Origin of the sequence: Mesorhizobium australicum WSM2073 (assembly GCF_000230995.2) — a bacterium.
GTDB lineage: Bacteria > Pseudomonadota > Alphaproteobacteria > Rhizobiales > Rhizobiaceae > Mesorhizobium > Mesorhizobium australicum.
In genome coordinates, this window is sequence record NC_019973.1 from 2,538,566 (window position 1) to 2,766,971 (window position 228,406).

General features: G+C 61.7%; 208 protein-coding genes and 11 pseudogenes (1 of these 219 only partly in view). 117 read left to right on the forward strand and 102 right to left on the reverse strand.

Features of this window, described 5'->3' with window-relative positions:
• Positions 1-182: 182 nt before the first annotated feature.
• The 3 genes from MESAU_RS12180 to MESAU_RS12190 are packed head-to-tail and all read right to left on the reverse strand — an operon-like array spanning position 183 to position 3,237.
• The gene (locus MESAU_RS12180; RefSeq protein ID WP_015316337.1) at positions 183-1,058 is read right to left on the reverse strand and encodes a carbohydrate ABC transporter permease; all 876 of its coding nucleotides are present in this window, start codon (positions 1,056-1,058) and stop codon (positions 183-185) included.
• Positions 1,055-1,945 (reverse strand): carbohydrate ABC transporter permease, encoded by an 891-nt coding sequence (locus MESAU_RS12185; RefSeq protein WP_015316338.1) that lies wholly within the window; start codon positions 1,943-1,945, stop codon positions 1,055-1,057. Before MESAU_RS12185 ends, MESAU_RS12180 begins: the two co-directional genes overlap by 4 nt.
• On the reverse strand, positions 1,945-3,237 hold the full coding sequence (locus MESAU_RS12190) for an ABC transporter substrate-binding protein (RefSeq protein ID WP_015316339.1): 1,293 nt from the start codon (positions 3,235-3,237) through the stop codon (positions 1,945-1,947). Before MESAU_RS12190 ends, MESAU_RS12185 begins: the two co-directional genes overlap by 1 nt.
• A gap of 321 nt (positions 3,238-3,558) precedes the next feature.
• On the opposite strand from MESAU_RS12190, the gene MESAU_RS12195 reads away from it, so the two are divergent.
• From MESAU_RS12195 to MESAU_RS12225, 7 genes are read left to right on the forward strand one after another with little or no spacing between them, the layout of a single operon-like run.
• Positions 3,559-4,830, forward strand: coding sequence for an extracellular solute-binding protein (locus MESAU_RS12195; protein WP_015316340.1), 1,272 nt, complete (start codon positions 3,559-3,561; stop codon positions 4,828-4,830).
• 50 nt (positions 4,831-4,880) lie between these two features.
• Positions 4,881-5,813: a carbohydrate ABC transporter permease gene (locus MESAU_RS12200; RefSeq protein WP_015316341.1), complete on the forward strand. Its 933-nt coding sequence runs from the start codon at positions 4,881-4,883 to the stop codon at positions 5,811-5,813.
• On the forward strand, positions 5,810-6,667 hold the full coding sequence (locus MESAU_RS12205; protein WP_015316342.1) for a carbohydrate ABC transporter permease: 858 nt from the start codon (positions 5,810-5,812) through the stop codon (positions 6,665-6,667). Before MESAU_RS12200 ends, MESAU_RS12205 begins: the two co-directional genes overlap by 4 nt.
• Positions 6,664-7,404, forward strand: a complete 741-nt coding sequence (locus tag MESAU_RS12210; protein ID WP_015316343.1) for a PIG-L deacetylase family protein — start codon at positions 6,664-6,666, stop codon at positions 7,402-7,404. Before MESAU_RS12205 ends, MESAU_RS12210 begins: the two co-directional genes overlap by 4 nt.
• Positions 7,401-8,276, forward strand: coding sequence for an ROK family protein (locus tag MESAU_RS12215; RefSeq protein WP_015316344.1), 876 nt, complete (start codon positions 7,401-7,403; stop codon positions 8,274-8,276). The genes MESAU_RS12210 and MESAU_RS12215 overlap by 4 nt, the downstream gene beginning before the upstream one ends.
• Positions 8,273-9,043 carry a GntR family transcriptional regulator gene (locus MESAU_RS12220; protein WP_015316345.1) on the forward strand — a complete coding sequence of 257 codons (771 nt, stop codon included), beginning with the start codon at positions 8,273-8,275 and terminating at the stop codon, positions 9,041-9,043. Before MESAU_RS12215 ends, MESAU_RS12220 begins: the two co-directional genes overlap by 4 nt.
• Positions 9,044-9,079: 36 nt before the next feature.
• A complete protein-coding gene (locus MESAU_RS12225) occupies positions 9,080-9,871 on the forward strand; it encodes a sugar isomerase domain-containing protein (RefSeq protein ID WP_015316346.1) in 792 nt (263 codons plus the stop codon).
• Positions 9,872-10,070: 199 nt separating this feature from the next.
• On the opposite strand, the gene MESAU_RS12230 is transcribed toward MESAU_RS12225, so the two are convergent.
• Positions 10,071-11,618 carry a recombinase family protein gene (locus tag MESAU_RS12230; protein ID WP_015316347.1) on the reverse strand — a complete coding sequence of 516 codons (1,548 nt, stop codon included), beginning with the start codon at positions 11,616-11,618 and terminating at the stop codon, positions 10,071-10,073.
• A 540-nt stretch (positions 11,619-12,158) separates the two neighbouring features.
• Between MESAU_RS12230 and MESAU_RS12235 the strand changes: the two genes are divergently transcribed.
• Positions 12,159-12,476 carry a YMGG-like glycine zipper-containing protein gene (locus MESAU_RS12235; RefSeq protein WP_015316348.1) on the forward strand — a complete coding sequence of 106 codons (318 nt, stop codon included), beginning with the start codon at positions 12,159-12,161 and terminating at the stop codon, positions 12,474-12,476.
• Between the two features lie 178 nt (positions 12,477-12,654).
• Here MESAU_RS12235 and MESAU_RS12240 read toward each other — a convergent pair whose 3' ends face one another.
• From MESAU_RS12240 to MESAU_RS12250, 3 genes are all read right to left on the reverse strand, one after another.
• Positions 12,655-13,185, reverse strand: a complete 531-nt coding sequence (locus tag MESAU_RS12240; protein ID WP_015316349.1) for an HD-GYP domain-containing protein — start codon at positions 13,183-13,185, stop codon at positions 12,655-12,657.
• Positions 13,186-13,291: 106 nt separating this feature from the next.
• On the reverse strand, positions 13,292-14,569 hold the full coding sequence (hemA, locus tag MESAU_RS12245) for a 5-aminolevulinate synthase (protein ID WP_015316350.1): 1,278 nt from the start codon (positions 14,567-14,569) through the stop codon (positions 13,292-13,294).
• A 127-nt stretch (positions 14,570-14,696) separates the two neighbouring features.
• Positions 14,697-15,344 (reverse strand): helix-turn-helix domain-containing protein, encoded by a 648-nt coding sequence (locus MESAU_RS12250; protein WP_015316351.1) that lies wholly within the window; start codon positions 15,342-15,344, stop codon positions 14,697-14,699.
• A gap of 131 nt (positions 15,345-15,475) precedes the next feature.
• Here MESAU_RS12250 and MESAU_RS12255 point away from each other — a divergent pair, with 131 nt between their 5' ends.
• On the forward strand, positions 15,476-16,429 hold the full coding sequence (locus tag MESAU_RS12255; RefSeq protein WP_342447700.1) for a universal stress protein: 954 nt from the start codon (positions 15,476-15,478) through the stop codon (positions 16,427-16,429).
• Positions 16,430-16,503: 74 nt separating this feature from the next.
• Here MESAU_RS12255 and MESAU_RS12260 read toward each other — a convergent pair whose 3' ends face one another.
• Both MESAU_RS12260 and MESAU_RS12265 read right to left on the reverse strand, forming a co-directional pair.
• A complete protein-coding gene (locus MESAU_RS12260; protein WP_041163704.1) occupies positions 16,504-16,950 on the reverse strand; it encodes a pyridoxamine 5'-phosphate oxidase family protein in 447 nt (148 codons plus the stop codon).
• Between the two features lie 66 nt (positions 16,951-17,016).
• A pseudogene (locus tag MESAU_RS12265) lies at positions 17,017-17,484 on the reverse strand (DUF2267 domain-containing protein); the annotation flags it as partial.
• A 120-nt stretch (positions 17,485-17,604) separates the two neighbouring features.
• Between MESAU_RS12265 and MESAU_RS12270 the strand changes: the two are divergent.
• Positions 17,605-17,871 (forward strand): hypothetical protein, encoded by a 267-nt coding sequence (locus tag MESAU_RS12270; RefSeq protein ID WP_015316354.1) that lies wholly within the window; start codon positions 17,605-17,607, stop codon positions 17,869-17,871.
• On the opposite strand, the gene fixJ is transcribed toward MESAU_RS12270, so the two are convergent.
• Together fixJ and MESAU_RS12280 are read right to left on the reverse strand one after the other, a co-directional pair.
• Positions 17,868-18,482 (reverse strand): response regulator FixJ, encoded by a 615-nt coding sequence (gene fixJ / locus MESAU_RS12275; RefSeq protein WP_015316355.1) that lies wholly within the window; start codon positions 18,480-18,482, stop codon positions 17,868-17,870. The two genes, MESAU_RS12270 and fixJ, sit on opposite strands and share 4 nt — an antisense overlap.
• A complete protein-coding gene (locus MESAU_RS12280; protein ID WP_245263003.1) occupies positions 18,469-19,983 on the reverse strand; it encodes a PAS domain-containing sensor histidine kinase in 1,515 nt (504 codons plus the stop codon). Before MESAU_RS12280 ends, fixJ begins: the two co-directional genes overlap by 14 nt.
• 238 nt (positions 19,984-20,221) lie before the next feature.
• On the opposite strand from MESAU_RS12280, the gene MESAU_RS12285 reads away from it, so the two are divergent.
• From MESAU_RS12285 to MESAU_RS12295, 4 genes are all read left to right on the forward strand, one after another.
• Positions 20,222-21,034, forward strand: a complete 813-nt coding sequence (locus MESAU_RS12285; protein ID WP_015316357.1) for a universal stress protein — start codon at positions 20,222-20,224, stop codon at positions 21,032-21,034.
• Between the two features lie 121 nt (positions 21,035-21,155).
• The gene (locus MESAU_RS31830; RefSeq protein ID WP_245262961.1) at positions 21,156-21,422 is read left to right on the forward strand and encodes a cation-transporting P-type ATPase; all 267 of its coding nucleotides are present in this window, start codon (positions 21,156-21,158) and stop codon (positions 21,420-21,422) included.
• A 73-nt stretch (positions 21,423-21,495) separates the two neighbouring features.
• On the forward strand, positions 21,496-21,879 hold the full coding sequence (locus tag MESAU_RS31835; protein WP_041163345.1) for a P-type ATPase actuator domain-containing protein: 384 nt from the start codon (positions 21,496-21,498) through the stop codon (positions 21,877-21,879).
• Positions 21,880-22,705: 826 nt separating this feature from the next.
• Positions 22,706-23,401, forward strand: coding sequence for a VIT1/CCC1 transporter family protein (locus MESAU_RS12295; RefSeq protein ID WP_015316358.1), 696 nt, complete (start codon positions 22,706-22,708; stop codon positions 23,399-23,401).
• A gap of 71 nt (positions 23,402-23,472) precedes the next feature.
• Here MESAU_RS12295 and ccoS read toward each other — a convergent pair.
• From ccoS to ccoN, 8 genes and pseudogenes are all read right to left on the reverse strand, one after another.
• Positions 23,473-23,613 (reverse strand): annotated as a pseudogene (gene ccoS, locus MESAU_RS12300) (cbb3-type cytochrome oxidase assembly protein CcoS); the annotation flags it as partial.
• A complete protein-coding gene (locus MESAU_RS12305) occupies positions 23,610-25,898 on the reverse strand; it encodes a heavy metal translocating P-type ATPase (protein ID WP_015316360.1) in 2,289 nt (762 codons plus the stop codon). The gene MESAU_RS12305 and the pseudogene ccoS, both read right to left, overlap by 4 nt.
• Positions 25,895-26,392: a FixH family protein gene (locus MESAU_RS12310; RefSeq protein ID WP_015316361.1), complete on the reverse strand. Its 498-nt coding sequence runs from the start codon at positions 26,390-26,392 to the stop codon at positions 25,895-25,897. The genes MESAU_RS12305 and MESAU_RS12310 overlap by 4 nt, the downstream gene beginning before the upstream one ends.
• A complete protein-coding gene (ccoG, locus tag MESAU_RS12315; protein ID WP_083882984.1) occupies positions 26,389-27,954 on the reverse strand; it encodes a cytochrome c oxidase accessory protein CcoG in 1,566 nt (521 codons plus the stop codon). Before ccoG ends, MESAU_RS12310 begins: the two co-directional genes overlap by 4 nt.
• Before the next feature lie 160 nt (positions 27,955-28,114).
• Positions 28,115-28,978: a cytochrome-c oxidase, cbb3-type subunit III gene (gene ccoP, locus MESAU_RS12320; protein ID WP_015316363.1), complete on the reverse strand. Its 864-nt coding sequence runs from the start codon at positions 28,976-28,978 to the stop codon at positions 28,115-28,117.
• A gap of 2 nt (positions 28,979-28,980) precedes the next feature.
• Positions 28,981-29,130, reverse strand: coding sequence for a cbb3-type cytochrome c oxidase subunit 3 (locus MESAU_RS12325; protein ID WP_015316364.1), 150 nt, complete (start codon positions 29,128-29,130; stop codon positions 28,981-28,983).
• A gap of 10 nt (positions 29,131-29,140) precedes the next feature.
• On the reverse strand, positions 29,141-29,872 hold the full coding sequence (gene ccoO / locus MESAU_RS12330) for a cytochrome-c oxidase, cbb3-type subunit II (RefSeq protein WP_015316365.1): 732 nt from the start codon (positions 29,870-29,872) through the stop codon (positions 29,141-29,143).
• Positions 29,873-29,884: 12 nt separating this feature from the next.
• Positions 29,885-31,495: a cytochrome-c oxidase, cbb3-type subunit I gene (gene ccoN / locus MESAU_RS12335; protein WP_041163707.1), complete on the reverse strand. Its 1,611-nt coding sequence runs from the start codon at positions 31,493-31,495 to the stop codon at positions 29,885-29,887.
• 150 nt (positions 31,496-31,645) lie between these two features.
• On the opposite strand from ccoN, the gene MESAU_RS12340 reads away from it, so the two are divergent.
• Positions 31,646-32,167: a hemerythrin domain-containing protein gene (locus MESAU_RS12340; protein ID WP_015316367.1), complete on the forward strand. Its 522-nt coding sequence runs from the start codon at positions 31,646-31,648 to the stop codon at positions 32,165-32,167.
• Here MESAU_RS12340 and MESAU_RS12345 read toward each other — a convergent pair.
• On the reverse strand, positions 32,164-32,892 hold the full coding sequence (locus MESAU_RS12345; RefSeq protein ID WP_015316368.1) for a Crp/Fnr family transcriptional regulator: 729 nt from the start codon (positions 32,890-32,892) through the stop codon (positions 32,164-32,166). The two genes, MESAU_RS12340 and MESAU_RS12345, sit on opposite strands and share 4 nt — an antisense overlap.
• Before the next feature lie 150 nt (positions 32,893-33,042).
• On the opposite strand from MESAU_RS12345, the gene hemN reads away from it, so the two are divergent.
• Positions 33,043-34,392, forward strand: a complete 1,350-nt coding sequence (gene hemN / locus MESAU_RS12350; protein WP_041163708.1) for an oxygen-independent coproporphyrinogen III oxidase — start codon at positions 33,043-33,045, stop codon at positions 34,390-34,392.
• 281 nt (positions 34,393-34,673) lie between these two features.
• Here hemN and MESAU_RS12355 read toward each other — a convergent pair whose 3' ends face one another.
• The 4 genes from MESAU_RS12355 to MESAU_RS12370 form a co-directional block, all read right to left on the reverse strand.
• Entirely contained in the window at positions 34,674-35,132 is a 459-nt protein-coding gene (locus tag MESAU_RS12355; protein WP_015316370.1) for a group III truncated hemoglobin, read from the reverse strand.
• Positions 35,133-35,147: 15 nt separating this feature from the next.
• On the reverse strand, positions 35,148-36,002 hold the full coding sequence (locus MESAU_RS12360; protein WP_015316371.1) for an SUMF1/EgtB/PvdO family nonheme iron enzyme: 855 nt from the start codon (positions 36,000-36,002) through the stop codon (positions 35,148-35,150).
• A 76-nt stretch (positions 36,003-36,078) separates the two neighbouring features.
• Complete coding sequence (nirK, locus tag MESAU_RS12365) at positions 36,079-37,185, reverse strand: copper-containing nitrite reductase (RefSeq protein WP_015316372.1); 1,107 nt, start codon at positions 37,183-37,185, stop codon at positions 36,079-36,081.
• 243 nt (positions 37,186-37,428) lie between these two features.
• Positions 37,429-37,875 (reverse strand): pseudoazurin, encoded by a 447-nt coding sequence (locus MESAU_RS12370; protein ID WP_015316373.1) that lies wholly within the window; start codon positions 37,873-37,875, stop codon positions 37,429-37,431.
• A gap of 325 nt (positions 37,876-38,200) precedes the next feature.
• Here MESAU_RS12370 and MESAU_RS12375 point away from each other — a divergent pair, with 325 nt between their 5' ends.
• Positions 38,201-38,905: a Crp/Fnr family transcriptional regulator gene (locus MESAU_RS12375; protein ID WP_015316374.1), complete on the forward strand. Its 705-nt coding sequence runs from the start codon at positions 38,201-38,203 to the stop codon at positions 38,903-38,905.
• On the opposite strand, the gene MESAU_RS12380 is transcribed toward MESAU_RS12375, so the two are convergent.
• The 7 genes from MESAU_RS12380 to MESAU_RS12410 form a co-directional block, all read right to left on the reverse strand.
• On the reverse strand, positions 38,902-39,117 hold the full coding sequence (locus MESAU_RS12380; protein ID WP_015316375.1) for a DUF1858 domain-containing protein: 216 nt from the start codon (positions 39,115-39,117) through the stop codon (positions 38,902-38,904). The genes MESAU_RS12375 and MESAU_RS12380 overlap by 4 nt on opposite strands.
• 151 nt (positions 39,118-39,268) lie before the next feature.
• Entirely contained in the window at positions 39,269-39,619 is a 351-nt protein-coding gene (locus tag MESAU_RS12385; protein ID WP_015316376.1) for a DUF779 domain-containing protein, read from the reverse strand.
• 78 nt (positions 39,620-39,697) lie between these two features.
• The gene (adh, locus tag MESAU_RS12390) at positions 39,698-41,215 is read right to left on the reverse strand and encodes an aldehyde dehydrogenase (RefSeq protein ID WP_015316377.1); all 1,518 of its coding nucleotides are present in this window, start codon (positions 41,213-41,215) and stop codon (positions 39,698-39,700) included.
• A 135-nt stretch (positions 41,216-41,350) separates the two neighbouring features.
• Positions 41,351-42,319, reverse strand: coding sequence for a helix-turn-helix domain-containing protein (locus MESAU_RS12395; protein WP_015316378.1), 969 nt, complete (start codon positions 42,317-42,319; stop codon positions 41,351-41,353).
• 704 nt (positions 42,320-43,023) lie between these two features.
• On the reverse strand, positions 43,024-44,043 hold the full coding sequence (locus tag MESAU_RS12400) for an NAD-dependent epimerase (RefSeq protein ID WP_015316379.1): 1,020 nt from the start codon (positions 44,041-44,043) through the stop codon (positions 43,024-43,026).
• Between the two features lie 105 nt (positions 44,044-44,148).
• Entirely contained in the window at positions 44,149-45,540 is a 1,392-nt protein-coding gene (locus tag MESAU_RS12405; RefSeq protein WP_015316380.1) for an HlyD family type I secretion periplasmic adaptor subunit, read from the reverse strand.
• The gene (locus tag MESAU_RS12410) at positions 45,533-47,287 is read right to left on the reverse strand and encodes a type I secretion system permease/ATPase (protein WP_015316381.1); all 1,755 of its coding nucleotides are present in this window, start codon (positions 47,285-47,287) and stop codon (positions 45,533-45,535) included. Before MESAU_RS12410 ends, MESAU_RS12405 begins: the two co-directional genes overlap by 8 nt.
• Before the next feature lie 404 nt (positions 47,288-47,691).
• Between MESAU_RS12410 and MESAU_RS12415 the strand changes: the two genes are divergently transcribed.
• The 8 genes from MESAU_RS12415 to MESAU_RS12445 all read left to right on the forward strand — a co-directional run bounded on the left by MESAU_RS12415 (position 47,692) and on the right by MESAU_RS12445 (position 59,186).
• Entirely contained in the window at positions 47,692-49,401 is a 1,710-nt protein-coding gene (locus tag MESAU_RS12415; RefSeq protein WP_015316382.1) for a calcium-binding protein, read from the forward strand.
• Between the two features lie 176 nt (positions 49,402-49,577).
• Entirely contained in the window at positions 49,578-49,829 is a 252-nt protein-coding gene (locus tag MESAU_RS31115) for a hypothetical protein (protein WP_140660803.1), read from the forward strand.
• 254 nt (positions 49,830-50,083) lie between these two features.
• On the forward strand, positions 50,084-51,295 hold the full coding sequence (locus MESAU_RS12420; protein WP_041163711.1) for a glycosyltransferase: 1,212 nt from the start codon (positions 50,084-50,086) through the stop codon (positions 51,293-51,295).
• Complete coding sequence (locus MESAU_RS12425; RefSeq protein ID WP_015316384.1) at positions 51,292-52,554, forward strand: O-antigen ligase family protein; 1,263 nt, start codon at positions 51,292-51,294, stop codon at positions 52,552-52,554. Before MESAU_RS12420 ends, MESAU_RS12425 begins: the two co-directional genes overlap by 4 nt.
• Complete coding sequence (gene asnB, locus MESAU_RS12430) at positions 52,554-54,545, forward strand: asparagine synthase (glutamine-hydrolyzing) (RefSeq protein ID WP_015316385.1); 1,992 nt, start codon at positions 52,554-52,556, stop codon at positions 54,543-54,545. Before MESAU_RS12425 ends, asnB (MESAU_RS12430) begins: the two co-directional genes overlap by 1 nt.
• A gap of 1 nt (position 54,546) precedes the next feature.
• Positions 54,547-56,781 (forward strand): GumC family protein, encoded by a 2,235-nt coding sequence (locus tag MESAU_RS12435; protein WP_015316386.1) that lies wholly within the window; start codon positions 54,547-54,549, stop codon positions 56,779-56,781.
• Between the two features lie 34 nt (positions 56,782-56,815).
• A complete protein-coding gene (locus MESAU_RS12440) occupies positions 56,816-58,123 on the forward strand; it encodes a lipopolysaccharide biosynthesis protein (RefSeq protein WP_015316387.1) in 1,308 nt (435 codons plus the stop codon).
• 1 nt (position 58,124) lies between these two features.
• Positions 58,125-59,186: a glycosyltransferase family 2 protein gene (locus tag MESAU_RS12445; RefSeq protein ID WP_015316388.1), complete on the forward strand. Its 1,062-nt coding sequence runs from the start codon at positions 58,125-58,127 to the stop codon at positions 59,184-59,186.
• A gap of 132 nt (positions 59,187-59,318) precedes the next feature.
• Here MESAU_RS12445 and MESAU_RS12450 read toward each other — a convergent pair whose 3' ends face one another.
• Positions 59,319-60,020, reverse strand: a complete 702-nt coding sequence (locus MESAU_RS12450) for a helix-turn-helix transcriptional regulator (RefSeq protein WP_167331115.1) — start codon at positions 60,018-60,020, stop codon at positions 59,319-59,321.
• Positions 60,021-60,204: 184 nt separating this feature from the next.
• On the opposite strand from MESAU_RS12450, the gene MESAU_RS12455 reads away from it, so the two are divergent.
• Positions 60,205-61,944, forward strand: a complete 1,740-nt coding sequence (locus tag MESAU_RS12455; protein ID WP_015316390.1) for a PAS domain S-box protein — start codon at positions 60,205-60,207, stop codon at positions 61,942-61,944.
• A gap of 1 nt (position 61,945) precedes the next feature.
• Here MESAU_RS12455 and MESAU_RS12460 read toward each other — a convergent pair whose 3' ends face one another.
• Positions 61,946-62,617, reverse strand: a complete 672-nt coding sequence (locus tag MESAU_RS12460; protein ID WP_015316391.1) for a LuxR C-terminal-related transcriptional regulator — start codon at positions 62,615-62,617, stop codon at positions 61,946-61,948.
• Positions 62,618-63,038: 421 nt separating this feature from the next.
• Here MESAU_RS12460 and MESAU_RS12465 point away from each other — a divergent pair, with 421 nt between their 5' ends.
• The 7 genes from MESAU_RS12465 (at position 63,039) to MESAU_RS12495 (ending at position 69,929) form a co-directional block, all read left to right on the forward strand.
• Positions 63,039-63,761 carry a nucleotidyltransferase family protein gene (locus MESAU_RS12465; protein ID WP_015316392.1) on the forward strand — a complete coding sequence of 241 codons (723 nt, stop codon included), beginning with the start codon at positions 63,039-63,041 and terminating at the stop codon, positions 63,759-63,761.
• Between the two features lie 33 nt (positions 63,762-63,794).
• The gene (locus MESAU_RS12470) at positions 63,795-64,931 is read left to right on the forward strand and encodes a DegT/DnrJ/EryC1/StrS family aminotransferase (protein WP_015316393.1); all 1,137 of its coding nucleotides are present in this window, start codon (positions 63,795-63,797) and stop codon (positions 64,929-64,931) included.
• A complete protein-coding gene (locus MESAU_RS12475) occupies positions 64,928-65,602 on the forward strand; it encodes a sugar transferase (RefSeq protein ID WP_015316394.1) in 675 nt (224 codons plus the stop codon). The genes MESAU_RS12470 and MESAU_RS12475 overlap by 4 nt, the downstream gene beginning before the upstream one ends.
• A 64-nt stretch (positions 65,603-65,666) precedes the next feature.
• Positions 65,667-66,671 (forward strand): SDR family NAD(P)-dependent oxidoreductase, encoded by a 1,005-nt coding sequence (locus MESAU_RS12480; RefSeq protein ID WP_015316395.1) that lies wholly within the window; start codon positions 65,667-65,669, stop codon positions 66,669-66,671.
• On the forward strand, positions 66,668-67,930 hold the full coding sequence (locus MESAU_RS12485) for a hypothetical protein (protein WP_015316396.1): 1,263 nt from the start codon (positions 66,668-66,670) through the stop codon (positions 67,928-67,930). The genes MESAU_RS12480 and MESAU_RS12485 overlap by 4 nt, the downstream gene beginning before the upstream one ends.
• A gap of 43 nt (positions 67,931-67,973) precedes the next feature.
• Positions 67,974-69,176: a polysaccharide biosynthesis/export family protein gene (locus MESAU_RS12490; RefSeq protein WP_224683145.1), complete on the forward strand. Its 1,203-nt coding sequence runs from the start codon at positions 67,974-67,976 to the stop codon at positions 69,174-69,176.
• A 60-nt stretch (positions 69,177-69,236) separates the two neighbouring features.
• A complete protein-coding gene (locus MESAU_RS12495; RefSeq protein WP_015316398.1) occupies positions 69,237-69,929 on the forward strand; it encodes a N5-glutamine methyltransferase family protein in 693 nt (230 codons plus the stop codon).
• 54 nt (positions 69,930-69,983) lie between these two features.
• On the opposite strand, the gene MESAU_RS12500 is transcribed toward MESAU_RS12495, so the two are convergent.
• The 7 genes from MESAU_RS12500 to MESAU_RS12530 all read right to left on the reverse strand — a co-directional run bounded on the left by MESAU_RS12500 (position 69,984) and on the right by MESAU_RS12530 (position 81,528).
• Entirely contained in the window at positions 69,984-70,259 is a 276-nt protein-coding gene (locus MESAU_RS12500; protein WP_015316399.1) for an acyl carrier protein, read from the reverse strand.
• A gap of 52 nt (positions 70,260-70,311) precedes the next feature.
• Complete coding sequence (locus MESAU_RS12505; protein ID WP_015316400.1) at positions 70,312-71,865, reverse strand: class I adenylate-forming enzyme family protein; 1,554 nt, start codon at positions 71,863-71,865, stop codon at positions 70,312-70,314.
• A complete protein-coding gene (gene asnB, locus MESAU_RS12510; protein ID WP_015316401.1) occupies positions 71,862-73,883 on the reverse strand; it encodes an asparagine synthase (glutamine-hydrolyzing) in 2,022 nt (673 codons plus the stop codon). Before asnB (MESAU_RS12510) ends, MESAU_RS12505 begins: the two co-directional genes overlap by 4 nt.
• A gap of 3 nt (positions 73,884-73,886) precedes the next feature.
• Entirely contained in the window at positions 73,887-74,870 is a 984-nt protein-coding gene (gene nadE / locus MESAU_RS12515) for an NAD(+) synthase (protein ID WP_015316402.1), read from the reverse strand.
• Complete coding sequence (locus MESAU_RS12520) at positions 74,867-77,596, reverse strand: non-ribosomal peptide synthetase (protein ID WP_015316403.1); 2,730 nt, start codon at positions 77,594-77,596, stop codon at positions 74,867-74,869. Before MESAU_RS12520 ends, nadE begins: the two co-directional genes overlap by 4 nt.
• A 334-nt stretch (positions 77,597-77,930) precedes the next feature.
• On the reverse strand, positions 77,931-78,074 hold the full coding sequence (locus tag MESAU_RS31475; RefSeq protein ID WP_167331116.1) for a hypothetical protein: 144 nt from the start codon (positions 78,072-78,074) through the stop codon (positions 77,931-77,933).
• A 247-nt stretch (positions 78,075-78,321) separates the two neighbouring features.
• Complete coding sequence (locus MESAU_RS12530; RefSeq protein WP_015316405.1) at positions 78,322-81,528, reverse strand: GAF domain-containing protein; 3,207 nt, start codon at positions 81,526-81,528, stop codon at positions 78,322-78,324.
• Positions 81,529-81,872: 344 nt separating this feature from the next.
• On the opposite strand from MESAU_RS12530, the gene MESAU_RS12535 reads away from it, so the two are divergent.
• Together MESAU_RS12535 and MESAU_RS12540 are read left to right on the forward strand one after the other, a co-directional pair.
• Entirely contained in the window at positions 81,873-82,115 is a 243-nt protein-coding gene (locus tag MESAU_RS12535; protein WP_015316406.1) for a hypothetical protein, read from the forward strand.
• Between the two features lie 108 nt (positions 82,116-82,223).
• Positions 82,224-82,484, forward strand: coding sequence for a hypothetical protein (locus MESAU_RS12540; protein WP_015316407.1), 261 nt, complete (start codon positions 82,224-82,226; stop codon positions 82,482-82,484).
• 16 nt (positions 82,485-82,500) lie between these two features.
• Here the strand turns inward: MESAU_RS12540 and xth are convergent, their stop codons facing one another.
• Positions 82,501-83,286, reverse strand: coding sequence for an exodeoxyribonuclease III (gene xth, locus MESAU_RS12545; protein ID WP_015316408.1), 786 nt, complete (start codon positions 83,284-83,286; stop codon positions 82,501-82,503).
• Between the two features lie 334 nt (positions 83,287-83,620).
• Between xth and MESAU_RS12550 the strand changes: the two genes are divergently transcribed.
• The 4 genes from MESAU_RS12550 (at position 83,621) to MESAU_RS12565 (ending at position 86,940) form a co-directional block, all read left to right on the forward strand.
• The gene (locus MESAU_RS12550; protein ID WP_015316409.1) at positions 83,621-84,547 is read left to right on the forward strand and encodes an NAD(P)/FAD-dependent oxidoreductase; all 927 of its coding nucleotides are present in this window, start codon (positions 83,621-83,623) and stop codon (positions 84,545-84,547) included.
• A gap of 110 nt (positions 84,548-84,657) precedes the next feature.
• Positions 84,658-85,683, forward strand: coding sequence for an alpha/beta fold hydrolase (locus MESAU_RS12555; RefSeq protein ID WP_015316410.1), 1,026 nt, complete (start codon positions 84,658-84,660; stop codon positions 85,681-85,683).
• 43 nt (positions 85,684-85,726) lie between these two features.
• Positions 85,727-86,257, forward strand: coding sequence for a DUF1003 domain-containing protein (locus tag MESAU_RS12560; RefSeq protein WP_041163348.1), 531 nt, complete (start codon positions 85,727-85,729; stop codon positions 86,255-86,257).
• Between the two features lie 290 nt (positions 86,258-86,547).
• Positions 86,548-86,940, forward strand: a complete 393-nt coding sequence (locus tag MESAU_RS12565; protein ID WP_015316412.1) for a response regulator — start codon at positions 86,548-86,550, stop codon at positions 86,938-86,940.
• Positions 86,941-87,279: 339 nt separating this feature from the next.
• Here MESAU_RS12565 and MESAU_RS31120 read toward each other — a convergent pair whose 3' ends face one another.
• From MESAU_RS31120 to MESAU_RS12585, 4 genes are all read right to left on the reverse strand, one after another.
• A complete protein-coding gene (locus MESAU_RS31120; protein WP_157163632.1) occupies positions 87,280-87,456 on the reverse strand; it encodes a hypothetical protein in 177 nt (58 codons plus the stop codon).
• Positions 87,457-87,628: 172 nt separating this feature from the next.
• The gene (locus tag MESAU_RS12575) at positions 87,629-88,222 is read right to left on the reverse strand and encodes a sigma factor-like helix-turn-helix DNA-binding protein (RefSeq protein ID WP_015316414.1); all 594 of its coding nucleotides are present in this window, start codon (positions 88,220-88,222) and stop codon (positions 87,629-87,631) included.
• A 377-nt stretch (positions 88,223-88,599) separates the two neighbouring features.
• Positions 88,600-88,836 carry a DUF6894 family protein gene (locus tag MESAU_RS12580; protein WP_015316415.1) on the reverse strand — a complete coding sequence of 79 codons (237 nt, stop codon included), beginning with the start codon at positions 88,834-88,836 and terminating at the stop codon, positions 88,600-88,602.
• Between the two features lie 19 nt (positions 88,837-88,855).
• On the reverse strand, positions 88,856-89,590 hold the full coding sequence (locus tag MESAU_RS12585; RefSeq protein WP_015316416.1) for a Crp/Fnr family transcriptional regulator: 735 nt from the start codon (positions 89,588-89,590) through the stop codon (positions 88,856-88,858).
• A gap of 73 nt (positions 89,591-89,663) precedes the next feature.
• On the opposite strand from MESAU_RS12585, the gene MESAU_RS31650 reads away from it, so the two are divergent.
• The gene (locus tag MESAU_RS31650; RefSeq protein ID WP_041163349.1) at positions 89,664-90,080 is read left to right on the forward strand and encodes a hypothetical protein; all 417 of its coding nucleotides are present in this window, start codon (positions 89,664-89,666) and stop codon (positions 90,078-90,080) included.
• A gap of 245 nt (positions 90,081-90,325) precedes the next feature.
• Positions 90,326-93,667: a DEAD/DEAH box helicase gene (locus tag MESAU_RS12595; protein WP_015316418.1), complete on the forward strand. Its 3,342-nt coding sequence runs from the start codon at positions 90,326-90,328 to the stop codon at positions 93,665-93,667.
• On the opposite strand, the gene MESAU_RS31130 is transcribed toward MESAU_RS12595, so the two are convergent.
• The 6 genes from MESAU_RS31130 to MESAU_RS12620 form a co-directional block, all read right to left on the reverse strand.
• Positions 93,596-93,826, reverse strand: coding sequence for a hypothetical protein (locus MESAU_RS31130; protein WP_015316419.1), 231 nt, complete (start codon positions 93,824-93,826; stop codon positions 93,596-93,598). The genes MESAU_RS12595 and MESAU_RS31130 overlap by 72 nt on opposite strands.
• A 119-nt stretch (positions 93,827-93,945) precedes the next feature.
• Positions 93,946-94,362, reverse strand: a complete 417-nt coding sequence (gene cyoD, locus MESAU_RS12600; protein WP_015316420.1) for a cytochrome o ubiquinol oxidase subunit IV — start codon at positions 94,360-94,362, stop codon at positions 93,946-93,948.
• Positions 94,359-95,045, reverse strand: coding sequence for a cytochrome (ubi)quinol oxidase subunit III (locus MESAU_RS12605; protein ID WP_015316421.1), 687 nt, complete (start codon positions 95,043-95,045; stop codon positions 94,359-94,361). Before MESAU_RS12605 ends, cyoD (MESAU_RS12600) begins: the two co-directional genes overlap by 4 nt.
• Positions 95,042-97,045, reverse strand: coding sequence for a cytochrome o ubiquinol oxidase subunit I (gene cyoB, locus MESAU_RS12610; RefSeq protein ID WP_015316422.1), 2,004 nt, complete (start codon positions 97,043-97,045; stop codon positions 95,042-95,044). Before cyoB (MESAU_RS12610) ends, MESAU_RS12605 begins: the two co-directional genes overlap by 4 nt.
• A gap of 2 nt (positions 97,046-97,047) precedes the next feature.
• Positions 97,048-98,064: a ubiquinol oxidase subunit II gene (gene cyoA, locus MESAU_RS12615; protein WP_015316423.1), complete on the reverse strand. Its 1,017-nt coding sequence runs from the start codon at positions 98,062-98,064 to the stop codon at positions 97,048-97,050.
• 181 nt (positions 98,065-98,245) lie between these two features.
• Positions 98,246-99,115: an MBL fold metallo-hydrolase gene (locus MESAU_RS12620; protein ID WP_015316424.1), complete on the reverse strand. Its 870-nt coding sequence runs from the start codon at positions 99,113-99,115 to the stop codon at positions 98,246-98,248.
• A 313-nt stretch (positions 99,116-99,428) separates the two neighbouring features.
• On the opposite strand from MESAU_RS12620, the gene MESAU_RS12625 reads away from it, so the two are divergent.
• Entirely contained in the window at positions 99,429-100,598 is a 1,170-nt protein-coding gene (locus tag MESAU_RS12625) for a glycoside hydrolase family 26 protein (RefSeq protein WP_015316425.1), read from the forward strand.
• Between the two features lie 58 nt (positions 100,599-100,656).
• Here the strand turns inward: MESAU_RS12625 and MESAU_RS12630 are convergent, their stop codons facing one another.
• The 3 genes from MESAU_RS12630 to MESAU_RS12640 are packed head-to-tail and all read right to left on the reverse strand — an operon-like array spanning position 100,657 to position 103,551.
• The gene (locus MESAU_RS12630; RefSeq protein WP_015316426.1) at positions 100,657-101,178 is read right to left on the reverse strand and encodes a ferritin-like domain-containing protein; all 522 of its coding nucleotides are present in this window, start codon (positions 101,176-101,178) and stop codon (positions 100,657-100,659) included.
• A gap of 34 nt (positions 101,179-101,212) precedes the next feature.
• The gene (glf, locus tag MESAU_RS12635; RefSeq protein WP_015316427.1) at positions 101,213-102,376 is read right to left on the reverse strand and encodes a UDP-galactopyranose mutase; all 1,164 of its coding nucleotides are present in this window, start codon (positions 102,374-102,376) and stop codon (positions 101,213-101,215) included.
• Between the two features lie 2 nt (positions 102,377-102,378).
• Positions 102,379-103,551 carry a glycosyltransferase gene (locus tag MESAU_RS12640; protein ID WP_015316428.1) on the reverse strand — a complete coding sequence of 391 codons (1,173 nt, stop codon included), beginning with the start codon at positions 103,549-103,551 and terminating at the stop codon, positions 102,379-102,381.
• 358 nt (positions 103,552-103,909) lie between these two features.
• On the opposite strand from MESAU_RS12640, the gene MESAU_RS12645 reads away from it, so the two are divergent.
• Both MESAU_RS12645 and MESAU_RS12650 read left to right on the forward strand, forming a co-directional pair.
• The gene (locus MESAU_RS12645; protein ID WP_015316429.1) at positions 103,910-104,827 is read left to right on the forward strand and encodes a glycoside hydrolase family protein; all 918 of its coding nucleotides are present in this window, start codon (positions 103,910-103,912) and stop codon (positions 104,825-104,827) included.
• 179 nt (positions 104,828-105,006) lie between these two features.
• The gene (locus MESAU_RS12650) at positions 105,007-105,852 is read left to right on the forward strand and encodes a manganese catalase family protein (RefSeq protein WP_015316430.1); all 846 of its coding nucleotides are present in this window, start codon (positions 105,007-105,009) and stop codon (positions 105,850-105,852) included.
• Positions 105,853-105,917: 65 nt separating this feature from the next.
• Here MESAU_RS12650 and MESAU_RS12655 read toward each other — a convergent pair whose 3' ends face one another.
• The gene (locus MESAU_RS12655) at positions 105,918-107,558 is read right to left on the reverse strand and encodes a M20/M25/M40 family metallo-hydrolase (protein WP_015316431.1); all 1,641 of its coding nucleotides are present in this window, start codon (positions 107,556-107,558) and stop codon (positions 105,918-105,920) included.
• 348 nt (positions 107,559-107,906) lie between these two features.
• Here MESAU_RS12655 and MESAU_RS12665 point away from each other — a divergent pair, with 348 nt between their 5' ends.
• The 3 genes from MESAU_RS12665 to MESAU_RS12675 are packed head-to-tail and all read left to right on the forward strand — an operon-like array spanning position 107,907 to position 109,743.
• Positions 107,907-108,518, forward strand: a complete 612-nt coding sequence (locus tag MESAU_RS12665; protein WP_015316433.1) for a hypothetical protein — start codon at positions 107,907-107,909, stop codon at positions 108,516-108,518.
• Positions 108,515-108,907, forward strand: coding sequence for a phage holin family protein (locus tag MESAU_RS12670; protein ID WP_015316434.1), 393 nt, complete (start codon positions 108,515-108,517; stop codon positions 108,905-108,907). The genes MESAU_RS12665 and MESAU_RS12670 overlap by 4 nt, the downstream gene beginning before the upstream one ends.
• Positions 108,904-109,743 carry a DUF3618 domain-containing protein gene (locus MESAU_RS12675; protein WP_015316435.1) on the forward strand — a complete coding sequence of 280 codons (840 nt, stop codon included), beginning with the start codon at positions 108,904-108,906 and terminating at the stop codon, positions 109,741-109,743. Before MESAU_RS12670 ends, MESAU_RS12675 begins: the two co-directional genes overlap by 4 nt.
• 168 nt (positions 109,744-109,911) lie before the next feature.
• On the opposite strand, the gene MESAU_RS12680 is transcribed toward MESAU_RS12675, so the two are convergent.
• The 4 genes from MESAU_RS12680 to MESAU_RS12695 form a co-directional block, all read right to left on the reverse strand.
• Positions 109,912-110,388 carry a GNAT family N-acetyltransferase gene (locus MESAU_RS12680; RefSeq protein ID WP_015316436.1) on the reverse strand — a complete coding sequence of 159 codons (477 nt, stop codon included), beginning with the start codon at positions 110,386-110,388 and terminating at the stop codon, positions 109,912-109,914.
• A 28-nt stretch (positions 110,389-110,416) separates the two neighbouring features.
• The gene (locus tag MESAU_RS12685) at positions 110,417-111,091 is read right to left on the reverse strand and encodes a LysE family translocator (protein WP_015316437.1); all 675 of its coding nucleotides are present in this window, start codon (positions 111,089-111,091) and stop codon (positions 110,417-110,419) included.
• A gap of 229 nt (positions 111,092-111,320) precedes the next feature.
• Positions 111,321-112,175 (reverse strand): alpha/beta fold hydrolase, encoded by an 855-nt coding sequence (locus tag MESAU_RS12690; protein ID WP_041163351.1) that lies wholly within the window; start codon positions 112,173-112,175, stop codon positions 111,321-111,323.
• Positions 112,175-113,266, reverse strand: coding sequence for a flavodoxin family protein (locus tag MESAU_RS12695; RefSeq protein ID WP_015316439.1), 1,092 nt, complete (start codon positions 113,264-113,266; stop codon positions 112,175-112,177). The genes MESAU_RS12690 and MESAU_RS12695 overlap by 1 nt, the downstream gene beginning before the upstream one ends.
• 603 nt (positions 113,267-113,869) lie before the next feature.
• Between MESAU_RS12695 and MESAU_RS12700 the strand changes: the two genes are divergently transcribed.
• From MESAU_RS12700 to MESAU_RS12715, 4 genes are all read left to right on the forward strand, one after another.
• Complete coding sequence (locus tag MESAU_RS12700; protein ID WP_015316441.1) at positions 113,870-114,619, forward strand: Crp/Fnr family transcriptional regulator; 750 nt, start codon at positions 113,870-113,872, stop codon at positions 114,617-114,619.
• A gap of 467 nt (positions 114,620-115,086) precedes the next feature.
• A complete protein-coding gene (locus MESAU_RS12705; RefSeq protein WP_015316442.1) occupies positions 115,087-115,518 on the forward strand; it encodes a DUF2231 domain-containing protein in 432 nt (143 codons plus the stop codon).
• Positions 115,515-116,861 carry a PQQ-dependent sugar dehydrogenase gene (locus MESAU_RS12710; protein WP_015316443.1) on the forward strand — a complete coding sequence of 449 codons (1,347 nt, stop codon included), beginning with the start codon at positions 115,515-115,517 and terminating at the stop codon, positions 116,859-116,861. Before MESAU_RS12705 ends, MESAU_RS12710 begins: the two co-directional genes overlap by 4 nt.
• A gap of 152 nt (positions 116,862-117,013) precedes the next feature.
• Positions 117,014-117,277, forward strand: coding sequence for a DUF6894 family protein (locus tag MESAU_RS12715; RefSeq protein ID WP_041163723.1), 264 nt, complete (start codon positions 117,014-117,016; stop codon positions 117,275-117,277).
• 237 nt (positions 117,278-117,514) lie between these two features.
• Here the strand turns inward: MESAU_RS12715 and MESAU_RS12720 are convergent, their stop codons facing one another.
• A complete protein-coding gene (locus MESAU_RS12720; protein WP_015316446.1) occupies positions 117,515-118,234 on the reverse strand; it encodes a Crp/Fnr family transcriptional regulator in 720 nt (239 codons plus the stop codon).
• Between the two features lie 200 nt (positions 118,235-118,434).
• Here MESAU_RS12720 and MESAU_RS32375 point away from each other — a divergent pair, with 200 nt between their 5' ends.
• Entirely contained in the window at positions 118,435-118,647 is a 213-nt protein-coding gene (locus tag MESAU_RS32375; protein WP_425339445.1) for a DUF6894 family protein, read from the forward strand.
• 31 nt (positions 118,648-118,678) lie between these two features.
• On the opposite strand, the gene MESAU_RS12725 is transcribed toward MESAU_RS32375, so the two are convergent.
• The 3 genes from MESAU_RS12725 to MESAU_RS12735 form a co-directional block, all read right to left on the reverse strand.
• Positions 118,679-119,026 (reverse strand): hypothetical protein, encoded by a 348-nt coding sequence (locus MESAU_RS12725; protein ID WP_015316447.1) that lies wholly within the window; start codon positions 119,024-119,026, stop codon positions 118,679-118,681.
• Between the two features lie 157 nt (positions 119,027-119,183).
• Positions 119,184-119,600, reverse strand: coding sequence for an HD domain-containing protein (locus MESAU_RS12730; protein WP_015316448.1), 417 nt, complete (start codon positions 119,598-119,600; stop codon positions 119,184-119,186).
• A 50-nt stretch (positions 119,601-119,650) separates the two neighbouring features.
• Positions 119,651-120,046, reverse strand: coding sequence for a GFA family protein (locus MESAU_RS12735; protein ID WP_015316449.1), 396 nt, complete (start codon positions 120,044-120,046; stop codon positions 119,651-119,653).
• Between the two features lie 432 nt (positions 120,047-120,478).
• Here MESAU_RS12735 and MESAU_RS12740 point away from each other — a divergent pair, with 432 nt between their 5' ends.
• From MESAU_RS12740 to MESAU_RS12750, 3 genes are all read left to right on the forward strand, one after another.
• Complete coding sequence (locus MESAU_RS12740) at positions 120,479-121,462, forward strand: ABC transporter substrate-binding protein (protein ID WP_015316450.1); 984 nt, start codon at positions 120,479-120,481, stop codon at positions 121,460-121,462.
• A 95-nt stretch (positions 121,463-121,557) separates the two neighbouring features.
• Positions 121,558-122,361, forward strand: coding sequence for an ABC transporter permease (locus MESAU_RS12745; RefSeq protein WP_015316451.1), 804 nt, complete (start codon positions 121,558-121,560; stop codon positions 122,359-122,361).
• A gap of 122 nt (positions 122,362-122,483) precedes the next feature.
• Positions 122,484-123,242 (forward strand): ABC transporter ATP-binding protein, encoded by a 759-nt coding sequence (locus MESAU_RS12750; RefSeq protein WP_167331150.1) that lies wholly within the window; start codon positions 122,484-122,486, stop codon positions 123,240-123,242.
• An 89-nt stretch (positions 123,243-123,331) separates the two neighbouring features.
• Here the strand turns inward: MESAU_RS12750 and MESAU_RS12755 are convergent, their stop codons facing one another.
• Entirely contained in the window at positions 123,332-124,951 is a 1,620-nt protein-coding gene (locus MESAU_RS12755; RefSeq protein WP_015316453.1) for a GMC family oxidoreductase, read from the reverse strand.
• 383 nt (positions 124,952-125,334) lie between these two features.
• Between MESAU_RS12755 and MESAU_RS12760 the strand changes: the two genes are divergently transcribed.
• Genes MESAU_RS12760 through MESAU_RS12780 form a run of 5 tightly spaced genes read left to right on the forward strand, consistent with a single transcriptional unit; the run spans position 125,335 to position 130,236 of the window.
• Entirely contained in the window at positions 125,335-126,609 is a 1,275-nt protein-coding gene (locus MESAU_RS12760) for a flavin-containing monooxygenase (RefSeq protein ID WP_041163726.1), read from the forward strand.
• 34 nt (positions 126,610-126,643) lie between these two features.
• Entirely contained in the window at positions 126,644-127,060 is a 417-nt protein-coding gene (locus tag MESAU_RS12765; RefSeq protein ID WP_015316456.1) for a RidA family protein, read from the forward strand.
• 5 nt (positions 127,061-127,065) lie between these two features.
• Positions 127,066-127,740 (forward strand): DUF1028 domain-containing protein, encoded by a 675-nt coding sequence (locus tag MESAU_RS12770; RefSeq protein ID WP_015316457.1) that lies wholly within the window; start codon positions 127,066-127,068, stop codon positions 127,738-127,740.
• A 20-nt stretch (positions 127,741-127,760) separates the two neighbouring features.
• Positions 127,761-129,251 carry an aldehyde dehydrogenase gene (locus MESAU_RS12775; protein ID WP_015316458.1) on the forward strand — a complete coding sequence of 497 codons (1,491 nt, stop codon included), beginning with the start codon at positions 127,761-127,763 and terminating at the stop codon, positions 129,249-129,251.
• Between the two features lie 49 nt (positions 129,252-129,300).
• The gene (locus tag MESAU_RS12780) at positions 129,301-130,236 is read left to right on the forward strand and encodes a LysR family transcriptional regulator (RefSeq protein ID WP_015316459.1); all 936 of its coding nucleotides are present in this window, start codon (positions 129,301-129,303) and stop codon (positions 130,234-130,236) included.
• Between the two features lie 15 nt (positions 130,237-130,251).
• On the opposite strand, the gene argE is transcribed toward MESAU_RS12780, so the two are convergent.
• Complete coding sequence (gene argE / locus MESAU_RS12785) at positions 130,252-131,409, reverse strand: acetylornithine deacetylase (RefSeq protein WP_041163727.1); 1,158 nt, start codon at positions 131,407-131,409, stop codon at positions 130,252-130,254.
• A gap of 224 nt (positions 131,410-131,633) precedes the next feature.
• Here argE and MESAU_RS12790 point away from each other — a divergent pair, with 224 nt between their 5' ends.
• Both MESAU_RS12790 and MESAU_RS32210 read left to right on the forward strand, forming a co-directional pair.
• Positions 131,634-133,703, forward strand: a complete 2,070-nt coding sequence (locus MESAU_RS12790; protein ID WP_015316461.1) for an oxidoreductase — start codon at positions 131,634-131,636, stop codon at positions 133,701-133,703.
• A 171-nt stretch (positions 133,704-133,874) separates the two neighbouring features.
• Positions 133,875-133,967: pseudogene (locus MESAU_RS32210) on the forward strand (SDR family NAD(P)-dependent oxidoreductase); the annotation flags it as partial.
• Positions 133,968-134,023: 56 nt separating this feature from the next.
• On the opposite strand, the gene MESAU_RS12795 reads toward MESAU_RS32210, so the two are convergent.
• Entirely contained in the window at positions 134,024-135,346 is a 1,323-nt protein-coding gene (locus tag MESAU_RS12795; protein ID WP_041163728.1) for an MFS transporter, read from the reverse strand.
• Between the two features lie 205 nt (positions 135,347-135,551).
• On the opposite strand from MESAU_RS12795, the gene cyoA (MESAU_RS12800) reads away from it, so the two are divergent.
• The 9 genes from cyoA (MESAU_RS12800) to MESAU_RS12840 all read left to right on the forward strand — a co-directional run bounded on the left by cyoA (MESAU_RS12800) (position 135,552) and on the right by MESAU_RS12840 (position 144,601).
• Positions 135,552-136,733: a ubiquinol oxidase subunit II gene (gene cyoA / locus MESAU_RS12800; protein WP_015316463.1), complete on the forward strand. Its 1,182-nt coding sequence runs from the start codon at positions 135,552-135,554 to the stop codon at positions 136,731-136,733.
• Between the two features lie 10 nt (positions 136,734-136,743).
• The gene (gene cyoB, locus MESAU_RS12805) at positions 136,744-138,741 is read left to right on the forward strand and encodes a cytochrome o ubiquinol oxidase subunit I (protein ID WP_015316464.1); all 1,998 of its coding nucleotides are present in this window, start codon (positions 136,744-136,746) and stop codon (positions 138,739-138,741) included.
• 2 nt (positions 138,742-138,743) lie between these two features.
• A complete protein-coding gene (gene cyoC, locus MESAU_RS12810) occupies positions 138,744-139,370 on the forward strand; it encodes a cytochrome o ubiquinol oxidase subunit III (RefSeq protein WP_015316465.1) in 627 nt (208 codons plus the stop codon).
• Entirely contained in the window at positions 139,367-139,744 is a 378-nt protein-coding gene (cyoD, locus tag MESAU_RS12815) for a cytochrome o ubiquinol oxidase subunit IV (protein ID WP_015316466.1), read from the forward strand. The genes cyoC and cyoD (MESAU_RS12815) overlap by 4 nt, the downstream gene beginning before the upstream one ends.
• Positions 139,741-140,547: an SURF1 family protein gene (locus MESAU_RS12820; RefSeq protein WP_015316467.1), complete on the forward strand. Its 807-nt coding sequence runs from the start codon at positions 139,741-139,743 to the stop codon at positions 140,545-140,547. Before cyoD (MESAU_RS12815) ends, MESAU_RS12820 begins: the two co-directional genes overlap by 4 nt.
• The gene (locus tag MESAU_RS12825; protein WP_015316468.1) at positions 140,544-141,896 is read left to right on the forward strand and encodes an ATP-binding protein; all 1,353 of its coding nucleotides are present in this window, start codon (positions 140,544-140,546) and stop codon (positions 141,894-141,896) included. Before MESAU_RS12820 ends, MESAU_RS12825 begins: the two co-directional genes overlap by 4 nt.
• Positions 141,886-142,422 carry a response regulator transcription factor gene (locus tag MESAU_RS12830; protein WP_015316469.1) on the forward strand — a complete coding sequence of 179 codons (537 nt, stop codon included), beginning with the start codon at positions 141,886-141,888 and terminating at the stop codon, positions 142,420-142,422. The genes MESAU_RS12825 and MESAU_RS12830 overlap by 11 nt, the downstream gene beginning before the upstream one ends.
• A 229-nt stretch (positions 142,423-142,651) precedes the next feature.
• Complete coding sequence (locus MESAU_RS12835; RefSeq protein ID WP_015316470.1) at positions 142,652-143,260, forward strand: cysteine hydrolase family protein; 609 nt, start codon at positions 142,652-142,654, stop codon at positions 143,258-143,260.
• 78 nt (positions 143,261-143,338) lie between these two features.
• The gene (locus MESAU_RS12840) at positions 143,339-144,601 is read left to right on the forward strand and encodes a DUF763 domain-containing protein (protein ID WP_015316471.1); all 1,263 of its coding nucleotides are present in this window, start codon (positions 143,339-143,341) and stop codon (positions 144,599-144,601) included.
• A gap of 7 nt (positions 144,602-144,608) precedes the next feature.
• Here the strand turns inward: MESAU_RS12840 and MESAU_RS12845 are convergent, their stop codons facing one another.
• Together MESAU_RS12845 and MESAU_RS12850 are read right to left on the reverse strand one after the other, a co-directional pair.
• Positions 144,609-144,809 carry a KTSC domain-containing protein gene (locus MESAU_RS12845; protein ID WP_015316472.1) on the reverse strand — a complete coding sequence of 67 codons (201 nt, stop codon included), beginning with the start codon at positions 144,807-144,809 and terminating at the stop codon, positions 144,609-144,611.
• A 70-nt stretch (positions 144,810-144,879) separates the two neighbouring features.
• A complete protein-coding gene (locus MESAU_RS12850; protein WP_015316473.1) occupies positions 144,880-145,317 on the reverse strand; it encodes a GFA family protein in 438 nt (145 codons plus the stop codon).
• 167 nt (positions 145,318-145,484) lie between these two features.
• Here MESAU_RS12850 and MESAU_RS12855 point away from each other — a divergent pair, with 167 nt between their 5' ends.
• On the forward strand, positions 145,485-146,096 hold the full coding sequence (locus MESAU_RS12855; RefSeq protein WP_015316474.1) for an alpha-ketoglutarate-dependent dioxygenase AlkB: 612 nt from the start codon (positions 145,485-145,487) through the stop codon (positions 146,094-146,096).
• A 160-nt stretch (positions 146,097-146,256) separates the two neighbouring features.
• Here MESAU_RS12855 and MESAU_RS12860 read toward each other — a convergent pair whose 3' ends face one another.
• Positions 146,257-147,150 carry a DUF1236 domain-containing protein gene (locus tag MESAU_RS12860; RefSeq protein WP_015316475.1) on the reverse strand — a complete coding sequence of 298 codons (894 nt, stop codon included), beginning with the start codon at positions 147,148-147,150 and terminating at the stop codon, positions 146,257-146,259.
• Between the two features lie 123 nt (positions 147,151-147,273).
• Positions 147,274-148,059 (reverse strand): SDR family NAD(P)-dependent oxidoreductase, encoded by a 786-nt coding sequence (locus MESAU_RS12865; protein WP_015316476.1) that lies wholly within the window; start codon positions 148,057-148,059, stop codon positions 147,274-147,276.
• A 98-nt stretch (positions 148,060-148,157) separates the two neighbouring features.
• Here MESAU_RS12865 and uxuA point away from each other — a divergent pair, with 98 nt between their 5' ends.
• A complete protein-coding gene (gene uxuA / locus MESAU_RS12870) occupies positions 148,158-149,342 on the forward strand; it encodes a mannonate dehydratase (RefSeq protein WP_015316477.1) in 1,185 nt (394 codons plus the stop codon).
• A gap of 319 nt (positions 149,343-149,661) precedes the next feature.
• Positions 149,662-151,008 (forward strand): NAD(P)/FAD-dependent oxidoreductase, encoded by a 1,347-nt coding sequence (locus tag MESAU_RS12875; RefSeq protein ID WP_015316478.1) that lies wholly within the window; start codon positions 149,662-149,664, stop codon positions 151,006-151,008.
• A gap of 162 nt (positions 151,009-151,170) precedes the next feature.
• On the opposite strand, the gene MESAU_RS12880 is transcribed toward MESAU_RS12875, so the two are convergent.
• The 4 genes from MESAU_RS12880 to MESAU_RS12895 are packed head-to-tail and all read right to left on the reverse strand — an operon-like array spanning position 151,171 to position 154,869.
• Positions 151,171-151,968 carry an N-formylglutamate amidohydrolase gene (locus MESAU_RS12880; protein WP_015316479.1) on the reverse strand — a complete coding sequence of 266 codons (798 nt, stop codon included), beginning with the start codon at positions 151,966-151,968 and terminating at the stop codon, positions 151,171-151,173.
• Complete coding sequence (locus tag MESAU_RS12885) at positions 151,968-153,290, reverse strand: type I glutamate--ammonia ligase (protein WP_015316480.1); 1,323 nt, start codon at positions 153,288-153,290, stop codon at positions 151,968-151,970. The genes MESAU_RS12880 and MESAU_RS12885 overlap by 1 nt, the downstream gene beginning before the upstream one ends.
• Entirely contained in the window at positions 153,287-153,934 is a 648-nt protein-coding gene (locus MESAU_RS12890; RefSeq protein WP_015316481.1) for a cysteine hydrolase family protein, read from the reverse strand. Before MESAU_RS12890 ends, MESAU_RS12885 begins: the two co-directional genes overlap by 4 nt.
• Positions 153,931-154,869, reverse strand: coding sequence for a MurR/RpiR family transcriptional regulator (locus MESAU_RS12895; RefSeq protein ID WP_015316482.1), 939 nt, complete (start codon positions 154,867-154,869; stop codon positions 153,931-153,933). The genes MESAU_RS12890 and MESAU_RS12895 overlap by 4 nt, the downstream gene beginning before the upstream one ends.
• A 157-nt stretch (positions 154,870-155,026) precedes the next feature.
• Between MESAU_RS12895 and MESAU_RS12900 the strand changes: the two genes are divergently transcribed.
• The 4 genes from MESAU_RS12900 to MESAU_RS12915 all read left to right on the forward strand — a co-directional run bounded on the left by MESAU_RS12900 (position 155,027) and on the right by MESAU_RS12915 (position 158,967).
• Positions 155,027-156,067 carry an ornithine cyclodeaminase gene (locus MESAU_RS12900; RefSeq protein WP_015316483.1) on the forward strand — a complete coding sequence of 347 codons (1,041 nt, stop codon included), beginning with the start codon at positions 155,027-155,029 and terminating at the stop codon, positions 156,065-156,067.
• Positions 156,068-156,320: 253 nt separating this feature from the next.
• Positions 156,321-157,340 (forward strand): isopenicillin N synthase family dioxygenase, encoded by a 1,020-nt coding sequence (locus tag MESAU_RS12905; protein ID WP_015316485.1) that lies wholly within the window; start codon positions 156,321-156,323, stop codon positions 157,338-157,340.
• 285 nt (positions 157,341-157,625) lie between these two features.
• The gene (locus MESAU_RS12910; RefSeq protein ID WP_015316486.1) at positions 157,626-158,315 is read left to right on the forward strand and encodes an SDR family NAD(P)-dependent oxidoreductase; all 690 of its coding nucleotides are present in this window, start codon (positions 157,626-157,628) and stop codon (positions 158,313-158,315) included.
• Between the two features lie 400 nt (positions 158,316-158,715).
• Positions 158,716-158,967: a DUF768 domain-containing protein gene (locus MESAU_RS12915; RefSeq protein ID WP_015316487.1), complete on the forward strand. Its 252-nt coding sequence runs from the start codon at positions 158,716-158,718 to the stop codon at positions 158,965-158,967.
• A 64-nt stretch (positions 158,968-159,031) separates the two neighbouring features.
• Here MESAU_RS12915 and MESAU_RS12920 read toward each other — a convergent pair whose 3' ends face one another.
• The 3 genes from MESAU_RS12920 to MESAU_RS12930 form a co-directional block, all read right to left on the reverse strand.
• Entirely contained in the window at positions 159,032-160,150 is a 1,119-nt protein-coding gene (locus tag MESAU_RS12920; RefSeq protein WP_015316488.1) for a DmpA family aminopeptidase, read from the reverse strand.
• A gap of 4 nt (positions 160,151-160,154) precedes the next feature.
• Positions 160,155-161,786, reverse strand: a complete 1,632-nt coding sequence (gene xseA / locus MESAU_RS12925) for an exodeoxyribonuclease VII large subunit (protein WP_015316489.1) — start codon at positions 161,784-161,786, stop codon at positions 160,155-160,157.
• 73 nt (positions 161,787-161,859) lie between these two features.
• Positions 161,860-162,816, reverse strand: a complete 957-nt coding sequence (locus MESAU_RS12930) for a LysR substrate-binding domain-containing protein (RefSeq protein WP_015316490.1) — start codon at positions 162,814-162,816, stop codon at positions 161,860-161,862.
• Between the two features lie 233 nt (positions 162,817-163,049).
• On the opposite strand from MESAU_RS12930, the gene MESAU_RS12935 reads away from it, so the two are divergent.
• Positions 163,050-163,340, forward strand: coding sequence for a DUF1127 domain-containing protein (locus tag MESAU_RS12935; protein ID WP_015316491.1), 291 nt, complete (start codon positions 163,050-163,052; stop codon positions 163,338-163,340).
• Positions 163,341-163,499: 159 nt separating this feature from the next.
• Here the strand turns inward: MESAU_RS12935 and MESAU_RS12940 are convergent, their stop codons facing one another.
• The 4 genes from MESAU_RS12940 to MESAU_RS12955 form a co-directional block, all read right to left on the reverse strand.
• On the reverse strand, positions 163,500-164,525 hold the full coding sequence (locus tag MESAU_RS12940) for a DUF937 domain-containing protein (RefSeq protein ID WP_015316492.1): 1,026 nt from the start codon (positions 164,523-164,525) through the stop codon (positions 163,500-163,502).
• 90 nt (positions 164,526-164,615) lie between these two features.
• A complete protein-coding gene (locus MESAU_RS12945; protein ID WP_015316493.1) occupies positions 164,616-165,989 on the reverse strand; it encodes a glutamate--cysteine ligase in 1,374 nt (457 codons plus the stop codon).
• A 144-nt stretch (positions 165,990-166,133) separates the two neighbouring features.
• On the reverse strand, positions 166,134-166,868 hold the full coding sequence (locus MESAU_RS12950) for a 16S rRNA (uracil(1498)-N(3))-methyltransferase (protein WP_015316494.1): 735 nt from the start codon (positions 166,866-166,868) through the stop codon (positions 166,134-166,136).
• Positions 166,869-166,899: 31 nt separating this feature from the next.
• The gene (locus MESAU_RS12955) at positions 166,900-167,547 is read right to left on the reverse strand and encodes a hypothetical protein (protein ID WP_015316495.1); all 648 of its coding nucleotides are present in this window, start codon (positions 167,545-167,547) and stop codon (positions 166,900-166,902) included.
• An 87-nt stretch (positions 167,548-167,634) separates the two neighbouring features.
• Here MESAU_RS12955 and MESAU_RS12960 point away from each other — a divergent pair, with 87 nt between their 5' ends.
• Together MESAU_RS12960 and MESAU_RS32215 are read left to right on the forward strand one after the other, a co-directional pair.
• Positions 167,635-168,333: a type 1 glutamine amidotransferase gene (locus tag MESAU_RS12960; RefSeq protein WP_015316496.1), complete on the forward strand. Its 699-nt coding sequence runs from the start codon at positions 167,635-167,637 to the stop codon at positions 168,331-168,333.
• A 289-nt stretch (positions 168,334-168,622) separates the two neighbouring features.
• Complete coding sequence (locus tag MESAU_RS32215; protein WP_013893872.1) at positions 168,623-168,754, forward strand: hypothetical protein; 132 nt, start codon at positions 168,623-168,625, stop codon at positions 168,752-168,754.
• Positions 168,755-168,820: 66 nt separating this feature from the next.
• Here the strand turns inward: MESAU_RS32215 and MESAU_RS12965 are convergent, their stop codons facing one another.
• The 3 genes from MESAU_RS12965 to MESAU_RS12975 are packed head-to-tail and all read right to left on the reverse strand — an operon-like array spanning position 168,821 to position 171,594.
• Positions 168,821-169,594: a metallophosphoesterase gene (locus MESAU_RS12965; RefSeq protein ID WP_015316497.1), complete on the reverse strand. Its 774-nt coding sequence runs from the start codon at positions 169,592-169,594 to the stop codon at positions 168,821-168,823.
• A 34-nt stretch (positions 169,595-169,628) separates the two neighbouring features.
• Positions 169,629-170,765: an alpha-hydroxy acid oxidase gene (locus tag MESAU_RS12970; protein WP_015316498.1), complete on the reverse strand. Its 1,137-nt coding sequence runs from the start codon at positions 170,763-170,765 to the stop codon at positions 169,629-169,631.
• Between the two features lie 25 nt (positions 170,766-170,790).
• Positions 170,791-171,594 (reverse strand): FCD domain-containing protein, encoded by an 804-nt coding sequence (locus MESAU_RS12975; RefSeq protein WP_015316499.1) that lies wholly within the window; start codon positions 171,592-171,594, stop codon positions 170,791-170,793.
• A 207-nt stretch (positions 171,595-171,801) separates the two neighbouring features.
• Here MESAU_RS12975 and MESAU_RS12980 point away from each other — a divergent pair, with 207 nt between their 5' ends.
• The 4 genes from MESAU_RS12980 to glcF all read left to right on the forward strand — a co-directional run bounded on the left by MESAU_RS12980 (position 171,802) and on the right by glcF (position 177,556).
• Positions 171,802-173,124 carry a DUF3422 family protein gene (locus MESAU_RS12980; RefSeq protein ID WP_015316500.1) on the forward strand — a complete coding sequence of 441 codons (1,323 nt, stop codon included), beginning with the start codon at positions 171,802-171,804 and terminating at the stop codon, positions 173,122-173,124.
• Positions 173,125-173,279: 155 nt separating this feature from the next.
• Positions 173,280-174,776, forward strand: coding sequence for an FAD-linked oxidase C-terminal domain-containing protein (locus MESAU_RS12985; RefSeq protein ID WP_015316501.1), 1,497 nt, complete (start codon positions 173,280-173,282; stop codon positions 174,774-174,776).
• A gap of 238 nt (positions 174,777-175,014) precedes the next feature.
• Entirely contained in the window at positions 175,015-176,220 is a 1,206-nt protein-coding gene (locus tag MESAU_RS12990; protein WP_015316502.1) for an FAD-binding protein, read from the forward strand.
• A 10-nt stretch (positions 176,221-176,230) separates the two neighbouring features.
• On the forward strand, positions 176,231-177,556 hold the full coding sequence (gene glcF, locus MESAU_RS12995; RefSeq protein WP_015316503.1) for a glycolate oxidase subunit GlcF: 1,326 nt from the start codon (positions 176,231-176,233) through the stop codon (positions 177,554-177,556).
• Positions 177,557-177,564: 8 nt separating this feature from the next.
• On the opposite strand, the gene MESAU_RS13000 is transcribed toward glcF, so the two are convergent.
• Both MESAU_RS13000 and MESAU_RS13005 read right to left on the reverse strand, forming a co-directional pair.
• Entirely contained in the window at positions 177,565-178,485 is a 921-nt protein-coding gene (locus MESAU_RS13000; protein ID WP_015316504.1) for a bifunctional 5,10-methylenetetrahydrofolate dehydrogenase/5,10-methenyltetrahydrofolate cyclohydrolase, read from the reverse strand.
• Positions 178,486-178,774: 289 nt separating this feature from the next.
• Positions 178,775-179,521 (reverse strand): L,D-transpeptidase, encoded by a 747-nt coding sequence (locus MESAU_RS13005; protein WP_015316505.1) that lies wholly within the window; start codon positions 179,519-179,521, stop codon positions 178,775-178,777.
• 212 nt (positions 179,522-179,733) lie between these two features.
• Between MESAU_RS13005 and MESAU_RS13010 the strand changes: the two genes are divergently transcribed.
• Positions 179,734-180,372, forward strand: coding sequence for a DNA-3-methyladenine glycosylase I (locus MESAU_RS13010; RefSeq protein ID WP_015316506.1), 639 nt, complete (start codon positions 179,734-179,736; stop codon positions 180,370-180,372).
• Between the two features lie 11 nt (positions 180,373-180,383).
• On the opposite strand, the gene MESAU_RS13015 is transcribed toward MESAU_RS13010, so the two are convergent.
• The gene (locus MESAU_RS13015; RefSeq protein WP_015316507.1) at positions 180,384-180,635 is read right to left on the reverse strand and encodes a hypothetical protein; all 252 of its coding nucleotides are present in this window, start codon (positions 180,633-180,635) and stop codon (positions 180,384-180,386) included.
• A 247-nt stretch (positions 180,636-180,882) separates the two neighbouring features.
• On the opposite strand from MESAU_RS13015, the gene hisS reads away from it, so the two are divergent.
• The 4 genes from hisS to MESAU_RS13035 all read left to right on the forward strand — a co-directional run bounded on the left by hisS (position 180,883) and on the right by MESAU_RS13035 (position 186,335).
• The gene (gene hisS / locus MESAU_RS13020; protein ID WP_015316508.1) at positions 180,883-182,478 is read left to right on the forward strand and encodes a histidine--tRNA ligase; all 1,596 of its coding nucleotides are present in this window, start codon (positions 180,883-180,885) and stop codon (positions 182,476-182,478) included.
• 178 nt (positions 182,479-182,656) lie between these two features.
• Entirely contained in the window at positions 182,657-183,775 is a 1,119-nt protein-coding gene (locus MESAU_RS13025) for an ATP phosphoribosyltransferase regulatory subunit (RefSeq protein ID WP_015316509.1), read from the forward strand.
• Positions 183,772-184,470 carry an ATP phosphoribosyltransferase gene (gene hisG, locus MESAU_RS13030; protein WP_015316510.1) on the forward strand — a complete coding sequence of 233 codons (699 nt, stop codon included), beginning with the start codon at positions 183,772-183,774 and terminating at the stop codon, positions 184,468-184,470. Before MESAU_RS13025 ends, hisG begins: the two co-directional genes overlap by 4 nt.
• A 92-nt stretch (positions 184,471-184,562) precedes the next feature.
• Positions 184,563-186,335 carry an AMP-binding protein gene (locus MESAU_RS13035; RefSeq protein ID WP_015316511.1) on the forward strand — a complete coding sequence of 591 codons (1,773 nt, stop codon included), beginning with the start codon at positions 184,563-184,565 and terminating at the stop codon, positions 186,333-186,335.
• 7 nt (positions 186,336-186,342) lie between these two features.
• Here MESAU_RS13035 and MESAU_RS13040 read toward each other — a convergent pair whose 3' ends face one another.
• Positions 186,343-187,887: a bifunctional AfsR/SARP family transcriptional regulator/alpha/beta hydrolase gene (locus MESAU_RS13040; protein ID WP_041163730.1), complete on the reverse strand. Its 1,545-nt coding sequence runs from the start codon at positions 187,885-187,887 to the stop codon at positions 186,343-186,345.
• Between the two features lie 174 nt (positions 187,888-188,061).
• Between MESAU_RS13040 and MESAU_RS13045 the strand changes: the two genes are divergently transcribed.
• Positions 188,062-188,703, forward strand: coding sequence for a class I SAM-dependent methyltransferase (locus MESAU_RS13045; protein ID WP_015316513.1), 642 nt, complete (start codon positions 188,062-188,064; stop codon positions 188,701-188,703).
• 16 nt (positions 188,704-188,719) lie between these two features.
• On the opposite strand, the gene MESAU_RS13050 is transcribed toward MESAU_RS13045, so the two are convergent.
• Positions 188,720-189,394, reverse strand: coding sequence for a TetR/AcrR family transcriptional regulator (locus MESAU_RS13050; protein ID WP_015316514.1), 675 nt, complete (start codon positions 189,392-189,394; stop codon positions 188,720-188,722).
• Positions 189,395-189,497: 103 nt separating this feature from the next.
• Positions 189,498-190,442, reverse strand: coding sequence for a nucleoside hydrolase (locus MESAU_RS13055; protein ID WP_015316515.1), 945 nt, complete (start codon positions 190,440-190,442; stop codon positions 189,498-189,500).
• Between the two features lie 102 nt (positions 190,443-190,544).
• On the opposite strand from MESAU_RS13055, the gene MESAU_RS13060 reads away from it, so the two are divergent.
• The 4 genes from MESAU_RS13060 to MESAU_RS13075 all read left to right on the forward strand — a co-directional run bounded on the left by MESAU_RS13060 (position 190,545) and on the right by MESAU_RS13075 (position 194,297).
• Complete coding sequence (locus MESAU_RS13060) at positions 190,545-191,558, forward strand: isopenicillin N synthase family dioxygenase (RefSeq protein ID WP_015316516.1); 1,014 nt, start codon at positions 190,545-190,547, stop codon at positions 191,556-191,558.
• 80 nt (positions 191,559-191,638) lie between these two features.
• Complete coding sequence (locus tag MESAU_RS13065) at positions 191,639-192,496, forward strand: ABC transporter substrate-binding protein (protein ID WP_015316517.1); 858 nt, start codon at positions 191,639-191,641, stop codon at positions 192,494-192,496.
• Between the two features lie 56 nt (positions 192,497-192,552).
• On the forward strand, positions 192,553-193,494 hold the full coding sequence (locus tag MESAU_RS13070) for an amino acid ABC transporter permease (protein ID WP_015316518.1): 942 nt from the start codon (positions 192,553-192,555) through the stop codon (positions 193,492-193,494).
• A gap of 50 nt (positions 193,495-193,544) precedes the next feature.
• Positions 193,545-194,297: an amino acid ABC transporter ATP-binding protein gene (locus MESAU_RS13075; protein ID WP_167331151.1), complete on the forward strand. Its 753-nt coding sequence runs from the start codon at positions 193,545-193,547 to the stop codon at positions 194,295-194,297.
• 19 nt (positions 194,298-194,316) lie between these two features.
• Here the strand turns inward: MESAU_RS13075 and MESAU_RS13080 are convergent, their stop codons facing one another.
• Entirely contained in the window at positions 194,317-195,225 is a 909-nt protein-coding gene (locus MESAU_RS13080; protein ID WP_015316520.1) for a hydrogen peroxide-inducible genes activator, read from the reverse strand.
• 177 nt (positions 195,226-195,402) lie between these two features.
• On the opposite strand from MESAU_RS13080, the gene katG reads away from it, so the two are divergent.
• Positions 195,403-197,613, forward strand: a complete 2,211-nt coding sequence (katG, locus tag MESAU_RS13085) for a catalase/peroxidase HPI (protein ID WP_015316521.1) — start codon at positions 195,403-195,405, stop codon at positions 197,611-197,613.
• Positions 197,614-197,681: 68 nt separating this feature from the next.
• Here the strand turns inward: katG and MESAU_RS13090 are convergent, their stop codons facing one another.
• Entirely contained in the window at positions 197,682-198,359 is a 678-nt protein-coding gene (locus tag MESAU_RS13090; RefSeq protein ID WP_015316522.1) for an MIP family channel protein, read from the reverse strand.
• A 316-nt stretch (positions 198,360-198,675) separates the two neighbouring features.
• Between MESAU_RS13090 and MESAU_RS13095 the strand changes: the two genes are divergently transcribed.
• From MESAU_RS13095 to MESAU_RS13120, 6 genes are all read left to right on the forward strand, one after another.
• Entirely contained in the window at positions 198,676-199,965 is a 1,290-nt protein-coding gene (locus MESAU_RS13095; protein WP_015316523.1) for an RsmB/NOP family class I SAM-dependent RNA methyltransferase, read from the forward strand.
• Positions 199,966-200,037: 72 nt separating this feature from the next.
• Complete coding sequence (locus MESAU_RS13100) at positions 200,038-200,490, forward strand: TspO/MBR family protein (RefSeq protein WP_041163731.1); 453 nt, start codon at positions 200,038-200,040, stop codon at positions 200,488-200,490.
• 98 nt (positions 200,491-200,588) lie between these two features.
• Positions 200,589-201,047 (forward strand): PaaI family thioesterase, encoded by a 459-nt coding sequence (locus MESAU_RS13105; RefSeq protein WP_015316525.1) that lies wholly within the window; start codon positions 200,589-200,591, stop codon positions 201,045-201,047.
• Positions 201,048-201,152: 105 nt separating this feature from the next.
• The gene (locus tag MESAU_RS13110; RefSeq protein ID WP_015316526.1) at positions 201,153-201,821 is read left to right on the forward strand and encodes a 5'-methylthioadenosine/S-adenosylhomocysteine nucleosidase; all 669 of its coding nucleotides are present in this window, start codon (positions 201,153-201,155) and stop codon (positions 201,819-201,821) included.
• Positions 201,822-201,876: 55 nt separating this feature from the next.
• Positions 201,877-203,439 carry a glutamine-hydrolyzing GMP synthase gene (gene guaA / locus MESAU_RS13115; protein ID WP_015316527.1) on the forward strand — a complete coding sequence of 521 codons (1,563 nt, stop codon included), beginning with the start codon at positions 201,877-201,879 and terminating at the stop codon, positions 203,437-203,439.
• 317 nt (positions 203,440-203,756) lie between these two features.
• Positions 203,757-205,010, forward strand: a complete 1,254-nt coding sequence (locus MESAU_RS13120) for a tyrosine-type recombinase/integrase (RefSeq protein WP_013530374.1) — start codon at positions 203,757-203,759, stop codon at positions 205,008-205,010.
• On the opposite strand, the gene MESAU_RS30060 is transcribed toward MESAU_RS13120, so the two are convergent.
• A complete protein-coding gene (locus MESAU_RS30060; RefSeq protein ID WP_263496090.1) occupies positions 204,991-205,353 on the reverse strand; it encodes a helix-turn-helix transcriptional regulator in 363 nt (120 codons plus the stop codon). The genes MESAU_RS13120 and MESAU_RS30060 overlap by 20 nt on opposite strands.
• A gap of 507 nt (positions 205,354-205,860) precedes the next feature.
• A pseudogene (locus tag MESAU_RS32380) lies at positions 205,861-206,211 on the reverse strand (alanine racemase); the annotation flags it as partial.
• On the opposite strand from MESAU_RS32380, the pseudogene MESAU_RS30065 reads away from it, so the two are divergent.
• Both MESAU_RS30065 and MESAU_RS31655 read left to right on the forward strand, forming a co-directional pair.
• Positions 206,195-206,401 (forward strand): annotated as a pseudogene (locus MESAU_RS30065) (substrate-binding domain-containing protein); the annotation flags it as partial. The pseudogenes MESAU_RS32380 and MESAU_RS30065 overlap by 17 nt on opposite strands.
• A 1-nt stretch (position 206,402) precedes the next feature.
• A pseudogene (locus tag MESAU_RS31655) lies at positions 206,403-206,516 on the forward strand (transposase); the annotation flags it as partial.
• Between the two features lie 303 nt (positions 206,517-206,819).
• Here MESAU_RS31655 and MESAU_RS13130 read toward each other — a convergent pair.
• Positions 206,820-208,055, reverse strand: a pseudogene (locus MESAU_RS13130) (IS110 family RNA-guided transposase).
• A 242-nt stretch (positions 208,056-208,297) separates the two neighbouring features.
• On the opposite strand from MESAU_RS13130, the pseudogene MESAU_RS13135 reads away from it, so the two are divergent.
• The 9 genes and pseudogenes from MESAU_RS13135 to MESAU_RS13175 form a co-directional block, all read left to right on the forward strand.
• Positions 208,298-208,513: pseudogene (locus MESAU_RS13135) on the forward strand (transposase); the annotation flags it as partial.
• Between the two features lie 465 nt (positions 208,514-208,978).
• The gene (locus MESAU_RS13140) at positions 208,979-209,701 is read left to right on the forward strand and encodes a helix-turn-helix transcriptional regulator (protein WP_013530376.1); all 723 of its coding nucleotides are present in this window, start codon (positions 208,979-208,981) and stop codon (positions 209,699-209,701) included.
• Positions 209,702-209,796: 95 nt separating this feature from the next.
• Positions 209,797-210,348 carry a hypothetical protein gene (locus tag MESAU_RS13145; protein ID WP_013530377.1) on the forward strand — a complete coding sequence of 184 codons (552 nt, stop codon included), beginning with the start codon at positions 209,797-209,799 and terminating at the stop codon, positions 210,346-210,348.
• 175 nt (positions 210,349-210,523) lie between these two features.
• Positions 210,524-211,876, forward strand: coding sequence for a tyrosinase family protein (locus MESAU_RS13150; protein WP_245262963.1), 1,353 nt, complete (start codon positions 210,524-210,526; stop codon positions 211,874-211,876).
• Positions 211,877-211,971: 95 nt separating this feature from the next.
• Positions 211,972-212,478 carry a hypothetical protein gene (locus MESAU_RS13155; protein WP_245262964.1) on the forward strand — a complete coding sequence of 169 codons (507 nt, stop codon included), beginning with the start codon at positions 211,972-211,974 and terminating at the stop codon, positions 212,476-212,478.
• 252 nt (positions 212,479-212,730) lie between these two features.
• Positions 212,731-213,093 (forward strand): hypothetical protein, encoded by a 363-nt coding sequence (locus MESAU_RS13160; RefSeq protein WP_013530380.1) that lies wholly within the window; start codon positions 212,731-212,733, stop codon positions 213,091-213,093.
• Between the two features lie 209 nt (positions 213,094-213,302).
• Positions 213,303-213,974 carry an acyl-homoserine-lactone synthase gene (locus tag MESAU_RS13165; RefSeq protein WP_013530381.1) on the forward strand — a complete coding sequence of 224 codons (672 nt, stop codon included), beginning with the start codon at positions 213,303-213,305 and terminating at the stop codon, positions 213,972-213,974.
• Positions 213,975-214,475: 501 nt separating this feature from the next.
• Complete coding sequence (locus MESAU_RS13170; RefSeq protein ID WP_013530383.1) at positions 214,476-216,581, forward strand: multicopper oxidase family protein; 2,106 nt, start codon at positions 214,476-214,478, stop codon at positions 216,579-216,581.
• Between the two features lie 29 nt (positions 216,582-216,610).
• Positions 216,611-216,985 carry a cupredoxin domain-containing protein gene (locus MESAU_RS13175; protein ID WP_013530384.1) on the forward strand — a complete coding sequence of 125 codons (375 nt, stop codon included), beginning with the start codon at positions 216,611-216,613 and terminating at the stop codon, positions 216,983-216,985.
• 461 nt (positions 216,986-217,446) lie between these two features.
• Here the strand turns inward: MESAU_RS13175 and MESAU_RS13180 are convergent, their stop codons facing one another.
• On the reverse strand, positions 217,447-218,664 hold the full coding sequence (locus tag MESAU_RS13180) for a hypothetical protein (protein ID WP_013530385.1): 1,218 nt from the start codon (positions 218,662-218,664) through the stop codon (positions 217,447-217,449).
• Positions 218,665-218,818: 154 nt separating this feature from the next.
• Between MESAU_RS13180 and MESAU_RS13185 the strand changes: the two genes are divergently transcribed.
• From MESAU_RS13185 to MESAU_RS13195, 3 genes and pseudogenes are all read left to right on the forward strand, one after another.
• Positions 218,819-219,244 (forward strand): hypothetical protein, encoded by a 426-nt coding sequence (locus MESAU_RS13185; RefSeq protein ID WP_013530386.1) that lies wholly within the window; start codon positions 218,819-218,821, stop codon positions 219,242-219,244.
• A 258-nt stretch (positions 219,245-219,502) separates the two neighbouring features.
• Positions 219,503-220,305, forward strand: a pseudogene (locus MESAU_RS13190) (tyrosine-type recombinase/integrase).
• 4 nt (positions 220,306-220,309) lie between these two features.
• Positions 220,310-221,195, forward strand: a pseudogene (locus tag MESAU_RS13195) (IS91 family transposase); the annotation flags it as partial.
• A 64-nt stretch (positions 221,196-221,259) separates the two neighbouring features.
• On the opposite strand, the gene MESAU_RS13200 reads toward MESAU_RS13195, so the two are convergent.
• The 6 genes and pseudogenes from MESAU_RS13200 to MESAU_RS13220 all read right to left on the reverse strand — a co-directional run bounded on the left by MESAU_RS13200 (position 221,260) and on the right by MESAU_RS13220 (position 227,863).
• A complete protein-coding gene (locus MESAU_RS13200; protein ID WP_013530387.1) occupies positions 221,260-223,584 on the reverse strand; it encodes an alpha/beta hydrolase in 2,325 nt (774 codons plus the stop codon).
• 229 nt (positions 223,585-223,813) lie between these two features.
• Positions 223,814-224,041 (reverse strand): hypothetical protein, encoded by a 228-nt coding sequence (locus tag MESAU_RS30080; protein ID WP_013530388.1) that lies wholly within the window; start codon positions 224,039-224,041, stop codon positions 223,814-223,816.
• On the reverse strand, positions 224,038-225,231 hold the full coding sequence (locus MESAU_RS13205) for an IS91 family transposase (RefSeq protein WP_013893907.1): 1,194 nt from the start codon (positions 225,229-225,231) through the stop codon (positions 224,038-224,040). The genes MESAU_RS30080 and MESAU_RS13205 overlap by 4 nt, the downstream gene beginning before the upstream one ends.
• A pseudogene (locus MESAU_RS13210) lies at positions 225,153-226,107 on the reverse strand (tyrosine-type recombinase/integrase). The gene MESAU_RS13205 and the pseudogene MESAU_RS13210 overlap by 79 nt, the downstream one beginning before the upstream one ends.
• A 184-nt stretch (positions 226,108-226,291) precedes the next feature.
• A complete protein-coding gene (locus MESAU_RS13215; RefSeq protein ID WP_015316529.1) occupies positions 226,292-227,602 on the reverse strand; it encodes a tyrosine-type recombinase/integrase in 1,311 nt (436 codons plus the stop codon).
• Between the two features lie 15 nt (positions 227,603-227,617).
• On the reverse strand, positions 227,618-227,863 hold the full coding sequence (locus tag MESAU_RS13220; RefSeq protein ID WP_015316530.1) for a hypothetical protein: 246 nt from the start codon (positions 227,861-227,863) through the stop codon (positions 227,618-227,620).
• A 290-nt stretch (positions 227,864-228,153) separates the two neighbouring features.
• Here MESAU_RS13220 and MESAU_RS13225 point away from each other — a divergent pair, with 290 nt between their 5' ends.
• On the forward strand, positions 228,154-228,406 hold the beginning of the coding sequence (locus MESAU_RS13225) for a UDP-glucuronic acid decarboxylase family protein (protein WP_015316531.1). 722 nt of this gene lie beyond the right edge of the window; the window shows 253 of its 975 coding nt (coding positions 1-253); the start codon lies at positions 228,154-228,156; its stop codon lies off the right edge, out of view.

The following is a 228,406-nucleotide window of genomic DNA, read 5'->3' on the forward strand; positions in this document are numbered from 1 at the left end:
AGGTTACCGAACGCTGGACGACCAGATCACACAGCTCCGGCGTATATCGGCTTAGTCGCTGGGCGACAATTGCCCTGCAAATCCGGACACAACAAAAGCAGGCCGAGCTCGACTACCTTGTGCTCTTGCGCGCCGCCTCCACGCAGGCCAAGAACTATGTCGGCTTGGCTTGTTGAGCGCAGCTACCCCTTGATCGCCGAGCCGACGATGGAATCGACGAAGAAGCGCTGCAGAAAGACGAACAGAATGAGCGGCGGCAGCACGGCGAGCGTCGCGCCAGCCATCACCAGCCCAGTGTTGACCGCGCCTCTGTTGTAGCTGAGTAGTCGGCTGAGGCTGATGACGATCGGGTAGGCGTCGGCATTGCCCTGCAGCACGGTCAGTGGCCACAGATAACTGTTCCAGTGATAGACGAAGGCGAACAAAGCGAGCGCCGCGATCGCCGGGGCGACACTGGGCGCGACGATCTTGTAGAGGATCAGCAGCTCCGAGGCGCCGTCCATGCGCGCGGCGTCGATCAACTCGTCGGGCACGCCTGATATGAACTGGCGCATCAGGAAGATGCCGAACGCATTGGCGAGGTTGGGCACGATGATGCCGGCCAAGCTGGCATTTAGGCCGATCGAGCCGACCAGGCGGTAGAGCGGGATCAACGTCACGATCGGCGGCAGGAACATGGTGGCGATCAGCACCGAAAACAAAAGCGAGCGGCCAGGGAAGTGGTATTTTGCGAAAGCATAGCCGGCCATCATGCTGGTGACGAGGATGCCGACGGTGGTGATCGAGGCGATGACCAGAGAGTTCCACATCGAGCGGCCGACATTGACCACGCCAGAGACCTTCTCATAGGCGTCCAGGCTCGGCGTATGGGGTATCCACACCGGTGGCACCTGCATGCTCTCGGCCGGCGTCTTTAGGCTCGACAACACCATCCACACCAGCGGGAAGGCCGACGCCACGGCCACCAGCAGCATCAGCGTCGCCAGCAGTGCGTTGCCGCCGGTCGGGCGCTTTCGCGACAATCGGCTCGACGATCCCGAAAACCCAATCGGGCTCATTCGTCGTCCTTCCGGTTGGCAAGAGCAAACAGCGCGCAGACCACGACGATCAGCGACAGCATCAGCATGACGGCCATGGCCGAGCCCAGCCCGCCCTGTGCGCGCTCGATGCCGACGCGGCGGATGTGGTAGGTCAAGACATTTGTCGAGCCCACCGGCCCTCCTTGCGTGATCAGCGCCACAGGCTCGAACACTTGCACCGCATTGATGATGGCGATGACTGCGCTGAACAGAAGTGTGCGTCGCATCAGGGGCAGTGTGATGAAGCGAAACTGTTCGTACCGGTTGGCGCCGTCGAGCTTTGCCGCTTCGTAGAGGCTGCCGGGAATCTGCGTCAGCCCGGCAATGGCCAGCACGGTGAAATAGCCGACCTGTTGCCAGACGTTGAGGAAGACGATCGAGACCAGCGCCGAGCGTGGCGACGAAAGCCACGGCTGCGGGCCGATGCCGATCAGGCCGAGCATCTGGTTGAGCGGCCCTTCGCTCGGCGAATAGAGCTTCGACCAGACCAGCGCCACCGCGATCATCGGAACCATGTAGGTGGAAAACAGCACCGTCCGCAGCGCCGTGCCGCCGGGCACGTCATGCTGGTAGACCATCAGGCCGAAGGCCACCGACAGCGGTAGGATAAGGACGACGGAGAGAACGGTGTAGATCGACGTGTTGACCAGCGCGCCCTTGAAATCGCGTCCGACCGAGGTCTGCCCGAAGATCTCACGGAAATTGTCGAGGCCGATGAAGCTGGCGCTGGAAAACGGCGTCTGCGTCGACCAGTCCTGGCATGACAGCCAGGCGGTGAGCAGCATCGGCAACAGGATGAAGATGCCGATCAGCGTCACGGCGGGCGCCAGCATGATGCCCGCCGAGGCACGGTACCTCTGAATCATTATTTGGCGGCGCGCTCCAGGATCGAGGTGGCGTCGGCCTGCGCCGTCGTCTGCGCATCCTTGGCCGAGACCTGGCCATACTGCAACGCCTCGAGTGTCTGCTGCAGGGATTCTGAAAATTCCTGGCCGCCCGGCACCACCGGGAAGGGTTTTGCATCGGCGAGCACGCTGACATAACCGGAGAGGAACTCCGAGCCGAGCTTGTCCTTCTGCGCCTCGATGTCGGAGGTGCGCGAGGGCAGAATGCCCATGGACATCAAGATGCCGGACATCGCCGAGGCGCCGTCCTTGCCAGACTTCGGATTGTTCAACCAGGCGAGAAAGTCCCACGCCGCCTTCTGCTCGACAGCATCTGCATTGGCGTTGACAACGGTCATCCAGGAATAGGAGATCGAATGCGGCTTGTCGCCGCTCGGGCCCACGGGGATCGGCGCGGTGGCAATGTCAGCGAACTTGTCGCCCATGCCGGTCTTCAGCGCGCTCTCCCACCAGTTGGCCATGATGATCATGCCGGTCTTGCCGGAGACGAAATTATCCAGGAAGGGGCCGGTGGTGTTGGCGTCGGCCGTGGCCATCGCCGGCACGCTGACGCCGGACTTGATCAAGTCCTCGTAGAGCTGAAAAGTCTCGGCGGCTTGCGGGCTGTCCAGCACCGGTTTCCCATCCTTGACCAGTTCGCCGCCATTGGAGACCAGCAGCGAGGCGAAGGGATGGACGACGCCGGCCGCCCAGGAATTGATCATGCCGAAACCTTGCTGGCCGGCATCCTTGTTGGTCAGCTTCTTGGCCGCATCCTTGAGCTGGTCCCATGTCTTGGGTGCTGCCGCGATGCCGGCCTGCTTAAACAGCGCCTTGTTGTAATTCAGCGCGTAGACGTCGATCTCGTTGGGGATGCCATAGAGCTTGCCGCCGACCGATGCCGCACTGGCAATGCCGGCCGGCCATGAGGCCTTAACCTCGCTGGCCATCGCATCGGGAGCAGGCGCGACAAGCTTGTCGCGCGCGAGTTCGGGCAGCCACAGATCGTAAATGCCGCCGATCGTTGGACCATCCGCGCCGCCGCCCTGCGAGCGCAGCGTGGTCAGCAAATCGCCGAACGGAACGGCGCGCACGCTGACGCTGACGTCAGGATTTGCCTTCGCATAATCCTTCGCGGCTGCCTCCAGCAAGGCGACCGTCTCTGGCGACCAATGCGTTAGGTAGGAGATGTTGACCGACTGCGCCCAGGCAGTCGCGGACAGCATGGTCAGGCTCGCGACAAGTGCCAGTTTCGAAGTCCAGGCAAACGACATCCTCATCCTCCTCAAGGCCCACCGATCACGATGACGTTATGACAAGTTAAGGTGACGGCGCAAGGGCTTGCTGGTGAAAAAGCGGCAAGCCGGATTGCCGCATTTTAGTTGCACTGCCTTTTCGTCACGATATTTTCCCATGTAAACAACGCACTAACCGGTGTCGCGGATGAGTCAGCCGCGCCATCTTCGTATCCAGGGCGCACCAGACCTCTTGCGAACGCCGCTATGTCATTATAATGACTTTCCCGAGCCAATGACTCTCTCGTGACATAGAAACGCCGCGAGACGCCAAAGAAAGAGAACAATGGGAGACTGGCAATGAGCATGCTTTCAATTCACCGACGCGCCGCGCTTGGACTGATCGGCGGCCTTGCCGCCGCCGGCGCCGGCATCTTCACGACCCTCCCGGCAAAGGCCGATAGCACGGTGACGCTGTGGAGCTGGCGCACCGAGGACGAGGCCGCGATGCGCCGCATTTTCGATGCCTTCGAGGCCAAGAACCCTGGCATCACGGTCAACATCCAGTTCACGCCTGATGCCGACTACCAGAACCGGCTGAGCACGGCGCTGCGCGGCGGCCGCGGGCCTGACATCGCCCAGCTCAAGGCCTATGGCGAATTGCAGCCCTTCGTCGATGCCGGCTATCTCGACGTCCTCGACGACAGCGTGCCCGATTTGAAGAACATGCCGGACGCGGCCCTTGGCGGCGCCCGTGGCCGCGCCGACGGCAAGCTCTACGGCGTACCCTATTCGGTGCCGATGATGGGCGTCTTCTACAACCAAGACATCTTTGCCGCCCAAGGGATCGAAATCCCCAAAACCTACAAGGATTTCGCCGCCGCCTGCGAGAAGCTAAAGGCGGCCGGCATCACCCCGATCGCCACCGGCGGCGCCAACGGCTCCGCCTGGGAGCTGGAGATCGGCGTCGGTGTGGTCGGCCCGACCGTCTACGGCCCGGGCTTCTACGACGAGATGATGGCCGGTAAGGCCACCTTCGAGGACCCGCGCTATGTCGCGGCGCTGAAGCGCTTCGCTGAGCTGAAACCCTATTTCCCCGATGGCTTCGCCGGCATCGACTACACCACTGCCACGCAGCAGTTTATCGGCGGCAAGGCGGCGATGTTCCTCGGCGGTTCGTTCGAGAACGGCAGCTTCAAGGCGCAGAATCCCAAGCTGAAATTCTCGATCTTCCCGTTCCCTGCCGACGATGCCGGGGCAAAACTCTACACCTCGGCCTTCTCCGACGGCTCCTATGGCCTTGTCTCCGAAAGCGCCAACAAGGAAGCTGCTCTCAAGGTTCTGGACTTCATGGCCTCGGCCGAATTCGCGCAGATGTTCGCCGACGAACTCGGCTGGCCGCCGGCCCGCACGGATGTGACCGTGAAGGACCCAGTGTTGGCCGAGATGATGGCGATGTCGAAGAACTCAACGCCCTACCTGACGCTGGTCGGTTTCCGCTGGCAGTCGCCGACCGCCTCTTCCGTCTTGCAGTCCGAGATCATCGACATGGTCGAAGGCAACATCACGCCGGAGAAGCTGGCGGCCGATATGCAGGCCGCCGTCGCCACCTGGTTCAAGCCGAAGCAGTAAGGAGCCGGGGCGGTCGCACAGCGGCCGGCCCCTACCGGACAGAACAACGTATGACCATCCTCCGCCGCAAAAGCAGCCTTGGCCGCACGCAAGAGCGCATGGCCGTGCTTTTCATCCTGCCGGCGCTGGCGGTCTATGCGCTGTTCGTCCTCTATCCCCTAGCAATGTCGCTGTGGGGCAGCTTCTTCCTCTGGAAGGGGCTGCGCACGGTCGAGTTCGCCGGCCTGTCCAATTTTTCGCGGCTGTTCGTTTTTCCAAGCGGCGCGCGGGTCTACGGGGCGCTGTGGCACAACACCGCCTGGTTCTTCGGCATCATGGTCTTCCAGAACGGCATCGGGCTCTTGTTCGCCTGGCTGCTGTTCCTGCGCGACAAGGGCGCCGCCTTCTTCCAGTCGGTCTTCTTCTTCCCGGCGGTGCTGAGCCCGGTCATCGTCGGCGCACTGTGGCGTCTGCTCCTCGCGCCGGGTGGCGTCGTCGAATGGGCGCTGAATGGGCTTGGTCTGCACCAGGGCAGCCTCACGGTACTCGGCAACAGCCACACGGCGCTCGGGATGCTGATCGCCGTCGACACCTGGAACTGGATGGGCCTGCCGGTGCTCATCTACACGGCCGGTCTCAGGCAGATTTCCAGCCAGATCTTCGAGGCGGCGAAGCTCGACGGCGCTAGCAATGCGCGCATGCTGTTCTCGATCGCGCTGCCGCTGCTGATGCCAGCGCTCGGCACGCTGACGACCTTGTCGTTCATCAACACCTTCAACCAGTTCGACATGGTCTATGTGATGCAGGGCGTGCAGGGCAATCCGAGCTATTCGACCGACACGCTGGTGACCTATTTCTACCGGCTGGCCTTCGGCGCGGAAGGCGCCGTGGGCATCACCGATATTGGCTTGGCACTGGCGCTGGGCACCATGCTGTTCCTGATCCTCAGCACCGGCACGCTTATGATGCTGCGCTTCTTTGACCGCCGCACGGTGCAGCTATGAGCGCGCTGGTCATTTCACGTCGGCCAGTCCTCTCGCGGCAGGTTGCGCGGTTGCCGGGCTGGACCGTGCTGGTCGTGTGGACGGCGGCCGTGTTGCTGCCGCTCTACATCCTCGTCGTCTCCTGCTTCAAGACCACGGCCGAGATCTACGACAATCGGCTCGGACTGCCGAAGAGCTGGGCCTTCGACAATTTCGTCAACGCCTGGACGCGGGCCAATCTCGGCCAGAATTTCGTCAACAGCCTGATCGTTACCGGCGGCGCGGTCATCCTCACCATTGTCGTCTCGGCGATGGCCGCCTATCCGCTCAGCCGCTACAAGCTCGGCTGGAATGCCGTCATGCTCGGCCTGTTCCTGTCGGGCATCATGCTGCCGATCCGGCTCGCCTCGGTCGAGCTGTTCACGCTGATGCGCAATCTCGGTCTGCTCGATTCTCTGACCGGGCTGATTCTCGTCTATTCGGCGATCCGCATTCCCTTCGCCGTCTTCATCTTCGCCAATTTCATGCGCGTGCTGCCCTCTGAACTCGACGAGGCGGCCCGCATGGATGGCGCCGGCGAGGTCCGCATCCTGTTCCAGGTCATCCTGCCGATGGTGAAGCCCGCCGTTTCGATCGTCGCCATCTTCACCGCGATTGCCGTGTGGAACGACTTCTTCTTCCCGCTAATCTTCATCTTCGACGACCGCTACAAAACCGTGCCGCTGGCGATAAGCGTTTTCGTCGGCCAGTTCCGCACCGATTGGGGCCTGGTCTTCGCCTCGCTGGCGATCTCCATGGCCCCAATTTTGATCATGTATTGTCTGCTCGCCCGCCAGATTCGCGAAGGCGTCGGCGCCGGGGGAGGCATGAAATGATCGAGGACAGGATTTACGCCGCTAACTCCATGCTCGTGGTCGGCGCGCACGCCTTCGATGCCGAGGTGATCGCCGGTCCGCTAGCGGCGGCCGCCGTCAAGCGCGGTGCTTCGGTGACCTTCCTGCATCTGACCATGGGCGAACAGGGTCATCCTTGCCTCATCCCCGAGCACTATTGCGCTCAGAAGGAAGAGGAGGCGGGCAGGGCGGCGGCACGACTTGGGGTCAAGGTGCGCAGCCTTGGCCTTCGCGACGCCTTCCTGCCTTCAGACGACCAGACGGCGCTTGAGGTGTGCGACGTCATTCGCGAGCTGAAACCTGAGATCGTCATCACCCATTGGCACGGCAGCTGGCACAAGGATCATCGCGCCGCCGCGCATCTGACGCAGACCGGCATCTTTTTCGCAGCGCTGCCGACTGTCGCGAGTGATCATGCGGCGCATACGCCGCAATTGCTCTTGTTCGGCGAGAACTGGGAGGACGATGACAGCTTCCGGCCCGAGCATCTGGTCGATGTCAGCGACGGCTTCGAGGCCTGGAGCGAGGCGGTCAAGGAGTACGAGCTGGCACGCGGCCTGAGCAGCTTTCCCTATGTCGACTATTACAGCGCGCTCTATCGGCTGCGCGGTTGTCTGCGTGGGACACGCCATGCGCAGGCGTTCGCGGCGGCATCGCATTCGTGGAATGCCGGCATCGGCTTGTTCGCGCCGCCAGCCAGCGGAGGGCGCGGCCGATGAGGCGCGTGCTGGCCATCGACCTCGGCGGCACCAATCTGCGGGCCGCCATCCATACCGGCGACATCAGCGCATTGAGGGTGCTTAGCCGTGAGCCGGCGCCGCCAAGTCTGGATGCCTTCGTTGCTCGCATCCACGCGTTGTGCGCCGACACCGGATCGGTCGAGGCGCTCGGCATTGCCGTGCCGGGCCTCGCCGAGGGCTCGGTTTGCCGCTGGATTCCGAACCTGCCCTTTCTCGACGGCGTCGACCTCCAGACCTTGTTCCCGAAGCTGCGCATTGGGCTTGGCAATGATGCGCAGATCGCGCTGCTGGCGGAAGCCGTCGAAGGCAGCGCCAAGGCCATGTCGGACGCGATCCTGCTGGCTATTGGTACCGGCATCGGTTCGGCGGTGCTTGCCAATGGCCGTATCGTTGCCGGCGCGCATGCCGGCGCCTGCTCGTTCGGTTGGGCCTGCGCTGACATCAAAGACCATGGCGGCGAGCGCAGTGGCTGGCTGGAGCGCGTCGCCTCCGGCCGCGCGCTCGACGCGCTTGCCGGCCAGATCGGGCTGGCCAACGGGCGCCAGCTGATTGCCGCTGCCCAGGCAGGCGAACTGGCGGCGCGGACCCTGCTTGAAGTGCCGGCGCGCCAGCTCGGCACCGCGCTTGCCGGTGCCGTGGCGCTGCTTGATCCGCAGGCGGTGCTGATATCGGGCGGACTGGCGGAAGCGCTCAACGTGATGCGGCCGCCGCTGCTCGCGTCCCTGCGTCGCCAGTTGCCGTCGCATCTGCGCGGCATCGCGATCGAGCCTGGCCAGTTCGGCTCGGATGCCGGCCTTGTCGGCGCGGCGCTCGCCGGCGGTTTGGGGGAAAGGTGGAGGCAGGTGCGATGAGCGAAGCGAGCTTTCAGCAACCGGATCGCAGAAAGCCGGAGCCGCTCTGGTACCAGGTCGAGGAAGCGATCCGCGCCATTGTCACGAGCGGCGAATGGGCGACGGGCGACCAGATCCCGGCCGAGGACAGGCTCTGCGCGCTGTTTGGCGTCAGCCGCATCACACTGCGTCACGCTCTGCGCAATCTGGAGGAAGGTGGGCTGCTCCGACGCGAACACGGCCGTGGCACCTTCGTTCGATCCACCACGCTCGTTGCCGGCACGCGCGCGTTGACCAGCTTCACCCAGGAAATGCGCAATATGGGCGTGGTCGCCGGCTCGCGCCTGCTCGACTGCAGCCTGACGACGGCCAATGCCGCCGCTGCCGGCGCATTGGAGATCGAGGAGGGTGACCCCGTGGTGCGCATTCGCAGGCTTAGACTCGGCAACAGCGAACCGATCGGCATCCAGACAGCACAGCTGACGGCCGCGCGCGTGCCGGGCTTCCTCGATGCCGGCCTGCTGCAGGGATCGCTCTATGAGGCGCTGGAGCGCCATTACGGCATCGTGCCGGTGGCAGCACGCGAAATCTATCGCGTAGGCGCGGTAGGCGCGGGCGATGCCGAGTTGCTTGACCTGCCCGCAGGCAGTCCCGCTTTCGTCGTCGAGCGCATCACCACGGATGAGCGCGGCTCGTTCGAATTCACTGTCTCGATCATGCGGGGCGACCGCTACGAAATCCGCTCGACGCTGCGCGCCGGGCGTGTCCCGTCAACCTCAAGAAGTTGATCCATCCCAAGCCGACACTTAAACAGGAGTACCCACGTGTCCGATCTCTACATTCATCGTCTCACCGCGCTCATCGACCAGGCGGCAAAAGCCAATGAGGAGGCCTTCGGCGAGGTCGCCAGCCGCTTCGCCGATTCGCTCCAAGGCGGCGGGCTGGTGCATCTCTATGGTTCTGGCCATTCGGTGCTGCCGGTGCAAGAAGTGTTTCCGCGCTACGGCAGCTATGTCGGCTTCAACCCGCTGACCGACCCAAGGGTAATGTGGCACAATGTGCTCGGCGCCGGCGGCGTGCGCGAGCTGTTGTGGCTGGAGCGGACCGAGAAATACGCCGAGAAATTCCTCGACCACCAGCCGCTGAACAAGGGTGACTCGATCATCATCTTCGGCCACAGCGGCCGTAACTCGTCGGGCATCGATACCGCGCTCTACGCGAGGAAGCGCGGCATCTTCGTCGTCGCGGTGACCAGCAAAAACAATCTCGACAAGCCGGCGACGCATTCGTCGGGCAAGCGCCTGGCCGATGTGGCTGACCTCGTCATCGACACCTGCTCCCCGATCGAGGATGCGATCGTGCCGGTCGAGGGCTGGAGCCGTCCGGTGTCGGGCTCGTCGACGGTGCTTGCCATGATCCTGGCGCATGAGCTGATCGCCCGCACGGCCGAGCAGCTCGCCAAGCGCGGCATCGAACTCCCGGTCTTCGCCTCGCCGACCATCGCTGGCGTGACGCTGCACGACACCGACGTCATTTACGGCGTCTACCGGGAGCGCATGCTGGAAGCGCAGAAGAAGCACCTGCCAACCTTCCAGGCGACGATGCGCGGCGAGTGATGTTTGGGATCGAGAGGAGCCACGCGCGCTTCTCGATCCTGATTGCTACCGTCCGAGCAGATTGCGCTCGACGGTTCTCAGATGCGCCAGCATGGCCTGGCTGGCGCATTCGGAATCGCACCGCAAAAGCGCATTCAGAACAATCTGATGTTCGTTGCAATGGATGCTGCGGCGCTCTTCGGGAAAAGGAGCGCTTCTTTCAGATTTCATCGACAACGGGTAAGGGGGATTGGGATAGGGAGGGAAACAGGTAGGTATCCAGCTGTGCTCCATTATTAGCGAGCAAGGCTGGTCTGCCCACGATTTTGGACGCAGGAGCAATCAGGTAATCGCGAATGACCAGGTCACCAGGGCTCATTCTGATCAAGGTGAAAATGTCGGCCACCGACTGACGCTGAGTGTCCATAGACCAGAAGGCATACCCGTGGTCGGAAGCGCGGCAACGTGCGATTTCGATCGCAACAGTGAACTCGTCGTTGATCCGCAAGAGGTCGTTCTGTGTGTCGTAAGTCGCCTTTCCGCCAATCCTTTCGATCGCGTCCAGCAGGTCCCCTATTGCTTGCGCGCGCACCGACGCCAATCGCTCTTTCGAGGTAATAAACTGCCAGTTCTTTGGCGGCTGATATCCAACCAACTCGTAGGCCTTCAGGACGCTCCCAAAGCGATAATGATATTGGCTAGCTGCGGGGCAATCCGCCGCAGCGTTGATGATGGAACTAGACAAGGCGCCTTCGCGCGCCAGGACCTTTTTCAGTGCAGCAAGCATCTCTTCGTTGGTCACCCTCAGATGCGCATATAGCGCTCTGTGAATGATTTGCGCCCGATCGAACAGATTTCGGTCAACAATGGGCTCAAATACGCCTTCCGCTCGAACCCACTGTTCAGCAGGGTTGCTTACTGCCTTTGCTTTTAGCTTGCGAGAGCGCCTGTTCCAGACATTTGTGCCAATGTATTTTTCGTTGGTCAGAACTCCGCGCACAGTTTCCCGCTTCCATGGTCGACCAAGGTCCGTCAGCACGCCGCGCTTGTTCAGCAGCCTTGCCAACTCAAGCTCTGTCAGGTGTTTTTTGACGAACTGACGAAAGATCCAGCGAACCGTTGCAACCTCTTTAGGCGGTCCGGGCACCAGGATCGTTCTGTCTGTGTGCACGCTCTTTTGCTCGTGTTCGGAGAGAATGAGTTTGGGACGTCCTGAATGGTCGATCACCTGGCGTCTTAAGCCGAGTCCAGGCTTACCACCCTGTCGGAACCCCAGCCGGATCAGCCTTGCTTGGCCTATGAATGTCTTTTGCGACAGCATGCGACTGTGCTCGGCCGCCATGCTTCGTTTGATGGCCTTAAGGACATCGGATCCGATGCTGCCGTCGTTCAAGAACTGCTCGGCGCAGAATTCGATCCGCACGCCAGCCATGTGGCAACGATACTCGTAGGACGCGCTTTCATCTATGTTCTGGAAGCGTCCCCAGCGACTGACATCATAGACTACGATGGTTTCGAAGTCGGCACGCCCACTCTCCACATCGGCCAGCATTTGCTGAAGGCCGGGGCGACCGCCCAGGCTGAGACCGCTCCGACCGGCGTCCTCGTAAGTGGCAACGATGTCGTATCCCATGATGTCAGCATAGTTGCGGATGGCATCTTTCTGGTTGTCGATCGAGTAGATCTGGTGCTCTTTCGACATGCGCAGATACTGAGCCGCGCGCACGATGCGCCTTTCAGGGAACTGGGCCGCTGCTGCTTTGTCCATCGCCTCGCGCCATGGTACTCGCGTCCATAGTAGAGGGCCGCGCCGCCTGCGATTTGGTTAGGGAAACCTATCCAGTTTGTGTCGAATGCGAGCCGCCGACAATACGAGATGTAGCTGTGCGCAACTATATCGCCCTGATTCACAAGAAGCGGGGATATCGGTGTGTCGTTCCCTGACTTTCCTGGCGTTGTCACAGCGGCCAGTAGCCTGGACGAGGCGGTCGTAACCGAGGAGGCGCTTGCTTTCCAGTCGAAGGGCTCGTTCAACATGGCGAGGCCTACCGGAGCCGTCATCGATCGAGCAAGTGCTTGCCCGTGGCGATCAGGGCGCTCTCACCACAATTACAGTCCCATTGAAGATCGGCCGGTAACGCCCGCGCATCTTTGCGATTCGGACACCACGGTCTTCACGGTCGAGAAACCTTGATTCACTTCGTGAGAAGTCACGCCGCCGTTCCGCCGCAATGCGCCAGCACCTGGGCGAAAGCGCCCCTGTTTTCAGTCTATTGTCAGTTCCCGGGGCTTCAGAGGAGTTCTCGTGATGATCATCAAGAAGGCCATCCTGGCAGTGCTTATCATCGCAGCCCTTGCCGGCTGCGAAACGCAGACCGAGGGCCAGCAACGGGCCACCACCGGCGCGCTCGTCGGCGGCGCTGGCGGCGCGCTGCTTGGCCAGGCGATCGGCGGCAACACCAAGAGCACCGTGATCGGCGCCGCCAGCGGCGCCTTGCTCGGCGCCGTCGTTGGCTCGGCCACCACCCCGCAACGCCGCGAAGATCAGCAATGCCGCTACCAGGATCGCTACGGCCGCATCTATATCGCGCCCTGCGACGACCGGTATTACAATGGCAATTATTGATTAGCTTCCGACTGAGGGAGCCGGCGCGCAATGCCGGCTCTCACGCCGTCATTCTTCTGTACGGTATGCCTGATACGACACTCTGAGGTGGCTGCATGGATTCTCTAATCGCTGGAAGCGGTAAGTCCGCTGTCGGCCCCGTTCCAGCCCTCAAGGGTCCGGCCGGTAAGAGCGCCCGCTAGGCGTGCAGTTGTGCCGCGTCGCGTTCGCGCACCGACAGTGGACCGTTCCGCATCCAGGTCGCTACCGGCACCACGAGTTCGCCGATGTCATGGATGCAGCCCGACCAGCGCAGCGCTCGGATGTCAGGAATAGGCAGCCCGACCGCCGTCCCCGCGCCCTCGGCCAGCTCCGCAACCATCCGCGAATGGCCATGCGTGAACGGCATTCGCATGTCGATCATGTCGAGTGCAAGAACAGCGACGACGGCGCTCAAAAGGTACAGGCTCACACTCTTGGCCAACAATTGGCTCACGAACAGGGTCACCAAGGCGCTGAACGAAAGCCGCAGCGCTGTCCGTGCTGCCTGCAACATCAGGTTTGAACGCAAACCCGGTGTGGCGAATGCTCTGGCGGTGAGTAGTGTTTCTGGACCACAGGGCAGGAGCAGACGCTCGGCTGTGACTGGGAGGCGAACACCGGAAGATCGCTGGAGCGCAATTTTCTGGTCTCGGCTATCGTCGCGGTGATTCAAAAGAGCTTTGAACATCAGAAATCATCTCATTGCCAAACAATCTTGACCTTGATGCACGTCAAGCTCCGAGTGCGCCTTTGGCCAGCGCATTCTCGTGCTGACAGGCATCGACAGCGGATCCTCAGCCGCCTGACTGCTGCACCAGCAGTGGAATGATACGGTCGCTCTTGGCCACTGAAGGCCGTCCCGCCGAACCGTAGGGGATGCCGAGCGCGTCCCAGGTTTCGACCAGCGCGTCCTGCAGTTCGGCGATCAGCGCATCGGAATGGAACGGCGTCGGCGTGATGCGCAGCCGTTCGGTACCGCGTGGCACCGTCGGGTAGTTGATCGGCTGGATGTAGATGCCGTGGACGCCGAGCAGGCGGTCGCTCGCCATCTTGCAGAGTTCAGGATCGCCAACCAGCACCGGCACGATATGTGTCGGCGATTCCATCACCGGCAGACCGGCCGCCGACAGGATCTGCTTGGTTCGGCTCGCCTGCTGCTGCTGGGCGTCGCGCTCGGCCTGCGAGCGCTTCAGGTGACGGATCGAGGTGGTGGCGGCCGCGGCGATCGCCGGCGGCAGCGCGGTGGTGAAGATGAAGCCCGGCGCGTAGGAGCGCACCGCGTCGATGACGGCGCTGGTGCCGGTAATGTAGCCGCCCAGCGTGCCGAACGCCTTGGCCAGCGTGCCTTCGATGATGTCGATGCGGTCGGCCAGGCCTTCGCGCTCGGTGATGCCGCCGCCGCGCGGTCCGTACATGCCGACGGCGTGGACCTCGTCGATATAGGTCATGGCGTTGTAGCGTTCGGCAAGTTCGACGATCTCCTTGATCGGCGCGATGTCGCCATCCATCGAATAGACGCTTTCGAAGACGATCAGCTTGGCGCGTTCGCGCCCCGCGGTCTGCAGCAGGCTTTCCAGATGCGCGACGTCATTGTGGCGGAAGATCTTTTTCTCGGCGCCCGAGCGCCGCACGCCTTCGATCATCGAGGCATGGTTCAGTTCGTCCGAGATGATCAGGCAATTGGGCAAAAGCCGCGCTATGGTCGAGATCGAGGCTTCGTTGGAGACGAAACCGGAGGTGAAGACGAGTGCCGCCTCCTTGCCATGCAGGTCGGCAAGCTCATGCTCGAGCTCGACCAGCGGGTTGGACGTGCCGGAGATGTTGCGGGTGCCACCGGCGCCCGAACCCATCTTGCCGGCCGCATTCTGGAACGCGGCGATCACGTCAGGATGCTGGCCCATGCCGAGATAGTCGTTGGAGCACCAGACGGTGATTTCCTCGGCGCGGCCGTTGGAACGCCAGACGGCGCGCGGAAACTTGCCCGCGATACGCTCCAGGTCGGCGAAGACGCGGTAGCGACGCTCGGCATGGAGCTGATCGATCGCTTCCTCGAAAAACCGCTGATAGTTCATCAATCGCCCCTGGCTGCAAGTCTTCGGCTGGTCCGCGCAACAAATGAGACGACGCTTCCGGCGTCGCTTTGATTTCGATCAAGGCAGCGCCGTACCTACGCAATCGAAAGATTGGCCGAGACGGACGTCATTCGCTGATGTTGCGCAGGGTGTCATGTTTGACGATCTCGACGTTGCGCAGGCCGTGCAGCCGGATCATGCCCTTGTCCTTCAATTTGGTGAACACGCGCGATACGGTCTCGATCGTGAGGCCAAGATAGTCGCCAATGTCCAACCTCGACATCGGCAGTTCGACCGGGTCCAAGCCGCCTTGACGCTCTGCCATATCCAAGAGGAATGCCGCGACACGCTCGACGGCGGTCTGGCGGCCAAGGACGAGGAGGTGTTCCTGTGCCCGCGTCAGCCCCTTCAGGGCAAGCGGCAGCAACTGACGTGATACGTCCGCATCAGCCGCAAGCCGAATAGCGCGGACGCCCGTCGCGTTGATGGCTTCAGCGAAGAAATGATGCGTCGAGTCCGCCTCGAAACCGAACGTCTCGCCGGCAAGATGGAAGGCGCTGATTTGCCTGCGACCGTCGGAAAGCAGGCGATAGACACGGACCGCGCCGAATTCGATCTGGTAGAAGGCGCCAGCCTTCTCGCCCTGGGCATAGATTTCCGAACCCGCGGGATAAAAGCTGATCGGCTGCGGTGCGGCGCCGTCGAGTGCCCCAGGCACGCCGACTTGAGCGGATTGTGAAGGCAGTGCGATTCGGGATGAGGTGTAGGCGTGCATGGCTGTGTTCCCCGGTTACTCCGTGACACAGCAATCGCGCGAATTCCTCTGCTGCGAAATTCGGTTATGTCCCTACGGGGAACTACCTAATCCGCCTTGGCCGCGCTGCCACTCGAGGCCAGCAAGCGATTGTGAATCTCGTCAGCACGGGTCGCGCCTGTCGATCGAAGTTCTTGACTTATCGCAATGAAGGAAGCGCGTCGTTCCGCTACCCGTTGTTCTCGACGATTGGACGACAACGAATGGGAGCGGCCATCATGCCTTTCAAAACGATATTGGCCGTCACGGGAACCGACTTGGGGAACAGCGACATCAAGCTCGCCGCCGGCCTCTGTGAGCAGATAGGCGCGCATCTTTCCGTGCTTATTGCAGGCCTTGCCCCTTCCTTGCCACTTTTGGGCGTCGATGTGGTTTCCGATATCTGGCTACAAGAGCGGGATCGCGATATCGAGCGCTTGCAGGCTAGGGCCGCGGCAGTGTCGAAGCTGCTTTGCGATAGCTCACTCTCCATCGACATTGCCAGTGAGTTTTCCGAACATGTGTGGGCCAACGAAGCGATCGGCCGGCGCGCCCGTTATGCAGATCTGGCTGTGTTCGGCCCTGCTATGCTGGCCGGCCAAGCCTTGAGGGAGAAGGCCCTCGAAGGGCTTCTATTCTCTTCATGTACGCCATTGCTGCTTGTGCCGGCAGGCTCAACCCCCACCTTGAGGCCCAAGCGGGTCCTGATCGGCTGGGACGCGGGGGTCGAGGCTTCACGCGCCGCCAGGGCATCACTCGAATTGCTGAGGGGCGCGCAAGAAGTGCATGTGGTGTTGATTGATCCAGTCGAAAAAGATCAGGGGGCGGAACCAGGTGCTGATGTTGCTGCCTACCTTTCCCGAAACGGTGTGAGGGTTACGGTCGACCGCCTGCCTTCTCTTGGCCTTCCCATTGCAGAAGTGTTGAGCCAACACGCAATCGACAGGTCTGCCGATATTTTGGTTGCCGGTGCCTATGGTCATTCGAGGGCGCGCGAGCGCATGTTCGGTGGCGTCACCAAGTCATTGCTTGAAAACCCTCAGCTCCCCATCCTGATGGCCCATTAGAGGTATTGGGAATCGATAGGGCCGGCGCATGCGCCGGCCCCTTTTCCGATTTGCCCGTTCGCAGGACGCCGTGATTAATCCAAGGCCTCCCGACCGGACACTTCCTGCACAACTATCCTGAAGAAGACGTGAGGTACGTTGTCCGATACCGGTGGTGTGACTGGCTTCAGCGCGCCAGGCTCCCACCAGTGAGTGTGCTTGCTCAAGACTTCCCACGCATGGTCACGCTCCAGCTTGTGGCCGATGCGGTCCGGCAGCTCTTCGAAATGACCCTCGACGATCACGCTTTTCCATTTTCTTCCCTCGCCATGCTCGCCCACTTGAACGGAAACCTGCGGGTTCGCGCGCATGTAGTCGATCTTCCTTCCAGGCATGGAAAATGCATAGAGATGGTTGTCGGCATGCGCGTAGTAGATCGGAACGACGTAGGGCTTTCCGTCCTTCGCGCAAGCCAGATGGGCCACCCGGTTGGTCGCCAGCAACTTCGTACACTCCAGGGCCGAAAGCGTTCGAACGAGCATCGTTGTATTCTCCTGCCTTTGTTGATCGGCCGAACATCGGCCAGTTCCCGGCCAAAGTTGACGGAGGGACTTCTTCAACGAGTTCCTCACCTGGACGATCTCGCCATGCGAGATGTGGCTTTCGAGTAGCGCGAAGACGGCGTTGATGGCGATGTCGAAATCGACCTCGTCATCATAGCCAAAGCTGGCTCTGATACCGGTGATGAAGTCACGCTTCTTCCGTTGGCCCGCAGGCGCCGCAGACGGCTTCCAGCCGTCAAAATAGACGCCGCGGACCAAAACCGGCAACTGTGCCGAGAGGTCGGCCATTTCTGCTGGCGGCAACCAGTCCCGCAAACCGTGCAGAACGGATCGCATGAGGCGATAGGCACTTGGTTCGCTCCAACTGAGATCCCTGGCGAGTTCTTTGACCCAATGCTCCGCCTGATGCGATGCGTGGCTAAATCCGCCAAAGGAAGTGTGGGACATATGCGTCATCGCGAATGCTCCTTGAAGGTTTCTGGCCAGTGTCCATTTTTTGCGCCATATGCGCATTGCGTTGGATCAAATCGTGTTGGCCGCACGGCGCTGTCGTATCGAAGCCAGCCGATGACGGTGACAGGCTTCGCTTCAGCCACGCACGTGGTGACAAGAGCCTGACGGCAGTTCGCAAAAATGATTCAGATCAAGGCAGCGGTCGGCGAGCGCACAGATCATAAGAAGATGTGGAAGCCGATCCAAAGCGCTCCGTTTGATCGCGAGCTTGAACTGGCCGTCTTGGACGAAGAGGGCGAGCACGCGCTTGTCTTCCCGTGCAAGAAGGCGCTTAGCGGCTGGCAGAATGCCACCAGCGGTGTGCGTGTCGAAATCCGGCCGACGCATTGGCGTGACTGGCCGCGAGCAGACAGGACGATTATGAACCAGGGCGAAAGCCGACCCTAGCTTTTCGATTCGATTATCAAAGCCATGCGCACCAGATGCGAAAGACTGCCGGCGCCCATTTTGCTCATGACGTTGGCGCGATGAATTTCAACCGTGCGCGGACTGATGCCCAGATCATAGGCGATGGTCTTGTTCGGCATGCCTGATAAGAGCCCCTCGAGAACCTGCCGTTCGCGTTCTGATAAGGTCGACAGACGTCGTTGGATATCAGCAGATTGAGGATGGGTCGCATTCACCTGACTGCGATTATCCAACGCTGAGCGGATCGCCTCGATCAGCACCTCGTCGTCGAAGGGTTTTTCGATGAAATCGGCAGCGCCTTCCTTCATCGCCTGCACAGCGAGCGCCACATCGGCATGCCCCGTCATAATGATGACGGGAAGTTTATAACCGCGGGTTTTGAGTTCCCGCAACAGCTCGATCCCATCGATGCCAGGCATGCGCACATCGGATACGATGCAGCCGTCCAGATTGTCCGTGACCGCAGACAAGAACGCCGTGGCGGATTCGTGCAGCCGTACCGCGAAATCCGCTGTCGCCAACAGGAAACCGAGCGACTTGCGGACATCCACGTCATCGTCGACCACATGCACGAGATTAATGGCGGCCATTGGCGACCTCTTCCTTTTCGACAATCCGCAAGGTGAACCGAAAAGCTGTTCCCCCAGAGGGCATTGGCTCGGCCCAGATGTGACCGCCGTGCGACTCGACGATGGTGCGGCAAATGGATAGCCCGACACCCATACCTTGCTTCTTGGTCGTGACAAAGGGTTGGAAAAGCTGGGCGGAAACCTCGGGCGAAAGACCGGTTCCCGTATCGATCACGCTCACTTCGGCCATGCCATCTGCTCGCGTGACGGTCATAATCTGCAACTCGCGTCTCTCCGCGCCTTGCATGGCTTCCACCGCGTTGCGCATCAGGTTCAGCAGAACCTGCTGGATCTGGATGCGATCGGTGAGCACGAGTTCGGCGGCAGGGTCAAGGTTGTAAGAGACCTTCAGGTCCATTTCCCTCGCGCCGACGAGCGCCAGGGATGAGGCCTCGTCGATCAACGCGGGCAGCCGTTCGACCTGGCGCTCACTTTCGCCCCTAGCCACAAAGTCGCGAAGGTGGCGAATGACTTCTCCAGCCCGAAGAGCCTGCTCCGCCGCCTTCTCGACCGCGTCGCGAAGCATCGGGGCATTCTCTTCCGTGCTCTTTTCAAGCAGTCTGCGGCTGCCTTTCAGGTAATTGGTGATGGCAGTGAGCGGCTGGTTGATCTCGTGGGCCAAGGTGGAGGCCATCTCTCCCAGAGCGGTAAAGCGCGCCATATGAAGAAGCTCCATCTGCTGCTCCTGGATGCGCGCTTCCGCCCGGTGACGCTCAGTCAAGTCACGGCAAAAGCCGGTAAAGAACCGTCCGGTGCCCGGGTTCATCTCTCCGACGGAGAGCTCCATCGGGAAGGTTGAGCCGTCCTTGCGCATACCTGTAACGGTGCGGCCGAGCCCAATGATCCGGCGCTCTCCTGTCGCGAGATAACGGTGCAAATAGGCGTCGTGCTCGCCGCGATAGGGAGACGGCATCAACATTTTTACATTCTGGCCGATGACCTCGCTCGCCCGAAAACCGAACAACGTTTCGGCAGCGGTGCTGAAAGACTGAATGTGGCCCTGTTCATCTATCACGACCATTGCGTCGGGTACCGTTGCCAGGATCGACCGCAAATGGTCTTCGCGCAACAGCAGGGCGGCGTTGGCAAAGGAAAGTTCGCTGACGTCGTTGCCTTCGACAAAGATGGCTGTGATGCGGCCATCATCGGCCTTGATGGGCTGGTAGACGAAATCCAGGATGCGCTCTTCGACCGGTTCGTCGTCCTTGTTTCTCAGGAGGACCTTGACCCCGCGGCCCCGGTAAGGTTCGCCAGTCTTGTACACTTGGTCGAGCTGTTTATAAAAACCTTGCCCTTCGAGCTCCGGCAAAGCATCCCGAACAGATTTTCCGACGACTTGGCGCTGTCCGATGAGGCGCTGATAGGCCGCGTTGGTCAGGTCGAAGACGTGGCCCGGTTCGCGCAACAAGGCCATGAAACCCGGGGCCTGGTCGAACATCTGTGACAACACTGATTTAAGCATCGTGCCGACAGTCGACAAATCACGCGCGTCTTTTGGGTTCACACGAAATCCTCGAATTCGGTACGCCATCAGCAAAGGTTAGATATCATCCCTTGCCGCACACGCAAAACCATTCGGGATCCGATTTCGACTGGATTTGGCGGGTAGTCGGAAATGTGTCTCTTGACGCGCATCAAGGCGTCGGGCGCCAACGAGCGTACTGGATGGCTGCATTCAAACGCCACGAAAGGTCCGCACGATGTCGTACAAGTCAATTGCCGTAAATCTCGCAGTGGATGGGTCCCCTGCGCCAATTGTGAAGGTCGCCATCGATCTTGCGGATCGATTTGGCGGCCGTCTTATCGGTCTGGCGGCGGCAGATGTGCCGCCGCTGGTCGCGACCGGCGATGGCATGGTCTACGAAGGCGAGATCATGCAAATTGAGCGAACGGAGATTGAAAAGCGGCTTGCCGAACTGCGCGCCGAATTCGAGCGGCTGGTTCCGGCCTCGATCAGAAGTGAATGGGGCCAAGCAATTTGCAGCCCGACCCGCTTCCTCTCTGTCTCAGCGCGAGCAGCCGATCTGATCGTGACAGGCAGTGACATCGGAGAAAATGTCTTTCGCGCCGTGGATATCGGCAGCCTCGTACTCGGCGCCGGCCGCCCGGTCCTGGTCGCGGCGAAGAATGTCGAACATGTTCCGGCAAGAATCATTCTGGTTGCGTGGAAGGATACTAGGGAGGCCAGGCGCGCGATCTCGGATGCCTTGCCGCTTCTGGCCAAGGCCAAGGAAGTAGTCGTCGCAACCATGGACACCGATTCCGACGGCAGCATTCGCGACAGTCTGGCCGATGTCGCGGCCTTCCTCGAATTGCATCGCGTCGAGACACGAACGGAGGTGATCGTCGGGAAAGGGGATGGCGATCAGCTGTCGGCGATCGCGCGTTCCATTCAGGCGGACCTGATCGTTTCCGGAGCGTATGGCCACAGCCGGCTGCGCGAATGGGCATTTGGCGGCGTCACGCGAACGCTGCTCGAAGACAACGGCATCAGCCGCTTCCTTTCCTATTGATGTTCCCCCGTAGCGCACCCTGACCGATGTCGGCCAACTCAGCGGTTGGCCGACAGCAAAGGAAACGCATCATGCAGTCCGCCCTCGCTTCAATGAGCATTCCAACTTCCGAAGGCGCCTATTGGTCACTCGACAGCCCCGAGCTGTTGCACCGCTGCAATCGTCGGCGGCCGGGCTCACGACCGTCGAAGCCGAAGCGCGACTCGCCAAAATCGGTCGAAACACTCCGACATCGCAATCCGGCTCATCGGCGCTCAGTGTGTTCGGCCAGCAATTTCGCAGCCCGCTCGTTCTCATCCTGATTTTTGCCGCCATCGTTTCGGCGTTCGTTGGAGATGGCCAAGAGGCCGCGATCATCGCTCTGATCGTGCTGACAAGCTGCTCCTGAGCTTCACGCAGGAATACGGCGCCTCACGTGCGACCCAAGCACTCAAGCAGCGCACTTCGCGCAGGGCCTGGTCTTGCGCGACCAATCCGAGCGTTCCGTTGATGCCCAGGACATCGTGCCAGGCGACATTATCCGGCTCTCGGCCGGGAACCTGATCCCAGCGGACGGTGTCCTCCTCGAAACCTGTGAATTTAAATGTCAGCGAGGCTGTGCTCACCGGCGAGACGTTTCCGGCGGTGAAGACACCTGGCCGGTCGGCGCCGTCGCGCAGCGCTGGAACGCGGTATTCACAGGCACATCGGTTCGCAGCGGGACCGCCACCATGCTGGTGACGAACACCGGAAGCCACACCGAATTCGCCTCCATCGCAGCGGCGCTCGAAAAAGGATTTGACATCCGCAAGTCCGACGGCTCGCTCGACCCCTCAGGCCCCAGACCAGAAAGGTGCATGCGCTGATACCGCCAAGGTTCTCATGAATCTCGGCGATCTCACTGCTGAAGCCGGCGGCCTCGGCATAGTCCAGATTGCGGGCCGGCGCCTGCGGATATGCCGGCCTCGGCTGCGGGATCGGAATATAGACAGCTGGCGTCACCGCGAAAGATGGAGTGTCCGGTGGTGCAGGGCTGGCGACTGCTGGCGCTGACAGTTGTTCTGGTGACGCGGCCGTCATACGGGAAGTCGGCGTGCTGGCGGCGAGTGCCGGCTTGCGCGCGGCAGTCGCAATTGCCGCCGTGGTTTCCGTTCCAATCTGAAGCGGCATGCTCTGCGCGACCTCATGCTGCACATCTCGCAGGCGAACCTCGGTTGGAAATGCCGCGGCTGCCGAATTTGGAGAGGCAAGAGCAGATTGGGCAATCGACGGCAACGCGTCGCCGACGGCGTTGGAGGACAGGGCGCTATCAATCGGGTCCTTGGCATGGCCATTGCCGGACTAATCCCAGACATAAGCGCCCGAGGAGGCGATGACGATAAGCGACAAGGCGATCTGTTTCATGAGAGCTGGTTCCCAAGTTCAGGCGCGCGCTACGGCCATGCCGTTGCATTCGCGTTGGCAGCAATTTGTCACAAGCTAGCTGACAACTGGCTGTCAGTGGCCGCCAAGCGGCGAGCCCTTTCCATGGCAAGAATTCAAAAACGAACGAATCCAGTTGTCTTGGATCAAGGCATTTGCGCACATCATCGCACGAGAATGCCGCGTCTTTTTTGATCGTGCACGGGGTGAAAGCAGTGACGGTTAGACGTATCCGCTGAATACCAGGCGAAGGAATGGGACCTCAACCCAATGTCACGACTTCATGCTGAAAACCACCTTGTCTCGCGCATCGGCTGGCTGCGTGCCGCGGTGCTCGGCGCGAACGATGGCATCGTCTCGACCGCAAGCCTGATTATTGGCGTTGCCGCCGCCAACGCCGCCACCGCCAATGTCCTGGTGGCGGGCATAGCGGGGCTGGTTGCCGGCGCCATGTCGATGGCCGCCGGCGAGTATGTATCCGTCAGCTCCCAGGCCGACACTGAGCAGGCGGATCTTGCCCGCGAGCGAGAAGAATTGGTGACGCAACCGGATTTCGAGCGGCAGGAGCTTGCGCAGATTTATATCCAGCGCGGAGTTGAGCCCCATCTGGCACTGCAGGTCGCCGATCAGCTGATGGCCAAGGATGCGCTCGGCGCCCATGCCCGTGACGAGCTTGGTATTTCCGAGACAACGGCTGCAAGACCGATCCTGGCCGCGCTGGCTTCGGCAGCGGCGTTTTCCATCGGTGCGATCATGCCGCTGGCGATGGTCCTGCTGTCATCGCCGTCCCGACTTGTCGCGGTCGTTTCGATTGCATCCCTGTTGTTCCTGGCGGTGCTGGGCGCGATCGGTGCGAAGGCCGGGGGCGCCAACGTGCTGAAGGCAACATCACGCGTGACGTTCTGGGGAGCGTTGGCAATGGCGCTGACGGCGGGCATTGGTGCCGTTGTCGGTACGGCCGTCTAGGTCATTCCCCTTTGTCTCGCCGCAGGAGTCCCGGGCATCACCCTGTTTCCTGACAGCGAAGGATGCGGGGCATCCTCCGGGTCGGTCAGGATGCGCTCCGCAGCGCCATCAAGGTCCTCGTATTGACCACTCCTAAGAGCCCAAAGGAAGCCGACCAGCCCGAGCGTGCCAAGAAACAGGGCAACCGGAATCAAGTAGACGAGCGTTGTCATGACAGGGCTGCCGACGGTTGAGCCTTGGAACTCGGCACGTCGACAGAAGGGCGCGCCGGCCTGTGAGGGACGGATCCATTCAGGCGCAACGCGTTTGCGATGACCAACAGCGAGGAAACCGACATCGCGGCCGCAGCGATCAGCGGCGTGACGTGACCGAGGATCGCGATCGGCACCGCCACCGCATTGTAGACGATCGCCAAAGCGAGATTCTGGCGAATGAGCCGTCCCGCTTTTCGTGAAACGTCCAGCGCGAGAGGTATGGCCAGCAGGCTTTCGCGAAGGAATACGAAATCGGCGGCGCTGCGGCCAATATCGGCGGCAGTAGCCGGAGCGATGGACACATGTGCCGCGCTGAGCGCCGGCGTGTCGTTCAGGCCGTCGCCAACCATCAGGACCCTGTGCCCGGCCCGGGCGAGGTCTTCCACGCGTTCGACCTTTCCGGACGGCAACAGGCACGGAACGAACTTGCCGATGGCCAGCGTTTGCGCGACTTTGCTGCAGGCGTGCGCCGTGTCGCCTGACAGCATCTCGACTGACACTCCGGCGTCTTCCAGCTGGATCAAAGCGCTCCGGGCGTCGGGGCGCAACGCATCCTCGAATTCGAAGGTCGCAACGATCATGCCGTCCTTCGACAAGACTGTTCCGCCGAAGCCGTGCTTGCCTTCGCCACCGGTTCGGGCCCTCCATCCTGCCCATCCGCGCCGGCCCAATCTCCAGGTGCTCCCCGCCGACTTGGCCTCTATGCCAAAACCCGGGTGTTCGGTGATGTAGTCAAATCTCTGTTGCCCGTCGCGACCGGCAAAGCCGGCGATCGCCTTCGAGAAGGGATGGCGTGAGTTCGAGGCCATGTCTGCCGCCATTGCCAGCATGGCGGGGTCGATCGAAGACCCATTGACGAGGCGTGGCTGTCCGAGCGTGAGTGTGCCTGTCTTGTCGAAGGCTGCGACGTCGATCGTTGCGAGACGCTCCATAGCCGAGCCATCCTTGACCATGATGCCGCTTTCGAAAAGGCGCCGCGCCGCGACTACCTGAACGATGGGGACCGCAAGACCAAGAGCGCAGGGACACGTGATGACCAGAACGGCGATGGCGATCGTAATCGACCGGTGCCAGTCGCCGGTGGCGGCCACCCATCCGAGGAATGTCGCGAAGGCGGTGAGGTGGACCACAGGGGCATAAAGCGCCGACACACGATCGGCGATGCGGCGATACTTCGCGCGCCCACCTTCGGCGGCCTCCATCAGCCGAACCATCTCCGCCAGGAACGAATCCTTCGCAACAGCCGTACATTCGATGGTCAGAGGCCCGGTGAGGTTGAGTATGCCGGCTTGAACGATCTGGCCGGGGGAGGCATTTCTCGGCGTGCTCTCGCCGGAAACCAGGGAACAATCGAGATCCGACGTTCCCTGGCGGATCAGGCCGTCGACCGGGATTCTCTCGCCTGCGGCTACAAGCAGGTGCATTCTTGGTACAATTTCCTCCACCGCCAGATAGTCGCGCGAGGCGTCGGCGCGTATGACCATCGCACCGCGCGCTGTAAGCCGTGACAAGCCTTTCACCGCGGTCCGCGCCCTTTCGCGCATGACGTGGTCGAGCGTTCTGCCGATCAGAAGAAAAAACAGAAGCGACACCGAGGCGTCGAAATAGGCATGATCGCCATGGTTGATCGTCTCGTAAAGGCTCATGGCATAGGCCAGAGAGACGCCCACAGCGATCGGGACGTCCATGTTCATGCGACCATGGCGCAGGGCATTCCAGGCCGAGCGAAAGAAGATGCCGCCGGCGAACGCCAGCGCGGGTATGGCAATAAGTGCCGATACCCAATGGAAGAGATCGCGCGTTGCGCCTTGCGCACCGGACCAGACCGAGACCGAGAGAAGCATGATGTTGCCGGCTGCAAAGCCTGCAACCGCCACTGCGCGAATCAACTCCGACAGCGTTTCATCTCGTGCTTCGGCCTGAGGATCAAAGAGGTGGGCCTGATAACCCAGGTCGGCGAGGACGCTTGCCAGCGGTGGCACCGCACCGTCACGCCAGCGGACGGAGACCCTTTTTGTGGAAAGGTTCACGCGCGCGCTCTCGACCCGATCGAGTTTGCCGAGCGCAGACTCGATGGTTTGGATGCAGGCACCGCAGTGGACCGTTGGCACCGACAAATCGGTTTGATTGATTCCGTCGCCAAGCGCCCGGCTTGCCAGGCGGATCTCCTGGCTTGACGGCAAATTCGCCGTCGGACCACTGAGATCCAGTACGGATTCAGCTCCGGGTGCGCAGCAGCTCATTGGATTTCACCGTGAGCGATGATCAGCCGTCGAACCTCGCGATACGGCTCGGCGAGGCCGGCATCGGCGTCGACTTCAACGATCCAGACACCGTCCTTGGGCTGATGGCGCGCCGCGAATTCCTGTGCGTTCCCGGAAGTCAGAATGACTAATTTGTCTTCCTTCTCATAGGCAGGATGGCGAAACATCACCTTGACACTGTGCAACGCAATCGGTTTGCCGGCGGCATCAGCCAAGCTGTAACGGACGTCTCCGTCCGAGATGACAAACAGGCTTTTCCAACCGAGTGCCGCCTGGGCGCGGCCTTGCTCGGCTTTCTTGTTGAATTGCTGACTGGCGACATAGGTGTTCTCGACGACGAGGCCTGTCCAGCTTGTGTTTGCCAGTGTGGCCATCAAGACGTTGACCCCGATGACGACACCGAAGAAAGCCAGGATGACGGCAAGCATATGCCTGCCGGTGAATTCGCGGGGCCTCTGTGTCGCGGTGCTCATTTCCTGATCTCCGGCGCGTTGAAGGTGGCGACGTACTGGTTAGCCTCAAATGACGCTTTGTCCTCGGCGACGAACTTGAAGCTCTGCGTTTCACCGTGGATCCGAGCAACTGGCATGCGCACAAAAATCTTCAGCATTTTCAGTCGGTCGGGTTCGACAGGGATCGCAAATGAGCGCCCCGGCGGGAGGTCGCTGCCGACCAGGCTCATCTCGGCGCCTTCGAGCCCCTGCAGCGTGACGACAATCGTCCGCGGCTTCGGAATCATGTTGAGCAGTTTGACTGTGTAGCCATTGCGGATGGCGCCATCGGACAACGTGACGAACTGCGGATTGCGGTCATGAAGGACATTCACTTCGAGCCGGTCGCGCGTCAGCAGCGAGTAGCCCAATCCAACTCCAAGCATCGACCACAGGCCCATGTAGACGAAGGTGCGTGGCCGAAAGATTTTCCCCAGATGGAAATGCGCAACCTTTTCGGAGAACCGCCCGTCACCGGCCCTGATCAGCGAAGGTGTGATGGGCGACGTTCTCTGAGCCGTAGCCAGGGCCATGTTGGCGTTGTAGTCGGTTAGAGTGGCGTAGGAAATCAGCCCGCGCTCCCTGCCGAGCTTGTCCATGACGCCATCGCACGCGTCGATGCACAGCGCGCAGGTGATGCATTCGAGTTGCTGACCGTCGCGGATGTCGATGCCCATCGGGCAGACGGCGACGCAGGCGTTGCAATCGACACAGTCCCCGGTTGAAAAGCCGGCTGCCTGGACCTTCTTGGCATGCCGCGAACGCGGCTCGCCACGCCAGTCATTGTAGGTGACCGTCAGCGAACTCTCGTCGAGCATGGCTGCCTGGATCCGCGGCCATGGGCACATGTACGTGCACACCTGTTCGCGCATCAACCCGCCGAAAGTGTAGGTAGTCGCTGTCAGGATGCCGATCGTCCCATAGGCGACGGCTGCCGCGGTCCCGGTGAACACCTCCCGCAGGAGTGTTGGGGCATCGGCGAAGTAGAATATCCATGCTCCACCTGTCGCCACCGCTATGACCAGCCAGATCAGGTGTTTGGCCGTACGAAGTGCGAGCTTGCGAGCTGTCCACGAGCCAGCGTCAAGTTTCATGCGCGCATTGCGATCTCCCTCGATCGCGCGTTCTACGACAAGAAACAGATCGACCCATACCGTCTGCGGGCAAGCGTAGCCGCACCAGGCGCGGCCGACGGTGGACGTGAGCAGGAAGAGGCCGACCCCGGCCATCACGAGCAGCCCGGCGACGTAGTAGAATTCCTGCGGCCAGATCTCGATGAAGAAGAAGTAGAAGCGGCGGCTCGCGAGGTCCACCAGAACCGCCTGGTCTGGCGCGTAAGCGCCGCGATCCCACCGCAGCCATGGTGTCAGGTAATAGATGCCGAGGGTAATGGCCATCACCAGCCATTTGAACTGGCGAAAGCGACCAGAAGCGCGCTTGGGAAAGATCTTCTTGCGTGCGGCGTAAAGCGGCTGCCGTGTCTTGGCGGAATTGACCGGCTCTGCCTCAAGCCGTTCGATCTGTGTTTGGTCCAGCACCGGCATCTCCAGACGCGTAGCTTATGATCTGGATAGGTTTGACGCATGGTGGCCAGGACTGCGTTGACGCAAGTCAATCCGCCAGCGGTCAACAAAACAGTCGAGGCCCGGCACGGCCGGGCCTCGTCGCTTTGGCGGCGAAGGGCCGGGAATAGCCCCCCGTTTCCTATTCCCCACCGCCAAGCGAATGGACGTAAACGGCGAGTTCCTTGACCTTGGTTTCACCCAGGCGCGCTCCCCAGGCAGGCATCACCCCCTGCCTGGGCGCGCGGACCTGTGCCGCGATCGCGCTCTCGCCCGAGCCATAGAGCCAGATCGCATCTGTCAGGTCAGGCGCACCGACCTCGCGGTTTCCCTTGGCGGTGTCACCGTGGCATGCGGCACAGCTCTCCGCGAACACCTTAGCGCCCGGAGCGATCAAGGCGGAGTTTTCGACGCCGCCGGACAGGCTGGCGACGAAAGTGCTGACCTGCGCGATCTGTTCCGCTGTAAGGACTTCGGCGAAGGCCGGCATTTCCGAAACCCTCGTGTCGGAGTCCAGCACAAAGCGGATGCCGTGTGTGATGGTCTGCTGGATCTGGTCCGGTTTGCCGCCCCAAAGCCAATCGTCGTCATTGAGGTTGGGAAAGCCCTTCGATCCCGCGGCGCCGGACCCGTGGCATTGGGTGCAATTGACCTTGAATGCGGCTCCACCGGCGGCGACAGCAAACTCGCGCAAAGTGTCATCCGCCAGAATTTCAGACACGGATTTCGATTGCACTGCCGCCACATATTTGTCTTTGGCAGCGTCGGCGGCGGCAAGCTCGTTCTTGACTTCATTTCGGCTGGAATAGCCAAGCACGCCCTTCGTGGCGGACGTCAGCATCGGCCACGCCGGATAGAAGATGGTGTACCCGAGCGCCCAGACGATGGTGATGTAGAAGCAGATCACCCACCACCGCGGGAGGGGGTTGTTGAGCTCCCTGATGCCATCCCATTCATGGCCGGTCGTGGAGATGCCCGACACCTCGTCGATATGCTCGTCGCTCATGGTCAGTCGTCCTTCAGAGGGATTCTGGCTGCTTCGTCAGCCTGGCTCTTACCGCCTGGTCGGAGTGCGAAGACGATCGCCCCGACAAAGAACAGGGCCATGAAAAGGAGAACCCAACTGTCGGCGAATTGCCGCATCGCATTGTAGTCCATTGCGTTTTCCTCAGCGGTATCCAGCGGATTCGTCGTAGTTCTTGAAGTCGACCAGAGTCCCGAGCATTTGCAGGTAGGCAACCAGCGCGTCCATCTCGGTGACCTGGCTCGGATTGCCGTCGAAATCGCCGAGCTTGGCCTTGGGATAGCGCTTCTCAAGCGCCGTCGTGTCGGCGGCGGGATCCGCCTGCGCCTTCAGGTCGGCATCCGCATTGGCAATCATTTCGGGCGTGTAGGGAACACCGACACGGGCGTTGGCCACGAGATGGGTCGAAAAGTTCTTCAGGTCGAGCGGCGTGTCGTTCAGGAAGCCATAGCTTGGCATGACCGATTCAGGCACCACCGACTGTGGGTTCGTCAGATGCTGGGTGTGCCATTCGTTTGAATAGCGGTCGCCAACACGCGCCAGATCTGGGCCTGTGCGCTTGGACCCCCACTGAAAGGGATGATCGTACATCGACTCCGCGGCGAGGCTGTAGTGGCCATAGCGCTCGACTTCGTCACGGAAGGGTCTGATCATCTGGCTGTGGCAGAGGTAGCAGCCTTCACGCACGTAGATGTTGCGCCCGACGAGCTCAAGCGGCGAATAGGGCCGCATGCCTTCGACCTTCTCTATCGTGTTGTCGAGATAGAAAAGCGGTGCGATCTCGACGATGCCGCCTATTGTGACGACCAGCAGCGAGCCGACCAGAAGAAGCGTCGCGTTCTTCTCGATGACCGAGTGTTTGTCCATCAAGCTCATGGGAATGGCTCCTTACTGCGCGGGCTGAAGGGCGGGGACCGAGCCCGGCATGGCCGCCTCTTCGCGTTGGCGCCCGAGGATGGTCATGGTGATGTTCCAGGCCATGAGGAGGGCGCCAGAGAGGTACATCGCCCCGCCGATGGCACGCATCACGTAGTAGGGGTGCATAGCGGCCACGGACTCGGCGAAGGAATAGACCAGGAAGCCCTGTTCGTCGTATTCGCGCCACATCAGGCCCTGCATGATGCCGGAGACCCACATCACGGCCGCGTAGACCACGATCCCCAGTGTCGCCAGCCAGAAGTGCCAGGTGACAAGGCGCAGCGAATAGAGACGCTCGCGATTCCACAGCTTCGGAACCATGTAGTAGAGCGCGCCAAACGAGATCAGGCCGACCCAGCCGAGCGCGCCTGAGTGAACGTGGCCGATTGTCCAGTCGGTGTAGTGGGACAGTGAATTCACCGACTTGATGGACATCATCGGGCCTTCGAAGGTCGACATGCCGTAGAAGGCGATCGCCGCGACCATCATGCGGATGATGGGATCCGTGCGGATCTTGTCCCAGGCGCCCGACAGCGTCATCAGGCCGTTGATCATGCCTCCCCAGGACGGCATCCAGAGCATGATCGAGAACACCATGCCGAGGGTCTGCGCCCAGTCGGGCAGGGCAGTGTAGTGCAGGTGATGCGGACCAGCCCAGATGTAGAGGAAGATCAGCGCCCAAAAGTGGATGATCGACAGCCGGTAGGAGTAGACCGGCCTGTTAGCCTGCTTGGGGACGAAGTAATACATCATGCCCAGAAAGCCGGCCGTCAGGAAGAAACCGACCGCGTTGTGGCCGTACCACCATTGCGTCAGGGCATCCTGGACGCCTGAGAACGCCGAGTAGCTTTTCGAACCCAGGAACGAGGCGGGCATCGACAGGTTGTTGACCACATGCAGCATCGCGATCGTCACGATGAAGGAGAGGTAGAACCAGTTGGCGACGTAGATGTGTGGTTCCTTGCGCTTGAGGATCGTGCCAAGGAAAAGGATGAGGTAGGCGACCCAAACGATGGTCAGCCAGATGTCCACGTACCATTCGGGTTCGGCGTATTCGCGAGACTCGGTAATTCCGAGCAGATAGCCCGTAGCTGCCATCACGATGAACAGCTGGTAGCCCCAGAACACGAACCACGCGAGATCACCGCCGAACAGGCGTGCGCGGCAGGTCCGCTGAACGACATAGAGCGATGTGCACAAAAGCGCGTTGCCGCCAAATGCAAACACGACTCCCGACGTATGCACCGGCCGCAGCCGGCCGAAGTTGAACCACGGCTGGATGTTGAGATGTGGATAAGCCAGTTGCAGGGCAATGATGACGCCAACCAGCATGCCGACAACGCCCCAGAACATGGTGGCGATAGCGCCGTAACGGATAGGTCCATCCATATAGGCTGTGGGATCGACCGGACTAGCCGGCGCGAAGTTCGTGTTGCGAATAAGAATGGCGGTAAAGCCGAGCAGCACGAGGAACAGAACCCACATGTGCTGCCGAAAGGGCTCGTCCACTCCGAAGCCAGCGGCCACCAGCGCGCCGAATGCGAATAGGCCCAATGCAAAGATTTCTGTCCCAAATCTCATGATGTCCCCGAGCGCGAAGTTGATGCGCGGCTGTAAAATCAGATGCTGCATCAATTCCGCGAGCGGCAGCCAGGCGCCTTGATCCAAGTCAAAGTCCGCGCTTCGCCACTGGGACAATCTTGCAAAATGATTTCACGCGTGGAGGTCCCGATGGCCAGTGGTAAGTCTTCAGTGGTCGTAAGATGCGATACGCCAGAAACCTGTCCGGTTGTCTCGGCCTGTCTGCACGGCGGTCGGGTGCCGTGTCTTGACGTTTGTCGCTGGCATGACCAAAAGCTGCGGATCTGTGATGAGCTGGAGACCATCGCCGACGGGCTGCCCGCGAAGGTGGACCGTTTGAAATGCCTTCTGGTGGCCAACGAACTCCTACCGCTGCTGCGCATGAGCCACGCCTATGAAGAGGAATATGTCTTCCCCGCGTTTGCCAGCGACACCACCCACGTCGCATCGCGTGTTGCATCTGTCCGCCGTCTCAAGGCGGAGCATGTCGAGGACGAATGCTCGGCCCAGGATCTTACCGACACCTTGCTTGCCATCGGGCACGGCGGCGCCGTTGCCAATCCCGAGGCGCTGGGGTTCATGCTTCGCGGGTTCTTCGACAACATGCGCCGGCACGTGGCTTTCGAAAGAGAGCATGTGTTGTCCACAATCCCGGCGAGGGTACTTGACTAGGCGCCTGAGCGCCGTTTCAGCCGGACCATGTTGTCGACCACGACGTGTCTGTTGTTTTCGATTCTGATCACCCCGTCGGCGCGCAATTTGGTCAATTGACGGCTGACTGTCTCGATCGTCAGGCCGAGAAAGTCGGCAATATCGGCTCGGGTCAGCGGCAGGTCGAAGACTGCCGATACGGCGTCCTGGTCGTTTGCCGGATCGATACCTGTTGCAATCATCAGCAAGAAGCTCGCAACTTTCTCGGCGGCGGTTTTGCGCCCGAGTGTCACCATCCAATCCCGAGCCTGGTCAAGTTCCTTCAAGGCCTGCTGCAGGAGGCGGTGCTCAAGCGCGGGCGAGGCCTTGATCATTCGCTCGATGGCGGTCTTCGGAAATGAGCAAAGCGAAACGCTCGTCGCCGCCTCAGCATTGATAGCGCTTTCGTGCTTGAAGGGTCGTCCCAGAAAGTCCGGGGCGAATTGGAGGCCGACTATCTGTTGACGCCCGTCAGAGAGGCTCTTGGTGAGTTTGACCACGCCCGCGAGAACGTTCGAGAAGCTTTCTATCGCTTCGGCGTCGCCGATCAGTTCCTCACCTGCCTCGACGCTATGCTTGACGGAGGTTTTCGCCAGCCCGGCCAGCTGATCGTGGTCAAGTGCGCCGCAGACGCCGTGATGGCGCGCCTCGCAGGATTGGCACAAGACCGGAATGTCGAAGTTGTGAACGTCCTGTCGCTCGGCCATTGCATCACCCATGAATCCGGATGCCGGTAGACAGCATCACCTTAGGGCCATGGTTGCCGTCTCCGCAGCGCTGGCACATTGATTGAAATCAAGGATTCGCCGCCTGGATCAGCCTAACTCACAGTCATGCAAAGGCCATCCAACAGCGACATCCCACCGGATTTAGCCGCCAAGCTGGGCGAGAACGTCCCACGCTACACCAGCTATCCGACCGCACCGCATTTCCATTCGGGTGTCGATGCGCAAACCGTCCACGGCTGGCTGGAATCAGTTGAAACCGGCAGCGAGATCTCGCTCTATCTGCATGTGCCTTATTGCGACAAGCTGTGCTGGTTCTGTGCCTGTCACACCAAGCAGACCCGCCACTATGCACCCGTGGCGATGTTTCTGCGCTCCCTGCATGCGGAAATCGAGGCTGTGGCCCGCATTGTCCGCGGCAAGGGGCGGGTGCGTGCCGTCCATTTCGGGGGCGGTTCACCAACGATGTTGAGACCAGGTGACATCGTGGCGCTCGCAAAGCGTTTGCGGGTGGAGTTCGAACTCCTTGACGAGGCCAGTGTCAGTGTCGAGATCGAACCCAATGACATGGACGAGGCGCGCCTCGATGCCCTCGCCGAGATCGGCATGACAAGGGCGAGCCTCGGTGTTCAGGATTTCGACCTCAAGGTCCAGAAGGCGATCAATCGCGAGCAGAGTTTCGAACTGACGAAGCAGGTGGTGGACAGGGTCCGTGCGCGCGGCGTGAAATCGGTCAATCTCGATCTGCTCTATGGCTTGCCGTACCAGACGCTGGACAGCATTGGCATGACAGTCGAACAGGCGCTGACGCTGACGCCGGAGAGGGTGGCGCTGTTCGGATACGCCCATGTACCATGGTTCAAGAAACACCAAACGATGATCGACGAGACGTGGTTGCCGAACTCGGCGCAACGTCTCGCGCAGTCGAGACTTGCCGCACAAATGATGGAGGCAGCCGGGTACGTGCCCATTGGACTCGACCATTTCGCCAAACGTGACGATTCGCTGACAATGGCAGCGAAGACCGGCCAACTGCGTCGTAATTTCCAAGGCTATACCGAGGATCAATGTGAAACCCTGATCGGGTTCGGGCCGTCCTCAGTCAGCCGGTACAGGCAAGGTTACGCACAGAACATCGTCGCCACCGGTGAATATGAGAAAGTGGTGAGCGCAGGCCAATTGGCGGCTGCCCGAGGCATCGAATTCAGCCGAGATGACCGGGCGAGGGGTTGGGTCATCGAGCGTCTAATGTGCGACTTCTCCTTCTCGGCGATCGAACTCGTGGAGCGGTTCGGCGACTGTGGCGAGAAACTGCTTCTTCAGGCCAGTCGTCTCGCCACGGCTGCTTCAGGCGAACTGCTGCAACTGCAGGGCGACCATTTCGTCGTCCCAATCGAGACCCGACCGGTTGTCAGGACAGTCGCGGCCAAATTCGACAAATTTCTCCAAGGCGGTACGGCGAGGCATTCCCTTGCGGTTTGAACACCGGGGGCTCGAAAGGCGGGAGCTCGGCCGGTTCCGTGATTGAGCATGGCCGGCCCTATCCGTTCGGCCTGGTTCGCAATTGCTTGGGTTGGGGGAGACTAGGGCTACGAAGGGCCTTCCAATTGCCTCCCGCGGAGCTGGCGGCAAACGCGACGTTCCAGCATCGGGGCGTTTAGCCGAGGTGATGTCCAGGAGCATCCCAAGAATGGCAATCATCGGCAGGTGCTAAACAGGCACAAATCCAAGCAGCGAACGATAAGAATTGCCATTAGGGCACCTTACCCCGCATCGGCTGGTACATGAGCTTGCGGCCGTTCTAACCGAAAAAACATCGCCAGTTTCAGGCTTGTTGCTATGCGTTCGGCTCTATCAAGAAACACCGCAGCGGTCTCAGTCGCAAAGATGCCGGCGACCGTGTTACCGAAGATGCTCATCCAAATGTCGAAATCCGCTTCTGTGACGTCCTTCAGTTTCAGGTGAGCCGGCAGCGGTCGCCCGTGATAGTCGCCAGTCCGAAGGATGATGGAGCACCAGAAGTCGGTCATTTTCTCAAGATGGGGTTCCCAATCGCCAGGGATTTCGCGCGCGAAAATTGGGCCAAGGCGGTCGTTTTGTCGGATCGCGGCGTAGAATTCGCGCACGAGATGCCCGATGGATGCTCGATTGATCCCTGGATTGTCCAAGGGCCGTTCCACTTTTGGCCAAGCTTGTCCGGCCAAGAATGGTTTCACTGTCATTGCGTGAGCTCTCGGTTAGGAAATGCCAAAGCGCCGAAGGGTCGCCTGGACGAGGTTGAGCCGCTCTCTGACGAGGCGGAATCCCAGATTGTCGGGTGGCGTGCCGACCGCGCAGCCGCCACTCTTGCCGTCGCGGATGAAGTTCGACATGTAGGTACGGTGGAAGCCTTCCACGACATGAACGCCGCAATTGTCGATCGAACTCGCGATCGCCAGGCCATCGGCGCTCATGGTTGCGTGCACGTAGCAAGTCGATGTCCACTCCCAGACGTTCCCAGCAATATCGGCCACGCCCTTCGAGTTGATTCCGAATGCGCCTTGGGTTCTGGGCTCCGGATCCGACTTGCGACCGAGCGACGCTTCGGTTCGATATTGAACCAGCCAGCGCTGGGCTGGGTTGTTGGGGTCACTGTCCCCGCCTTCTATGTCACTGCGGAAGCGCTCGCCGGCCGCGTACGCCCATTCCTGGTCCGTTGGCAGTCGCCAGGAGGCGCCGGTCTGCGTCGAAATCCAATTCGCGTAAGCTTCGGCATCGATATGACTGACGCCCGTAACCGGGACATTGCCACTGCCATTGCTGTCCGCCGGCTTGCATGCGCCAGCCGTCACGCAGCGTCCATATTCAAGCGCGCTCACCTGGTATTTCATGATTTCCAGGGGAACACTCAGCGTTGCCACTCCCTTGGGTGCCATAGCGGGTCGGTTGCCCCTCAGGAACTCGCCTGGCCGCGGATGTTCAAACGAGCCCGCCGGCAGCGTCACAAACTCGGCGACAATTTCGTGTGGGCGCTCCGCAAGAAGCCGGTTAGCCATCCCGATAGCCAACACGGCCGCGGCGGCCCCACACGCTACGATTGGTTTGAGTGGCATGGTTTTCGTCCGGCGGTGAACACGAGCCTGCAGGCTAGATGCAGGGTCGTGTCGACCTTCAGAATGAACATATAAATTAGGACGAAATCGGCTTCGCTGCCTCGACCTGGGTCATCAGGTCGTCGTCCCAGGTCCCATCGACAGTGAAATGCGCCGTCGCACCGAGTTCCACGGCTTCGATCAGATTGTGGTTCACATAGGCATAGACGCCCGGCTGCCGGAATGTGTAGAGCGCCGATCCGGCCGATCCACCGCGGATGAACCAGGTTTCGAGATCTTTCGCCGGTGGATTCGCGTACTTGCCCTGTTCCCAGACATAGTCGCCATGGCCGCCGATGAGGTGAGGGCGGGTATCGCGGTTGGCTTGGGAGTGGACGATCAGGACCGTCTCACCGACCTTGGCTTTCATGGCATTCTGGCCGGTCAGCGATCCCGCCTTGCCGTTGAACACGACATGGGTGGGGATCAACCCACGCATGACCTTGACCGTATCGTCATAGTTGTCGCCCGCGGATTCGTACTTTTTGAACGTTCCGCTCTCGTCGCGGGGAATGTAGAAGTCGTTCTCTCCGATATAGTAGATGCGGTCGTAGTGGATCGGCTTGCCCTTCTCGTCCTTTAGCCCGTCGCGCGGTAGTACCATCACCGTACCGCTCATGCCGGATACGACATGCCACGGGATCATGGGGCCGCCAGGGGCGCAATGATAGACGAACGTGCCGGACCGTGTTGCCTTGAAGCGAAGCGTTGTCTGCTCGCCCGGATTGATCAGCGTCAGCGCACCGCCGCCGAGAGCGCCGGTCGCGGCGTGGAAGTCGATGTTGTGGGCAAGCGTGTTGGTATCGGGGTTGATCAGGGTGAGTTCGAGATAGTCACCCTCGTGAACGACCATCAGAGGGCCCGGGATCGAACCGTTGTAGGTCATGGCGTTGAGTTGCGTGCCGTCGGCATCGATGACGATCGGCTTTTCCTCGATTGTCATGGTGAATTCGACGACTTTCGGACCGCTTTTGGCAACCTGATCGTGAGCGTGGACGAAAGGCGGCGCGACCAGCGTGACCTTTTCACGGGGCAGTCCCGCCACCTCCTTTGCGCTTGCCGCAGCAGCCGGCATCGCTGTAATCGCTGCGACGGCGGCAGCGGTGAAAACCGAGCCCAATAACGCTTCACGTCTCGTAAGCATTTCCATCTCCTGTGCCTGAACCAATTTCTGGTCAGACCTTAGTCCTCTTGTTGCGAACGTCTTTGCGCTAGAGCAAATCCGATTCATTCATCCAAGGGCTGGAGGAGACAGGAATGATTGTCGTGGAAGGCCGGGGCGAAATCCCCAGCAAAACGAAACCGGCCGGACTGGACCTCTCCCCTGGTCCGTCCAGCCGTTCCCTCCGGAGATCATGAACCGGAGGTATCCTTGTAAGAGAGCAGGTCAGTTGGAGGCGGCCTTGCTCGCTTCGCTGAACAAATCCGCGAACACCGTCTTGGCCTTGCCGACCTGCTTTACGGTTTGCGCGGCTTCCAGGTTGACGGGCTTGCCGACGACGATCAGTGCCACCATGCCCATTCCGTAATGCGGTGCGCACTTGACGCCATAGACGCCTTCCTTGGTGAGGGTCACGGTAATTTCCTCACTCGGCTTTCCCTTGAAAGCTTCGGCGCCGCCAGGCAGCATGCCCTTGATGATTTCGGCGTTGTGGGATTTGTCGGTCGGAACGAACTTCACCGTGTCTCCCGGCACCGCACGGGTAAAAGCGGGCTGGAAGACCATTGCACCTTTCTCGCCCTTGTTCAGCATTTGGATCACATGCTCCTCCGCACTTGCAGTGCCGGCAAGGGTGAGAAGAGCAAGGGCGGCGGCAATCAGCGGCAGTCTCATGGGGAAGTCCTTTCTTGAGTTCGTCACGGGATCGACCGTGGCGTCCTTCTAGATCGTCGGACGTCCTGGCGATTTGCGCTGGCGCAAATTGGCCGAAGAAAATGTGAGCGCCGGCTGTAGGGTTCAGGAAAGGTTGACCGAGCAGGCGCGGCATGATGTCGACAATTGCGCCTTTCCAGCTCCGCCGGTTCGGCGGAATCTGGTCGGTGCAGCAACATCGGGGTTGAAGACGGTATGCATCACTTGCCGCCAGTCGGTCGCCCATGACACAGTCCGGCCAAATGATCTGGACGCGTTGTGGTGATCAAGCTGAGGAGTAATACGGTTGGCCAGCCTCGATCGCTCGCTGATTGCCGGGCTCTCCATTTTCGAGGGCATGGCCGCCGCCGATCTCGACCGCATGGTCGGGCAGGCAAGATCCGCGCGGATTGCCAAGGATCACCTGATTTTCGAACAGGAGCAGGACGCCCATTCCTTTTTCCTGCTGCTCGACGGGCATGTGCGCGTGGTGAGATCGACGCCGGAGGGTCAAGACGTGACTGTCCGCTATATAAGTCCAGGCGAATTGCTGGGCATCGCCCACGCACTGGGCCGCGCCACTTATCCGGCAAATGCGATCGCCGCCGTCGATTGCGTGGTTCTGGCCTGGCCAAGCCAGCTCTGGCCGACATTCGCGGCCAACTTTCCCAGTTTCACCGCCAACACCTACAAGAGCGTGGGGACAAGGCTGCAGGACGCACACACGCGCGTCGTCGAAATGTCCACCGAACAGGTGGAACAGCGCATCGCGCATGCGTTGCTCAAGCTGGTCAAGCAGTCAGGCAGGAAGACGGAGGAGGGGATCTTGATCGACTTCCCGATCTCACGCCAGGACATAGCCGAGATGACTGGAACGACGCTGCATACGGTGAGCCGGCTGCTCTCGGCCTGGGAAGGACAGGGACTGGTCAAAAGCGGGCGTCAGAAGGTGACGGTGGTCGAACCGCACCGGCTCCTCTTGGTCGCGGAAGGCCGCGTGGAAAAGGGCTAGTCCGGGTCGCCGCCATCTAGCGCCGCGAGCAGATCGCAGCGTAGTTCTTCTTCATTCAGGTCGTGCTCCCGAGCTGCATCGGAAATGGTGTGAAACGAGGCAATAGGGCAGCCGACACAAAGCATGCCGTGCTGCAACACGATGCGGATCGCCGCCGGCGCCTTCCGCATGAATTCGTCCATCGTCGCGTCGTCGCCGAATTTGCGTTTCATGCCGCTCGCCCGCGTTTGGAAGCGAACATCTTGCGCCCTCCCTCCGGGCTGCTCGTTGCGCTGAAACAAACAAGGAGCAGCCTCCTTGGCTGGGGGAGGCACATGTCGCGTCAGGGGCCGGCGCCCCGGAAAAAACCCGCGGGCCGGCAGATTAGCTGGCTCCTGGCTCAACATTACGAATCATCGACTGCGTCAGGAACCGCTTCTCCCGCCCGTTCTCAAGCGAGAACATTCCGCCGCGACCGGGCACGACGTCGATGATGAGATCGGTGTGTTTCCATGCCTCATACTGTGAGGCGCTGATATAGACCGGCGTGTCGCCGATCTCGCCCAGCCTGACATCATTGTCGCCGATGATGAAATCGCCGCGCGGATAGCACATCGGCGAAGACCCGTCACAGCAGCCGCCGGACTGGTGAAACAGCACCGGGCCGTGATCGGCGATGATCTCGGCAAGCAGCGCCTCGGCCTCCCGCGTAGCGGACACTTTGCCCAGCGACATCTTGTCCACGATCTCATCCCTGATGTTTGGCGAGGGCGCGGCAAGCCGCGCCCTCTGTTCCCTGTATCTCGGAGGCTATCAGAAGAAGCCGAGCTTCTTCGGGCTGTAGCTGACCAGCATGTTCTTGGTCTGCTGATAGTGGTCGAGCATCATCTTGTGCGTCTCGCGGCCGATGCCGGACTGCTTGTAGCCACCGAACGCAGCGTGCGCCGGATAGGCGTGGTAGCAATTGGTCCAGACGCGGCCCGCCTGGATCGCCCGGCCGAAGCGGTAGGCCCGGTTGCCGTCGCGAGTCCAGATGCCGGCGCCGAGGCCGTAGAGCGTGTCGTTGGCGATCGACAGCGCGTCGTCGTCGTCCTTGAAGGTCGTCACCGAGACCACCGGCCCAAAGATCTCCTCCTGGAAGATGCGCATCTTGTTGTGGCCCTTGAACACGGTGGGCTTGACGTAATAGCCGCCCGCCAGATCGCCAGGCAGGACATTGCGCGCGCCGCCTGCCAGCACCTCGGCGCCTTCCTGGCGGCCGATGTCGATGTAGGACAGGATCTTTTCCAGCTGCTCGGACGAGGCCTGCGCCCCGATCATCGTTGCCGGGTCGAGCGGATCGCCCTGTACGATCGCCTCGACGCGCTTGAGGGCACGCTCCATGAACCTGTCATAGATCGATTCATGGACGAGGGCGCGGCTCGGGCAGGTGCAGACCTCGCCCTGGTTCAGCGCGAACATGACGAAGCCTTCGATCGCCTTGTCGAAGAAATCGTCATCCTCGGCGACGACATCCTTGAAGAAGATGTTCGGCGACTTCCCGCCCAGTTCGAGCGTGACGGGAATGAGGTTCTGGCTGGCATATTGCATAATAAGCCGGCCCGTCGTGGTCTCGCCGGTAAAGGCGATCTTGGCAATACGCGGCGAGGACGCGAGCGGCTTGCCGGCCTCGAGGCCGAAGCCGTTGACAATGTTGAGCACGCCCGCCGGCAGCAGGTCGCCGACGAGATCCGCCCAGAGCAATATGGCGGCCGGCGTCTGCTCGGCGGGCTTCAGCACAACGCAATTGCCGGCTGCGAGCGCCGGAGCAAGCTTCCAGCACGCCATCAGCAGCGGAAAGTTCCAGGGGATGATCTGGCCAACCACGCCGAGTGGCTCGTGGAAATGATAGGCGACGGTGTCGTCGTCGATCTGGGAAAGGCTGCCTTCCTGGCCGCGCAGCGCGCCGGCAAAATAGCGGAAATGATCGATCGCAAGCGGCAGGTCGGCCGCCGTCGTTTCACGGATCGGCTTGCCGTTGTCCCAGGTTTCGGCGCACGCCAGGAGATCGAGGTTTTCCTCCATCCGGTCGGCGATGCGGTTGAGGATAAGCGACCGCTCGGCGACGCTCGTGCGTGCCCAGGCGTCCTTGGCGCCGTGCGCCGCGTCGAGGGCGGCCTCGATGTCCTGAGCGTCCGAGCGCGCCACTTCACACAGCAACTGGCCATTTACCGGCGAGAAGTTCTCGAAATAGCGGCCGGAGCGCGGCTCGGCCCATTTGCCGCCGATGAAATTGCCATAGCGCTTGTCGAAGGGCGCCTTGACCGAGCGTGAAAATTCAACCTTGTTCATGTGTCTTCCTCCCAAGCTGACGTCGCGGGATGCGACGCGTGTGGGAGATTTGCTTGCTCGAATGCTGATTGTCAGGCCGCCGAAACCATGTCGTTCGGGCGAGTGTCGCAGAACTGAGACAGTTGGCCGGCAAACTCAGTGAGAACGCCTCAACTCGAAGCGCTTCAACTTGCGATGCAGCGTCGCGCGGCTGATTCCGAGCGCCTCGGCGGCCGCTGAAATGTTGCCCGAGGTATGAGCCAGGGCTCTCTGAAGTGCCGCGCGCTCGGCCCGGTCGAGACTGCCTTCCATCCCTTCGGCGCCACTCAAGACGTCCATTGCGGCCAAGCTTCGCGTCAATGATTCCTGGGAAATGCCCAACGCGATCCGCGCCGATCGCGTCGCGCCGACCACGAGATCGTCGGAATCGATCGCGATCAATCCGCCGAGCCCGCTAATCGTTTGCGGAAGGAGAAAAACGCGAGCGCGCGGGAATGCCCGGCGAAAGTTCTCCGCCTCGATTTTTCGGGCGGCGTCCGTGACGGCCATCGAGATCAGGTTTGTGAATGCCTCGGTGAGATCGGCGCGACAGGAGGAGACGTCGAGCGCTGCTGCGAGATTGCCTTCGTGATCGTAGATCGGCGCTGTCGTGCAGCTGAGCAATGTGTTGCGTGCATAGAAATGTTGATCGCGATGGATGGTCAGCGCTCGCCGTTCGGCAAGACAGGTTCCGATGCCATTCGTTCCTTCACTCTCCTCGCTCCAGATCGAGCCCGGCCACAGCCCCCATTCCTCGAATGTGTCGTCGTCGCAATCAGCACCACGGCGATCCACTGGCACGCCATCGCGGTTGGCCAGAAGCACACAGCAACCGACCCCGCCCACCGCAAGGTGGAGCCTGTCGAGGGCCGACTGCGCGGCCATCTGCAGCGGCTCCATCTTCTGGCTGGCTCTTCTTAATTCGGCATCCGACAGCCGCTTGGGTGATTTGCGCTCGGCCGGATCAAGTCGATGCAGTTTGGATGATCGCTGCCACGATGCGACCAATGCCGATTTCGCCGCCCCGTCGGAATTGACTGCTGCCTGAACGCGGTCTTCATGATGGCCGGCTGATTGCCCGTTCACGCCGTTCTCCCGCCTTCGCAACTTTCAATTTTTGCCTGTCCAGTTGGCCTTGCTAAACGATATGCCTTCAGTGTTTCCCAAGTCCGCCATCGACCTGTCAATTCGTCGAAGGGACTAGTTTGTACCACACGGCATCCAGGCGGAATTTGATCCGGCGCAAATCATTGCTGGCTGCTACGGAGACAAGTTGGCGGCGCGATCTCGCCTGGATTTGACTGTACGATGCCGTGCAGAACCATGGGGAATGATGCGGGAAGATCTCCCCAGATGGTTCATGAAAGAGCCAAATAAAATCAACGCTCCAAATGTGTGTCCCCCGAACCCACCAATAGCAACAACGAGAAGACGTCGGCCGACCTGGCCCAAGCCATCCAAAAATGTGATACCTATTGTGATACCTACTGTGCTACAAATTCGCGTCGTCGGCACGGAAAGTCGAATAAAAACAACCTTTTGGATGTCGTGCCGATCCCAGCCAACGGTACCACTAGCACTCTCCCCATAACCGGTCGAAACTATTGGAGAAGGTTTTTCCAATAGCGGGTCCTTTCCTGATTGCATCGCCTTCGATGCTGCGCCCCTTGCTCTCGCGCACCGCAACTTTCGCGGTGTTCCGGCGCATCAGTAAGTGATGGCTCGACCCGCAAAACCACGCCCCGCTCTTAAACCGTCGGCTGCGGCCCGGGCCTCGCGAACCCGACCCGTCAGCTGTAGAAATCCTGGTACCACTCGACGAACCGCCCCACCCCCTCGGTGACGGAGGTGCGGGGGCGATAGCCGACCGCCGCCTGCAGCGCCGAAGTGTCGGCGAAGGTGTCGGGCACGTCGCCGGCCTGCAGCGGCAGCAGCTCGATCACCGCCTTGCGGCCGAGCGCGTTTTCCAGCGCCTCGACATAGGCGGTCAGCTTCACCGGGTTGTTGTTGCCGATGTTGAAGATGCGCCAGGGCGCGCTGCTGGTCGCCGGGTCCGGACGGCCGGAATCCCAGGCCGGGTTGGCTGCGGCGGGGCTGTCGCTGGCACGGATCACGCCCTCGGCGATGTCCTCGACATAGGTGAAGTCGCGCGTGTGGTTGCCGTTGTTGAACAGCTTGATCGGCTCACCGGCCAGGATGCTCCTGGTGAACAGGAACAGCGCCATGTCAGGGCGTCCCCAGGGGCCGTACACGGTGAAGAAGCGCAGCCCCGTGGTCGGCAGGCCGAACAGGTGGCTGTAGCTGTGCGCCATCAGTTCGTTGGCACGCTTGGTGGCGGCGTAGAACTGCAGCGGATGGTCGGCCGGCCGATGCTCGGAAAACGGCATGTCGGTGTTGGCACCGTAGACGCTCGAGGTGCTGGCATAGGTCAGGTGCCCGACACGGCTGCCGCGGCAGGCCTCGAGCATGTTGGTGTAGGCGATGATGTTGCTCTCGACATAGGCGCGCGGATTTTCCAGGCTGTAGCGCACGCCGGCCTGGGCGGCGAGATGGATCACCCGGTCGAAGGCATGGTCGGCAAAGCAGCCGTCGACCACGCCCCTGTCGGCGAGATCGCCATGGATGAAATGATAGCCGGCATTGGTCTTGCGGCTCGCCTCGTCCAGGAGCCGCAGCCGCGCCTGCTTGATTTGCGGGTCGTAGTAATCGTTGATGCTGTCAATGCCGACAACCTCGTCACCGCGCTCCAGGAGCCGCCTGGCGACATGATAGCCTATGAAGCCGGCAGCGCCGGTGACCAGTACCTTCATCAGAAGGCATTATAGGTTGCGCCGCGAAACCGGCATCCTGCGGACGCATGATATGTCCAGCCCATGGCTCTCGGACTGGACCCGGCGTGCGAATTCCAGGTCTGCTTAGCGGAAAGCCCTGGAAATCTGGTCCGTGAGAGGTTTCAGCATATACGACCAGACATTGCGTTCATCCGTGCGGATGTGAACTTCCGCTGGCATGCCCGGTCTGAGTTGCCTGGCTTCCTTCAAGCACTCCGACTGACTGTCGACCTTGATACGGGCCGAAAAGTACGAAAGCTGGCGTTGCGGATCTTTGATCAGGTCCGCCGAGATGTACTTGACGGAGCCGTTGCAAACAGGGGTAGTCCCGGCATCGAAAGCTGGAAACCGGATCGAAACGCTCTGTCCCGGGTTGACGTCGTCTATGCGGGAAGGAGGGATCAACGCGTCCACGACAAGGTTGTCGGCCTCGGGAACGATCGTCATCAGCAGTTCGCCCGGGGCGACCACGCCGCCGACAGTGTGAACGGACGACTGCTGAACTGTGCCGGATTGCGGAGCGCGGATCTCGGTTTTGGTCAGTTCGTCTTGCGCCACGATCTTGCGTTCGTTGAGTTCGGTGCGCTTGGCTTCAGTCTCGCGCAGTTCACCGGTCACATCGCTTCGCCGTTGCTCGTCGAGCTGCAGAATCTGCAACTCGATCTCGCTGATCTTGGCCTGTGCCTCTGCTACCGCGGCTGCAAGTCGCCCCGACTCGCCCTTGGCTCGCGTCGCATCCAGCCTGACGTTGCTGATCCTCTCTTTGGATACCAGTTTCTTCGAATAGAGGGCATCGACATCCGTAAGGTCAGTGCTCAGCAGCGCCGCTGATTCATCGGCTGCAACCTGCTGCGCCTTCAGGCCATCGATCTGACGCTCGAGTTGCTTTGTTTGGCTCGACAAGAGCGCCTTCTGCCCGGCCAATGCCGAGGCACGGGTTTCGAACAGAGCGCGCTCGCCGCTGACAAGGGCGGCCAGCTCCGGCTTTGGCATCCCGGCCTCAAGGCCGGCTGGAAGCTGCATTTCACGCAAACCGCCGCGTTCGGCCTCCAGTCGCGCAAGCCGCACCGTGGTGCGATCAAGATCTTCGCTGATGATCTGCAGATTGGCCCGTGGCAGCGTGCCGTCCAGCCGGACCAATATGTCACCGGCCCGAACATGGTCGCCGTCTTGCGCAAAGATGCCGCCGATCGTGCCGCCGGTCTGGTGCTGGACCTTCTTGATGTTGCTTTCGACCACCACCGTGGCGGGCGCGATCACGGCACCAGCTATCTTGGTCAAGCCAAGCCATGCTCCGCCGCCGACCACCAGCAGGCCAGTCACAACGAGCCCCAGCGTCATGCTTGGCCAAAGGGTCCCTGGCGCAAGGATGCTGTCTGGCACCTTGGGCAAGTCGGTTTCGGCGGGCTGATCTCGAGTTCCGAACCGGGCAAGTGTCGGCATGAACGCAAGCACGCGGGGCAAGATGTCACGCATGTCCGGTCACTCCCGAGTGGATGGGCGCGATCGAAGATGGACGTTGCGCGGCAGGCGAGGGCGGCCGCCGCATGCCGGCAAGCACTTCCTCGCGCGAGCCGAAGGTGCGCAGCCTGCCATCCGCCAGGACCATGACCTGATCGATGTTGGTGAGGGCAGATGGCCTGTGTGCAACAACGATCACAATACCTCCACGCTGGCGGACGGCCATGATGGCTCCGGCCAGGGCGGCGTCACCTTCAACGTCGAGATTTGAGTTTGGCTCGTCCAGCACGACCAGGAACGGGTTGCCGTAGAGCGCCCGGGCAAGGCCGATAAGCTGCCTTTGCCCTGCCGACAGCGCTCTTCCTCCCTCGCCGATGCGCGTCTGGAAGCCTGCCGGCAGATGCATGATCATCGAGTGGACGCCCGCGGCTTTCGCCGCGGCGAGCACGCCCTGGGGGTCGCTCTTGCCGCCAAATCTCGAAATATTGTCCGCCACCGTCCCGTCGAACAGTTCAACATCCTGCGGCAGATAGCCAATGTGGGCGCCGAGCCGTTGCGCGTCCCACTGGTCGAGAGAGGCCCCGTCCAGCCGCACCGTGCCGTGCAGAGGGCTCCAAACTCCCACCAGCGCGCGCACCAATGTTGTCTTTCCCGAGCCGCTTGGGCCGATAACGGCCATTCCCGCGCCGCTCGAAAGCTGGAAGCTTACATCGATGAGCGTCGGCCTGGGTGTACCCGGAGGCGCTACCGCCAAACTATCGACCGCCAGGCGAGCCTCTGGCGGCGGCAACTTCATGGATTCGATTGGACTCTCGAACGCACGGAGCGCCGCTTTCAACTGGGAATAGCTCTGCCGGGTGGACAGGAAACCCCGCCAGTTCGCAATCGCCGCATCGACCGGGGCTAGCGCGCGACCCAGCAATATCGACGACGCGATGATCACGCCAGGGGATGCTTCGCCTCCGATGACGAGATACGCGCCGAGCCCTAGCACCGAAGATTGCAGCACCATCCTAAGCGCCTTCGACAGCGAGCTGATTCCACCCACGATGTCGGAGAGCCGCTCCTGATAGGAGAGATAGGCGTGAGTGACTTCGCCCCAGCGCCCCGCCAGCCGTTCGGAGAGGCCCATCGCGTGGACCACCTCGGCATTCCGACGGCCGGAATCAGCAAGCGCGCGCTGTGTCAGGATCGCTTCAGACGCCAGCGCCGCAGGGCGGCGGCTGATGATCTCAGCCACGATGGTCAGCACGACGACGGCGACGGAGCCGAAGGTCGCAAGCACGCCGAGCGACGGATGCAACATGTAGATAATGAGCAGATAAAACGGGATCCACGGCGCGTCGAAAAGAACCGTCGGCCCCGTTCCCGAAAGGAATCCGCGCAATTGATCGAGGTCCCGCAACGGAAGCACCCGGTCCGCTTCTCGACCGGCCCTGAGCGGGAGAAGCAACGAAATTGCGAATGTTCTCTGCTGCAAACTGCAGTAGAATCGACTGGCGATTCGGACCAGTAGACGAAGCCGCACGAAATCGAGCAGACCGTAGGCCGCATAGAGGCCCAGCATTCCGATGGTGAACCCGACCAAGGTCGGGACGCTTTGCGACGGCAGGACGCGATCATAGACCTGCAGCATGTAAACGGATCCGGTCAACGCAAGGATGTTTATCATTGCGGAAAAGAGTCCGATGCCAGCTATCCCAGGCAGGCAGTCCAGTATTGCGGAGCGTAGCGGAGAGGCGTTTTGTGGTTCTTTATTCATAGCTTATTGCTATGACACGACGTTGTCGTGTGTCTTTCTTTGTTCATCCGATAGGTAACCTTTTCTGATTCCACCATATCACATGCGCCCCCGGGACATGATGGCTCGCTAACATATGGCGAACTTTATGCAAAATGAAGCGAAATCGTGGCCGGGAGTCGCGGTGGGGAGAGGGGTGCCTGTGAAAACAGTGGAGAACTGTGCATGCGGTCGTCAGTGGAAAACCCGCAGATTTCTCTGCAAGCCACTGACTTTACAGTAAATTGCACCGACCCGTTGATGTGGCCATCCCCACAGCGATCAAAAACTTCGTTCAAAGATGTTGGTATGTGATTTTCATCTAATGTAGCTTTCGGTCTAACCCCCATCCAGGGCGGGGTGTTGCCAAACAAGAAGGAAAACGCATGGCGACTCTCCATTATGCATCAGGCGGTTCGGCTGCCGAAGTTGCGGGCGCCGGATTTAACCTGGCGGACGTTCAGTATCTTTCGCAGGTCAATGAGCTGCCCAGCGGAATGAAGGGGCTTGTCTATCTAAGCGCTCATGACGGGGTGACCTCGTCGTTCATCGAAAAAGTCACGCCCTTCCTCAACAATCCAAAAGTGTTTGGATTTTTCCTGATGGACGAGCCGGATCCTACCGGCAGATGGGGCACCTACGCGAGTGCGGCAAATCTGAAGGCTGAATCCGACTGGATCCATTCCCACTTCCCGGGCGCCAAGACCTTCATCACCATGATGAATATGGGGTCGTCCACCAACCCGGACTTTTCCAACACCTATAATCCCGCCAACACCGGGATCGACTACTATGGACTGGACCCATACCCGGTTCGCACGGGGATAAGCAGCGTCGACTACAACATGATCGACAGAGCCGTGGCAGCGGCCGTGAAATCAGGCATTCCGGCTGACAAGATCGTTCCTGTATATCAGACATTTGGCGGCGGCGGTTGGCAGACGGACACCGGCGGCAAGCACGTCATGCCAACGTCGACCCAAATGCAAACGATGATCGATCACTGGGCAAAGCTGGTTCCGTCCCCAGCCTTCGACTATGCGTATGCCTGGGGTTCTCAGAATGGCGACACCGCCCTGGAGAACTCCCCTGAGTTGCAGGCCGTTTTTCGCCAGCACAACCTCGCCAGCCCTAGTCCTTCGACACCGCCTCCGAGTTCCGAGCCGACAACGCCTACGCCCACCACGCCGACTGTCCCCGATCCCACGCAGTCGACCCATCACATCTTCCATGGCGGCCCTGGCGCGGACGTATTTCATTCGACCAGCGGGGACGACGTTTACTATGTCAACAATGCACATGATAAGGTGATGGAGGCATCAGGCGGCGGCTTCGACAAGGTGGTCGCCTCGGTCAGCTACGCATTGTCTGCTGGTTCGCATGTCGAGCAACTCTCGACCGACAAGACGGGCGGCACACATACGATCAACTTGACGGGCAACGAGTTCGGCCAGGCGATCAATGGCAATTACGGCTCCAACAAGATCGATGGTCGAGGCGGCGCCGATACAATGAAAGGCTATGGCGGCAACGACACCTATTTTGTCGACAATGTGCATGACAAGGTGGTGGAGCAGCCAGGCAACGGCAAGGACGCGGTGTTCGCCTCGGTGAGCTATGCTCTCTCGGCGGGTTCATCCGTCGAGAAACTTGCGACCACGCAGGCTTCGGGAACGGGGCAAATCAACCTGACGGGCAACGAGTTTGCCCAGACGATCCAAGGAAATGCCGGCGCCAACAAGATCAATGGCGGGGGTGGTTCCGATACGCTGACGGGCTTTGGCGGCAAGGACGTCTTCGTGTTCAACACCGCGCTTGGCTCTGGAAATGTCGACAAGATAACCGACTTCAAGGTTTCCCAGGACAAAATCCAACTTGATCACAGCGTATTCAGCGGACTCCAGCAGGGCGCCCTTTCGGCCGCGAACTTTCACATCGGCAAAGGTGCGCATGATGGAAGCGACCACGTCATCTATAACAGTTCGACCGGCGCGCTCTCTTTCGACAGTGACGGTATCGGCGGCCATGCTCAGACGCAGTTTGCGACCGTTGCTCCGCATCTCTCAATTGGCGCGAGCTCCTTTTTCGTGGTTTGACGCGCGCAGTTGTGCTTCCGGCAGGAGCTGAGCGCTCCTGCCGGTCGGCTTCTCCGCTCGCCGTCGAGTTGAGCGCGCACGCCGCTTTTTGGGCTAAAAACGGCTGCCGTCCGAGGCATTGCGGGAACATTCTGCCTTGATCGTGGTTTGGTGCCATCGCGCAGGGGATGGATGACGTGCCAAGCTACGAAGTCGAGGAGATTTTCGCCGGCCAAGTCGTGGTGACCCACAAGGTAGTCGCACCAACTCCGTTTCGAGCAGCCAAGCTCGCGACAAACCGGGAAATCACGCTTCGTGCTTCCGAGGTCCGCTGGATCCGGGTATTCGAGCAGGACGGCCGCCGCCGAGCCTATGAATATACGTTCTCGGATCGACCTCAACCCACCCCAACGAGCAATCTTGATAGTCCGATCACCCGTTCGCGATGAATGCGCATTCGCGCGGCTGATCCCATAGCGCACGGCGTCTCGATCCAAACAGTCCAGCCCGCGGTCTGACCCTTGCGCCGTTGGCACGCAAGCATGGTTCTAGTTGCGTCATTCGAACGGACGAGGACAACGGCCAGCCCTGCCCGTAGCCTGAATTGCTGGTGTAAATCGCAACGAAATCGGGCCATGGGAAACGATCCAAGTTCGAGCCGCTTATGGGAGCCGAAGGCCCGCTGGATTTCGGGAGCGGCACGATGAACCCGCACCTGGTTTGCATCGGCGGCGAGGATCACGCCCTGAGGATCTCGTTTCTGATGGAACTCCGCGAGCGGGGTTTTCGGGTCACCGCGGTCTCGACGGGCGATGAAGCTCTGTTTTTACGGCACGGCATTCCGCACCGCCGCTACGAGTTCAATCGCTTTGCCAATGGCAGCGGCAAAGCCGGGACGATCAGGACATTGCGAAGGTTGTTGCGGGAACTCCGCCCCGACATCGTCCAAAGCTTCGATACGAAACCCAATTTGCTAACCCCGCTGGCGGTGCGGGGAGAAGTCCCGGTCGTCCGCACGATCAACGGCTTGGGCTGGACCTTCTCATCGCTGGAGCCGCGAGCCTTGGCCATGCGGCCCGCCTTCTGCGGTCTGCAGTGGGTTGCTTCCTTCTGGACTGCTGCCACGGTTTTCCAAAATCGCGACGACCAAGCCTTTTTTGAGCGCTATCGGCTGATCCCACGCGGCAGCGGACGCCTTATTCAGGGGTCGGGCATCGACGTCAATGCATTCGCGGTGGCAAGACGTCTTGCCTCATCACCAGCGGCAATGCGGCGGGAATTCGGACTGGAATCGGCCGAGATCGTCATTTTTGTCGGCCGGCTCACCCGCCTTAAGGGCATTCCGACCCTTCTCGAGGCGATTCCGCACATTCTCTCCAAAAGACCTCATGCGCGTTTCGTGCTCGTTGGCCCACGGGAATCGGAAGGACCATTCGCCGTCGAAAAGTCCGAAATCCAACGATTTGCTTCTCATGTAACCGTGCTGGGCAAACGGCATGATGTCCCCAGTCTGCTTGGCATGGCTGATTTGTTCGCCTTCCCAACGCAATATCGCGAGGGCGTTCCGCGCGTCTTGCTGGAAGCCGGACTCGCTGGATTGCCGATAGTCGCATCGCGAATGCCCGGTTGCAGCGACGTCGTCGAAGATGGGTGGAACGGTTATCTGGTCACGCCGCGCGATGCTCGCGCCCTTGCGGACCGGATAGTCGACATACTGTCGGACCGCACCTTGGGAGCGGCCATGGGGCAGCGCTCCGCCTCGCTTGTCAGGGAGCGTTTTGCCCTGCCGGGCATCGTCGACCAGTACTGCGATGTCTATAAGAGCAATCTCAGGACCAAATCTCGCGGCTTGCTTGCTCCATCGCCTCTGGAGAGCGGCATTGCGAACCGCCGGTTGGACGGGGCGCGGCAATGATGCGCGACGCGTTGCTTGCCGGCGGTGTCATCCTGTCAGCCGCGTCGCAGCTCTCCGTCCCCGGCATGCCATTCGGCTATGGCGAACTGCTCCTGGCGCTTTGGATCATGCTGTCGGCCGGACGAATGTTGGTCGGCGGGCGCGTCGAAGCGACACCAGCCTTCGCGCAACTCGCGACTTTTTGGCTGCTCCTTTCTCTCGCATTGGGGATCGGCACGATCGTCGGCTACTTGACCACCCTGCTTTACCCGACAGGGTTGTTGCACGACACAATGGCCTACGTGCTGTTGGCCAGCATCACTTGCCTGGCGAGTGTGGAGCCCGACGCGGGGCGTCGTCTTCGGCGCAGCGGTTGGTGGACAATCGTGTTCGCCGACGCAATATTTGCCATCCAACTCGCCATCGCGTGGGGCTGGCTCCATCAGCCCGGCGTCGATCCGTGGTATTGGGACCGCTTCCGCGGCTGGTCTGAAAACCCGAACCAGCTCGCGCTCTATTGCGCGCTTCTTGGTCCGCTGGCGCTGCACCTTGCAACCACTACTCGCAACCGGTGGGGTCAGGCCCTTGCGCTCTCAAGCCTCGTGTTCATCTTTTTTGTCGGCCGCCTGACCAGGAGCGATGCCTATCTCTACACCACGATTGTAAGCGGCGTCGCCTTCCTCGGGTTGCGGTTGAAGGCATGGTTGGCATCCGATGGCAATCGAACCAGCCTGCCCAGGCAGATCGCACTTCTGCTGATGGTCGGCGCTGTCCCCCTGGTGATAGCGATGACCCCCTATCTTCTTAGCGAGGAAAGCTTTGCGGCGAATTTTGCCAAGAGCCTCACCAAGGACGGAGGCGGCGAGGCCACGGCTGAAACATTCGAACTTCGGGTTTATCTGTGGGATGAGGCGCTTCAGAAGGGGCTGCAATCGGCATCGCTCGGCCTCGGTCCTGGCCCCCACCTGGAGCGCCCGCCGACGGCCGACATGCAATTTCTGGAGCGGCCGTTCGAAGCGCACAATACGGTTCTCGACCTCTATCTGCAGGGCGGGCTGGTCGCCGTCATCGCCTTGCTGTGGATTGTTGGATCGGCGGCCATGTCCGCCTGGCGCGCTCGCTACGACGCGCTTTTGGTGCTCGTGGCGTCCGCAGCCGTGTTCAGCATACCGCACCTCATCATTCGTCATCCGATCGTGTGGTTTGCATTGACCTTCTGCCTCGTCGCGGGACCGCCAAGCGTTTTCCGGCGCGAGCTTGAGCCTTCAGAGGTGATGTGATGTGCGGGATAGCCGGGATACTTCTCGCGTCCAATGCTGCCGACCCCAAGTCGCTCGATCAGATCGGGCAAATGATGATGGCGCTTCGTCACCGCGGTCCGGATGGCGAAGGACTCTGGACGGATCGCGAAGCAGGCATTGCCTTAGGCCACAGGCGGCTGGCGATCGTCGATCTGTCGGAAACGGGGCAACAGCCCATGCTGTCCACAAGCGGTCGGTATGCGATCACCTTCAACGGCGAGATATATAATTTCCGTGACCTGCGTCTCGAGCTTGAAGGCGTCGGGCACCATTTCCGCGGCACCAGCGACACGGAAGTCATGTTGTGTGCGATCGAGAGCTGGGGCCTCGAGGCCGCACTCCAGCGTTTTGCTGGCATGTTCGCGTTCGCCTTGTGGGACCTGAAGACGAGGACCCTCCATCTCGCGCGGGATCGACTGGGCAAAAAGCCCCTCTACATCGCTTCAGCCAGGCATGCGCTGGTCTTTGCTTCCGAACTGAAAGCAATCAGCCGCTTTTCAGGCTACTCTCCGGAGATCGATGTGGATGCCGCCACTGCAATGCTTTCCAAAGGGTGGGTCCCGGATCAGAGTTGCATTTGGCGAGGTGTCTTCAAGCTGCCACCCGGCTCGGTCCTGACCCTCACGGCCGCGACTGTGGCGGAGGGGCGCGGGGCCGCCTCCCTTTCGCAGGGCGCAAGTCGCTGGTGGTCGCTGGCCGAAGTCGCCAAGAACGGGCGAGAACACCAGATCGCCGGCAGTGACGACGATTTGACCAATGAACTGGATGATCTGCTCCGGCTTGCCGTTCGCGAGCGCATGATCGCCGACGTTCCGTTGGGCGGTTTCCTGTCGGGAGGCGTCGACAGCTCTACCGTTGCAGCCTTGATGCAGGCTCAATCTCCAAATCCCGTGCGCACTTTCACCATCGCCTTCGCGGAGAGCGGCTTTGACGAGGCCCCTTACGCCGCCGAGGTAGCGCGCCATCTGGGCACCGACCACACGGAACTACACCTTTCGGCCGCCGCCGCGCGTGACGTGATCCCCGAACTGCCAACGGTGTGGGATGAGCCATTCGCCGACGAATCGCAGATACCGACTCTGCTGGTGGCGCGGCTGGCCCGCCAGCACGTGACCGTGGCGCTGTCGGGGGACGGCGGAGACGAGTGCTTTGCAGGCTATGGCCGCCACTTCATGGCGGACCGGCTGAAACGGTACCAAGGTCTACCCGCAAGTGCACGACGAACGGTGGCGGCCGGCGCAGGGATGCTGTCCAGGGCGGCTCGTCACGATTTCATTGGCAACCTGCCACTTCCGTCGCATGTGCGGCATGCGCTGCGCAGCGATCGGCTCACTCGCTTCGCCTGGCTTCTCGCCGCGAAGGATGAAGACGAGCTGCACAGGCGGCTGACGGGATCATCGGCCGAAAACCTCACCCGGCACGAGACTCCTGCATCCATAGTCTCTGCACCGCGGCTCGACGGGCTGTTGTCTCGCCTCCTGTACGACGACATGTCCGGTTACCTCGCTGGTGACATTCTCGTCAAACTGGATCGAGCCAGCATGGCCAACAGCCTCGAGGCGCGTTGTCCCCTGCTGGACCACCGCGCCGTCGAATTCGCTTGGCGCCTTCCGGCTGCCATGAAGGTTCGCAACGGCAGAGGCAAGTGGATCCTTCGAAATGTGCTGCGTCGTTATCTTCCGCAACGGCTGATCGACCGGCCGAAGCAGGGCTTCGACGTGCCGATCGCGGCTTGGCTGCGGGGCCCGTTGCGCAGCTGGGCCACCGATATTCTGTCCGATGTTCGCAACCAGGGCGAAGGCTTGCTGGACAGCACAAAGGTGGACGCCTGCTGGCGCGATCACGTTGCAGGACAGGACCGCTCCCGTGACCTGTGGTCGGTGCTGATGTTTCAAGCCTGGTGCAACGAGGCCAAGCGGCAGGCGTCGGCATCGAACTCATCCCGTGAACTCGATCTGGCAGGAGTATGAAATGGCGGGTTCCGCAGTCAGCCGAATTGAATTGCCACGAGCCACCCCGGTGGCTGCCCCGGCTCCTGAAAGCAGGGCCCGCGTACGGCCTCCCAGAAGCGCCCCGAATTCAGCAACCCCGTCTCGCCAACTGCTGGTGACATTGGCGAGCAGGAAATGGATCATTCTGCTCTTCGCGGTTGTCGGCGGCATCTTGGCGGCCTTGGCGGGAATAACCCGCCCTACCATGTACGAAGCCACCAGCCAGCTTATCATAGACGCTCCTGCCAGGGCGGCCCTTCCCGCCAGCCCGGGCTCAGCGCAGGACATGATCGATTCAAGCATTGACGACCACATCACGATGCTCTCGTCGGAGAGCCACCTTCGTCGAGTCGCCGCAGCGCTGCGTCAACCGAGCCCGGCCAACGCGACCGCACAACCGCAAGCCGGGAAGGGAAGCTCCAGCCAGGGGCCAACGCCCGCCGATCCGCCGACATCGCACTCTTTCGCTGGCGATCTGCTGAAGCGCCTTTGGCCGCGGGATGTTGTATCCACCAATGCGCCGCAAGCAGCAGAGGCCGCCGAGATGAAAGCGCTGCGCAAAGGGGTAAGGGTCGGACAAGAGCTCCGGTCCCGGGTCATTTCCGTCGGCTTCTCGGACGATGACCCGGCGCGCGCGGCGCTGGTGGCCAATACATTCACCAAGATCTATGTCGACGACCTCGCGCAGAAAAGTCAGGCGTCGAACATGCAGGAACTTGACGCCGTCGTCGCCAGTTTGCCCAAACTGCAGAATGAACTGGTGGATGCGTCCAATCGGCTCGAGGAGTATCGGCTGAGCCATGGCGCGGTCGATCAAGGCTCGGCTGACAAGGTGGCCGGGGAGAGGGCGGATCTCAGCCAACAGATATCGATGTCCAAAGCGGATCTGGCGGCGCTGGAGTCCCGGCTCCAGCGTATCCAGGAGCTTCGAAAGCAGGGCGCGCCGGCCGCGACCCTGGCCGAGGCCGCCGGCACGCAGGAGTTGGCCGACCTTTCGGCTCGCGTGGCCAGGGCGCCAGCGGACAAGGATCTGGCCAATGCCTTTTCCGTCGCGATCGAAAAGGTAATCGCTGATATCGTCGCTGAAGCGGACATCTATCGTGCCCAGGTCGAGGCTCTGGGAAATCGAATGCGTGTGCTCGATGCGGTCGCGGCCGACACGGCCAGCCGGCTCGCCGGTTTGCGGGCGCTCGAACCTCAAGTCAGCCTCCTGACGCAACGCTACAACGAACTTCTCGGCCGCCAGCAGGACCTGAAGCGGCGCATCGGAGCTCCGTCCGCCGGGGTCTCGGTCCTTTCCGTTGCATGGCCGCCGACAATTCCGCAGACATTGCCGCCGGTTTTTTTGGTTCCACCGGGAATGATTGCGTTCGGCCTCCTTGGCGCCGTTTTGGTCCTCATGCGAAATCGCTTCGATCGCACCTTGCGCGGTGAAGCGGAGGCGGAAGCCGTGCTCAGGATACCGTGCGTGGGGCTCGTGCCCGAACCGGGCAGGATGCACGCCAAACAGTTGCGTGACTTGGTTTTGGGCCAGCCCAAGTCGGCCTACAGCCGTGCGGTGACGTCGCTGCTGGTCGCGGCCGCGCCAAATCAGGCAAGGGGTCGTGCTCCGCACACGATCCTGCTCACGCCAAGCGTCCGGGCTGACGGAGCGACCGAGCTTGCGTGGGGCCTGGCCTTGGCGGCCACCCGACTGGGCAATCGTGTTCTTCTGGTGGATCTCCAGCGGGCGGGCTCCCAACTTACGCCCGAGTTTCTGCGCCAGTTCAACGGACCCAAGGCTCGTCATTCCTTCGCGGATTACATCAGCAGTCGTTGTACCTTGGATGACGCGGTCGCCAGCATTCCCGAAATTGGCATCGACCTGACGACCATGGCACCTGCAGAAGATCTTTTGGCTCTCCTGGCGCGTGTCGACACCGCCAAGTGCAGGGAAGATTTGCACTCGGCGTACAGCCTCGTCATCATAAACGGGCCATCGGGGCTGGCTGGGCCAGAAGCCATGTTCCTCAAGAGTTGGGCGGACGCGGTTCTCGTTACCGTTCGCTGGGCAAGAACCTCGCGGCATGTCGCGCGCGGGGTGGTGGAGCAGCTCCTGAGCGACGGAACGCTCTCGGTTCCGGTGGCGAGCGTCCTTACCCGGGTGAACCTCACCCGGTACGGCAGGTATCGGTTTGGCGACAGTGCCGATCTTTTGCGCGAGAGGATCTCATGAATTCGACCGGCACCGGCCGTAAGCAAGGCTCGCCATGATCCGACTTCCGCAAAGCCCGATCGGCAAGGTCCTTCGAGCGGCCGGTGGCGTGTCGGCCATGGCGATTGCCGGTCAGCTCATTCTTGTCGCGACCATTCCGGTGTTGGCCAGGCTCTACTCTCCTGCTGATTTCGGCTTGTTCACGATCTATCTTTCGACCGTGAACATACTGGGGGCGGTCGCGGCACTGCGCTTTGAGGCTTCGCTGTACGGCGTCAAGAGCGACGCGCAGGCATACGTCACGGTTAAGCTCATTCTTTTGGCCGTGTCGGCAACCGGCGTTCTTGCTTTGACGGCGGGGGTCATGTTGTCGAGCACCGTTCCGGTCCGCGCTGTTGACCTTGTGTGGCTGGTCCCGATCGGCATGGCAGGCGCAGGTCTTGTGGAGACCATGAATTGCTGGAGCCTGCGTGCCGGCCTGCTGCGCGACTTCGCGCTCGGCCGCTTGATCTTGCCCGCGACGATGGCGTTGTTGCAACTGATGTTCGGCATCGTCCATCTCGGAGGAGAGGCGATGGTGCACGCTCACATTCTCAGCCAATTCATCTTCATTGGGTTCCTTGGCGTTCGGATTTTCCGCTGGGAGGACGTGTGCGGTATTGCCCGCGCGCCGTGGCAAACGGTCTTTGAAAAGGCCAGGCGCGAATACAAATTTCCACTGTTCGACATCCCGGCAACGGTCGCAAGTTTCGCCATCAACAACCTTCCGGCGATACTCGTCGGCTCAATGTTCGGGACCGCCTATGCGGGCTATCTGGGCGTCGCGTCGCGGCTCGTCACCGGCCCCGTCACGCTCATAGCCACGCCGCTCAGCAATGTCTTTGTCGCCGAAGCCAACAAGGGCGGCGGCCGCAGGCATCTGCTCGGCCTCGCACGAGGCCTGCTGATCCTTGCCGGCGGGCTCACTTCACTGCCCATTCTGGCTCTTGGCCTCGCCGCACCGCAGCTCGTCGTACCCCTATTGGGACGGCCATGGCTGCCCGCCGCCGAAATCATGACGGCGCTGGCGTTCATGGGCGCGGTGCAAGCTTTGTCGACGCCGCTTCAGGATGTGCCGGCTCTCCTGCGACGGCAGGAGGTGCGCCTGGTCGTCGATGCCGTAAGGACGGTGCTCGTGTTTGGTCCGCTTCTAGCCGGCGCCAGAGCTGGCTGGGAACCTCTCACTGTCATTTATCTCATGGCTGCCGGCGGCGCCGGGGGCTTCTTCATCAAGACGGCAGCCTCTCTCTATCTGTTGAAGCAAAGTGTTCAACCGGACGAGACGTCGCCTCGCAGCCGGTGCATCGCCTTGGAGGAAAGATAACATGACGCAGATGGACAGTCGCGACGCCCTTCCTTCCGCAGCCTTGCCAACAGGGGTCGGACCTTCGCAAGATGAGGGGTCGGCGGAGTTGGTGACACTGCGGCCGTTCATTTCAGTGGCCATCCCGACCTTTCGCAGGCCAGATACCATTCGAAGGACAATCGACAGCATCCTCCAGCAGGATTTTGCGAATTGGGAACTGGTGGTTAGCGACGACGAGGGGCAAGGAGGGCTGTCCTGGAGGATCGTCGACGACTATGCGCGTGCCGACGGTCGCATCCGGATTGTCGAGAACGGCAGGGGGCGAGGCCAGGTCGAGAATACCAACAATGCCATGCTGGCTTGCACCGGCACCTGGATCAAGTTGCTGCATGACGACGACTGGCTCGCGCCCGGCGCGCTCAAGCGATTTGCCGAGGTGTCCAAGGAGCATCCCTCGGCCGCATTCATGACCTGTGCAGCCAATATCGTGGAAGACGGCAGGATCATGCTCCGCTCGACGCCATCGGAGCAAAACCGCGTTTCAGTCTATTCGAGCCAGCAATGCCTCAGGGATCTTTACCTTGTCCGGACGACGAGGAGCCTCGGCATCATTCCCTCGACACTGTTGATCAACAGCAAGGTTCTTCAGGCTGGATGCCGAATGCGTGCACACAAATCGATCCCCGCCGGCGTCGACCAACTGTTCTTCGTGGACCTGGCCGGTCACGGAGACATGGTTGCGATTAATGAGGGTCTGATTTTTTACGACGCGACCAACCATCCGAGCATCACCACATCGAAGAGCTACACGGAAGTGGACGAAGTTACGCTTGCGGTTAAGCAGCTTAATTGGCAGCTGCTCGAAAACAGAAGGAATCTTCCTGACCCTGAGAGCCTCTTGCGAGCATTGCGGGTTGCACGCGTACCCGCCAGATTTCATCACCAGTCCTTGCCCGTGACTATCCGCGACACGCTGCAAATTCTTCGCCCATCAGTGATGAAGATCGCAAGCCAGTACCTCGTGGAATACCTGTTCAGGATCCGCCCGGTCCTAGGGCCATGGTATACCCGAAGGCAGTGATGGAGCTGACCCGTTCAAGGCCGCGCACGGGACGCGGCACGCGCCGAACCGATTTATGGGGCACGGATTCACGACGGCCGCCCCTGCGGTGGCCACAAGGCTGGACACGATCATCCCCGGATGTTCAGGGAACTAGGGCAACACCGAGACGCGTGCGAGAAGGGTGACCAATTCTGCCTGACGCCTGGTTTCAGTTTTGGCGAACAGTGATGCGAGCTGGGTTCGGATGGTCGTCCGGCTGAGCGCACAGCTTTCAGCGATTTCCAACGGGGTGTAGCCCTTTGCCAACCGCACCGCCAGATGTGTCTCGGCTCCGGTCAAACCGAACATTCGCTGCAGGGTTTGAGGGTTGGGCGCCGATTTCGTCTCTCGGTCCAACAGGGCGACGACGATCGTGTTGTCGGCTGCGAAGAGGCCGCGCTCGTTGATGACAACGGGGCGATCTCCGCTGCTGCGGATCACAATCCATGCAAACGATCCGGGGTTGAGGTGGCACGGCACGTTCGCGATCAGGCTTCTGAGCGCTCCCGAAAGGCCGTCGGCGTTGTTCACCTGGCTGCCATAACCGCTGAGAATGACGCGCGCGGTGGCGTTCCACTTGAGGACTTTCCTGGTTTCGCTGAGCACGAGACATCCGTAGCCAAGGCGATCAAGCATACCCGGGAAAGAATGCAGCGGCGGTTGGTCACCTTCGGTGGCGGCAGCAGGCCTTTCAACCTGCCGGTCGGAGCTTGGGGCATGGCGCAAGGGAGACGGCCTGCTGCCAGGCCCCATGGCCGCCATCGCACGTTGCACTTGGAAAACAGTACTTCTCGGCCGTTCGACCAGGTTCATTGTCGTCACCACTTTCCGGTTTCGCTGTCAGATCGGCGCCAGCGCATGGGCTAAGTGTTGGAACTTTCTTCTGATGATTCTGATAGGCTGACATTTCGGCGCGCGAAAGCGAGCAGCAGCACTAGGTCCGATAACCAAAGGCTCTAAGCCGCATTGGCTAAGCCAAAAGTTGTAGGTAGTCAGGATGAGATTGCGGATAGGCGGTCCCGTACTGTCGGACAGGCTACGACAACATCTGGTTTCGTCGGCCGTCCTGCTGGCTACCCTTTTTATCGAGATGAAATCGTCGCTGACAGGTGGTGGCAGTGCGGCCTTTCTGGAATGTGTGCCGGCGATTGTCATCATCGCCTTCCTGGAGGACCGCTGGCCTGCGATGGCTGCCACGTTTGCCATGGTGGCTGTCGGCTTGGCAGTTCGCCTGGCGGCGAACGGTCAGTTGGTCGGCGATGATCTTTCCGGGGCCATTCTCCTCGCCTTGTCCGGCGGGATGATCGCCTTTCTTTTCCATCGTTCAAGGCAGGAGTTGAGGAGCGCGCTCGATGTCGCCGAGAACAGGCTTACCGCCATCGAGACGACCGAAGCGCGATATCGCTGGGCTTTCGAGCGGGCCGCCTTGGGATTTGCGACCGCAAATGACCGTGGTGAGCTGCTGCAGGTCAACATGTGCATGTGCAGTATGTCCGGCTACGCACAGGAAGAGCTCGTCGGCCAGCATATCGAAACGCTCGTTCATCCTGACGAGCGCGATCTGTTCGCCAGGCTTGGACGTGGTCTAAGCGCGGAGGCGCCGTCGTTTGGCTTGGAAATGCGCTTGAGAAGGAAGGATGGCACTGTTTTCTGGGCTCGCGTGACGCTCTCTTGGTCTGGTCCGGAGAAACAACTGCCGATGGGCATATTTGTCGTCTTCGAGGATATCACTGAACGCAGGGCTGCAAGCGAAGCGCTCTTGAGCCAAAAGGAATGGCTGGACCTTGCGCTGCTCGCCGGAAGGCTTGGCACATGGCGCGTGGACTACAAGGAGAGAATTGTCTCCGGTTCAGATCAATTTTGGGAAATTCTTGGTTTGCCGCCAGCCGCTTCCCGTCCTCTGGACGAGCTGTCGGCGATCATTCATACGGCGGACTGGCCAAAACTCGGGGCCCATTCAGAATTCATCGCGGCAACCGCCAACTACGACGCAGAGGTCCGAGTTCGGCGGTCGGACGGACAGTTCCGCTGGATTGCCCTGCGCGGCCGTGAGGACATCCGCGATGGCTATCATCAGCGGTTCGGGATCGCGGCTGACCTTACCGAGCGGCGGCAGACGACACTGTTGCGGGCTGCGGTGAGAAGACAGGAGCGGCTTATACTTGAACAGCGGCACCGGCTCAGTAATCTGTTTGCCGTGATCACGGCTGTCGTGAAAATGATCCCTGCTTCAGACCAGGATATTTCCAAGTACAGAGGAGATCTTTTAGAGCGAATTCGGGCGCTCGAATCCACGCACCTGCTGTTGATCAACAATGCAGAGTTATCATCTACGATCCGCGATATTGTCGCACATGCGCTTCGCCCCTACGCGGAGGCACACAGAGCAACGATCACAGGGCCTCATGTCAGAATCGTCGGAGGCGCTGCGGAAAGTTTCGCGATGGTCGTCCACGAACTCACGACAAATTCGGTCAAGCACGGGGTGCTCGGGAACTCCCAAGGCCAGGTGGAGGTAAGGTGGGGCGTCGCACCCGAGGGCTCGGACGGCGACATCGTGTTCGACTGGATCGAACGAGGCGGCCGAAATGCCAAGCCTGTCCTGCGGAAAGGTTTTGGGTCGATTGTCCTTGGCGCCGATGGAACGCCCTTGGTCGGTCACTCTTCGAAACTGGAAATGTCACCTGGTGGATTGCGATATCAGCTACGCCTATCCCAGGGCGAGATTCAGCCTTAACTTAGATCGTTCCAAGCCATGTCCTCATCAAAACAGCGACCTCGGTGCGGTTTCGGACTCCCAGTTCACGCAAGATTGCGGCGGCATGGATCTTCGTCGTGGCCTCGGCGATGTCGAGATCGCGGGCGATCTCCTTGTTCGAATAACCTTCGGCCATAAGCTTGAGCACGTCCTTTTGCCTTGACGTGAGCCTTCCCAGAGAACCTGGGCTGGCCAAGGCCTGGTGCGAAGCCTCCACGGGAGATCTATGCGTCTGAGGCGCGGCTGCGCCAGAGCTTCGCGACAGGAGGGCTGGTACATAGATGCGGCCTGACAAGATCTCTTTGACAGCCAGCACCACCTCCTCATCCGGCTGCGACTTCACGATGTAGCCGTGGAGGCCAACTGAAAGGGCCAGCAAAATTTCCGATCGTGAATCGTTTCCTGACACAATCGCAAACCTGCTTTTGGGATAGGCGGCGAGAACGTCGCCGAGCACTTCCTGGGTGAGCAGCCCGGGCATGTTCAGGTCCAGGATCGCAAGATCAATTGTTTCGTGTTCGGCCAGGAGCCCAACCACGGCATCAAAACAGGTCGCCTCGATTATTTCGGCTCCAGGGATTCCGGCTGTCAGCGCCATGCGCAAGCCACGTCGATAAAGGCCATGATCATCGGCTATGACGATCTTGTACATAGAAACCCCCACGCACAAACAACCCGCACTACCTGGCCGCGCCTTGCAGGAGCGCCGGTACGTCCAGAAAGGTGGACCCCGACGTCCTACAACCCCGTCCTGCTAATTACCGTACGCTAATGTAGCTCGGTTTTAGGAAAATGTTTACCTTCAATCGCAATTCAAGTGGGACCTTGGTCTGTTGCGCGTCTCGACCACGCCCGTCAGGTCCGCGGGATATGTTTCGTCCCCTACGGTTCCGGGATCAGAGAAATTCGCCCGTGCCATTCAAACGCACGACGACAGTATCCCGGTTCGCTCCCTAATCTCTCGCAGGTTCGGACAACTGAAACCCTGCTGCGCGAGGCGGTTCGCCGTCTTGGCTCCGGATGCGGTTTCAGCCGTCAAGGCCAACTCTGGCCATGTGCGTAGGGAGGATCGAATGAAAGCGGTAATTCAATGCGGTGGCATGGGAACGCGCCTTCGGCCATTTACATCGGTTTTGCCCAAGCCGCTGATGCCAATTGGCGCGCGGCCAGTCCTCGAGTTGCTGCTGAAATGGCTGCGGCGTAGCGGAATCGAAGACGTCTACGTCACCACCGGCTATCTCGGGCACCTGATCCGGAGCGTGTGCGGTGACGGCTCGCAGTGGAATCTGAGGATCCGCTACACGCAGGAAATGGAACCGCTCGGAACGATCGGCCCGCTTTCCTTGATCAGAGACGAATTGAATGAGCCGTTCATTGTCTTGAACGGCGATGTGCTGACCGACCTGAGCATCAGCCGGTTTACCGCAGCGCACCGCCTGCACAAAGACTCCGTCACGATAGCGACTTCGCTGCGGCTTACCAAGATGGATTTCGGTGTGATCGACGAGGTTGACAACACCGTCCAGGTGTTCCGCGAAAAGCCTGCGCTGTCGCATCTGGTAAGCATGGGCATCTACTGCATGAACCCGGACGTCCTCGACTTCATCCCATCCGGGATACCGTTTGGGTTCGACGACCTCATGCTGCAGATGCTCCAGGCCGGACGCGTCGTGCATGTCTACAAGCACGAAGGTCTTTGGCTCGACATCGGACGCGTCGAGGACTTCCAGAACGCGCAGACAGTTTCCTGGGAAGAGCAGTCGGCGTCCATCGAAGTGGCCGCCGCGGCAGCGTAACGGCCAGGCGCGAGGATCATCGAGGAGGTGACGATGCTCTTGGTAAGTTCCCCGGTCCTGGGAGTGCCAGAAAAAGCGGCTTTGGCGAAAGTGATCGACAGCGGTTGGCTGACGATGGGTGAACGGGTCCGGGCTTTCGAAGAGGCGTTTGCCTTGATGCACGAGGCAGAGGACTGCGTAGCGGTTAGTTCCTGCACCGCAGCCCTTCATCTTATCCTTCACGGATTGGGGATTGGTCCGGGCGACGAGGTGCTGGTTCCTTCGCTGACCTTCGTGGCTACCGCGAACGCAGTGCTCTATGTCGGCGCCACTCCTGTCTTTGTCGACATAGAATCGGCAGACGTCCCTCTGATGTCGCTCAAAGAAGCAGAAGCACGCTGCAGCCCTCGCACCAGGGCCGTGATCCTGGTTCATTTCGCCGGCTATCTTGCCGACAAGGACGCCTGGCAAGCATTCGCCAGCGCACGCGGGCTCTCGATCATCGAGGATGCGGCACATGCTCCCGGCCTAAAAGCGGTTGGCACCTTTGGTGCGGGCGCCGCCTTCAGCTTCTACGGCAACAAGAACATGACGACGGCGGAGGGCGGGGCCGTAATTGCCCGGGACCCCCAACTGCTGGACAGGATTCGCCAGGCTCGCGCGCACGGCATGACCACCGGAACACGCCAGCGACTGAACAGCCGCACCGCGCATTACGATGTGACTATGCTCGGCTTCAACTACCGAATGGATGAAATGCGGGCCGCGATCGGCTTGGTTCAACTCCAGAACCTGCAGGAGTGGAACGAGATACGGCGCATTCTTGTCGTGTTGTACCGGCGCCTTATCGCGTTGCGTTGCCCGGCAATCACAATACCCTTCGAAGAACCGCGAGCCTCGGCTTACCACATCATGCCGATCCTCTTGCCGCGCTACGTCAATAGGCAGCATGTCGTCGATGAACTGCGGGCGCAGGACATACAAACCACGGTCCATTACCCGCCCGTTCATCAGATGACCCTCTACCGTGAGCTTTACCCGGGTACTCACCTGCCGCGCACCGAGGATTTCGCGGAACGCGAGTTGACCATTCCGCTGCATCCTCAGATTACCGCGCCCGCGGTTGAAGCCGTGGTGGACGTCTTGGCGACCGCGCTCAATAGCGGCATCCACGCGGGAACCGCCGCATGAACGCGTTTGATCTGTCCATCCACCCGCCCGTCGTGTCAGGCGTGAGCCATGGTTTTAGCAGACGGGCGATGGATGTCGTGGCCGCATCCTTGGCCGCGATCGTTTTCGCGCCGCTGATGTTGCTGATTGCATTTGCGCTATTTCTCGAGGGCGGACGCCCCGTGCTTTTCCGGCAGCCTCGCATCGGTGCAGGGGGGCGCATGTTTCATATCTATAAGTTCCGCAAATTCGAGGTTCTGTGTGATCCTCAGGGCCCTGCGTTGACCAGCATAGGCGACCGTCGGCTGACGAAGATCGGGCGCATTTTGGCCAGCACCAAACTGGATGAGTTGCCGCAACTCTGGAATGTGCTCAGAGGCGACATGGCCATCGTCGGGCCACGGCCGGAAAGCCTCGCCTTTGCTGACTGCTTCCATGGCGGCTTCGAGGCGGTCCTAAGATATAAACCCGGCTTGGTCGGCCCGACGCAAGTTCTTTTCCGTCACGAAGCCTCTCTCTACCCGGTCTCAGGAGACCTGTCGTCCTTCTACAGGGAGGCGCTGTTTCCGATCAAAGCCAAGTTCGATCTTTCCTATTATCCCCGACGAACCATCGCTTCGGATGTTGTGTGGATGATCCTCGGTTTTCTGGCGGTAATCGGCTGGGTGCCTGTCGGGCTACTCAGGCGTTGAAGGCTGTTTCTGTGTGCGCGCTCGGCAACCGGAGCGCTTCAGGTGAAAGAAGGAACACCTGGTTATGAGCTACAATGGCAAGAGAGTTCTGGTCACCGGCGCGGATGGGTTCATTGGATCGCATCTGACCGAGGCACTCGTCCGCAACGGTGCCGAGGTGACCGCATTGGCCCTCTATAATTCATTCGACAGTCATGGATGGCTGGATGATCTGCCAGACGACATCCGAGGTCATCTGAAACTCGTTCGAGGCGATGTACGCGACGGTGCATTCCTGAACCGGATCGTGCGCGGCCAAGCCGTCGTGTTTCATCTCGCTGCGCTTATCGCGATCCCGTACTCATACGCGGCCGCCCAGTCCTATGTGGAAACCAATATCATGGGGACGCTGAATGTCCTTGAAGCGGCCCGCCAATGGGAGACGGAACGGATCATTCACACCTCGACCAGTGAGGTTTACGGCACGGCGCTCAGCATGCCGATCAGCGAGTCCCATCCTCTTCAGGGACAATCGCCATATTCGGCGTCCAAGATCGGCGCCGACATGATGGCGCAGTCCTATGCCAGATCGTTCGACCTGCCCGTCGTGATCCTCCGGCCGTTCAATACATTCGGGCCGCGACAAAGCGAACGAGCCATAATACCGACAATCATCCGGCAGGCGCTCGATCCAAAATGTGTTTCGATCATGGTGGGAGATACCAGCCCGGTCCGCGACCTGACCTTCGTCGAGGACACAGCGGCTGCCTTCCTGAGCGCGGGTTCAGCCACACTCGAATTCGGCCATGCCTATAATGCTGGAAGCCAGCGTGCCGTGACCATATCGGACGTGCTCGATCTCGTGCTCGAGCTGAGCAACTGCAAGAAGCCCGTCCACCGCGACGAGAGTCGATTGCGGCCGCAAAACTCCGAGGTTCGCGCTCTGCTGGCCGATTCATCACGGCTCGAACGTGAAACCGGATGGACTGCGCAAACGAGTTTGCGCCACGGCTTGGCCAGAACCATCGATTGGTGGCGGGCGCGCCTCGGCGAAGGTCGGGTACGTCGCGAAATGAGCTACATGACATGAGGTTTTACCCACTCCCATTGGCACTGCTCCTGATCGCCTTTGCTGTCCTGCTGCGGGCGGCCGACAGCCAGGGAAACAGCATGTCCACGACGTTCGTCGCGCCAATGCCGATGGATCTCCCAGATTATCTGCATCCCGCGACAGATCCGGCATTCGGCACGAATTTCATGCGCATCACCAAACCCGGCGCACTTGGGGGAGGTGTCGTGTGTGGGACGAAATATTGCAGTCATCGCTATTCGAGCGCTCAAGCCTGGAATGCGGACCAAAGCCTGCTCGTGCTGGCCAATGGCTGCAACGGGCTGTGCTTCCTCGACGGCAAGACATATGCTCCGCTATTCCACCGCGACAAAGGCGGTGAATGCGAATGGCATCCTCGAAACGCAGACGTGATGATCTGCGTTGAGGATCGGAAGATCTCGACATGGGCGCCAAGGACAAACCACGAAGACGTTGTCTTCGTCACGGCTCAATACCACGATCTGCAGTTCGGGCCGTCGAAGGGCAATCCAAGCCGTGACGGCAACCGTATAGCCGTCCGCGCTGTCCGCGCGGATGGAAAAGCGGTGGTGTTCGCCTTCGATCTCGCGGATCGGTTCAAATTCCCGGACATCGATCTCGCTCTGGTTCCCGGAACCACCAGCTCCTGTACCATCTCCCCGCTCGGCACGAACATCCTTTGCTTTCAAAACCTGGCCGACGGCACCGAGCAGAGGGCCATTTTCAGTGTCGATGGCACCTTGCGACAGAGGTGGACGGACCATCACCGCCCCGGCCACGGAGACCTTACGCTCGATGACGACGGCAGCGAGGTCTATGTAGGCATCAGCAAATCCGGCCCCGACAAGTATCACGTAGTCAAGCGAAGACTGTCCGATGGGAAGGTGACCTCCCTGACCGGATACGGCGAAGCAGAGCATGCATCGTCGCGGGCTCTGAAGCGGCCCGGCTGGGTCTTCCTGACCTATGGCGGCAACCCTGAGGAGGTATCGGCCAATCCAGGCTGGGCACCATATGCACGGGAAGTCATCGCGTTGCGCATCGACGGCAGCGGCGAAGTTCGGCGCATCGTGCAGACACGCAACGCGCCATTCGACTACTGGAGCGAGACGCATGCGTCACCTTCGCCGGACGGCACACAGGTGATCTGGTCCAGCAATTGGGGCGTGGCCGGTGGACCGGTTTACGACTTCGTCACCCGCGTCGACTGGCCCGAAAACCAGGACAAGAAGGAGATTGTCGCGAATGGTCAACCTTAGCCGATTCTTCCTTGCGACACTTGCGATGCTTTGCGCCCTGCCAATGACTGCGGCAGCGGATGCGACGATCTATCGAATTTCGCCCGGAGACACCATCGAGGTCGCAATCACCTCGCTTCCCGAGCGGACGCAGCGTGCGGTGGTGCAGATGGACGGCACCATCGTCCTCGCCGAGGCAGGCACGGTGCCTGTCGCCGGCCTGACTCCGTCCGAACTTCAGACGCGCTTGCAGGCGATCCTGCCGACCAAGATCTACCACATACGCATGCCGGACGGCCGTGAGCAGGTGGCGGTCGTCAGGCCCGGCGACGTGACGGCGACCATCGCTGAATACCGTCCGATCTACGTGACTGGCGAAGTGCTCGCTCCTGGGCAGCAAGCCTTTCGTCCGCTCATGACGGTTCGGCAGGCGATAGCCGTCGCCGGCGGCTTCAGCCTCTTGCGTGCACGGGCGAACCAGGCTGGGCCGGACCCAACGGACTTGCAGCGCGATTATGAGACGATCTGGGGAGAATACATCAAGGACTATTTCCACAGTGCGCGCATACGTGCCGAACTTCAAAAGCAGCCCGATTTCGACATGAAGGCCCCCCAGGGCTTTCCGCTGTCTTCTTCCCTCGCAACCGAAATCGCGCAGGCCGAGGCAGAAGGGCTGAAGCTCTCGCTGGACAATTTCGGGCAGGAGCAGAGCTTTCTGGAGAAGGGCGCCAAGGATGCAGCGACCCAGGTCCAGGCGTTGCTCCAGCGCGAGCAGGACGAAGCCGATGGAGTCAAGGCCGATGAAGAGGATTTGGCGCAGGTGACCAAGCTCTTCAAGGCTGGCAACCTGACCAACAACCGGCTCGCCGATGTCCGGCGCGCGGTACTTCTGTCCTCGAGCCGTGCGCTTGAAACTTCGGTCGAACTCATGCGGGCTCGGCGCCAACAGGATGATCTTGCAAGGCAGATCGAGCGCAATGACAACCAGAGGCGTGCCGGTTTGTTGAACGAGTTGCGGGATACACAGGCGCGCCTTGCCGACATCACCGCAAGGCTGCACGCGGTCAGCCAGAAATTGCAGCCGCAGGGAGCATCCGCCTTGCCGCAGCCGATCGGCGGCGAAACCGTGCGGGCCCAGGTGACGATCATCCGCTCCGTCGATGCGCAATGGCGCAAGCAGCCGGCCGACCAGGATACCGCGGTGGCGCCGGGTGATACGATCGAGGTCAGATTCAGCAGCGCGCTCGAAAGCGCGGCGGTGCAATAGACAATCCCTGCCGGCGTCGCCGGCAGCGGCAATATCTTCGATGTCGTTGCGAGAACGGTCGTGAGCGAAGAGATCAGCGTCGCCGGCGCTTACAACAAAGGCAGCATCACCTTCATGGGAATGGAGATCCTGGTTGCGCCCGGTGCGCTGGTGCCGCGGCCGGAAACAGAGCTGCTCGGCTCCATTGCCGTAGATGTTCTGCGCGCAATGGATCTGCCGGCGCCGCGTGTCGTCGACATGTGCTGTGGCGCCGGCAACCTGGCCTGCGCGATCGCTAGCCATATCCAATCCGTGCGAGTTTGGGCCTGCGATCTTACCGACGGCTGTATCGGCGCGGCGCGACGAAATGTCGTTCATCATGGCTTGACTGACCGGATTTCAGTGCATCAGGGTGATTTGTTCGAAGGCGTGTCCGGACTGGAGCTCGACGGCACGCTTGATGCCATCGTCTGCAATCCGCCCTACATTTCGGAGAAGCGGCTCGAGGGTGATCGCCGCCATCTGGTCGTGCTTGAGCCGCGAGAGGCATTCGCGGCCGGTCCTTATGGGCTCAGCATTCATATGCGGGTCGTCAAGGACGCGCTGCGCTACCTCCGACCAGGCGGCGTCCTGCTGTTCGAGGTGGGGCTTGGTCAGGACCGCCAGGTCATAAGTCTTCTGGAGCGCAGCAAGGGCTACGAGCAGATACGCACCTTCGCCAACCATGCCGGTGAAGTGCGGGTGGTCCTGGCAGGGGCCAGGCGGCAGGCATGACCGCGTTCGGCCGGTATCGGGCCGACCGTCCAGATCATTGCTTCTTGCGCCAGATCATTTCTTCTTGCGAACGATGAACCGCGCGATTCCTTGAATCGAATCGAGGTTTTCCGGCAGGAGTTCACTGTCTTCCACTGTGATGCCGAAAGTCTCTTCGATGAACCCGATCACCTCGAGCACTCCGGTCGAGTCGACGATCCCCTGATCGAGCAATGATGCGGTGAGGGATAGCGCCTTGACGTCCGCGATGTAGAAATTCGAGGCCAGGAAGCTGCGGATCTGGTTGATATGAATGTCGTCGCTTTCCGCGGCCGATATCATGGAATCCATCTAATCCATCCTCCGTTGCAAAGGCGACTTGCGATCGCGCTTCTGAAACAATCTACGACAGGGCCGCTTTCTTGAGTTTTCCGGTATCGGTCATCGGCAGGCTGGGCACGATGACGATGGTCTTTGGCACCATGAAATTCTCCAGCCGTTTCCGGCACTCCATCAGGAGCTGCCTTTCGCCGACAATTCTTCCCTGCTCGATGACGACGAATGCTTTGACCGCTTGCCCGAGGAGGTCGTCGGGAACACCGATGACCGCGGCTTCCTTCACCCCAGGGACGTCCATCAGCACGCTTTCCACCTCTTTGGGAGCGACCTTTTCGCCTCGTGATTTTATGATCTCGTCACCACGGCCGACGAAGTACAAATAGCCTTCAGCGTCCATCCGGCAGTAGTCGCCCGTGTAGAGGACCTGCTCGCCCGGCAGCGGCCCCGGCTTCAGCTTCCTTGCCGTGGCCTCTGGCTTGCCCCAATAGCCTTTCATCACCGTTGCGCCGCGGACTACAAGTTGGCCAACGACGCCCGGACCGACCCGCCTGCCACTCTCGTCGACGATCCACACTTCTGTGTTGGGAATGGCAATGCCTACGCTGAGGGGCTTTCGCCCGAGATCGTCGGGCGGCAGATAGCTGCAGCGTTTGCATTCGGTGAGGCCGTACATGGAATAGATGCGTGCGCCCGAAAACAGCTCCCTGAGCATGGCAATCTGCTTGAGCGGCAGGGCGGCCGCGGTATTGGTGACATAGCGGATGCTCGCGAAATCGTTGCTCTTCAGCGATCTGAGCTCCGCAAGCGCCGCGAAGATCGTGGGCACGCCCGGAAAGCCTGTGATCTGCTCGTCCTTGATCACCTGAAGGATCTGCGCCGGAAAAGCGAAGGAGCGTTCGAGGACGAGCCGTGCGCCGGTGCGAAAGGCCATGATCATTTGATAGAGCCCGTAGTCGAAGGCGAGGGGCAGGACGTTGAGGATCACCTCATCTTCACGCAGTTCCAGGTAGGAGGCGATCGATGTGCACGCGGCAGTCATGTTGCCGTGCGTCAACATGACCCCCTTGGGTTCGCCGGTGGATCCGGAGGTGTAGACGATGGCCGCGAGATCGATGTCGATCGATTTGCGCGGCGGCGCAACAGAAGGTCTGTCGACGATCGTGTCCCAGCGAACGGCGTGCGGCAATCGGTTGAACTCGGCCTCGTTGATCGTCCCAGAGACAATCACCGCCCGCAGCGAGTGACAGTCGCGCGACGGTTGGCAGAATATCGAGTGTAGATGGCTGTCCGTGATCAGCGCCGCTGGCAGGCAATCGTTGAGCAGGTAATGAAGCTTCTCGCTTTTCGTAAGCGGGTTGACGATGCAGACCACGGCGTTCGCCTTGAGCACCGCCCAGAAGCTGACGACGGTTTCGACCGTATTGTCGGCGAAGATCATGACGCGGTCGCCACGCTCGACGCCCGCCGCGGCCAGGAAATGCGCGATCCTGTCGGAGCGCTCATCGATCTCCGCATAGGTGACACGTTGCTTGCCGGCCACCAACGCGATCTTGCCGCCAAGCCGGACGGCGGAATGGATGAGGTAGTCCTGCAGGAGTGGTACGGCGCCGTGGATCATGCCAGGACCCTTTCCCGCTGTTCGTGATCAACGTCGATCCTGAGCTCGGCTTTGTCCGCTCCGCCCGGGCGGCTCGCGATGAACTGCTGATGCAGAAGCTGGGTCGACAGCACGCCGACCAGTGCCATGTTGTCGGAGTTGGAGAGATCGCCGCCGCCGGCCCTGGACCGGCACTTTCCAAGCAGGAAAGCCACCGATTTCGGATCGAAGACGTTTGCCGCGCGCAATGCCGTGTCCGACAGTGCTTCGCGAATGTAATCTGGTGCATCATGACCAACGAAACTAAGCGCATTTGGCGCCCTGTAGGGCTGCTTCGTGCGGGCAACGACTTGCGGTGGGACGATCGGCTGCGCCACTCGCTTGAGCACGTGCTTTTCGTCGAGGATGCGCAACTTGTAAGCATCCGGAAGCGAATTCGCGAGCGCCACGACATCGTCGTCGAGATAGGGGAAGCGTCCCTCGACCGAGTGTGCCATCAGCATCCTGTCGCCCTGCGAGGAGAGCAGGTAGCCCGACATCAGCGTTCGGATTTCGAGATACTGGTCCTGGGCAAGGAAGCTCCATCGCGAAAATTCGGCGGGGAGAGGGGCGAGCAGTTCGGAGACCGCATTGCGGTGCTGCGAGGCGCCGCGCATGTCGGGGCAGAATAGGCGCTTGATGGCGCTCGTGGTGCGCCAGCGCGTGTCATGTGCAAAGCCGGGCCTGTCGCAGGCATGAAGATCGAGCCCGAAGAACTGTCGCGCCATGGCCTGTTGGTGCACCGGTGAGCGCGACAGATAGGGGTAGAGACGCTCGAGCAGTCGCGCACGCCGGCTCGAAGCAGGTTGACGCCCCCAGAAGCGGCGAACCTTGCCTTCGCGGAAAAGGTCGTAGCCGGCGAACATCTCGTCGGCGCCTTCCCCTGTCAGCACAACCTTGATGCCGCGCTCGCGGACCAACTTGGATAGAAGGAAGAGCGGTGCCGGGGCCGTCCTCAGGATTGGCCGCTCGGCGTGGTAGACGACCTCGGGAAAAACCGCTGCAATGTCGCGGCGGGAAATCACCACCTCGTGGTGCTCGCTCGCGGTGGCGGCGGCGACCAGGCGCTGGAAATAGGTCTCGTCGTATTCCTCGTCGGCAAAACGCAAGGAGAATGTCTGGAAGCGCTCCCCCGCGAAACGTCTCCCAAGCGCCGCGACAAGCGAGCTGTCGAGCCCACCGGACAAATAGCAGCCCACCGGCACGTCGGCCTGCACCATCCGCAGCGCCGTCGCGGCTTCGAGCGCACCGCGGACCGCCTCGACGGCATCGTCGCACGAGCCGCTGAACCATTCAGGGTCGGAAGCGGAAATTCGCGGATAATGCGGCTCCCAGAAGGCCGTCTCCCGTGCCACGCCACCTTCATAGAGCCGGATATGTCCAGGCTGCAGTTCCTTGACGCCTTCGAAGACGCTCTGCGGCGGGATCACCGTCCAGAATGTGAATGTCTGATCGATTCCTGCCGGATCAAAGGCGCGAGGAATCGCTGTTTCCGCAGCGAAAATGGCTTTGACTTCGCTTGCAAAGAAGACGCAGCCGCCGTGCTCGCAATAATACAGCGGGCAGATGCCGTAGCGGTCACGCGACAGGATCAGGCGGCCGGCAGCAGAGTCCCATATCGCGACTGCCCATTGACCATTCATCCGTTCAAAGGCGGCCTGGCCCCAGGCCTGGTAAGCGTGGAGCACGACTTCCGTGTCGCTATGCGTGCGGAAGCGGTGACCAAGCGCGATCAACTTGTCGCGCAATTCGACGTAGTTGAAGATTTCACCGTTGAAGACGATCCATGTCAGGCCGCTCACGTCGGCGAGTGGCTGCTGGCCGTGCAGCAGGTCGACCACGGACAGGCGGGCATGCGCCAAACCCGCACGTCGGTCGCGGTACAGCCCCCGCTCGTCGGGTCCGCGGTGTGCGAGCGCGCCCACCATACGCAACAGCGCTTCCCGCGAAGGAGGTGGGGCAGTGGCGCTCAGCGCGACAATTCCGGCGATCCCGCACATCCGTCAGTCCACCGTCATTGGCACCGAAGGCAAAGGCTGGGCGTGCAGATAGCGCGCCGCTCGACGCTTGGCTTCGATATCCTTGAAGACCTTCTGAACCTCGTCTGGTGACAACCCGGCAACATCAGCGACCTCATCGGCGCAGATGCCATGGTTCACGCCGTAGAGGCATAGGTCCGTCTGATGATAGGGCAGGGCGAAGTAGAACTCCTCCTGGCTCTGCGCCATGGAGAAGGTGTCGGTCGTCGGCGGCCTGCGCCGGATCTCCCCGTCCACACCGAGATATTCCGCCAGTTGATAGACCTGCGTCTTGTAGAGGTGGACGATCGGCATCAGGTCAGCGATTCCGTCGCCTTGCTTGACGAAAAAACCCTGATCATATTCGAGCCGGTTAGGCGTGCCCGCCACCGCATAGCCGAGACGGTCCGCGTGATAGTACTCAGTCATCTTGCGAATGCGCTGCTTGTAATTGGTCGCGGCCACTATCTGCAGATAGGCCGCTCCTGACAGGCGCACGGTATCGATCTTCCCCTGGGGGTCCTGAACGGTGAGACGGGTGATATTGAGGCCTTTGCTCTCCAGCACCGAGGTCAGCACCAGCTTGCATTTCCACCCTTCGCCGTAGTCCGGAACAACGGTGCGAATGGCCTCTATCTGCCGGCTATAGGCACCGATGGCGTCGAGCGCCGGCGCAATGTCCTCGGCGATGGTGTCGATGCCCAGCTGACCGGCGATAACGCGCCCCAGCCTCAGCGAGTCCCCGGACGAGTCACGCTCCGGCATGAAGATCCCGAGTACCCTGTCCTTGCCGAAGGCAGCCACGCACAACGACGCGACCACCGAACTGTCGATGCCGCCTGAGAGCCCGACCACCACTCCGCGCCGGCGGAGCGTGACCAATACCTGCTCGCGCACGGATGCTACGATGCGGTCGACCTCCGCGGCCGCATCCAGTGCCAGAACATCCTTGCCGAACCGCGAAGTCACGCGAAGCTGCCTTTCATGGTTGAAGACTCGGCCGGCGAATAAGTGCGAGCGACCGCCTCCTCGATCAGCGGACGATTGACGCCGATGTGAGGCTCGACGACCAGATCAATGTGGTTGCCGGCAATCGGGATGACCTGCAGGTCCGCGAACACCCGATCCCATCCGATCGCAAGAGGCATTCCCGGTCGCGCGCAACGGAACAGCGTTCCGGTGATCGGGAGCACCGTTCTTGGCTGCTCCAACCAACGGAAGAAGGCCTGCGCACGCAAGACTTCCTGCAGCTCCAGCTTGATGCGGAAGCTGGTTGCGTTGAATTGTCCTCGGGAAAAGTGGTCGATGGCTTGGGCAAGACGAGCTTCCTGGCCGACCTTGACCGTGAGCTTCGCCAAAACACGGCAAGCCATTCGATAGGGTGACATGCGGTTGGATCGGACCCGGCGCAAGGTGCGGGTGATTGTCTCCCAGGGACGGCTCCGCTCGCCAGCCAGGCTGGTGTCGAGGATACCGACAAACTTCACGGACCTTCCCTCCTTCAGCAGGCGCACGGCAACTTCGAATGCGACGGCTCCGCCGAGCGAGTGGCCGAGTAGCCTTACATGGCCCGACGGCTGGATGCGGTTGATCTGTTCAAGCGCGGCGTCCACCATGGCGGCAAGATCGTTCTGGCCGCTGAGAATGGTCGCGAGGCTGGGATATCTTATCGGACGGACCGTTGCGACTTTGCCCATGGCTGAGGCGAAGGCTGCAAGACTAGGCCCATAGCCCACGGAGCCGGGAAACAGAAAGAGAAAAGGCCGATCATGCTCCAGCACATGATCGGGCGCATTGCCGGCTTGTGCGGACGCGACCGCGCTGACCATCGCTTCGGCGCTCATCCCGACGGTAAATGCCTCAAGATCCAGTTCCTGGCCGATTTCGTTCTCGATCTCCATGACGCAGTGGAGCAGCTTCAGCGAGTCCCCTCCCGCTTCATCCCATCGCCCGACGGCTGCCCGCGTGTTGAGGACCCTGGTCCAGGCATTCTGCACTGCTTGATGGGCCTTGAGATCGCTGCCTGAAATCGGTGGATCGGCAACTTGGGTAGGCTTCTTGGCCAGAAGATCCATTTTCCCGAGTTTCGCCACATCTATTTTTCCGCCCGCCAGGCGCGGAATGTCCTCTACCCTGTGGAGCCGAAGCGGCCGCAGTGGCGGCGGTAGCGTCTTTGCAAGCAGCTGGCGAAGGTCGTCGGCGAAGGCCGGACCGGCGGAATTCCTGGGGATCGCGAAAGCGACCAGTTCGTTGGCCTCGGTCACGATCGTCACCGCATCCTCGACTGACGAGGCGGAGCGCAGGATCCTCTCGACTTCGGCCGGCTCGATGCGCCGACCGTTGATCTTTATCTGCCGCCCCTTGCGGCCGACGATCCTCAGCAGGCCCCGATTGTCCAATTGGACGAGATCGCCGGTCGCGAATATCCGTTGACTTGGATCATCGGGATCCGCCTCGGCAGGGATGACGGTGCCGTTTTCCCAGTGGCCGAGCAAGACGTAGGGGCTCTTGATGACGAGTTCCCCGCTTCCGCCCCGCGGTACGCTGTCACCGTCCTCGTTGACGATCGCAAAAGCTATTCCTGGCAAGAGCCGGCCGACCGGCACGGACGTTTGGTTCTTTGGTTGAACGCGAGGCAGAAACCATTGTGACCCGGTCGTCTCGGTTGACGAGTAGCCGATCTGTACGAGGCAATGAGCAGGAATCGCCTTTCGCAAAAGGGCAATGTCGGTCCAAAGCACTTTCTCGCCGCCGACGCGGACCACCCTGAGCGACCCGAAGGCATCGGCGGGGGCATTGGCCATGAGGGCGCGAAGCAGCGCGGGCACGAGGTAAGTAAGCGTCGCGCCAACCTGCTGCATTCGCTCGCGAACCGCACGCAGGCCGATCGCTTCCACGTCGACCATATGCAAAGTGGCGCCGCACAGGACCGAAGTCAGGATTTCTCGACATCCGGCTATGGTGGCGGGCCCGGTCAAGGGGAGGAAGACATCGTCGGAATTGATGTGACACGCATCGGCATATTGGTGCACCCGCCAGAGCAGGCTGCGCTGGCTGTTGACTATGCCCTTTGGAGATCCGGTGCTGCCAGACGTGTAAAGAACCATCGCCGGTGCATCGACGGATACGGCAGGCAATTGCGTCGATGACAGCGGCGCCGTCGACTCGGGGCTGGCAGTCACATCGATCCACCGGATGTCCTCGGGTAAACCCGCATGCCGGTGTCCAACGCCAAGAATGGCGCGGAGCCGCGCGACGCCGACAATCTCGTTGACACGGGCGATTGGGTCCCGGGCGTTGAGGGGAACCGAAATCCTTCCCGCCGCCATGCTCGCCAGGACAGCAACGATGTACCAGACGGAGTTTGGTTGATAAATTCCGATCGGCTGCCCCACGGGAACGACGGCAGCGATCCGGCGGGACAGGACTTCGACGGCAGTTGCAAGCTCGAAGTACGACAGTTGATTCACGCCGTCATGCACAGCGGCTTTTTCGGAATATTGGGCCGTGGCTTTCTTGAGCTGATCGGCAATCCCGACATCTGCAAATGCCGGGCCCAACTTCTGATGAAGGCGCAGCGCCGGGCCACCTTGATCCAGGGCGTAGGCCGGGACGTCTATCCATCTGCGGGAGGGCCGAGAATCCTGGTGATGGTCCTGATCCGCTGCTGGTGCATTCAAATACGCCGGGAGCATGGCTTGCCTGGGTTTACGGTTGATACCCGGTTATGAGCTTGCAAGAGGGGGAATTCATCGATCATTCTGATGATGAACAAGGCACGGAAAGAGATTAGGCGTCGGGTTTCCTTGCCACGGGCGCAGCGTTGGAACCGATCCGCTGTTGATCTGTTGTTTACCCAGCGTGGAGATGTCCCCTCAACTCCTAGCCGATCGCCCGCTGCACTCCCCCGAGGCAGTGGGCTTTCTTTTTCAATTGGAAATCGCGGGCTCTCGAACAAGCCTGTCAGGCGAGATGAGCCGCTGCTGTAAATAGGATTTAGCGTCTTCCCGAGAGACCTGGAGGCTTCCGTCAGGTGCTGTCCTTGTATGACTTCGCCGCCTCATCGATCTTGCGCCAATCGTTGCCGTGGCGACGTACCAGCTCCCTTGCCTGAGCGGGCGACAGGTCATGCGTTTCGACGACATGCCGGACCTCCGCGTCCTCGCCCTTCAAGGGACGTGTACGACGCCTCTTGGTCGGTTGATCCCCCATTTCTCCATCTCGCCTTGACACGATCGTTTCCTCCGGTGTCGCAAACAAGCTGCGAGTAGGGAAAAGGTTTCACTGTTGGGTGCACGAAGCCCCAATAGCCTCTGCGGTACGGCAGTTGTCTTGCCGAAGGCATCAATTCCGCCCAAGCGCGGCGTCCCGTAAAGTAACTGAAGCGGAGAGGGATTGGTGTGCCTCGGACAGTGACCATTCACTTGCGATCCAGCACCTTACGGATCTTCTCTGCCAATTCGTCAATCGTGTAGGGCTTGGTTAAAAGCTCCGTTCCAAAATCAAGTGTGCCGTTGTGGACAATCGCGTTTCGTGTGTAGCCGGTGGTGTAGAGCACTTTTAGCGACGGGTGCATGCTCTTGACCTGATCCACCAGTTCCCGGCCGGACATCTCCGGCATGACGACGTCAGTGAACAGAAGCGACGGCACTTGCCCGCTTGCGACGGCCGCCAGCGCGTCCCGCGGCCCTTGCATTTCCAACACGGAATAGCCCAGTTCCCGCAGCGCCTCCGCAGCCATCAGCCGGACGCGATCTTCATCCTCGACAACCATGATGATCTCGTCCTCACTGCCGGGGTGCTCGCCCGCCACGGACTCGGCCGGGCTGTCGACCACGTCGCCGTGCGAGCGCGGCAGATAGATTTTCAAAGTGGTTCCGATACCCTGCTCGGAATAGATCTTGACGCTGCCGCCGGACTGGCGAACAAATCCATAAACCTGGCTGAGCCCCAGCCCGGTGCCTTTGCCAACCCCCTTTGTGGTGAAGAACGGATCGAAGGCTCTGGCCAACACGTCAGCGGTCATGCCGGTTCCGGTGTCCGTGACAGCTATCATCACATACTGGCCGGAGGGTATTGCGTTTTCTCTCGCATACCGGTCGTCGACATGGGCATTGGATGTCTCGATGGTCAGCCTTCCACCAGCGGGCATGGCATCCCGCGCGTTGACGCAAAGGTTGAGCAACGCGCTTTCCAGCTGCCCTGCGTCGACTTCCACATGCCAAAGTCCCGCGGCGAGCACGGTCTCGATTTGGATTGTCTCCCCAAGCGTCCGGCTCAGCAATTCACTCATATCCGAGACGAGGCGATTTGGATTCAGGCGCTTGGGCGCCAGAGGTTGCTGGCGAGAGAAGGCAAGCAGCCGCTTGGTAAGTTCTGCAGCACGTTGGGCTCCATCGATCGCGCCGGTCACGAACTGGTGGACGTTGGTATCGCCGTTTCTGAGCTTGCGCTGCACAAGGTTCAGTCCGCCGATGATGACAGCCAGCATATTGTTGAAGTCGTGCGCGATGCCACCGGTAAGCTGTCCGACAGCTTCCATCTTCTGGGCCTGCCGCAGGTGCTCTTCTGCTCTGGTGCGTTCGGCGACTTCGTCCATGACACGTTGTTCAAGGGTGCCATTGAGCGTCTGCAGCGCCTTGAACAGTCGAGAATTGTCGATTGCCGTCGCGGCATGGCCCGCAAGCCCCAGCAAGGCCTTCTCTTGCTGTTCGGCGAAGACGCCGATCTCTGCATGACCAAAGAAGAGGCCGCCCAGCACCTCTCCCGAACGCGAGACGACCGGTACCGCAAGATAGGAACGCACTGGCAGATGGCCCTCCGGCATTCCCTTGCGGGGCCAGTTCTTGCCGTAGCGGGGGTCGGCGAGGATGTCGTCGGAGCGCACCACGCTTCTCCCGCGGAAAGTGGGGTCGAACACCGCCGTGTTGCGAGGCATTGGAAATTTTTCGAACGCGGAGCGAGGTGCGCCCGACAGGGCGTAGAGCATGTAGCTGTCGCCCTTGTCGTCGATCACATTGTAGAAGAAAGCTCCGAATTGTGCGCCCGACAGCGCTACGCCGGCATCAGTTACCGTTTGAACAATCCGCTCCACGTCGAGCTCGGCCGCTACCGCGGCAGCGGTGACGTTCATCATCTGAAGCTGATGCTCCACCCGCTTTCGCGCGGTGATATCCATGACGGTACCAATGAAGCGGACCGCGCGCCCTGACTGGAAAAGCGACTCGCCCGCTGCCGCAATCCAGCGTTCCTTGCCGTCGTGCAAGCCGACCGTCCGATATTCGATGTCGTAGCGGGAAGACGTGCCCGGCGCGAGCGCCTGGCGTACGGCCTCGTCGGCGCGGGCCCGATCTTCTGGATGAATACCCGCCAGGAACGCGCTTTCATATGTTACCTCCGCGTCTGGCGGGAGGCCGAAAAGGGCTTTGCACCGGTCATCCCACCGCAGCGCCTTGGTGACGGGATCGTAGTCCCAGGTCCCGATAGCGGCTGCGTCCGTGGCAAGCCGGAGGCGCTCCTCACTGGCCCGGGCCGCCTGTTCCGAGCGAACGCGCTCGATGTGAGCCCAGGACCGCTCCGTCACCTCCGTCAGCAAGGACAGTTCGCGCTGTGACCAGACGCGGGGCTGCTTGTCGTGAATGGCCATCAGGGCGGTCAGCCGGCCCTGTTTTACCAAGGGCATGCAGATGGTTGCCGTTATGCCGATGTCCTGAAAGGTCTTTGCCTCCTCGGGCGCGATTTCCTCGAGGTTGTTGTTGATGATGAGCGGCCGATTGGCGCTGAGATTGGTGACCGCCAGGCGACCAAAATCGGTAAGACTGTAATACCCTCTGATGCTGGGCGAGCCGGGTGCGCTCCAGTCGCCACGGATGGTGAAATGGTCCCGGTCCTGCTCCATGTCGGCGTAGGCGCAAATCGAGACGGCAAGATGTTCGCCCAACAGACGAGTGGTGATCGCCATGACGGCGTCGGCGTCGGCCGCGAGGGCAATCTCCCTTCCAAGACGGTCGAGAAAAGCCAGGCGTTCGGCGTTCTCACGCAGCGCTCGCTCAGCGCGAAGCCGCTCTATGGCGGTACGCGTCCGGTCCGCCACTTCCGAAATAAGGGCGACCTCCTCCTTGGCCCAGCGTCTGGGCGCGGAGTGGTTCAGGTATAGCAGCGCCACCAAACCGCCATGCTCGGTAACCGGCATGTTGATGACGGATTGGGCGCTGATGGCTTTGAGAGCCTCTGCATGGTCCCTTGTTCGCGGGTCTGTCTCGGCATTTTCGAAGACAACGGTGTCGCCCCGCTTCAAGTCCTCGATATACGAGCCGTAGTTCCTGAAATTCAGGGTCCCAGCCAGGCTTTTGATGCCTGGCGCGTTCCAATCCCTCTCGATCGTGATGGTTTCTTTCTCAAGATCGATCGTGCCGTATCCGGCTCGGCTGACATCGAAATGTCTCCCTACCAGTTCCGCGGCTGCGTGGGCCAGTTCGGCAGGATCAGTAATCTCGCGTATCCGGTCGCCCAGCGCCGCCAACAGCTCGAAGCGTTGCAGTTCAGATTGACGATCGCCTGAAGTGACCCCCATATCGCCCCCGTTTTGCCCGGACTGAATAATGCGGTTGACGGCCAAGAGTTCCATTGCGGCCCGCACGCTTCTTTGACGGGCAGGCCGGCGGTTCGCGCGAACACCTTGAGTGACACACGACGAGACGCGGCTTGAACGGCAAGAAACATCTACGATGTCCCTTTGGTCGCCTTGAACTTTAGAACACTCGCGGCTCCAACGGTCGTGCGGCTTCCATTGGGCGTGGCGCTAGCCGCGTCGCTATACGCAATTGGATCTTTTGTGCGCGAACTTGCCTCGGTCCATCATAGGTTAGCGACACGTCGTGCGCTGTGCCGCATAAGCGAGAGGTCAGCGGGCATGTAACGGGCTCCGCTGCTTGGGAGACCATCGCACTCTCGCTCGTTTGGAGACGCTTGATGCTTGACCGACCCATTCGCACGGATACCCTCTACCCGAATGACCTGGACACGCTTCGCGCGGTCTTCGACGCGATGTGCCAGGAGTTTGCCATTTTGCCGGACACCGCGGCGGCTCACTCCATCGCGAGAGAGCTGATCAGGCTGTTCCAGACCGGGATCACGGAATCGGCCATGCTGATGATTGCCGTGCGCGCGCGTTGGCAGGACGACTGGCAAACGGAAGCCAGCAACGCTGCCTGACCTCCGGTTCAGGCACGCACAATCGGTGCATCCTTTTCGAAACGGTGGCGTTGACCGTCACCCTGCCAGCAATGGCCGATCCGTTATCACCACCGACAGGAGGGATCGATGCCGAAATTTCGCTTCGAGTTTATCGAAGGCATGTCCCAGCCTGCAATCTTCGCCGACATGGCTGATCGGGATGAGGCCATCAAAGAGGCGAAGCGCGGAATTATCGATGGCGCGGACCCGACCAGCTGGGTGACGAAAGTCTACGACGAGGCGGGTTATCTCGTCGTCACACTTGGATTCCAGGATCTGGTCGCCGCCCCCGAGGATTCGCAACGATTAAGAGAGGCGGACGAACCTGGCGTCATGCGGTCTGGCTGAAGCCCGATGTCTCGGTTCACCGGGGCCAGTCGAGTTCGATCCAGGCTGGCGCGTGATCGCTTGGCTTGTCCCATCCCCGTACCGTCTCATCCACGCCCGCTCCGGCCAGCCTGTTCGTGAGCGAGGGGCTCACGAGAAGATGGTCCATGCGAAGGCCGGAACTGCGGTCGTAACCGCCCCGATAGGAAAAATTCCAGTAGGTATAGACGCCTCTCTCGGGACGGATCAGCCTGACGGCGTCGGTCCAGCCATCGGCAAGCAGGTCGGCGTAAGCCTGTCGGCTCTCCGGGAAGTAGACGGCGTCGCCCAGCCATCGTGCCGGAACCGCGGCGTCGATCGGCGCCGGCACCACGTTGTAGTCGCCGCAAAGCAGGCTGGCGGGCGCGTCCTTGATCAGGAGCCGTCCGTAGTCGATCAGCCGCTCGAACCAGCGGAGCTTATAGTCGAACTTCGGACCAGGCGCCGGGTTGCCGTTGGGCAGGTATAGGCAACCAACGACGAGACCGTCGATCTCCGCCTCGATGTAACGGCTATGCGTGTCATCGGCGTCACCGGGCAACCCGCGCCGACGCTCATGCGGCTGCTTGCCCCGAGCGAGAATGGCTACGCCGTTGTACGACTTCTGTCCGTGCCATATCGCCCCGTAGCCGGCGTTGCTGATGGCATCGGCAGGAAACTTTTCGTCCGATGTTTTCAATTCCTGGAGACAGATGATGTCGTGGTGCGTCTCACCCAGCCATTTGAGTAGAACCGGCAATCGACCGTTGACGCCGTTTACGTTAAAGGTAGCGACCCGGATCATCTGAAGCCTTGAGGCATCCATTCATAAAACGGCGCTCCCCGTTTGAGCGAGTTCGGCAGCGCCCTTTGTCGGCGGCCTCAGCTCTTCACTCATATCATTCATGGCCTGCGAGCCGCCCGACGTCGTTTGAGGACGAGGTCAACGGTTGTGTTTCGCAGGTGCTCACCTTGTCCGTCAGGATTAACCCCGAAGCGGTAAGAAGGTTTCGACGCCGAGCAGGACCGGTGTGACAACGAGATCGAAGCTCTCTGGCTGCGGCTGAAGCCGGCCGGGCTTATGCGGTCTCTCCGCGTGTCGTGCTGGAACATCGAACGAACCAGATAGTTCGCCGCTGATGAAGCAAACCTGCGGTGAAAGCCATGCCGGTCACCCGCTCGCCGACGCTGAAGATGTGCTGATCGTCGGAGGCGGGCCAGCGGGACTGACCGCAGCCCAATATCTCGCCCGTTTTCGCCATCGCGTGCTGGTGGTCGATGCCGGCCAGCCCCGTGCCGCTCTGATCCCGAAGAGCCATAATTGTCCGGGCTTTCCCGAAGGGATAAGTGGCCCCGACCTTCTCGATCGGCTTGGCCGCCACGCGAGCTTGTACGGAGCAACCTTGATGCGGGGGCAGGTGTTTTCGCTGGCCGCTGGCGAGGGAGGCTTTGATGCTGAGACCTCGATCGGCGCAATCCGCGCGCGTAAGGTTTTCCTGTCGACCGGGATTGTCGACACGACACCCGAATTGCCCCGCTTGGCGGAGGCAATCGCGGCCGGTGTCGTTCGGCTTTGTCCGGTGTGCGACGGATATGAGGTGATCGACCGGAAGATAGCGGTCGTGGGGCAGGGTGACAGAGCCTTGCACGAGGCCATTTTCCTCAGCCGATTCACACCACACGTAACGATGCTGGGGACCCATGCATCGGACTTTTCAACCAGCACGCGTCGCGCGGCGGGCGAAAGAGGGATAGTCATCCGTCACACTCTCGACAGGCTCAGCCCGGCTGCTGACGGTTGTGCGGCGATTTTGCAGGATGGAGCGACCTGCCGCTTCGATGCAGTCTACGCGGCCTTGGGATGCAAGGTGCGCTCGCACCTCGCCCTGGCCGTCGGCGCGAGATGTTGCGCGGAGGGCTACGTCACGGTCGATGAGCACCAGCAGACTTCCGTCGCCGGCATGTACGCCATCGGCGACGTTGTGAAAGCGCTGAATCAGATTGCGGTCGCGTTTGGACAAGCTGCCATCGCCGCGTCCCATGCCCATAGAGAGCTTACCGCCTAGGCCGTTTGAGCCGGCTACAAAGCGTCGTCTTTGTCCAGCGGAACAAGCCGCCACTCCGAAGGTTTGGGCAGGCAGGGCACCGGGCAGGGCAGTTGCTGGCAGGCATGGGCATGGCGTTCGACAGGGATGGACCGAAGCTATCGACCGTGCTGCTCATCGCTGCATTGTCGGCACTTGCCGGGTACAATCACACCCGCGCCAAACGTGCGCTTGTTGGCCGGGCGCACGGCCATGTCATGGAGGTTGACGGTCTTCGCCTGCATTTTATCGAAGCCGGCACCGGCATGCCGCTCATTCTGCTGCATGGAAACGGATCCATGGCACAGGATTTCAAGTCGAGCGGCATCTTCGATCAGGCGGCAAAAACCTATCGGGTACTCGCATTTGATCGGCCGGGCTTCGGGCGAAGCACGCGGTCGCGCGGCCGGCGGTGGTCTGCCCGCGACCAAGCCGATCTCATACATGCCGCCGCCGGCAGGCTGGGTATCGAGAACTACATCGTGCTTGGACATTCGTGGGGCGCTTGGGTAGCCCTCGAATTGGCGCGCAGGCATTCTCGTTCGGTTGCCGGCGTCGTGCTGGTCTCCGGCTATTACTATCCGCCGCCGCGGCTTGATCTTGCGCTGGCCGCCCTCCCGGCTCTGCCATTCGTCGGCACCGCGTTTCGCCACACCTTGCTGCCGGTGCTTGTGAGGCTTGCCTGGCCTTGGACGATGCAGAAGATCTTCCACCCAGCGGATGTCGCTGCCGACTTCGCCGTTCTCGCAAAAGATATCGCCAGCCGCCCTTCCCAACTGCGGGCGGTGTGTTCGGAATCGGCATCGATGCTGGCGGCGGCCCTGCTGACGAAGGCCAGCTACACGGACATTGGTGTCCCGACAGGCATCCTGGCGGGTTCTGGAGACCGGCTGTTCGACGCCGAGGGGGAGGCACGACGCCTGCATGCGGAGGTCGGTGGGTCCCTCCTCGACGTCGTTGAGGGCGCCGGCCATATGGTTCATCAGAGCGCCCCGGGGGCGGTGATCGCCATGGTGGACACGATTGCAGGACGGCACTCCTCGTCTGAAGAGACCGGCGGCCATGAGCCCGCGAGTTCAGGCGGTGCAGCCTCGCCGGACGTGCCAGGCGGGCGATGAGCAACGCTCGGATGACATTGGCCGCCAAACCGGGCTTTCAAAGATGAACGATCAGCATCCCGCCGACATGCAGTCGGTCCTTCAGCAGAACATACAGGCTCTGGTCGACCACAGGCGACAACAGGAGGAGCACCAAGGCGTTCAGGTGCGAATTGCCGGCATCATTTCGCGCTTCGCGGGAAGCATGCCTTTTGTCTATTTGCATCTCGCAATTCTGATCGCCTGGATCCTTGCGAACCTTGGCCTGATACCGGCCGTCCCAGCCTGGGACCCAACTTTTGTGATCCTGGCCATGGTGGCTTCGGTCGAGGCGATCTTCCTGTCCACCTTCGTGCTGATCAACCAAAACAGAATGGCCGAACACAGCGAGCGCCGAGCGGAGCTGGATCTGCAGATCAGCCTTCTCAACGAGCACGAAACCACGAGGCTCATCGAAATGGTGGCTGCTTTGACGGAGCGCCTCAATGTCTCCACACCGGCCGATCAGGAGCTGCCGCAACTGGCCGAGAATGTCGATCCCCGGCAGGTGATGACGGAAATCCAGCAAGCTTCTGGAGATCAGGAGAAATCTTGAGCAAAAACGAAATGCCCCGCATTGGAGGCGGGCTGCCGCGGAGGCTAATCGAATAAGAGCCTACATCCAGAGGAACATTCGCTGCACTTCAAGGTTCGGTCGCGGGCCTACAATCCTCCCTTGTCTTGGCCTTCGAGGCTGTCGAAGCAGCTTCAGCCCGTCTCGGCTTTCCGAGGCGGGCTTCTCATGACTCCGCCGCGAGGTCGCGGTGACAACAGGCCGATGCGTGTCATATGGAACCAAGTTGACGCCGAGATCGTAGTAGCGGTGGCGACTTGGGGATATCCCGGATGAGCGATGGCGTTGTTCTGATCGTCGAAGATGAGACGATGATACTGCTCGACCTCGAGTCAGCTTTGGAAGAGGCTGGCTTTCAGGTCGTCGGCGTTCGAAATGCTGCCGAGGCGCTGGCGGCCTTCGACCCCGATCCCACCAGGTTCAAGGCCGTGCTCACCGACATCCGTTTGGGGCCGGGACAATCCGGGTGGGAGATCGCCCGGCATTTGCGTAGGTCCAACTCGACCATCCCAGTTGTCTATATGAGCGGCGACAGCGCGGTACACTGGGGAGCGGAAGGAGTGCCCAACAGCATTATGATCACCAAGCCCTTCTTTCTGCCGCAAATCATAACCGCCGTTTCGCAGCTTTTAAACGCTCGGCAAGCCCCAGAAACTCACATCTAGCGCTGATAAGCTTTTTCTCCTTCCACGAAAATCCATGGAACATTCTGTCCCGACCAGCGTTAGGGCGCGCCGGAGAATCCTTATTGTAGGTTTCTTGCAGTGCATGGGCGGGATGAAATGCATAGGGATGCCTATACCCCATCGGAACTTGCCGTACTGAGCCGTGTCCTTGCACGCAGCAATCTCAAGAACGAGACTGAAGCCGAGAGAGAACGGCGCGCATCGCGCATCCTTGCTTACTACCAAGCCGGGATCACGGACGAGAACGAGCTTGAACAGCTGTCCCGGCAGCCGCTGGGAAGATGACGACTGAGCGTCCGTGTCTCGGCAAGCATGCACTTATTCGTCGAGCTTTCGGTCGAGTTCGTCGAGCAATGACCGATGCTCGCGCGGCATGTCAGCGTCTGTCGGTAAGTCCAGCAACTGGCGAAGCTGGCGACGGCTGGCGTCCGATGCAATCCACTGACGTATGAGACGGGCTATGGCCTTCTGTTGCGCCTTGCCGATTTCTTCCATGTTGGGAACCCGAGCTTGTCCGAGGGTCGAACTCGGCGGATCCCCTCATGGTTCCCTGTCATGGATAACAAACCGGCGGTTGAGCTATAGGCTATCTCAGGGCAAGTGGTGCGTGGCTGCCTGACAGGCATTCCGAATTTTTGCGTTGAACACTGCCGCGCTTTGCTCACCATCAATTCGATATTTCAGGCGTGGCTTCCGCCGGGACACCCGACAGGACAGCCATTCTTGTCCTCGCATCCTGTATCCGGCCCTTGATGGTGGCTGTGTCGCAATCGCAGATGTCGGCGGCGTCTTCATAGGACAGTCCGAGCATGCAAACCAGAACGATGGCCTGCCGCTCCGGATCCGCCAGGAGGTCAATGGCACGCGCCACCCTGGGGCCGGCTTCCATCTGTTCCTGTGTGTCCGTGGCAAAAGGTTCTGACAGGCAGCTCGCCGGTCCTCGAGGCTGGGGGGCTGTGCCTTCAAGCCTGGCCAATGAAGCCCTACGCATGGTGGCGAAGATCCAGGGCTTTACCCGGCTTCCGTCAAGACCATCGAGATCTGCAATCCCTTTGACCAGTGTTTCTCGGACAAGATTGTCAGCTTCGTCGATGCTGCCGCTGAGCGAACGTGCGAATGCCCGCAATGCGGGAACAAGGTCGACCAGGTTCGTCTGTTCGCCAGAACCTGGCAAGGACGATCCGCCAGGGTCGGTAGCGGGCTGTGTCTGCTCCGCAAGCGCCGGATCGGACTCGTTGAGCTTGCGACGGTGGTCAGCCATCACACCGATCCTCCAGGGACATGGGACCTGGTTCGTGTCGGTCTGATCTGGTGGGGTGAAGGGTCCAAGAAGCGACAATTGTCATGTTTTGCTCCAGGCTGATACTCGGGCCCGTCATCAGCAGGGTCCTGCGTGCGAGCAAGGGTGCATTGTCCCCCGGCACGCACAGACCCAATTAATCCGGTCGCCGACTAGGCGCACTTACATAGATTAAAGCGCCCACCCGCTTGCATCGATGGATCCACTCCATGACCGAGCCCTGAGTCATCCTATGGCTCGCGGCCCTTCGAGAGTTCTCGCTCGATGCAGTCCGATGGCCATGTTGAAGCTGGTTGGGTGGGGGGCTGATCCGATAATGGCGCGAAAATCGGCCGAATTCATCTCATCAATTTGATCTGAAGCGAGAGGCTTAGCCGCAGAACCTTGTCGCCATTTTCATCACGCACCTCGACAAACAATTTCTGGCCGTCGACGCTTTTCAATGCGTCTCTCGTAAGATCGATAAGGCCCTCGAATCCGACTCGGCGCACCTCTTCTAGGCCAGCGCATTCGACACCTATCTCATCCTGCAAGACCAAATCGCGATCGCCGGTGTCAAAGAAAAATCGTGCCATGGGAGAGCTTCCGTCACCACTAATCTGCCGGGTTCTTTTGATGCAGGTAAGTCGTGTCGAAATCCCCTGCGTGAGTGAGGCCGGGCCAGTCGATTGCATGCATTCTCGACCCCGTGGTGGCGATCAGGCCTTCACGTCGTAGTTCCTGAAGCATTCGGTTGACGTGGACCGTCGACAAACCCAATGCGTCGCCAAGTGCGGCTTGGGTTATGGGAATATCCGCAATGTGATCCTGAATGCGTCCCACCGCCCGCAAGCGAAATATGAGTTCGCACAAAATGTGAGCCATGCGGGTGTAAGCCTCACGTCTTCCAACGTTGGTGACCCACTCCCTGTACATCGCGGCGTCGATCAGCGTCGACCGCCAGAAAGCGGTGGCGATGCGAGGGTGCTGGTCACAGATGCTGCGTAGAACATCGTGTCGCATGAAGCCCACTCGGGCCGGCGTCATGGTCGAGAAATTACAATCCATGACCGACAGATGCAGCCCGTGCAGATCGGGAATGTCCCCGGCCACGAAGAAAGACGTGATCTGTCGCTTTCCTTCGCTTGTGTATTTGGTGGACCCGACCAAACCATCCAGGACGACAAACGAGTAAACAGGATGGTCACCCTCACGCACCAGGTCGTGGTTGGCCGAAAAATCTTTCTCCTGAATCGGTATGCTTTTCAAAACCGCGATTTCGGCTTCTCGAATGTCCGAGATGGTCTGAAGCTTGCGGATAAGTACATCCGAGGACGAAGAGGGGGACAAAATGGCTACCTAGCTGATGTTGCCCACCGAACTTTTATCCCAGCCAAAAGTTCCGGATGGCGGTGAAATCCGAATGAGCAGAACCTGGTTTGCCAAAGGCGCGATCAAAACCGCAGCCCACGGAACAAACGCACCCACGGCTTTGTACGTTTTCATACCTAACGCCGCTCCGCCGGAACGTAGGGTAGGCATTCGCGGTTACGTCGGACTCTTCGGGGAGTTCGCCATGGATGAGCCTAAGACAGCTTTCATTGATCGCCTGATCAAGGAAACCAGCGTCAGCGAAAAAGACGCCCGCGAACTGATAGCCCTGCTAGGGCTCAATTGGTCGTCCTTGGTCCGGGAAGCGAAGCTCCTGAAGCCACAGGCCCACGGTGCCTCTTATATGAGCGTGGACGGCGGCGGCGTCTCTGATTTCCAAACGAATTCTAACCAGGTCTCCGAGCAAGGCGGCCATTCTAGCCCGCTGGTCGGAAAGGCTGACACGTAGCGCCCGCGTCATTACGAGCTCGTTCAAAGTTGTGGAGATTCTGGAAGCATGGCCGGCTAAACGGCCATCGTCGGCGGCGGTGACCGTTTCCAACAGAAGCGGCTCATCGAGAGCCGCATCGTTGGCGCGTTGCTCCATAGAACGCAAGACCGCGCGCGCTGCCAACTGCCTGCAACACTTTAATCCGCGCCTCAGGAACGGAGTGGTCCCACTGACGTTCTCGACGGTGGCAAGGTGAGACCTCAGTGAATAGACCCATTTCGCGGACGGAAATCATCGAAGAAATGGATCACCCGTCGAATGACAGGGACCTCGCGAGAGATCAGGGCGCCTCGCCTTCCGCCGCAATCGCGGCGGCGCTGGCCGACTCCCTTGAGAGCGGTCCAAACAAGCATATTGTCCATATAGCCGCCTCGGAACGCAGTGCCGAAGAGACCGCTGCGGCTTTGCGTCAGTTTCTGCCGAGCGCGGACGTCATCTTCCTGCCGTCCTGGGATTGCCTGCCTTACGACAGGGTATGGCCGACACGCGCCAATATGGGGCGGAGGCTTCGCGCTCTGCGTGAGATCGCGAGCGAGCCAAAACGTCCGCGCATCGTGGTTCTGTCGATCGAGACTACTCTCCAGCGGGTGCCGCCCGCACCAGTCATTGCTGGCGGTTTTACAATTCTGGAACTCGGACAAGAGTTCGACCCGGATGGTTTCCGAACGAGAGCAGAGGCGATTGGATACGGTGTCGACGAAAGGGTCGACGAACCGGGCGAGATAGCCTTTCGGGGCGACCTCATGGACATATTCCCTGCTGGCGCCGATCACCCGGTTCGCGTCGTCATCGGTACAGATAGCTGCATCCGGGAACTCAAGACCTATGACCCCATCAGCCAGCTTAGCGAACAGTCGCGCGAGTCGGTCACGGTTGGGCCAGCATCCGAGCTGATTTTCGCAACGGGGGATCATCCTGAGTTGGCAGCGATGCGCGCGACGTCGATGGAAGAACGCCTCGTCGCGTTGTACGGCAGCATGCCGTCGGTCTTCGATGTGGCATCCGGCGCCTGTGTCTCCATCGCGGAAGCTCTCGAAGGCGCGCCGCTCGACCGCTTCCTGGGCCTGATCGAAGATGCTCGTGGTGCGAGGCAGGAGGTTGCCGCGCCCGCCAAACCCTTGCCGGAACAGTTTTACCTGTCGCGTCAAGAATGGGACGTCGCGGTCCGTAAACGCCACGGCACGAGTCTCGCCGTTTCTGCCGCGCGAGTTCCCAAATTCTTCCAGCAGGCGCGATCCGGGCATCGGTTCGCCGAATTTGCGGAAAGGCAGACAAGGTCGGGTGTCACCGTGGCATTCGCGGGCGAGGCCTCCGAACTGCAGCGAGCCGATCGTCTGCTCGATCGGAAGCTTGGTCGGCGAATGGGGGAAGTGGCGGACTGGCCGCGGATCCGTTCGGCCCCAAGGGGCTCTCTTCTCAAGGCCGAGATCGTTCTCGACGAAGGCTTTGTCGACGAGCAATCTGGCATCGCGGTGGTGGCCGCGGCCGACCTGTTTGGCCACGCCTTGAAAGCAAACGGCAGCGCGGCCACCAGCATGCTCGAACCCGAGTTGCGCATTGGCGACGTCGTCGTCCATGAGGACCATGGCCTGGCCACGCTGGTGGCGGTCGAACAGGTCGAGTTGGCCGGTCAGCAGCAGGATGTCGTCAGGCTGGAATATCAGGACGGAGCTTCCTTGCTGGTCCCGGTCGATGAGTTTGGGCGGATATGGCGCTACGGCTCGGAACCCGCTGCAGTGCCGCTCGATCGCTTGAACAGCGATGGGTGGCTCAACCGACGCAAGGCGGCGCTGCGCGATATCGACAGGCTGGCCAAGCGCTTGAGGGACCTTGCCAATGCCAGGTCCAGCCAGCCTGCCGCGATCATAAAACCCTCTCGCGCCGACCTTGCCCGGTTCGCGGCGCGGTTTCCCTATACCGAGACTCCCGACCAGGCTGCCGCCATCCGCGACGTGCTCGGCGACCTGTCGTCGGGGAGAACAATGAATCGCCTTGTCTGCGGCGACGTCGGCTTCGGCAAGACAGAGGTGGCCCTGCGGGCTTGCGCCGCCGCGGCCCTCTGCGGGAAGCAGGTGGCGGTGATAGCGCCGACAACGGTGTTGGCACGTCAGCACTACGAGACGTTCAGCAGAAGATTTGCGGGAACCGGCCTCGACGTCGCCCACCTCTCGAGAATGGTCGGAGCGGCGGAGGCGAGAGCGGTGAAGGAGCGGCTGCGGAGCGGTCAGGTCGCGGTGGTTGTGGGTACCCAGGCCCTGGCGGCCAAGAGCGTCAGCTTCGCCAATCTCGGACTGCTGGTGATCGACGAGGAGCACCGGTTCGGCGTCAAGTTGAAGCAGGCGCTGCGGAACATGGCGCCCTGCCTTCATACGCTGAGCATGAGCGCCACGCCGATACCGCGGACGCTGCAATCGGCGATGTCAGGCGTCCAGGAGGCCAGCGTCCTCAACTCTCCGCCCGCCAAAAGACGTCCCGTTCGCACCATCCTGGCGCCCTTCGATCCAGCTTCGGCAAGAGCCGCCCTTTTGCGCGAGTTTCGTCGGGGCGGACAGAGCTTCCTGGTGGTTCCGCGCATCGAAGACATCGATCCGGTTCGCCTGCAGCTAAACAGACTGGTGCCGGAACTCGCGGTCAAGACGGCGCACGGCGAAATGAAAGGGAGACAACTGGACGACATCATGGTCGGGTTCGCTAACGGTGACGGCGACGTCCTGTTGAGCACCGACATCATCGAGAGCGGCCTCGACGTGCCGCGGGCCAACACCATACTGATCTGGCGAGCGGACAGGTTCGGTCTGGCACAGCTGCACCAGCTTCGCGGCCGGGTCGGAAGGGGGGCGGTGCAGGCTATTGCTCTTCTTCTGACCGAGCCTGGCATCGAACTGGCCGAAGGCACAAGAGCCCGACTTTCGACCATGATTGCGCTCGATCGGCTTGGCTCCGGCCTTGCGATCAGCCAAAGGGACCTCGACCTGCGCGGGGCAGGAGACCTTTTCGGCGAAGATCAAGCCGGACACATGAAGCTGATCGGAGCAGGCCTTTACCAACATTTTCTGCAGCGGGCGGTCTCGCTGGCTGCGGGAGGGGCCGATACCGACAAGCAGCTTGCCGACATCAACGGCGCCGGAAAAGGGGCCTTTCCCGAAAGTTACGTCAACGAGCCGACGGTGCGCGTCAGCCTCTATGCGAGGCTGTCTCGTTTAGCTGCCGAGACGGACCTCGATGCATTCGGCGAAGAGCTTGAGGACCGCTTTGGAGACATGCCCGGCGAAGTGGCGGATTTACTGGAACTGACCAGGTTGCGCATAGCCGCGGCGGACCTGGGCATCAGCAAAGTCGATGTGGGACCAGAAGGGATCGCGATTACCTTCCGCAAGAAGCCCGTGGCATCAAAATGGCGCTTTAAAAACGCACAGGGCTTCGAGTTCCGCAACGGCCGGCTGATTTTCAGGCCCCCGATCCAGTCTCGCGGCTCAGGTATCGATGCCGTCCGCTCGGTGCTCGGTGCCTTGCGTGCAGCCCGGCCGGCGCGGCGCCGCCCATGATGGGTTCGCTCGGATCACCGGTTCCAGATCGTGGGGAAAGTCCGGCGCTTCGATGGGCAGTTCGTCAGCCGGCGTTCTTTCCCTTTGAGTCACGGCCGGAAGCATTTCGGCGACCTCGATGAGGATATCCTTGACGAAGTGATTGATCTGGGCGTCCATCTACCGCGAGCCTGTTGTCCGATGGCGTCCGAACTTGCTGCCCGAACCAAAGTTCCCGCCTGAGACGCGTGACGAGGCGAGCGAAAGTCAGCTAATACCGTGTCCGGCGTGCGGTTCGCTCAAGGCATCACTCCGGCTTGATGGGCGGTCATGGCAGCCATATTCTGATCCAGATGGGCCATGATCCAGACTGAGCCCAGAACCACCAGCGCCACGATCAGCACGCCGAAGGCCAGGGCCAGGACGTTGTTGGTGTTGTCCCGTCCGGTCGTCAGGTGGAGAAAGAAGACAAGATGCACGCCCATCTGCGCGACAGCGAGCACCACCAGGGCCGAAATTACCGCCGGCTGGTAGATCAGGTTGGTCTGAGCCGCCAGGAACGAAGCGATCGTCAGCAGGATGGCCAGGCCGAAGCCAAGCAGGTAGCCAGAGAGGCCCCCCGCCATTTCGTGCTCGGTTATGCGTTCCTCGCCCGGTGCTGAATCGCGGCGGTCTGGCGTCTCGCCGGTCCCGCTCTCGCCCCCGATCTCGGTCATGGCGATGCTCCTAGCAGATAAACCAGGGTGAAGATGGCAACCCAGATGATGTCGAGCGCGTGCCAGAAGAGCCCGAAGCAGTGGAGCCGCCGCAAAATATCGGACCGAAAACCCTTGACCCACAGCTGCGCCATCATGGTGCCTAGCCAGAGCAGGCCGAGTGCGACGTGGGTCCCGTGGCAACCAACGAGTGCGAAGAAGGCCGAAAGAAATGCGCTTCGAGACGGGCCTGCCTGCTCGCCGGCCATCGCCGCGAACTCCTGCACCTCCAGGAGCAGGAAGGCTGCCCCGAGCAGGCCCGTAACCAGCAGCCAGAACTGGGTGGCAGCCATCGATCTGCGGTGGCTCGCGAGCGTTGCCAAGCCGCCGGTGAAGCTCGAACTGAGCAGAAGGCCCGTTTGCACCGCAACGCGCGTGGGCTCGAACAGATCCTTGCCGGCCGGCCCGTCGGCGGTTGCCTTGGCGAGCACGGCATAGGCGGCGAAGAAGGCCGAGAACATGATGATGTCGGACAGCAGAAAGATCCAGAACCCGTAGGCAACGGTGACGAACTTCGACGCTGGGCCGCCCTGTCCGTGGCCCGTCGCGGATCTTGCACCATGGCTGCCGGTGCGATTGACCCGGTATTGGTCGCGTGTCTGGCCGTCGGCGCTGATGTCGGTGGTGAAGGCGTGATCGCTCATACCGGACGTTCCCAGCTGCGCAGGAAGGCAAGCCGCGCGGCTCGGCCGTTTCGGTCTATTCGCGCGACCTCATCGGCGGGGATCTCGTAGTCGCCATGATCGCGCCAGGCGAAGACGACGAAGGTGGCGTAGGCGCCGATGAAGCCGACGATCGCCAGCCACCAAATGTGCCAGATCAGCGCGAAGCCGATCAGCGTACTGAAGAAAGCGGTGACGAAGCCCGTCGGGCTGTTGCGCGGCATCTCGATAGGCTCGTACGCGGCCTCCGTCTCCGCGCCCTGCTCCTCGATCCCCCGCTGCTTGATGGTCCAGTAGGGTTCTTCGTTCTCGACATGTGGCAGCCGCGCAAAGTTGAAGGCGGGCGGAGGGGAGGGTGTCGACCATTCCAGCGAACGCCCATCCCACGGGTCGCCGGTCTCGTCGCGAAGCTTGTCGCGATGCCGGATCGAAACCACCAGCTGCATGATCTGCAGTGCGGCGCCGATGATCATCACCAGCACGCCGAACGCGGCCACCACCAGCCACGGTGCCCAAAGATCCATGTCGATGTGCTGAAGGCGCCGCGTCATGCCAAGCAGGCCGACGATATAAAGGGGCACGAAGACCAGCATGTAGCCGACCAAGGTGACCCAAAACGCCGCCTTCCCCCAACCTTCGTGCAACCGGAAGCCGAATGCCTTGGGGAACCAGTAGGTGAAGCCGGCGAAGGCGCCGAACAGCACGCCCGAGATGATGACGTTGTGGAAATGTGCCACGAGGAAAAGCGAGTTGTGCAGCACGAAGTCGGCGGGCGGGACGGCAAGCAGGACGCCGGTCATGCCGCCGACGGTGAAGGTGGTGACGAATGCCAGTGCCCAAAGCATGGGCGTGTCGAAGCGAACGCGCCCGCCATACATGGTAAAGAGCCAATTGTAGATTTTTACGCCGGTGCCGACGGCGATGACCGAGGTGGCGATGCCAAACGCAGCATTGACGTCGGCACCGGCGCCCATGGTGAAGAAATGGTGCAGCCAGACCATGAACGAGACGATGCAGATGAACATCGTCGCCGCGACCATCGAACGATATCCGAACAGCGGCTTTGACGAGAAGGTCGAGAAGATCTCGGAAAAAATCCCGAAGGCTGGAAGCACCAGGATGTAAACCTCGGGATGGCCCCAGGCCCAGATCAGGTTGACGAACATCATCTGATTTCCGCCGGCTTCGTTGGTGAAGAAATGGAAGCCGAGATAGCGGTCCAGCGTCAGCATCGCGAGCGTGGCGGTGAGGATCGGGAAGGCCGCGACGATGAGCAGGTTGGATGCTAGCGATGTCCAGCAGAACATCGGCATGCGCAGATACCCCATTCCCGGCGCACGCATCTTGAGGATGGTCGTCACCAGGTTCACGCCGGTCAGCAGCGTGCCGACGCCGGAGATCTGGATCGACCACAGATAATAGTCGACACCGACGCCCGGCGAGTAGGTGGTTTCCGACAAGGGCGCATAGGGCAACCAGCCGGTGCGCGCGAACTCGCCGATGACAAGCGAGATGTTGACCAGCAGGGCTCCGGTAGCCGTCAACCAGAAGCTGACTGAGTTGAGCGTCGGAAAGGCGACATCGCGGATGCCAAGCTGCAGCGGCACGACGAAATTCATCAGGCCGATGATGAAGGGCATTGCCGCGAAGAAGATCATGATCGTGCCGTGCGCCGAAAAGATCTGGTCGTAATGCTCGGGCGGAAGATAGCCTGGACCGTGGATGGCCAGCACCTGTTGCGTGCGCATCATGATGGCATCGATGAAGCCACGCAAAAGCATGAGCATCGCGAGCACGATGTACATCACGCCGATGCGTTTGTGGTCGACCGAAGTTATCCACTCGCTCCACAGATAGGGCCAATATCCCTTGAGACTTATCCAGCAGAGCACCGCTGCCGCGGCGAGGAACACCGCGAAGGCCGCACCGAGGGGGATAGGTTGGTCGAACGGAATCGCCGACCAATCGAGCTTGCCGAGCATCGTCATTCTCCCCCTTCTGCCTGCTGGTGGTGCGCCATGGCCGCCGCTCGTAACGCCTTCGGACTGACCTGTGGCTCACCGCTGCCGGCACTTTCAGCGGGGCCGGGGCCGGGCGGCAGCGTCTGCTGAACAACCGCTTCGAACAGCCCGGGCTGCACGTGGCCGAACGAAGCCGGCGGCAGGTTTGTGCTTTGCCGGGCGAGCTCGCGGTAAGCGTCGGCGTTGAGCACGCCGCCGCCACCACGCAACGATGACGTCCAGCGGGTGAACGCATCAGGCGAAACCGCGGTCACGCTGAAGTTCATGTCCGAGAAGCCGTCGCCGCTGAAATGCGCCGACTGACCGAAATAGCTCCCCTCGCGGTCGGCCTGCAGATGCAACTCGGTCTGCATGCCGTTCATGACATAGACCATGCTGCCAAGCTGAGGCACGAAGAACGTGTTCATCACGCTGGCCGAGGTCAGCTTGAAATGCACGGGAACGCCGGCCGGGATGACCAGCTGGTTGACCGCTCCAACCCCCTGCTCGGGATAGAGGAACAGCCATTTCCAATCGAGCGCCACCACTTGGATGTCGAGCGGTGGCTGCGCCGAGGCGATCGGTTTGCGCGGATCGAGGTGATAGGAACCGTAATAGATCAGTCCGCCAAGGAAGAGGATGGTGAGCGTCGGAATCGACCAGACGATCAACTCGATCCGGCCTGAATAGGTGAATTCCGGGTCGTAACGGGCATTGCTGTTCGAGGCGCGGAATTTCCAAGCGAAGGCCAGCAGTGCGATCAGCGTCGGAATGACGATCACCAGCATCACCGCCAGCGAGTTCAAAAGGATCGTGCGATTGCCCGCGCCAATTGGCCCTTGCGGGTCGAGCACGCCCCCCGCGCAGCCGGGCAAGAATGCGGCTGCGGGTATCCAGAGCAGCGAACGCGCCGGCTTGAAGGTGGGTGGCAATAACAGTGGCTGCGCCACGCATCTCGGGGAGGACACGTCGTGAGGGCACGCGTTCTTCGCGTTTTCCATCTAAGTCTTCCCTGACGCAGAATTCGAGATACGCCCGGTGTCGCCTGCCGCCCAACGAACGCCTAACTGGCGCCTGTGACGTTTGTTCCGCCGCCGCCCGTCTTGGGCCGCCCGGGCGGCAAAGCCGGCGCGTTTTTGACAGATCTTGAGAACCGCAGCAGAGCGCTGCGCTCGGACAGGCTCAGCTATTTGGAACCGTCGCCGGCTCGCGCACGAATTTCATCTTCGGCGGCACGGCAAACTCCGTGAACCGATCAGCCAGGCTGTCAAGAGCTTGACGCATGCCCATGCCAGCCGCCGCCGCCCCATGTCCACTGATGACCATCTGCGGCTTCAGCGCGGCCAGGCGCTTCACCGATCTTTCCGCCGCATCCCAGTCCGGCGTGAAATAGCGTGGCGGACCGTGCATCTCGAGATCCTGAACGGCGACCTCATAGACCGACTCCTGGCCTGTGGTGATGAAAGCGTCCCCTACGATCAGCGAGCGGTCCTCCTCGCGCCAGAGCGAGATATGCCCCGGGGCGTGTCCTGGCGTGTGCAGCCACTGCCATCCGGGCATTCCGGGGATCGAACCGTCGGCCGGCAAGAGTTCCAGACGGTTGCCAAGATCGATCGGCCCGCGTGGAAATAGCGGTGAGAGCAGCGCCATCAGTCCACCGCCGACCCAGGGGTCCGGCGGCGGATAGGATGTGGTCCCGTCCAGATAGGGGCGCTCGAGCGGGTGCGCGAAGACAGGCACGTCCCACGTATTCGCCAGGTCCAGAACCGTTCCCACATGGTCGAAATGGCCGTGCGTCAAGATGATCGCAGCCGGCCGCGCGTCAATCCCGAAGCGCTTCTCCGCCACGGCAAGGATGCTGCTCCGGGACGTCGGCAACCCGGTATCGATCAGCACCCATTTCCGGTCTCCGCTGCCCGGTGCGCCGAAGAACACGACATTGACGATTGCCAGCCGCAAATAACCCAGATCCGGTGCGATGCTCCAAGCACCGTCGCCACGATCCTCGCGCCTGGCGTGGTCGATATCGGAAAGTTGAATTTGAACGGTCATGTGATCCCGTGCCTCTGTTGTTTGCCGGGCAGCCGGTCGAGTTAAGCGACGCCGGTGCTACATCGCCCCGAACTTGGCTCGAGCCTCCTTGTTCCTGATGTCGCCAATCGCCACCCAGCTCGCGGCTGGTCGACCACCGGAACAAAGGCTCGGCCAGTCGGTTCGGCTTTACCCCGCTCAGGCAGGATGAGGGGGCAGCTGAGCTGAGCAATGGGACGCGGCTTGCCTGATCGGATACGGCGTTTCCCCAAGGCAATTCGCGGTCCAAACAGGGCGGCCGAGTTTGAAACCGACTGCCCAAAGGAGACTTCGAATGGACGAAGTGGAACGCACGGACGGGCACGAAGTGGGTGAGTCGGCTCCGAAAGCTTCGCGCTTTGCCAGTTTTTTCATGGCGGGCTTTGAGTGCTCCTCGCATCGGCGCAAGGATGGCGTCCGCCTCGACCTTATTCGTGCGACCTCGCATAATTTGCATGCCCTCCGCGACTACCGGGCCTGCGCCGAACTCGGCCTGCGCACCATTCGCGATGGGCTACGCTGGCACCTGATCGAAACCGCTCCCGGAACCTATGACTGGTCAAGTTGGATGCCTATGGTCGAGGCAGCCCAATCGGCAGGGGTCCAGGTCATCTGGGACATCTTCCATTATGGATCCCCGGATCATGTCGATCAGGGGTCCATCCAGTTCATCGATGCCTATGCCTCGTTCGCGGCGGAAGCCGTGAGGGTGTACCGTTCGATAACCGGAACATCGCCTCTGTTGTGTCCGATCAACGAAATCTCCTTCTTCGCCTGGGCCGTCGAGGTCGGCTATTTCCCGCGCGTAGGGCCGAACAAGCGGGGATGGTTCAAGCGGCACCTCGTCAAGGCTGCCATCGCCGGTGTTCGTGCAATGCGGGAGGTCGATCCGGCATGCGGATTTGTCTGGGCCGAGCCGCTCATCCACATCGCGCCTCGCGACCGGACCCGCGGCGAACGGCGCCGCGCCGAAAACGCCCGACTGGGACAGTTCGAGGCCTACGACATGTTGCTGGGCCGCGTCGAACCCGAGTTGGGCGGCAGCGAGGATGTTGTCGACGCCGTGGGCCTGAACTTCTACCCACACAATCAATGGTACATAAATGGACCGACCATTCCGATGGGGCACCACGAGTACCGTGCTCTGTCGGAAATGCTGATCGAGGTCGCTCATCGATACGGCAAGCCGATGTTCATTGCCGAAACCGGCTCGGAGGGATCGGGCGGGGCGGCTTGGCTCCACTATGTCTGCGACGAGGTGCGTGCGGCGATAAAACTCGAAGCGCCGATCGAGGGTATTTGCCTGTATCCGATAACCGCTTACCCCGGGTGGGATAATTCCCGACATGCGGAGGTGGGATTGTTTTCCGTCATCCAGGCGGATGGCACGCGACGCCTCCGCCAGCCCGTCGCGGACGAACTGGTTCGGCAGCAAGATCTGTTCGCACCAAACCGGACGCGTTGAAGGAGCGGCCGGCAACCAGGCGGGGGCGGCGTTGTGGATGCCGCCCCTGGCCGTTGGATCAGCTTTTTGCGGTCTCCCCCGCCGCGCGCAACTTGGCGTACCGCAGGGTCACGTCGCTCAGATTTTCCTTAAGCCAATCGGCCATCGCTTCCTCTTCGCTCAGATTTTGCTTGAGGACCGTTTCGGCATCCTGGAAGCCGCCGGCCTCGGCGAGCACCAGGAGCGAATTGTAGGCAGCGATCTCGTAGTTCTCGAAGGCGAAATTCGCTAGGCTGTTCTTGATGATCTCGTCGCCTGCCATCGAGTGTCCCATGGCAGCCATGCTGCCAACCATCGACAGGGCCGTGTCCTTGAGAGTCGAGTGCTCTTCATCGAGACCCTCCAGGACCGTCTCGAGCCGAGTGATCTGGCCCTCGGTCTCTTGAATATGCCGGCGCAAGCGATCAGCCACCTCAGGATAATTCTCGATACGCTCGACCTGTGGTTTCATGATCGACAGCGCTTGGTTCTCCATGGCATGGGCGTTGCGCAAGCCAACAATGAATATCGAACGGCTCTCCGAGTTGAAGTTTGTATCCATCGCAATTCTCCTTCTGTTTTCTGCCGCGGTTAATTCAGCTCCCATGTGCGGGAGAACTCGCCACCAGTCCGGCCAGGGACGTCCTTCCAGTGCCCGCCCATTCCGGCAGACTTTTCTGGATGCGAGCGAAAGTGGCCAGAGCCTGTCCGACCACCTGGTCCATGTTGTAGTAGCGGTATGTTGCCAGGCGGCCGACAAACCACACGTCGGGACAGGCTGCGGAGAGCGCTTCGTAGCGCTTGTAGAGGGCTTCGTTTTCGGCTCGCGGCACCGGGTAGTACGGGTCGCCGATATCCGTCGGGTATTCGTAAGTCAGGCTGGTCCGCGCGTTCTGCTGGCCGGTCAGATGTTTGTACTCCGTGATGCGGGTGTAATCTTGCGTCTGCGGATAATTGACAACGGCAACCGGCTGAAACTGCTCGCGGTCCAGGGTGACGTGCTCAAAACGCAGCGAGCGATAGGGAAGATGCCCAAGCTGCCACCCGAAATATTCATCGATTGGACCGGTATAGATCATCCGCCTGAACGGAATCTTCTCACGGATTTCGCGGAAATCGGTCTGCAGCATGATCTTGATGTTCGGATGGTCGAGCATGCTTTCGAACATCCTGGTGTATCCGCCGGCCGGCATTTTCTGGAAGCTGTCGCTGAAATAGCGGTCGTCACGGTTGGTCCTGGTCGGCACTCGTGCCGTCACCGACTTGCTCAGTTGACTGGGATCGACGCCCCATTGCTTCCTGGTGTAGCCACGGAAGAATTTTTCGTAGAGCTCGCGGCCCACCGTGCTGACAACGACATCCTCGGCCGTGCGAACGTCCTCCACAGTCTCGCGTCGCGACGCGAAGAATTCCTCCAACTGGGCCGAGGTCAGTTCCAGTCCATAAAGGCTGTTGATCGTGTCGAGATTAATCGGGATGGGAACGAGTTTCCCGTCCACCGCCGCCAACACCCTGTGCTCGTATGACCGCCACTCGGTGAACTGCGACAGGTAGTCCACGATCGCCTGGCTGTTGGTGTGGAAGATGTGCGGACCGTAGCGGTGGATCAGGATGCCGGCTTCATTGTAGCAATCATACGCATTGCCGCCGACATGGCCGCGACGATCTACCAGCAGGACGCTTTCGTGACGCTGCGAGGCTATCCTTTCGGCAAGCACGCTGCCGGCAAAACCCGCCCCGACGACCAGCCAGTCGAACATGGCTAAGCGCTCCTGCGAAGAGGGACGATTTTCTTGCGTTCATGGGCGCGCTCGATGTGAGCCGCCATGGCATTCCATGTTCGCTCCCAGGAGGTATCCGCAAGGTAGGCGTCGACTTGTTGCCGGAGCATCTGGCGCGGTCGCGAAAGAGCCGAGCGGAGCTTGGTTTCCAGATCGTCGCTGTCGGCGATTTCCACCAGCCCGGCAGCGCCGTAGCTGCGCACCACGTCCACGATCGCCGTCGAGACTACCGGCAGCCCTGCCGCGAGGAACTCCGGCGTCTTGGTCGGGCTGATGAAGCGGGTCGCTTCATTGAGGGCGAACGGCATCCAGCCGGCATCCCAATGGCGCAGGTAGTCGGGCAGATCGCGGTAGGCTTTCCCGCCCAGCCAGTGAAGGTTCTCGGCGCGCGGCAGGCTTGCAGCGTCGATCTTGACCACCGGGCCGAGCATGACGAAATGCACGTCCGGCATGGTCTCCGCCGCCTGGGCCACGAGATCGACGTCCAGCCGCTCGTCGATGACGCCGAAATAGCCGACCCTCGGGTGAGGAATGCCGGCCTGATCGGCCGGGTCTTTTCCCGGCTTCCTGGCCTTGTGAAAGTGGTTCACGTCGATGCTGCTCGGAAAGGGATAGATCGCGTGATGCAGGTGGCGCTTGGTCTCGAACAAGCTCAGGCCGCCGGTGAAAACAAGATCGGCGCGGTGCAGAAGCGCCTTTTCCATCTGCCTCAATTCAGGCGGCGCATTCTTGAACGCCGAGAGTTCGTCCATGCAATCATAGACACATATGTCAGGCTCAAGGTACTCCGTGAAGCGGAGAGCCATTGGCGTATAATACCAAGCGATCAGCCGGCTGTGCGGCATAGAAGCGATTGTCTGCTGAACAAATCTGCGCTGCGTGGCATCTGATTTCGCGGCCGACGTGCCGACCGGGAGCACTGGTGTCACAATCAGAATGTTTGGCGAGGCCTCGCTCGTCCGCATTAGCGGCTGCGGCAGTTCTTCAAAGACAGGTTCTTCAAAGTAGACAACCCTCTGCTGCATGGATGCGAGTGTGAGGATATGCTGCGGGCGTTGATGAACGAAGTTCCACCTTAAATGAGAGAAGCAAACCAGTAGATTTTGCCTGCCAGCCTGTTTACTGACGGTGACCCTGCCCAAGGCTGCTTCCATTGAGATATTCCTTTTATAGACGGTGGTTTGTGTTTCGACTAACATTTGTTAATCGGGGATGAGGGAGAACTAGACTTCGGTTTCAGCTCCTAACTTTCGGGTAGGTGAGTTGTTCCAAGGTGAAACGGAGAGCCTCGGTCGCCGCTTCGGATTGGACGAATGCAAAGCGCCGGCTGCGCGGAGGCAGACTGGCTGTCTCAAATGGCGGTCATCGAAACTGCCCCGACCAAGTTTGCTGGTGGAGAACCGCCTTCGCCGTATTTGCGTTGAACTTGCTGGCTATAAAATGTGCCGGACATCAACTTGATTCGCCCGCGGCTTGGGCGGGTCCGGGGCAAGGGCAAATTCCGGGGCTAAGATGAAGATCGACTTCGATACCAACGTGTTTCCGCTGTTCCATCCGCAAAGCGTGGATGATCTCAAGGACCCATGCCCCGTCTTCGATGGCAGGCTGTGGCATGTGTTCGGCTCAAGCGGGACGGTGACGACCGAGACGTGGAGGATCCTGCACGCCACGGCCCCCGACCTCTATGGGCCTTGGACCGAGCACGAAGCGATCGAGCTTCCCATCAACGGGACCGGGGTCGCGGCTCCGGGCGTCATCCACGAAAGTGGCGTCTTCCATATGTTCATCCAGACCGAGTTCATGAAATCCGGGGGCCGCTGCGAGCATGCGGTTTCCAACGACGGCTTCCATTGGGTGGTTCTCAGCCCGGCCATTCTCGCCATCCCCGACACGGAAGAGGATGGCATCTACGATCCGCATCCGGCGGTCATTGGTGGCAGGCGCTATCTCGTTTACTCTGCCATGCCGAAATTCAACAGGGTGCCGCAGCCCGACATCTATCTCGCACGCAGCCAGTCCGACTCGTGGTTCGGGCCGTGGAAGCGGATCGGCAAGATCCTCGATCATGCTGATGTCCCTCATCACAATACGAGAGAGGACCCCGACTATGAATGGGGCATAGAAGGTGCCCAACTGGTCGAGTTGCCGGATGGCCGAGTACTTCTGAACGCCACTTGCTTTCTTCCAAATGGCCTTCGTGGGAATCGCCAGCGCGTGTTTTTTGCCATCGCTGACGAGGTTGCCGGACCTTACGTGTCGATAGGCCCGGTACTCGAACCAGGCCAGCCGGGCGAGAACGGTCATTCAACGGTGATGATCGAAGGCAGCCAGCTTTCCCTGTTTTACCAAAGCCGGGTTGCCGCGACCGACCACCGGTGGCGCTACGGCTTGGCCCGATGTGACGTGGCTCTGTTTTCCAAGGTTGCATGATCCTGGTCTGCCGGCCGGCACGACTGCGTTCGACCGGCCGGAGCGGCTGTCGTCGTCGTGCAATTGAGTTCCGTTGACACGAGGCGATCCGTTGCCAGTTCTTTCCAAATTAAACGCCTACCCGGGCGGAACAATGCTTCCGGGCTGAGGTTCGGCTGACTTCAAACGGAGAGTCAGCCATGTATTACACCGACAAGAAATTGCAGTTCCCGGTTCGAGTCGAGACGCCGAACCCAATCTTTGCACGCGCCTTACAGCAGGCCATAGGCGGAGTGGAAGGCGAAATTCGTGTCGCCTTGCAGTATTTCTTTCAGGCGTGGGGGTGCCGTGGACCGGCCAAGTACCGCGACCTGCTGTTGAACACAGCCACCGAGGAGCTCGCCCATATCGAGATGCTGGCGACCGCGGTCGCGCTCAATCTCGAAGGGGCACCGCTTTCGCTGCAGGAGGACGTGTCGTCCGATGCGGTCGGCGGCTCTGTCCTCAACGGGATGAATTTCCGTCATATCTTGTCGACTGGGCTCGCCGCCCTGCCGGAAAACTCCAACGGTGTTCCCTTCAATGCTTCGCATGTTTATGCCAGCGGCAATCTTGCCGCCGATATGGTCGCCAACGTAACCGCGGAAGGAAGCGGACGCGTGCTTGCGACCCGCCTCTACAACATGACCAACGATGCCGGAATGAAGGACATGCTGTCATTCCTCATTGCGCGCGACACCATGCATCAGCAGCAGTGGCTGGCGGCGATCGAGGACATGGGGGGCCTGACTGCGTCTCTGCCGGTGCCCAATTCCTTCCCGCAGGAGAAAGAGCGTCAGGACGTATCCTATGCCTTCATCAACTGTTTCATCGAAGGTGTAGCACCGGCGCAGGGACGCTGGAGCGAAGGCCCGTCGATGGACGGCAAGGGCGAGTTCTCCCTGGTGCCCGGCGCACCGATGGGCGAGGAGCCAATGCTTTCGCCGCCACGGCCAAGCTCTGGTGCGCAGAGCGAGCAGATGTTCGACAGGAAGGCAGCCGAATAGTCATAGTCGCAGCCGAAGGCGGCGGCCAAATGGGGGCCGCTTCCGCTTTGTGCCGTTCGTACTTGTCAGGTCGCGTCGGGCCGAAGGATCCTGGCGCAGACATCGCGAATGAGCTGCGGCAGGACGTCGAACGCATAGCCGACATGCAATCGTTCGAGCGGCGTGTGATAATCGCGTCCCCACGGACCGATGTTGATTGTCGGTATGTTGGCCAGGGCTCGCGTGAGGGGCCAGCGCACGCTGTCTTTCCAGGCTGGTGTGTTGCGGGCGACGACGTCGAGGGAGGACTCGGCCGCTTCGCCAAAGAAGCTCATGTCCGAAATCCCGGCGAAATAGTCCGCGCAGGTGACCACGTTGCCATAGCGAGCCGCTGCCTCGTCGGCCACCTCGACGGCAGCGGCTCGCAGCCTGGCGGCTGCCGGCTGCGCGGAAAGGTTCGTCGGCAGATAGGGAATGGATCCGAAGCCCGTCACGATGGCTGGTCCGGCCAAGCGGCTGAGTTTCCAGGCCTGCTCGGTTATCAATCGGCACTTCTCGGGCAGGGGCTGGTCGCCGGCGGCGATCGAAGCGGAAACAGCTTCGAGCCGCATCCGCTCCGGTTCTTCGAGACGCGCCAGCAGAGTCTCATACCGATGGACCGGGATCGATTGCACCATCTCCAGCAGACCTGTTTCGTGCTGAGCGGAGACGCGCCGCCGGAGCTCCTGTAAAAGACGCGAGGCCGCTTCGGCGCATAGGCTGTCGAACCGGTCGAGCACCTCACTGGGCGCCCGGCGATAACTCAGCACATTGAAAGTGGCATGGGCGGTCCGCGGTGTCGTGACATCATACCCCGTCTTTCCGTCCCGAATCCCGAGCAGGCTGGGCGGGGTGCCGGGTTCGGTGCCGCACATGTCGGTGAGCTCGGGCGCCCATTCGATCCGCGCGGCGATTGCCGCGGCGATCGCGCCGGCATTGAGGCCATTCAAGGGAAAGCCGCTATGTGTGGGAACACCAACCACGCAGGCGGCCGGAAGCAGCTTGCCGACGGTTCCCAGAGCGATGACGCGACCCTTGCTGCCGTCGCCATCATCCGCGATCGCATCGAGATTGATCACCGCGAGCAAATCGAGGTCGCGCTCTTTACAGAGTCCAGGCAGCATCTGCGCCGCCTCGCGGGCGCCGGCGGAATTGTTCTCCTCGTCCGGCACTGCGATAAAAAGCAGATTTCCAGCCGGCTTTGCGCTTTCGGCAAATTCGGCGCATACGGCCAGCCCGGCTGCAAGGCCCGTCTTCATGTCCAGAAGACCGCGCCCGGCAAGGAACTCCCCGCCCGCGAAATCATGGTGGGCCAGAATGGCGGCTGGAGCGTTCGCGGCGACGAGGGAACCGTGCAACGCCTTTGTCAACGCGTCGGGCCGAGTGGCCAGAGGCTCCAACTGTCCGTAGTCGCTTGTCCCGACGGTGTCGTAGTGACCGGTCAAGAGCACGGTCGAGCGACCAGTGCCGCGCAGGAGCATCGCCACGCAGTGACGGCCGTCCTGAGGTCCGACCTCGATCGTCCAGACCTCCGCGTTCTGAAATGCCGTCTCCTCTCGGAGTTCCGCCGCCAGCCACGGGCCGAAGGCAGCCTCGCCGTCCGTGCCGGTGACGCTCTTCTGCTCGGTCAACCCGATTGCCCATCGCCGCGCGCGACTGGACAGCGTCTCGATAGGGTTGCGGGTCATTGCGATCCTGCCATTCGGGTGGGAACGGTGGATCTTATCCTGGTCAAGCGATTTCTCTCAAGCACACTTCGGCGGTGGCTCAGTGGAATCCACTTGGAAGGTATTCGTGCTCAGAGGGGAACTCCCGGGCCGGGCAGCTCGTCTCGATGACGGACTGGCGACGCTCTGGACCGGTTCTTCCTGCATTGCTCTTGGATCGCAAAAAGCTCTTCGCCGACGGAACATCGCAGGGTCCATGAAGTTGGGCTGCCAAGGAGGAACGTGCCATGAACGGTGTCATTTATCTTATCGGCCTCGTCGTTGTCGTGCTCGCGGTCCTCTCCTTCCTCGGTTTTCACTAGGTGACCCATGCAACGTAATGACGGCCAGGGCCGTAAACACACTGATTTCGACAAGGCGACAAGCGACGTCTCCGACAGACTTGGCCGGGAAAAAGAGCGCGCGAGCGAGTTGCTTCACGATGCTCGCGACGGACTGACCCGCAAGGCTGGCGACTACGCGACAGAAGCCACGCAGGTTATTTCGGACAAGGCGGAGGAGGCGCAGCGCGACATAGGATCGAGCTTGGCGGCGTTGGGCGGCGCGTTGCGCGCGGCCAGCGAGCATCTGGCCAACAATGATGAAAGGACCGCGTCGAAATTTGCCCTGGACGCCGCTGGCGGGCTGGAGCGGCTTTCCTCCTCGTTGAAACAAAAGCCGTTTGGCCAGGTGCTTGAGGATGTGCAGTCTTTCGGCCGGCAAAACCCCGGTGTCCTGCTTGCCGGGTCTGTACTGGCCGGATTGGCGCTGGGTCGGTTCATCAAGGCTTCCCCGCCCAGAAGCCCCGAAGCATCTCGAAGTGCCTCGGGTGGTGCAAATTCGCAGACCGGCGAAGCTGCTGGTTGGTCGGCCGATGGGGCGCAAGGATTCGGCGGCGGTGTTGACGATCTGGCCACGCAGTATGGGGAGCAAGACAGATGAACACTCAAGATAATCCCAGCCTCGCGACCCTGGTGACCGACTTGGCGCAAAACGTCACCACGCTGGTGCAAACCGAAGCCAGGCTTCTGCGGGCGGAGCTCTCTGAAAAGTTTACCAAGACGGGAGCTGGCGCCGCCGAGGTGCTGGGCGGGGCCATCTGCCTGCTCGCGGCTCTGCTCGTGCTGCTTCAGGCACTGGTCATCGCATTGACGCGGGCAGGGCTGGGGGCCGGGTGGTCCTCCCTGTTGGTCGGCGTGGTGGTGGCAATTCTTGGCGTCATTCTGCTGCGCACCGGCATGGCAAGCATGGCGCCTTCCGAACTTACTCCCGACCGAACCCAGGAACAGCTCAGGCGCGACGCGACTGTGATCAAGGAACAAGTGAGATGACCGAGAAATCCGCAGCCGAACTCGAACGCGAGGCCGAGGCCGCGCGCGCCAGGGTGGTGGAGACCGCCGAATCCATTCGAGGCAAAATGACACCGGGACAATTGCTGGACGAATTCACCGGCATCTTCTCTGGAGGAGAGAGTTCGGCAATGCTCAACAACCTGAGAACGCAGGTCAGGGACAATCCCTTGCCCGTGACCATGGTGGGCGCCGGTCTGGCTTGGCTGATGCTGGGCAGCGGTCCGTCGAACGGCAGCCGTCGCCCGGCCGGCTATACGGCGCCAACCCCGCCCAGCGGGGATGACGAGGCGGAGGGCGGCGGCTTGGGCAGCACGCTCTCCGGAACCGCTGAATCGCTCATGTCGGCCGCAAGCAGCGCTGGCGCAGCCATATCGGGCGCAGCAAGCGGCGTCGCCGAAGGGCTGACGAGCAACGCCGCCAGCGCAGGATCGACGGCTGGCGACATGGCTGCGAAAGCCAGCCGCTCGGCACAGGAGCTGTTGAACGATCAGCCCCTCGCCGTTGCGGCGGTCGGTCTCGCCATCGGCGCCGCGATAGGCGCCATGTTGCCCCATACCGCAATGGAGGATGAGCAGCTGGGCGGCTATGGCGAGAAGCTTCGCAACACCTCGGAGACCATGCTCGAGCAAGGCCTCGATCAGGCCAGGCAGGTTGCCGCGGACGCCTATGAGACGATCAAGCAGGAAGCTGGACGGCAGGACACACAAGCAGGCACGGTGGCCGACCAGATTGGTGAAATCGTCAAGTCCGCGGCCGACACGACGGAGCAGTCCGTACGGGAACGGATCTCTCTCCCGTCGGAACAAAAATCCTAGCCGAGGATACTGGAGCCACCGCAACGATGGGCGATTCTCGCAAGGCAAGGCGGGAGCTTCAACCCGATTGGCAGTGGGGGCTCCGCCACTTCAGCAACCACGATCGGGCGCTTCGAATGAAGCGCCGCCTTCGATACAACAGCTCGCCAAAGGGTTGTAGCGCCATTTTCAGAGCTCTTTTCGCAGGAAGATGCGCGCCGCGCCAGGAATGCCAAATTCAACCCTGCCAAATTCCTCGTATCCGTGGCGAACATAGAAGCCAGGTGCTTGGAAGCTGCTGGTCTCGACCACGGCGCGGGCGCAGCCACGCTTTCTTGCCTCTGTTTCAACGGCTGACAGGAGCCGGCTGCCATACGACTTTCCTCGTACATCCTCAGCCACGAAAAACATGTCCAGGAACAACAGTCCAAGCTCAGTCCTGCCCCACAAACCCCCAAGGACCTTTCCCGAGGCATCCCGCACTATGGCGCCGATCGGCATTCGATCCGCGACGCCGGACTTGGCCACATTGTAGCGATAGAGCGCAGCGCCCGCTTCTGCCTTGGCATCCCCGCCGGTTTCAACCAACTCGATCAGGAGATCCGGCTTCCGTGCTGCGCGGCTCGCTGAACATGCCCAGTCTGAAACCTGCTTCGATCTTGTCATCGTTGGATCTGCGGAGGAGACTTTGGCTTCACTTGCCGGCCCCGCCGCCCACGGCCATTCGAATGCCAAGGCCGACAATGAAGCAGCCCGCTATCCGTTGTTGCCAAAGTCTCACGCGGGGTCGACGCATGACCCATTCGCCGAGCACACCAGAAGCAACCGCATAGGTCCCCAGGACCAAGACGCCAGTCAATTTCTGGGTCGCGCCGAGCATCAGCATCTGGAACCAGACAGAGCCACGGTTCGGATCGACGAACTGAGGCAGGAAGGCGATCATGAAGGTCATGGGCCAAGGATTGATGAGGTTGGCTATCATACCTTCCCGCATCGCGGCGAGCGGCCCGACGCGCTCGACGCAATCGAGATCCAGATCGCTTTTCGTGTCCGAGAGCAAACTTATGCCCAACCAGACCAGATAGGCTGCTCCAGCCCAACGGAGCGTGTCAAATGCCAATGGCGATGCACGCAAGAGCGAGGAGACACCCAGGGCGACCAGCGGCAGTTGCACCATGCCTGCGCCCAATGTCATTCCCACGACCGTGAACAACGCCACGCCACGGCCTTGCCCGATGCCACGTGCCATGACCAGCATGCTGTCGGGCCCAGGCGGCATCTGCAACAGGATCACGGTGCCGAGAAAGGCGAACCACAGATTGGGATCGATCTTACACCTCCTTGGCCCAAGCCTATTTGGTGCGTTCAATGGTGGCCCCCTGTCCCGGCAAGCGGCGACATCCTTGCCGGCGCGATCGCCCCTGGCGCCGTCTGGCCGGCCTTGTCAGACCGTATGGCGAGCCCCTGCTCGATGAGAACTCCGTCGCAAGGCGATATTTCCGGCCCGGAGCATGCGGCATTTTTCTCGGCGTCACAATTTTCCAAAGGGAGATTTGTTCCCGGGGAACGAACGCTGCGTGTCATCCGGCAGCGGCTGTTCAAGCAAGGAAGTCCAGGATCGCCTTTGCCAACAGGTCCGGTGCTTCTTCGGCGACATGGTGGCCGCTGTCGATGCCTCGGCCCTGCAGGTGCCGGGCCCATGGGCGCCAGATCGCCAGCACATCACCATAGAGCCGTTCAAGATCGTCGCGCAGCGACCACAGGACAAGCGTTGGGCATTCGACCCGGAGCCCTCGGGCGCGATCCTCCGCATCGTGCCGGCGATCGATCGTGAGCCCGGCCCGGTAGTCTTCCAGCATGCCATGCACGACATGCGGACTGCTGATCGCCGCCTGATAGTCCTCGAAGTTTTCTCTGCCCATCGCCTCGGCCGATCCGCCATACCAGGCCTGCGGATCGACATTGATGGCGCGCTCGGGCTTGTCTGGCTGGGCAAAGAAGAACCAATGCCACCACTCTGTCGCAAAGCGGCTGTCGCAACGCTCCAGATGCTCAAGGACCGGAATGCCATCGATTTCGACAAGGTGCGAAATACTGGCAGGATGATCCATCGCCATCCTGAACGCGGTAAGGGCGCCACGGTCATGCCCGGCGACGGCGAAACGATCAAAACCAAGCCTGTGCATGAGAGCCACGCAAATGCCGGCCTTTGCCCGCTTTGAAGATCCCGCGCTTTCCCAGGCATCGGCCGGGACGGACGATTGCCCGAACCCCGGCAGGTCCGGGCAAATGACGGTGTGATGTCTTGCCAGGATCGGCGCGACGCGATGCCATGTGGTGTGGGTTCGCGGGTGCCCATGCAGGAGCAACACTGGCGGGCCAGCCCCACCATGGCGCACGCGCAATGTCGCATCCGCAAGCTTGACGATCTCCAGGCTAAAGCCGTCGAACATCATTTTTGCCGAGGATCGGTCAGCGACTGTCCAGCGGCGACGAAAGTGCCCTCCTTCCGAGCGACCGCAGCGGCCAGAAGCGTACGCGCCGCGTTTCGGACTTCTTCCTGCAGGTCCATGTCGTCGTCGAGCTCGTTGTGGCTGGTAGCGTATGGCTTCCAATAACCGGTGTAGCGGTCGAGTTCGGCCTTCGGCCCCGCCGGGACCATTTCGATCGATTTCAGCCAATCCGATAAAGAGCGCCGGACGTTTTCGGCTCCCTCGGTATCGCCGTGCACGATTACCGAGAAGAGCCGGCCGGCAAGGTGCCGGGGATAGTCCCATCCCTCGAGTTCCAGCGCCTTCGCCTCCCGCGCCTCCTTGCCGTGCGTGGAACTAGGATCGGGATTGCCGCCATCGGCGCATACCAGACGGTCCATCATCAGCTTCAGCGGCGAGGTGGCCTGATACCAGTGGACAGGCGTTATGATCATCACCGCATGGGCGGCAACCCACATTGGATAGATCTCGTTCATCCAGTCCTGCGTCTGGCCGAGCGAATGATTTGGATAGCAGGAGCAAGGCCAGTGACAAAGCGCGGCAGCGGTGGAGAAGCAGGCCTTGCAGGGATAGATTTTGCGGCCGTATTCGGCGGCCAGCCGGGACAAATCCAGGATCTCGACTTCCGCGCCGCCGGCCTTGAAAATCTTCCGGGCGATTTCGACAAAACGATAGGATATGGACATCTCGCCGGGGCAGGTGTGCTCGCTGCGCGGCGATCCGTTCACGATCAGGACGCGGCGTCGTTTGCCCAGCTCGTTCATGCGCTTTGCGCGCTCGATTGCTTGTCTGGCCTCGAGCCAATCGACCGCCAGATCGTAATCGGGATCGGCGAAGCCACGGCCCGCCTTTCGGGTCCGCGGGCTCTTCCTGGAATCCCTGTAGGCCTGCCAGGCGACCTCCGTTATCCGCTCGATGTCGGCGGCCAGGGGCTCGAACGCCGGATCATTGAACTGTTCGCCATAGCGACGCTTGAAAGCCTGTTCGTCCAGGCGGGGGCTGGGCATGCCCTTGCGCGGTTCTGGCGCGCCGCGCTTCAGCCAATCGAACATGGGGTTTCACCTCTGCATGGAAAGCGATCCAAGCTCAAACGCGGCAAACAGGCACGGCGTTCCGAACGCGCCATAGCCATGATCTGCAAGGACTTTTGGGCGAGTACAAAACAAGGCGCGCCGGAATCACCCGAGCCGGCGTGTTTCGAATTGATTCGCCAAGTTCGGTACGAAGGCGTACACAAAGAGGTCGTCAGCAGCACGATCCGGGCGTTGACGCTTGGGAGCGACCATCGCACTCCTGCCCCAGCGTGAGGCTAGGATGTCATGACAAAAGACCCTGAGCGCCCCGGTCTGGCGGCCGAAGCCGTGCGTACACTTGCCCGGGAATCGGGCGCTACGGAACAGCAGATCCGTGACATAGTGTTGCTGGTAGGGTTCGACCGCTCTTCGATCCTCAGGGAAGCTCGTCTTCTGGCGAAGGATGGATAGCCGACAAAACTTGCGATTTGTCCACAGCAGCTATTGTCGGTTTCATACCGACGCGGCCGCCTGCCTAGTGCTGGCCGGGTGGGACAGTTTATGTTTTGCCACCGTCCCCTCGTTCGAGGGGCGCGGCCGGCCGAGAGATCCCAGTGCTCTTGCCCAAGTGGAGAGCGTCTCGTGGATCCCAAGATTCTGCAGGCCAAGAGCGAGTTGTTGCGCCGAATGAGCGTGGCCGATTTCGAGCGGCTGCGGCCGCATCTCGAAAGTGTTTTTCTAGAGTTGCGCTCGCCGTTGGAGATCGAAGGCCAAAAGATCGAAGCTGTCTATTTCCTGGAGAGTGGCATCGCATCGGTCGTCGCCAAGACTGCGGGAACGGCTGAATCAGAGGTGGGAATAATCGGCTTCGAAGGTATGACCGGTTCGGCGCTGATCATGGGCGACGATCTGGCAAGCTTCGATTGCTACATCCAGTCGACGAGCGAAGCGATACGGATGAGCGCCGCGCCGTTCGTCGAAGCCTTGGAAGAGAGCCCTACCTTGCGGCCGTTCCTGTTGCGCTACGTCCAGTATCTCCACGTCCAGACCAGCTACACGGCATCGATCAACGCGCGACACAGCCTGGAGGTCAGGCTGGCGAGATGGCTTCTGATGTGCAGCGACCGGACCGTTGGCGACAGGCTTATGATAACCCACGAATTCCTTTCCGTCATGCTGGGCGTCAGGCGCCCCGGGGTTACAGTGGGGCTTCAGACAATCGAGAGCCATGGCTACATCCGTGCCCGCCGCGGCGAAATCACGATCCGGGATCGGAAAGGTCTCGTGGCGCTGGCACGGGAATCTTACGGCCCTCCCGAACTGCAATACCGTCGGCTGGTCGGGGACCTCGGTTCAAAGAACCCTTCGAGGCAGGACCGCCCGCCCAGCTGACCGCCATCATGCCGGCATTGCAGGGCGAGGATCGCGGAAGTGGCCGACGCGACGATGCCGGTGACGGCACATTGCCTAAGCCCGCATCGGCCACTGCGGCATGATTTGGGGATGCCGCCTGGTTAATCTAGGCATCTGCCAATGACTGACAATAAAGGGCCAAGGCTCGGTAAGAAACGTACGAAGCCGAACCTAATCTCACTGGCGGGAGGCGATACGGGCCCTGCTCATCTCCCACACGGAATGGAACTGGCGTCCCACCGCTTGCCAGGCAATGTTACTCGCGCTGCGGACATTGCGAACTTGAATTCCCGGAGCACACCGCGCTTCGCGCCATTCACCGGCGACAGCGATCGGCATTGGTCAGGGCAATCACAAGTCCTTGAACGCAAACAGTTCCCGGAACATCTCAACTTCAGGTTTGTTTGAAGCCCAGATGCCATCTGGAGCAGGGGCGGAGAAGATCCGTGGCCAATTCGCGATCGATACCGGTGGTCGTCGGCCGTCCGATCCATCGGACACCGATGGCGGTCGCCAATGCCTGTTTCATCGGCACGCTGCTGACCGACCTCACCTATTGGCGAACGGCGGAGATGATGTGGGCCGATTTTTCCGCATGGCTGCTGTTTGCCGGCCTCGTGATGGGCGCTCTTGCGGTGCTTGCGGCGCTTTTCGATCTCTTCACCCGTCGAATTCTCCGTACGCACGGAGCCTATCTGCTCGGCGGCCTGGTGGTGCTTGTGCTGTCGTTCTTCAACGCGCTGGTGCACAGCCGTGACGCCTGGACGTCGGTCGTGCCGACAGGGCTCATCCTCTCCGCGGCGGCCGTGATCGTCTTGGTTCTCGTGTGGTTGCTGGAATGGAGCACCGGCCGCAGCCGCGTCGAGGTGCTCGAATGAACGCCCTGCAGGTTTCGAACACTCACATCCGGCGTGCCCTTGGGTTCGGTCTGTTGTGCGGATCGCTTTTGGCATTGCCCGCCTGCAGCAACGACGACCCAGACCCAAGCGGCCAGGTCGGGCCAAATCCGACACTGCCTGAACCAACGCAATATCTTGTTCCGCCCATGCATGTCGCTTCGGTCGTCGGCTGGAAGCAGGACGAGAAACCAACGGTCGCGAAGGGTTTGCAGATCCAGGCATTCGCCAAGGGATTGAAGCATCCACGCTCGCTCTACACCTTGCCGAACGGTGACGTTCTCGTGGTCGAGTCCGTGGCGCCGCCCGGCGCCGCGATCAAGCGTCCGAAGGACTTGATCATGGGCTGGATCGAGTCCATGGCGACGTCGGGCGGCGGCACCGAGGGAAGCAACCGCATCACGCTGTTGCGTGATACGAACGGCGACGGCGTGCCCGACGTGCAGGATGTCTTCCTCGATCATCTCAATTCGCCCTTCGGCGTGGCCCTGGTCGGCAACGATGTCTACGTCGCCGACACGGATGCGATCGTGCGTTATCCCTACACATCCGGCGAGACCAAGATCACCGCGCCAGGCACCGTGCTGACGCCGCTGCCCGGCGGCCCGATCGATCATCACTGGACCAAGTCTCTCGTCGCCAGTCCGGACGGATCGCTGCTTTATGTCGGCGTCGGCTCCAACAGCAACATCACCGAGAACGGCATCCAGGCGGAAAAGGATCGCGCCGCGATCTGGGAGGTCGACAGGGCGACAGGCCGTTCGCGCATTTTCGCAAGCGGGCTGCGCAATCCCAACGGCTTGAGCTGGGAGCCGCAGAGCGGAGCGCTGTGGGCCGTCATCAACGAGCGCGACGAACTCGGCCCCAATCTGGTTCCCGACTACATGACTTCGGTCAAGGACGGCGCGTTTTATGGCTGGCCCTACAGCTACTATGGCCAGCATGTCGATCCGCGGGTGATGCCGCGGCGGCCGGACCTGGTCGCCAAGGCCATCCCTCCGGACTATGCACTGAGTTCCCATGTCGCGCCCCTGGGACTGGCATTTTACACCGGCACCAACCTGCCCGAATTCTATCGGAATGGCGCCTTTGTCGGCGAACATGGCAGTTGGAACCGCAAGCGCTTCAACGGCTATAAGGTCGTTTTCATACCGTTCAATGGAGGTCATCCTGACGGTAAGCCTCAGGACGTCGTCACCGGTTTCCTTGACAATGACAACAAGGCACATGGGCGGCCAGTGGGCGTTGCCGTCGACAAGGCGGGCGCGCTGTTGATTGCGGACGATGTCGGAAACACGGTCTGGCGCGTGACCGCAGCTCGGTAGTTATCGGATTGTATGCGCAGGAAGCCCGGTAGTGAAACTGATCCTCACGCTGTTATCGGCGGCGTAACCTATACTGAAGATTCAAAGCATGCGTTACCCGGCACTCGCGATAAGTCGAGAGGAACAAAGGTCGCGCCGCCTTGTTAGCGATGATGGCGCGCTATTATTTTGATCTAGTCGACAACGGAACCTCCTTCCCGGACACTGAAGGAACCGAGCTTCCGAGCTTGGAGGCAGCTGAGGATGAGGCGGCAAAGGCGTTGCTCGAAATAGCAAAGGACCAGATGCCTGAAGGCAATTTCCGAGAGGTTGCCCTGCATGTCCGTGCTGGTGCTAGCAAACCCCTCGTTATGGTGAAGGTAACGTTCGAACTGGTGCGCAACGGACCTGATCGCGATGGACCCGTGGGAACCTGACTACTTCCTCAATGAAAGTGCGCGCCTATATCAACGGAGGGCGGCGGCACAGATTGCCGATCTTCGCTCGAATATTGAAGACACGCGGCGCGTAATCGAGGAATCGCGCAAGCTGCTGGACCGGCTTTCCGCCAAATCAGGCGCTATCCACCCGTAGGGGATGACAAGGCCCGCTCGTAACGCGGGCCGCTTGAGTTGTGGTGGAGCAATCCGCCTCATAACTGAGTTCAAGGCTGCTCATCTCGGTTCGTTGTTGATGCTCAGATAGGTAGGGTCGAACTCGGCAAGCCTGGCAAGCTGGTCCCAGTCCAGAATGGTGACCATATGGTTCGTCCAGGTGATTACCTTGATCTTCTTCAAGCCTCCGATCACCCGGTTCATGTGCACGACCGACAACCCAAGCACGTCGGCCATTTCAGTCTGTGACAACGGTAGATGGAAACACATGCCGCTGGTGCGTTTCACCGCCTGCAGACGTACGAACAGTTCGCAGATGAGATGGGCCAGATGCGAGGTCCTGGAGCGGCGGCCCATTGCCACGATCCATTCGCGATGTATGGCCCCATCGACCAGCGTATCGAGCCACAACAGCCGGGTCAGGTGAGGGGCCTGTTCCGTAATGGCTTTCAGCTTGTTGTGGTCCGCGTACATCACCCGGCAAGGCGACAGCGCGACGATACCGTGATCCATGGTCTTGAGCAAAAAGGCGTGGAGATCGACGAAGTCGCCGGGCACCTGCAAGGACGTGAACTGCCGGCCGCCGTCCTCGAGCACCTTGTAGCGTGCCGCCAGGCCATCCAGCAGCATGGTGCTATAGGTTGGCCGGGACCCCGCTTTGACCACATCTTGCCCCTTTTCGAACTCGCGTCCGAAAACAACCGTTTCGGCCAGCAAGACCTTCTCGACGTCCGACAGAGTGTCATGCTGGCCGAGTTGCAGATAGAGGGACTCTAACATCATAGCCTCGAGGCGATCGGGGTTGAAACGCCGATCGCCAGATGTCCTGGACGCAAGGATAGCAGCCGGACCTTAGGCCTTCGGAAGATGGCGGACCCTATCATCGGCAGCCTGCGCGTATTCTGGCGCAAGCGCCGGAGCGGGAACCACCAGTGTCGCTGGGTATTAGCACGCTAGAGGTGTCCAAGGCTGCCCCGAAAATGAAACGGTGTCATTTCGATCTTTATAACGGTCATGGCCCCGTACCCAACGACGGCCAGCCATTTGAATCGCGAGAACAGGCGAGGGCAGAAGCCATTCGCATTTCGCAGGAAGTCGCTCGCGATGAAATGCCGGATCGCGACCTGGTCAAGATACCGGCAAGGTGCGCAATGAGGCGGGCGCCCAGGTGTTCGAGGCATCGCTTGTCCTGACCGCCGGGTGGAGCGCGTGACCTTGATGCGGTCAGCGTAGGAGTCGCTGTGGAATTTGCACCACATTTTCCGATCCGGGCAGCTCAAAGGCCATGGCGAACCGACGCAAGGAAGCCATTTCCACGATCAACTCTTCGATCGAACGATCCGGCAATCCCGTCTTCACTTTCTGCCTTACCCTTGCTGTGAGTTCATGAACGCGGACAGGCACGAAAAGCGCGCTGTCGTCCAGCAATCTGCTGATTTCGATCACCACATCGGCGTCAATGTCTTTCGGCAATTCCCGCATGGGCGTCACCTTGGTCTCGAAGCGATCCGAAGGCAGCCAGGCATTGCGCATCAGAGGGCATGCCGGACGCGGATCGATCATCGGATTCATAAAACCACCCACCCAGCGTGTCACTAAAAACGTTGGTACGAAAATTACCAAACGGGTTGGTCCCGTAATCCATGTATTTTGGCATCGCGCGACTACAGGCATCGTCCAGTGGCGCTTGTCGCATGCCAGGACGCGATTGCCGCCAGCATCCCGGCACTCACTTGGTGAACTCGTCGTCAAGAATGCGCAATGCTTCTTCATACTTGGCCGTGGATGCTCCGATCTGCTTTGATTGCCAGATATTGTCGGCCAGATCCGCCCGTTTTACCGGCAGCGCCAATGGGTTCGATGCAGCCCGGCGTACGAATGCGAAATAGTCCTCGCCTTCTCTGCGTGTCATGGCGTCGACCGCGGCAGCGATCGTCGGTCCAAAGCCCGCCTCTTCGAGCTTGGCCCGGCTCCAGCCTTCGCTTTTTTCCAGGACATCGTGCAGATAAGCGACGACTTTCTGATCTATCGTTTCGACGGCGTCGACCACTCGACGGCAATGATCGATATAGGGGCCTCCTGTCTTATCATGCTGCGATGCATGCGCCTGCTCCGCAATCTTGGCCGCCCGATAGAAAATACTCATCACATCGATCTCCGTCCTTTCGGCCAGCGAGCTGCGTTGCTTTCAGGCGCCTACCAGCGTTCCTCGGTTTCGCGGTGCGGCAAGTCCACGCCGCAGCAGACCCAGCCAAGCCGCTGCCCTGATCCGTAGTTGTAGCGAGGCTCCAGCCGCGCTGGATCGTCGAATGTGCCGACATGCAGCGCGATTTCCCCGGGCGAGACGTCATAGGCAAGGCTGAGCGGCGATCCGCAGGCGGGACAGAACCCCCTTTGGGCGATTGGCGAAGATCGGCGATAGGCGGGAGTGGCGTCGATCCAGGTCAGGTCTGGCGAAGGCACCCACGCCAGGACCGCAAATGCACTGCCGGTCGCGCGCCGGCACATATCGCAATGGCAATAGTGCACTCTCGGTTCGCTTGTGACGTTGAAGCGAATCCGGCCGCAAAGACATCCGCCGTTCAGTTCCACCTTGGCTCCAGTCCGATGAGCCTGCGTTTCGGCAGGCTCTCCAATCTCGTGCGGGCAGCTTCGTTCATCTGGCGAAAACGTCGGCCGCCCTCGTCGGTTCCTATGCCCCGCAGGAGGGGTTCGCGCACGGGGCTCTCGTCTTTTCGAGCGCCGTGGCATCGAGGCCGCTTCTGTCGGCGACCCTGCGGAAAATGGCCAGCCAGGTCCAGAGCCAGGCCGCCGATCGGCTATCGAGCCGCTTCGGTTTCGACGAAGCAATGGGCAGAAAAAGACTTCTTTTTGCGATCCGGCCCGGATGCTCTGTTGCAAACCTTAGAACACGCAAGGCTCGCTGGGAGGCGACGCCCAAACAAGAGCGGCTGCCGAAACGCAACCGGCATAGGCCGCGAGAATGAGGCCGATGCCGGCAACAGCCATAGGGGAACCACGACAATGAAGACATTTCGAAACTGCCTGATGGGCGCGGTCGGCGCAGGCCTGCTGGGCCTGGGGCTTGCAGCTCCCGCCAATGCGGGCGCCATCCGTCTCGGCATGACGACCTGGGTAGGTTACGGGCCGCTGTTTCTTGCCCGCGACCTCGGTTACTTCAAGGAGGCCGGCGTCGACGTCGACCTGAAGGTCATAGAAGAATCAGCGCTTTACATGGCTGCGGTCGCCGGCGGCGATCTCGATGGCGCCGCCTCCACCGTAGACGAGCTGATGAAGTACCGCTCGGACGATCTCTGCTTCAAATACGTCCTTGCGCTCGACGACAGCCACGGCGGTGATGGCGTCGTCACGCAGCCCGACATCAAGTCGCTCAAGGATCTGAAGGGCCAGCAGGTGGCCTTGAACGAGGGCTCCGTTTCCGAATTCTGGTTCAACGTGCTCCTGAAAAAGGAAGGCATGACCGAGGACGACGTCACCATCACCAACATGACCGCCGATGACGCGGCGACCGCCTTCATCGCCGGCCAGGTTCCCGCCGCCGTGACGTGGGAGCCGCACCTCACCGAGGTCCGCAAGGGCGGCAAGGGAAAGGTGTTGATCGATTCCACGACCACCCCTGGCTTGATCGTGGACGTGATCGCCCTCAAATGCGATCTGATCGAAAAACATCCCGAGGACGTAAAGGCCCTCGTCAAGGGCTATTACAAAGCGGTTGAATACATCAAGACCAATCCGGAAAAGGCCTATGAGATCATGGCCAAGGGCATTGGCGGCTATCTCGAAAAGCCCGAGGATTTCGCCGCCGGTGCCAAGGGCGTGCGCTATTACGATCGCGATCGCAACCTGGAATTCTTCGGTACGCCGGAAAAGAGCGAGGCGTCCGAGCTGGTGAATTTCGCGCAGGACATCTGGGGCAAGGCCGGCAAGCTCAAGATGACGATCGACGCGAAAACCATCCTCGATACCGACTTCATCAGGGAACAATGAGCCTTCGAGAAACCGGGGTCGGTCCGCTTGGGCCGACCCCGGTTTACCGACAGGCCGGAGTCTTCTCGCTTCAGAAAATCAACGGAGGCCATGCCATGGCACAGAGGCGGACGGCGTGGACACGCCTGACGACCCCATTCGCCAACATTCCCGCCAGCACGGCAACGGCACTCGCGCTGGCGATGTGGGTGGTCGTGATCGGCGGCTGGGCGCTGCTGTCCTATGGCCGCGTCGTGCCGAACATGTTCCTGCCGACGCCCGGAACCGTGCTGCAGACGACCTATCGCATGTCCCAGGACGGCAGCCTTTTTTACCACACTTTCACCAGCGCCAAGGTGGTGATCCTGGGCTTCATCGTCTCCTCGCTGATCTCGGTGCCGCTGGGGCTGTGGATGGGGACCTATCGGGTGGTGCAGGCGCCGCTGGAGCCCTTGGTCAACTTCATCCGCTACCTCCCTGTGACCTCCTTCGTGCCCCTGTTCATCCTTTGGATCGGCATCGGTATCGAACAGCGCATAGCGGTCATCTTCTTCGGCACCTTCTTCCAGCAGCTCGTGATGATTTCCGACTGTGCGCGCAGCGTCTCCAGGGACCTGGTCAACGCCTCCTACACTTTGGGCACCAAGCGCAGCGAAGCGGTGTGGCACGTCATTTTCCCGGCCGCGCTTCCAGCCATCCTCGACACGCTTCGCGTCACCATGGGCTGGGCCTGGACCTATCTGGTCGTGGCCGAACTCGTCGCCGCGTCGAGCGGCCTCGGCTATATCAGCCTGAAGGCGATGCGAGGCTTCCAGGTCGATGTGATCTTCATGGCAATCGCCGCGATCGGGCTTCTGGGCCTTATCACCGACACGGCGTTCCGCATCATCCGGGCCAGGGTCGCGCCATGGGCATCCTGATCTTGAACGCAAGCTCGCAAACCGCAGTCGGATCAAGGGTAGCAATGAGCGAGACCATCAAGGCGAACGATCTGGCCGGCACGGCCGCGACGATCGGCGATCCGCGCTCGACCGGCACGACGATGGCCGTTGAGGACGTGACATTGCGTTACGGCGACGCCAACGGCGTGCTGGCGCTGGACGATGTGTCGCTGAAGGTGGCCAAGAACGAATTCTGCGTCATCGTCGGCCCTTCGGGATGCGGCAAATCGAGCCTGCTCTACCTTGCGGCCGGCCTCAACGACGCGACTTCAGGCAGCATCAAGGTCGATGGCAGGGAAGTGATCGAACCGGGTCCAGACAGAGGCATGGTGTTCCAGAGCTACACCTTGTTTCCCTGGCTCACCGTGCGCGCCAACATCGAGTATGGACCCAAGCGCAAAGGCCTGCCGGCGGGGCGGCGCAAGCAGATCGTCGACCAGTATCTCGACGAAGTCGGCCTCGCGCCGTTTGCCGACCACTACCCCGCCCAGCTTTCCGGCGGCATGAAGCAGCGCGTGGCGATCGCGCGCGCCCTTGCCAACGATCCGGCCGTTCTGTTGATGGATGAGCCCTTCGGCGCCCTCGACAGCCAGACGCGCGGCACCATGCAGAAACTGCTTTTGCGCGTCTGGGAGCGGCAGCAAAAGACGGTGCTGTTCGTTACTCACGATATAGACGAGGCGCTGGTCCTGGGCGATCGAGTCTTGGTGATGACGGCCCGGCCCGGCAAGATCAAGGCCGAGATCAAGGTCGACATCCCAAGGCCGCGTTCGATGGATGTGATCCTCGAACCCGAGTTCATCGCCCTCAAGCGCCGCATCCTCGGCCTCTTGCACGACGAGATCGATGAGGATCATTGAGAGCAATCTCGAGGAAACACAAACGGTCGTCGGCAGGTCGGCGTTGCCAACGCTGAACTGCCGACGATGTTGAAAGGCGGAGCGGATCGTTACCTTTCGCCGCGATACGCCGAGCCCAGGATCATCTCCGAGCACTTCTGTCCGATCATCATGCTTGGCGCGTTCGTGTTGCCGCCGATCAGCTTCGGCATGACTGACGCATCGGCGACCCGGAGACCGTCCACGCCTCGCACTTTCAGCGTCGCCGGATCAACGACCGCCATCGCGTCCGTCCCCATCTTGCAGGTTCCGACAGGGTGGTAGACGGTCAGAGCTTCGGCGCGCAGATAGGCCAGGATCTCGTCGTCGCGGCTGACATCCTTGCCCGGAAGCATTTCCTTGCCACGCACCGCATCGAACTCGGATGCGGCCAGGATCCTGCGCGCGATCTTGATGCCTTCGACAAGCACCATGGCGTCGTCCTCGTCGGCGAAGAAGCGGTGGTCGATGAGAACGTCACGGCGAGAACTGTCCCGTGACAATCTGATCTCGCCAACGCTTTTCGGCCTGAGAACGCAGGTGTGAATGGCGTAGCCGTGGCCATATTCGATGAGCCTGCCGCGATGGCTGCGATAGCCCGGCACGAAGTGGAACTGAACATCGGGAAGGCCGTTCGCGTGCCTGGTTTTGGCAAAGCCACCGGCTTCGACATAGTTGGTGGTGAGGATTCCCTTGCGGCGCGCGAAATACTGGAAAGGCGCTGCCGCGATGCGGGGCAGGTTGGCAAACGACAGGCCGAGCGTCCTGGTGCTCCTGGAGCGCACGGTGATCATGCCGTCGACATGGTCCTGCAGGTTCTTGCCGACACCGGGCAGATCGAGAATCGGCGTGATGCCGATCTGCCGCAGCTCGTCCGCGGGGCCGATGCCGGATGCCATCAGGATCTTGGGCGAGTTGATGGCCCCGGCACAGAGCACGATCTCGCGGCTGGCCGCGAGTATTTTTTGCTCGCCGTCGAGGCGCACCCGAAGGCCGGTGGCGCGCCCTTCGGCGATGACAAGGTCGACCACCTCGCATGCACTGAGCAGCGTCAGGTTCCCGCGATTGAGCACCGGACGCATGAAGGCGGTAAAGCTGCTGAAGCGCTGGCCCCGGTTCTGGGTGACGTTGTAGATGCCGAGGCCGAACTGGCTCTCGGCGTTGAAGTCGTCGTTGGCGGGCAGGCCGGCATTTTTGCCGGCCTTGACGAACATGCTGGAAAGCATGTTCGGATCGCGCGGATTGTCGACCATGAGCTCGCCGTCCGTGCCGTGATAGTGTGGGTCCTGGGCGATCAGGTTGCGCTCCAGCTTCCTGAACACCGGCAGCACGTCGCTGTAAGCCCAGCCGGCGCAGCCGAGCCCGGCCCACTCGTCATAGTCCTGCGCGGCGCCGCGAATATAGACCATCGAGTTGATCGAACTCGATCCGCCCAGCGCCTTGCCCCGGTTGACCGGAATGCGGCGGTTGTTGAGATGGGGCTGCGGCACGCCGACGAAACAATAGTCGTAGTTCGGGTTGCCATAGAGCGACAGAATGCCCGCCGGAATCCTTACCCGCGGGCTGTTGTCGCTGCCGCCTGCCTCTACCAGGCACACCCTGACCGACGGATCGGCGCTCAGCCGATTGGCCACCACGCATCCGGCCGAACCCGCGCCGACGACAATGTAATCATAGCTCTCAGTCTTCATGCCAGCCCCTCGAGAATGCCGGCTCGTGGCATTGCCGAACGGGCCGCTGCGAGGCTGCATCCTGTTCCGCAACAATTCGGTGCCGACACGTGCCCGGCTTCGCGGCCAGCTCATGCGGCGCTGCGGATCCGGCCGCTGAAACTGTAGATGCGTCCATCGGCACGAGAAATTCGGAAATGGTTACGCGTGACTTCGGAGATTCGTTATGGGCGCCCACCGGCACGTGCTGCTACTTGTGACCGCCAATGGGGAGGCGACCGGATGGCGCACGGCCTGTCCGGAACACGGCGAAATGGATCTCCCGGGGCTGCGTTTGCCGGCCGCCGGAAATCGGTTTCATCGCGTGCGGCGGGAGCTGTCGGATGGTCAGAAAAGGACTGGGCATGTCGGTTGAGACGATAGACACGCTTGTCGTTGGCGGCGGCCAGGCTGGGGTGGCCATGAGCGAGCACCTGGGCAAATGCGGGGTGCCGCATCTCGTTCTCGAACGCGGCCGCATCGCCGAGCGCTGGCGCTCGCAGCGGTGGGACTCCCTGGTTGCCAACGGCCCGGCCTGGCACGACCGCTTCCCGGGCATGGAATTTCCTGTGACAGGCCCCGATGGCTTTCCCTCCAAGGAAGAGGTCGCCGACTATTTTGTCGCTTACGCAAAGCAGATCAATGCGCCGGTCCGCTGCGGCGTCGAGGTCAGGCTTGTGCGAAGAAACATAGGGCGGCCCGGATTCCGTGTCGAGACGTCCGATGGCGTGATCGAGGCCAACAGCGTTGTCGCGGCGACCGGCCCTTTCCAGGTCCCGGTCATCCCGCCCGTCGTTCCTGCCGATGCCGGCATCCTGCAAATCCACTCCAGCGCCTACCGCAACCCGGCGCAGTTGCCGAAAGGGGCGGTGCTGGTGGTCGGCGCGGGATCCTCGGGCGTCCAGATTGCGGACGAACTCCAGCGTGCTGGCAAACGCGTCTATCTCTCGGTAGGCGCGCACGACCGCCCGCCGCGCGCCTATCGCGGCCGCGACTTCTGCTGGTGGCTGGGCGTTCTCGGCAAATGGGACCTCGAAACTCCGGGACCCGGCACGGAGCATGTCACGATCGCGGTGAGCGGTGCGCGGGGCGGAGAAACGATCGATTTTCGCCGTCTGGCGGCGCAGGGGCTTACGCTCGTTGGCATGACGAGGGCGTACCAGGACGGTGCCATGACCTTCGCGCCCGATCTTGCCAAAAACATTGCCCGCGGTGATGCCAATCTGATGGCATTGCTGGACGAGGCCGACGCCTATGTCGCGCGCAACGGTCTCGACCTTCCCGAAGAACCCGCTGCCCGCCGGATCGGTCCTGACCCGGACTGCGTGACCAATCCGATCCTCGAGCTCGATCTGACCGAAGCCGGGATAAGTTCGATCATCTGGGCGACGGGCTTTGCCGTCGATTACAGCTGGCTGAAGGTCGATGCCTTTGACGAGCAGGGCCGGCCGAGGCACCAGCGCGGCGTCTCGACCGAGCCAGGGATCTATTTCCTGGGCCTCCCCTGGCAGTCGCGAAGGGGTTCCAGCTTCATCTGGGGCGTATGGCACGATGCCAAGCACGTGGCCGACCGTATTTCGACGCAGCGCAAATATCTCGCTTATCACGCCGCCGCTAAGCGCGAGACCGTGGACGCCTGACCGCCGCCGCAAGCCCGACCTGATGGAGATCAAGATGAAGCATACCCGAATTCGTACCTTCAATACGAAGGACACTTATCCCGAGCAGAAGCTCGACAATGATCTGTGCCAGGCAGTCGTCACACGGGGTGGCCGGACGATCTATCTGCGCGGGCAGTGCCCGCAGGATCTCGACACCGCCAAGAATATCGCCAGCCACGATCCGGTCGAGCAGACCCACAAGGTGATGCAGAACATCAAGCAGCTCATCGAGGAATGCGGCGGCACCATGGAGCATCTGGTGAAAGTGGTGGTTTACATCACCGATGTCCGCCATCGCGAAGCCGTCTACCGAACGATGGGCGAATACATCAAGGGCGTCTATCCGGTTTCGACCGGCCTTGTCGTGTCGGCCCTGGCAAGGCCGGAATGGCTGGTCGAGATCGACGGCACGGCCGTAATTCCGGACTGAGCGCCATGACCTTCTCCATCGTCGCACGGTGCCGGCGCACCGGCATGTTCGGAGTGGCGGTATCCTCGTCATCCCCCGCGGTCGCGGCCCGCTGCGCCTATGCACAGGCCGGCGTCGGCGCCGTTGCCAGCCAGAATGTCACGGACCCGACGCTCGGGCCACGGGCGCTGGAGCTGATGGCGCGAGGCGCCTCCGCCGCCGAAGCCGTCGCGATCCTGAAGCGCACGGCTGCTTTCAGCGAATACCGGCAGGTCCTGGCGGTCGACAAGGCCGGCGGAAGCGCGATCCATTCGGGACCGAAAGCGCTTGGCATCTGGAGCGAGGCGCGCGGCGAGGACGTCGCCTGCGGCGGCAACCTGCTTGCCAGTGATAGGGTTCCGCAAGCCATGGTGGACGCCTTTCTCGCCTCCGAAGGCGATCTCGGCGACCGGCTGATCGCCACCATGCGAGCCGCGCTCAAGGCCGGCGGCGAGGCGGGGCCTGTCCGCTCCGCAGGCATGAAACTGGTAAGCGATGTGTCATGGCCCGTCGCCGACCTGCGTTGCGACTGGACCGAAGGGTGTCCGGTCGAGCAGCTGGCAATGCTGTGGGACATCTATAAGCCCCAGCTCGATGCTTATGTCACGCGCGCCCTCAACCCGTCCGGTGCGCCAAGCTACGGCGTTCCCGGTGATGAGTAGTTCGACAATCTGGAGCCAGCATGAGCGAACTCAGTCATAAGGATTGGATCAGCAAAGCCTCGGCTATCCGTTTTCGCGACAGGGCGTTCATCGACGGCAAGGCAATGCCCGCGCGTTCCGGCAGAACATTTACCAGCATCAATCCGGCCACCGGAGCAACGCTCGCTGAGGTGGCTTCCTGCGGCGAAGAGGACATCGACCTTGCCGTCGCCGCGGCACGTCGCAGTTTTGAGGCCGGCGTCTGGTCGAGAGCGACCCCTCAGCATCGCAAACGGGTGCTGCTGCGGTTGGCGGAATTGCTGCGCGAGAACCTGCAGGAGCTCGCGCTGCTGGAATCTCTTGATATGGGCAAGCTGGTCAAGGACGCAGCGACCGTCGACGTGCCGGGGTCGGCGGCGATCTTCCAGTGGTATGGCGAAGCGATAGACAAGGTCTATGACGAGGTGGCGCCGACGGCCCGAGGCGACCTTGCTTTGGTACGGCGCGAGCCGCTCGGGGTCGTGGGCGCCGTCGTGCCGTGGAACTTTCCGCTCGACATGGCGACCTGGAAATGTGCGCCCGCGCTGGCTGCGGGCAATTCGGTGGTGCTCAAACCCGCCGAGCAGTCGCCTTTCTCGGCGCTCAGGCTGGCCGAGCTTGCCATGGAGGCAGGGCTGCCCGCCGGCGTGCTCAATGTGGTGCCCGGCCTCGGCGAGACGGCCGGCCAGGCGCTTGGCCGTCATATGGACGTGGATTGCCTTGCCTTCACCGGATCGACCGCTGTCGGCAAGATGTTCCTGCAATATTCCGGCCAGTCGAACATGAAGCAGGTCTGGCTGGAGACCGGTGGCAAGAGCCCCAATCTGGTGTTCGCCGATTGCGGTGATCTGGACGCGGCAGCCGACATGGCCGCCTTCAGCATCTTCTTCAACCAGGGACAGGTATGCTCGGCCAACTCCCGGCTTCTGGTGGAGCGCGGCATCAAGGATACGCTCGTCGAGAAACTGGCGCAGCGCGCGACGGCGACCCAGCCCGGCGATCCGCTCGACCCTGCATCCAGGATGGGTGCGATGGTGGACGCGCGCCACGCGGCGACCGTCATGCGTTTCGTCGATGGCGGCAAGAAGTCGGCACGGCTGGTGACCGGCGGCGACCGGGTTACCGTCGACGGGCGCGGCAGTTTTGTGCAGCCCACGATCTTCGACGACGTCTCGCCCGACGACCCGCTTGCGCGCGACGAGATATTCGGTCCGGTCCTGTCGGTGATCGCCTTCGACACCGAAGACGAGGCGCTTCGCATCGCCAACGACAGCGTCTACGGCCTGGCCGCGTCGCTGTGGACCGACAGCCTGTCGCGGGCGCATCGTCTCGCGGAAGGGCTGCGCGTCGGCACGGTTTCCGTGAACACCGTCGATGCGCTGAGCCCGATGACTCCCTTCGGCGGTTTCAAGCAGTCCGGCTTCGGGCGCGACCTGTCGCTGCACGCGCTCGACAAGTACACCGCGCTGAAGACTACCTGGATAAAATATTGAGAAGCGGCCGCGACTTGATCGCCGGCTGCAAACCGGCAACATAGTCACCATGCCGCTTCGCTTCACGCTGAGACAACTTGAATATTTCGTCGCCGTTGGCGAAGCGGGTTCGATCGCCAAGGCGGCCGAGCAGGTGAATGTCTCGCCGCCATCGATCTCGGCGTCGATCGCTCAGCTCGAAGCCGAGTTCGGCGTGCAGCTTTTCGTGCGCAAGCATTCGCACGCGCTGGCGCTGACGGCGGGCGGGCGCCTGTTCCTCAAGGAAGCAGCGCGTCTGCTTAACGACGCGGATGCGCTGCACGACATTGCCGGGGATATCGCCGAAAAGGTGCGCGGACCGCTGGCGATCGGCTGCCTGCTCACTTTCGCCCAGATCGTGCTGCCGGCACTGCGCAAGAAATTCGAGGACGCCTATCCCGATGTGCGGGTCAGGCAATTCGAGCGCAACCAGGGGCAATTGTTCGAGATGCTCCAACGTGGCGAAATAGACGCCGCGCTGACCTACGATCTGGAGCTGTCGCAAGACATGACTTTCGAGCCGCTGATGCAGTTGCCGGCCTATGTCATGCTGCCGGCCGCGCATCGCCTGGCGGCGAAGGCAGGTATCACGCCCGAGGAACTGGTCGATGAGCCGATGGTGCTGCTTGACCTGCCCTACAGCAGAGAATATTTCCTGTCGGCTTTCCAGCCCAGGGGCCTGCGGCCCAAGATCGTCGAGCGTACCGGCGACATCGCCGTGATGCGCTCGATGGTCGCCAACGGCTTCGGCTACGGCATCGCCAATATGCGGCCGCTTAACACCATGTCGCCGGACGGCAAATTGCTGGTCTTTGTGCCTTTGTTGGGCGACCTCAGGCCGCTGACCATAGGGATTGCCCTGCCGAACGCCGAGCATCGCACGCTGACGGTGCAGGCCTTCATCGACCACTGTCGCCGCTTCGTCGTCGAGCAGGGCGTCTTCGGTACCGAGCGCATCGTGAAGTGAGGCCTGCCATGCGGCTCACGGCCAGCCGTCCGTGAGCCGTTCCAGCAATCTGTCCAGCATCGCGTCGCAACGACGCAGCTGTTCGACGCTGACAAATTCGTCGGGCTTGTGTCCCTGCGCCATGGAGCCCGGCCCGCAGACGACTGCAGGCGTGCCAAGATCGCGGCTGAACAATCCGCCCTCCGTGCCGAACGCGACTTTCATCGTGTCGTTGGCACCGGTCAGCGACTTGACGAAAGCCACCGCCTCCGATGCGGCCGGCGTGTCGAGGCCCGGATAGGTGTTGGTGATCTCGATGTCGATCGCTGCCTCTGCCGCGATCGAAGCGGCGTCCTCGGCAATGCGCACCGCGGCGGCGCGCAGCCTGTCGAGAATGCTGGCGGCGTCGTCGGCGGCAATGTTGCGGATCTCGAAATCGACGTGGCAGAGGTTGGGCACGATGTTGAGCGCGACACCGGCGTTGATCTTGCCGACATGAACCGTCGTGTAGGGAATGTCGTAGTCGCCGTCGCGGGCGCCGTCGCGGGCCAGCCGTTCCTGTTCGTCACGCAAGGCGCGCACGAAATCGCACCCGAGGTGGATCGCATTGAGCGCCAGCGGGGCGAGCGCCGAATGGCCTTCGCGTCCCCTGCAGACGGCGCGAGCGGCAAGCTTGCCCTTGTGCCCGGTCGCCACCTGCATGTTGGTCGGCTCCCCGACGATGCACAGCAGCGGGCGTTGCGGCGCCGCACGCAGCATTTCGATCAGGTCGCGCACGCCCAGGCAGCCGACTTCCTCGTCACAGGAGAGCGCCAGATGCAACGGCGTCCGAAGCGCGATCCTGGAGGCCTTGATGCAGATCGCGAGCGCAGAGGCCACAAAACCCTTCATATCCGCCGCGCCGCGCCCATAGAGCTTGCCGTCGCGCTCGGTCATTTCGAATGGGGGCAGCGTCCAGTTCTGGCCGTCCACGGGAACGACGTCGGTGTGGCCGGACAGCATGACACCGGGTCTGCCTGCCGGGCCAATGGTGGCAAAGAGGTTGGCCTTGTGCCTGTCCGCGCCGTGGACGATCTGGCAGGCAACGCCGCTCGCTTCGAGCAAGTCGGCCGCATAGCCGATCAGGTCGAGGTTCGAGTCGCGGCTCACCGTGGGGAATGCGATCAGCCGTTCGAGAATCCTGATGCTGTCCATTTTCTGTCTCTCGGTCGGGTTCTGGCTGTCTAGCATCATGCCGCCGATGCTCTGAAGTCGCATTTCGCTCAGCCCCGGTTCAACGCAGACTAATTCGCGCCGGCGCGCGCGATTAGGCGCGTCCTAATCGGCACAGAAGAAATCCGTAGTTTTCCCGCGCCGGCTCGAACTTATGAGTAGTCTCGGCAGCACCGGCGGTGCCGAGCCGGCAGGGAGGAAGCTACATGCGCGACCCACGCTACGACATCCTGTTCGAGCCGATGAAGATAGGTCCGGTGACGGCCAGGAACCGCTTCTATCAGGTTCCGCACTGCAATGGCGGTGGCTATCGCGATCCATCGGCGGCGGCAGAGATGCGCCGCATCAAGTCGGAAGGCGGCTGGGGCGTGATCTTCACCGAGCAGACGGAGATGCACCATACCTCCGAGATCACGCCCTTCATCGAACTGCGGCTATGGGATGACGCCGACATTCCGGCTTTGGCCAAGATGGCCGAGGCCATGCACGAGCACGGGGCGCTGGCTGGCATCCAGCTCGCCTATTCCGGGATCAACGGTCCCAACCTCTACACCAAGGAGGTGCCGCGCGGGCCGTCGGCCTTGCCGATCCGCACCTTCACCAATGATCCGGTGCAGGCGCGCGCCATGGACAGAGAGGACATACGCGACCTGCGCCGCTGGCACCGCAATGCCTTCAAACGCGCCAAGCAGGCGGGTTTCGACCTTGTCTGCCTCTATGGCGCGCATGGCTTCGGCATCATCCAGCATTTCCTATCGACGGCCACCAACCAGCGCGGTGACGAATATGGCGGCTCGCTGGAAAACCGTTCGCGGCTGATGCGCGAGCTGATCGAGGAAGGGCGCGACGCGATTGGCGACACGTGCGGCCTGACGCTCAGGCTGTCGCTGGACGAGATGATCGGTGAACTCGGCTTCGCCAATTCGGAAGTCCGCGACATGATCGAGATGCATGCCGAACTGCCCGATCTTTGGGATCTCGCGCACGGCGCTTGGGAGGATTGCTCGGGTCCGTCACGCTTCAAGGACGAGGCGGCGCAGGAAAGCCTGGTGTCGGGCATCAAGAAGCTGACCTCGAAGCCGGTCGTCGGCGTCGGCCGCTTCACCTCGCCCGACGTGATGGTCAGGATGATCCGGTCGGGCACGCTCGACTTCATCGGCTGCGCGCGCCCGTCGATCGCCGATCCCTTCCTGCCGAGGAAGGTCGAGGAGGGCCGCATCGAGGACATCCGCGAATGCATTGGCTGCAACATCTGCATCACCGGCGACATGACCATGTCGATCTCACGCTGCACGCAGAACCCGACCTTCATGGAGGAATGGCGCAAAGGCTGGCATCCTGAGCGCATGCAGGCGAAAGGCGACAGCGACAGCGTCCTGATCGTCGGCGCCGGGCCTGCCGGACTGGAGGCCGCGCGTGCGCTCGGCCTGCGCGGCTATAAAGTGGCCATCGCGGAAGCGGGCACTGAGCTTGGCGGACGCGTGGCGCGCGAAAGCAAACTTCCAGGCCTGTCGGCCTGGGGCAGGGTGCGCGACTATCGGCAGTATCAGCTCAGCCAGATGCCCAATGTCGACATCTATTTCGAAAGCCGGCTGTCGGCCGGTGACATCCTCTCGTTCGGCTTCCAGAACGTCGCCATTGCCACCGGATCGACCTGGCGCCGCGACGGCGTCGCGCGTGCCCATGTCGTGCCGATGCCGATCGACGCCGCGATGCCGGTCTACTCACCCGACGATCTGATGGCCGGCAAGGTTCCGGCCGGCAAGGTCGTGCTGTTCGACGACGACCACTATTACATGGGCGGCGTTCTCGCCGAGCTGATGGCGCTTCGGGGAACGAAGGTGACCCTGGTGACGCCATCGGCTTATGTCTCGGACTGGACCCGCAACACGCTGGAGCAAGGGGCCATTCACCGCCGCCTGGCTGAACTCGGCGTCGATATCGTCCTCAACAGGACCGTCACGAGTGTCGCTTCAGGTGGCGTCGTGACGGCCTGCGTCTACACCGGCGCTAAACAGGATCTGGCGGCCGATGCCGTCGTCCTGGTCACGTCACGCAATCAGGACGACGCCGTTTGGCGCGAGCTCAAGGCGCGGGAAAACGAGTGGGGCGACAACGGCATCCGTTCGGTCAAGGTCATTGGCGACGCCGAAGCACCGGGGCCGATCGCCTGGGCAACCTATGCCGGCCATCGCTTCGCCCGGGAGCTGGACGAACCTGACATCGGCGACGCATTGCCATTTCGGCGGGAAGTCGCCGCACTGGCGGCGGAATAGAACGCCGGGGCGCGGCAGATCAGATCGCCCGCCCTTCCTGGTCGAAGAAGTGCAGATGCCCGGGTTCGGCCCGCAGGCCGACCTCGGCGCCGGTTTCGGGCGGCAGGTCTGGCCACTGTCCATCTCGACATGGAGGAGCGTGACGGCGCCGGTGTATTCGGCGAGCCTTACCTTGCCGCAGCGATCCTGTTCCTCTGCTCCGACGCCACGAGCTTCGTCTACGGCGCCGCGCTCGACGTGGATGGCGGCTCGATGTTCCGCTGACCGGGAGGGCAGCGGCTCCGGCGACGCTCGCTGACCCTTCCCGCCATTTATAGAGTTCAGTCGGTCGGACGATCCGCGACCGAACGCCGCCCGTCGATCCACAAGGCAAGCAAGGTGCAGGCCGCGCCCGAGAGCAGGTAGGCGCCCGCCGCGATGAGGCCGAAATTGCCGGCCAAAAGCAGGGCTGCGAGCGGCGCGAAGCCGGCGCCGAACATCCATGCGAGATCCGAGGTTATCGCCGAGCCGGTATAGCGATAGTGTCGCGAAAAGCTCGATGCTACGACGCCCGACGATTGCCCGAAACTCAGCCCCAGCAGGATGAAGCCCAACACCATGAACAGGGCCTCCCCGACGGTGCCGCCATCCAGGAGCTGCGGGGCAAAGCCGCTGAACGTCGCGATGGCGATCGCCGAACCGCCGAGCAGCGCACGGCGTCCGACACGATCGGCCAGTGGCCCCGACGCGACGATGGCCGCGATGCCGAACAGCGCGCTCACCGCCTCGATCGTCAGGAAGCGCGCCGGCCCCTCATTGGTGAACAGGAACACCCAGGAGAGCGGAAACACCGTCACCATGTGGAACAGGGCGAAACTCGCCAGCGGCGCGAAGGCGCCGATGACGACATTGCGGCCTTCGGCCCTGACCGTATCCCTGATGCGCGTCGGCTGCAGGTCGCCGCTCTCGTACAATCTTGAAAATTCGGGCGTCACCACAATGCGCAGCCTGGCAAACAGGGCCACGACATTGATGGCGAAGGCGACGAAGAAAGGATAGCGCCAGCCCCAGGCAAGGAAGTCGTCGGCCGACAGGTTGGCGACGAAGAAAGCGAAGAGGGAACTCGCCACGATGAGGCCGATTGGCGCGCCGAGTTGCGGGATCATGGCGTAGAAGCCGCGCCGGTTCCGAGGCGCGTTCAGCGCCAGCAGCGAGGGAAGTCCGTCCCAGGTTCCGCCGAGCGCCACGCCTTGCCCGATGCGGGCCAGCGCCAGAAGCCAGATCGCAAGCGCGCCGATATCGCCATAGGCGGGAAGGAACGCGATGGCGACGGTCGAGGTGCCGAGCAGGAACAGCGCGATCGTCAATTTCGCCCCGCGGCCATAGGCGCGATCGACGGCCATGAACAGAACGGAGCCGAACGGACGGGCGATGAAGGCCAGTGCGAAAATGGCGAAGGAGTAGAGCGTTCCGACGAGCGGGTCGTGCGTCGGAAACACCAGCTTTGGGAACACGATGACGGACGCGATCGCATAGACGAAGAAGTCGAAGAATTCCGACGTCCTGCCCACGATCACGCCGACCGCGATATCGCCCGCGCTGACCTGGCCGTGGTCCGAGCCGATCAGCCCGCTGTTTGTTTCGGCAGTCGAAGTCTGAGCCATCTTGTCCGTCGCCACCGCGTGGAATGAAATATCTGGGACCCAATCACAGGGATTCCATTGTGCGCGGCACACTGTGCCAGACCCACCCCGGCTGGGCATTGGACAAATTGTCCAATGTCAGCGCGCCGCCGCCGGCAGTAGCCCTTTGTTGATACCGCACCGCAACATCCCTCCGCGTGCGGCGGTCCATCGAGGGCAGCATCTGATGAAACGATTTGGGGCCTTGCTTCTGTTTCCCCTGACCGGGCTGTTGAGCGGCTGCGATATGGTCGTGCTCGCGCCGGCAGGCGATGTCGCGGCCCAGCAGCGCGACCTGCTGGTGGTCTCGACCTTGCTGATGCTGATCATCATCGTTCCGGTCATGGCGCTGACTGTCTTTTTCGCCTGGCGCTACCGGCACTCCAATGCCTCGGCGACCTATGCGCCGGATTGGGATCATTCGACGAAACTCGAACTGGTGATCTGGGCAGCACCGCTTCTCATCATTATATGCCTTGGCGCGCTGACCTGGCTCGGCACGCATTTGCTCGACCCGTACCGCCGGATCGACAGGATCGAACCCGGCCAGCCCGTCACCCAGTTGCACAAGCCGCTCAGGGTCGAGGTCGTGGCGCTCGACTGGAAATGGCTGTTCATCTATCCCGATTACGGCATCGCTGCCGTCAACGAGCTGGCGGCGCCGGTCAACCAGCCGATCGACTTCCGCATCACCTCCTCGGCGGTGATGAATTCCTTCTACATTCCAGCCCTCGCCGGGCAGATCTATGCCATGCCGGGCATGGAGACGAAGCTGCACGCCGTCATTAACCGGCCAGGCACCTATAGCGGTTTCTCCGCCAATTATAGCGGCGCCGGCTTTTCGGGCATGCGCTTTGCCTTCCAGGGCCTATCCGATGATGCCTTCAGCCAGTGGGTGGCACAGGCCAGGACCGCGTCGGCGGCGCTTAACCGCGACAGTTATCTCGAACTCGAAAAGCCGAGCGAGAACGAAACCGTCCGCCACTACGCCTCCGTCGATCCCGACCTCTATGGTGCCATCCTCAATCTGTGCGTCGAGCGCGGCAAGATGTGCATGGACGAGATGATGTCGATCGACGCCAAGGGCGGTCTCGGCCTTGCGGGCGTGCGCAACACCTTGCCGCTGCAATATGACAAGCTCGCGCGGCGCGGCGCGGTGTTCGGAAACGATCCCTCCTATGTCGCCAGCATCTGCACGGCGGAGGAGGCCGCTGCCGTCTCGCGCGCGTCGCGCGATGCCCGGCCGACCTATTGGCCGGCGAAGAACCTGTCCCCGCTGCGCGGGGCGGGACTGCTCCGGCCAGGGACAGACAGCCGCAGCGCGGAGGCCGATACCCCGGCCCTCGGCCTGCTGCGGCGCGAACTATGAGAGAATTGCGATGCCCGATACGCTGACCAAATTCATTTTCGGCCGCCTCAACTGGGACTCGCTGCCGCTGCATGAGCCGATCGTTGTCGCCACCTTCGCCGCGGTGGCACTCGGCGGCATCGCGCTTCTCGGCGCCATCACCTATTTCAAGCTGTGGGGCTACCTGTGGCGTGAATGGTTCACCAGCGTCGACCACAAGAAGATCGGCATCATGTACATGGTGCTGGGGCTGGTCATGCTGCTGCGCGGCTTCTCGGACGCCATCATGATGCGCCTCCAGCAGGCCATCGCCTTCAATGGCTCCGAGGGCTACCTGAACTCACATCACTACGACCAGATCTTCACCGCCCATGGCGTCATCATGATCTTCTTCGTGGCGATGCCCTTCGTCACCGGGTTGATGAATTTCGTCGTGCCGCTGCAGATCGGCGCCCGCGACGTCTCCTTTCCGTTCCTCAACAATTTCTCCTTCTGGATGACGGTCGGCGGCGCCATCCTCGTCATGGCCTCGCTGTTCGTCGGCGAATTCGCCCGCACCGGCTGGCTCGCCTATCCGCCGCTTTCCGGCATAGGCTACAGTCCCGACGTCGGCGTCGACTATTATATCTGGGCGCTGCAGGTGGCGGGTGTCGGCACGACGCTGTCGGGCATCAACCTGATCTGCACCATCATCAAGATGCGGGCGCCCGGCATGACGATGATGCGCATGCCCGTCTTCACCTGGACGTCGCTCTGCACCAACGTGCTGATCGTCGCCTCCTTCCCGGTGCTGACGGCGGTGCTCTCGCTGCTGGCGCTCGACCGCTATGTCGGCACCAACTTCTTCACCAATGACTTTGGCGGCAATCCGATGATGTATGTCAACCTCATCTGGATATGGGGTCACCCGGAAGTCTACATCCTCATCTTGCCGCTGTTCGGCGTCTTCTCCGAGGTCACCTCGACCTTCTCCGGCAAGCGCCTGTTCGGCTACACCTCGATGGTCTATGCCACAGTGGTCATCACCATCCTGTCCTATCTCGTCTGGCTGCACCACTTCTTCACCATGGGCTCCGGCGCCAGCGTCAATTCCTTCTTCGGCATTACGACGATGATCATCTCGATCCCGACGGGAGCGAAGATCTTCAACTGGCTGTTCACAATGTACCGGGGCCGCATCCGCTTCGAATTGCCGATGATGTGGACGGTGGCTTTCATGCTCACCTTCACCGTCGGCGGCATGACCGGCGTGCTGCTTGCCGTGCCGCCGGCGGATTTCGTGCTGCACAACAGCCTGTTCCTGATCGCGCACTTCCATAACGTCATCATCGGCGGCGTGCTGTTCGGGCTGTTCGCCGGCATTGCCTACTGGTGGCCCAAGGCCTTCGGGTTCAAGCTCGACCCGTTCTGGGGCAAGGTCTCGTTCTGGTGCTGGGTGGTCGGCTTCTGGTTCGCCTTCATGCCGCTCTACGTGCTCGGGCTGATGGGCGTGACACGCCGCATGCGGGTATTCGATGATCCCTCGCTGCAGATATGGTTCGTCATCGCCGCCTTCGGCGCGGTGCTGATCGCCTGCGGCATCGCCGCCTTCCTGATCCAGATCTTCGTCTCCATCCGCAGGCGCGAGGCGCTTGCCGATCCGACCGGCGATCCATGGGACGGCCGCACGCTCGAATGGTCGACCTCCTCGCCGCCACCTGCCTACAATTTCGCCTTCACACCTGTCATTCGCGACAACGATGCCTGGTTTGACATGAAGCAGGCCGGCTACACCAGGCCGCTCGCCGGCTTCAAGCCGATCCACATGCCCAGCAATACCGGCACCGGTGTCATCCTGGCCGCCTTCAGCGTCGCGCTCGGCTTCGCCCTGATCTGGTACATCTGGTGGCTGGCGGCGCTGAGCTTCGTTTGCCTCATCGCCACCGCGATCGGCCACACCTTCAACTATCACCGCGACTTCCACATTCCGGCAGCCGAAGTCACTCGGACGGAAGAGGCGAGGACGACGCTCCTCGGGGCTGGGGTTTGAGCATGGCATCGACAGCAATCACAGCCGGCACCGAACCGGTGTTTCACCTGGAAGAGGAGCATGCGCACGCCGAAGGCGGCTCCACCATGCTCGGCTTCTGGCTCTATCTCATGAGCGACTGCCTGATCTTCGCGATGCTGTTCGCCGCCTATGGCGTGCTTGGCGGCAACTACGCGGCCGGGCCGGCACCCAAGGACCTGTTCGACCTCGATCTGGTGGCGGTCAACACCGCCATGCTGCTCTTCTCGTCGATCACCTATGGCTTCGCCATGCTGACCATGGACAAGGGTCGCGTGGGGGCGACGCAAGCCTGGCTCGCCGTCACCGGCCTGTTCGGCCTGGCGTTCCTGTCGATCGAGCTCTATGAATTCTCGCACATGATCCATGAAGGCGCGACACCGCAGCGCAGCGCCTTCCTGTCGTCTTTCTTCACCCTGGTCGGTACGCACGGCCTGCATGTCACCTTCGGCATCGTCTGGCTGGTGACGCTGATGACCCAGGTTGCGAGATTTGGCCTCGTCGAGGCGAACCGCCGCCGGCTGATGTGCCTCTCGATGTTCTGGCACTTCCTCGACGTCGTCTGGATCGGCGTCTTCACCTTCGTCTATTTGATGGGAATGTTGCGATGAGCGCTCATGATCATGCCGAGGGTCACGGCCACGCCCATGGTGGAGCAGCACACGGATCGTTTCGGAGCTATCTGACCGGCTTCATCCTGTCGGTGATCCTGACCGCCATCCCGTTCTGGCTGGTCATGAGCGGCGCCATCGACGACAAGCAGGCGAGGGCCATCGTCATCATGGCCTTCGCGGTCGCGCAGATCGTCGTCCACATGGTCTTCTTCCTGCATATGAACACCACCTCGGAAGGCGGATGGTCGATGCTGGCGCTGATCTTCACGCTGATCCTGGTCGTGATCGTACTGACCGGCTCGCTCTGGGTGATGTATCATCTCAACGCCAACATGATGCCGGGGCTGCACGACATGCGCGAGATGCCATGAGCCCGGTTGCGGGCTCTGGGAGAACCAACACCGAGGCGACGGGCATCGGTCCGCGGCCCGCGTCGCAAGAGGGCGCCGGCCGGTCGTCTGCATCGCGCCTTGTCCTTGTGCTGCTCGGGCTCCTCGGCGTGCTGGTGTTTGTCGGGCTCGGCATATGGCAGCTGGAGAGGCGGGCCTGGAAGCTCGACCTGATCGCCCGTGTCGCCCAACGCATTCATGCCCCGGTTTTCGAAGCGCCTGGCCCGGAGAGCTGGAACGGCATCACCGCGGCCCGCTACGAATACAGCCATGTGCGATTGGCCGGACGCTTCCTGGGCGGCGCCAACACGCTGGTCCAGGCGGTGACGGAGCTTGGCGGCGGCTATTGGGTGCTGACGCCGATGCGGACCGACAGTGGTTTCGTCGTGCTGGTCAATCGCGGCTTCATTCCCCCGGAGCGCAAGGCCGAGTTCGGACAAGAGAGCGGCGGCTCAACCGCGCCGGCCATCATCGATGGACTGTTGCGCATGAGCGAGCCAGGCGGTGGCTTCCTGCGCAAGAATGACACCACGGGCAATCGCTGGTATTCGCGGGATGTCGCTGCCATCGCAACCGCGCGCGGCCTGACGGATGTCGCACCCTATTTTGTCGATGCTGAGGCATCCGGCATCGACGGCTGGCCACGCGGCGGGCTGACCGTCGTGACTTTCCGCAACAGCCACCTCATCTATGCTTTGACCTGGTTCACGCTCGCTGCGATGCTTGCCCTCGCCTTGGCCAGGCCGATGACCGGCCGCCCCCAGCGGCAAGGACCAGCAAGATGAGCGTTCCCACGCAAGCGCTCCGCCGCGACAAATCGCTGGTGACGGCGTCCCTTGCCGCCAACAATGGCGCGGTACCAAATCCCGAAGCAACGAATAGGAAGAACTTGTTCCTGCTCATCCAACTGCGTTGGCTGGCGGTGGCGGGTCAGGTGCTCACCATTCTGGCGACACAATACTGGTTCGAGATCCCGCTGCCGCTGGCGAAGATGGCCGGCGTGGTGCTTTTCCTGGTTGGCCTCAACATCTTCAGCTTGCTGGTCCTGCGCGGTATCAGGCCGATCACCAACACCCAGCTCTTCGTCGCGCTCATCTTCGACATGGCGGCACTGACGACGCAGCTTTACCTGAGCGGCGGCGCGTCCAATCCGTTCGTATCGCTCTACCTTCTGCAGATCACGCTCGGCGCGGCACTGCTGACCCCAAGGTTTACCTGGATCCTGGTGGCGGCCGCGTCGGCCTGCTTTGTCTTCCTCATCTTCCTTTTCCAGCCGATCGCCATCCCGCATCATGGCGGCAGCGATCTCCTGTCCCTGCATATCAGGGGCATGTTCATCTGCTTCGTGCTGGCCGCCGGCCTGATCGTGATCTTCATGACGCGCATCGACCGCAACCTGCGCGAACGTGATGCCTATCTCGCCGACCTGCGCCAGCGCTCGGCCGAGGAGGACCACATCGTGCGCATGGGCCTGCTGGCCTCCGGCGCCGCGCACGAACTGGGTACGCCGCTTGCCACGATATCCGTCATCCTGTCCGACTGGCGCCAGATGCGCACCCTTGCACGCAACCGCGAACTGGCGGCCGACATGGCCGAAATGCGTGCGCAGATCGAGCGCTGCAAGCGCATCGTGTCCGGCATTCTGATGTCTTCCGGCCAGGCCAGAGGCGAGGGAACGATACGCACCACCATTCGCGGTTTCCTCGACGATCTGGTCGAGGAATGGCGCATCAGTCGCCAGCCATTCAAGCTGGAATACACGAACAACTTCGACCCGGACGAGCAGATCGTGTCCGACACGGCGTTGAAGCAGGTCATCTTCAACGTGTTCGACAACGCCCAGGAAGCGTCGCAGGCTTGGGTCGGCGTCACCGCCGAGCGGCAGGACGACAAACTGGTGATTGCCGTAAGCGATCGTGGGCCGGGTTTCGACGAGACTATTCTGGCAGCGCTTGGCCAGCCCTATATGTCGAGCAAGGGACGGCCAGGGGGCGGTCTTGGTCTTTTCCTTGTCATGAATGTGGTCCGGAAACTGGGAGGCGATTTTTCCGCGCGCAACATGGAGCAGGGCGCCTGTGTTACGCTTTCGCTGCCGCTCGCGGCGTTGACCGACGGAGATGATCATGAGGCCTGATAGATCCCTCTTTATCGTCGAGGACGACACGACCTTCGCCAAGACGCTGAAGCGCTCCTTCGAAAAGCGCGACTACGACGTCATGGTCTGCCACGACAGGGAAGCCTTGCTCGACGCCCTCGAAAAATCCGTTCCGGCTTATGCCGTCGTCGATCTCAAGCTTGGGGCCGGCGGTTCCGGGCTGGAGTGCGTCAAGCTGCTCAGCGCCCGCGATGCGTCGATCAGGATCGTCGTGCTGACAGGGTTTGCCAGCATCGCCACGGCGGTCGAGGCGATCAAGCTCGGCGCCAGCCACTACTTGGCCAAACCCGCCAACACCGATGATATCGAAGCCGCCTTCGGCCGTGCCGAGGGCGACATTTCCGTACCGCTTTCCAGCCGGCCCACCTCGATCAAGAACCTGGAGTGGGAGCGCATCCACGAAACGCTGGTCGAAACCGGCTTCAACATCTCCGAAACGGCCCGCCGGCTTGGCCTGCATCGGCGCACCCTGGCCCGCAAGCTCGAGAAGCGTGTGGTGAGATAGCGGGAAGGTCCGGTGAGCCGCGGTGCCGCTCTCGGCACAGCCTTGGAAAAGGACCGCCCCATAGCTCCGACAGTTTTATGCAAGCGCCTCCGTTCACCGCGGCGGAGACGCTGGCCACCCGCGTCGGTTCCTGCCGGCGGCTCAGGAACGAGTTCCCGCATGCGGCGTTGCGTATCCGGATGGCAGTGCCGGAAGTCATGAGAACGCACCGCCGGTCGGAGATGCGTTGATGTCGATGCCAGGCTTGGCTTATGGCCCATTGGGCGACCGGTGCATGCATGTCTGTGTGGATATGCAGAAGCTATTTGCCGAACCGTCGCCTTGGGCGACGCCTTGGATAACCCGTGTCCTGCCTCAAATTGAGAGGCTGGTCGAAAGGCGTGCGGAACAGACGGTCTTCACGCGCTTCCTGCCTGCGCAAAGGCCGGGGCAAGGCGCTGGTACATGGAAACGCTATTATGAGCGCTGGGCCTCCATGGCGATCGACAATATCGGGCCGGAGATGATCGAATTGTTGCCGGCGCTCGCCGCTTACTGTCCGCCGGCGGCAGTCATCGACAAGCACATCTATTCCCCCTGGTTCGAAGGGCGCCTCAGGGCCTTTCTGATGGAACGCGAGATCGACACGCTGGTCGTCACGGGAGGCGAAACCGATGTGTGCGTCCTAGCCACCGTGCTCGGCGCCATCGATTTCGGCTATCGCGTGGTGCTCGTCACCGACGCATTGTGCAGCTCTTCCGACGCAACGCATGACGCGCTGCTTACCGTCTATCACCAGCGCTTCGCGCAGCAGGTCGAGACAGTCGAGATGGAAACGGTTCTCTCGAACTGGACTTGACGCCAGTGTAGCGTCAGCCTTCCCTGCGGGGTCTGTAGTGCTTATCTGTCCCAATCGCGGACATTGGAGCAGGCAAACGTGGCGCAACGATCGGGCAGTGCTGATCTTCCCCTTCACGGTGGACGCGTGCCGAAATGGCTGGGCGACCGCATGACGCGTCTCGGTGCCGTCATGTGCGAGGCGATCATCCATCACTATGGCCGCAACGAATTGCTGCGGCGTCTGGCGCATCCGTTCTGGTTCCAGTCCTTCGGCGCGGTCATGGGCATGGATTGGCATTCGTCCGGCATCACCACCAGCGTCGTCGGCGCCTTGAAACGCGGCCTCACGCCGCTGTCGGGCGAACTCGGTATCCACGTCTGCGGCGGCCGTGGAGCGCATTCGCGCAAAACCCCCCACGAGCTTGCCGCCATTGGCGAGCGCATCGGCTTCGACGGAGCCCGCCTTGCAACCGCAAGCCGGCTTGTCGCCAAGGTGGACAGCGCCGCCGTTCAGGACGGGTTCGATCTCTATCTGCATGGCTTCATCGTCACCGACGACGGCGACTGGGTGGTGGTGCAGCAAGGCATGAACGGTGACAGCAAGGTGGCGCGCCGCTATCATTGGCTGTCCGAAGGTTTGAAGAGTTTTGTCGACCAGCCGCATGCCGCCATCGAAGGCGCCAACCAGGGCGAGATCGTCAACCTGACCGACCGCCGCGCCGAAGCCTCGCGCCAGGGACAGCTTGATCTCCTCCAGGATCTTGGGCCGGACCGCATCCTTCGGGAGTTCGCCGCGCTGGAGCCCGGTACGGCACCGGCTCCGGTGCAGCCCCTGCTGCCGCATCTGATCATGCCGGCTCATCACGACGTTCGCGAAAGCGACGTCGTGATGCATCGCCTTCATGGCAACATGGCCGCCGCCGCGGAGCGAGGTCCAGCCGATTTTGCCGAGCTTCTCCTGGTTCCGGGCGTAGGCGCCCGCACGGTGAGGGCACTCGCTCTCGTTGCCGAAGTGGTGCATGGCGCGCCTTGCCGATTTTCGGACCCGGGTCGTTTTTCGCTGGCGCATGGCGGCAAGGACAGGCATCCGTTCCCTGTACCGCTCAAGGTCTATGACGAGACGATCGGCGTGCTGAAGTCCGCCGTGCAAAAGGCCAGGCTCGGTCGCGAAGAGGAAATCGGCGCCCTGAGGCGGCTCGACCATCAGTCGCGGCAGGTCGAGCGATACGTCACGGGTCCCAGCCTCAAGGAAATTGTCGCCGGCGAATTCGACCAGTCGCATCTGCTTGGCGGCCGCAGTGTCTTTGGTTGGGAACCGGCGCCGGATGAGTTGAGCGCCGACGAGAACAGGAAGGCGTGACGGGGCATCACGCCACGCGACGGTACCTGTGGTGGTCCTTGATGAATTTATTGAAGAAGCGGCCTTTCGAAGGAGCGCGCATGAACGCCGCATAGGTAGCCGGGGCGACGTCCTCATAGTCATAGCGGTTGCCGTGCGGCACGAACCAGACCGAGAGGATCCTGGTCGCGGGATCGTATTGCGTGTTTCGAATGACGGTCGATGGCATGCTGGCACCTGACGGCTCAGCCAAATAACCCGCCAGGCGTGGTGCGGTTCCGTGCCGCCATCCGACATTGCTACCTGTCGCTTGGGTTGCCGAACTTCGCATCGCGTTTCCTCGAATATCGATCGATGCGCGGCAGCTTGTCGGCAAAGTCGACCCAAGGCAGCCTGAGGTCCCAATAGGCATGGGCCTGTGGCCGCAGCCCTTCGGGTTTGTCGAAGAATCCGATCGTCAGATAAAGCTCGTCCGGCAGCCCTTCGTCGCTATAGCCTATCGAACTCCCGCAGTCGGGACAGAAAGTGCGGATAACACCCGGCGTCTTGGAAAAGGCCTTTGGCGCCCCCCTCAAAAGATTGAATTGGCTCGGCCGATACCCGACCCAGACGGTGAGTGGACTGCCGATGGCCCGTCGGCAATCGTCATCGTGATCGTAGCATATCCAGAAAGGCTCACCGTCCATGGTGGCGGCGATCGCCCCGCAAAAGCAGGCCCCGGTTTCAACGCGCGGCATCCGGCACTCCAAGGCTAGAACGTGCCCGGCGGCCCCCGACGGAACCGCCGTTGCTAAACTTTCACGCTCCTCCCGCGGTTCCGTTGCGCCGGTTTTGGGACGTATCCAGGGCGGGCAAGCGCGGTTCCCATATTGCCTTGTGGTCCGGCCTTCACCATCTAGGCAAAATGTCGCCGCTCAAACCGAAAACAGCCGGCCGTGTGGCCCAGCACGATCTCTTCGGTGCCGCTCAGGATGATCTGCCGGAGGGTTTCGCCTACCAGACCGGACTGATCACGCCACAGGACGAAATCGAACTCGTCCATCATCTAGAGGCACTGCCCTTCAAGGCCTTCGACTTCCATGGCCATCTGGCAAACCGGCGTGTCGTCGGTTTTGGCCTTCGCTACGATTATGACCGGCGCGAGGTGGTCGAGGCACCGCCGATACCTGATTTTCTGCTGCCCTTGCGCGAAAAGGTCGCGGCTTTTGCGCGCCGGCCGGCCGAAACCTTCGCGCAGGTCTTGATCAACGAGTACCGGCCCGGCGCCGGTATCGGCTGGCACCGCGACAAGCCGCATTTCGAGGATGTCGCGGGCGTTTCGCTGCTGGCGCCCTGCGATTTTCGCCTTCGGCGCAAGAATGGGTCTAAATGGGAGCGTCGGACCATCACTGTTGAGCCGAGATCGGCCTATCTCATGACGGGGCCGTCGCGGTCGCAATGGGAGCACAGCATCCCGCCGCTTGCCGAGCACCGCTACTCGATTACCTTGAGGACATTGCGGCCTCGCAATCCCTGAGCATGCGCAGAGGTTTGCACGGGAAGTTCCGCATCATCTCGCCATAGTGCTCAACCCGACCCGCGTACAGCGGGGCGGGTTGAACGATCCTGTGCTCTAACTCTTTGTTTTTACGCAATTCCGAACGGAAAACCGCTACGCACTTTTCCCTGGAATTGCCCTAGGTCAGCACCAGCACGATTTTGTATGTATCCGGATCGACGATCACGATCCGGCCGTCGGCGAGAACGAAATACTCGTACGCCTCGTAGGCCGGAACGATCTTCACGATGCGAGCCGGCAAGCGATGCAGCCTGACCTTGTGCCGCGGAACTTCGATGCCGACGGAGACGTCGAAGTCGACGTTCGTGACCGGCTCGACCTTGGTTTCCCTGATCACATGAGTGATCTGGGTCTTCTGTTCAACCGTCACATTGTTGATGGAAGCGGTCGAGGTCTTGTCCTGCGTGGAGGCCTTGCCTTGGGCCTGCTGATCGGTCTGGACCTTTGTCTTGTCCTGAGCCTGCTGATCGGTGGTGGTGCCGGCCTTGCCCTGTGCCTGCTGATCGGTCTGGACCTTTGTCTTGTCCTGAGCCTGCTGATCCGTTGTGGTGCCGGCCTTACCCTGTGCCTGCTGGTCGGTCTGGACCTTGGTTTTGTCCTGGGCCTGCTGGTCGGTCTTGGTGCCAGACTTACCCTGTGCCTGCTGGTCGGTCTGGACCTTGGTTTTGTCCTGGGCCTGCTGGTCGGTCTTGGTGCCAGCCTTGCCCTGCGCCTGCTGGTCCGTCTGGATCTTCGTCTTGCCCTGGGCCTGCTGGTCCGTGGTGGTGCCGGCCTTGCCCTGGGCCTGCTCCTCTGTCTTGGCCTTGGTCTTGTCCTGAACCTGCTGATCAGTCTGGGACTTGGTGCCCTGTGCCTGCTCCTTCATCTTCGAGCCCTTCTGGCAGTTGGTCGTGCCGGAAGCGCAATTTGTGTCCGCTCCTGATTGGCTATCGGCGGGCTGCTGCGTCTGAGCCATCGCCGTCCCGCAGCCTAGCCCGATCGCCAGCATGCTGGTAATGAGAACATGTTTCATAGGAAATCTCCTTCGGAGAGTTCGTCCCTTCAAGGGGTAAAACTTCGGCCAAAAAAGATTGTTCCGAACTGGCTGCGTTAATGCACCGCTCCCGATGGGACCCCGAGATCGATCTTCACGGTCTTACTTCACGCCGATACCGGCGGTGAGGCCGCCATCTATCTTGTAGTCGGCGCCTGTGCAGAAGCCGGCCTTCGACGAGCACAGGAAAGCGATGAGTTCCGCCACTTCCTCCGGTTCGCCGATGCGGCCGAGCGGATGGGCCGCGCCGAAGCGCCTGTAGGCCTCTTCCACGTCGGCATCGCTGCCGCCGTCGTCACGCGCGGCCTTTTCGAGGATCGGTGTGCGGATCGAGCCCGGGCTGACCGAATTGACCCTTATGCCGGACGCGGCATAGTCGAGTGCCAGCGAACGCGTCAGCGTATGAATGGCGCCCTTGGTCGTGGCATAGGCGGCAACGTTCTGCTGACAGGCGAAACCCTGCACCGAAGCGACGTTGACGATGGCGCCGCCGCCACGCTTGATCATTTCCGGGATGCCGAAATGGGCGGTCAGATAGATCGAGCCGACATTGATCGTCATAGCCCGGTTCCACGTTTCCCAGTCGGTTGTCGTCGCCGTTCCGTAGGGATGCACCGCCGCCGAATTGACGATGACGTCTATGCCGCCGAATTTCGCCACGCCGGCCACGACCGCGTCGCGAACCTGCTCGGAAACGGAGACGTCAACCGTTTGCACCAGCGCATCGGCTCCGGACTTGGCGAGGCTTTCCCGCATGGCGGCGTTGGCCGCGCTGTCGATCCCGCAGGCGACGATCGCGGCGCCCCCAGCCGCCAGGCGTTTGGCGGCTGCCAGGCCGATACCGGTCGTTCCTGTCACCAATGCCACCTTGCCGTCAAAATCCTTCATCGCGGAAGCTCCTTCATTGCTATCGAAACCGGCTCTCAGTTTGACACTCATCGTGGTCAAACAATAGGTTGCCCGTCTCTCGCAGAAAGGAAGTGGCCATGGAACAGTGTTGGCGTTGGTACGGTCCCGATGATCCGGTGACGCTTGAACATGTCAAACAGGCTGGCGCCACCGGCGTGGTTTCAGCGCTTCACCATATCTATGATGGCAGGGCCTGGCCTGAGGCCGATGTGCTCGAACGCAAGCGCATCATCGAGGCGGCTGGGTTGACCTGGTCGGTCGTCGAGAGCATTCCGGTTCACAATTCCTTCAAGATCGGCGCGCCGGAGCGCGAGCGCTATGCCGGCTATTATCGCGACAGCATCCGCGCGCTCGCGAAGGCCGGAATCCAGACGATCTGCTATAATTTCATGCCTGTGGTCGACTGGACTCGCACCGACCTGGCCTACCGGCTGCCGACGACCGGTTATGCCTTGCGCTTCGACGCCATCGACTTCGCTGCCTATGATCTCTTTGTCTTGCAGCGCAAGAACGGCGCGGCAAGCTATACGCCGTCACGTATTGCCCAGGCCGAGGAGCGCCTGAAGGCGCTGACACCGGAGCAGATCGGCCAGATCGAGCGCAATCTGATCGCCGGCCTGCCGGCTACGGAGCGTAGCTATAACAGGGACAGTTTCCGCGAGGCGCTGGCGGAATACGACGCGATTGGGCCTAAGGAACTGCGCGACAATCTTGCCTGGTTCCTGCGCGAGATCATCCCGGCGGCCGAAGAGGCGGGTGTGCGTATGTGCATCCACCCCGACGATCCGCCCTTCTCGCTTTATGGCCTGCCGCGCGTCGTTTCGACGGCCGAGGATGCGCGTTTCATCCTCGAGACGGTCGACAGCCCGGCCAATGGTTTGACGTTCTGCACCGGCTCCTACGGTACGCGCGCCGACAACGACATTGTCGCCATGGTCAAGGAATTCGCCGACCGCATCCATTTCGTCCATCTGCGCAACATCACCATCGAGGAGGACGGTTCGTTCTACGAGGCCGAGCATCTCGAGGGCGGCACCGACATGGCGCATGTCATCCTCGCTTTGATGCAGGAAGAGAAGCGCCGTCGCGGAGAAGGCCGAGCCGACTGGCAAATTCCGATGCGACCCGATCATGGCCATCTGCTTGCCGACGACATCGGCAAGAAGAAGATCAACCCCGGCTATTCGCTCATCGGCCGGCTGAAAGGCCTCGCGGAACTGCGCGGCATCATGCGTGCGGTGGAGCGGTTCGGGCTGGCCTGAAGTCATCGGGCGGCAAGCTATCGTTTGCGATCTTTCGCCGAAATGTCGCGACAGGTCTGAGCGAGCGCTTCGCTTCGTCCGGCATTCGCGTGCCCTAGCCACCCGATTGTCGATGAAGCCAGGGCTGCCCTACGACGAGAAGCGGCCTCGACGGGTGGTCAACAATTTCATCGAGCTGGCACGCAAATTTTCGAGGTCGGTCGTGTAGTGCTCGTCGGCGCACTTCATGCTTGGCCAGTGTCCGATGAAAGCGGGCGACTTTCGCGCCACTGGGACCAGCCATCGGCGCGGGGCACGCTTATGAAAAAAGGACAGTCCTTTGACGATCTTCCCTTTCACCGAAGCCAGTCCGATCCAGTTCCAGGCGCCGCTGCCGAAGACGTCGGATGTGGTCATTGTCGGCGGTGGCATCATCGGCGTGACCGCGGCTTTGTTCCTGGCCCGTCGCAACATACCGGTGACCTTGCTGGAGAAGGGACGCATCGCCGCGGAGCAGTCCTCGCGCAACTGGGGCTGGATTCGCCAGCAGGGCCGCGACGCGGACGAATTGCCCATCGTCATCGAAGCGCAGCGTCTCTGGCGCCAACTGGCCGAGGAGTGCGGCGAGGACATAGGCTTGACGCAGACGGGCGTGACCTATCTTGCGCGGACCGACAAGGAGATGGCCGGTTTCGCCAAGTTCCTGAAGATCGCCGAGGCCCATGGCGTCGACACGCGCCTCCTCGACCAGGGCGAGACCGCCAAGCTGATCCCGGCCATGTCGCGCCCGTTCAAGGGCGCCATGACCACGCCGTCGGACATGCGTGCCGAGCCCTGGGTCGCCGTGCCGGCGCTTGCCCGCCTGGCCGCTCGCCAGGGTGTCACAATCATCGAGAACTGTGCGGCACGCATGCTCGACATCTCAGCAGGGCGCATCAGCGGTGTCTGGACCGAACGAGGCCGCATCGCCACCTCGAACGTGCTTGTCGCCAGCGGCGCCTGGACGTCGCTGTTCCTGCGCGCGCATGGCGTCTCGATCCCGCAGCTCAGTGTCCGCACGACCGTCGCGGCGACCGCGCCTATGCCAGAAATCCATGCCGGCGCTGCCGCGGACGAACGCATCGCCTTCCGGCGTAGAAAGGACGGCGGGTACACGCTCGCGGCGGGAGGCAGCCACCTGCTCTATGTCGGGCCGGATGCATTGCGTCACGCACCGAAATACCTGCCTGCCCTGAAGGCAAATCCTTTCGGCACGCGCTACCTGCCGGCGGCGCCGCGTGCATATCCGGACAGCTGGTCCACCCCGCGCAAATGGGATGCCGACAAGGAAAGCCCGTTCGAACGCATGCGCGTTCTCAATCCTGCCCCGGAACCCAGGGCCCTTCGCGCCATCGATCATGGGTTCAAGGCGCTTTTTCCGCAATTCGAGGCGGTGCCGCTCAGGGCAAGCTGGGCCGGCATGATAGATGCGATGCCGGATGTCGTGCCTGTGGTCGATCGCGCCGTGACGGTCGATGGCCTCGTCATCGCCACCGGGATGAGCGGCCATGGCTTCGGCATAGGGCCTGGCATGGGCCGCGTCCTGTCCGACTTGATCCAGGGCAACGAGACTGGGCACAACCTTCACAGGTTCCGTCAATCCCGGTTCAGCGACGGCAGCCCTATCCGGATGGGACCATCGCTTTAGGCGAAATTGCCCTGACGCCGGTTGGGGCGGCAGGTCAGGTCGGGCGACCTGATTGTAAGCTTTCGAGAGGTTGTCCATTTGGACCGGACCGTTCCCCGCTCACGCGAGCGCCGCGCTGATGGCGAGAAGCGCGGCTTGCCGACCTGCGCCGTGGTCGCGGCGTCACCTCCGCACCGGCTGAGATGCCTCCGTCTCGTGCGCCGGCAGCGCCGCCGCCAGCCGGTCCGCCCATTCCTTGATGCCCGACCGTGTCGACAACAAGTCCTGCCTGATCTCGACAAGGACGGCGGGGATGCCGCGATCATCGCCATGGATGGGTACGGCGTAGTCGGCATCGCGGCTGATCACATAGGGTACGTTGGCCGCGACGTTGAGTGCGGCGTCGGTGCGCAGGCCCGAAAGGATCGCCGCTGCGAGATCGGCTGCATGACCATGCAGCACACCCGCATGCCAAGGCCTGGCGACACCCAGGAACACCGGTGTGAAGGAATGGATCGTCACGATCCGCGTCGGCCGGCCCTCGGCCACACGGCGATCGAGGTGCGCGGCCACCCGCTCATGGAACGGCGAAAACATGATTTCCGCGCGCCGGTCTCGTTCCGCTCCGTCGACGCCGGCATTGCCGGGAATGTCAGTGTCTTCCGACAGCACCGGAATGCTGCCCAGGCTGCCCAGTGGCCGGTTGAGATCGATCAGCAGTCGGGAATAGCCGCTGAGAAAGGCCGCTGCATCAAGCCGTGCCGATAACAGGCGCGTCACCTCCGCGGCGCCGATGTCCCATGCGATGTGGCGCTGCAGATGACTGGCATCGAGCCCGAGCCGGCGGTACTCCGCCGGCATATGGTTGGACGCATGCTCGCACAGCAGCACGATCTCGCAACGGCCATGCTCGTTGAGCACCTCGACGGCTTCGGGCCAATCTTCTTGGGGGCGCGAGCTTTTTTCGGCCTGCGCAGTCATCAATAAAGCGTCCGGTAGAGATCGCAGATGGCAGCTGGATCAAGGCCTGCCAGGCGCTCGGCTTCATGCTGCTTCAACCCGACGAAGGTCTCGATGAAGATCGGGGCGAACCATCCCGTAACGGTCTTGTCGGCCAGGAGCGCATCCAGTGCCGCCGGCAAGGTCTCGGGAAGCCGCACCAGACCGAGTTCCGCCCGTTCCGTCTCGCTCATCAGCGTCGGGTCGCCAGTGACCAGCGGCGGTGATGGCAAGTCCGCCTTCAGCCCCTCCAGCCCGGCGCGGATGATCGCCGCCAGCGACAGATAGGGATTGCCGGTTGCGTCGGCCGCCCGGTACTCGACATTATACTGCCGTGCCGGATCGCGTCCGCCGATCGTCACCGTCGGACAGATGCGGAGCGACGCCTCGCGGTCGCGGTCGGCGAGCCAGGTGTAGGACGAACTCCAACTGTGCGGCTTAAGGCGATAGAAGGACGACACGCTCGACGCCGTCATGGCGGTCATGGCGGGCAGATGGCGCAGCACGCCGGCGCAGAAGGCGCCAGCCTTGGCGGACAGGCCGCCGGGACGCGCCGGATCGTAAGTTGCCGGCTTGCCGGCTTCGTCGACGAAGCTGAAATGGATGTGCACGCCGTTGCCGACGGCATCCGGGGCGACCTTGGGCGCGAAGCTCGCGCGCCAGCCGGCATTGCGTGCCACTTCGCGCGTGATTTCGCGGATCGCGACGGCGCGATCTGCTGCCGTGAGCGCATCGGCCGGCTCGTGCGTCACTTCGAATTGCTCACTGCCGAATTCGGCGATGACCACTTCGGGGCCGACACCTGCCTCTTCGAGTGCCGCCATCAGATTGGGGGCGAACGGGTCGGTGCGGCGCAGGGCGGCAAAGGACATCGAATGTGCCGGCGCGAAGCTGCCGCCGGCAATGTTGAATTCGTGCTCGAAGGCGGCGATAACGGAAAGGCCGGTGGCCGCCTTCAATTCCGCCAGCGCATCCCGGAGCATGGTCCGCGTGCAGCCAAGCCACGGGCTGCCATCGAGCTCGACGATGTCGCCGGCCACCATGTCGAAGGGCGTCGCCGATCCCGTCCGCTCGGTGCGGAAGCGCGCCTTGAGATCCGGGATCAGCCGAAGGTCACCGGACGAACCCCAGGGATTGGGATCGACGATCGAATTGAACGGCGTCATCGACAGATTGGCCTGCAGCCAGCCGACCCCTGTCGCGGCGGTCTTTTGCAATCTACTTTCGACCACGAAGCGGCCCCGCGTAATGGCGGAGAGATCCGTGGTGACGACGGCGACGAGAGGCTCCACGGCAGATGTCATGCCTTTTTTCCCAGAGCGTTGAAGCGGTCGACGACGGTGTCGGTGTCCGTGACCCAGCAATAGCCGCCAAAGGCCTTCAGCGCGATGTCGTGGCGCTCCTGGGTAATGGTGGCGCAGGCATCCGATACGCAGGTGACGAGATAGCCGCGGTCGGCGCCGTCGCGCACTGTCATGTCGACGCACTGGTCGGTCAGCACGCCGACCACGACGAGATAGCGGATGCCAAGGTTTTTCAGCAGGTAGTCGACATTGGTCGAGTTGAAGATGCCCGACGAGGTTTTCGGCAGCATGATCTCGTCGCCGACCGGCCCCAGCGATGGCACTGGCAGGCCTTCGGGGAGGCTGGGCGCAACATGGATCGGCGTCAGCTTGTGGTCAAGCGAGCGGTCGCGGCCGTCTTCGGTCAGGCTCTGGATGATGGTGTGCAGCACTTCGACGCCATTGGCCCTCGCCGCCGCCAGCAGGCGCTCCTGGTTGGGGATCGTCTGCGAGCATGTCTGCCGGTAGAAATAATGATCGGGTCCGCGTTCTGGATGCGAAGGATCGGCACCCGGCTCCAGCCAGATGCGTTGCATGTCGACCAGCAGCAGCGCTGTCTCGCCGGTACGAAAAGCTTCGTCTCGCTTGGGTAGGGCTTGGGTCATGCCTTCTCGTCCTGCTTTGCTGCTTTGGGTCCAGGTATCTTGCGCGGTCCTGATGTCTTGCGCATGCCGCTCCCTTCCGCATCGCTGTCGAGCGTCACCGCATTGGCGTGCCGCACTTTCTCGATCCTCTCGATGCGAGCCCGAGCGTCGTCGCCCAGCGTCGAAACGATCTGGGCCGTCAGCGCCTCCATCTGTGCGATCGCCGGCGCCAGCGTGTCATAGGGCGAGGCGACTTCGAGCGGGCTGACGATCGTGACTTCGGCAAGGTCCGATATCGGCGACAGCCATTGGTCGGTGAACAGAAGAATGCGTACATCGAGCGCGGCGGCTTGGCGCGTATAGGCCATCACGTCCAACTGGTAGCGGCGATAGTCGAAGACGACGAGCACGTCGCGACGGCCGAGGTCGGCCAGCGTGTCGAACGCCTGCGGAGAGAGCACGCCGAGATCGCGGACCCCGGTGCGGAACTGCACGAGATATCCAGCCAGCATCCCGGCGATGTGGCGGCTGAACCGGCCGCCGACCAACAAGATTTCGCCCTTGGCCTCCATCAAAAGGCGGGCGGCACGCTCGTAGGTCTGGACCGGTGTCGCCGCAGTGGCTTTCTGCAGGGCCGTGGTAACGGAATCGAGATAGGCAAGCACCGCGCTGTCACTGGAACCGCTTTGCCGCTTGGTCTCCATCATCAACAGCGGCGAATGCAGCCTGGCCTCGACCTCGGCGAGCAGCTTTGCCTGAAAGTCCGGGAACCCTTCATAGCCGAGCTTGACGACCAGCCGGACAACGGTGGGATCGCTGACGCCGGCGCGTCGCGCAAGCGACGATGCGGTACCGAGGCCCGAGGTCGGGAAGTCCGTCAGCAGCAGCCTGACGATCTTCTCTTCCGACGGCGTCAGCGCCAGATCCCCGCGCATCAGAACATCGCGTATCGCCATAGGCCTCCCCTGAAATATATGCTGTGTTGAGTTTATTTCAGATATTTTAATTATGGTCAATAATGAAGAGATATTGACATACTTCCGAGACTGGCGACAATGATGAAGGCACACAACCCGCATCGCCAGAACTGACTGGTGTACCGGCAAGGAACAAATGATACCCAATCTCAACATCGTGCCGTTCGTCAGCGTCGACAATATGATGAAGCTCGTGCTCAGGATCGGCGTCGAGCGGTTCCTGGTTGAGCTCGCCGGCTATATCGAGGACGACTTCCGCCGCTGGGAGCTGTTCGACAAGACCCCCCGCGTCGCTTCGCACAGCGCCGAGGGCGTTATCGAGCTGATGCCGACCAGCGACGGCGAGGTCTATGGTTTCAAATACGTCAACGGTCATCCCAAGAACATGCGCGAGGGCCGCCAGACCGTGACTGCCTTCGGCATGCTGGCCGACGTCCACAACGGCTATCCCGTGTTGCTGTCCGAGATGACCATTCTGACCGCACTGCGCACGGCGGCCATGTCAGCCCTTGCCGCGAAGCACTTGGCGCCGGCCGAGTCCCGCTGCATGGCGCTGATAGGCAACGGCGCCCAGGCTGAGTTCCAGGCGCTGGCCTTCAAGGCACTGCTCGGCGTCGACAGGCTGCGGCTTTACGACATCGACCGTTCGGCAACACAGAAATGCATTCGCAATCTCGCCGGCCTCGGCTTCGACATGACGGCCTGCACGAGCGCGCAGGAAGCGGTCGAGGGTGCGGACATCATCACCACCGTCACCGCCGACAAGCAGTATGCCACCATACTGACCGACAACATGGTCGGCTCGGGCGTGCATATCAACGCGGTTGGCGGCGACTGCCCCGGCAAGACCGAACTGCACCGCGACATCCTGCTGCGCTCCGACATTTTCGTCGAATACCCGCCGCAGACCCGCATCGAAGGCGAGATCCAGCAGCTCGCGCCGGGTCATCGGGTGACCGAGCTGTGGCAGGTGGTCACCGGCGCCGTTGAGGGCCGGCGCGACGCCGGCCAGATCACGCTGTTCGATTCGGTGGGCTTCGCCATCGAGGACTTTTCGGCATTGCGCTATGTCAGGGATCAACTGAGATCGACCGGCCTCTACCAGGAGCTCGACATGCTCGCCGACCCCGACGAGCCACGCGACCTGTTCGGCATGCTGCTCAGGGCAGCCCAATAGCGTGGAGGTCGCGCGCCTGCTGGCGGTCCGTATCGCCCGGAATGATCGCGGTCATTGTCAGCTTGCCGGCGCGCGCGCAAAAATTGTTCATCGCGGCGGCCTCGAAGGGCCGATCGTTTCTTTCTTGGCAATCTGGAGTCAATGAGACTTGCAGGCATTGCCGGCGGGTGTGACCGCCGAAAAGTGCACGCCTGTCCAACAGTCCTGGTTTGCGGACGATAACATCCGCACAAAGCCGGGAAAGGAGCCTGATATGCCCAGAATAGTACCCGTGCTCGACTTGAGCCGCTTTGAACAAGGCGCGTCGGAACGCCGGACATTTCTGGCGGATCTGCGTTCCGCGTCGCGCGACATCGGCTTTTTCTACCTGGCCGGACATGGCATTTCGTGGGCGGAAATCAGTGAAGTGCTCACCGCGTCGCGCCGCTTCTTTGCCTTGGCCGAGGCCAACAAGCTCGCGATCGAAATGGTGAAATCCCCGCAGTTCCGTGGCTATACCCGCGCCGGCGGCGAGCTGACCAAGGGCAAGGCCGATTGGCGCGAACAGCTCGACATCGGCGTCGAGCGTCAGCCCATAGCGCAAGGGCCAGGAATTCCCGCCTGGACCCGGCTGCAGGGGCCGAACCAGTGGCCCGCTGCGTTGCCGGAACTCAAACCCGCCCTGCTGGCATGGCAGGCCAAGGCAACAGCAGTGGCCATCAGGCTGTTAAAAGCCTTCGCGCTGTCGCTCGATCAAGCCGAGGACGCTTTCGACCCGATCTACCGCGAGCAGCCAAACCACCGCATGAAAATCGTGCGCTATCCCGGCCGAGAGGCGACCGGCGATGACCAGGGTGTCGGCGCGCACAAGGATGGCGGTTTCCTGACGCTGTTGCTTCAGGATGACAATAAGGGGTTGCAGGTCGACTATGACGGAAGCTGGGTGGATGTGGACCCCATTCCCGGTACGCTCGTCGTCAACATCGGCGAATTGCTCGAACTGGCCTCAAACGGCTATTTGCGGGCGACCGTGCATCGTGTCGTGACGCCGGCGGCCGGCATTGAACGCATTTCGGTGCCGTTCTTCTTCAGCGCCAGGCTCGATGCGACGATACCGCTGCTTAGCCTTTCCGAGGATCTGGCGGCGCAGGCGCGCGGGCCGGCCAGCGATCCGGACAATCCGCTGTTTCGCGATGTCGGAACCAATGTGCTGAAAAGCCGGCTACGCTCGCATCCCGACGTCGCTCGGCGCCATTATGTGGATCTGCTCGAGCCGGAAAGCCGGGCCGGCTGAGTCTTGGACGAGAAAGAACGGGATTTTTGCCATCCTGACCGATTCTTAGAAAATCATTCGTCGTATTCGTCGGGGAATCGGCTCAAAAAGGAAAAACCGTTCGGTATTTTCCTCCCATTTCACCGAGCGGTGTTCCCCTCTGAAGGTTATGACCTTCTTTTTTTGGCCGGGCCGTTTCGCGCCCGGCCATTTTTCTTTCCGCCCTGCGTGTTGCCGGTGCGGAGCCGATCCGGCAGAGTTCAACATCCGCCGGCGGTTGCAATCACTGGAAGAGGAGAGGATCTCATGACATCCAACGTCGCCGTGATTGCCGGGGCGGGCTCCGGATTGAGCGCCTCGCTCGCGCGTCTTCTCGCCAGGGAAGGGTTCCATGTCGTCCTGGCCGCCCGAAACATCGAGAAGCTCGATGCCTTGCAAGCGCAAACCGGCGCGCAAGCCGTGGCGACGGATGTCTCGGATCCGGCATCGGTCGAGCATCTGTTCGATATCGCGGACAAGGCTGGCCCGCTTTCCCTCGTGATTTTCAACGCCGGTGGCCGCGCTCGCGGTCCAATAGCCGAACTCGATCCCGAGGCTGTCCGACAGGCTTTGCTGATCGGGGCCTATGGCGGGTTCCTGGTAGCTCAGCAAGCGGCCCGCCGGCTGATCGCTCAAGGGGCGGGGTCGATCCTCTTCACCGGAGCGACAGCAAGTGTGAAGGGGTTCGCCGGCTCCGCCGGCTTTGCGATGCCCAAATTCGGATTGCGCGGGCTGGCGCAATCCATGGCCCGCGAACTGGCGCCCAAGAACATCCACGTTGCGCATTTCATCATCGACGGCGCCATTGCTTCGGCCGCTTCCGGACAGGAGCCCGGGCCGCAGGATCGCCGGCTGTCTCCGGATGCGATCGCAGAGGCCTATCTCGCCATCCACCGCCAGCACCGCAGCGCCTGGACCTGGGAAATGGAACTCAGGCCGTGGGTTGAAAATTTCTGACTGGATCAGCGATCCATGCGACTTTTGCATGGCTCGTCTGCACGGCCCTTGAGGAGAGTCGACATCGGATGAGGATGTCACTATATAGCGGCGGCTTCGCGGGCTCACGCCTTGAAGCGCAACGTCATAGGCGGCTGTAGCGACAGCCAGTGAGATTAAGAAACGGACTGGAAGCCGTAAAAGGTAGAAGCAATTGCTCGGAGCGGGAAGACCCCGCCAACGGTACAGTCCTTCAGAATCAGAAAATGTTCTTCACCCCTCGATTTCCTTCGGCTCTGTGGACCCTGGACGGCTTCGGCTTGCCGACTGGCCGCGACTCGGCTCGAATGGGAACATGCATCCTTCGCGGGATGCCGACGCTTATGATTACCAACCGGCTTTGCCGCCAGGGAACAGCAGTATGAGTGAACACGCGATCGAGTTCTTGCGGGGATGGATCGGCGAAAAGGTCCATTGCCAGTCCCACGCCAGGATCGAGAAGCAGGCCGAGACGTTGGCCCGCGAATGCGCCGCCAAGGCGGCCGAGGTCGGCATACCGCTGGAGGACATCCAGGAGGAAGTCGGCGACATCCAGGAATTGATCGCTTCCCGGCTCGAGGAAGCGGCCGAGGCCGACGAAAACCAGCAGGCCTCAAGCAAAGCCGCGGAATAACTGCGGGTCAAACCTGTTCGAAACGCGCGGGCTTCGGCCCGCGTTTTCGTCTCAGCCATTCCTCTCAGCCAAACTTTTCTTCCAGCCAGGCCTTTGGCAGCGCCGGCACGAAATTGCCGTCGCGCCCGGTCATGTCGTCATTGGCGATAAGAGCGTTGAGGATGGATTCCTCCACCGTCTGAATCACCGCATCGAAGAACGGGTCGATGTCTGTATCGGGGATGAAATCGGCGCTGGCGATGCGGCCGGACAGCCCCAGCGCCGCGGCGGGATTGGCCGTCGAGAAGGCGAGGAAGATATCGCCCGAACTGTGATAGCCGAAGCCGCCCGTCAAGGCGACGCCGAGCGGCACACGGCGCGCCAATCGCTTCATCTGATGCGGCAGGAAAGGCGCGTCGGTCGCGATGACGGCGATGATTGAGCCCTTTTCCGCGCGCGACGTGGCTTCGCGGATCGCCGGTTCGGTGAGTTCGGGCTCGGCGCGCAGGCCGCGAATGGTGAAATTATGCCGCTTGCCGAAATTCGACTGCACGAAGGCGCCGACCGTGTAGGTGCGCCCCTGCCATGCGACGATGCGCGAGGCCGTGCCGGACCCTGCCTTGAAGCCGAAGGTGATCATGCCGGTGCCGCCGCCGACGCTGCCTTCCTCGACCGGTCCGCCGGCGGCGCCGTCAAGGGCTTCGGCGACGTGCTCCGACGTTAGATGGTGGCCGTTGATGTCGTTGAGAAATCCGTCATAAGTCTCCGCCGCCACCGGCAGCCCCCAGGCGCTGTCGATCGCGGCAGGCAGCACCCGGTTCATCCAGCGCAGCGTGCCGTCACGCGAAACACCGCAGGAATGCGTGTTGGTGATGGTGACCGGGAAGTTGAAGGCGCCGGTTTCCTCGATGATGTGCGAGCCGGTCATCTCGCCATTGCCGTTCTGGCTGAAAATGCCGGCGAAGACCGGGGTGGCCAATTCGGCGCGCGGCCTCGGCAGGATTGCGGTCACGCCGGTGCGCACCGGCCCCTTGCCGACGATAAGCGGACCATCGCCCGATATCAGCGTCGCATAGCCTACAGCGACGCCGGGCACGTCGGTGATCGCGTTGAACGGCCCGGGCGTTCCGTCGAAGCCGATGGTGAAGCTTCGCGCACGCGGCTTGCCGGACGGCGTTGCCAGATGGTGCGGATTGTCGATCATGCTCTTAGAACAAGGATCCCTGATTGCCGGGTTCCTTTGCCTTTGCCGCCGGTCTGGCCACGGGCTTTGGCCGCGCCGCGCCACTGGTTGCCACCGCATCCGCCGTGCCATCGGCGAACTCCAGCGACAGCGCCATCCCCGACACCACGTCGGCGGCCTGCTTGATGACCGCGCCGTCGGCATCCTTCACCAGCGCGAAGCCGCGCGCCAGGACGGCCTTGTGCGAAAGCGTCGCCATCAGCCGGTCGGCCTGGACGATGCGGCCGCGCAACCGCTCCAGCCTGAGCAGCATCGCCTGGCCGCCGCGTCTCGTCAAAGCCGTCAGAAGATCCCTCTGCACACGTTGGCGCCGGGCTGTCGGCTCGATCGTGATGCGGCCCTGCAGCAAAGCCAATTGCTGCCTGTGCCGCTGCAGCGATGCCTTGGCGCATTTTGGCAACTGATCCGCGGCACGATTGAGCTCCGCGCGCCGGCTTCTGGCCAGAGTGCGCAGCGCCCCTTGCGCCCGCAAAAGGCTACGGTCGTTGGTGCGCCGCGCTTCGGCAATCCGCTGCGACAGCATTGCCGGCGTCAATTTTACAGCGAAGAATCGCGCCCGCTTGCGCTCGGTGGAAACCATCAGGCCACGACCGAGCCTCGATGTCGCCTCGTCCAGGCGCCGGCGCGGCAGCGCCAGCAATTGATCGGGCGAGGGCAGCGCACGCGCCGCCGCACGGGCTGCCTGCCGCTTGCGTTCGAAATTGCGCAAGACGGCGGCCTTGAGCCGCGCGCCGAGGCTGGCCAGCGTCGCTTCGAGGTCAGCCTTCACCGGCACGGCGATTTCGGCCGCGCCCGTCGGTGTCGGCGCCCGCACATCCGCGACAAGGTCGATCAGCGTCCAGTCGGTTTCGTGGCCGACAGCCGAAATCACCGGAATGCCCGAGGCGGCGACGGCGCGGGCGAGTGCCTCGTCGTTGAAGCCCCACAGATCTTCCAGGCTGCCGCCGCCGCGCGCCACGATCAGCAGATCGGGGCGCTGAATGGGGCTGTCCCATGCCAGCGCGTTGAAACCGGTGACGGCACTGGTCACTTCCGCACTCGCCGTGTCGCCTTGAACCCGCACGGGCCAGACCAGCACATGCAGTGGAAAGCGGTCCTTGATGCGATGGATGATGTCGCGGATGACCGAGCCGGTCGGCGAGGTGACCACGCCGATGACGCGTGGCATGAACGGCAGCCGGCGTTTGCGCACCGCATCGAAAAGCCCCTCCGCCTGCAGCCGGCGTTTGCGCTCCTCCAGCAGCGCCATCAGCGCCCCGGCGCCGGCCGGCTCGAGATTGTCGATGACGATCTGGTAGTTGGACTTGCCGGGATAGGTGGTGAGCTTGCCGGTGGCGATCACCTCCATCCCTTCCTCGGGACGGAATTTCAGCCGGCTCATCGTGCCTTTCCAGACCACGGCGTCGAGCCGCGCACGGTCGTCCTTGAGCGCGAAATAAGCATGGCCGGAGGAATGCGGCCCACGATAACCTGAGATTTCGCCGCGCACCCGCACATTGCCGAAGACGTCCTCGACCGTGCGCTTCAGCGCGCCTGATATTTCGCTCACCGTGTATTCGGTGGCGTTGGTGCGTGATTCGGATGCTGCTTCGCTCATCGGTCGATTGGGGGCCGGTTGGACGCCGCCGTCAAGGCGGCCGTGTCAGGCCCGATAGTCATGACCCGGTTTTTTACCAGCCCGGCAGGATCTGGCTCGGCTTGCTTCGCTTCATCTTGGCGAAGGCGAGGGCCGCGAAATCGAACGTTCCCGTCTCCTCGCCGAGCGGCACCGAGATGTTGTCCAGGCTTTCCGAGATGTGGCGGGCAAGCGCATCGACGATCTCCGGCCGCGAGGTCTGGCCGCGCATGATGCCGATGCGGCAGTCGGGCAGGGCGCCGAAGCCGTCCGCCTCGCCCAGCACCCGCATGCCGGGCCTGAGCGCGCATTCCGGCAGCACCGAGATCGCCAGCCCCGACAGCACGGCGGCGGTGATCACGGTCGCTGAGAAACTGGTGAACAGGATGCGGTAGTCGCGGTTCTGCTGGTCCAACACGTCGACCGCGGCGCGCCTCCAGATGCAGTTCGGCCGGCCGAAGGCCATCGGCAGCGTCTCCTGTTCATGTGTCGCATGGTTGGCCGAGGAGACCCAGAGCAGCGGTTCACGCCGCACCACCTCCGACTGGCCGCGCACATCATTGTGCGTCACCAGCGCTAGGTCGAGATTGCCGCGCTTGATGTGCTCGACCAGCCCCGGCGTCGGTTCGCAGATGACGGTCAGTTCGACGCGCGGATTGGAGCGCGTGAACCGTGCCATGATCTCGGGCAGGAAACGGTCCGCATAATCGTCAGGCGTGCCGATGCGGATCGTGCCTTCGAGCCTCTGGTCATCGAAGGCTGCGAGCGTTTCGCGGTTGAGATAGAGCAATCGCCTTGCGTAGGAGAGCAGTTTGTCGCCTTCCTCCGTCAGCCTGTTCGAGCGCCCCTCCTTCTCGAACAGCGGCTTGCCGATCCGCTCCTCCAGCCGCCGCATCTGCATCGACACCGCCGACTGGGTGCGGTGCACTTCTTCCGCAGCGCGGGTGAAGCTGCCGGTATCGGCAATCGAGATGAAGGTCTGCAATTGATCGAGATCGAGCGGCGCTTTCATCGGTCCAATCCATCACTGCTGTTGATATTAAAGATTAGAAACATTCGTTGGATTAATCAATTGGTCGATGGCAAATTGGCATTGTCCAAATGAAAGCCCATGCATGTCGCCCAAAAGTGGACACCGGTTTGGGACGACGACATGCATCTCTAGAATTGTATTGAGACCGGAACGGTCGCTGTCGCCAGCGCCGATCGTCGGGTTTCGTCCGTTCGAGTCTGAAGGAGACCGACATGACCACGATCGATTTCGCCACCGAGACCTCGCGCATCACCTCGCGTCCGGCCGTTGCGACGCGCGTGGCCAACATTGTCTCCAACGCCTACCGCGCCTGGAAAAACCGCCGGGCCTTCTACCGCCTTGGCGAGATGTCGGACGCAGAACTCGCCGATATCGGCCTCACGCGCGCCGACCTTTGTGTCGCCATCGACGTGCCGTTTGGCCGCGATCCCACGGTAATCCTGCGTGAAATTACCAGCGATCGCGTCGAAACGATCGAGGAAATCGCCCGCAAGGTGGCCTGATTGGTTCAGCTTCGGTTGCGTTGAACCCTTTCACGGTTCAGCGCGACCAAGGTTCTGCAGGCTCCCCACTCCCTGCCGGTTCCCCGCCGGCCTGCCTGCACGCTGCCCGGTCCTCCCAAGGACCGGGCTTTTCTTTAAGGTTTACCGAAGGCCGGGCGGCTACCGCCGGTCCATGTCCCGCTTGAACTGGTCGAAGATCGTTTCCACGCCCTTCTGGTATTCGTCGCGCTGCTGGGCGCCGGTCTGGAACATCTTGCCGAAAATGTCGTCGAACGGGTTCCTTGGCCGTCCGCTCGGATTGGCTTGGGGCTGTGGTGCCTGGCGCCGCTGCGGTTGCGGCGCTTCAGGTTGCGGCGCCGGCTGCCCGCCGGGCATCCCGAGGCCGCCGCCTCCACTTTGCCGCAGCATCTCCTCGAAGATTTTCCCCAGCGGGTTGTCGCCGTAGGGGCTCTGTGTCTGCTGGGACTGGGGCCGGCTTTGTGGTTGCTGCGGCGCGCCGCCACCGAACATGTCCTGCAGCACCTTGCCGAGCGGATTGTCGCCATAGGGGTTGGGCGCCGGCTGCGGCTGGCTTTGCGGCTGCGGTGAGCCGCCACCGAACATGTCCTGCAAGACCTTGCCAAGCGGGTTGTCCATGGGGTTCTGAGGCGGTGGCGCCTGGCGCTGTTGCGGCGCCGGCGTGCCGCCTTGCCGCATCATCTGCTCGATGATCTCGCCCAGTGGATTGTTGCCGCCGCCGCCAAGACCAGCCGCTGCCTGCATCTGGTTTGTCGTCTGCTTGAACAGTCCGCCCATTACCATCGAGGCGATAGCAGGCAGCATCTGCTGCAAGATCTGCTGGCTGACGCCGCTCGCCTGCGCGGCCTGGCTGGCCACGGCGCGCGACAGGTCTTTCGAACCGAACAGATGTCCCAGAATGCCGTTGCCCTCGTCGACGCCTTGCGGCGAGAAGGCGCGCGTGGCGTCCTCGAAATACTTGGCGTGCTGGCCGCTTGCCATCGCCGTCATGAAGGCGCCGAGCCCATAGGGATCGGCGGTGTTGCGTTGCAACCCTTGTGAAAAGGCTGGCAGCAGTGCGGCGACCGCCGCCTGCGTCTGTTGCAGCGAAAGCCCGTATTGCTGGGCAAGCGCCTGCATGCCGTTGCCGTTCTGGGCCTGCGCCAGCATGTCGAACAAGGTAGGCATCGGCTTCTCCTCCGGGAAATCCTCGAAAGAGAGCCTAATTCGTTTCAGCGCCCGATTGAAGTTACTTTTGCCACCCGCCATGGCTCGCGGTTAATAGGCATACTCCATGAACACCGGCTCGATCGAGCCGCCCCAGCGCGTGTGGTAGGCCGACAGCATCTCCTCCGCAGTGGTGGTGCCGCGCGCCACGACCTCGTCGAGCGTGTTGAGGAACGAGGTTTCGTCGTAGCCGTCACGGTTCTTCTTGCCGCGGTTCTTCAACCCCGTGCGCGAAATGGCCATGACGTCGCGGGCGACCTCGCGCAACGTCGTGTTGCGGAAGGGCGCGGCAATGCCGAGCTCCGGCACGGCGTTGCGCATGGCCAGGACTTCCTTGTAGGTCCAGCTCGACGTCAACGCCTCGGCCGCGTCGAGTGCCACCTCGTCGTAGAGCAGCCCGACCCAGAAGGCCGGCAGCGCGCAGATGCGCCGCCAGGGACCGCCATCGGCGCCGCGCATTTCAAGGAAACGCTTGAGCCGCACGTCCGGGAACAGCGTCGACAGATGGTTCGCCCAGTCGCCCATCGTCGGCAGCCCGTCCGGCACTTCATTGCGCGCGGCCCCGGCCATGAACTGGCGGAAGGTGATATGCGTCATGTCGTGATAACGGCCATCGCGAATGACGAAATACATCGGCACGTCGAGTGCCCATTCGACATAGTCGGCGAAACCGAAATCGGGCGAGAAGCAGAATTCGAGCAGGCCCGAGCGCTGGTTGTCGGTGTCGCGCCAGATGTCGCCGCGCCAGCTCTGCAGCCCGTTCGGCCGGCTGTCGGTGAAGGGCGAGTTGGCGAACAGTGCGGTCGACAGCGGCTGCAGCTTCAGCGACACCTGCATCTTGCGGCGCATGTCGGCCTCGCTCTCGAAGTCGAGGTTCACCTGGATCGTGCAGGTGCGGTACATCATGTCGAGGCCCTTGGTGCCGACCTTGGGCATGTAGCGCGTCATGATCTCATAGCGCGACTTCGGCATTTTCGGTGTCTCGGCCAACGACCATTTCGGGCTGCCGCCGAGGCCGAGGAAGCGGATGCCCATCGGCTCGGCGATCTCGCGCACCTGCGCCAGATGGGCGTTGCCCTCGCGGCAGGTCTGGTGGATCGTCTCCAGCGGCGCGCCGGAAAGCTCGAACTGGCCGCCGGGCTCGAGCGAAATTGCCCCCTGGCCCGTCGGTTCGACCAAGCCGATGATGCGGCCGTCATCCATGATCGGATCCCAGCCAAGCTTGTTCTGCATGCCTTCAAGGATGGCGCGGATGCCGCGTTCACCACCATAGGGCACCGGTGCGTTGCCATCGACATAGAACGGGAATTTCTCGTGCTCGGTGCCGATGCGCCATTTTTCGCGCGGCTTGTTGCCTTCGGCCAGGTGCTCGACAAGCTCGTCTATGCCTTCGATGGGCCGGAAATCGGTTGTGTCGCGCGCCATTCTCAAGCCCTCAAAGGCGGTTGGACCACCGCCGGCGCTAAATGGACGAAATGTCAGTAGCCGATCAAGCGAAAAATCCTGAGCCACAGGTCAAGAGGAATTGAAGGCCACGCCCAGCAAACACCTCTTGCAAGAGACAGAGCACTACCAGTCGCCGATTGTTGCCTGCATCACCGCAAGCGCTGCCACGGCCGCCGTGTCGGCACGCAGGATACGCGGCCCGAGCGGAATGGCGGTCACGAAGGGAAGCGCGCGCAGCATCTTGCGCTCCTCGTCGGAAAAGCCGCCCTCGGGCCCGACCAGCAGGGCGAGCTTCTTCTCCTTCACCGTCTGCAATGCTGGCAGTGGGTTGTTGGTCGAGGCGTCCTCGTCGCAGAAGATCAACCGGCGTTCCTTGTCCCAGCCGGTCAGCAGGCGCTCGAATTTTTCCGCGTCGCGCACTTCTGGCACCGCCAGGATGCCGCATTGTTCGGCAGCCTCGACGACATTGGCGCGCAGGCGATCGAGCGACGGCTTGGCCACCTGCGTGTGCTGGGTGATGACCGGCTGCAGGACGCCGGCGCCCATCTCGACCGCCTTCTGCACGAGATAATCCAGCCGGCCCTGCTTCAGCGGTGCGAAGCAATAGACCAGGTCAGGCAAAGGCGGCTGCGGCCTTTGCAGCGCCAGCACTTTCAGCCGCACCGAGCGCTTCGATTTCGCTGATATCGCGGCCGACCACTCGCCGTCGCGGCCATTGAAGACAAGGATCTCGGCGCCTTCGGCGAGCCGCAGCACATGCAGGAGATAATGGCTCTGCTGCTGGCCGGGTTCGACCTCGATGTCCAGTCCGAGGTCGTCGGGCACGAACAGACGTTGCATCTTGTAGTTGGCGCGCATGGCCGAGGAATGGGCGAGGCGGCCGCCGGCGTCAAGCCTTGGCGGAGGGATGCCACACAGGCTGAAAGCCGTGACGCAGGATGGCAACCGTCGTTTCCGGGGTCAGCAGCACCAGCGTCTCGTCCTCGAACCGACCCAGGCTGGTAGGCGGGCCGTATCCGGCAAAAGACCATGGCAACGCCTTGCCGTGGCACAAGGCGTAGGTGCTGCCGCCGGTTGCGATCATCGCGCCGTCGGGCAGGCGGGCAAGCGCGTCCATCGCGACGGCAGGCCGTTTGCCACCCGACGCCAACCGCTCCTTGTGCAGCCGTTTGTCCACCTGCGGCGCGCGCGGCTCGGCAATGACGAAGGCTTGGCCGAAGCGCCTGACAAAATCCCTGGCTCGTTCGCGCTGGCAAAAGAAGCAGGGACGATGCCCGGCGGCGAGCGCCGTCACCTCGTCGAGGAAGAACAGTTCGGTCCAGCCGGCCTTGCCATCGGCCCGGTTGCGGCCCATCGGCTCGCGCCGCACATTGCGGAATTGGCACACGCAGATGATCCAGGCCTGAAGCGCCCAGCGCTTTTTCAGGAGCGTCTTTGTCGCGGGGTCGTGGATGATGCCGCGATTGCCGGTGAACAGGCCGCGCTCCGGCACGGCATGAATGGCGCCGAACGGATCGACCCGGTTCTGCAGTGGCATGGTTTTCTCCTGGGATACGCATCTTGGCTGCGATACTGGCGGCATGATATCGCTGGTTTCCTCGTTTTCATGTCAGCAGGGTTTGCCATGCGGGTGCTGGTGGTCCAGAACTTCGACAATACCGGCCTTGGCCAGGTTGGCGCGGCGCTCGCGGAAGCGGGTGCCGATCTCGATGTGCGCCTTCCCTACAAGGGTGATGCGCTGCCACGGGACGCAACCGGCCATGATGCCATGGTGGTGCTCGGCGGTGGCCAGAATGCACTGGACGACGAAGACTATCCCTATTTCCCGGCGCTGCTGGAACTGACCCGCGATTTTGCCGGCAAGGACCGCGCGGTGCTCGGCATCTGTCTCGGGGGTCAACTCGTCGCCCGCGCCTTTGGCGGCGAAAACCGCATTGGCGGCGCCAATGAATTCGGCTGGCGCGGCGTGTCGTTGACCCCGGATGCCAAGGCCGACCCAGTGCTGTCTGCACTGCCGGAAACATTCCCGATCTTCCAGTGGCACGACGATACATTCGAGCTGCCGGACGACGCCGTGCGGCTCGCCGGCAACGATGTCGCCGAAAACCAGGCGTTTCGCGTCGGCCGCGCTGTCTACGGCTTCCAGTTCCATTTCGAGGCCGACCGGCCGCTGGTGAAGGACTGGAGTTCCTCCTTCGCCCCGACCATTGCCGGGCGCCATCCCGACTGGGCCGGCGAGCTCGAGCACGAAATGGCCCGCAACGGCCCTGATGCCGATGCTGCCGGCCTCGCCATCGCCCGTGCCTGGGTGGCGACGATCTGAGCATTCGCTTCCGCGTCCTACCGCGTGACATAATTGGCACGTGGGACGGAATCCGTCTGGGGAAAACCCTTTCATCCTTGGCTTGTGTCCACCCGCTATCCTAGAAGGCGCGCGCTATATCGGCTGTGCAACCGGGATGAACCTTTTGTGTGACCCGTGCGACACACCATCGATACAGAACACGCCTAGAAGCGCGAAATCGTCGAAACTTTGAAGCGATTTTTCCGTTTCAACGCATTGGTAACCGCCTCGTGCACAGATGCAGAAAGCTCAACAAGAGATGACCTCCGTGAAAGCAGCTCTTCTGTCCTTTGCCATGCTGTCCGCCATCGTGCTTTGCGGCCTTGGCATCTATGCCGCCGATGCCGCCAACAACCACAATGCGGTCGACGGCTACGGCGTTACCGCCTCCCTGCGCTAAAGCCCAGGCATCGCTCGCGCGAGTATCCCTCGCGCCAGTATCCTCGCGCCCTTGGGCGCCGGGGCCTCAAGGTTCCTTTATCGACATTTCCAGGATGCGTTTGTCCGCGCCGTCCACGACGAGCGCGGTAAGCTTGCCTGACTGCCAGGCAAGCGTGTCGACATTGACGCGGTTGGCCATCACTTCCGCCTCGGGGACCGGCGTGTGGCCATGCACCACGATCTTCTGGAGGAGACCGGTGTGATCGTGGAAGACGTCACGGATCCAGATCAGGTCCTGGATATTCTGTTTCTCCAGCGCAATGCCTGGCCTTATGCCGGCATGGCAGAAGAAGAAGTCGCCTGACGTCACCGAGAACGGCAGCGACCGCAGGAAGTCGATATGGCTTTGCGGCACGGCTGCGAGCAAGGCTTGGTGGCCCTTGCGCATGGCTGACTCGGCCTTGCCGAACCAGATGCCGCTGCCGTTGTTGATCGTCACCCCATAGGATTGCGCGGTCTGGATGCCGCCAAAACGGATGAAGAGCCCTTCGGGGTCGGGTGTCTCGAGAAAGTCGAGAAAGCCGAGGTCGTGGTTGCCGGCCAGCATCATGTTTCGCTGATCGCGTTCGCGCGCTTCGATCAGGAAGTCGATGACGCCCTTGGAGTCGGGCCCTCGATCGACATAGTCGCCAAGATGGATGATGCGCCAGTCCGCGACCAGGTCCCTGGCGATCTCGGCCTCGATCTGGCCGTGCATGGCGGCCAGCAGGTCGAGCCGGCCATGCACGTCGCCGATCGCGTAGAGACGCACGCCGTCCGGCCCGCGTGCGTCGAGGAAATGGATGCCGGGTTCCACCAAGGTTCTGGTATCTCCGTGGTCAGATGTCACGGCCTTAGCGCCGGAGTTGGTCCTTGCCCATGTCGGTGACCAGACGTTTTCCGCACAGCGCCAGCGTGATGTCCATCTCCTTGCGGATGATTTCCAATGCCTTGGTAACCCCTTCCTTGCCGAGCGCGCCCAGGCCGTAAAGAAATGGCCGGCCGATATAGGTGCCCTTGGCGCCCAGGCAGAGCGCTTTCAACACATCCTGGCCGGAGCGGATGCCGCCGTCCATATGCACTTCTATTCTGTCGCCGACCGCATCCGCGATCTCTTCCAGCGCCATGATGGAGGACGATGCGCCGTCGAGTTGGCGGCCGCCATGATTGGAAACGATGATGGCATCGGCGCCGGTGTTGGCTGCCATCAGCGCGTCCTCCTTGTCGAGGATGCCCTTGAGGATCAGTTTGCCGCCCCAGCGCTCCTTGATCCAGGCGACGTCCTTCCACGACAGGTGCGGATCGAACTGTTCGGTCGTCCATGACGACAACGAAGCCACATCGCCGACGCCCTTGGCATGGCCGACGATGTTACGGAAGGTACGGCGCTTCGTGCCAGCCATGCCCATCCACCAGCCAGGCCGCACAGCGATGTTGGCGATGTTGGCGAGCGTCATCTTGGGCGGCGCCGAAAGCCCATTGCGGACGTCCTTGTGGCGCTGGCCGAGGACCTGCAGGTCGAGCGTCAGCACCAGCGCCGAGCACTTCGCCGCCTTCGCCCGGTCGATCAAGTTGAGGACGAAATCCTTGTCGCGCAGCACATAGAGCTGGAACCAGAACGGTTTCTTCGTCACCGACGCGACATCCTCGATCGAGCAGATGCTCATCGTCGAAAGCGTGAACGGCACGCCGAATTCCTCAGCCGCCTGCGCTGCCAGCATCTCGCCGTCGGCGTGCTGCATGCCGGTCAGGCCTGTCGGCGCAAGCGCCACCGGCATCGACACTTTCTGGCCGATCATGGTCGATTCCAGCGAGCGGTTGCTCATGTCGACCAGCACGCGCTGGCGGAACTTGATCTTCTGGAAGTCTTCCTCGTTTGCCCGGTAGGTGCTCTCGGTCCAGGCGCCGGAGTCGGCATAGTCGAAGAACATCTTGGGCACGCGCCGGCGCGCGAGATCCTTGAGGTCTGCGATGGTGAGAATGTCGCTCATGATGGTCCCCGCTTGATCAAATTGACTAGGAGCGGCTGCGCGCTGGTTCGCTGCCGCCGGTTTCCGAGCGCTGCCTTAGCCTCAGCCGCGACACGCGTTGCCAGTCGCCGCTGCGCTCGGCTTCCGCCATCGAGCGCTCGACATAGGTCATGTGGTCCATCGCCGCCTGGCGGGCGGCGGCCGGATCGCCAGCCCTGACCGCGGTGTGGATCGCCCGGTGCTGCGCCAGCAGCGCCTCTCGCGCGCCCGGCACGGTGAACACCAGCAGCCGGTTCTGGAACACGCCTTCCGATAAGAGGCGGTAGCAGGAGCGCAGCGTGTGCAAGAGCAGGATGTTGTGCGCGCATTCGCAGATCGCGTGGTGGAATTCAACGTCGATTTCCGCCTCGTCGTCGAAGTCGCCGGTGCGATGCGCCTCATCCATGCGCGCCATGATGCGGTCGAGCAGGGCGAGGTCTTCGGGTGTGGCACGCCGTGCCGCGTATTCGGCGGCTATGCCCTCGACCTCGCGGCGATACTCCAGATAGTCCGTCACCGCCTTGCGATGCGTCGAGATCAGGTCCGCCACCGGCTTGGTAAACAACTGGCCGATAATGTCGGCGACATGCGTGCCGCCGCCGGCCTTGGTCGTCAGCAACCCACGTCCTTCGAGCGCCTTCAGCGCATCGCGCAGGATGGGCCGCGACACATCGAACTGGCGCGCCAGTTCGCGCTCGCCGGGCAGCCGGTCGCCGGTGCGCAGGACGCCTTCGAGGATGAGGCTTTCGATCTGCTGCACGACTTCGTCGGCGGTGCGCGAATGCTCGATCCTGGAGAAAATATCGCTCAAAGGAAGCGCCTGGGGACGGAATGAATGTCGCGCAGATTAAAGCGTCTGTCGCCAACTGGTCAAATTATTTATCCAATTCGCCTGGTTCGGTCGATTTTCGCATCGCGCCGGCACGTCGCCTCGCGCTAAACTTTGCTGTTTACGTCCCTTGTCGATTGCCGCAAGACGGCACCATTGCACGAAGGGTCGAAACCAGGGGGACCAGACGTGTCGGACGAGACGTCCAATCTTGAATTCCAGTCGCGCAGCCAAGGCAGCGTCATGGGCTTTCCGGCGCATGAAGGCCGGCCCGGCGCGCTCGGCGAGGTTCATGCCCGTCCGCATCCGCTCGTCGAGAAGCCGCGCGTCCTCGTCCAGCTCTCCTTCATGACCGAAGGAGGCTCCGCGGTCGACCATGCCGTGCTTTCGGAACTGTCGCGCCGCCTCGGCATCGCCGCCCCCGAGCGTCATGCCCGCCACCACGCCATGAAATGGGGCAAGGGCACGCTGCGCTGGGAGCGGCATACGGAGTTCTCGACCTATCTCTGGGAAGGACCGCTGGCGGAGAATGGCTGGGGGCAAGAGGATTCGCCGTTCGGCAATGGCTTTTCGCCGCCGGGAACCGTCATCTCGGGCATCCGGCTCGAGATCCGCAAGTGGACGCAGGCGAACGAGAGGCTGATCGCCGGCTTCGACCCGACCAGCCTCTGTCACTCGCTCGTCGAGCGCGGCAGCGCGGCTATTGTCACCGACTTCCGCCAGGATGGCGATGGCATGACCCGCATGCTGGTGCTTGATCGTGGTCTGACCCCGGCCAGCACCGGCGCGCTGTCGCAGCGGCTGATCGACATCGAGACCTACCGCACGCTTGCCATGCTCGGCTTGCCGCTGGCGCTCACCTTGTCCAGCCGCGCCCGCCGCATCGAGGATCGCTTGGCACAGACGACCCTGGAAATGAAAGTTGCCGAGACCCGCGACAGCCAGACGCTGCTCGCCGACCTGACGGAGCTTGCCGCCGAACTGGAGGCTGATGCCGCTTCCAGCCTTTACCGCTTCGGCGCCAGTCGCGCTTATGACGGCATCGTCACTGAAAGGCTCGAGGCACTGGATGAGGAGCCAGTGCTGGGCTACGACACCTGGTCGGGCTTTCTGCTGCGGCGCATGGCGCCAGCCATGCGCACCTGCCGCTCGGTCGAGGAGCGCCAGGCCAACCTGTCGCGAAAGCTGACCCGTGCCACCACGCTGTTGCGCACCTGGGTCGATGTCGAGGTCGAGAAGCAGAACCGCGACCTGCTCGCCTCGATGAACAACCGCGCCCGGCTGCAACTGCGCCTGCAGCAGACCGTCGAAGGGCTCTCGGTCGCCGCCGTCTCCTACTATGTGGTGGGCCTCATAGGCTATGTCGCCAAGGGCGCGTCGGTCTTTGGCCACGCCTTCGCGCCGGAGGTCGTTACCGCCGCATCGGTGCCGATCGCCATCCTGCTGGTCTGGTGGGGCGTGCGCAGGGTGCGACAGATGCATTCCGAGCCGGCGAAGCATCCGGCCGAATAGACCGCGCCAAGCTTCGAAGCGCGATGGATGTGCAGCGGCAGATTGCCGCTGCGGAAGCCTTGCCTGCATCCGCCCCGGATGCCATCAAAGCAAGATTTGCAACAAATGTCGCTAGCTGGTAAATCATTTTTACCAGTTGAGTGGAGGAAGCGCCGATGTCTGGCCTTGCCATGCCCAAGCCAGACGCCGAGACGCTGCGCCGGCGCAGCGAAATCGTCGCCGACATGCGCATCATCGTGCCGGGCGAGGGCGTGGTCGACGCGGCCAATGAAATGCGGGTCTTCGAGAGTGATGGCCTGACTGCCTACCGGCAAGTGCCGCTGGTCGTGGTCCTGCCGGAGACGGTGGCGCAGGTTTCCCGTCTGCTGAAATACTGCAACGACCGCAACATTCGCGTCGTGCCGCGGGGATCCGGCACCTCGCTGTCGGGCGGTGCGCTGCCGCTGGAAGACGCGGTGCTGCTGGTCATGAGCCGGTTCAACCGGATACTCGAGATCGATTTTCCCAACCGCATCGTCGTCGCCCAGCCCGGCGTCACCAATCTCGGCATCACGACAGCCGTCGAGCAGGAGGGCTTTTACTACGCCCCCGATCCATCCTCCCAGATCGCCTGCTCGATCGGCGGCAACGTGGCGGAGAATTCCGGCGGCGTGCACTGCCTGAAATATGGCCTCACCGCCAACAATGTGCTTGGCATCGAGATGGTGCTGATGAATGGCGAGGTGGTGCGGCTCGGCGGCGGCCACCTCGACGCGGAAGGCTATGACCTGCTCGGCGTCATGACCGGTTCGGAAGGTCTGCTCGGCGTCGTCACCGAGGTCACCGTGCGCATCCTGAAGAAACCGGAGACGGCGCGGGCGCTGCTGATCGGCTTCCCGACCAGCGAGCAGGGCGGCCAATGCGTCGCCGACATTATCGGCGCCGGCATCATTCCCGGTGGCATGGAGATGATGGACCGTCCGGCGATCCACGCGGCGGAAGATTTCGTCCATGCCGGTTACCCCCTCGACGTCGAGGCGCTGCTGATCGTCGAACTCGACGGGCCGGGCGTCGAGGTCGATCATCTCATTACGGCGGTCGAGGCGATCGCCATTCGCAACGGCTCGACCACCTGCCGCATCTCGCAATCCGAGCAGGAGCGGCTGAGTTTTTGGGCCGGCCGCAAGGCGGCCTTCCCCGCCGTTGGCCGCATCTCGCCCGATTACTACTGCATGGACGGCACGATCCCACGCAAGGAGCTGCCTGGCGTGCTGGCCGGCATGCGCGAGCTCTCCCAAAAATACGGTCTCGGAGTCGCCAATGTCTTTCACGCCGGCGACGGCAATCTGCATCCCCTGATCCTTTATGACGCCAACGTGCCTGGTGAACTCGACAAGGCCGAAAGCTTTGGCGCTGACATTCTGAGGCTTTGCGTCAAGGTCGGTGGCGTGCTCACCGGCGAACATGGCGTCGGGGTCGAGAAGCGCGACCTGATGCCGGAGATGTTCAACCAGGTCGACCTCGACCAGCAAATGCGCGTCAAGTGCGCCTTCGATCCCAACCATCTGCTCAATCCCGGAAAGGTGTTCCCGCAACTGCGCCGCTGCGCCGAACTGGGGCGCATGCATGTGCATCGCGGGCAGGTGGCGTTTCCCGATATTCCGAGGTTTTGAGGGACATGTTGGCGCTTGAACACCCCCCTCTGTCCTGCCGGACATCTCCCCCGCAAGGGGGGAGATTAGCAGTTCCGGCGTCTCGCCGTTCAACAGACATTGGATGTTGGCGAAATCCGATGCGGCATCTGATCTCCCCCCTTGCGGGGGAGATGTCCGGCAGGACAGAGGGGGGTGTGAAGAAACGCGACCTATCACTTCTCGCCCGCTTTGCGGGGCAGAGGAAGGGCACGCGTGCATGACCGCCTTCACCCCCACCACTTCAGCCGAAGTCCTCTCCACGGTTGCCTGGGCGACGGCAGAAGAAGCATCGCTCGAAATTCTCGGCCATGGCTCCAAGCGCGGCATCGGCCGTCCGTTGCAGACCGAGCATACGCTCGACCTGTCGAAACTCTCAGGCGTGACCCTCTATGAACCCGCAGAACTGGTGCTGTCGGCCAAGTCAGGCACGCCGCTGGCCGAGATCGACAGGCTGCTGGCTAAAAACGGCCAGCAACTCGCCTTCGAGCCGATGGACTACGGCCCGCTGCACGGCGGCGAGCCGGGCAAAGGCACCATCGGCGGCGTGCTTGGCGCCAACCTGTCCGGTCCGCGCCGGCTGAAGGCGGGTGCCGCGCGCGATCATATCCTGGGCATCAACGTCGTCTCCGGCCGGGGGGAAGCTTTCAAGTCGGGCGGCCGCGTGGTCAAGAACGTCACCGGCTACGATATGTCGAAGCTGATGGCCAACAGCTGGGGCACGCTGGCCGTCTTTACCGACGTCACCTTCAAGGTGCTGCCTGCGGCCGAGACCGAAGTCACGCTCGCTGTGCGTGGCCTGCTCGATGATGCAGCCTGCGCCGCCATGGCCTTGGCCCTTGGTTCCAGCGCGGAAGTATCGAGCGCTGCCCATCTGCCGGAGCGCATCGCTGCCCGCGTGGCCGGCGGGACGCTCGGCAGTGAAGCCGCCACGCTGCTGCGCGTCGAGGGCTTTGGCCCGTCGGTTGCCTATCGCATCACCGCGCTGAACACCCTGCTCGGCAAGGCCGGGCCGCTGGAGGAGATTTCCGGTGAGACCTCCAAGGCAATCTGGCGCGACGTGCGCGATATCAGGCCCTTCGTTGACGGCAGCGAAAAGCCTGTCTGGCGGGTCTCGATGACGCCCGCACAGGGGCACCAGATGGTTCTGACCCTACGCATGCAGGCCGCCGTCAGTGCCTTCTACGACTGGCAGGGCGGGCTGGTGTGGCTGCGCATGGAGGAGGGCGATCCCGAAGCCACCCTGCTTCGTGGGCTGTTGCGGAAACATGGCGGCGGCCACGCGACGCTGGTGCGCGCTGCCCCCGCCCATCGCGCCGCGCTACCGGTGTTCGAGCCGCAGGCGCCGGCGCTTGCCGCGCTGAGCCAGCGCCTGAAACAGGAATTCGACCCGAAGAACATCCTCAATCCCGGCCGCATGGCCTAGGACATCAGAGATGCAGACCAATTTTTCGCCCGCCCAGCTTGCCGACCCTGATGTCGCCGAGTCCGAAAAGATCCTGCGCAAATGCGTGCATTGCGGTTTCTGCACCGCCACCTGCCCGACCTATGTGACGCTTGGCAACGAGCTCGATTCGCCGCGCGGGCGCATCTACCTGATCAAGGACATGCTGGAAAACGGCCGTCCCGCCGATAAGGAAATCGTCACTCATATCGACCGCTGCCTGTCCTGCCTGGCCTGCATGACCACCTGTCCGTCGGGCGTCAATTACATGCATCTGGTCGACCATGCTCGTGCCCATATCGAGGAAACCTACAAGCGGCCGCTGCTCGACCGACTGACTCGCGCTATGCTGGCTTTCGTGCTGCCTTATCCCCAGCGCTTCCGCGCCGCGCTCAAGCTTGCGAGGCTGGGCAAGCCTTTCATCAGCCCGTTCGAGAAGATTCCTGCACTGAAGCCGCTCGCCGCGATGCTCAAGCTCGCGCCTGAATCGATCCCGGCGGCCTCGCCGATGGCTTTGCCGGGTGTCCATGCCGGGCAGGGGGCGAAAAAGGGCCGCGTCGCCATCCTGACCGGCTGCGCGCAATCGGTGCTTGACCCCGCCATCAACGACACCACCATCTCGCTGCTGACGCGGCTCGGTGTCGAGGTCGTGGTGCCACCGGGCGAGGGCTGCTGCGGCGCCCTGGTTCATCACATGGGGCGGGAAGAAGCCGCCCTTGCCTCGGCCAGGCAAAATGTCGATGCCTGGACACGCTCCATCGAGCAGGGCGGGCTCGACGCCATTGTCATCACCGCATCGGGTTGCGGCACGACGATCAAGGATTACGGTTTCATGCTGCGGCTCGATCCGGCCTATGCCGACAGGGCCGCGCGCGTGTCGGCGCTGGCCAAGGACATCACCGAATATCTGGCAAGTCTCGAGCTCCCTGAACCGGTGCGCAAGCCGGGCACGGTCGTTGCGTATCACTCGGCCTGCTCGATGCAGCACGGCCAGAAGATCACCCGGCAGCCGAAGGAGCTGCTCGCCAAGGCCGGTTTCATTGTGCGCGAGCCGCGCGAGGGCCATCTCTGCTGCGGCTCGGCCGGCACCTACAATATCCTGCAGCCCGAGATTTCGGCCAGGCTGCGCGATCGTAAGGTGAAAAACATCGAGGCGACCGGCGCCTCGATCGTCGCCACCGGCAATATCGGTTGCATCACGCAGATCGCATCCGCCGCCAGCATGCCGGTGGTGCACACGATCAAACTGCTCGACTGGGCTTATGGCGGGCCGAGGCCGGATGGCATTTTGGATGAGAGCCTGGTCGCTGCGGAGTAGGCCGGGCGCTATTCCGCCGCAAGCCTGTCCGACGTGCCGTAGGTCGCCTCGTAGAGCGCGCGCTGGCGGCTGAGCGCGACCATGGTATTGCGCAGCAGGATCGCCACCGTCAGCGGACCGACGCCTCCCGGCACCGGCGTGATCCACGAGGCCACTTCCTTGACGCTGTCGGTGTCGACGTCGCCGACGATGCGGCTCGTGCCGTCCGGTCCGACCTCCGAATTGATGCCGATGTCGATGACGGCGGCACCCGGCTTGACCATGTCGGCCTTGATCAGCCGTGGCTTGCCAACGGCGACGAACAGCGCATCGGCGCGCCGCGCATGGGCAGCGACCGACCGTGTCATATGATGGCAGACCGTCACCGTCGCGCCTTCGCTCATCAGCAGGAAGGCGATCGGCTTGCCGACGATTTCCGAATGGCCGACGATGACCACTTCCAGCCCCTTGAGGTCGAGGCCGGTTTCCTTGAGCAGTTCGACCGAGGCAGCCGCCGTGCAAGGCGCGAGATCGAGCTGGTTGTAGACGATGTTGCCGATCGAGGCCGGATGCATGCCCTCGACGTCCTTCAGCGGATGCACGGCCGCCTGCAGCATCTTGATCGGGATATGCGCCGGCACCGGCCGCTGGATGATGATGCCGGTGACACGCGGATCGGCATTCAGCCCATGGATGGCTGCTTCGAGTTCACCTGAGGTGATCGTGGCGGGAAAGCGCCGTTCCTCGAAATCGATGCCGGCGAGTTGAGCCTTGGCACGCTGGTTGCGCACATAGACGTCGACGGCGTCGGTATCGCCGACGGTGATCGAGATCAGCTTGGGCGGAAAGCCCTCGGCCTTGGCAATGGTCGCGTCCTCGCGCACGGCGGCGATGATGCGCTGGGCAACCGGGCCGCCCCTGAGATAGCGGCTGTCGTCGGACAGGGACATGGTTCGAACCTTTGGTGGGGAAATTGTGCACTGCAATAGCAGAGCACGGCCCGGAAATCAGCCCTGAAAACGAAACACCGTGCCTCCGGGGCGACCTGTCGCACCGTGAAACGAAAAGGGCAGCCCGGTTACCCGTGCTGCCCTCTCGTGACTGGCCGTATCCCCACACGGCCCGTCCCCCGTTAACTCGTTGCCAGTCTAAGCACGTCTTCCAAAAGTGCGCTATGACTTAAGGGCAACAGCGCGCCAAAACCTGCTCAGCACTGCTTAACCGGCTGATTCGCCGCCACTATATCACCTCGACGGTGGTTCCGACATTGACCCGCTCATAAAGGTCGACCACGTCCTCGTTGCGCATCCGGATGCAGCCCGATGATACCGCGCCGCCGATCGTCCAGGGCTGGTTGGTGCCATGGATGCGGTACTCGGTCGTGCCGAGATAGAGAGCGCGCGCGCCGAGCGGGTTTTCCATGCCGCCGGCCAGATAGGTCGGCAGGTATCGGCCCTTGGCCGCTTCGCGCTTGATCATCTCGGCCGGTGGACGCCAGTCCGGCCAGACGCGCTTGTTGGTGATCTTGTGGGTGCCCGACCATTCGAAACCGGGCTTGCCGGTGCCGACGCCGTAGCGCCGCGCTTTGCCGTTCTTCTCGACCAGATAGAGGAAATTCTGCGTGGTATCGATGACGATGGTGCCCGGCTTCTGGGCGCCGTCATAGGCAACTTCCTGCGGCAGGTAGACGGGGTTGATCTGCCGGCGCATGACCATGCGTTTGGCCGGCGCCTGCACGGCGGCCGTTTGCACGCGGTCGGGCTGTGCCGGCTGCGCGGTGCGCTGGCGCGGCTGCTGCTGCACGGCCTGTCGGTTCTGCCGCACGATTCCGGGCGCATGGCCGAGCTGCAGCACCCAGGGCGCGGAAAGGTCGGGGCTCACCATCACCGGCGGCCTGTCGGCATAACGGTCGTTGGCGATTGAGGGTGTGACGCCGGCGGCAAACACAGCCACGGCGCCGAGCAAGGGAAACAGAACTCTTTTCATCGGGAACGCACCTTGATCGTCTAATACGCCGGGCAAGAACGCTCCCGGCTTGCGCGATCATTGGCGGCGAGCAGCAACCGAAACATGAATCGGAATGCGTAAAATGCGGTTCTGTCAGTAAACTCTTTGGTGTGGTTACCGCCCGGTTCAGGAATCTGGTAAAGCCACGGTAAAGACAGCGCGCAAGCGCGTTAACGGATGGATTTCTTGGGATGAGCAATGAAAACACCGGCCTGCTTGCCGGTCCTGACGGTGTCGTGCGCTGCTTCTGGCACGGCAATCTGCCCGATTATCTGCATTACCATGACCATGAATGGGGCCGGCCGGTGGCCGACGACCGCAGGCTGTTCGAGAAGATCTGCTTGGAAGGGTTTCAGTCGGGCCTGTCCTGGCTGACCATTTTGCGCAAGCGGGAGAATTTTCGCGAAGCCTTCGCTGGCTTCGACTTCGACAAGGTCGCCGCCTTCAACGAAAGGGATGTCGAGCGCCTGCTCGGCAACGCCGGCATCATCCGCCATCGCGGCAAGATCGTCTCGACCATCAACAACGCCAAACGCGCCCGCGAGATGGTGGATGAGTTCGGCTCGCTGGCCGCCTGGTTCTGGAAGTTCGAACCCGGCAAGGAGGAGCGGCCGAAGATCGTCGACCTCGCCCATCTGCGCGCCAACCCGACCACCGCGGTTTCCGTTCGGATTTCGAAGGACCTGAAAAAGCGCGGCTGGACTTTCGTCGGCCCGACCACCGTGTACGCCTTCATGCAAGCCATGGGCCTGGTCAACGACCATCTCGAAGGCTGCGTGTGCCGTAAGGAGGTCGAGCAGCAGCGGAAGGCTTTCCAGCGGCCGAAATAGCCGGGGGCAGCTCAGGTGCCGTTGGCGCTGGCCAGGAACAGCCCGGCGACGATTGCGGCCACCGTGGCGACCGTCGGATAGATCACCAGCAGACCGGTCACCAACGCGTCGCGCAAGGAAGGATCCTTGCTGGTGCCTGCCGGCACATCGAACGGCCCGGCAGCCTGGCCAACCATTTGCGGTGCATGGGTGCCCGCCGGGCGCAGGCGCGTCGGCACTTCGCCGGCCTCGCTGTTGGCCTCAAATTCCGTTGCGCTGGTCATGTCCCGAACCTCTTCGTTTCGGTGCGCTATATCGGCCGCGATTGTGTCGGCACGATGCCGCGCCCGTGGCGGCATTGTTTCATTTCCGGCGTGTTTTGTTTCAGGGGGGTTCGATTCTTCCTGATCTCGTCGGGTGCGCTGCCGGGCGCCAACCCTTGCTGCTCCCGGCTTCATCGGTTAGGAACGCGCGCTGTGAACGCGCTAGATTTGCCGCGTCACGAAGTCATGAACATCGGGTGCCCAGATTATGGCCGACAAATCGGAAAAGACGAAAGCGCGGCTGCCGCGCGGGTTTGCCGACCGCGGCGCCGAGGATATCCGCGCCGTCGAGAAGATGATGGCGACGATCCGCTCGGTTTATGAGCTCTATGGCTTCGAACCGGCCGACCAGCCGCTGATCGAATATACCGATGCGTTGGGCAAATTCCTGCCCGACCAGGACCGGCCGAACGAAGGCGTGTTCTCTTTCCAGGACGACGACGACCAGTGGCTGTCGCTGCGCTACGACCTGACCGCGCCGACCGCGCGCTTCGTCGCCGAGAATTTCGAACGCCTGCCAAAACCCTACCGCAGCTACCGTTCCGGCTGGGTGTTCCGCAACGAAAAGCCCGGGCCCGGCCGCTTCCGCCAGTTTATGCAGTTCGACGCCGACACGATCGGCACGCCGGGCGTCGCGGCGGACGCCGAGATGGCGATGATGATGGCCGACGTCATGGAAGCGCTCGGTATCAAGCGCGGCGACTACGTCATCCGCGTCAACAACCGCAAGGTGCTCGATGGCGTGCTGGAGGCGATTGGGCTCGGTGGCGATGAGAACGCAGGGCGCCGGCTGACCGTGCTGAGGGCGATCGACAAGCTTGATAAGGTTGGGACAGACGGCGTCCGCGCGCTTCTTGGAAAGGGACGATTGGACGAGAGTGGCGACTTCACCAAAGGAGCTGGACTAAGCGAACAATCGATTGACCGAATGATGGAAGTCTTCGGGGCTCCCGGTGGGTTTTGGGACTACAATATGGGCACCGAAGGCGTCATTTCCGACGACAGGCGGACGACTGAAGACAACGGAAAGACTTCTGTCTTGAGCAACCGGTTTGCAATAAACGAATTGCGCTTGGCTTTCTCAGAACAGCCGCTGGCTTTGGACGGCATCAACGAACTCACCGCCATCAATGAAATGGTTCGCGCTGCCGGGTACGGAAGCAATCGCATCCGCATCGATCCTTCCGTCGTGCGTGGCCTTGAATACTACACCGGCCCCGTCTTCGAGGCCGAGCTTCTGGCCGAAATCCCCAACGAGGACGGCCAGATCGTGCGCTTCGGCTCGGTCGGCGGCGGCGGCCGCTATGACGGCCTGGTCTCGCGCTTCCGTGGCGAACCGGTGCCGGCGACCGGTTTTTCCATCGGCGTCTCGCGACTGATGACGGCGCTGAAGAACCTCGGCAAGCTGGACGTATCGGAAGTGATCGCGCCGGTCGTCGTGCTGGTCATGGACAAGGATACTGAAAGCCTCGGCCGCTATCAGAAGATGGTCTCGGAATTGCGCGCCGCCGGCATTCGCTCCGAAATGTATCTCGGCGGCGCCGGCATGAAGGCGCAGCTCAAATATGCCGACCGGCGCGGTTGCCCCATCGCCGTCATCCAGGGCGGCGACGAGCGGGCCAAGGGCGAATTGCAGATCAAGGACCTGATCGAAGGCGCGCGTATGTCGGCGGAGATCACCGACAACGCCGAATGGCGTGCGGCGCGGCCGGCCCAGGTGACCGTGGCGGAAAGCGAACTGGTCGCCGAGGTGAAGAAGATTTTGGCGGCGCAGGCCGCTGATCGCGCCAAGGGTGGCGCTTGAGCACCCCCCTCTGGCCTGCCGGCCATCTCCCCCGAAAAGGGGGAGATGGGATGTCGCGTAGGTTTTCGCCAATCTCCGATGTTGGGAAAAACGCGCCGAGCCCGAAGCTGCCGATCTCCCCCCTTGCGGGGGAGATGGCCGGCAGGCCGGAGGGGGGGGCCTCGCGCCCAACCTGTCTATGACCTCCCGCCCCGCGATCGCCACCGACATCACCACCCTCTTCGGCGCGCGCAACACGCATGCGGTGGAAGTCGCGGTGCTGCAGCCGGCCGATCCCTTCCTCGATATGGCCGGTGAGGATTTGCGCCGTCGCATTTTCCTGACCGAAAGCGAGACCGGGCAGGCGCTCTGCCTGCGGCCCGAATTCACCATTCCCGTCTGCCTCGACCACATAGCCAGCCAGGCCGGCACGCCGCGCCGCTATTCCTATCTGGGCGAAGTGTTTCGCCAGCGCCGCGAGGGCGGCAATGAGTTCTTCCAGGCCGGCATCGAGGATCTCGGCGACCGCGACACGGCCGAAGCCGATGCTCGTTCAGTGGCCGATGCACACGCATTGCTGTCGCTGGTGCTGCCCAGGCAGTCGCTGGCCGTCACGCTTGGTGACCAGGCGATTTTCGAGGCGGTGCTGGCGGCGCTCGGCCTGCCGCGCGGCTGGCGCATGCGGCTGGCGCGCGCCTTCGGCTCGGCGCCGATGCTGGAGGCAGCACTCGCCGACCTCGCCAACCCACAGCGCAACAGCCAGATCTCCGGGCCGGTCGCGGCGCTTGTCCTCGATGGCGATCTGGACCGTCTTTCCCAGCATATTGCCGGCGGCATGGAGGAAGCCGGCTTGTCAGCATCGGCCGGGCGCGCGCCGTCGGATATCGCGCGGCGGCTGATCGAGAAAGCCGAGTTGCGCAGCGTGCGGCTGTCGAACGAGGCTTTCGCGGCGCTGAAAGATTTTCTGGCGATCGACGTGCCGCTCGATGGCGCGGCCCAGGCATTGGAAACCTTCGCGGCCGGCGCCGGACTTTCGCTGGGTGCGGCGCTGGAAAAATTCTCGGCCCGCGCCAAGGCGATCGAGGCGCATGGCTTGCCCTCCGAAAAAATCCGCTACGACGCCGCTTTCGGCCGTCCGCTCGACTACTACACCGGTGTCGTCTTCGAAATCGCGGCCGCCGACGGCGAGCGCGCCTTGGCCGGTGGCGGGCGCTACGACCGGTTGCTGACGCTGCTCGGTGCCAAGACCGCGATCCCCGGCGTCGGCTTTTCGGTGTGGCTCGACCGCATCGAGGCGCTGCGGGGGGCGGCATCATGATCACGCTCGCCGTTCCCTCGAAGGGTAGGCTCAAGGAGCAGGCGCTGGAGGTGTTGGCCAAGGCCGGCCTCGCCGTCAGCCTGCCCGGCGACGAGCGTAAGTATCATGCCCGCGTCGAGGGCCTGGACAATGTCGAAGTGCTCTTCCTGTCGGCTTCCGAAATATCGGGCGAAATAGGCCAAGGCGCGGTCGATCTCGGCATCACCGGCGAGGACCTGGTGCGGGAAAATCTCGCTGACTGGGAAGCGCGGGCCGAGATCGTCGCCCGCCTCGGCTTCGGCCATGCCGATGTGGTGGTCGCGGTGCCCGAGATCTGGCTCGATGTCGACACCATGGCCGATCTCGACGATGTCGCCGCCGATTTCCGCCAGCGCCATGGCCGCAGGCTGCGGATTGCCACCAAATATTGGCGGCTGACGCAGCAGTTCTTCTCCCAAAAGCACGGCATTCAGGTCTATCGCATCGTCGAGAGCCTCGGCGCCACCGAGGGCGCGCCGGCGGCCGGCCTCGCCGACGTCATCGTCGACATCACCAGCACGGGCTCGACGCTGCGCGCCAACCATCTCAAGGTGCTGGCCGACGGCGTCGTGCTGAAGTCGCAGGCCTGTCTGGTCGCGTCGAGGAAGACACGTGCAGCGGCCGACGACGCCGTTTTGCGCGACATCGTCGCGAAAATGGCGGCAGCGGTCGCATAGCGACCTCCAGGGAAGGGGCTCCAGTACCATCGACGGGATTTCCAGCGTCCCGGCAGGCTGATAGGTTCGGCCAGTCTTGGGAGGAGACAGCGATGCCGGTCAATCTCGACGAGCTGAAGAATGCCACCAATCTGCGCGGACGCGGCGCGCGCGCCGGCAGCGTCTTTATTGCACCGGTCGATGGCAGGGCGCATGTCTCGGGCGACCGCAAAGTGCCGCTGCTCGACAAGACCATTCCCGCGCTGTTCTCCGACACCGTCGGCAAATACGGCACGCTCGATGCCGCCGTGTTCGTCGGCCAGGACAAGCGCTTCACGTGGAGCGAACTGTCGGACACGGTGGATGCACTGGCCGCCGGCTTTCTGGCGCTCGGCCTCCGGAAGGGCGACCGGGTCGGCATCTGGTCGCCCAACCGCTGGGAATGGCTGGTGACGCAATTCGCCACCGCCCGCATCGGCCTGATCCTAGTCAACATCAATCCGGCCTACCGGCTGACCGAGCTGGAATATGCCCTGAACAAGGTTGGCTGCAAGGCACTGGTGACGGCGGCGAGCTTCAAGACATCGGACTATCTCGGCATGATCGAGACTCTGGCGCCGGAGATCGCGACGGCGACACCCGGCAAGCTGAAGGCTGCGAAATTGCCGGCGCTCAGGATCGTCATCCGTATGGGCGAGGAGAACTCGCCAGGCATGTTCAATTTCGGCGACGTGCTGGCCATGGCCGGTCGCGACGAGCATGATAGCCTCGACCGCATCTCGGAAGGGCTGAAGCCTGGCGATGCGATCAACATCCAGTTCACCTCAGGCACGACGGGCGCACCCAAGGGCGCGACGCTCACCCATCTCAACATCGTCAACAACGGCAATTTCGTCACCTCGGCTATCAAGCTCACCGTCGACGATCGGCTCTGCATCCCGGTGCCGCTCTATCACTGCTTCGGCATGTCGATGGGCACCATGGGTTGTGTGTCGAAGGGCGCGACCATGGTTTTCCCGTGCGAGGGGTTCGATCCGGGCCTGACGCTGAAGGCGATCGCGCGGGAGCGCTGCACCGGGCTCTACGGCGTGCCGACCATGTTTGTCGGCATGCTCGACCATCCGGATTTCCCGACCTTCGATCTCTCCAGCCTGCGCACCGGCATCATGGCCGGTTCGCCCTGCCCGATCGAGGTGATGAAGAAGGTGGTGTCGCTCATGCACATGGCTGAAGTGACCATCGCCTACGGCATGACCGAGACCAGTCCGGTCTCGTTCCAGAGCAGCACCGACGATCCGCTGGAAAAGCGTGTCTCGACTGTCGGGCGCATCCACCCGCATGTCGAGGTCAAGGCGATCGCCGTCGACGGCGCCACCGTTGCGGTTGGGGCGCCGGGCGAGCTTTGTACGCGCGGCTATTCGGTGATGAAGGGCTATTGGGACGACGACGAAAAGACCCGCGAGGCGATCGATAGCGATGGCTGGATGCACACCGGCGACCTCGCCACCATCGACGCCGAGGGCTATTGCAACATTGTCGGCCGCGTCAAGGACATGCTCATCCGCGGCGGTGAGAACGTCTATCCCAGAGAGGTCGAGGAATTCCTCTACCGCCATCCCAAGGTGCGGGAAGTGCAGGTCTTCGGCATCCCGGACGCCAAATATGGCGAGGAGCTGTGCGCCTGGATCGTGCTCAAACCCGGCCAGGTCGCCACCGAGCAGGAGATCAAGGCGTTCTGCGCGGGCCAGATCGCCCACTACAAGGTGCCGCGCCATATTCGCTTCCGCACGGAATTGCCGATGACGGTGACCGGCAAACCGCAGAAATTCCTGATGCGTCAGGCGATGGCCGAGGAACTCGGGCTGGTGGCGCAGAAGACGGCGTGAGGCCGGATCAGCCGTGTCGCACAAGCGCGCCGATACCGTCGAGCAGCGCCTGCTGGTCGCCGACCCAGAACCAGTGGTCGTCGCCATCGACCTCCATAAACCGCGCGCCTGGAATCTTGGTCGCTAGGAACCGCCCCGCCTCGATGCGCACGGCGCGGTCGCCGGAACGGTGTAGGATCATCGTCGGGGCGGAGACGTTTGCCAGGAGGTGACGGACATCGGTGTCCCGCAACGCGTCGAGCAGCCCGGCGACCGCACCCGGGCTGGAGGCTGCCCTGAGCAATCCGGCCCACCAGGTCCTCGCCTGGCGGTCGCCAGCGAGGCTCGGTGCGAAGGTGTCGATTTCCGCCGCGCCACCCCAGCCCGCCAGCAGCCGTTGCTTCCACAGATCATACTGCGCGATGGTCAAGGCGTGGGGATAGTCAGGTGCACGGCTGCCTTTGGCGAGCGAGCCCCACAAGACAAGGCCCGTCAGCCGATCTGGATGCTGGACCGCAAAACGGATACAGCCCGGCCCACCCTCCGACGCGCCGACCAGCAAGGCCCTGCGGCTGCCGGCCGCGTTCATGACCGCCAGAATATCCTGCGCCGTCGCCTCGACCGTGGGGCGGGCACCGACGCGGTCGGAAAGCCCCATGCCGCGCCGGTCGAAGAGGATCAGGCGACCCAGGCGCGAAACCGCGGTCAGCCAGGCGCGGCAACCCGGGTCTTCCCAGATACGCTCGACATGTGAAATGAAGCCGGGAACAAGCACGATGTCCGTCGGGCCGCTGCCAAAGATCTGGTACGCGATGTGGATGCCGCCCACCGCGACATAGCGCGTCCTGGGCACATCCAGGGCGGCGTCCTGAGTTGGCTGGCTCAGCAAGGCAAGCGTGGCGGGGTCCGGCACTACGCCGAGTTCGTCCCGCAAGAGCCGGATGCACGTGTCGATCTGCCGCTCGGCCGCCGCCCTGTCCCCGGCCGCCAGATGGGCACGGATCAGATGTCGGTGCGCGCTTTCGCTCAAGGGGTCGAGTGCCGCCAGCCGTGTCGCGTGAACGACCGCGCCACGAGGCTGGCTGTCGGCGATCTTGGCGTCGATGAGCCGCTCCAGCGCCTGCACCAGCCGGCCACGCAACGTCTCTCGCCGAAAGAAGACCCATTCCTCGAATTGCGGACAGTCCGGCAGCAAGAAGCCGGCGAGATAATCGTCTTTGTAGATCTCGGCTGCCTTGTCGAGAGCGCCGGAATTGCAGGCCTGCTCGAAAATCCTGGTGTCGATCTCGGCGGACAACGCCGGGTGCAGGCTTAGCGAGACGCCTGTGGCGGCGATGATCTCGTTGCCGAACGCGATGCGGATTTTGTACAGCGTGCGCCGAAGGCGGGCGCGTGCGGCCTGCTCGTCGGCTTCCGGCCACAATAGCGTGGCGGCGACCTCGCGCGCCACCGGCCCGCTGGCCTCGGCGAGATAGATGAGGAGGGCTGCCGCCTTGCGCAGGGCGAGTTCCACCCGCCGGCCGTTCAACCGGAACTCCGGAAAGCCCAGAAATCGGAATTCCAATCGCTCCATCGATCCGACCACGGCCATGCAGGGACGTTGAGGGGACGCCGGCCTTCTATCCATTCCCACGACGTCGGGCCGATCGGGCCCGATCACGGGACTCCCTTGGAGCGAGAAATGTCACTGGTCAATACTCTCACCCGCCCTGTCGGTGCCGCCAACACACGGCAAGGAGGCTGAGACATGTGCCAATCCTGTCTCTCCTGGTACGCGCGCTGCATTGCTCCCTACCTCGTCCACGCCGGCTGTTCGGCCAACGCTTTCACGGACATGCGAAGGCGTCTGATCCCGCGGGCAGGGGGCGTCGTCGTCGAAGTCGGCTTCGGCTCCGGCCTGAACCTTCCCCATTACGACGCCGCCAGGGTGAAGCGGCTGGTCGGCGTCGATCCCGACGGCACGATGCTGGGCCTTGCCGAACCGAAGAGCCGTTCCCTGCCATTCGATGTCGACTGCATCAGGGCCAGCGGTGAAAGGCTGCCCTTGGCCGACAGCTTCGCCGACACGGTGGTCGTCACCTATGCCTTCTGCACCATTCCGGACCCCGAGGCGGCGCTGACCGAGATCCGGCGCATCCTCAAGCCCACGGGCCGGCTGATCTTCATCGAGCACGGCCAGGCCGAAGGGCCGCGTTGCCGCCGGTGGCAAGAGCGTCTGAACCTGATATGGGGCCGGCTCGCCGGCGGCTGCCACCTCAATCGCGATCCATTGCACCTGATCCGGACGGCGGGCTTTCATATCGTCGAAGCGCAGCGCGAGCGGTTCCAGCTACCCTTCTGGCAGTTGGGAAGTCACCATGCCGGCATCGCGATACCCCTAACGGGTTGACGGGATGCCTCGTCCGCTAACGCCGCCCGCGCCGTATTTCCGCCGGCCGTGGCGCCGAACCCGGCTCCTGCACCAGCGGCCCCAGCAGCACCTCGCCGAACAGTGGCTGGTAGCTGCGGCGCACCGCCGGGTCCTCCTTGAAGGACAGCGCATATTGCCCGATCTGGTGGAAATAGGTGATGCGGGCCCTGACCAGGCTTTCGTCCTCGGGATAACCCATGGCGCGGAAGGAGCGGGTCAGGAGTTCGATGCGCAGGTCATCGATATCCTTGACCTCCTGCGCCAGCTTTTTCGACGTTCGTGACCAGTCGCGCACGGCGAGGTCGAGCAGGGGACTAAACGGCGCCTCGTCGACCCAAACATGCACGATGTCGGTGAAGAACTGCAGGCCGTCTATATTCTGCATCTCGCGCATAGCCCAGAAGGGCTCGCAATTGATATCTCGCCATTCTTGCAGCAGGCCGTCGCGAAGATCGGCCAGGCTGGTGAAATGGAAATAGAAGCTGCCGCGCGTCACCTTGAATTGCTTGGCGAGGCGGTCGATCTTGACCTCGCCAATGCCGTGCTTCTCCAGCACCTTGCGCGCCGCTGCGATCCAGGCCTCGCGACTCAGCGTCTGCCGCGCCGTCTTCCCAGGTCCCGCGGCTTTGGCTGGTCTCTTGCCTTTGGCCGGGGCGCTGTCCGATTTCATCCGATCAAGACCTTCATCGCACACGCAACGCCCACAAAACCGTTCGCCGGCTCCGATGCGCTTCGCGACTCATCAAGTGTCCATCTATCGCGGAAGGCGCAACTCAGGGCAATGCGCTGATCCGCTCCAGCATGAGTTCGAAGAACGGCGCGGGATCGATGCGCCGCAGGACGTTGCAGTTCTTGCGCCGGCCGGTGACGTGCCACCAGTCGACGACGGTCATGCCGATTGTCTCAGGCGAGACAATGTCGACCGTCACCGCGCACTGGCGCTGTTCATAGATTTGCGGTGCCAGGAGATAACCGGTGACGCAGGCATCGTGGATGGGGCGTGCCGGCGTCTCGAATTTGTGGGTGCCATACTGGCGGTAGAAGTCGGCCAGGTTCGCGGCCTCGATCGCCGCGCGGCTGCCGCTTGCGCGCAGGCGGTCGAGCCACTCAGGCGTCATCAGCGCCGTGTAGGTGCAATCGATGCCCGCCATGGTCACCGGCGCGCCGCTGTCGAACACCTTGTGCGCGGCATGCGGGTCGACGAAGATGTTGAACTCAGCCGCCGGCGTCGCGTTGCCACCCTGGAAGAAGCCGCCGCCCATCAGCACCACTTCGCGCAGACGGGGCACGATCCTCGGCTCCATGGTCATGGCCATGGCCAGATTCGTCATTGGCCCGAGCGTGCAAACGGTCAATTCGCCTTCCGGCGCGTCCATGATGGTGCGCACCATGTAGTTCACCGCGTGTTCGCCCCGCAGCGGCGTCACCGGTTCGGCAAGGTCGGCGCCGTCGAGGCCGGTTTCCCCATGGACATATTCGGCGGTGATCAGCTTGCGCACCATCGGCGCCGGGCAGCCGGCATAAACGGGCACATCGGGCCGCCCGGCGAGTTCGACGACTTTCAGCGCATTCTTCGAGGTCAGGGCAAGCGGCACGTTGCCGCCGACCGTGGTGATGCCGACCACGTCGAGTTCATCAGGCGACCCCAGTGCGAAGAGGATGGCGAAGGCGTCGTCCTGGCCCGGATCGGTATCGATGATGATCTTGCGTGGTGCCATGATGCCGCGTCCTTCCTTTTGCGATCGAAAGCCTATTGATGAGGCCGTTCGGATGTGTAGAAATACAGTACTGTATCTTATGTTCAAGACAGGGTGTTCGAAATGGATGCACAAGAGCGCGGCGATTTTTCCGAAATTCCGATCCTCGACGTTTCGCCGCTCTATGGCGACGACGAAGGCGCGATCAGGGAAACGGCAGCGACACTGCGCCGCTATCTCGAGACGATCGGCTTCCTCTATGTCACCGGCCACCCCATTCCGCGCACCGATGTCGAAGCGGTCCGCGAGGCCTCCAAGCGTTTCTTCGCCTTGCCCGAGGAGGAGAAGGCGAAGCTGAAGATCGACAAGAATTTCCGCGGCTACTTGCCCTTTGCCGGCTCGACCATCGTGACCTCGTCCGTGGCGGCCGTCAGCAAGCCGAACCAGAGCGAATCGATCTTCTTCATGCACGAGGTCGGCGCCGACGACCCCCGGGCCTTGGCCGGCAAGCCGCTGCAAGGCCCCAACCAGTGGCCTGACGAGGCCGCCCTTGCCGGCTTCAGGGAGACCATCGAGCGCTATGTCCAGGAGATGGGCACGCTCGCCCGCAAGATGGTGCGCGCCATCGCGCTTTCGCTCGGGCTGCCCTCCGACAGTCTCGACCGCTATTTCGAGCAGCCGACGACTTTCCTGCGGCTGCTGCACTATCCGACGCAGCCCCAGGAAGAGGGGCTTTTCGGTTCGGCGCCGCACACCGACTACGGCTTCATCACGCTGCTCGCCCAGGACAATGTCGGCGGCCTCGAGGTTAAGAACAAGGCGGGCGACTGGGTTCCCGCGCCGCCGGTTCCGGATTCCTTCGTCATGAATGTCGGCGACATCCTGGCGCGTTGGTCGAATGACCAGTTCGTCTCGACGCCGCACCGCGTCATCAACCGCTCCGGACGCGAGCGCTATTCGCAGCCCTTCTTCTTCGATCCCTCAATGGACGAGACGATCGCCGCACTTTCGGTCTGTGTGCCGGCCGGCACACAGCCGAAATACGAGCCAGTGCTCTATGGCGATTACCTGATGGAGCGCATCGACAAGAATTATCATTATCGAAAGAAGAAGGCGGCCGAAGCAGCCGCTTCCTAAGGGACACCGAGCCCGTGCCGGCCACTGGCCCGGGCTCTGCCGGAAAGACTGCAAACAAGGACAAGAAAAGGGGAACAGCAATGAACAGATATCTGCGAACGACCAGCCTTGCACTGGCGCTCTCCACCACCGTCGGGGGCGGGGTTTCCAAAGCCGCCGACGTGCCGAAATCGGCTGAGGTGAAAGAGAGCGGAACGCTCGCCGTCGCCAACACTCTGGACTTCGCGCCGTTCGAATATCTCGACGCCGACGGCAAGCAGACCGGCATCATCGTCGAACTCGCCGGCGAGGTGGCCAAGCTCGTCGACGCCAAGCTCGATATCCAGCGCACGCCGTTCCCGTCGATGATACCGGGTCTTGCGGCGGGCCGCTTCAAGATCGCCTGGGAGACCTTCTCGGCCACGCCGGAGCGCCTGAAGCAGGTCGATTTCATCATGTTCCTGAAGGCAGGGCTCGCCGTCTCGACATCGCCCGACAAGAAGGCGAGCTTCAGCGGCGACATGCCGCTCTGTGGCAAGCGCATCGGCGTCTCGGCCGGCAGCGCCTCGGATTTCCTGGTCGACAAGCTCGGTAAGGAATGCACCGACAAGGGCCAAAAGGCTATCGAGAAATCGGTGTTCAACTCCTCCACCGATATCGTCCAGGCCGTGCTTTCGGACCGCGTCGACGCGCGTATGGACGATGCCACCGCATCGAGCTATTTCGAGGTGACGAGCAAGGGCCAGTTGGTGGTCCTGCCGACGCTTTACGAGGTCGCGCCGCTCGGCATGGCGATCGCCAAGGACGACAAGCAGACCGCCGACATGATGGTGGCGGCACTTGCCGAACTGTTCAAGAACGGCACGTACAAAGCTATCCTGGAGAAATACGGCATGGGCGCCTATGCGATCAAGGAACCCTACTTCGTCGGCACCATGGACGCGCTTCGCGCCGAATAGAGACCATCCGGCGTCTGATGAACGTCAGGCGCCGGCCCGCAAGCTGGAGACATCCGATGGGCGTTGCCCTCCCGACCGACATCGGCGTCGAGCCAAGCGTTTCCGCCGCCGTGTCACGACTGACCGTCGTGCCGCAGCGCCGCTATGGCATTTGGGTCGGTACGGCGTTCGCCCTGCTGCTGGCCTTCCTCATCATTCGTGCTTTCGCCAGCAACCCGGCGTTTGCCTGGGGCACGGCAGCCGGATACCTGTTCCATCCCTCGATCATGCGAGGCCTCGGCAACACGCTGATGCTCACCGTCATCATCATGGTGCTGGCGATCGTCGTCGGCACCGTCATCGCCATCATGCGGGTGTCGCCGAGCCCGGTGCTGCGCGCCTTTTCCGGCGTCTATGTCTGGTTCTTCCGGGGTGTCCCAGCCCTGATCCAGCTGATCTTCTGGTTCAACCTGTCGCTGCTGGTGCGCGAAATCTCGCTGACTTTGCCGTTCATAGGCACGCTGTTTTCCGTGCGCACCAATGATTTCATGACGCCGTTCTTCTCCGCCGTGGTGGCGCTTTCGCTGTGCGAGGCCGGCTACATGGCCGAGATCATCCGGGCGGGCATCAAGTCGGTGCCGTCTGGCCAGTCGGAGGCGGCGAGCGCGCTCGGCATGCCCTACCGCATGATCCTGAAGCGCATCACCTTGCCGCAGGCCATGCGCTTCGTGCTGCCGCCGACCGGCAATGAGGCGATCAACCTCCTGAAGATGACGTCGCTGGTGACGTTCATCGCCGTCGACGACCTGTTCTATACCGCGCAGAGCATCTATGCGCGCACCTTCGAGACCATTCCGCTGCTGATCGTGGTCGCCTTCTGGTATCTCGCGGTGGTCAGCATCATGTCGGTGGGGCAGCATTTCCTGGAGCGCCATTTCGGCCGCAGCGATGTCAGACGCGACCCCCTGACGATGCGCACCTTGCGCAACTTGATCAGCCTGCGCGGCGTTGCTCGATGAGTGATGTGAAGTCCGAAAATCGTGCCCGCTTCGGGGTGCCCGCCAACTCCATGGTGTTCGCGCGCGGCGTGCGCAAAACCTATGGCCAGCTTGAAGTTCTCAAAGGTGTCGACCTCGATGTACCGGAGGGATCGGTCGCCTGCATCATCGGCCCGTCGGGATCGGGCAAGAGCACGTTCCTGCGCTGCATCAACCATTTGGAAAAACTCAGCGGCGGCATCCTGCTCGTCGACAGCCAGTTCGTCGGCTACGACCTCCAGGGCGACAAGCTCTATGAGGTGAAGGACGATCTTCTGTGCCGGCGCCGCGCCGAGATCGGCATGCTGTTCCAGTCGTTCAACCTGTTCTCGCACATGACGGTGATGGAGAACCTGATCGAGGCGCCGACGCAGGTGCGGCGCATTCCAGTCGACCAGGCAAAGACCGAGGCGGAGGTGCTGCTGCGGCGTGTCGGCCTGGCCGATAAGGTAGACCGCTATCCCCGCGAACTGTCCGGGGGCCAGCAGCAGCGTGTCGCGATCGCGCGCGCCCTGGCGATGAAGCCCAAGGTGCTGCTCTTCGACGAGCCGACCTCGGCGCTGGATCCGGAACTGGTCGGCGAAGTCCTGCAGGTCATGCGCGACCTTGCCGAGAGCGGCATGACGATGGTCGTCGTCACCCACGAGGTCGGCTTTGCCCGCGAGATCGGCGACCAGCTCGTGTTCATGGACGGCGGCGTGATCGTCGAACGCGGCGCGCCGCGCGAGATGATCGCCAACCCGGTGTCGCCGCGCACCCGCGAGTTCCTGTCGCGGGTGCTGTAACGAGCGTTAGGGCCACCTCTCAGGCCGCCAACAGCGCTGGGCCTAGCCCCCGTATAATCTTGGCTAGCTCGACGCATTCCCCGTGCCGCGCATTGTTGCGTCGCCAGGCCAGGCAGATCATGCGCTGCGGCATCGGTTCCTGGAACGGCACGATCTTGAGGTCGGGGATGGTGCCGGCGGGGCCGGTCGCCATTTCGGGGATGAGCGTGACGCCGAGCCCGTGCGCCACCATCTGCAGGAGCGTGGTCAGGCTGGTCGCGCCATAGCTTGCCATCGCCACCGGCCGCACATTGCCGCAGACGGCCAGCGCCTGTTCGCGCAGGCAATGGCCTTCTTCCAGCAGCATCAGTCTTTCCAGCGCCGGGCTCTCGGGTGGAACCGGCGGCGAGGCAAAGGCCGGATCGTCCGACGGCACGGCCAGGAAGAACCGGTCGGGAAAGAGCGCCTCGGTGATCAGTCCTGGATGGTCGAGCGGAAGTGCCGCGATGAAGGCGTCGAGTTTTCGCGATGCGGTGTCTTCGACCAGGGAGGTGGTGACCGCCTCGCGCAATTCGAGCAGCAAGGCCGGGAAATGCTTCTTCAGTTCGGGCAAGGCGCGTGGCAGAAGATAGGGCGCGACAGTCGGGATGATGCCCAGCCGGAAGCGTCCCTCCATGGCCGTGCGGCCGCGCCGGGCCGTCGTTTCCACGTCACGTATGTCAGCCAGGATGCGCTCGATACGCGGCAACAGGGCGATCGCCTCGTCCGTCATGCGCACCGACTTGCCGCCGCGTTCGAACAGCCGGCAGTTCAGCCGTTGCTCCATTTCGGCGATCTGCGAGGACAGCGCCGGCTGGCTGACACCGGCAAGTTTCGCCGCACGCCCGAAATGCAGCGTCTGCGCCAGCGCGTCGAAATAATGCATCTGGCGAACTGTCAGTCCGATCATGCGGTCAAGGCCATCATAAGAAAATCCTATCGAAATAAACAGGAAAGACAATTTGTTTTTATCGACGGTCTGGCCTAGGCTGGAATGGTTCCAGATTGGCGCGGGCCGCTGGCCGCCCCCAAAATCTCGGCAAAAATCAACCTCGGCAAATCAAACCTCGGCAAATTGGAGTGAGAGATGGACGCGAAAACCGACGACAGCAGCGCGGGCAAATGCCCTGTCGCGCATGGATCCGCCGGCCGGACCAACCGTGACTGGTGGCCGAACCAGCTTGACCTTGGCGTTCTCCATCAGCAGTCGAACCTGTCGGACCCGATGGGCGAGGACTTCGACTATGCCAAGGAATTCGCCAGCCTCGATCTCGATGCGGTCATCAAGGACCTGCACCAAGTGATGACGGATTCGCAGGATTGGTGGCCCGCCGACTTCGGCCATTACGGGCCGCTGTTCATCCGCATGGCCTGGCACAGCGCCGGCACCTACCGCATCGGTGATGGCCGCGGCGGTGCCGGAGCCGGCCAGCAGCGTTTCGCGCCGCTCAACAGCTGGCCTGACAACGCCAATCTCGACAAGGCGCGCCGCCTGCTCTGGCCGGTCAAGCAGAAATATGGCCGCAAGATTTCCTGGGCCGACCTGTTGATCCTCACCGGCAACGTCGCGCTGGAATCGATGGGCTTCAAGACCTTCGGCTTCGCCGGCGGCCGCGCCGACGTCTGGGAGCCCGAGCAGGACGTGGACTGGGGTTCGGAAACCAAGTGGCTGGGCGACGAGCGCTACTCGGGCGATCGTGAGCTTCGCGGCCATCTCGGCGCCGTGCAGATGGGCCTGATCTACGTCAATCCGGAAGGGCCGAACGGCAAGCCCGATCCGCTGGCCTCGGCCCGTGATATCCGGGAAACCTTCGCGCGCATGGCGATGAACGACGAAGAAACCGTGGCGCTGATTGCCGGCGGCCACACTTTCGGCAAGACCCACGGCGCCGGCGATGCCTCGCTGGTGGGCGCGGAGCCGGAAGGTGCCGGCATCGAGGCGCAGGGCCTCGGCTGGTCGAGCAAACATGCGTCAGGCATTGCCGGCGACGCCATCACCTCGGGTCTCGAAGTCACCTGGACCACGACGCCGACCAAGTGGAGCAACAACTTCTTCGACAATCTGTTCAATTTCGAATGGGAGCTGACGAAGAGCCCGGCGGGCGCCCATCAGTGGACGCCGAAGGGTGGCGCCGGTGCCGGCACGGTGCCGGATGCGCACAACCCCTCGAAGCATCACGCGCCGGCCATGCTGACCACCGACCTCGCGCTGCGGGCCGACCCGGCCTATGAGAAGGTCTCGCGGCGTTTCCATGAACATCCGGATCAGTTCGCCGATGCCTTCGCCCGCGCCTGGTTCAAGCTGACCCACCGCGACATGGGTCCGGCGGTGCGCTATCTCGGCCCGTTGGTGCCCAAGGAAGAGCTGATCTGGCAGGACCCGATCCCGGCGCTCGACCATGAACTGGTCAGCGAGCAGGACATCGCATCGCTGAAGGCCAAGATCGTGGCCTCGGGCCTGTCTGTTTCCGAACTGGTCTCGACGGCCTGGGCCTCGGCTTCGACCTTCCGCAACTCCGACAAGCGCGGCGGCGCCAATGGCGCACGCATCCGGCTGGCGCCGCAGAAGGACTGGGAAGTCAATCAGCCGGCCGAACTGTCGAAGGTGCTTGCCAGGCTCGAAGGCATCCAGACGGAGTTCAACACCGCGCAGACCGGCGACAAGAAGGTCTCGCTGGCCGACCTGATCGTGCTCGGCGGTGTCGCCGCGGTCGAGAAGGCCGCCAAGGATGGCGGCAACGACGTGAAGGTGCCGTTCACGCCCGGCCGCATGGATGCATCGCAGGAGCAGACGGACGTCCACTCCTTTGCCGCGCTCGAGCCGAAAGTCGACGGCTTCCGCAACTATGTCAGGGGCAAGCAGCCCATGTCGGTTGAAGCCATGCTGGTCGACCGCGCGCAGTTGCTGGGCCTGACGGCGCCGGAACTGACGGTGCTTGTTGGGGGCTTGCGGGTGCTCGGCGCCAACACCGGGCACTCAAAGCACGGCGTGTTCACCGACAGGCCGGGTAGGCTGACCAACGACTTTTTCGTCAACCTGCTCAGCATGAGCACGGTCTGGGATCCGGCTGCCGGTTCTGTTCCGGGTTCGGAAGAAGTGTACGAAGCGCGCGACCGCAAAACCAAGGCAGTCAGGTGGACCGGCACCCGTGCCGACCTGATCTTCGGTTCGCATGCGCAGCTGCGGGCATTGGCCGAGGTCTACGGATCGGCGGACGCCGGGCAGAAATTCGCCCGAGATTTCGTTGCGGCATGGACCAAGGTGATGAACGCTGACCGCTTTGACATCGCGGCCTGACCCGAGCTTGAGGACCTACGAAAGAGGCGCGGGCCACGGCCCGCGCCTCTTGCATTCAGGCTCTGGAATCAATCCTTCTCGAAGACACGCGCCTTGGCGACGACGCCGGCAATGGCGCCGCCGATCAGCGGTGCGACGATGAACAACCAGAGCTGGCTGAGTGCGGCACCGCCGGTAAACAGCGCCGGGCCGATCGAGCGCGCCGGATTGACCGAGGTACCGGTGACCGGGATCATGGCGAAGTGAATGCCCGCTAGCGTCAGGCCGATGACCAGGCCGGCAAACGCCGTCGAGTGTTTTTCAGCGGTAACGCCAAGGATCACCGTGACGAAGGTGAAGGTGCCGATCAGCTCCCACAGGAACGCCGAGCTCATGCCCCATTTCGTCTCGTCCCAGCCATTGGCGCCGAAGCCGCCGGTATGGCCGCCGGTCTGGCCGGAAACGATGATCCACAACGCCAGCGAGGCGATGATGGCACCGATGATCTGCGCGATCCAATAGGGGATGACGTCCTTGGCCGGCAGCCGGCCAGCCAGGAACACGCCGAGCGTCACCGCCGGATTGAGATGCGCGCCCGAAATCGGGCCGATCGCATAGGCCGCCGCGATGAGGCCGATGCCGAATGCCAGACCGATGCCTTCCTGGCCAAGCGGCAGCGCGCCGCCGAAGCCCCCCGTCACCACGGACGCCGTACCGATGAACACCAACAGAAATGTGCCTAGAACTTCCGCCAGATAAATCTTCATTGCCCTCTCCTCGTGACGATCCGCCGGTCCACGTTTTCCGCGCCGCGAATCATGACGGCAAGAGTATTCCCAACCGAAAAACTTGGAAAGCAGAGCTGTAGCGCCACACGCCGTCCTTCCGGCCGCCAGTTAAGAACATTAGAGATCTTGTATCTACTAGTCCGCCTGCTTCTAACCGCCGCGAAGATTTACCGGTCGGACAGGTTTCGCCGATCACCGCCAGCTTGCGCTCGCGGCGAAGCCGGGCGGGGTTCAATCCGGACGTGAAAGGCTTTAAGAGCAGACCGGATAATGTGCTCGATTGATGGAATGACGAATGCGACTGGGCGGACGGCTGGCTGCGGCCATTGAAGTGCTGGAGGACATTGGTCGGCGTCACCGGCCGGTGGCCGACGCGCTGAAGGATTGGGGCCTGTCCCATCGCTTCGCCGGCGGTGGGGATCGCGCCGCGATCGGCAACATCGTCTACGACGCGCTGCGCCGCAAGCGCTCCGCCGGCTGGTTGCTGGGCGAAGACACGCCGCGTGCCATCGGCTTCGGGGCGCTGCTGCTCGAATGGAGCCAGACGGCGCAGTCGCTCAACGCAGCGCTCGAAGGTGACAAATTCGCGCCGCCGCTGCTGAGCGCCACGGAACTCCAGGCAATGGCGGAACGCCGGCTTGCCGACGCGCCGCCCGCTGTTCGCGCCGACATTCCCGATTGGTGCGAACCGCTTTTCGAGCGAGCCTTCGGCGAGACATGGGTCGAGGAGGGCGCGGCGCTCGCCACACGTCCGCCGCTCGACATCCGGGTCAACACGCTGCAGGCCAATCGCGCCAAGGTGTTGGCCGAACTCGCGCAGACCGGTGCCAGTGCCGCACGGATCGCACCCTACGGCATCCGCATCCCGCCGATCGACGGTGACGGCCGGCATCCGAACGTGCAAGCCGAGCCGGCCTTTCAGAAAGGCTGGTTCGAGGTCCAGGACGAGGGGTCGCAAATTGCGGCGGCGCTTGCCGGCGCGACGGCTGGCATGCAGGTGCTCGATTTCTGCGCCGGCGCAGGCGGCAAGACGCTGGCGTTGTCGGCGGCGATGGACAACCACGGTCAAATCTTCGCTCACGATGCCGAAAAGGCGCGGCTGGCGCCAATCTTCGACCGCATTCGCCGCTCGGAAAACCGCAATGTGCAGGTCACCACCAAGCCGGCCGAGCTTGCCCCATTGACCGGCCACATGGACATCGTGCTGGTCGACGCGCCCTGCACCGGCAGCGGCACCTGGCGGCGGCGTCCCGACGCCAAATGGCGGCTGACGCAGAGACAGCTTGATGCCCGCAAGGGCGAGCAGGCGACGATCCTCGATGCCGCCAGAACCTACGTCAAACCCGGTGGCCTGCTGGTCTACGTAACCTGCTCCGTGTTCGACGAGGAGAACGGTGAACAAATCGCCGCGTTTCGCGAGCGGCACGGCGGCTTTGCCCCGGTCGATCATCGCCAGCTCTGGGACAGCCGTTTTCCCGGCCATACCGCCGCGATGCGTATCGGTGCCCTGGGTGGCATTTCGCTCTCGCCGGCGTTGAGCGGCACAGACGGATTTTATTTTTGCGCCTTGCGCCGGGCGAACTGACGCTGTCGTTGACAGCTGCCCGCAGCGCCCCAATTGCAGATGCGCGGCGTTGCGCCGCCACAGGGTGAGTGCTTGCAAAGATATCTGTCGCTTCTGCTGTTCCTCGTCCTGGTGCTGGGCGGAGGCCTGCTGATCGGTTTCGCCACCTTGCCAGGTGCCTGGTATGCATCGCTGGCCAAGCCTTCCTTCAATCCGCCCAACTGGATTTTCGCGCCTGCCTGGACACTGCTCTATGTGCTGATCGCCGTGGCCGGCTGGCGGACATGGTTGCGGGACCCGGCCGGCACCGCGATGAAGATCTGGGGCGCTCAGCTCGTCCTGAATTTCGTGTGGTCGCCAATCATCTTCGGCGCAAAAATGATGGGGCCTGCTCTGGTCATCATCGTGCTTCTTCTGGCCGTCATCGCGCTGTTTATCGCAAGCGTCTGGACCCGCGATCGGCTCGCCGCCTGGCTTTTCGTGCCCTACGCGGCGTGGGTGGCGTTCGCCACCTTGCTCAACGCCTCGCTTCTTTGGCTGAACTAGGTGGCGTTCGATGCGGTTTGCTGCAGTGCAGCAAAAGCATTTGCCTGCCGCTCATGCCTCTGCGATAAGCTTTCCCGTCAAACGTGAAGGCAACGGCGATGGCAGCAAAGATCGTACCGGCTCCGGACTATGAGGATCGCGTCAGGGCGTCCTTCGCCCGCCAGCAGGCGATGGCGACGATCGGCGCCGAACTGACATTGGTGACCCCCGGCATCATCGAGATCGAGATGCCTTATTCGGCGGCGCTGACCCAGCAGCATGGGTTCCTGCATGCCGGCGTCATTTCGACGGCGCTGGACTCGGCTTGCGGCTATGCGGCGTTCTCGCTCATGCCGGAGAATTCCGGCGTGCTGACCATCGAATTCAAGGTCAACCTTCTGGCGCCGGGCCGGGGCGAGCGTTTTTTGTTCCGCGGTTCGGTGACCAAACCCGGCCGTACCATCATCGTTGCCGACGGCCAGGCCTATGCCTTCGCCGCCGACGGCGAGGCCAAGCTGATCGCCACCATGACCGGGACGATGATGACGGTGCTAGGCCGCGATGGTATCGCTGGGTGAGTGGCCGGTTCGCCGCGGGCGAATTTAATCGTGCCGGCGGCACGGAGCTGCCGCCGGCAGCGGCCATGCCGTTGGCCATAATGTAGCGCAAGCAGGAGGATCGCCATGACTGGCAACGTCGTGCGCATTGGCGGCAAGGATGTCCTCTTCGTCATGGCGGCGCGGGCCGAATATGGCCAGCATCTGCAGCGACTGTTCACGCCGCTGATGACGGGTGTGGGCCCGGTCGAGGCCGGCGTCAGGCTGGGCGCCGAACTGTCCTGGTTGAAGTCGGACAAGGCATTGCCCGATCTGGTGGTATCGCTCGGCTCTGCTGGCAGCCGGACCCTGGAGCAGACCGAAATCTACCAGGCCGTCTCCGTCAGCTATCGCGACATCGATGCCTCGCCGCTGGGCTTCGAAAAAGGCGCGACGCCGTTTCTCGACCTGCCGGTGATCGTACCGTTGCCGTTGCGTATTCCCGAAATCAAGGAGGCGACACTGTCGACCGGCGGCGCCGTCATTACCGGCGCGGCGTACGAAGCGATCGCCGCCGACATGGTCGACATGGAGACCTTCGCCTGCTTGCGCGCCTGTCAGCTTTTCGACATCCCGCTCATCGGGCTGCGCGGTATTTCCGACGGCGCGGCTGATCTCAGGCACGTCGGCGACTGGACCGAATATCTGCACGTCATCGATGAAAAGCTGGCCGACGCCGTCATGCGGCTCGAACAGGCGATCGGTTCGGGCTTGCTCCGGCCGGATTCACCTGGTGACGAGGCGATACCGCTCTGAAAGTCAGGCGACGCAACCCATTGCGCAGACTCGTTTCTTTCTCTAAAGGCTCGCCATGACGACAGCCAATCACACCGACACCGTCCTGATTGTCGATTTCGGCAGCCAGTTTACGCAGCTCATCGCCCGCCGCATCCGCGAGGCCGGCGTGTTTTCCGAGATCGTGCCGTTCCAGTCGGCCGAGGCGGCATTCAAGCGCATCAACCCGAAAGCGGTCATCCTGTCCGGCGGCCCGGCTTCGACGTCCGATATCGGCAGCCCGCGCGCGCCGCAGATCGTCTTCGATGCCGGCGTGCCTGTGCTTGGCATCTGCTATGGCCAGATGGCCATGTGCGTGCAGATGGGTGGCGTCGCCGAAAGCTCCAACCATCGCGAATTCGGCCGCGCCTTTGTCGAGATCGAGAAGGACAGCCCGCTATTCGAGGGCCTGTGGGCCACAGGCCAGCGCCATCAGGTGTGGATGAGTCATGGCGATCGCGTCATCGCCCTGCCGCCTGGCTTCGAGGTGTTCGGCAAATCGGAAAGCTCGCCCTTCGCCATCTTCGGCAATGTCGAACGCAGGATGTACGGCATCATGTTCCACCCCGAGGTGGTGCATACGCCGGATGGTGCGAGGCTGCTCAGGAACTTCGTCCACAACATCGCCGGCATCGAAGGCGACTGGACGATGCGCGCCTATCGCGAGCACGCGGTCGAGGCGATCCGCAAGCAGGTCGGCAAGGGCAAGGTCATCTGCGCGCTGTCGGGCGGCGTGGATTCCTCGGTGGCGGCGCTGCTCATCCACGAGGCGGTCGGCGACCAGCTGACCTGCATCCTCGTCGACCATGGCCTGATGCGCAAGGACGAGGCCGCTGGTGTGGTGGCGATGTTCCGCCAGCACTACAATCTGCCTTTGATCCTGGTCGACGCCTCGGAAAAATTCATCTCTGCGCTGGAAGGCGAGTCCGACCCGGAAAAGAAGCGCAAGACCATTGGCCGGTTGTTCATCGAAGTGTTCGAGGACGAGGCCAAGAAGCTCGGCGGCGCCGATTTCCTGGCGCAAGGCACGCTCTATCCCGACGTCATCGAGAGCGTCTCCTTCACCGGCGGCCCCTCCGTCACCATCAAGTCCCACCACAATGTCGGCGGCCTGCCCGAGCGCATGAACATGCAACTGGTCGAGCCGTTGCGCGAACTGTTCAAGGACGAGGTGAGGGCGCTGGGCAAGGAACTCGGCCTGCCCGAAAGCTTCATCGGACGCCATCCGTTCCCTGGCCCCGGCCTCGCCATCCGCTGCCCGGGCGGCATCACGCGGGAAAAGCTGGAGATCCTGCGCGAGGCCGATGCAATCTATCTCGACGAAATCCGCAAGGCCGGCCTCTATGACGCGATCTGGCAGGCCTTCGCCGTGCTGCTGCCGGTGCAGACTGTCGGCGTCATGGGCGACGGTCGCACCTACGAATTCGTCTGCGCGCTACGCGCCGTGACCTCCGTCGACGGCATGACGGCTGACTTCTACCACTACGACATGGCCTTCCTGGGCGCCGCCGCCACCCGCATCATCAATGAAGTCCGCGGCATCAACCGCGTGGTGTATGACGTCACGTCGAAGCCGCCTGGCACAATCGAGTGGGAATAAAGCTCGGTCGTTCGCCAGCATTCGGCGACTATCGAGGAAGCTTCATTAAGCCTATGAGTTTGATCTGCTTTCGTCTCTATGTCTATCGCTGACTATCGCCCCTAAGCGGAATTATTTGGCGGTAGATCTGACGGCATTCCTTTTCGCGTCATCGTTGCTGCAGACTGATACCGTCACTGCGGCCGGACTCAAGCCTGTTGGCATCTCTCGAGGCAAGGCATTGAATCCAATGGGCTCTCACATAGCCTTGACGGTAAAACCAGTGACGGTAAAGTTAGGCATTTCACAATCCTAGTTACGCCAGTTCGTCTCCTCCTATGCTCACAGACATCGCACTTAAGAAGCTGAAATCAAAAGATAAAATATACAAGGTTGCTGATCGTGACGGTATGTACGCGACCGTGGCTCCCACAGGGCGAATATCGTTCCGATACGACTACCGAGTGAATGGTCGGCGAGAGACGGTGACGCTGGGCCGCTATGGTGAGGGAGGCATTTCGCTAGCAGAGGCGCGTGACCGCTGTCTTGCCGCACGAAAAATGGTGGCAACCGGAAAATCGCCTGCCCAGGAAAAGCAGCGTGACAAGCGGCGCCTGTCTGCGACGGCTACGTTCGGCGATGCCGGCAGAGTATGGTTTAAAGAGGCGAAGATGGCGGACAGCACGCGCTCGATGCGCAAAGCCGTCTTCGATCGAGACATCTTGCCGATTTGGGATAAAAGACTCCTGACAGAAATCACGTCGGACGACTTGCGGGCGCTCTGCGCAAAAGTCAGGGACCGTGGCGCACCAGCAACGGCCATTCATGTCCGGGATATTGTTAAACAGGTCTATGGTTATGCCATTCTGCACGGCGAGAGGATCGCCAATCCGGCGGACGAGGTAGGACCGGCGTCGATAGCCACGTTCGAGGCGAAAGACCGGGCGTTGTCACCCGCAGAAATTCGAATCATGCTGAAGGAGTTGGAAAGTGTGCCGACTTTGCCAACCATTCGGCTGGGCCTAAAGCTGATCCTGCTCACGATGGTTCGGAAAAGTGAGCTTCTGGGCGCGACGTGGGATGAGGTAGACTTCGAGAACGCGGTATGGAGCATTCCCAAAGAGCGAATGAAGCGGAAGAAGCCCCACAACGTCTACCTGTCCCGCCAGTCCCTCGACATTATGATTGCGCTCAAGACTTGCGCTGCGAACTCTCGATACGTGCTTCCATCTCGCTATGACGCCGATGAGCCTATGTCGCGCGCGACTTTCAATCGGATTACCATGGCGATTGTGGACTGCGCAAAAAAACAAGACCTGCCGCTTGCTCCCTTTACGGTGCACGATTTACGTCGGACCGGCTCCACGCTCCTAAACGAGATCGGATTCAATCGCGACTGGATCGAAAAATGCCTTGCCCACGAAGACAGTCGCTCCTCCCGCGGCGTCTATAACAAGGCGGAATACGAACCGCAGCGGCGCCACATGCTGCAGGAATGGGCCGACATGATTGAAGCGTGGGCGGCTGGCAATAAACACGCACCCACACTGCAGCCGATTTCCGGGGCGGCCGTCATCCTCGATCCCATTTGACGGGTCTCGTCTTCCGCGACCGCACGTCTGGTCCCGGGGCCAGTTCGAGCGAACCAGCAGAGGACGCGTTCCGCCGTTCCTGAATCCACGCTTCGACTTCTCCCAGGTCCCAAACGACGCAGCGGGGGGTAAGATTGAACCGTCGGGGGAACTCGCCTCGTTGTTCCATTTCATAAATGGTCGTGTCCGACAATGGAACGATCTCTCGCAATTGCGAGCGGCGAACAGTTCGCACAATCCGTCGCGCCTCAATGTGCGATAGAACCGGAAGGGGGCGGTCCGCTGGCGCGGCCTCTATGCCCTGGCAACTTTCGCGTTGAGGTTGCTTCTGGCGTTTGACCATTTGCCTACCGAAGGGCTCCTTCGGGCCAATGATCGCGCATCTGCTCCAATCTGAGCATAGCTCTAAACTACGATCATATCGTCTCCTTTACCAACCGGCGAGCTTTGCGATGGTCGGCAAGCCTAGGTCTTGCTCACGAGCACACCGAGTGCGGCGACATCCATCACGCGATTGAGCGGACGGCGAACACACCCTGGACATCGGCGGAGTGCTATGCCCCGAAGATCGAATTTGAGACCAGCTTGCCCTGATGCGCAATGCAAAGCAGGTTGTAGCCATAGGAGTAATGCGCGGCGGCGATGTCGAAATCCGCCCAACTGGCCATAAGCTTACGCAGTACGATCAGAAAGGCCGCTTGCGTCGCGTGATTGCGTGGGCTGGCAGGCCCGACGAGGCGACCTCAGCCGCGACCAGGCGGCTGACCAGTTTCCCTGCCGCGTAAATCTCGACCCGGCCGGAACGATCGGCGGGGGTGATCGGAAAAGCAGACAGGCGGTTTGCGAAAAATCATGGTTCAATTCCTCGATCCGTGGGGGCGAAACTGGGCCAGTAGAGGCCGTCAGGCGTCGGCCGCTTGCCGAAGATAGCCTGACCGACGCGCACGACAGTGGCGCCTTCCTCGATGGTCGAAGTCTCCGGTCATGCCCATGGAGAGCCCGGTCAGCGCGGCGTTGTACTTCACGGCTTGTCCCGCAGCCGGCGCAGCAGAATGAAGCAAGGCCGCACCTTGGCCGTGTCGGAGGAAAACAGCGCAAGTGTCATCAACCCGCATGGCCGGAGACGTGGAAGCTGATCGAGAGTCTCCACGAAGGGCAGCAGTGCGTTCGGATGCAGGCCGAACTTGCTGTCCTCGCCAGACCCGACCAGCGGTCCGAAGGCCCAGCCGGGCAAGACGATCGTCGTGCTCGCCGGCGATCTCAAGAACGGAGGCATTCTGGGTGTCACCACCGGCGTGGAGGAAGCGGCAAAGGCGATCGGTTGGGAGGTCAAGGTGATCGACGGCGCTGGCTCCATCGGTGGCCGCACCGCCGCCGGCCAGGCGATGGCCGAAGGTGCCGAAGCTGGCGACAATCATGGACGACGCCGAGCCCGACGTGCTGGCCTACATGACCTTCCCGAAGGAACATCGCGCCAAGCTGCACTCGACGGATGACATCGACAAGCGTGATTTCGGCTCTCCTGTGCGTTTCTTTGTTCGGCTTCAGGTGAGCTGTTTTTTCGCCCCCGCCTACAGGATTTCCCGTGCGAGCGTGTCGAGACGCAGTCAAGGCTGGCCGGTGCGATTGGCGCCACGGCCGGCTGCGAGGTTTCCAGGCCACGCCTTGACGGCGTCGAGCAGGGCGCCATTCTGGAGCGGACCGAGGCGTCGGTCGTGCCGCCACATTTCCTTGTGCTATATTTGTCCGGCACGGACGACCACGTGGCAAAGAGTGGTGCGAGAGGATGAGAGTGCCGCCACGCAGCCGTTATAGTCGTTCCTCGTTTGTGGCGTCCGTGCGCCGCTTCGGCCCTCGTGACCGCCAATGCCGAACCATCAGCTCGTAGGCACGTTCGGCGTTCTCGGCCGAGGCTTTCTCGCTGTTTCGCAACTCCTTCACGTTGTAGGCGTAAGCCGAAACGCGGCGACCGACACCGCGCTCGCCTGGCGCGCAGCCTTGAGAGCGAGCTGCCTCTGCTTTGCCGCCACCAGCGCCGGATGAGCCCAGAAGTAGTCCTGCTCCTTTGTCAGCAGATGCCAGATCAACACGGCGAGCTTGCGGGCGAGCGCCACGGCTGTGACCTGATGGCCGCGCTTGTTGCGTATGCGCAGGAAGAAAGCTCTGAGCGGTCCGGGCGCCTTCGCCGCCGCCCAGGCGGCCTCGACCAGCATGGCGCGGGCATGGGAACGCCCATGTTTGCTGATCCGGCCATATTGCGCCAAGCCAAGACCGGATTGACGCACACAAGGATTGATGGCGAAATAGCTCACAAGCTTCTGCGGTTCGCGGAACCGCCAGATGTCGCCGACGGCGGCGATGATACCACTCGCGACGATGGCGTTCACGCCGGTGATCGTCTGAAGCCGCCGGACTTGCACATCATCAACCGCTTCCTGGGCGATCTCCCGATCAAGGTCAGCCAGATCCTCGGCCAGGCGGTCGATCTCGCGGATGTGGCGAGCGATAGCGGCCCGCTCGTCGTCGGGAAGCACCTGCCGCTCGAGCCAGGCGCGACCCCGACGGTTGAACAGATCGGCATGCGGGCACTTCGGCACGAGGTGCGCCTGCAGGATGCCATGCACCTCGTTCTTCACGCGCGTGCGATGCCGCACGACCTGGTTGCGCCGCGCGACGAGGCGGCGAAGCCGCTCAGTGCGCTCATCGGGAACCCAGACCTCCGGCAGAAAGCCGCTGGCATGGAGCTGCGCCAGAACCCCGGCATCGATCTTGTCGGTCTTGATCCTGGCATGGGCGATCGCCTTCACCTGCATCGGGTTGGCGACAATCACCCGCCCGACATAGGGCGACAGAACCCGCACCACCGCCATGGCGTTGCCCGTAGCCTCGACGACAATCTCATCCGTCCTTCGCAAACTGCGGCCGAACCCTTCCAGTCCCGACCGGGCCATGTCGACCCGTCCGTGATGGCGCAGTTGGCCATCTTCCCAAACCACCACCTCCGCAAAAGGTGCGGTGGATGTCCATTCCAATCACGCGCCTCATCGACTCCTCCTCAAACAGTCGGGAGCCGACGGGCGACGCGACACCTTACGGATCCGCGCTCTCGGCGCAACCGGGCAGGTCGCATGGGCGGCCAGCTTCTAACGCAAGCTCGCTCATCGAATACACCGGCCTGCCCGCACTTGGCGCGCTCCCGGTGCCCCTGTCCCGGATGGTCGCACCATACGCCGAAAATCGATCATCTCCAGCGGGGATCGGATGGCACCGTCATGATCCTACCGGTTACAAATTCCATCGAGCACCTCAACGGCGAGATCAAGCGCAGGACGGAGGTCGTTGGCATCTTCACAAACGACGACGCCATCGTCCGTTTCGTCGGCGCAATCCTGCTCGAACAGAACGATGAATGGGCCGTGCAGCGGGCCAGATACATGACGCTGGAAACCATCAGCCAAATGAGCGATGATCCCCTCATCAGCTTGCCAGCCGTGGCACGCTGATCAGCCCGGCCCCATGCCGGAGAGCGCGGCGACCAAGCCGTCAGCTACACCACTCCCTGGGACACGATCCGTCAACATCTTCCAGCTGATCCCTGGCCGGGGACGGGCAAGCGGATTGATTGACGAATGCTTTTGTTGGCCTGCGACGTGCGAGACAACACTGACATGTGGCGCGAAGCAGTTATTCCGCTTACGCCGACGTAGATGCGCTATCGTTCAAGTCGCGCATAACAAGCATCTGCTCGGAAGTCCAAAATGACCCAACGCCTTCCGAAGGTCCGAAGTTGGCGGAAGACTCGGCCAAGAGTGCCGCCGAACGACCAGATCGCCGAGCACTTGATTAGGAGAAACGATCAACGCGCTACTATTAAACGATTTAAGTGTTGCGAGGAAAACGCGCGTGAATGATAGTATCTTCGCGTCAACTAAATTAGTTGGATGCGTGGATAACGCGGGGTGGGAGCGATGATCGATTCGGATGTATTCGAATTCGTCGAGCGTTGCAGAGCGCACACGGCACCTGGCCCCCTCCTGGATGACGTGCTCCTAACAGTGCGAAATCTCGGATTCGAGCACCTCATTCTCAGTGGTGTTCCGCTTGGCGGACAGAAGCTCGCGCCGATGGTCGAACTCAATGGGTGGCCCGAAGGCTGGTTCAAACGCTACGTAGAAGCTGAACACGCGGCAGTTGATGGAGTTTGCATCTATTCGGCAAAGACACTGAAGCCATTTCTGTGGGCCGACGTGCCGGCAAAGTGGTCCGACACGAAAGGCTCACGACGTGTTGCAGGTGAGGCCACTGAGTTTGGCATATCGAGTGGTTTTGCGGTGCCCATGCTAAGCGTGCACCACTGGCAATCAGTCCTGTCGTTTGCGTCCTCAGCAAAGGTCTGCGCTCTCTCTCCGCGCGAGGAGGTGCAACTGGTCACAATGGCGGTCTACGCGGGTATGGCGATCCAGGCATTGTCGCACGGCGATGAGGTCGAGGAAGGGCTGCTCACCGAGCGCGAGAAGGAAGTGCTCTTGTGGGCCGCTGCTGGTAAGACATCATCCGAAACATCGCAAATTCTGGGTCTGGCGGAGCGCACCGTTAAGTGGCACGCGACACGTGCACGCGAAGCTTTCGGCGTCGCAACGACCACCCAAGCTATCGTTGAGGCAGTGCGCAGGCGCATGATCCATCCCTAATTTGCGTCAACTGTCCCATCGGACAGGTGACGCAGTCCCGGTCAGCTGCAAATAATCGTGAGACCAGCCGGGGGACACGCAATGAGGGACACGCAATGATCGCCGCTTACCTTGTCGACCCTAGTGCCTGGCGCGGCAGTTCACCGCGCATTGCATTTTGGCGCTTGATGTTGGCGATTTGCATGAGCGTGGGTATTGGAATTGGCACGCTAGCTGCAGCGCCGAATACGCCTCAGGAAATCACGGGCAAGTGGACGTACCGAAGCTTCCATAACAACAAGAATCTCGTAACCGACAACGACCAGACCGCTCTCGGTCTGTTCTTTGCGGAAGCTATTTTTACGTTTGATGTTTCTGCCGACAACACACTCAACGGAACGATCGACTGGAATGGCGGTGGCTTGGATCTCCATGGAAGCGTCCAACCAGCTGCATCCGGCGCTCCCTTGACGGTTCAAATCGTAGGAATAGGGCGGCCTGGTACCGGCACTCAGGACTGGGAGTACGACTACTTCGGATATTTGGCGCACTCGTGGCCGCAAGGCGTCGGACAGGTGCCTGCATTGGTCGGGAGCGTCATAAGGGCCAAGCCGCACAACGGAGCACCTGCCGGTTATGTAGCATCGTTCATAGCGGTCCAACAGTGAAGGCTGATCGGTACGAATTCATGAGATCCATTGCAATCAAATCATAGGGGGTCACACGATGCTCACTCGTCGCAGTTTTCTAGCGGTCACGACAGTTGGTTTGGCGGCGCCGGCAATTCTCCGTTATCGACCAGCTTGGTCAGCGGCGGCGCGCGTCCGCCGAAATGCATCCACCATGGCCCCGACCGACCCATTTTTTTCCGATTATGCGCAAGCTGTCGAGGCTATGCATCAGCTGCCGGTGAGCGACCAACGCAACTGGCGAAATCAGGCGCTGATCCACATACGCCACTGCACGCATGGCGTTTCCGACTTCACGCACTGGCATCGATGGTATGTTTCGTACTTTGAGCAGATTTGTTCAAAGCTGATCGGCAAGCCTGATTTTGCCTTGGCCTACTGGGACTGGGAGGAGAGCAAGAGCAAAGTTCCAGATCCCTTCTTCGACCTTCCGAAACTCAATGTGGTCCAATGGAACGACCAATCGAACGAGCAGTCTGACAATTGGGGGCCGGGTAGGGTTACGACTATCGGTGCGCGGGGAATCGCCCGAGCTCAAACCATGACGTCGATCCCGCAATTCGCCAACTCGTTTCTGAAAACGACTCTGGACAGTATTCGCGGCCAATCCGATTTCGAAATATTCACAGGCCTGCTCGAGGGGCAACCGCACGGCAACGCCCATGTCGCCGTGGGATCTCTGCACGGGGCGAGGGGCCATATGGGCAGCGGGATGTCTTCGCTTGACCCCATATTTTGGCTCCACCATTGCAATATCGATCGCATTTGGGCCGAGTGGCAGGTTACCGGAAACACATCTGACGATCCTAAGAACACATATCCTGACAGCTTCTATGACGCGGATGGCAAGCCTGTCGGCAGTAAAACATCGACAGGCGCGCTATCGCTAGGATCGTTCGACTACATCTACGATACAATCGAGCCGACGGTCATCGGACAAATTTCCGAGAAGCTCGATCTGCAAAAATTCGACGCTGGCGGCAACTCGATGATGGCGAAGCTAAATTTGACCACCCCTGCCTCCATAGGATCAGGTGCCTCGCCAGGTCCTGCGCTACCAAACATCGAAAGGGCAGTCGATGTGAAGGTGACCGATTTGGTGCAGGCCCTTTCAGAAGTACGCGTGTTTCATGCGCCGGAAACATCTTTAAAGGCAATCGAGCCGAGCCGCATCGTTGCGCGTTTAGAGGGCGTTGAGACTCCTCAAAACACCGATATTGCAGTTGGCGTATTCGTGAATTGCCCTTATCTCACGCCCGAGACGCCTTCCGACGACAAACTCTGTGCGGGAGTGTTTAGCTTCTTTGGGCCCGGGGGACCGCATGGGCATCACGGCGGCCCAAGGAATGTCTACATCGACTTGACTGACGCCTTGCGGAGTGTCGCGTCGCAAGGTCGTCTGGCGGGGAACGGGTTCAAAGTCCAGTTAATGGCTGTTCCTGTCGCCGAGGGCGTTCCCGCGGACACTCGTATCCCCTTTAAGGGCGTTACGATCCTGTCGGCCTGATTTCAGCCCGAATCGTGGCGCGTATGAAGGTCATGCTACTGCGGTCGAAATGCCCAGATGTCTTGCATCCTTGGGTTAGTTGTCGCGCCTTGGGAATGATGGTGCTGATATCATCTGCAGCCTTGGTCGCGGGCGTTCGTTCAGACCTGGCTTGCCCGCTTAAGGGTCAGGTGGTTTCTGAGACTACTGTGGATGGCGTTGATCTTTTGGGACCGAACATCGCAAGCGCCCGCCACGCCGTTGTAGTTCCGCTAAGAGAGGTCGGGGCAAAAGTCCTGACGTCGGGAGTAATCACGATAAAGGTGAGCCTGCGGCCACTTAGGGTCGATCCAGAAGAGCAATTGCTGCTCCAGGTGCAACTGACCGACAAGACGCTTGACAATGCTCCTATTGCAACGGATGCGGTTTTGCCGGACGCAGCTGGGTCGGCATTCTTCAAACCCCTGAGCGTGGGCGAAAAAAAAGAGGTGTTTCTCTCATTGCCAGCTTGGGAATCTCCGAATCCGCCGAAAGCTGCCATTGTTGGAATTGTTTTGTCGACTGATAAATCCGCCCCAATCAATTCGGCAATCGAGATTCTTGCCGTCGACATTCTAAGCTGAGCTTCTGGTGCCACGACGATGGCATCGGCACGCCGGCTAGGATGCTGGCTGAGGTCCCAATTTTGTCCTCGCAGTTGTCAGGGCGCTTGGCCACCAAGGGCCCAAGGGCCAAGGGCGCAGGTTGAGTCAACTGTCCGATCGGGCAGGTGACTCATATTAGCTGGGCTGCAAGTATCTAACGGGCGATGGGCCGAATTGCCCGCCCGCGGCAAGCGCTGCTAGAATAAATGACAATCGTATCAGGAGGGCGAGATGAAACGGGGCCTCTTCACTTCTTGTACCGCAGTGTCAATGGGTATCGCATTCGCGGCCGCAGCGCAGCAAGTGACCGTCACAGGATGCGCGGAAGCGGGCGTTGAAAACGGATGCATTGTGATGAAGGACGGCGACAAACTCTACAACATCACACGTGCAACACCAAAACCAACGGCCAACACATACGGCACGGTAACGGGCACTGCCAGTGACGGTATCGATTTGTGTCAACAGGGAACCCTGCTCACGGCGGCGCAGTGGAAGCCCGACGCGAGCAAGGTGGGAATACGCAATAGCGTAGATGTCCACACGCTTTTTAGGATCTGCCAGGGCACGCCCGAGTTGGAATTCGCCATCTGAGCAGGCAAAACCTTATCGCTTTCGATTGTCCGAGGGCGTCGGTGCGGGCGCCGGCGCTAAGGCTATAATTGACGTGTTGGTCGCCCTGGAAGGGGAGTTTTGAGGAGGTCGGTGAGGTCACCGGCGCGCCGTCAACTGTCCGATCGGACAGGTGACGTATCTTAGAGGGACTGCAACTATCTCCGCAAGATCGACCAAGGGAGGGCGCCATGATAGCGGCTCATGTCGTAAACGCCCAAAACAAGCATCTCTACGAGCACGAGTTCGACGAGTTTTTACGCCGGCGGCACGATTTTTTCGTGCATCAGAAGTGCTGGCGCCCTCCCAGCCCTGACGGACGTGAACGAGACCAATTTGATACCGACGCAGCGACCTATCTGCTTGGTCTCGAAGACGGTCGCGTGGTGACATCGGCTCGATTGATCCCAACGAGCGAGCCGCACATGGTCTCGGAGGTTTTTCCTCATATGTGCGAGAAGTTCGGCGTCCCCCGGCGACCGGACTGGGCCGAATGGACTCGGACTTTCGTTGTCCCCGACAAACGCTCTACAGGGCTGCGCGGCACGCTAACGCAGCTGTGCTGCGCGGTGATGGAATACGCACTTGACGAGGGTTTGAGTGCCGTCGGCGGTGTCCAGGAAACATACTTCATGCCTCATCACGGGGCCCTCAAATGGCGGGCAGACCCCATGGGCATGGCAAAGGAGGAGAACGGTGAGTGGTACATCGTCGCGTATATCGACGTGAACGAAGCTGCGCTGGCGAGTGTCCGCAAAATCCTGGGTTGTGACCACTCGCTGATCGTTCGACGAGGGATCCAGATGCCCTTCATAAGCGATACGGCATTCTCGAAGCCCAAGCATCGGCAAATGTGCGAATGACCACGAGCAGATGGAGAAGAAGCTATGTCGCGTGTCTATTCTGTCGATGAGGTGCACGTTGAAGGCCTCATGATAATCCCCGACAACCCACCGGCCATCTCCGTATCTGCCAGGGGGTGGGTGCCGACAAGTGGATGGTCGCATCCTGACCTTGCCCCTTGGATGTACATCGTCCCCCCGACAGACGGTATTCTCGATCTCGACTTTGTTGCCAGTCCGCCGACCGGGCTCGCCCTCCAAGTATTCACGCGGATTGGTGTCACGAAGGCGTTTCCTGTTCCGGCTTGGGTGGTTGGCGTTCGCGTTCACAGCTCCACAAACTCGGTTGAGGATAAAATCGGCGGTGCCGCGGCGCCGAGTAAAGAGGCAATCGCTGGCGAAGGTATGCCCCTTCCTTGGCCATTCCCTTGGTGGGCGCCCAAAAGTGTGCGCCGCTAGGACGCCGGGGCTTACCGAAACATTTGTCCAGTTGCGGCCCAATGTCCTTGTTCGTGAGGTAAGATGGCGCGCCCGGTTGGTATCCGTTTTTTGACGGCCTACGCATTTACCGCTTTCGTCGGGACGGCCGGCCTTATCACCGCCGCGAAGACAGCTGATGGGGCGGAAGCCGGTCCGCTGATGCAGCCGCAAATTTGCTCGGCGATCACCACCCGCGGATCCCAACTCAATTTGCCATTCTGCCGGATAGCACCCTCGGAACCGGGCAGCGTTCATTCCGACTTGACTGTGGCCTTAACGGCGACGACATCGCCGGTTCAGGTCGGCGGGTATAGAGTGGAAACCGAGAACTACAACGGGACCTATCTCCCGCCGATCCTGGAGCTCAATGCCGGCGATACTTTAAGAGTTCGCCTCCTGGACGCTCTTGAAGCGGCATCCCAGGCTGGCGGGATGATGCATGACATGCAGATGGAGCAAGCTACCAATCTTCACACGCACGGGCTGATAGTGTCCCCCAACAATGCCGCCGACCCCACGCATGGGAATGGCGACAACGTGTTCGTCTCATTGAGACGAGGCGAGTGGCTCGACTACAGTATTAAGATACCAACTGCTCTGCCCGCGAGTATTCTTGACGGCACTGCCGGAACCATACCGCACCCCGGCGGACTTTATTGGTACCATTCTCATATCCATGGCCTCTCGGCGATGCAGGTCGCGGGGGGAATGTCGGGCGTCATGTCGATTGGCCCAAGCGACGCCAACGTGGTGGTGCGTGACGCAGACCCGATAAGGGAGGGAAAACTAACCAGTGACCTTCGAGCGGTGACGGATACTTCGTACCTGATGCTCCGGGACATCCGGCTGAACACTTCGGTGGATCCAAGCGATGCCTCAGACGACGCCCCGGCACAATGGGTTCGCACCGAAGACCATAATCACTGCGCTCCATCGCGGAGCGATCAACCCCTTCCTGCGACAACTGATCGCAAAGGTTTTTGTCGGAGCCCGAAGGATGCAAACGATATTTGGCTGTTCACTGTAAACGGACAGCGGTATCCAACAATTGATATTGGTGCTGGCCATAATGGCCTATGGCGCATCGCGAATCTGAGCGCCGACGTAACCTACGACCTTCGGATCGTCTCAGCGGTAGATGGAAGTCTATTGCCGTTTGATTTGCTGAGCGTGGACGGCGTGGTTCCGGGGAAACCTTTGTTGCGAAACGCACCGGTTTCGGAAAACAAAGCGGTCCAGTTGTCGACCCTCACCCTTATGCCGGCCGCTCGCGCAGAGATTTACGTTCGCAACGATGGCCAATCGGCCGGCTCACGAACCTATTTCCTGAGGACGGGTCCAGTCAGCACCGGATCAGATCCACAGAGTGACGGTGACAATTGGCCCGAGATCCAGCTGGCCAAAGTGATCCTGGAAGCCTCTCCGAAGATCGTCGGAGAACGCGTTGCGGTCGACCGGAACTTGCCTTACGCCGACCCGGACAATCGTCACCTATTTGTGGCTTTAGAGACCGCGCCGGCTCCGGCATTTCCAACAGGATGCGTCCGCGATATCGACCGGAGCATGCGTGAGCACCGGCGTGTGATGTTTGCGGGAGGTCTAACCCCGGGCACCTGGCGCGTGCAGACTGACCTTATGCATCCGCCCCAGCCGGCGGGAACCTACCCGCTTCAGCAGTTCGCAGCAGACAAGACGGCGCGAATTGGTCCGGTTGGCTTCGACGCCTATTTAGATTCTGCCGGAGAGGTTGACTGGAGCGGCGCGGACGGGCGACCCAAACATGCCTGTGTGCAGCTGTCCAACGGTCACGGACAACTTTGGGAACTCAAGAATCCAACAACCGAACTGCACAACTTCCATATTCATCAGATGAAGTTCCGGCTGGCAAACAACGCCGATTTGACTGCCAACGGGATTGACGCCGAGACCTATGTTGCCCCGGTCAACGCACAATTGGCTTCCATTCGCAACGAAGACAGACAGGGCGCAATTACTTGGCATGATACCCTGCCTATTCCTGCAAACGGAAGTGTATTTGTCGTCATGAATTTCGACGCCCAGGAACAAATCGGTAAATTCGTTTATCACTGCCACATCCTTAAACATGAGGACGCGGGCCTCATGGCGCCATTCGAGGTGGTCCCCTAACGATCAACATCCAGGAAGGAAGCGCTACCATGTCAGCTAAAATCGATCGCCGCTTGGCTTTGCAAATTGGTGCTTTGGCATTGAGTGCCGCTGCATTTGGCGAAAAACGAGCTTTTGCCGACGGAAAAGTTACTCAAATCAAAGTCGGAAAGAGTGCCGACGGCTCAATGGGTTTTGACCCCAAAGAGGTGACAATCACCGCAGGAGACACCGTGGAGTGGTCAAACGAAACGACCTTTGAGCACACGGTGACGCCGGACGCGGATTCTACCGGAAAGTTCGAGGGGACAGACTCTCTAAAACCAAAACAAAAGTATTCGACGACCATTAAGGCGTCAGCCGACCCTATTCACTACCACTGTGATTTTCATCCGACGATGAAGGGGACGATAATAGTCAAATGAAGGCGCAGGGCTCTGAGCCGCAGCCGCACAAACGATCGTGCCGCGGGGGGGCGTACCCGAGCGCCGATGCCTTGGCGATGGACTGACCAGCCTGTTTCGAGCTGATCGCGCCGAGCGGTCTGGGTTTTGCTGATGGTCGATCCCCCGACTTCTCTTCCGCGGCTCTGCCTGCGCCGGCCAAGACGGCCGTCGAGATTGCATTATCCAAACCGCTGCAGCGCACAGGTTCGTGTCTCCAAAAATCAGCCGCGATGCGCGTTCTGTTGTCGGGAGAGAGTGGGCGCCCGCAATACACACAGGTGCGATTTCGAAGCGATGCCGGTAGTTGGGGAGGCGACTCTATCAAACGCGACTGAGTGATCATCGCCTCCCTGTGTGCGCCAAGCGCAGACCACGTTCGCTCCCTGGCTGACAGCGAAGCCAGTTAGGCCCCTTGGCTTTCCGTGACCCGTCGACCAGCTCTACCCTCCAAGCAAGGTGTAAACATTCTGGGTCGGAAGGTCTTTCGACGAACTCTGCAAATTTTGGATATCTGTCAGCAGTTGGAGCACCCGACTTGAACCGTCTATGTTGCCTGCGGGGTCGCGGGCAATGCCATAGCCCTGCCCTTTGTACCAAACGTTGACCAGATTGGCGACGCTATAACCTTTTCCCAGCTTGAAGACCGTGTACGAAGGTCCGCTGGTATGGGGGATGTCATATGCGTTCCCGATCCCCCACTCATTCCTGACGAGGGCGCCCAGATACAGAATGGCTCCCTCCAGCGATCTGGTTCGTAGCCGAACCTTGTCTCCTGATTTTTTCATGGCTATTTCCTTCGAGGAAGCTCCGCAATAGTCACCCGGGCTCAGCTTGACCGTTATTCCAAGGCCTCGCAACGGAATTTCGGGTGCATGTTTGCGGAAGCAGAACCGATAGCCGGCGTCATGTTTGACCAGCCGAACACGGCTTCCGTCTGCCTCGTATCCAGGTGCGCCTCCCGGCTGCGCAATCTGTGCAGCTTGCACTTGGGCGCTGCCCGCGACCGATCGGGAGGTGTCGATGCCGACGGGCGTCGTGTCGCTGACTTTCTCGCCCTCCAGCTTGTATTTCGCCAGAATGTTGATGACGGAATAGTACTCCTGCCAATCGTCGCTGGAGTTGGGGTCATTAGCAACCAAAGTCGTCTTACCGTTCTGCGTGATTTCGATGCCCGAGGTGAAGATGTTGAGCAATATCCGCGCATCGTAGCCCTCGCTGAGATATGCCAGTATGAGTTGCTGCGGAATTGGTTTTTGAATGCCTTGATAGAATTCCTGGCTGCTCAGATTTGCGACAGCAAACGTGTTCGCCGCGGATGTTCCAGCCAGGAATGAGCCCGTGATGGTTTGAAGTGGAAGAGTGCCTGTCCCGCCCCGAAACGGAAACGGCACACCGGTCGTGATTGAACCATTTACCTGGGCGGTACCCTGCGTCGACTGCAGCTCAGTAAACTGCAAGGGTTCAGCGTAAGCAGCCCGCACAACATTGGTCAGTATGCTGTTGCTCTTGGCCTCAGAGGCCTGCTGGTTGAAAGTGTTCGCCCGCGAGCTGACCGTGTCGACCACCGCACATCCAGAGGCCAATAATAGACCGAATAGTGCCACAGTTGGCGCTACTGCAGAAAACGAGAAGTTGGAATCCGGAATACCCTTGGTCATCGTCCCCTCCCTAGTTGACACTTGACTGCCGCGAGTATCAAGTGAAGTCGGTCGGGGTTCAAGCTGACTGCAGATGCATAACCTATGTTTATTTTGGGTCAGGCAACCGAATCTGGCGATTGATCACTTTTCGGCAACATCGGGGATGGTGTCTATGGTTGCGCAGGCGAAGTTTTCCGCCAAGTCGATGTTTGAAGAGCTTGATAAAGGCCCACAATATGTCTTGACCGGTATGGTCAAACTTCACGCAACCGACAGTACTCGCTTGCTGTTCTCAGAGGTCGGTGACTGCCAACACTGGACCGAAATCGATGAGAAACTGATTTCCCGCTTTGAGAACCATGGGCTGGCGACCTGTGGCGACCACCGTCACCCAATCGTAAGCTTGCATCTTGTGCACCCGAATAATCCAGAGGCCAAGGTCTACGCCCGAGCGCAGGCTCAGACAGCCGCCTTTTCAACGCGGGCGCTAGACGCAATACCAAGCGGCGATACCGGTCCCGAAACAGACTGCTACTATGACCGCAAATCCCACATGTGGCGGAAGATCAGTGATAACACGCCATGCCCTAGACGTTGAACCTGATCGGCGGCCAGCTGTTCAACTGGCGCCGTATCTGCAGACACCCGGCTTGGTTCTTGACAGGTTGTCGGTCCGTTACGTGCCCGGACGCTATACCGCCGGCCAGACATCCAAGCCGGTTGACCTACTGCCCTTTCTCGATCAAGCCATGCTGCGGTAACCCCCAAGTGGGAAAGACTGCACGGCTGCGGCTCGGGTTGCACAGCAGCAAGACATGCTGATGCGAGTCTGGGACCGCATACACAGCAGGATTACGTGCGTCACGTCCGGCGCTTTACTGCATTCCTTGGGCGCGCTCCCGACACTGCGACGCCCCAGGATATCCGGCGCTTCCAGTTGCACCAGCATGAGAACGGTGTCGGCCCCGCGACGATCAACGGTGCGGTCTCGGCGTTGCGCTTCCTGTTCATGGTGACACTGATGGGGCGGGAACTGGCGCGTGCGCTGGTGGTCATGCGCTATCCGCGCAAGCTGCCCAATGTGCTGAGCGTGGAGGAAGCGGCGCGGCTGCTCGAGGCAGCACCAGGCATCAAGTACAAGGCTGCGCTCGGCGTCGCCTATGGTGCGGGCCTGCGGGTCTCCGAGGTCGCGCACCTGAAGGTCGATGATATCGACGCCACACGCATGCTGATCCGCGTCGAACAGGGCAGGGACGCAGGGACCGCAACGCCATGCTCTCGCCGCAACTTCTGGAACTGCTGCGGCTGTGGTGGCGCGAAGGCAAGCGGCGCGGGGTGATGCTTCCGCATGGCTGGCTGTTCCCGGGGCGCAGTTGCACCGATCCGATCTCGTCGCGGCAACTGCACCGCGCCGTCCAGGAGGCTGCTGAAGTCGCAGGCATCCGCAAGCGCGTCAGCCCGCATACGCTGCGGCACAGCTTTGCCACCCATCTGCTCGAGCAGGATGTCGACATCCGCGTCATCCAAGTGCTGCTAGGCCACAGCAAGCTCGATACGACCGCGCTTTACACCAAGGTCTCGACCCGGACGATCCACGCGGTCGCAGGGCCGCTCGACCGGCTGATGGCGCTGATGGAAGGCAAGACGCCTCCCGGCTGAACCGGTGCGCGCGGACCTGGAGGTCGCCCATATCTTCCGTGCTTCTGAGCCTGCAGCAGCTCAAGGTCATGTCAGCGATCGAACACTGCCGCACCGCTGCATTGGGTGGTCATGTCGAAGCCTGTGCGGACTGCGGCCAACGGCGGATCGCCTATAACAGCTGCCGCAACCGGCACTGTCCGAAGTGCCAGGGCGCGGCCGCGCGTACATGGCTCGCCGAGCGCGAAGCCGACCTGCTGCCAGTCGGCTACTTCCACGTCGTGTTCACGCTGCCCGCCGAGGTCGCCGTCATCGCGTTCCACAACAAGACGCTGGTCTATGAACTGCTGTTCAAGGCGGCATCGGAGACGATGCTGACGATCGCGGCGGATCCCAAGCACCTCGGCGCGCGCATCGGCATCACCGCCGTGCTCCACACATGGGGCTCGGCAATGACCCACCATCCCCATGTCCACATGATCGTGCCGGGCGGCGGCATCGCGCCCGACGGGTCACGCTGGATATCGTCGCGGCCGGCCTTCCTTCTCCCCGTCAGAGTATTGGGCAAGCTGTTCCGCCGCCTGTTCCTGACCCGGCTGGACGCGCTGCACGACGCCGGACGGCTCAGCTTCTTCGGTTCGATGGCGCACCTGGGCGACCGCCGGGCATTCCTGCGGCACCTATCGCCGGTCCGGAAGAAGCGCTGGGTGGTCTATGCCAAGGCGCCCTTCGCCGAGCCAGAAGCCGTGCTCGCCTACCTGTCGCGCTACACGCACCGGGTCGCCATCTCGAACAGCCGCCTGATCGCCTTCGACAAGAACAGCGTCACCTTCCGCTACAAGGATTACCGCCGTGACGGCGCCAACCGCCAGCAGGTCATGGTGCTCGCGATTGATGAGTTCGTCCGCCGTTTGCAGCCAACATCACAGGGTGATCAGGCTATCTGACAGTGTGAATGAATTCCCGCCTCATCTTCTACTGTGTGCAATTCGGTTGAATGATCCAGTATTTTAGCGAAGGAAGCCGCTCGTCGGTGATCTCTTTCGGACAGACACGGCTGTTTGGATCAGTGTCCCCTCGGAATAGATCCGAGAGATCTCGTTTTACTTGGGCCACGTCAAAAACGAAGGAGTGATTTTGAGCGCCCGGGGTCTCAACACTCGTGGCATCTATAGTGTTGATCTTCTCGGCGACAAAGCGGTCGGAACCACCTTGGCCCAAGCGCTGCCTTCCACCGACGGCCTCCTGTGAAGCGCGCAAGGCCATGTCGTTCGCAGACACGTAGATCGTGAAGCTATCCGCAACCGACCGCAATGAATCGACATGCCTGGCGAAATTGTTCAGGTCAACATCGGGTGCCGCGAACACCAAGTTTCCTATCTTTGCGCTCATCGGCCAGCGTCCGGAAGAGCTCGGGCAGCCCGCCAATATATAGTCGACCATCTGTGCACCCATGCTGTGCGCAAAGACAGTTACGTTTTCGGATCCAAATCTCCCGATCAATTTCTCGAGCACGCTTTTAAAATCTGGACAACTCGATCCAACCGTCTGGAGATCATTGAGATATCCCGACCCGCTGTAGCCGTCCGCACTTGAAAGCCTTACAGTAGCGTCGCCCGCTGACGCCCAATCCAGAACGATCGGAATTCCAGGGTATTTTTCGTTCTCGGATAAGATTGCCATCCTTCGGGTGGCATCATCAAATGTGTTCGCAAAGCCATGAACGAAAACAATCACTTTCTTGCGACCGTTGTCGACGCCAGCCTGCTGAACCGCATCGAGAAAGCTATCCAACGATCCATCGAAAAGAAAGTTGGAGACCTCGCTTGGAGACGCCGATTGCGCGTTGCCGATTACTCCAGAACCAAAGCCAAGATAGCTGGCAACGACCTTCCAAATCGGGCGCTGCTCCGTGTCGACGGAGCGCTGTGTCGGGATAGAAACAAGCGAATGGCCCATGGTAATGGATTGCTCTGGTGCCAACCGATTGTCGAAGGTTAATGGCATCGGTGTACGTATGGCCCGATTAGTAATGTAGAACACGGGAACCGGCTGGCATACTTCGTCGACCATTTCAGCGCATACACTCAATTGTAATTTATTTGCCTTTTCCGCATATTTTTCCCCACCCAGTTCCGAGGCTGCTGTCGCGTATGCATAGGCGGATTTCAGGTCACGCGCTTCTTTCGCGACGTCGGCAAGCGCAAGCAGCGCGTCCGGCTGGCCTCGTGCTGCTGCCTCATTCAAAATAGCAATGGCATCTTTGCGTGAAACCGAACTATCCAACGCGGGCTGATGCAGCAGCAAGGTGCCATACTTGGCTTGCGCATAGGCATTCCCGTTTGCTGCGGCAGCCTTATAGAGGTCGAAAGCCGCAGATGGACTGAAATTCGCACTCTGCGGGGTCAAATAGGCGTCCGCCAGCCTGAGAGACGCGACTTGATTGCCAACGCCGGCTTGCTGCTTCAATAGACCAATCCATTTGTCTTGCTGCTCGGCATCGCCGGCATTCACCGCAATTCCAAATGCTGCGGATAGCGCCTGCGGGTTGCCTAAGTCAGCGGCCTTCCAAATGAGGTCCTTAACGGTGCTATCCGTAGGCGGCTTGGCTTTTTTGTCGATCAGAAAATCTGCATATCCAAGGTAGGATTCGGCCGTGCCGAGCTTAATAGCTTGGTCCCAGAATACTTCGCTTTGGCCAACATTCTCTGGGGTTCCAAGGCCGAACTGGTATGCTTTTGCCAAGTCAAAGGCCGCCCCAGTCTGCCCATTTTTGTATGCGGAGTTGAGCCACTTGAATGACTGGTCGAAGTTCGGATCAGTTCCAACGCCTGAGAGATAGGCTCTCCCGACGGCGTATTGTGATGCGGCATTGTTTTTGTTGGCTGCCTCAAGGTAGTTGATGAACGCAGCAGACGGATCTTTGTCTGTTCCGAGGCCGAATTCCAATGCCGCGCCTAGGCGCAGCTTGGCATCGGGATCTCCTCCCGCAGCCTCCGCCCTGAGTATCGTGAAACCGTTTTGCTTTACATCTGAAGGCGTGTTTCCAAATATTAAACCGTCGATGCTTTGCGGGCTTCGGTCGTTGGCGTCGGGCAGCGGGTAGAGATTTTTATTAGCGGTGGTGTCGGCTGTATCGACCGTCGAAAGCTGCTCAAGGACGGACGGCGGAAGTGCAGTTGGCTGCCCGTTGAAATTTGCTAGGGCTCCTGAAGACGCTCCCGTCGTGTTGACTTGCGCTGAAGCGCCAAGAGAGATGAAGGTCGAAGTCAGTACGATCGCAAGCCTCAAGACGTGCATCGACGCCTCCCATATAAGCTAAGCTCATTTACGCTGTCACAATACCGAGAGTTCTAGGGGAGTGCACGCCAAATTGATCTTGAAAGGTGGCAAGGTGCAAGCTGAGGTCAGGAGCCAAAGGCAGCTTTGGCGCTGTCCCGCCCGAAACTAGACGGTCCGCTCAGAGTTTCGGGCGCCGGCAGGCGTACGAAAGTCCCCGAGGAAGGAACCCGTGGGCCACAGTCGATGGCTATGTGGATTTCGATTTGCGGCTGGTGTCGGCGATGGCGCGACCGCCGCCGGCAAGCGGGTTTGATGCGGACGGACGGTTTCGCCTTTCAGCCACGTGGTATTGTCGGCTCGTCGCGCGGCCGGACGCGACCCGTTCGGCGTCGATGATCACCACGGACACGCGTGGGTCCGTTGCCAGACGCTGGGCGCCTGCGGCTGAACGCTGGAGCATGCCATGCCGGGTCATGGAGAGTTCTCCCGGTTCGTCGCCGTGGAGTCCGGCGGTCCACGCGGCTGTCGCCACCGTTCGAACGTCTCGATGATGATCATGCGTCCGCCGCAGCATCGGCATGGCGGACGGAAGTCAGTCGGTTCTACCGAGTTGTCTTCCTCCGACGGTGGAGCAACGTTCAGCAGTTCGCGCGCCAGCGCGAGGCTGGCCTTGCGCGCGGAACCGGCGAACAGGCCGTAGTGCCGGATGCGATGGAAGCCGCGTGGCAGGATGTGGAGCAGGAATCGGCGGATGAACTCGTCGGTAGCGAGTGTCATGACCTGCTGCCGATCGGGGCCGTCACGGCGGTAATCCTTGTAGCGGAACGTGACGCCGCTCTTGTCGAAGGCGATCAGCCGGCTATTCGAAATCGCGATCCGGTGCGTGTAGCGCGACAGGTAGGCGAGCACCGCCTCCGGCCCCGCGAACGGGGCCTTGGCGTAGACCACCCAGCGCTTCTTCCGCACGGCAGTAAGGCGGCGGAGGAATGCCCGCCGCTCGATCAGGTGCGCGATCGATCCGAAGAAGCTGAGCCGGCCCGCCTCGTGCAGCGCGACCAGCCGGGTGAGAAACAGGCGACGGAACAGCTTGCCGAGAACCCTCACCGGGAGCAGGAAGGCCGGGCGCGACGAGACCCACCGGCTTCCGTCCGGCGCGATGCCGCCGCCCGGCACGATCATGTGGACATGCGGATGGTGCGTCATCGCCGATCCCCATGTGTGTAAGACGGCGGTGATGCCGATGCGCGCGCCGAGATGCTTCGGATCCGTAGCGATCGTCAGCATCGTCTCCGCTGCCGCCTTGAACAGCAGGTCGTAGACGAGCGCCTTGTTCTGGAACGCGATGTCGGCGACCTCGGCGGGCAGCGTGAACACGACATGGAAGTAGCCGACCGGCAGCAGGTCGGCCTCTCGCTCGGCCAACCACGTCCGTGCGGCCGCGCCCTGGCACTTCGGGCAGTGCCGGTTGCGGCAGGAGTTGTAGGCGATCCGCCATTGGCCGCAGTCCTCGCAAGCCTCCACGTGACCGCCAAGGGCTGCGGTTCGGCAATACTCGATCGCCGACATGACCTTGAGCTGGGCGAGGCTCAGGTGACCTGCATGGGCAGCCCGGTAAGCGGGGCCGGCAGCAAGGAACTGTCGGGCGAGATCTCTCCCGGCTTGAATAGGCCAAGCTTGTCGAGCGGGCTCGTAACCGTGCGCACCGTTCGGGTCGCCACCTTCGCGTAGAGTGCGGTGTTGTTGAGCTTGGCATGCCCGAGCAGGACCTGGATGATCCGGATGTCGGTGCCGTCCTCCAGCAAGTGGGTGGCGAAGCTGTGGCGCAGCGTGTGCGGCCCGACCCGCTTGGCGATGTCGGCGGCCTGCGCCGCCTCGACGACTATGCGATAGAGCTGCCGAGTGCTGATCGGCTTCATCGCGTGCTGTCCGGGGAACAGCCAGCCATCGCGGTGCATCACGCCCTGCTGACGTCCGACCTTCCACCACTCACGCAGAAGCCTGAGGAGGTCCTCCGAGAGCATGGCGTTGCGATAGCGCCCGCCTTTGCCGCGTTCGACGCGCAGCAGCATGCGCTCGCTGTCGAGGTCGGTGACCTTCAGCATCGACACCTCGGCGACGCGCAGGCCCGCGCCATAGGCGACCGACAGTGCGGCCTGGTGCTTGAGGCAGGTGGTGGCGTTGAGCAGCCGGGCGACCTCGTCGCGACTGAGCACCACGGGCAGGTTGCGCGGATGCGCCAGCCGGACAAGCCTGCGCGCCAGGTCCGGGCGGTCGAGCGTTTGGGTGAAGAAGAAGCGCAGCGCCGACACGATGCTGTTCATCGTTGGCACGGGAACGCCGTCCTCCTGCTGCTCGATCTGGAACCTGCGCAGGTCGTCGGCGGTCGCGGTGTCTGGTGAATCCCCCGAGGAATGTGGCCTGGCGTCCAATGTCGCGGAGATAGTTGCGCTGCGTCTCGCGTGAGAAGCGCCGCATGTTCATGTCGTCGATCAGTCGCTGGCGCAGCGGGCTGATCGAAGCTTCGAGAACTGGATGGTGCATGGTCAGGCTCCTTGTTGAAGAAGCCCGCCATGCTCTGCTCCAGCCGAACGAGGCTCAACGCGAGCGCGACGACCGGGTCTTGATCTCTACCTCAACCGCAGGCACCCCTCCCGCGCAGTGGGTTCGTTCTCCGGCCCAAATGCGGTCATTCCGGAGCATGTCTCCGAACGTCCGCAAAACGAAGTTAGCCACAGTTCACTGCCAAGGGAGCATGCGGAACGATACGGAAAGCTCTCAGATGTTGGCCCAGGAAAAATTCAACAAAATCAACGATTTTCGTTGGCCCTCCGGGCCCACCATTATCGTTGTTTTTCAATGCCTTACGGGTAGGTTCGCCAACGGGTTCGCCAGAAGGTTCGCCAAGCATCGGCCTGCGGGTCACCAGCCGCACGACGCGATCCATGCCCTGAACCGCCAGACGAACCTGCGATGCCTCGCGTGAGTAGAGCTCGGCATGATCGATGTCGTCGTGGCCCAGCACATCCATGAGCTGCCTGGTCGAGGCCTCGGCCTCGGCGAGATAGACGCCGAGCGACTTTCGCAGTCCATGCAGCGTCAGCCCTTTCGCAAGCCCTGCAAGCTTGCACCAGTGCGCCATGCTCCCGGTCAGGGACTTGGAGGAGAAGGGCTGGCCATAAGCGGTCACCAGGACGGTTTCGCCGCGCTTGTCGGCGGCCCCAAGAATCTCGGCCAGCATGGGCGTGATCGGTACGAAAAGCCGCTTGCCACCGGTCCGGTTCTTGTTCTTTGCCTGGACGATGTCGAAGCCGTCGAAATGACGCTCCTGGCCATCGATCATGACCTTGCGCGTCACCCTCTGGTCCCACCGTAGATCGGCGACATCGCCGCGACGATTGCCCAGCCAGAGCGCCAGCCCGTAACAGGTGCGCGCAGCCGTCCCCAGCGGCCAGCGCTGCTCAAACTTCTGCATCGCTTCGTGAGGCCAAGCCTTCCAGCCCGTGTAGGCAGGACGCCACTCGACCGCCGCGGTAGGATCGATTGCAATCCAGTCCAGTCGCATCGCGACATAGACGAGCTTGCGTATCGCGACGAGCAGATGCTTGGCCTTGTGTGGTGTCGCGATAAAGTGCCCCAGAAGCTCTTCGACGTGGACCCGCCGCAGGTTTTTAACGGGCACGTCGCGCCATGTCAGCGGATGGTCCGGGACCACCCGCAGACCCAGAAATTCCTCGATCAGGCGGCTGTTCTTGAATTTCGTGCTGTCATCATGGGCGAGCCACTTGACGGACGCCTTCAATCTCTTTTCGGCTGCTCCGAATGTTCCTGGCAAGGCCGCACCCGGCATTGTCACAACCGGGGCTTTTCGAATGTTGCGACCCTCGACAGCAGCCCGATAGGCTTCCTTGAAACCTCTCTCGTTGGGGGCAGGCAGCGGCACCAGGCGGCCATTGGCGCGGTAGCGCCAGCGCGTCTTCCCATGACGATCCTTATAGGAGGACACACCTGGGTGTTTGTCTTTAAGACGCTGTTCCATTGCAGAACCAGACTATTACCCTCGATGATTCCCTTGCAAGAGAAAGTCGACGACATTGTCGTCATCGTCGCCGGGCAGATCCGCGAACGCAGCCTCCAGTTTAAGGCGATCCCAGATCACACGACTGTCGATTTTCTTTGGCTTTGGCATGCGCCTGTCTAAGACCATCTGGTCGAACTTTGTTACCCCGACGCCGACGTAGCGGGCAGCTTCATCCCGCGACAGGCCACGTGGAGGGTAGGAGAGGGTGTCGCTTTTCATCACCTTGATCCGCTAATCAGCTATCCGAACGCGTGGCACTTTCTGTGAATATCGCGTTCGAAATAGCAGGGGCCCCATAAAGGGGAAGCCCGATGTCCGGCTTTGATTGCGGAAGGGCTACCCTGGCGTGCAAATAGGACGCTCGAGCCGCCTGTGAGCGGTGATCGCAGCCCTGGTCCATCGAGAACAATGTCTTGCCCGTAACGTAAATTGAAAGCAGGCCGGTGGCGTATGGCCCTGCGTCAGTTTAATATATTAGTCTTGTCTAAGATTAGCCGGAGACCCTGAAGATGCAGCAGGCGAAACAAATCTTGGTGACAGGCGGCGCAGGTTTCCTGGGATCATTTTTGTGCGAGCGGCTCCTTGCTGAGGGCCATCAGGTAGTTTGCGCAGATAACTTCTTCACAGGAAGCCGCAGAAACGTCTCTCATCTCCTCGATGACCGATCGTTCGAGATTATTCGTCATGACGTGACGTTTCCACTCTACGTAGAGGTTGACGAAATATACAATCTCGCCTGTCCGGCGAGCCCCGTCCACTATC

Coding starts and splice junctions, on each gene's coding strand:
- MESAU_RS12180 (WP_015316337.1), bottom strand. CDS start 1,058: ATGAGCCCGATTGGGTTTTCGGGATCGTCGAGCCGATTGTCGCGAAAG.
- MESAU_RS12185 (WP_015316338.1), bottom strand. CDS start 1,945: ATGATTCAGAGGTACCGTGCCTCGGCGGGCATCATGCTGGCGCCCGCC.
- MESAU_RS12190 (WP_015316339.1), bottom strand. CDS start 3,237: ATGTCGTTTGCCTGGACTTCGAAACTGGCACTTGTCGCGAGCCTGACC.
- MESAU_RS12195 (WP_015316340.1), top strand. CDS start 3,559: ATGAGCATGCTTTCAATTCACCGACGCGCCGCGCTTGGACTGATCGGC.
- MESAU_RS12200 (WP_015316341.1), top strand. CDS start 4,881: ATGACCATCCTCCGCCGCAAAAGCAGCCTTGGCCGCACGCAAGAGCGC.
- MESAU_RS12205 (WP_015316342.1), top strand. CDS start 5,810: ATGAGCGCGCTGGTCATTTCACGTCGGCCAGTCCTCTCGCGGCAGGTT.
- MESAU_RS12210 (WP_015316343.1), top strand. CDS start 6,664: ATGATCGAGGACAGGATTTACGCCGCTAACTCCATGCTCGTGGTCGGC.
- MESAU_RS12215 (WP_015316344.1), top strand. CDS start 7,401: ATGAGGCGCGTGCTGGCCATCGACCTCGGCGGCACCAATCTGCGGGCC.
- MESAU_RS12220 (WP_015316345.1), top strand. CDS start 8,273: ATGAGCGAAGCGAGCTTTCAGCAACCGGATCGCAGAAAGCCGGAGCCG.
- MESAU_RS12230 (WP_015316347.1), bottom strand. CDS start 11,618: ATGGACAAAGCAGCAGCGGCCCAGTTCCCTGAAAGGCGCATCGTGCGC.
- MESAU_RS12235 (WP_015316348.1), top strand. CDS start 12,159: ATGATCATCAAGAAGGCCATCCTGGCAGTGCTTATCATCGCAGCCCTT.
- MESAU_RS12240 (WP_015316349.1), bottom strand. CDS start 13,185: ATGTTCAAAGCTCTTTTGAATCACCGCGACGATAGCCGAGACCAGAAA.
- hemA (WP_015316350.1), bottom strand. CDS start 14,569: ATGAACTATCAGCGGTTTTTCGAGGAAGCGATCGATCAGCTCCATGCC.
- MESAU_RS12250 (WP_015316351.1), bottom strand. CDS start 15,344: ATGCACGCCTACACCTCATCCCGAATCGCACTGCCTTCACAATCCGCT.
- MESAU_RS12260 (WP_041163704.1), bottom strand. CDS start 16,950: ATGCTCGTTCGAACGCTTTCGGCCCTGGAGTGTACGAAGTTGCTGGCG.
- MESAU_RS12270 (WP_015316354.1), top strand. CDS start 17,605: ATGATTCAGATCAAGGCAGCGGTCGGCGAGCGCACAGATCATAAGAAG.
- fixJ (WP_015316355.1), bottom strand. CDS start 18,482: ATGGCCGCCATTAATCTCGTGCATGTGGTCGACGATGACGTGGATGTC.
- MESAU_RS12280 (WP_245263003.1), bottom strand. CDS start 19,983: ATGCTTAAATCAGTGTTGTCACAGATGTTCGACCAGGCCCCGGGTTTC.
- MESAU_RS12285 (WP_015316357.1), top strand. CDS start 20,222: ATGTCGTACAAGTCAATTGCCGTAAATCTCGCAGTGGATGGGTCCCCT.
- MESAU_RS12295 (WP_015316358.1), top strand. CDS start 22,706: ATGTCACGACTTCATGCTGAAAACCACCTTGTCTCGCGCATCGGCTGG.
- MESAU_RS12305 (WP_015316360.1), bottom strand. CDS start 25,898: ATGAGCTGCTGCGCACCCGGAGCTGAATCCGTACTGGATCTCAGTGGT.
- MESAU_RS12310 (WP_015316361.1), bottom strand. CDS start 26,392: ATGAGCACCGCGACACAGAGGCCCCGCGAATTCACCGGCAGGCATATG.
- ccoG (WP_083882984.1), bottom strand. CDS start 27,954: ATGCCGGTGCTGGACCAAACACAGATCGAACGGCTTGAGGCAGAGCCG.
- ccoP (WP_015316363.1), bottom strand. CDS start 28,978: ATGAGCGACGAGCATATCGACGAGGTGTCGGGCATCTCCACGACCGGC.
- MESAU_RS12325 (WP_015316364.1), bottom strand. CDS start 29,130: ATGGACTACAATGCGATGCGGCAATTCGCCGACAGTTGGGTTCTCCTT.
- ccoO (WP_015316365.1), bottom strand. CDS start 29,872: ATGAGCTTGATGGACAAACACTCGGTCATCGAGAAGAACGCGACGCTT.
- ccoN (WP_041163707.1), bottom strand. CDS start 31,495: ATGAGATTTGGGACAGAAATCTTTGCATTGGGCCTATTCGCATTCGGC.
- MESAU_RS12340 (WP_015316367.1), top strand. CDS start 31,646: ATGGCCAGTGGTAAGTCTTCAGTGGTCGTAAGATGCGATACGCCAGAA.
- MESAU_RS12345 (WP_015316368.1), bottom strand. CDS start 32,892: ATGGCCGAGCGACAGGACGTTCACAACTTCGACATTCCGGTCTTGTGC.
- MESAU_RS12355 (WP_015316370.1), bottom strand. CDS start 35,132: ATGACAGTGAAACCATTCTTGGCCGGACAAGCTTGGCCAAAAGTGGAA.
- MESAU_RS12360 (WP_015316371.1), bottom strand. CDS start 36,002: ATGCCACTCAAACCAATCGTAGCGTGTGGGGCCGCCGCGGCCGTGTTG.
- nirK (WP_015316372.1), bottom strand. CDS start 37,185: ATGCTTACGAGACGTGAAGCGTTATTGGGCTCGGTTTTCACCGCTGCC.
- MESAU_RS12370 (WP_015316373.1), bottom strand. CDS start 37,875: ATGAGACTGCCGCTGATTGCCGCCGCCCTTGCTCTTCTCACCCTTGCC.
- MESAU_RS12380 (WP_015316375.1), bottom strand. CDS start 39,117: ATGAAACGCAAATTCGGCGACGACGCGACGATGGACGAATTCATGCGG.
- MESAU_RS12385 (WP_015316376.1), bottom strand. CDS start 39,619: ATGTCGCTGGGCAAAGTGTCCGCTACGCGGGAGGCCGAGGCGCTGCTT.
- adh (WP_015316377.1), bottom strand. CDS start 41,215: ATGAACAAGGTTGAATTTTCACGCTCGGTCAAGGCGCCCTTCGACAAG.
- MESAU_RS12400 (WP_015316379.1), bottom strand. CDS start 44,043: ATGAAGGTACTGGTCACCGGCGCTGCCGGCTTCATAGGCTATCATGTC.
- MESAU_RS12405 (WP_015316380.1), bottom strand. CDS start 45,540: ATGCGTGACATCTTGCCCCGCGTGCTTGCGTTCATGCCGACACTTGCC.
- MESAU_RS12410 (WP_015316381.1), bottom strand. CDS start 47,287: ATGAATAAAGAACCACAAAACGCCTCTCCGCTACGCTCCGCAATACTG.
- MESAU_RS12415 (WP_015316382.1), top strand. CDS start 47,692: ATGGCGACTCTCCATTATGCATCAGGCGGTTCGGCTGCCGAAGTTGCG.
- MESAU_RS12420 (WP_041163711.1), top strand. CDS start 50,084: ATGAACCCGCACCTGGTTTGCATCGGCGGCGAGGATCACGCCCTGAGG.
- MESAU_RS12425 (WP_015316384.1), top strand. CDS start 51,292: ATGATGCGCGACGCGTTGCTTGCCGGCGGTGTCATCCTGTCAGCCGCG.
- asnB (WP_015316385.1), top strand. CDS start 52,554: ATGTGCGGGATAGCCGGGATACTTCTCGCGTCCAATGCTGCCGACCCC.
- MESAU_RS12435 (WP_015316386.1), top strand. CDS start 54,547: ATGGCGGGTTCCGCAGTCAGCCGAATTGAATTGCCACGAGCCACCCCG.
- MESAU_RS12440 (WP_015316387.1), top strand. CDS start 56,816: ATGATCCGACTTCCGCAAAGCCCGATCGGCAAGGTCCTTCGAGCGGCC.
- MESAU_RS12445 (WP_015316388.1), top strand. CDS start 58,125: ATGACGCAGATGGACAGTCGCGACGCCCTTCCTTCCGCAGCCTTGCCA.
- MESAU_RS12450 (WP_167331115.1), bottom strand. CDS start 60,020: ATGAACCTGGTCGAACGGCCGAGAAGTACTGTTTTCCAAGTGCAACGT.
- MESAU_RS12455 (WP_015316390.1), top strand. CDS start 60,205: ATGAGATTGCGGATAGGCGGTCCCGTACTGTCGGACAGGCTACGACAA.
- MESAU_RS12460 (WP_015316391.1), bottom strand. CDS start 62,617: ATGTACAAGATCGTCATAGCCGATGATCATGGCCTTTATCGACGTGGC.
- MESAU_RS12465 (WP_015316392.1), top strand. CDS start 63,039: ATGAAAGCGGTAATTCAATGCGGTGGCATGGGAACGCGCCTTCGGCCA.
- MESAU_RS12470 (WP_015316393.1), top strand. CDS start 63,795: ATGCTCTTGGTAAGTTCCCCGGTCCTGGGAGTGCCAGAAAAAGCGGCT.
- MESAU_RS12475 (WP_015316394.1), top strand. CDS start 64,928: ATGAACGCGTTTGATCTGTCCATCCACCCGCCCGTCGTGTCAGGCGTG.
- MESAU_RS12480 (WP_015316395.1), top strand. CDS start 65,667: ATGAGCTACAATGGCAAGAGAGTTCTGGTCACCGGCGCGGATGGGTTC.
- MESAU_RS12485 (WP_015316396.1), top strand. CDS start 66,668: ATGAGGTTTTACCCACTCCCATTGGCACTGCTCCTGATCGCCTTTGCT.
- MESAU_RS12490 (WP_224683145.1), top strand. CDS start 67,974: ATGACTGCGGCAGCGGATGCGACGATCTATCGAATTTCGCCCGGAGAC.
- MESAU_RS12500 (WP_015316399.1), bottom strand. CDS start 70,259: ATGGATTCCATGATATCGGCCGCGGAAAGCGACGACATTCATATCAAC.
- MESAU_RS12505 (WP_015316400.1), bottom strand. CDS start 71,865: ATGATCCACGGCGCCGTACCACTCCTGCAGGACTACCTCATCCATTCC.
- asnB (WP_015316401.1), bottom strand. CDS start 73,883: ATGTGCGGGATCGCCGGAATTGTCGCGCTGAGCGCCACTGCCCCACCT.
- MESAU_RS12520 (WP_015316403.1), bottom strand. CDS start 77,596: ATGCTCCCGGCGTATTTGAATGCACCAGCAGCGGATCAGGACCATCAC.
- MESAU_RS12530 (WP_015316405.1), bottom strand. CDS start 81,528: ATGGAACTCTTGGCCGTCAACCGCATTATTCAGTCCGGGCAAAACGGG.
- MESAU_RS12535 (WP_015316406.1), top strand. CDS start 81,873: ATGCTTGACCGACCCATTCGCACGGATACCCTCTACCCGAATGACCTG.
- MESAU_RS12540 (WP_015316407.1), top strand. CDS start 82,224: ATGCCGAAATTTCGCTTCGAGTTTATCGAAGGCATGTCCCAGCCTGCA.
- xth (WP_015316408.1), bottom strand. CDS start 83,286: ATGATCCGGGTCGCTACCTTTAACGTAAACGGCGTCAACGGTCGATTG.
- MESAU_RS12550 (WP_015316409.1), top strand. CDS start 83,621: ATGAAGCAAACCTGCGGTGAAAGCCATGCCGGTCACCCGCTCGCCGAC.
- MESAU_RS12555 (WP_015316410.1), top strand. CDS start 84,658: ATGGCGTTCGACAGGGATGGACCGAAGCTATCGACCGTGCTGCTCATC.
- MESAU_RS12560 (WP_041163348.1), top strand. CDS start 85,727: ATGAACGATCAGCATCCCGCCGACATGCAGTCGGTCCTTCAGCAGAAC.
- MESAU_RS12565 (WP_015316412.1), top strand. CDS start 86,548: ATGAGCGATGGCGTTGTTCTGATCGTCGAAGATGAGACGATGATACTG.
- MESAU_RS31120 (WP_157163632.1), bottom strand. CDS start 87,456: ATGGAAGAAATCGGCAAGGCGCAACAGAAGGCCATAGCCCGTCTCATA.
- MESAU_RS12575 (WP_015316414.1), bottom strand. CDS start 88,222: ATGGCTGACCACCGTCGCAAGCTCAACGAGTCCGATCCGGCGCTTGCG.
- MESAU_RS12580 (WP_015316415.1), bottom strand. CDS start 88,836: ATGGCACGATTTTTCTTTGACACCGGCGATCGCGATTTGGTCTTGCAG.
- MESAU_RS31650 (WP_041163349.1), top strand. CDS start 89,664: ATGAGCAGAACCTGGTTTGCCAAAGGCGCGATCAAAACCGCAGCCCAC.
- MESAU_RS31130 (WP_015316419.1), bottom strand. CDS start 93,826: ATGGACGCCCAGATCAATCACTTCGTCAAGGATATCCTCATCGAGGTC.
- cyoD (WP_015316420.1), bottom strand. CDS start 94,362: ATGACCGAGATCGGGGGCGAGAGCGGGACCGGCGAGACGCCAGACCGC.
- MESAU_RS12605 (WP_015316421.1), bottom strand. CDS start 95,045: ATGAGCGATCACGCCTTCACCACCGACATCAGCGCCGACGGCCAGACA.
- cyoB (WP_015316422.1), bottom strand. CDS start 97,045: ATGCTCGGCAAGCTCGATTGGTCGGCGATTCCGTTCGACCAACCTATC.
- cyoA (WP_015316423.1), bottom strand. CDS start 98,064: ATGGAAAACGCGAAGAACGCGTGCCCTCACGACGTGTCCTCCCCGAGA.
- MESAU_RS12620 (WP_015316424.1), bottom strand. CDS start 99,115: ATGACCGTTCAAATTCAACTTTCCGATATCGACCACGCCAGGCGCGAG.
- MESAU_RS12625 (WP_015316425.1), top strand. CDS start 99,429: ATGGACGAAGTGGAACGCACGGACGGGCACGAAGTGGGTGAGTCGGCT.
- MESAU_RS12630 (WP_015316426.1), bottom strand. CDS start 101,178: ATGGATACAAACTTCAACTCGGAGAGCCGTTCGATATTCATTGTTGGC.
- glf (WP_015316427.1), bottom strand. CDS start 102,376: ATGTTCGACTGGCTGGTCGTCGGGGCGGGTTTTGCCGGCAGCGTGCTT.
- MESAU_RS12640 (WP_015316428.1), bottom strand. CDS start 103,551: ATGGAAGCAGCCTTGGGCAGGGTCACCGTCAGTAAACAGGCTGGCAGG.
- MESAU_RS12645 (WP_015316429.1), top strand. CDS start 103,910: ATGAAGATCGACTTCGATACCAACGTGTTTCCGCTGTTCCATCCGCAA.
- MESAU_RS12650 (WP_015316430.1), top strand. CDS start 105,007: ATGTATTACACCGACAAGAAATTGCAGTTCCCGGTTCGAGTCGAGACG.
- MESAU_RS12655 (WP_015316431.1), bottom strand. CDS start 107,558: ATGACCCGCAACCCTATCGAGACGCTGTCCAGTCGCGCGCGGCGATGG.
- MESAU_RS12665 (WP_015316433.1), top strand. CDS start 107,907: ATGCAACGTAATGACGGCCAGGGCCGTAAACACACTGATTTCGACAAG.
- MESAU_RS12670 (WP_015316434.1), top strand. CDS start 108,515: ATGAACACTCAAGATAATCCCAGCCTCGCGACCCTGGTGACCGACTTG.
- MESAU_RS12675 (WP_015316435.1), top strand. CDS start 108,904: ATGACCGAGAAATCCGCAGCCGAACTCGAACGCGAGGCCGAGGCCGCG.
- MESAU_RS12680 (WP_015316436.1), bottom strand. CDS start 110,388: ATGACAAGATCGAAGCAGGTTTCAGACTGGGCATGTTCAGCGAGCCGC.
- MESAU_RS12690 (WP_041163351.1), bottom strand. CDS start 112,175: ATGTTCGACGGCTTTAGCCTGGAGATCGTCAAGCTTGCGGATGCGACA.
- MESAU_RS12695 (WP_015316439.1), bottom strand. CDS start 113,266: ATGTTCGATTGGCTGAAGCGCGGCGCGCCAGAACCGCGCAAGGGCATG.
- MESAU_RS12710 (WP_015316443.1), top strand. CDS start 115,515: ATGAACGCCCTGCAGGTTTCGAACACTCACATCCGGCGTGCCCTTGGG.
- MESAU_RS12715 (WP_041163723.1), top strand. CDS start 117,014: ATGGCGCGCTATTATTTTGATCTAGTCGACAACGGAACCTCCTTCCCG.
- MESAU_RS12720 (WP_015316446.1), bottom strand. CDS start 118,234: ATGTTAGAGTCCCTCTATCTGCAACTCGGCCAGCATGACACTCTGTCG.
- MESAU_RS32375 (WP_425339445.1), top strand. CDS start 118,435: ATGAAACGGTGTCATTTCGATCTTTATAACGGTCATGGCCCCGTACCC.
- MESAU_RS12725 (WP_015316447.1), bottom strand. CDS start 119,026: ATGAATCCGATGATCGATCCGCGTCCGGCATGCCCTCTGATGCGCAAT.
- MESAU_RS12730 (WP_015316448.1), bottom strand. CDS start 119,600: ATGAGTATTTTCTATCGGGCGGCCAAGATTGCGGAGCAGGCGCATGCA.
- MESAU_RS12740 (WP_015316450.1), top strand. CDS start 120,479: ATGAAGACATTTCGAAACTGCCTGATGGGCGCGGTCGGCGCAGGCCTG.
- MESAU_RS12745 (WP_015316451.1), top strand. CDS start 121,558: ATGGCACAGAGGCGGACGGCGTGGACACGCCTGACGACCCCATTCGCC.
- MESAU_RS12750 (WP_167331150.1), top strand. CDS start 122,484: ATGGCCGTTGAGGACGTGACATTGCGTTACGGCGACGCCAACGGCGTG.
- MESAU_RS12755 (WP_015316453.1), bottom strand. CDS start 124,951: ATGAAGACTGAGAGCTATGATTACATTGTCGTCGGCGCGGGTTCGGCC.
- MESAU_RS12760 (WP_041163726.1), top strand. CDS start 125,335: ATGTCGGTTGAGACGATAGACACGCTTGTCGTTGGCGGCGGCCAGGCT.
- MESAU_RS12765 (WP_015316456.1), top strand. CDS start 126,644: ATGAAGCATACCCGAATTCGTACCTTCAATACGAAGGACACTTATCCC.
- MESAU_RS12770 (WP_015316457.1), top strand. CDS start 127,066: ATGACCTTCTCCATCGTCGCACGGTGCCGGCGCACCGGCATGTTCGGA.
- MESAU_RS12775 (WP_015316458.1), top strand. CDS start 127,761: ATGAGCGAACTCAGTCATAAGGATTGGATCAGCAAAGCCTCGGCTATC.
- MESAU_RS12780 (WP_015316459.1), top strand. CDS start 129,301: ATGCCGCTTCGCTTCACGCTGAGACAACTTGAATATTTCGTCGCCGTT.
- argE (WP_041163727.1), bottom strand. CDS start 131,409: ATGGACAGCATCAGGATTCTCGAACGGCTGATCGCATTCCCCACGGTG.
- MESAU_RS12790 (WP_015316461.1), top strand. CDS start 131,634: ATGCGCGACCCACGCTACGACATCCTGTTCGAGCCGATGAAGATAGGT.
- MESAU_RS12795 (WP_041163728.1), bottom strand. CDS start 135,346: ATGGCTCAGACTTCGACTGCCGAAACAAACAGCGGGCTGATCGGCTCG.
- cyoA (WP_015316463.1), top strand. CDS start 135,552: ATGAAACGATTTGGGGCCTTGCTTCTGTTTCCCCTGACCGGGCTGTTG.
- cyoB (WP_015316464.1), top strand. CDS start 136,744: ATGCCCGATACGCTGACCAAATTCATTTTCGGCCGCCTCAACTGGGAC.
- cyoC (WP_015316465.1), top strand. CDS start 138,744: ATGGCATCGACAGCAATCACAGCCGGCACCGAACCGGTGTTTCACCTG.
- cyoD (WP_015316466.1), top strand. CDS start 139,367: ATGAGCGCTCATGATCATGCCGAGGGTCACGGCCACGCCCATGGTGGA.
- MESAU_RS12820 (WP_015316467.1), top strand. CDS start 139,741: ATGAGCCCGGTTGCGGGCTCTGGGAGAACCAACACCGAGGCGACGGGC.
- MESAU_RS12825 (WP_015316468.1), top strand. CDS start 140,544: ATGAGCGTTCCCACGCAAGCGCTCCGCCGCGACAAATCGCTGGTGACG.
- MESAU_RS12830 (WP_015316469.1), top strand. CDS start 141,886: ATGAGGCCTGATAGATCCCTCTTTATCGTCGAGGACGACACGACCTTC.
- MESAU_RS12835 (WP_015316470.1), top strand. CDS start 142,652: ATGTCGATGCCAGGCTTGGCTTATGGCCCATTGGGCGACCGGTGCATG.
- MESAU_RS12845 (WP_015316472.1), bottom strand. CDS start 144,809: ATGCCATCGACCGTCATTCGAAACACGCAATACGATCCCGCGACCAGG.
- MESAU_RS12850 (WP_015316473.1), bottom strand. CDS start 145,317: ATGCCGCGCGTTGAAACCGGGGCCTGCTTTTGCGGGGCGATCGCCGCC.
- MESAU_RS12855 (WP_015316474.1), top strand. CDS start 145,485: ATGTCGCCGCTCAAACCGAAAACAGCCGGCCGTGTGGCCCAGCACGAT.
- MESAU_RS12860 (WP_015316475.1), bottom strand. CDS start 147,150: ATGAAACATGTTCTCATTACCAGCATGCTGGCGATCGGGCTAGGCTGC.
- MESAU_RS12865 (WP_015316476.1), bottom strand. CDS start 148,059: ATGAAGGATTTTGACGGCAAGGTGGCATTGGTGACAGGAACGACCGGT.
- uxuA (WP_015316477.1), top strand. CDS start 148,158: ATGGAACAGTGTTGGCGTTGGTACGGTCCCGATGATCCGGTGACGCTT.
- MESAU_RS12880 (WP_015316479.1), bottom strand. CDS start 151,968: ATGACTGCGCAGGCCGAAAAAAGCTCGCGCCCCCAAGAAGATTGGCCC.
- MESAU_RS12885 (WP_015316480.1), bottom strand. CDS start 153,290: ATGACATCTGCCGTGGAGCCTCTCGTCGCCGTCGTCACCACGGATCTC.
- MESAU_RS12890 (WP_015316481.1), bottom strand. CDS start 153,934: ATGACCCAAGCCCTACCCAAGCGAGACGAAGCTTTTCGTACCGGCGAG.
- MESAU_RS12895 (WP_015316482.1), bottom strand. CDS start 154,869: ATGGCGATACGCGATGTTCTGATGCGCGGGGATCTGGCGCTGACGCCG.
- MESAU_RS12900 (WP_015316483.1), top strand. CDS start 155,027: ATGATACCCAATCTCAACATCGTGCCGTTCGTCAGCGTCGACAATATG.
- MESAU_RS12905 (WP_015316485.1), top strand. CDS start 156,321: ATGCCCAGAATAGTACCCGTGCTCGACTTGAGCCGCTTTGAACAAGGC.
- MESAU_RS12910 (WP_015316486.1), top strand. CDS start 157,626: ATGACATCCAACGTCGCCGTGATTGCCGGGGCGGGCTCCGGATTGAGC.
- MESAU_RS12915 (WP_015316487.1), top strand. CDS start 158,716: ATGAGTGAACACGCGATCGAGTTCTTGCGGGGATGGATCGGCGAAAAG.
- MESAU_RS12920 (WP_015316488.1), bottom strand. CDS start 160,150: ATGATCGACAATCCGCACCATCTGGCAACGCCGTCCGGCAAGCCGCGT.
- xseA (WP_015316489.1), bottom strand. CDS start 161,786: ATGAGCGAAGCAGCATCCGAATCACGCACCAACGCCACCGAATACACG.
- MESAU_RS12930 (WP_015316490.1), bottom strand. CDS start 162,816: ATGAAAGCGCCGCTCGATCTCGATCAATTGCAGACCTTCATCTCGATT.
- MESAU_RS12935 (WP_015316491.1), top strand. CDS start 163,050: ATGACCACGATCGATTTCGCCACCGAGACCTCGCGCATCACCTCGCGT.
- MESAU_RS12940 (WP_015316492.1), bottom strand. CDS start 164,525: ATGCCTACCTTGTTCGACATGCTGGCGCAGGCCCAGAACGGCAACGGC.
- MESAU_RS12945 (WP_015316493.1), bottom strand. CDS start 165,989: ATGGCGCGCGACACAACCGATTTCCGGCCCATCGAAGGCATAGACGAG.
- MESAU_RS12950 (WP_015316494.1), bottom strand. CDS start 166,868: ATGCGCGCCAACTACAAGATGCAACGTCTGTTCGTGCCCGACGACCTC.
- MESAU_RS12955 (WP_015316495.1), bottom strand. CDS start 167,547: ATGCCACTGCAGAACCGGGTCGATCCGTTCGGCGCCATTCATGCCGTG.
- MESAU_RS12960 (WP_015316496.1), top strand. CDS start 167,635: ATGCGGGTGCTGGTGGTCCAGAACTTCGACAATACCGGCCTTGGCCAG.
- MESAU_RS12970 (WP_015316498.1), bottom strand. CDS start 170,765: ATGAGCGACATTCTCACCATCGCAGACCTCAAGGATCTCGCGCGCCGG.
- MESAU_RS12985 (WP_015316501.1), top strand. CDS start 173,280: ATGTCTGGCCTTGCCATGCCCAAGCCAGACGCCGAGACGCTGCGCCGG.
- MESAU_RS12990 (WP_015316502.1), top strand. CDS start 175,015: ATGACCGCCTTCACCCCCACCACTTCAGCCGAAGTCCTCTCCACGGTT.
- glcF (WP_015316503.1), top strand. CDS start 176,231: ATGCAGACCAATTTTTCGCCCGCCCAGCTTGCCGACCCTGATGTCGCC.
- MESAU_RS13000 (WP_015316504.1), bottom strand. CDS start 178,485: ATGTCCCTGTCCGACGACAGCCGCTATCTCAGGGGCGGCCCGGTTGCC.
- MESAU_RS13005 (WP_015316505.1), bottom strand. CDS start 179,521: ATGAAAAGAGTTCTGTTTCCCTTGCTCGGCGCCGTGGCTGTGTTTGCC.
- MESAU_RS13010 (WP_015316506.1), top strand. CDS start 179,734: ATGAGCAATGAAAACACCGGCCTGCTTGCCGGTCCTGACGGTGTCGTG.
- MESAU_RS13015 (WP_015316507.1), bottom strand. CDS start 180,635: ATGACCAGCGCAACGGAATTTGAGGCCAACAGCGAGGCCGGCGAAGTG.
- hisS (WP_015316508.1), top strand. CDS start 180,883: ATGGCCGACAAATCGGAAAAGACGAAAGCGCGGCTGCCGCGCGGGTTT.
- MESAU_RS13025 (WP_015316509.1), top strand. CDS start 182,657: ATGACCTCCCGCCCCGCGATCGCCACCGACATCACCACCCTCTTCGGC.
- hisG (WP_015316510.1), top strand. CDS start 183,772: ATGATCACGCTCGCCGTTCCCTCGAAGGGTAGGCTCAAGGAGCAGGCG.
- MESAU_RS13035 (WP_015316511.1), top strand. CDS start 184,563: ATGCCGGTCAATCTCGACGAGCTGAAGAATGCCACCAATCTGCGCGGA.
- MESAU_RS13040 (WP_041163730.1), bottom strand. CDS start 187,887: ATGGAGCGATTGGAATTCCGATTTCTGGGCTTTCCGGAGTTCCGGTTG.
- MESAU_RS13045 (WP_015316513.1), top strand. CDS start 188,062: ATGTGCCAATCCTGTCTCTCCTGGTACGCGCGCTGCATTGCTCCCTAC.
- MESAU_RS13050 (WP_015316514.1), bottom strand. CDS start 189,394: ATGAAATCGGACAGCGCCCCGGCCAAAGGCAAGAGACCAGCCAAAGCC.
- MESAU_RS13055 (WP_015316515.1), bottom strand. CDS start 190,442: ATGGCACCACGCAAGATCATCATCGATACCGATCCGGGCCAGGACGAC.
- MESAU_RS13060 (WP_015316516.1), top strand. CDS start 190,545: ATGGATGCACAAGAGCGCGGCGATTTTTCCGAAATTCCGATCCTCGAC.
- MESAU_RS13065 (WP_015316517.1), top strand. CDS start 191,639: ATGAACAGATATCTGCGAACGACCAGCCTTGCACTGGCGCTCTCCACC.
- MESAU_RS13070 (WP_015316518.1), top strand. CDS start 192,553: ATGGGCGTTGCCCTCCCGACCGACATCGGCGTCGAGCCAAGCGTTTCC.
- MESAU_RS13075 (WP_167331151.1), top strand. CDS start 193,545: ATGGTGTTCGCGCGCGGCGTGCGCAAAACCTATGGCCAGCTTGAAGTT.
- MESAU_RS13080 (WP_015316520.1), bottom strand. CDS start 195,225: ATGATCGGACTGACAGTTCGCCAGATGCATTATTTCGACGCGCTGGCG.
- katG (WP_015316521.1), top strand. CDS start 195,403: ATGGACGCGAAAACCGACGACAGCAGCGCGGGCAAATGCCCTGTCGCG.
- MESAU_RS13090 (WP_015316522.1), bottom strand. CDS start 198,359: ATGAAGATTTATCTGGCGGAAGTTCTAGGCACATTTCTGTTGGTGTTC.
- MESAU_RS13095 (WP_015316523.1), top strand. CDS start 198,676: ATGCGACTGGGCGGACGGCTGGCTGCGGCCATTGAAGTGCTGGAGGAC.
- MESAU_RS13105 (WP_015316525.1), top strand. CDS start 200,589: ATGGCAGCAAAGATCGTACCGGCTCCGGACTATGAGGATCGCGTCAGG.
- MESAU_RS13110 (WP_015316526.1), top strand. CDS start 201,153: ATGACTGGCAACGTCGTGCGCATTGGCGGCAAGGATGTCCTCTTCGTC.
- guaA (WP_015316527.1), top strand. CDS start 201,877: ATGACGACAGCCAATCACACCGACACCGTCCTGATTGTCGATTTCGGC.
- MESAU_RS13120 (WP_013530374.1), top strand. CDS start 203,757: ATGCTCACAGACATCGCACTTAAGAAGCTGAAATCAAAAGATAAAATA.
- MESAU_RS30060 (WP_263496090.1), bottom strand. CDS start 205,353: ATGGTCAAACGCCAGAAGCAACCTCAACGCGAAAGTTGCCAGGGCATA.
- MESAU_RS13140 (WP_013530376.1), top strand. CDS start 208,979: ATGATCGATTCGGATGTATTCGAATTCGTCGAGCGTTGCAGAGCGCAC.
- MESAU_RS13145 (WP_013530377.1), top strand. CDS start 209,797: ATGATCGCCGCTTACCTTGTCGACCCTAGTGCCTGGCGCGGCAGTTCA.
- MESAU_RS13150 (WP_245262963.1), top strand. CDS start 210,524: ATGGCCCCGACCGACCCATTTTTTTCCGATTATGCGCAAGCTGTCGAG.
- MESAU_RS13155 (WP_245262964.1), top strand. CDS start 211,972: ATGATGGTGCTGATATCATCTGCAGCCTTGGTCGCGGGCGTTCGTTCA.
- MESAU_RS13160 (WP_013530380.1), top strand. CDS start 212,731: ATGAAACGGGGCCTCTTCACTTCTTGTACCGCAGTGTCAATGGGTATC.
- MESAU_RS13165 (WP_013530381.1), top strand. CDS start 213,303: ATGATAGCGGCTCATGTCGTAAACGCCCAAAACAAGCATCTCTACGAG.
- MESAU_RS13170 (WP_013530383.1), top strand. CDS start 214,476: ATGGCGCGCCCGGTTGGTATCCGTTTTTTGACGGCCTACGCATTTACC.
- MESAU_RS13175 (WP_013530384.1), top strand. CDS start 216,611: ATGTCAGCTAAAATCGATCGCCGCTTGGCTTTGCAAATTGGTGCTTTG.
- MESAU_RS13180 (WP_013530385.1), bottom strand. CDS start 218,664: ATGACCAAGGGTATTCCGGATTCCAACTTCTCGTTTTCTGCAGTAGCG.
- MESAU_RS13185 (WP_013530386.1), top strand. CDS start 218,819: ATGGTTGCGCAGGCGAAGTTTTCCGCCAAGTCGATGTTTGAAGAGCTT.
- MESAU_RS13200 (WP_013530387.1), bottom strand. CDS start 223,584: ATGCACGTCTTGAGGCTTGCGATCGTACTGACTTCGACCTTCATCTCT.
- MESAU_RS30080 (WP_013530388.1), bottom strand. CDS start 224,041: ATGACCCGGCATGGCATGCTCCAGCGTTCAGCCGCAGGCGCCCAGCGT.
- MESAU_RS13215 (WP_015316529.1), bottom strand. CDS start 227,602: ATGGAACAGCGTCTTAAAGACAAACACCCAGGTGTGTCCTCCTATAAG.
- MESAU_RS13220 (WP_015316530.1), bottom strand. CDS start 227,863: ATGAAAAGCGACACCCTCTCCTACCCTCCACGTGGCCTGTCGCGGGAT.